The following is a 230686-nucleotide window of genomic DNA, read 5'->3' on the forward strand; positions in this document are numbered from 1 at the left end:
ACCGCTAGAGAGAAGTTTGGTTTCAAGGGGGTTAGACTTAATATGCGATTACTTCGATTCGTACCGGCTCTGCTGGCTTTCTCTATCCTTATGAGCGGTTGTTTGGGGCACGAGAACAATGTCCCTGAGGTGAAGGATGCGAGCGAGACTGCCCAGCCGGTTATTCAGTTGAATGCCATTACGATGGGAAGTCCGCCTGCAAGCGGCATGGATTCGTTCTATAAGCAGCTTGATGAATTGACCATACGGGATTTCGGAATGACGGTCCGGTTTCATTTTATCCCCTGGGATGAAGAGAAGAGCAACATCGGCATGGCCATTGCTTCGAAGGAATATGATTTCTACGTCGGTGGTTCCTGGTCGGACTTCAAATCCTTCGCCGCCAAAAATGCATTTGTAGATTTGACGCCTTTATTGGACCAGGTGCCAAAGCTGGTTGATCACTACAAAGGGATGTTGGAGCAGGTAAAGATTGACGGCAAGCTGTACGGCATCCCTCAGTTAAATTTACCCGGCGCGGGGCATGAAGGCATGTTATATCGGGAGGATTTAAGGAAGAAGTGGAATCTGCCTCCGATTACGAGCTTTAGCACGCTCGAGCAATATTTGTATAAAGCAAAAGAGGAATACCCGGATATCCCGATGATTATTGATAAACGTTACAGCAATAACCTGTGGTTAGCTCTGACGGGAGATAAGTATTATACCTTATCCGAATTTGCTGTTGCGCCTATCGCCGACCCCTATAAAGGGATCAATATGTTTGACACTCCGGAGTATAAGGCAATGGTGGCCAAAGCAAAAGAATGGTACGATGACGGGATTGTCGATCACGATATCCTTGGCGCCCAGGAGAATGAAACGACGAAGACTTTGGCCTTAATGAAGGAGAATAAGAAGCCGCTGGAATTTAATAACCATTTTGGCGCAGTAAGCAATTCCTATATTCTTTCCTTAAAATCCGCATACCCGGGGCAGGAATACGGGTGGTTGGACTATACGTTTGATTTGTTTCCAAACTCGCTGTTTTTGCCCAATACCTCTGCTGGCGTGACTCAAATTTCTATTGGCTCGAATTCAAATTATCCGGAAATGGCTCTTAAATTTCTGGAGAAGGCGCATACGGATCAAGCCTACTACAATCTGCTTGCTTATGGGGTTGAAGGCGAGAATTATAAATTGACGGGCGGCAAAATTTCTTACGATGGTATTCCGGAGAAAAATAAAAAGCAGTCGTGGACAGGAGTATTGGACGGATATATGAATGTTCCCATCCTTTATCCTGGTCATTGGCAGGCAATCGTCGACAAGCTGACGCTGACGGAAGGGCCGAAGCTGGCAGAGAAAAACGGCAAGGATCCATATCAGAATTTCCTGTTTGATTCCTCCTTGCTATTCGATGAAATGTCCGAGCTGGAGACGGTTAAGGAGCAATATATCCAGCCGCTTAATCTTGGCCTTAGCACAGACATTGATGCTGACCTCGTTGTTCTTCAGTCAAAGCTGAAGGAAGCGGGCATAGACCGCTATATGGATGAGCTGCAGAGGCAGCTGGATAAGATAAAGCCTGGCAAATAGAGAGGTATAGCGAATGAGGACTATCCAAGGGGATAGTCTTTTTTTCGATTCCAACCTCATTATCGATAAAAAGTTAAAGGAATCTTGCAAAATTGCGATAGGAGCGGTTGAGGCTGCGCTCTATAGTTAAGTTAAGTTGATCGAAAGGAGGAACTGTGCTGTTGTCGGAGCTTTACTGAGAGTTTTGAAAGCGGTGTCATATATGCTGAGGAGGAGTTTATGGATGCAAGGAATAGACTTAAGTAAGGTATGGATGCGTTTGATGGCAGTCATCTTAACCGTAAGTATGGTAACCGCGTTTATTCCGCAAGGTCTGGCTGCGGCGGCGGAACATTCGGGCGAGGCGATCAGTTCAGGCTATACCGTTCAAATTCAGGAGAGTATCAGCAGCAATGGATTCACTCATCCCGGTGTCGGATTAACAAAGCAAACACTTGAGAACTTGAGGACACAGGTGCTGGCGCAAAAGGAGCCCTGGTACTCCTATTACAAAGGAATGATAGCCTCAGCCCAGGCTTCCAAAACAGTATCGATCAAAAATCAAAGCCCAACAGATCCTGCCAAACCGGCAGCCTCTAATTTTAACAGCCAGGGAATACAATCCCGATTTATTAGCGATGCGCTGCTCGCGTACACGCAATCCATCATGTATTTCATTACCGGCGATGTAACCTACCGGGCCAATGCCATGCAAGCGATCCGGATCTGGTCCCAGATGGATCCTTCCCAATATGTCTATTATAACGATGCCCATATTCATACTGGAATACCGCTTAACCGGATGGTTACGGCTGCAGAGATTCTGAGGTATACAAGCAGCCCGGCGCAAGAGTGGGAATGGACGGAGCAAGATACCGCTAATTTCTCAAACAACTTGATTAACCCTGTCATTGAGTCGTTCCAGCACAGCAATAACTACTTCATGAACCAGCATACTTATCCGCTGATGGGCGCAATGGCCGGTTATATCTTTACGGACAATAAAGACAGATATAACGAGGCCGTTGAATGGTTCACCGTGAATAAGACAGCGAATGATCAGGGCTTTAACGGATCGATCAGCCGGATGTTCCGGATGGTAGATACGAATGATTTGACAGGTGAACCGGTAACGCCGCATGTCCAGCATATGGAGATGGGACGCGATCAGGCTCATGGCGGCGGAGACTTGACGAACGCGGCTATTATTTCGCGCATGCTGCTGGCGCAAGGAACGAAGGTCGATCCCGTAGAGGGTACCGTGTCTGATGAAGCCGATGCAGCAGGACCCTTCGAGTTTCTGGATGACCGCATTCTCGCAACCGCGAATTATTTCTGGCAGTTTATGCTTGGTTATGATACCCCCTGGACACCGGCGGCTTACGCGATATCACCGGATGGCACAATCAGAGATACTTACACCCATCTTGCGAGCGGTTACAGGGGAAGGTTTAATACGGCGAACTTCTGGGATCTGTATTACTACTATACATACGTGAAAGGGGTTAATGTAGCCGAGAAAGCACCCTATTATTATGAAGCTTTTACGAAGAGAACCCCCCTAACTTTCTATTATGGCGGATCCCTTAATAACAATTGGGATAACGTGGACGGAGGCGGTGACTTCTGGCTGTATATCCCGAAGGAAGCGGAATCCGAAGGAGCTGCGTATCTCCCGAAGCCGCAGACTAGCGCATCCTTGCTTGAAGTGGAAGATCGGTATACCCGATTAGACAACCATTCGGAAACCGTGCAGGAAGGTGATATCTCGTTTGTCAGAATGAACGCAACAGAAGCGGGAACGAAGATCGCTTACCTGAGCTCCGGTTACGCTGCATCGCAAACCTTTGGATTAAAAATCCGCACAAATGGCACCGCCGCATTAGATATGCTTGGCTCGTTATGGACATTGCCGGATACGAAAGGGCAGTGGATATACATCACTATTAAAGGAGCAATGGGGGATCTCGCTTATTTGACGGTAAGAGGAGCGGCTGGTACAACCGTTGATATTGATCATATGAACGCACAAGCGGCTGCACAATTGACTCCGCCGGTATTCAAGACAGGGCTTTCGGATATGAATGTTTTCACTTATTTAGGGACGGCTCTAAGTCTCGATCTGTCCGCTGAGGATGCAAGCGGTACTGACGTTATTACCTATGAGCTGCAAAATCAACCTGATGGATCTGAAATTGATAAAGACACAGGGGCTTTTGCCTGGCAGCCGTCACAAGCGGGAATCTCCTCCTTTGTTGTTACAGCATCGGATGGGGTGACGGTTACAGCGAAGAAGATTAGAGTCGTCACGGCTGAAGACAGGGAATCTGCCGTAGAAGCAGCTATAGCGCCATATGATCCAAACAACGTATATGTATCTGCATCACTTGCCGAGTATAAGGCCGTGCATGACAAGACAATGAGTGTAATGGAATCTGCCTCTAATGAGGAATTTAATCAGCAGCTGGCAGAGCTCAGACAAGCAGTTGAGGTTCTTGAATTAACTACCCCTCTGAGAGCGGATGGCAGTATCCATTACTCTGACTCTGTTTTCTGGTCCAGCTGGGGGTCGGATGTCACCAAGATGGATGACTTGAGCTATGATACGGGCGGTTATTACGGACTTGCGCTTGGAACAGCGCCGCATCTGTACCATATTCTTGATTTTGGACCTGATTACAAGGTATCCGCCGCCAAGTTTGGTTTCCAAAGCAATATTTTCACGGATCGTCTTGCGAATTCTACGGTGTACGGATCAAATAACGGGGAAAGCTGGACACGGCTTACACCGGGTGTTACACGGATGACACAGGAATTCCAGACGCTTGATGTGGATGCTGCTTATCAGAATGAGAAGTACCGGTTTATCAAGCTGGAAATGATACAGCCCCTGCCGGATGTTCTGTATGGCGTCGTGCGAAATTTTCTGGAGCTTACCGAATTCAGAATTTACGGCACGCGTTATGAGATTGGCAATAAGCTTGAAGCGGTTACCATGAGTTCGGCTCAGAGCGTAAACGGTAAAATTTCGACAGGGGATACGGTCAAATTAAACATTAAAGCACGCGAAGCAATCCAGAACGTGAAGGTACGCATTCAAGGTCAAGAAGCCGTAGTCAGCACGGCTGATCATCTGACCTGGACGGCTGAAGCCATGATGAATGCGGGCGCACCAACAGGACCGGTTAAATTTACGGTCGATTATCTGAAGAGTGACGGAACAAACGGCGACACCGCATTTTCGACAACGGACAGCTCTACGTTATTCCTTGTTGACGGGACGACTTATCTCGACGTGAGCAAGCTGGCGAAAGTTACGGCCTCCGATCCGCAGTGGCCAGGCAACGGGTTGACGGCTGATCAGGTCGGTTATCTGTTATTTGATGGAGATCCGAATACGTATGGGGATTTGACCAACAGTACGGGGACTTATACGGTTGATTTTGGCGAAGGTACATCGGTCGAGCTGAATGAAATCGTCCTTATGCCAAGAGCTTCTCATCCGGCAAGAATGAATGGTCTCCTTATTCAGGGCTCCAATGATCAAGTAAATTGGACGAATCTGACAAAGGCCGTTGCCTCGTCCCAGGCTAACAAATGGTTAGATATTAGCAGCAATCAACTATTGGATCATCAGGCTTACCGTTACTTCAGGCTGTATAATTCGACTGCCTGGAGCGGTAATCTGTCAGAGGTAGAGCTGCATGGCAGGTATACGGCATCCGCTGAGATCGTAGCATCCAAAATCACAAGTCTTGCTGTACCGGCCAAAGGCGCAGCGAGTTTGGCGCTGCCAAAGGTTCCTATGGGTTATTCCATCTCGGTTGCGTCTACGGCACCTGAAGGGATCATTGGAGCAGACGGTGCAATTACGCAACCTGCAATGGACACGATCGTCTCGGTAGTACTGACCGTCACGCGCGATGCGGATGGTTCATCAGCCAATACAGGAGCAATCAAAGTCATAGTGCCGGGGAAGTCTGCTCCGATCAAACTCAATGTCGCGGGGCTGGCAACCGTTATAGCCTCAGACAACCAGTATGTGAAAACAGGTTCCGGCTTAACGAAGGAACAAGTAGGTTACTTGCTATTTGACGGCAATATAGCTACCTATGGCGATCTGATCACTGGCCCGGGCTCTTATTACACGATAGACCTCGGGACGAATTCATCGATTAGCCTGACTCAGATCAAGCTTTTCCCAAGAGCAACGCTGGCCAACAAATTGAACGGACTTGTAGTTCAAGGCTCCAATGACAATGGAAGCTGGACCAATCTGACGAACCCTATTTCGGGGGCATTATCCAATACCTGGACCGATCTGAGACTGGATAAAATGGTAGACCACCATGCTTACCGTTATCTGAGACTTTACAACGGTGAGAGCTGGAACGGCAACGTAGCAGAGGTAGAGATTTACGGTTATTACGACTATGACCTTGAGTCCAAGATCGTATCGCCGGATGGGTATACGCAAGCGAGCTATTATAAGTACATGATTGAAATGGATCGTATCAAAGCTGCTTCCAATCAATCCGGAGCGGATAAAATGGATATTCTTGACCGGCTGCTGGCAGCAAGAAATCTGCTCGTTTCCTTGGCGGATATTTATCCCAAGATCCCGGTTACCTCCGAAATGACGCTTGCTTCTTCGGTTTCCTGGGACGGCACGGCCGATGCGGTGACGAACGGCTGGCGCGCATTTGATGGGGATACGGCCACTTCACCGGATACAAAAACCGCATCAGGCTGGGCACGAGTGGATTTGGGAGCAGGCAATGATAAGGTCATTGGCAGTATCCGGTTTATACCGCGGAACGGTAATATCCCGAGGATTAACGGGGCTCAAATTCAAGGCTCTAACGATGGCACTAATTACGACACTTTGTTTACGATTAACGGAATATCGGATTTGAAATGGTATTCACAGGTAATGAACAGCAGCCAAACGTACCGTTATTTGAGATATTTCACTCCAAGCGGTTATGCGAATATCGGAGATATCGAATTCCGCGAGAAGATTGCGGACCGCACGCTGCTCGAGTTATTTATTGAAGAAGCCAAAGCAGTAGATGTCGACCCGTATACAGCCGACAGTGTAAGGGCATTTCAGTCGGCATTGACGGCAGCGCAAGAGCGGTTAAACAAACCTGCCGCAACGCAGGAGGAGATTGATTCGGCTGCTTCGGAGCTACGCCAAGCGCAATCGGATTTGGATAAACAACCTGTTCTTGCTAACGGAGCACCGGCCAAAGCAGTCTTATCCGATAACAACGGTTACGACACCGGCCTCAAGGACGGGAGCTATACCGTCACGATGAATCTGTGGTGGGGGAATAACGGGACCGAATTCAAGCTGTACGAAAACGGCGAATTGATCAAGAAGCAGAGGCTGACCGACAACTCGCCTGAGGCGCAAATCTTTAAGACCGAAATGACAGGCAAAGCAAACGGAACATATACGTACACCTGCGAATTAACCAATTCGTTTGGAACGACGGCATGCGACCCGCTTGCAGTTACCGTCTCCGATGCTCTTCCGGGTAAGCCCGTATTATCGAATGATAACTGGGACGGTGACGGCAGCTATAAGCTCACCATGAATCTTTGGTGGGGAACCAATGCAACCGAATACCGGTTATATGAGAACGGTCAATTGAAAGACACGCAAGCTCTTGCAGACGGCACCCCAAATGCGCAATCCGCGATAACGAATATTTCAGGCAGGGAACCGGGCCATTATGAGTATGAGGCTATCCTCGTTAATGCCGCAGGGGAAACGAAGAGTGAAAAGATGACTGTGACCGTAAAATCATAGACTAGTAAGAAGAACAGCAGAGTCTGTCCGAATACGGATAGGCTCTGCTGTTTATATGCAAAGGGTTCAAGGAGATTAAACAAGTATTGACAGTTTGAAGAAGGCGGGAATATAATTAAAACCAGATTAATGTAAGCCTTTTCAATTGAGATCCATACATACCGATACCCGTAAAAAGGTATTCATTTTTCAGCTTTATGAAACCCGTTTCATGAAATAGGTTTCAGATTTGGCTGGAACAGGAGGACTTATGAGCGGCACAAACAGATCCAATAACGAGCGGACGATTGCAGAAACCGCGATTCAAATCAGGCCTGAGAAGGGCTATGACGGCTTTGAAGGCTGGGGGACTTCGCTTGCCTGGTGGGGGCACATTGTCGGCAGGTGGAGCAGTGAGGAAAAGCTGGATGAGGTCATGGATCTTATCTTTGACGCGGATAAGGGTCTCGGCTTAAACATCATTCGGTACAATATCGGCGGCGGGGAAAATCCGGCCATTCAGCCTAATACGCTGCGTCCGGGCGGCGATGTTCCGGGGTTTCAACCGGAGAAGGGCCAATGGAACTGGAATGCCGACGAAGGACAGCGGAACGTGATGCTTGCGGCAATAAAGCGCGGGGTTGATCTTGCGGAAGCTTTCTCGAATTCGCCTCCTTACTGGATGACAATAAGCGGGTCTGTAACGGGGGCTGTTGATGGCGGCAATAATCTACGGGAAGATAGTTATGAAGAATTCGCAGATTATTTGACGGAAGTAGTCAAGCATTACAAAGAAGTGCACGGCATCACTTTCCGGACGCTTAATCCATTAAATGAGCCGGTCTCGAACTGGTGGAGGAAGGGCAATATTCAAGAAGGTGCCCATTTTTCAATCGACAAACAGATGGAAATTATTAAGAAGACGGCGCTGTCTCTTCAATTAAAAGGGTTGAGCGGAACGGCAGTCAGCGCACCCGATGAGAATAGTGTGGATGAAGTACTGGAAATGCTGCACGGCTACGATGAGGATACCTTTAACAGCATCGCTCAAATTAATACGCATACCTATACCGGTTTTGGGCTTGCTGAGCTTCGTGAGCTTGCGAAGGTGAAGGGGAAGAAGCTGTGGATGTCGGAATACGGGACCGGGGGCACAGGGCCGCATAATCATGAGGATATGAGCTGCGTGATGGAGCTTGCCGAGAGGGTCATTTCGGATCTTCGTCTGCTGCAGCCCGCTGCTTGGGTCTACTGGCAGGCCGTAGAAGACGAAAGTGCTCAGAATAACTGGGGCTTTATCCACTCCGATTTTAGAGTTGGCGACAGCCAATATGAAATAACAAAGCAATACTACGCGATGGCTCAGTTCAGCAAGTTCATTCGCCCAGGCAGCCGTATTCTGATCACGGATGATCCGCATTCGGTTGCGGCTTATGATGCGGCGAATAATCGACTTACGGTTGTTGTTCATAATCAGGGCGGTCCGCGGCAGGCCGTTTATGATCTAAGCGCATTTGGGGCAGATCGTTCCACAGCTAAGGTCTACCGTACCACTGAACGCGACAATCTGGCTGAATCAGAGCTGTCGATGAATAGTAACAAAATTACGTTAGATCTGGAAGCACAGTCCGTAACGACGGTGATCCTGTCCGATATAACCATATGAAATAGATAAACAAGGGAGGAACACATCACATGCAGGAAACGATTCTACAAACGAATGGATTACCGCATAAAAATGCGGCCGTGCAATATAACTCATTCAGCTACAACATTAACGGTGAGCAGGTGTTCCTGAACAGTGCAGCCATTCATTATTTCCGTATGCCAAAGGATGAATGGCGTGAAGTGCTCGTTAAGGCCAAGCTGGCAGGCATGAACTGCGTCGATACTTATTTTGCCTGGAATGTCCATGAGCCGGAAGAAGGGCAATGGAATTTCGAAGGCGACAATGATTGCGGCGTTTTCCTTGATCTGTGCCATGAATTGGGATTATGGGTCATTGCCCGTCCAGGTCCGTTTATTTGTGCGGAGTGGGATTTCGGCGGCTTCCCTTATTGGCTGAATACCAAGAAGGATATGATATTCCGGGCTTATGATGAGCGGTATCTGACTTATGTAGACCGCTACATGGACCGGATTATACCGATTATTCGCGAGCGCGAGATAGGAGCTGGAGGCTCGGTTATTCTTGTGCAGGTGGAGAACGAATACGGTTATCTGGCCAGTGATGAGGCTGCGCGTGACTATATGCTTCATTTGAGAGACGCGATGCTGGAGCGGGGAGTAACGGTGCCGCTGATCACTTGTGTTGGTGGTGTAGAGGACACGGTTGAAGGCGCGAACTTCTGGTCGGGCGCGGATCATCATTATCGGAATCTGGTACAGAAGCAGCCGGATATGCCGAAGATTGTTACCGAGTTTTGGACCGGGTGGTTTGAGCACTGGGGCGCACCGTCGGCTACACAAAAGACAGCATCCTTGTATGAGAAAAGAATGCTGGAATCGCTGCGTGCAGGCTTCACAGGAATCAGCCATTATATGTTCTTTGGCGGTACAAACTTTGGCGGTTACGGGGGCCGTACAGTCGGAGCCAGCGATATCTTTATGGTGACCTCCTATGACTATGATGCGCCTCTTAATGAATACGGGCGCGTGACGGATAAATATAATACGGCGAAACGGATGTCCTATTTTGTCACGGCAACCGGAAGCGTACTGCTAAATGCGGTAGATGGCGCTGCTGCTCTTGCCGCTCTCCCGCAAGGCTTCGCCGCACGGGTCCGTGAGCACGGGAATGAACGGATTTGGTTCGTCGAGAGCTCAAAGGATGAGAGGGAGACAACAAGCTTAACCTTGCCTGACGGCCGGACCATTCCGGTAACGGTTGGGCCTAATGCCATCGTTCCGGTTATCGACAGGCTGCAGCTTGAACCGGGCGTTCATTTGACTTGTAACACTTACCTGATTGCAAACGAACAGCTCGACGGCCAGCATACGCTTATTGTTTATGCGGAGAATGGTCAACGCTCGTACATTGAATTGGAATCCGAACAACCGATTCAGGCGGAGAATGATGGAGTAAGAAGACAGCAGCTGCAGAATGGGGGCAAAAAGGTCATATTTGATCTTTGTCATTTCCAGGAGGCACAGTTCGTTCATTTAACCATTGGCGGTAAGCCATACCGGATCGTGGCGATCAATAAAGACAGCGCTGACCGGGCTTGGCGGATTGCCGGCAAGGACGGAGCAAGATGGGCGATTGGTTATACCGATTTTGATCTGGTGACGGACGGCACGTTCCGGGCAGCTCTGGCAGATAGTGACGCACAGCCGGTTCATCTGGGCGAATGGGGGACACTTCCCGACGTTCCACAAGCTCCGTATGTATACTTGCAGGCACCAGTCCTTGGGCAATGGAGCACAGAAACATGCGAGCTATCGGCTTCTCAAGGTCAGGAAGCTTCCCAGCCTAAAGCCTTCTCCGAGCTTGGTCAGCCTTTTGGCCATTTGCTCTATGAATGCGACTTTGAGGCGGGGAATGAAACCGTAACGAACCTCATTATTTCCCGTCTCGAAGATACGGCCAGAGTGTACGTGAACGGCCAGCAGCAAGCTCTTGTGCAAAAGGTAGGCGCAGCAGCCGTAGAGGTACAAGTGACGCCAAACAGCAGCAACCGTCTGCAGATACTGGTGCAAAATATGGGCAGACTCAATTTCTCGCCATATTTGGGTGAAATAAAAGGGATTGCAGGTGCTGTCTATGCGGGCGGACATTCCATTGATCTGCTTGGTGATTGGAAGCATGAGGAATCCGCGGTTCATCTGAATGAGGTGAATGAGCTGCCCGGCGGAAGCATCATCCGCAGAACCTTTGTAGTAGAAGACGGTTTTGACCGTGCGGTTCTGGTTGGAGCTATAAGCGGCCAGCTAAGCATTAACGGCAAGGAAATAAAGTTAGAGGGCTATCAAGACTGGTTCCTGCACCATACGCTCGATATTTCGGATTATATTCAGAAAGGTACGAATGTCATCCAGATGGGTTATGTGAAGTCGCCGCTGCAACGGCTGGAGCTGCTTGTGTCTTCTTCGAATAAGGAGTTAAACGGATGGCGGATTGCCGATGTTGATAAGCTTAGTCGTCAACCGTACACAGGCGGTACAGGTGTGCCGGTATGGCATACCGTGCCATTCGATAAGCCAACGCTTCCGGAGGATGTAAACGCCAAGCTTAAGCTTCGTTTAACCGGCATGAGCAAAGGAACCTTGTGGCTGAACGGTATTAACCTTGGCCGTTATTGGCAGGTTGGCCCGCAAGAGGACTACAAGATTCCGATGGCTTGGCTGAAGGAACGTAATGAGCTTGTGTTATTTGATGAGAATGGAGCAAGCCCGTCGAAGGTGCGTCTTCTGTATGATCAACAATCCAGCAAGCGCTGGATTCCCATTCAATAAAACATAACTTGCATATGAGAAACCGCTGCTTGGATGATATTCATCATTATGAATGAATCATGTTAGGCAGCGGTTTTTTTTCTTGGGTATATTGTAACCGTTTACACAGAAAGGAGTGATGCCAAAACGTCCGTCTCAGCGAGAATCGTCATAAGACTGAGGAATCTCAAATAAGGAGAGGAAATCAATGAAAAGGATCAAACGAATTTTGGCCGGGGCTGTAGCAGGCGGCATGCTTGCGGGAAGCTTTGGGTTGACGGCGTCAGCGGCAGGCTCATACACCGCTGCAGCCGATCCATCCATGCAGTATCAAACGATTGAGGGCTGGGGAACATCGCTGGCCTGGTGGGGCAAGGTAGTCGGCGGCTATTCGAACCGGGATGAGTATGCGGACAAAATGTTCAGCACAACTAGCGGAATCGGGCTTAACGTTCTTCGGTACAATATCGGAGGCGGAGAAAATCCAAGTCTCAATTACCTGGAATACCGGAAAGCCGTACCTGGCTTCCAGCAGACGCAAGGTGTCTATGATTGGACAGCCGATGCCAACCAGAGGTATATGCTCCAAGCTGCAAAGACAAGAGGTGCCAATGTATTCGAAGCCTTCTCCAATTCCGCTCCTTACTGGATGACTAACAGCGGCAGTGTGACCGGCGCATCCGGCGGGACAAACAATTTAAAGACCGATTATTATGATGATTTCGCCGATTATTTGACGGAGGTCGTCAAGCATTTCCGCGACAGCTGGGGGATTACGTTCAAAACCTTAACACCGCTGAATGAGCCCGTATCGACCTGGTGGTCGCTTGGCAATAACCAGGAGGGCATGCATTTTGACCGGGCGAATCAGAATACGATTCTAAGCCAGGTTAACGCTTCGCTTATTGCGAAGGGGCTTACTGGAACAAAGCTGAGCGCGCCGGAAGAATACAGCGTGGATGATTCATCGGTTTCCTACAATAGTTATACGAATGCGGTCAAATCAGCGATTACGCAAATCAATACCCATACTTACGGCGGTACGAACAGAGCGGCTTTCCGTAATATCGCAGCGTCGAACGGGAAGACGCCGTGGGTTTCGGAATACGGCGACGGGGATGCAAGCGGCCTGACGATGTCCCGTACCATCTTGAAGGACATCCGGAACATGGGCGTAACGGCTTGGATCTATTGGCAGGCCGTTGACAGCGCGGATGGCTGGGGCTTTTTCAAAAATGTGCTGAACAGCACGCAAACAACAAGCTACACCGTAAACAAGAAGTATCATGTGATGGGGAACTACAGCAAATTTATCCGCCCGGGCTATAAAATTATCGGAATGAGCGATGCGAATACATTGGCGGCTTATGACGCAGCCTCAAGCAAGCTGGTGCTGGTCACAACAAACAGTGCCGCAACGGATACTTCCGTCACTTACGATCTGAGCAAGTTTACGACAACGGGAAGCTCTGCGGCGGCTTACCGTACTTCCTCCACCGAGGATCTTGCCCAGCTGTCCAACGTGACCGTAGCGAACAAGACGTTTACGGCTAATGCCAAAGCAAGCTCGGTGACCACATATGTGATCTCGAATGTCACCTATACCGGAACGACGGGCTATCCTTCTACCGCCATTTACAAGCTGGTAAACAAGAACAGCGGACTGGTGATGGATGTGAATGGGGCTTCCACGGCGAATAGTGCTTCGATTATTCAATATACCGACAATGGCGGCAACAATCAGCGCTGGAAGCTGGTACCCGCAGGAAACGGTTATTACAAAATCCAGAACGTAAACAGCGACCTGCTGCTTGATGTGAATCAAAGCTCTACGGCAGGCGGAACCTCTCTAATCCAGTATCAGGATAACGGGGGCTATAACCAGCAGTGGCTGCCGGTTGATGCGGGTGGCTCTCTGACTCTTGTAAACCGGAACAGCGGACTGACGGCAGACGTGAACCAGGCCTCGACGGCAAGCGGTGCATCCGTCATCCAATGGGCTGATAATAACGGAACCAATCAGCAGTGGACACTCGTTAAAGTCAACTAGTTCCAGGGTGGAGAAAAAGGACTAGCCGCTGCAAAAATGTACAGGAATTACGAACCACAATCGCTTTTGAAATCGTTTCATTAGTAAATTAACTTTGGTATAATTTCAGATATATTAGTTGTACTAGAGGGGAAACCAGACGATGAAGCAAGTAACCGTATACGATATAGCGAAAGAAGCCAAGGTGTCCGTTGCAACGGTTTCACGAGTGCTTAATGATACTGCTCCTGTACGCGCTTCAACCCGGGAAAAGATCGAAGCGATAATGCAAAAATATCAGTTTCAGCCAAATGCGAACGCGAGGAGTCTGCTGAAGAAAGAGACGGGGATTATTGGCGTCATTTTACCGGATATTACAAACCCTTTCTTTCCCGAAGTATTCTCCGGGGCAGAGCAGGAGGGCAGGGAATCCGGCCATACGTTCTTCCTTTGTAATACGATCGGTTTTCATGATAAGGAATCCGAATTTCTGACGATGATGCAGGAGAAGCGGGTGGACGGCATCCTGTTTATGGGAGGACGGATTAACCTGAAGGACTGCAGCCCTGCGTTGATTCAAGAAGTCGTAGAGCATTCGCAGAAGATTCCTCTCGTCCTCGTGAACGGTAATCTGAAGGATTCCGGCATAACGCGGGTAATGACAGATGAATATGCGGGTACGGTCCTGGCCGTCCGGCATCTGATCGATATCGGGCATACGAAGATTGGCTTTATCGGCGGCGAGAGCTATATGTCCACGACCGCTGTGAAGATTCGCGCCTATAAGAAGACCTTGAAGGATGCCGGATTAACCCTTCGGGAGGAATGGATACTACCAGGCAGCTTCTCCGTCGATTCGGGGCGGACGCAGATGGAAGCTTTATTGCGGCTGAAAGACCGGCCAACGGCTGTATGCTGCGTAAATGATTTTACGGCAATTGGTGCGATTAAGGCTGCCGTCGAGGCGGGACTTCGTGTACCGGAAGATATCTCGATTGTTGGATTTGACGATATTCCGCTTGCCCATCATGTCATTCCCGAGCTGACGACCGTATCGCAGCAGGCGAATAATCTGGGACGCACGGCGGTTCGGGTGCTTCGGGATCTCATGAATAAGCAAAAGGTCAAGAAAGTGTACTCCCTGGAACCGGAGCTAGTCGTGAGACAGAGTACAAAAGCAATGATTATAGAATAAGCCAGGAATCGATAATCGCCTTCACCCGACATTAGTATTCCCAGGGTGAGGGCGATTTACGTATTCTTCTCACTCCTGATGCTCCGGAAGCGTGCGCAGCAGGAAAAATTGCTTGGCCAGAAATACAGGGGTGTAAGGCATGTCCGCCCGAAGCCAGGATACAATCGTACCGATCAGGGAGGCAGAGCTGTACCAGACGGCGATATCCTTCTGAATGTTGGCTTTAACAACAAAGGAATCGCTTCCCCGCTTGTCGATTCCATCCGAGATGAGTTCGGTCAGCAGCCGTAATAATCGTTCTGTAAAGATGGTTGTACGATGAGAGGCCAGAATGACTTTGTAAAATTTCGAATGATCGGCAATATGTTCAAGTAGTTTAACCATCATAGTCGTATTGATAACCTCAGGCGAATCGGATTTGACCGTCGATCGGTCCAGTACTTGGTGGATATCCTCAATCATATCATCTGCCATCTTCTCCAGCATATCCGGAATGTCCTTATAATGAAGGTAAAAGGTGACCCGGTTAATGGTAGCGCGCTCTGCAAGCTTATTAACCGAAATTTTCTCAATGTCCATTTCCTCCAGCAGGTCAATGAACGCATCTCTAAGGAGCTGCCGTGTCCGCAATATCCGGGGATCTATCCGGGTTGTCGGTTTATCCATTTTTCACATTCACATTCCTTTCCTTTAGTAGTAAACTACAATTTCGAATCGATTGTATTTTTTTCTTAACAAAAACTACATAAATTGAAATTATGTCTACTAATTTACACTTTCGCTTGGAATCGTAGCTTGTAAAGAGGGCGTATCGAGCTATAATTTAATTTATACAATGTTCACTATACGACACGTTGTAAATTTAGTCTAGAGAGACAAGAAAGAAGGATGGAGCGGTTGAGTAAAGGATTTGAAGCAAACGGTTCTGTCAAAAAGGGGCCAATCTTATTTGTTATGATTTTAGGCGCCTTTATTGCGACATTGAACCAAACAATCATGAGTGTAGCCGGCCCTGAGTTAATGACGGATTTTAATATCACGGCTGCTACTGTCCAATGGCTGACTACCGGTTACATGCTGGTTAACGGTATCTTAATTCCGATTACGGCTTTTTTAATGCAGCGATTTACAACGCGCGAATTGTTCCAGACGTCGATGGTTCTTTTCCTTGCTGGTACAATCGTATCCGCAATTGCGACGGATTTTAACGTCCTGCTTATCGGACGGTTAATTCAGGCGGCAGGTGCCGGTATTATTATGCCTCTCCTGATGACAGTCATCTTAACCCTGTTCCCTCCCGAGAAAAGGGGCGGCGCAATGGGTATGGTTGGTTTCGCCATCATTTTCGCCCCGGCAATCGGTCCCACTCTTGCCGGTTGGATCATGGAGAATTATAAATGGGAAATGATGTTCTATGGCATGATTCCATTTGCCATTATTGTTATCATTTGCGGTTATCTCTTTCTTACCAATGTATCGGAACGTTCTTATCCGAAGATTGATGTTATTAGCGTTATCTTATCCACCGTTGGTTTTGGTGCTATGCTGTACGGCTTCAGCCGGGCAGGCAGCGCGGGATGGGAAAGCGCAGAGGTACTGTTGTCGATTATCGGTGGCTTGATCGCCCTGGTGCTGTTCGTTTGGCGGCAGCTGGTTTCGAGCAATCCGCTTCTCGAACTTCGTGTCTTCAAATTCAATATGTATTCCTTAACAACGTTTATCAACATTGCCATTACAATGATTATGTATGCCGATATGATGCTGCTTCCGCTGTATCTGCAAAATACGCGTGGCTATACGGCTATGGAATCCGGTCTGCTGTTGCTCCCCGGCGCGCTTATCATGGGCTTCCTGATGCCCGTAACGGGTAAATTGTTTGATAAATTCGGTGCCAAATGGCTCTCCATTGCCGGTATGATTATCGTAATCGTAACGACACTGGGCTTTATTAACCTGACAGATACAACAAGTTACACGTATCTGGTATTGATGTCGACAGGGCGCCGGATTGGTATGGCCCTGCTGATGATGCCTGTTCAAACCGCAGGCCTCAACCAATTGCCTAACCGCTTGAATGCGCATGGTACGGCGATTTCCAATACGATCAGACAGGTGGCCGGTGCTGTTGGTACATCGCTCCTGGTTACCATTCTGACGACTCAAACCAAGTCCCACTTGGAGGATGCCATGGCATCCGGAGCAGAAGGCGTTACCCAGCAGCAGATGATTACGAACGCTACGATCAGCGGGATGAATGATGCTTATCTGGTTATCGTAGGTATCGGCGTTATTGGTCTGATTCTGACTTTCTTCCTTAAACGTGTTCCCCAGGCAACGGAGGAGAAACAGACAGGTACTGCAACAAAGAAAGTAGCTGTCGAAGGCTAAATAAATGACTTGGAAGAGAGCTGCCTTACGGCGGCTCTTTTTTATTGTGCAAAATCACGACATTTGCTGCTTTTGGCCGTAGTCTGCCTTTGTCCCAAGTGGTATAATAAAGCAATTATTGTGACTTTTCCCATCCTTTCCGTATGGCAATTTCTATGTGGTTGAAAGGTGGCATTCCCATGAAAACGAATCTGCTGATTCAGCATCTCGTCTCTTACTTTCTGGTGCTGCTGTTTCCGCTGCTGATCATATTAGCCTACTACTATCCGCATTCAACAGCGGTCGTCAAGCAGAAGGAGATGGACTGGAATACGCATCTAACCGAGCAAGTCAGGACATCGATGGATACGTTTACGAGGTATGTTTATAATTTGCCGTTTGAACTGCTTAAGAACCGGGAAATCAAATTGTATAACGCCGAAGACATTGATTATCAGCGGGTGCAAATTGCGAATGAAATGCGGAAATATAATGCGACAGACGGATTTATTGACAACACCCTGCTTTATATTGAAAGTATGGGTTATTTGTTCGCCAAAACGGGAAGCGCTTACAATGCGGGGGACTTCGGAAAGCCGGGCATCGGGTACTACTATAAAAACTGGCCTAATATGTTTAATGAGCTCAATAACCTGAAAGGAACACTTGTCAGGCCGGTGGAGGATGTCATTATTCCGGGCAGCAATCATGTCCGCATGCTTACCTTTGCGCTGCCGCTTCCGATTGGAGGCTATGAGACCCCTGGAGCCGTACTGATCATGGTGCGTGAAGATACGATTATCCGGATGCTCAATGCCATGTCCGAGATGTACAGCGGCGATTTCTTTATATTGGATGGGGAAGGACGTCCGCTGCTTACGTCGAGCAAAGGCTCCTACATTCCTACCGATGAAGTCCGAAGCTTTCTGGGCGGTCTTGCGAAGAACGGCAAAGGAGCGGGCTTTTTTGAGAAGGACGGAAGCTCTTATATTATTTCGCATACCGTGTCCGACAAGAACGGGTGGCAGTATGTCAGCGTCCTGCCCGTAACGGAAATGCTGCAGGGGATTCAGACCATTCAGCGCAATACAATCGTCATGATCGGCATCATGCTGCTGTTGGAGTTTCTGATTATTTATATTGCTATCCGCCGGAACTATCAGCCGATCAAACGAATCGTTGATTTTGCCGCCAATCTGTTCGAGCCGGCCGGGCGGAAGCCGATGAATGAATTTGAGATGATCCGATTTGCGCTTGGCGAGCTTGTTTCCGTGAACAGCTCCCTCGATGCGAGAGTAAAGCAGACGATGCCGGTGCTGCGGGATAATATGCTGCTGGAGCTGGTCAGCGGAAAAGCGGGCAATGATGGGGCATTTATGCAGCAGGCGGCAGCCTACGGCATCGAATTTCCGCATGAAGCGGCCGCTGTTGCGGTCTTGTCGATCGAATCAACAAAGACCGTTGAAGGCACGGATTGCAGGGCAGCCGAGTACTTAAGATTGGTAGAGGCCTCGCAGCCGATTGAAGTAACCGGGTATTTCCTGAAAAGCATATACAGCCACGAAATGATATACGTATGCTCCCATCAGGCAGGTTTTAACCTTAAGCATTACTTGACGGACATTGGTCGGGAGCTGGAGGATAAGACAGGGACAAGAGTCTTTATCGGCATTGGAGTCGCGAGCAAGCCGGATCGGGCAGAGGCTGTTCATGTCGCTTATTTGCAGGCAATGCGGGCAACCGAGCATCTGCGGCTTCGCGGAGACAATTCCATTATTGTCTTCGACGAGCTTGAAGCGCCAAAGGCCGCTTCCATCTCTTATTACGCGGATCTGCTGCAATCCCTGGAGCTGGCTATTCTGAAAAACGATACGGTTTCCGTCCAATCGATTGCGGAGCGTATTATTATGCAAATGAGAGGCGAAGGCATGCCGCCGCATACGGTCAGAAGCGTCTACATCAACACGGTAAGCGCCTTGCTTAATGGTCTGCAGCGATTTAGTCCGGAGGATGACGATTTTCTCCGGCTTACAGATACCGCTTATCAGTTCCGGCATACGGTTGAACAGATGGCGGATATGATACGGGACAGCTGCGGGCGGTTGTGCCGCATTATCGAGAGCACGCTTCCGCCGGCAAGAAATGCTTCTCAGGATGAAATCACTCGCTTCATCGAGCAGAGGGGACTTAATGCTGATTTTTCCCTTCAGCTGATCGCGGATCATTTCGCCATGTCGCCGTCCAACTTCAGCCATCACTTCAAGAAAACGATGGGCCAGAATTTCAAGGAATACATAGACCTGTTCCGCATTCAAACCTCTATTCATCTGCTTAGGACGACGGATCAGACCTTGGACGGCATCTCCCAGCAGACGGGCTTTTCCAATACATCAAGCTTTATCCGCTGCTTTAAAAAAATCGTCGGCACGACGCCGGGGCAATACAGAGAGACCCATAAGCTCATCTCCTGACATGCAGCTGCTGCATCGCAGAAAGCCTGCCGAATTTGATCGGCAGGCTTTGTTTTTGATGCGATAAACGACGGCTCCACCAAACACGGAGCAGTCGTTCCCGTGCGATAAACGACTGCTCCACCAGACACGGAGCAGTCGTTTACGCATAGCAAGACCCATTTCTTGAACATACACAATAATTGAATAGAGAAAAATTAAAGCGTTTTCAAAGGATTTAGTTAAACGCTTTCAAAAAATGTCAACCTTTCGAATACTGTCCGTATACGGCATGATGCAGAACCGATTAGTGTGGATGTACCGGACGAAAGTCGTCCCGGTGCAGCACATCAGAGAGATGCGGCTGCTAACTAATCAATTGAAATGAGGGGGCAATTTCATGCGGAAAAAAGTAGTCAGCTTCATCACCGTCATGCTTGCTGCAACAACCATCATCTCTGCCTGCAGCAACTCGGGCGGGAACAATGGCAACAGCAATGCGGAAGGCAGTCCAACGGCAGACAGCTCTGCGGGCAGCGGCAGCGGAAAGAAAGTAAAGCTTACAGCTATTATGACAAAGCATCCCCTGACAAAACCTCTCAAAGACATGGAATGGCTGCAGCAGGTTGAAGAGAAGGCTGGCGTTGAGATCGAATGGCAGGAGATTACGGCCGATTGGGATCAGAAGAAAGGTACGATGCTGGCAAGCGGAGATGTGCCGGATCTCTTTATTGGTCCTAACGTCATTACGGACGCCGACATGGCGCAGTTCCAGGGACTGTTCCAGGATCTGTCCGGCATGCTGGATCAGGCGCCAAACGTTGTGGCCATGTTTGACGCTAAGCCGGAGACCAAGAAGATCGCCGAGCAGCCGGACGGCAAAATTTACGGCCTGCCGAAATACCAGCGTTATTGGCCGTCTACCGCAACCCGCCAGTACATTAATCAGACATGGCTGGATAATCTGGGACTCAGCATGCCAACGACATGGGATGAGCTGTACGATGTGCTTGTCGCGTTCAAGGAAAAAGATGCTAACGGCAACGGAGATCCAAACGACGAGATTCCAATGGACTGGCCGGGCGGAATCGGGGGCTACTTTAATGCGGCCTATCTAATGAGCGGAACCGGCATGACGCTGACGGACGGCAGCCCGCAAGGTTATTTTGTAGAAGACGGTGTCGTGAAGAACTATCTGGTTGACGAGCGATACAAATCGCTGGTTGTATTCCTGAACAAGCTTTATAAGGCCGGCCTGATTAATCCGGAAGTTTTCACGCATGATTATACGAAATACCAGTCGGTTGCCCGCGGGGAAGGGGATACGGCGAAGGTTGGCTTTACGATGGGCTGGGTCGCTTCCGACCGGTTCGGCGAGCAGCTTGCTCCGCAGTATACTTCGATGTCGCCTCTGAAGGCGACTGCGGACAGCACCGTTTCGTGGAGCTATGATTACAATTCCTTGAACTACGGGGTTAATCAGATCGTCATGTCCGCCAAATCGAAAAACAAAGATGCGGTTATGCGTTTCATCAATGAACTGTATGCGCCTGATATGGGCATGCAGGTCCTGTTTGGTTCTCTTGGACCTAACATCAAGGACAACGGAGACGGCAGCTATAGCGTATTGCCTCCCGCGGATTCGAAGATGGATCCGGGTACATGGAAATGGACTTCGTCCATGGCGGATAACGGAGCCTTCTATATTCCGGATTCGCTGCAGCTCACTCTCGGCAAAGACATGCAAGAGGTGCTGGAGCAATCGAAGCCAATTGATGCGATTACGATCGACGTCGATAACGATGTATTCCCAAGCTTCCTGAAATATTCGAGTGCCGATAACAGCACGATGGGACTTAACAATACAAACGTGATGAATCTGGCGAATACGAACTTTGCCAAATGGGTTACGAAAGGCGGCATTGAAGGCGAGTGGGACAGCTATGTGAAGGAAAGCGAGAAGGCTGGCCTGAAGCAAAATCTTGAAATTATGCAGAAGTATTACGACGAATACAAAAAGCAATAACGTCCTGCAGGAAGCCGTCATGCCGCATTTACGCGGCATGACGGCTCTGCCAGGCAAAGGAGGTTAACGGCCGATGCGCTTACGAGGAGGAGTACGGGCATTCAAGCGGGATTATCAGTTGTGGATCATGATAGCACCCGCGATTGCCGCGGTTCTGATCTTTAACTATATACCGATGTACGGCATCCAGCTTTCGTTCCGGGATTTTGATTTCACGAAAGGCCTGACGGGCGGGGATTGGCGTGGTCTCGACTATTTCAGGCAGTTTATTGACAGCTATCTGTTCACCGATCTGATGCGCAACACGTTCCTGATCAGCTTGGCGACCATTATCGTGGGCTTTCCGGCGCCCATTATTCTGGCTTTAATTCTGAACCAGATCCGCCGCAAGCGAATGAAAAACCTGATGCAGACGACCGTTTATCTGCCTCATTTTATATCCATTATCGTCCTTGTAGGCATGATGAACGTGCTGATGTCACCGGAGACCGGCGTTATCGGCTATATGATGAAGGGACTTGGGCTAGGACATATCAACCTTATTGCCTCTACCAATACCTTTATTCCGGTCTATGTCCTGTCGGATATTTGGCAGCATTGCGGCTGGAACAGCATCATCTATTTGGCGGCGCTGTCCACCGTTGATCCGCAGCTGTACGATTCGGCCAAGATCGACGGGGCGAGCAGGCTGAAGATGATCCGGTACGTGGATCTGCCTGCGCTTGTTCCTACGATTATCATTCTGTTTATCCTCAGTATGGGCAATATCTTGAGTACCGGCTTCGAGAAAATTTTCCTGATGCAGAACTCGCTTAATCTGCCCGTCTCCGAGGTTATTGCCACCTATGTTTACAAAATCGGGATTATTTCCAACCAGTTCAGCTATGCATCCGCAATAGGACTCTTTAATACACTCATCAATTTTGTATTCCTGTTTGCCATGAACGCTGCATCCAAGAAAATGTCTAATACAAGCCTGTATTAATAAAGGAAAGAAGGGTCGTTATGGCAATTAAAGGACTCGGAGGGAAAGAGCTGGCCTTTAATATTGTGCTCTTCACCTTATGCGCGGTCATTTTCATCATCATTTTATATCCGCTCTATTTTATCGTCATCGCTTCATTCAGTGATTCAACGCTGGTGTCAACGGGCAAGGTGCTGCTGTTTCCGAAAGGCACCAGCCTGTTCGGTTACAAAGAGATCTTTCAGGACAGCCGCGTCTGGACGGGATACCGGAATACGCTGTTTTACACGTTGTTTGGAACACTGATAAACATGCTGTTTACGATGCCGGCGGCTTACGTGCTGTCGCGCAAGGAGTTTAAGGCAAGACGGCCGATCATGTTCCTGTTTGTCATCACCATGTTCTTTAACGGCGGGCTTATTCCAACCTACCTGCTGATGAAGGATCTCCATATTACCAATACATTCTGGGTGTTTATACTGCCGTTTTGCGTTAATATCTTCTATTTGATTATTGCGCGCACATTCTTCGAGACGGCGCTGCCTGGTGAGCTGTACGAGGCGGCTGTCATGGACGGCTGCTCGCATTTCATGTATTTCGCCAAGGTGGCTTTGCCGCTGTCCAAAGCTTTGATCTCCGTAATCGGATTGTATTACCTGGTCGGACATTGGAATGATTTCTTCACGGGTCTGATCTATATCCGGGACAACAATCTGCAGCCGCTGCAAATTGTCCTTCGGGATATTCTGCTGTCCAACCAGGTATTTCAGAACGGAGCGGGTACAGGCGGCGGCGCGGCTTCCGGCGGTTATGCGCAGCGTTATGCCGACCAGATCAAATACGGCGTCATTATCGTATCGTCTCTGCCTATTCTGATGCTGTATCCGTTCCTGCAAAAATATTTCGAGAAAGGGGTTATGATCGGCTCGGTTAAAGGGTGATGTGATGATACGATTTTCATTCGGAGAGGGGAATGTACAGACCAGTGAGTGGACGCATCTGGCTTATTCCGTAGACAACGGTACGCTGACCGTATACGTCAACGGAGAACAGAAATTCAGCGGCTCGAACTTCCCGGATATTTTCACCGGAACCGACTCGGTGTTCAGCCTTGGCGTCAACTGGCGGGATGCTCCATTCAAGGGTCAGCTAGATGAGCTGCAGGTGTATGAAGGCGCACTTAGCCCGGCTCAGGTCGCGGAATTAGTAAATCGATAAGAGAATTGAAACTATCGCCAGCCCAGCCTGTTATCCGACAGGCGGCTGGTGATTTTTTGGTTGTTTATTTGCATACTTTCCGTCCGCTCGTTCGGCATACCGGAAAAATTGTCCATCCGAGGTCGTTTTGTACCCCCGAAATCGGGAAATCGGTACGCTAAACGACCGAGATGTACCTACCTTCCGGATCTGACGATCGCTACAATCGGATGTACGGTAAGCGTTTTCATAGTGTGGTCCGCATTCGCAAACGCGCTTACATAGCGGGCGGGGCAGCGCTGCCGAATAACTCGGTTAAAGGGGATGCGAAGATTGAGCGTTAACGCAAAACGCCAGCGCAGGACGTGGCTGGGTATGTTGCTGGTAATCGTCGTCATGGCGCAGATCGGCTTCATTCCTCCGCGGACGAACGTCGCGGAGGCGGCCGACAACGGCTTGGCGCAGAAGCCTTACATGGGCTGGAGCAGTTACAGCATGCAGGTGTACGACGGCCCGTCGGGCAACTGGATATCGGAAGAGAAGATCAAACTGATGTCGGATACCATGCACGACAAGTTCCAGGCGCACGGTTACGAATACATTAACATCGACGCGGGCTGGAACGGCAGCATGGACGAATACGGAAGGCCGATTCCAAGCACGGAAAAGTATCCGAACGGCTTCGAGAACCTCGTCGACTATGTGCACGCGAATGGGCAGAAGCTCGGCATTTATTTGATCCCGGGCGTATCCCCGGACGCGGTCGAACGCGACCTGCCGATCTACGGAGCGCCGGGCTGCACGATCGGCGACATTGTCGTGAAGCCTTACAAATACGGCGACTATTGGAATCTCGGCTACAAAATCGATTTCGATAACCCTTGCGCGCAAAAGTACATCGATTCGATCGCCGATCTGATCGCGTCGTGGGGCGTCGACTTCGTCAAGTTCGACAGCGTGACGCCGGGCTCCGGCCATAACGACGAGAGCATCGACGCGCGCGGAGACGTTAAGGCGTGGTCCGAGGCGCTCAGCAGACACGGCATCTGGCTGGAGCTGAGCTGGGCGCTTGATCACAACTACGTCGACTATTGGAAACAATACGCGAATGGCTGGCGCATCGATTGGGACGTCGAGTCATACGACCCTAATATCGGCATGACCCAATGGGCTAATATCGCAAGGCTGTTTCCGGGCGCGGCGCTCTGGTGGCGCGACGCAGGACCGGGCGGCTGGAACGACTTCGATTCTCTGAACGTCGGCAACGGCGAGACTTCGGGCTTGACGAAGGACGAGCGGCAGACAGCGGCTACGCTGTGGGCGGCTTCGGCGGCGCAATTTTATACCGGGGACGACTTGACCAATCTGGATGATTACGGCTTGTCGCTTCTGACGAACGACGAGGTAATCGCCGTCAATCAGGCGGGCAAGCCGATCCATCCGGTATCGATGGAGACCGATCAGCAAGCGTGGTACGCCAACAACGGCGATGGCACGTATACGGTGGCGCTGTTCAATCTCGGCAGCAAAGGCGCTCGGGTCGGCGTCAAATGGAGCGATATCGGCTTCAGCGGCACCGGATCGATCCGCGACCTGTGGAGCCATCAGGAAATGGGCAGCTCGGCGACCGGCATTGATCCCTTATTTCTCGAGCCTCACGCCTCGCGCTTGTTCAAGGTGACGGCTAAGAGCGGTACCTCGATCGTCAACGACGACGACACGGGCATGAAATATACGGGTGAATGGAACCGCAACGGCGGCAACGAGCTTGTGCGCGACGCGCAGGACTTGTCCGTCGTCATCACTGAATCTTCGGGTTCAGGCGGCGGTAAAGGCGGGGACTCCAGCGAGGGTGCCGGGGGCGATTCGGGTGACTCATCGGGTTCGGAAGGCGATACGCCTGCTTCCTATACGGTGACGATTAACGATGATGATCCCGCAATTACGTACGTCAATAAGTGGGGCCACAGCAGCGGCCGGTCATTCGGCGATTACATGGGTGACGTCCACTATGGCGAGCCGGATGGATCGGAGCCGGAGTTTACGTACACGTTCCAGGGCACCGGAATCGAGCTTCTGTCCGAGCAAAGCACGAGCAGCGGCAAGATCGATATCTATATCGACAATGAATTCCAATCTACTGTCGATTCCTATGGCAGCGAGCAGGTCGGACAGCACTCTGTATTCAGCAAGACGGACTTGCCGCAGGGTTCGCATACGCTGAGGGCGGTGCGCAACGGCAGCGGTCAATATTATTTCCTATTCGACGCGCTGAAGGTCACGGCGGCAACGCTGCTGGGCACACCTTCGGCGGCAAGCTTCAACAAGGACGCGCCAGCCGACATTACGGTTCCATTGCCGTTTGGCACGAACTCCTTGACCGGCGTCAGTAACGGCGCCGCGGCGCTGCAGCAAGGCAATGACTACGCGGTGACCGACGGGGTCGTGACGATTAAATCGTCCTACCTGGCGCAGCAGCCGTCCGGTCAATCGACGGCGCTTAGCTTCCGGTTCGCGGGAGGAGACGAAGAGACGTTGTCCGTGGCGGTAAGCGGCACGTCGATCAGTCCGGTGTCGGCTTCCTTCGACAAGCGTCCGGGCGCGCAGGCGGATCTTGAAGTTACGCTGACGCTCGGGGACGCCAACGAGTTGACCGGCATTACGAGCGGCGCTGGTGCATTGACCGAAGACACGGACTATACGTTAGAAGGCAACGTTGTCCGCATAGCAAAATCGTATCTGGCATCTCTGCCGGTCGGGGACGCAAGCTTGTCTTTTGAGTTTTCGAAGAGCGGCCCGAGGACCCTTGCCATCTCGATAGCCAACTCGGCCTCGCCAGGCCGCTACGTCTTCGTGAATAACGACGATCCAAGCATTCGTTATACGGGCAGCTGGAACCGCAGCAGCGGCCGTGGGCTCGGCGACTACAAGGACGACGTGCAATGGGCGGAAAACAACGACGCCTTCTTCACGTATACGTTCCAGGGTACGGGGATCGACTACATTACCGAGGTTGATGAGGGTCAAGGCGACGTCGAAATCTTCATCGATGGGGTCAGCCAGGGCACGGTCAGCACGTATGAAGCGGGCGCGCACAACGCGCCGCAGCGGACGGTGTATACGGTGCGCGGTTTGTCAAACAGCTTTCATACGATAAAGGCCGTGAAGAAGTCGGGGAAATTCATGCTGCTCGACGCGCTGCGGGTGCAACAACCCGATCTGATCGACGTCTCCTCAACGGACTTCGTGAAGAGCGCGCCGGCGGATGTAAGCGTCAATCTGCTTGCAAGCCCCGACAGTCTGAACGGGGTCTATAACGGCGCAACGGCACTTGTTCGCGGCACCGACTACACGCTCGAGGGCCATGTTTTGACGATCAAACAGGCGTACCTCGCCGCGCAGCCGGTGGGCACGACGAAGCTGACGCTCCGCTTCAGGGGCGACTACGGCGACGACGCGCATGCTTCCGCGGAAGACGGAGCAGCCTTTTCGTACACGTTCAAGGGCACCGGCATTGAGCTGTTGTCGCCGGTAGGGCCGAAACAGGGCGAGATGGAAGTCTATATGGACGGCGAGCTGAAGGCGACGGTCAACGCCAACGCCGTTAGCCGCGATTCGCAAGCAAGTCTGTACAGCGTCTCGGGACTTGCCGCGGGCACTCATACAATCCGCGTCGTCAAAAAATCGGGAGAGCTGATGCTTGTCGACGCACTTAGGTTTACCGCCCTGGAGGCAAGCGTGCCGCCAGTGTCAGGAGGAGGAGGCGTTGTCGCTCCGCCGGTCGAACCTGCGGCGCCGAAGATCGTTCGCACGACGCAGCCGAACGGCACGGTGCGGGATGAACTGAAGCTGGCCGGCAAGGAAGCGAAGGCATTGATTGACGCACGCAAGGCATCGGGAGCAAGCAGCTTGAAGCTAGTAGTGCCGGATGCGAAGGACGAGGCAGCAGAGGCAGGAGTAACGCTGGACGCGGAGGCGGTCAAGCAGCTCGCGGCCAGCGGACTCGATCTGGACATCGACGTGTCTGGCGCAAAGATTCACGTACCGAATGCCGTGCTGAGAAGTATCGACACGGAAGTCCGCTTTACCATTGCGCCGGTTAACTCGGCACAGCAGAAGGCGCAGCTCGAACGCCGCGCCAACCTCTCGACGATCGTATCCGCAGCTGTCAAAGACAGCGGGTTGACGCTGATCGGCTATCCGGCGGTCATCGACACGAACCTGCCGAAAGGAGAGACAACGGTTGTACTGCCGCTTCCGGCGGGAGACTGGAGCGCCGAATCGCTCGCGAGCATCGGCGTCTATATCGAGCACAGCGATGGCACGGTGGAATACAAGCGCGGCGTCGCGGTTAATATCGACGGCAGCGGCAAAGGCATCCAATTCACGACCTCGAAGTTCAGCACATTCTCGCTCGTGCAGTCGAGTGAATCGTCCGGTACGGTGCCCGCCGCATACATGAATGGCTTCGATGGAGGCCTGTTTAAACCGGAGAAGGCAATTACCCGCGCTGAGATGGCGACGATTTTGTCGCGCCTTGTACAAGGCGGCACGGAAGAAACGAAGAGCAGCGCTTATAGCGACGTCAAGCCGGGTTACTGGGCAGCGGACGCGATCGACAAGGCTACGGCGGATGGCATAATGAACGGCTACGCCGATGGCACGTTCCGTCCGGAGAAGGCGATTACGCGAGCAGAGATGGCGGCGCTTGCCGTACGGCTGGCCGGCGGCGGCTCCGTTACAGGCGCCGGCTTCACGGATACGGACGGCCATTGGGCGGAACAAGCGGTGAAAGCCGCGGAGGGCGCAGGCTACATCAATGGCTATGCCGACGATATGTTCCGGCCGAATCGCCCGCTGACCCGCGCCGAAGCGGTCGTCGTGCTCAACCGGGCGCTGGGCATTAACCCGTCGGGCGGCGGATCCTCGTCCTGGAAGGACGTACCGCCAAGCTACTGGGCATCCAGCGATATCGAAGCGGCATCCATCCGCTAATCGCAAGCGTAAATAGAGAAGAAGCATCGCTTTCCGCTTGCCGGAGGGCGATGCTTCTTCTGCTTATTAGCTTTAATCGGAATAATGGAACACAGTTCGGTTGCTAGGTGGGATTCTGTACATTTTTTCTAAGCGAATCGGATAACTCTATACTCATATTTGCCAAGTTCCAGCCGTGTGCCTGCATCGATCGGGTTCCTTCGTAAACTGGTCGACTGCTGCCTGCGTTATGGTCACGCTTCCGCCGTTTCCATCCATATTTACAATGACCCAGACCTCAAATCCATCCCCGCTTCTTGGGGCAAAGATTGTGCCCGGCGTGACATCGGAACGCAGCGTTACGCGAGCTTCATCCGCATAATGCGTGATGAGTGCTTCTATTAATCGCTGTCCATCTTCTCCGGCTGGCATTGAGCCAAGCATTACGATTTTACCTTTGCCATGCCGCTTCTCGGTAATCCAGGCTAACTCCGGAGTTAATCCCCCTTCCATTGTTCCAACCGCTGTTGCCCCTTCAAGCATAAACACACTGCTCCAAAGCGAGAGTGGAGCCGAATGGCCAAATGCATGCCCGATAGTGCCGCTTCCATCCATTGGGAAGGTATAGACGGCTTCTACGCCGGCGAGCTGCTCCAGGCTGCCAAGGGCAGAATCCGTGTGAATCGTATGCTCCTCCGTACGCCCGCCTGTCAGCGGACCAACGATCCAGATGCTGCCTTTCTCTACTAATTCGATTGCCCGGTCTATATATTCCGCTGTGATATAAGGGAGGAAAGGGGTGAATAGCAGCTTATATCCATCCAGCTCGGAACCTTCCGGCACCACATCCCTATGAATACCGGTATTTAAGATACGCGTATAAAAGTCGGTCATCAGTCCTCGGTGATTCACCTTCCGGTGCGGCTCCGTCTTCAGAAACGCTTTGGCACGGTCTGAATAAGTCAGTGCCGTCTCCGCCTGAGCCGGACGGGTGGACAAAATCACATTCTCCAGCTCCTGCCTCGTCTGCTCTACCTCAAGCACACTCGGGTAACCAACCGTAGGTTTGCCCCAAGCGCTTAAGACCGAGCCATGCGGCTGCTCGCAGCCAGCGCGCTGCTGTCTCCACAGCCAGTAGCAGAATGCTTCGGCTCCAAGCGCATAGGATGCTGCTGCTTCCGCACGCAAATAACCGGACGGATGAGGCTTCGCATAGCTTGTAAGCGATGCGGCGAAGGACGGACTTGTCTCCATTATCCAATAATCCCTGCCGCGCTTGAAGTTGCGGAACAGATCATTATTAATAAGGAAGGCTGGAACATGATCGGTTGTGGCGTACGTATCAAAGGAAGCGAAGTCCAAGCTGCGGAACAGCCGTTCATTATCTACGCTGAAAGCCATGCTGCTGTTATGGGTGACAGGCGCAGAAGAATAACGGCGAATAATAGCTGCTTGTTCATAGGCGAATTCGGCGATTTTTTCCATCGAGAACTGCTGGTACATCGTCTTCAGGGATGAGTTATGAAGGAACGGTGCAGGACCGGGCTGGGGCACCTGATCGAAGCGATGGTAATATTCGCTCCAGATTTGGGTTCCCCAAGCCTCGTTCAGCCGCTCTACCGTTGTATACCGTTGTTCCAGCCATTGCTGCCACTGCGTGAGACAAGTTCTGCACATACATTCCGATACATGGGCTTTAAACTCATTGTCCAGCTGCCAGCCGATCAGACCAGGCAAACTTCCGATTGCCCGGGCAATATGCTCCGTTACGACAGCAGCCTTTTCCCTGAAGTAGGGATGATTCGTGCATGCATGCTGCCGGGAGCCATGACCCATCGTGCGAAGCTCCGCATCGACATACATCCGCTCCGGATGGCCATGGCTGAACCAGATCGGCGGGGTTGCCGTCGGCGTGCACATAACGGTGTCGATTCCGTTCTCGTACAACCTTTCTATGATTTGGACAAAAAAGCTCAAATCAATTCTGCCCTCATGAGGCTCCATGCTCGACCAGGCAAATTCCCCGATCCTCGCCACATTAATGCCGGCTTCTTTCATCTGCTTAATATCTTCCTCGAGCACATTCTCACTCCACAGCTCCGGATACCAGGCAGCGCCATGGTACAGCTTCTTTCCCATACTTCATCCCCTATCATCTGAGATCATATGCAATTTCACTATAGGCGCTGAGAACAAGGGGGACAATCGTACAATTTTGCCCGGTTTGACCGGAGTTTCTACTATTTTGACGGGTTTGGATTATATTGATTTCGCGCTTCCGAAAAGGTTTGAAAGGGCTTTCTCAAAAATGTCCGATTGGCGGAAAGGCGGGGAGGCTCAATAATAAGGGCAAGCGATACGAACAAAACTTGGAGGTGACCTCAGATGAAGCAGGCGGCTGCTCCCGGCCAGATTCCACTCATGCAGGAGACAACCATAAAAAGAAAGCGACCCAATGTGCTGGGGAGAATAAAGAAAGACAAGTGGCTGTACTTGCTATTAACTCCAGGCCTGCTTTACTTCATTATTTTTAAATACGTACCCATGTGGGGCGTGATGCTCGCATTCAAAAACTATCAGCCCTTCCTCGGCTTCTGGAAGAGCGACTGGGTAGGATTAGAGCATTTTCGGGTGTTCTTCACGAATCCTGAATTTTACATGCTGCTGCGAAACACTTTAATACTCTCCTTATACAATCTGGTGTTCTTTTTCCCGGCACCTATTATATTGGCTCTTCTTTTAAACGAACTAAGGCTGGCGTTCTTCAAAAGAATCGTACAAACGCTGATCTACATCCCGCATTTCATCTCGCTTGTTATTGTTGCAAGCTTGACCTACGTGTTCCTGACGACCGAAGGTGGTCTGATTAATGAGCTGCTGCTCAAATATACGGGAACCAAAATCGATTTCCTCGCTAATCCCGACTGGTTCCGGCCGATGATTATTATGCAGACGATCTGGAAGGAAACCGGATTTGGCACAATCATCTTCCTGGCAGCGCTCGCAGGGGTGGATGTAGAGCAATATGAAGCGGCGATAACGGACGGGGCCAACCGGTGGCGGCAGCTGTGGCACATTACCCTCCCGTCGATCCGTAGCACCATTATTATTCTGCTGATACTGCGGATGGGTGATGTGCTGGACAACGGATTTGAACAGATCTTCCTCATGCTGAATCCGCTTAACCGGGAAACCGCGGAGGTCTTTGATACCTATGTCTACATGATGGGGATTACGCAAGGGGCATTCAGCTACAGTACGGCGGTAGGCTTGTTCAAGGCAGTAGTTGGCGTCATCCTTGTGCTCGGGGCGAACTGGCTGGCCAAGCGGTTCGGACAATCCGGCATCTATTAAGCGTTACAGGAGGTGTAGCCCATGACAAAACAATACCGAAGTATTTCCGGAACGGCGTTTGATATTACGAATGTGATCGTGCTGAGCGTCATCAGCGTGCTCGCCGTTCTGCCTTTTATATACATCATAGCGGGATCGTTCGCATCCGATGCGGAACTGACGAAGAGAGCCGTATTCCTTATCCCGGAGACGTTCACGACAGCGGCCTATCAATTTATTTTCTCAACGGATACCATCCTGCAAAGCATTAAGGTGTCTCTGTACGTGACGGTTCTTGGCACCTTAGTTAATCTGTTCTTTACGGTGACGATGGCGTATGCGTTATCCAAGCGCAATCTGATGGGACGTAATTTGGTGCTTAACCTGATCGTATTCTCGATGCTGTTTGGCGGAGGCCTAATTCCGACCTACCTGGTCGTCCGCGATCTTCATTTGCTGGATACCTTCTGGGCCTTAATGCTGCCGGGGGCGATAAGCGCGTTTAACCTGATTATTGTAAAAAACTTCTTCCAGGAGCTGCCCGCCGAGCTGGAGGAAGCAGCGAAGATCGACGGCTGTACGGAGCTTGGGCTGCTGTGGAAAATCGTGCTTCCGTTATCTATGCCGGTGCTTGCGACTTTCACTTTGTTTTATGCGGTAGGGCATTGGAACAATTTCTATTCCGCGCTCTTGTACATTAATGACCCGCAGAAATGGCCGCTTCAGGTTATGCTGAGACAAATTGTGCTGCTGTCACAGACGGCTGCAGGCGACATCAATTCGATGGATCCGAATTTCGTGGCACCGCCGGATCAATCGATTAAGATGGCTGTTATCGTAATTGGCACCATTCCGATTCTGCTCGTCTATCCGTTCCTTCAAAAGCATTTTGCTAAAGGGGTCTTGATCGGCTCGGTCAAGGGATAATGCGGATTGCGATATAAGCATTGATTACTTCATTGTTTCACAAATTTTTAAGCAGTTCCTTACGAAGTAAAAATTGTTTCACAATTTTTTAAGCTGTTTCTTACGAAGTGAAATTTTGCTTCGCAAAATTTTTTAGGAGGCGCTAATAAAAATGATCAAAAAGACGCAAAAATGGGTAGCTACAGCAGCTCTCGGAACATTGGCAGTTACGGCAATTGCAGGCTGCAGCGGCAATAAGGAAGAGAACGCGGATCCCGGGGCATCCTCCGCGGCGACGACAGAAGCTACGGCAGCAGCAACGGCCGAGGCAAACGAGAAGCCGCTAAATATCAGCATTATGCTGCCGATCTTCAAGACAAACTTTCCGAAGGACGATGGACCTGTCGTGACCGAAATCGAGAAAAAAACCAATACGAACATTCATCTGGAATGGGTGCCAAACGCCTCATATGGAGATAAATTCAACATCACGCTTGCTTCTGCCAAGCTGCCTGAAATCATATACGTGCCCGGCTCCAAAGATCCCAGCTTTGTGAATGCCGTCAGATCCGGCGCTTTCTGGGAACTTGGGCCTTATCTGAAGGATTATCCGAACTTAAGCCAGGAGAATGAGGTCATTATGAACAACTCCTCAATCGATGGCAAGAACTATGGCATCTACCGAGGACGCGCCCTTGGCCGCAACGGGATCGTATACCGCAAGGACTGGCTTGAAGCAACAGGACTTGAACAGCCGAAGACGATTGACGATTTCTACAACATGCTGAAAGCGTTCAAGGAGAAGGATCCGGATAAGAACGGGAAGGACGATACGTACGGCATGGTCCTGGTCAAATGGACCGGGGGCTGGGCAAGCGCTTTTGATACCATTAAGCTGTGGTTCGGCGCGCCAAACAAATGGGGTGTTACAGACGGCAAGCTTGTGCCGGAGCATCAGACGCCGGAATATTTGGAAGGGCTCAAGTTCATGAAGAAGCTGTATGACGAGAAGCTGATCAATCAGGACTTTGCCGTATTTGATTCGGCGAAGTGGGTAGACCCGATTGTTAACGGCCAGGCAGGCGTTATTGTTGACGTTACGGACACGGCTGGCCGGATTGAGGATAAAATTCATGCGGCGCTTGCCAAGGAGAACAAGGATAACCCGGACACCCAGTACATGGACAATATGATTGGCGTAACCGGTGCGGACGGCAAGTTAAAAGCATTGCCGACATCTGGCTTCTCCGGCCTGCTAGCCATTCCGAAAACGACCGTCAAGACCGAGGAAGAGCTGAAGCGCGTGCTGAAGTTCCTCGATCAATTGAACGACGATGACCTGACGACAATGGCAGGCTACGGCATTGAAGGCACGCATTATACACTCGATGGAGAAGCGATTGTACCAAGCAAGGATGCTGCGCTGCTTGAATCCGAGGTAGAAGGCCTAAATCAGATGCTTCCGTTCATTCCGGCAGGCCGCGGACGGACCGTGCTGCAAACGCCGCTTCGTCTTCAAACAACCGAAATTCAGAAGGAAGCCGAGCAGTACATCGTTCCAAATCCGGCTGAGCCGTTTATCTCGGACGTGTATTCGCAAAAAGGCCAGCAGCTCGACAACATCATCAACGATGCGCGCATCAAATTTATCGTTGGCCAAACCGATGAAGCGGGCCTTCTGGCTGCTTTCGAAACCTGGAAAAAATCCGGCGGTGACGATCTGGTCAAAGAGATGAACGACCTTTACGCCGCATCTGCGAAATAAAGGAATAAGCAGGCTAAAACACCCATCAAAACTCCGGCAGGAGGATGGGTGTTTTGGCATGATTATTGAAACTTCACGGATTATTATACAAAATAGTCTGAAATTCCTGCTTCCAATTATTCCGGATTTATAATAAGGTCAAATTTATAACTGAAAAGAACGGGGGAATAGGATGCTCCATGGAAAGAAGATTTGGCGGATGAGATCCGGCAAAGGACGCTTTTTTAGAAAAAGCTTAATTATGATTTTCATCGTTTCCGGCATTCCCGGCCTCATTATCGGGGCACTAATCTACTGGATGGCCGGCGGCCGAGTAGAGAGCGAGCTGCTGCAGCTTCACTACCAGCAGATTGAACAACGATCCGAACAAATGGATGATCAGTTAAGCAATTTGGAGCTTCTGCTTTCCCACTGGGCATTTGATAACAAGTTTGACTACAGCTTGAACGGACTGGATTTTGTACGTGATTTCAAGAGAACAGACGATATTACAAAGACGCTGATCGCCATGCAGGGCTCGAATGCTTTGGTCAAGAAGGCCGAGCTGTTTGTTGGCGGTGAGAGCAAGGTGCTGTTTAATCCCGAATATACGCCGCTGCAAAATCAGCAGGACTTAAGCATATACAATAAGCTGATTCATGGCCGAAACCTGACCTACTGGACGCAATGGGCTTTTGATCCTGCTCATCCGGATGACAAGGACCTCACGCTTATTCATCATATTCCCGGCGGGAGTCCAAATCCGTATGGCGTGCTGGTCTTCCGTTTCGACAAGGAGAAGATCGCCAGCCTGCTGCAGACAATGACGCCGTATTACGAGGGAGAAGCATTCCTGCAGAAGAAATCGGGGGAGCTTTTTGTCTCTGCTAACGGAAGCGCTTCCAACTCTGATTTTGTGCTGGCGCTTCATGAGAAGATTGATAGATTGGATAAGGAAAAGGGCTCCTTTTTCTTCGATTGGAAGGGCTCGACCTATACGGTGTCCTTCGGCAACCTGTCCAGAATTTCGGACGAATGGCTGTACGTATCGGCATCGCCGATTACGAGCATTATGTCGCCTGTTATGTTCATCTCCAAACTTATCATCACCGTAAGCCTTATTGCCTTGCTGCTTGCCGCTTTGCTGTCGTGGCTCGCTTCGCACCGAATCTATTCGCCAGTGAAACGGCTTGGGCTTATGCTGGGCGGACATGGAGGAGGGACGGACTGGACGCGCGAGGATGACGAGTTTACGCTCATCGAGCAGCAATACCAGCATCTTCATAAGGAGCGTCTTGAGCTGAACTCCAAGCTGGCGGAGCAGCTTCCGCACGTGAAGGAAAGTTTCCTGCACCAGCTGCTGCAAGGCTATATGTACGCTTATTCGGAAGAGGATTTGCTGCGCCGTATGGAGCAGTTCAAATGGGAAGTAAGAAGCCATCGTTTTGCCGTCTTGTTCGTTCAACTGAACGGAATCGCCAATATGGATGAAACGTTCCGCAGCGGAGATGAGGGACTGGTCACCTTCGCGGCCGTTAACATGATGAAGGAGCTGGCATCTAAGCATTTCGAGCAGAGCGACATTCTGAACTTTCATGATTTGACCGCGGGGATTGTGCTGCTTGTGCCGGACGGCCGTTCACACAAGGAGGCGGTTGAAGCGTTTAGCGAGGAGTTAACGACCTCGGTAAACCGGATTCTGCGGATGCGGGTGACATTGGCGGTCAGCCGCCAGACCGCTCATATTTCCGATCTTCCGAATGAATTCGAGCGGGTAAAGCAGGCGGTCAGCTACCGCAACTGCGATAATGCCAATCAGATTATGGACATAGAGCAAGGCGTTCTGGATGGCGAAGCGTGGGCGGAGCCGCAGTATCCTTTTACCCTGGAACGTGAGCTTATCCAAGCACTCCGGACGGGAAAAGAAGAGGAAGCCAGCGAGCTTCTGGGAGCTTTTGTAGGTGCTCTGACATGTGCTGGCGCCAAGGAAATTGATGTACAGCAGGGAATGCTTCATCTGCTTGGCAATATCCAGCATGTCATTATGGTGTCCGGGGTGAATCCGAACCGGCTGTTCAAGGGAGCTAATCTGTATGAGCAGCTTTCGCAGATCCGGGAGCCGAGGCGAATGCTTGCCTGGTTCAAGGATAAGGTGCTGGCGCCGTATCAGAAGGAATTGTCATGCCGTTCCAACTCTGAGGTTAAACGCCTGATTGAAGGGGCGATGATCTACCTGCAGCAAAATTACAGGCAGGATATTTCGTTGGATAACTGTGCCGAGCATATTGGGACAAACCCGTTTTATCTCAGTAAGTCGTTTAAGGTAGTGACGGGGAAGAACTTTATTGACTACCTGACCGAGCTGCGTATCGAGAAAGCAAAGGAACTGCTGCGTGATTCGGAAATGAAAATAAACGACGTTGCCGAGCAGGTCGGCTATCAGCACAGCTACTTCAACCGGATCTTCAAAAAGCTGGAAGGGATGACGCCAACAAGCTACAGGGAGCAAAGTCAGCATCTGTAAAAGCAAGATTGTACAAACGGCGCAAAAATGTGCAAGCCGCGTTCCGGCCCTTCCGCAATAATGTCTCATTGAGCACAAAAGATCGTTTTTTTACAATGAGGCCAAACGGGAAAAGGGGATGAGGCAATTGGTCACAACGATTCCATTGCACAGCTTGTCGCAGAAGCATTCGATGCCGGTTGGTTTGACGTGGGGTATACCTTGGAAGGAAGGCGAGCTTCTGCGGAATGAAGCTCTTCGTCTGACTACGAACTTGGGTGAGCCTGTACCGATGCAGCATTGGGCGACGGCTTATTGGCCGGACGGAAGTGTGAAATGGTCCGCTCACGCAGCGGCTGAGGCATGCGGCGGGGCGGTTGCTTATACCCTGACGAAAGGCGAAGCGGCTCCCCTGCAGTCGATGGTTACAGTATCAGAGACTGATGACACGGTTGAGCTGGATACGGGCGTCATGGTGTGTACGCTTGGAAAGCAAGGCCGTCAATGGCTGCGAAGTATTACTCGCAATGGCGTAGAGGTGTGCAGCGGTGGTGAGTTGGTCTGCTTGAAGGAGAGCAGCAGCGAGGCATCCGGCGTAAGGACAATCCGTCAGGAACCGTTCGAAAGCCGGGTGCACCGGTTAACGGTTGAACAGGATGGGCCAATCCGGGCGGTGGTCAAGATTGACGGCAGACATCGCGCGGCAGGCGGAGCGCGCGAATGGCTGCCTTTCTCCATGCGCCTCTATGTGTATGCCGGTCTCGAAACGATTCGGATTGTACATACGTTCTTTTATGACGGCAATCCGAATGAGGATTTCATCAAGGGATTGGGTATCCGCTTCTCTGTACCGATGCGCGGTGAGCATTATAACCGGCACATCCGTTTTTCCGGGGACAACGGATTATTCGCGGAATCTCCCAAAACCCTTCATACCCGGAGGACGAAGGGGAAATACCGGCAGCTGTTCGAGCAGCAGACAACGGGCCGCAAAGTTAGCTTTGAGGCCTCAGAGGATGCGTATTTCCTTGGCCTGCTTGATGACTCTGCCACATGGGACAGCTTCAAGATCATGCAGCAGTCGTCGGAGCATTACCGGATCTGGAAAAGAACGAGTGAAGGCTGCAGCTGGGTGAAGGTGACGGACGGTCATCGTGCCGGAGGACTTGCCTTTGCAGGCGGAGAAGGCGGCGGACTTGCCTGCGGGCTGCGGCATTTCTGGAGGAAGCATCCGTCGGGCTTTGAGGTACACGGTGCTTCGCAAGCCGAGGCTTCCCTAACCGTATGGCTATGGTCCCCGGATGGCGAACCGATGGACATGAGGCATTATGATACAAAGACTCATGTGGAGTCGTCCTATGAGGGGGTGGAGGAGCTTCGCGCCACACCATACGGTGTCGCGAACACAAATGAGCTGATGCTATGGTGCACGGAGGAGACACCGGGTCTGGAGATGCTGGAACAAATGAGGCAGGAAACGGACAACCCGTCCATGCTCGTATGCGAGCCGGATTATTATCATGAGGCAGGTGCATTTGGCATCTGGAGCCTGCCGGATCATTCGACGGAAGCAACGAGGCGGCTTGAGGAGCGGCTGGATGGCATTATTGCGTTCTATCAGGAGGAAGTGGAGCAGCGCAAATGGTATGGACTGTGGGATTACGGCGACTTCATGCACAGCTATGATCCGGTCCGGCATGTGTGGAATTATGATCTTGGCGGCTGTGCCTGGCAGAACACGGAACTCGCGCCGAATATGTGGCTGTGGATCATGTTCCTGCGTTCGGGACGGGAGGATATATTCCGGATGGCCGAAGCGATGACCAGACATACAAGCGAGGTGGATGTGTACCATTTCGGTGAATATGCCGGACTTGGTTCCCGCCATAATGTCGTTCACTGGGGCTGCGGCTGCAAGGAAGCACGAATCGGCATGGCCGGATTGCATCGATATTTCTATTATTTGACGGCCGATGAGCGGATTGGCGATATGATGGACGAAATGAAGGATTCGGACTTTACGACAGTTAACCTCGATCCAATGCGGGCTTACTTCCCGAAAGACGAGCATCCAACCCATATCCGGGTTGGTCCGGACTGGGCGGCCTTCAGCTCCAATTGGATGACGCAGTGGGAACGTTACGAGGACAAGGCTTACCGGGACAAAATATTGGTCGGAATGGATTGCATTAAAGGAGCTAATTATGGTCTGATCTCCGGTCCCACCTATGGTTACGATCCGAAGACAGGCGTATTAACGCCGATGGGCGATGACAACTGGGGACGCCATCTTGCCATATGCATGGGCGGTCCGCAGGTATGGTTCGAGCTTGCCGGCATGCTGAAGGATCCGGATTGGGAAGAGATGCTGGCGGAGTTTGGCGTGTATTATAACAAGTCGCAGGAAGAGAAGGATAAGCTCACCAACGGGCAGATCAGTACTAAACGCTTCGAGCATCCGGTGCTTAGCGCGGCCATTGTTGCTTACGGTGCTTATTACAAGAAGGATGAAGAAACAGCCCTGAAGTGCTGGGACATTCTGCTTGGCAATCCGTTTGCCGTTGTTGATCTGCAGAAGGAGGCTTCTTCCGTTACGCATGTTGGTCAGTTAAATGAAATTGATTGGATGAACACTAATGAAGCCGCCCAGTGGTCGCTGAATACGATTATTGCCCTGGAGCTGATCGCGGATCATTTGCCAAAGCTACAGGAGATAAAGCTGCAGGAGTTGACCTAATGAAGAGTGAAAGCAGATTGATTCCAGCCGGATGGAGAATGATTTATAACAACCCGCTCAGCACCCCTGGCGAGGTATCGGGCTTTTGCATGGAGGGAGACGCTGCGGTCTCCTTCCCGATGGGGCGAATGCGTCTGGAGAGCACCCGGGATCCGTCCGACGGGCAAGCCGCCAATCTGGTGTTCTGGTGCCCGGAGCAGTTTCCGGCGGATCTCGCAATAACCTGGGAGTTCTGGCCGATTCGGGAGCCGGGGCTTGCGATTCTGTTCTTTTGCGCGGCAGGAATGGAAGGACAGGATTTGTTTAATCCGGGCCTTGCCAGCCGCAGCGGGATTTATAACCAGTACCATCATGGCGACATAAACGCGTTTCATGTGTCTTATTTCCGGCGTCGTTACCAGGAGGAACGGCAGTTTCATACGTGCAATCTGCGAAAAAGCCACGGCTTCCACCTTGTTGCCCAAGGGGCGGACCCGATTCCGTCTGTGGATGATGCAGCCGGGCCGTACCGGATGCAGCTGCTGAAGCACGGGCCGTACGTGCAATTTGCCGTTAATGATCTTTTGTTATTTAGCTGGAAAGATGACGGTTCCACTTGGGGTCCATATCTCGGAAAAGGAAAACTGGGCTTCCGGCAAATGGCTCCGCTTATAGCGGAGTATGGAAATTTACAGGTGTATACCCCTTAAGGGGCTGCCTGGACGACAGTCAGGAGATGACAAAATGGCGAGAGTATTGATGTGCTTCCCCGAAGGGCGGCACAAGGCGTTAACACTTAGCTATGATGACGGCAGGTTTGCCGATCGGCGGCTGATTGATATTTTTAACCGGCATGGACTGAAGGGGACCTTCCATCTGAATTCGGGACTGCTAGGGACGGTCGATAGGGTCGGGGCAGATGAAGTTAAGACCTTGTACCAAGGCCACGAAGTGTCGGCCCATACGCTCACCCATCCGACTATAGCCCGCTGTCCCAACGAGCAGATCGTATACGAGGTCATAGAGGACCGTCGTAAACTGGAGAGTATCGTTGGTTATCCCGTACGGGGAATGTCTTACCCGAATGGTTCATATAACGAACGGATAAAAAATCTGTTACCTGGTCTTGGCATCGAATATGCCCGCGTTGTCCCAAGCACGGGACATTACGGCATGCCGGATGATTGGCTGGAGTGGCAGCCGACCTGCCATCATAACCGGGATCTGATGAAGCATGCGGAGGAATTTGTTGGTCTTCACAAGACGCAGTATTTGTATCTGATGTATGTGTGGGGGCACAGCTATGAATTTGACGCGGATAACAATTGGGAACTGATGGAACAGTTCGGGCAGTACATAGGAGGGAATCCTTCGATCTGGTACTGCACGAATATGGAGCTTGCTCAATATACCAAAGCTTTCGAGGGACTGAAGTTTGCGGCGGATCTCAGCTTTGTTTATAACCCGACTGCGATCAGCGTATGGCTGAACGTTGAAGGCGAGACGGTGGAAGTGAAGGGCGGAGAGCAGATTCGTTTCTAAGCGGGGCGTAGAAAGCTAATGTTTCTTTTTAGGAGGGATAAGCATGAGTGTTATATCAACCAAAGAACCGTTTTTGATAGGGAAAGTAGATATCAAGGCAGCCGGGCCGCGCTGTAAAATGCTGTTGGGGGACTTGAACGGGGACGGCCGGATGGAGATTCTGCTTGTTCAGCCGGATAACCGTCAGGATGTCCGTTATATCCCGCATCAGGTGCAATGTCTGACTGCTTATGATCTGGAAGGCAATCTGCTGTGGCAGACCGGCACGCCGGACTCTGGAGCGGGCAGCCATGGCTCGGATTATCCGGCCCAGATTGCGGATATCGATGGAGATGGCCGGCTGGAAGTGTTGTGCGTTATGGATAACCAATTGCATATCCTTAACGGTCATGACGGCTCGATCAGATCTTCCCACGAGCTGCCTGATCCGCATGCTCATGACTGTATCATTGTGGCCAACCTGACTGGCGGTCCATATCCAGGCGATATTATTCTGAAGGACAGGTATCGCCGCCTATGGGCGCTGGACCGGGATTTCAAGCTGTTATGGAAGCATGAGGGGAATCCAGGCCACTTCCCTTGGGTATTTGATCTGGACGGAGACGGCCGGGACGAGGTGATGGCCGGGTATGATCTGCTTGATCATGACGGCCGGCTCTTATGGAGCTGCCATGATCTGGACGATCATGCGGACTGCATCTGGGTTGGCGATGTGAACGGAGACGGTGAACCGGAGCTTGTTATCGGAGGAAGCGTTACGGTGATGTATGACCGGCAAGGCAAGGAGTTGTGGCGATATGCCGGTTCAGTCGAGTCGCAGCATATTGCGCTGGGCCGCTTCTGTCCCGAGCTTCCAGGCCTGCAGATTGCCGGACTAGACCGGCTCGTCCGGGAAGATGACGGCAAAGGCCAGACCGGCAAGGATGCTTTATTCCTGCTGGACAGCGAGGGACAAGAGCTGTGGAAAGAAGACCGCAAGACTCCGGGCTGGCTTACGATTATTGAACCCCTGCGCGGCTGGACGGAGAATTCTCCCGATTATATACTTGCTTATCGCCGAGGAGGCGGGGTATTCCCGACCTTATATGACGGCGCTAGGAATGCGATAGTCGAGTTTCCGTCGGAGGGTTATGCCGTCCATGCGGATTTATGGGGCAGCGGGGAAGAACAGGTCATTATTTACAACAGCGATTCGGCAGCAATTTATGCCAGCAAGCCGGTTATTCTGAGTGAGTGCATGTCCGATTCACCGCTTCCGCAGCCCAAACGGCTGTCGAGCTCGACGTTATATCCAGGCGGAGAACTATAGGAGAGGAGCTAGAAACGAAAATGACTTATCGATTTGATTTTGGCACAGGCGCCCCGGCTGACGGGTATACGAAGATTACGCCGCAAACGGTATATGATTCTTTTACGGGCTACGGCTTTACCCGAACCGAAAAAGTGAATGCGAAGGATCGTGGCGAACCAAGCGCATTGCGCAGAGATTTCTGTATCCCGCTCGACACCGCTTTTCTGCTGGACGTGGAGGATGGCACTTATCGCGTCTCTGTGCTGCTCGGCGACGAGATTGCCCCAACGGAAACGACGATCAAGGCCGGACAAGGCCGGCTGATGGTGCATAAGCAGCGGACAACGCCAGGCAGCTTCTCCCGGATCAGCTTCTCGGTATGGGTGATTGGCGGTCAGCTCAAGCTCTCCTTCTCCGGACTGGCACCTCGCATAAATGCGATGGAGATTGAGCCGGCATCTCAAGCCTGCACGATCTTTCTGGTTGGGGATTCGACCGTAACGGATCAGCCGGAAGACGGCTATCCGTATGCGGGCTGGGGGCAGATGCTGCCGATGTTCGTGAAACAGGATGCGGCTGTTGCGAACTATGCTTTATCGGGCCGCAGCTCCAAGAGCTTTATCAGTGAAGGGGTTCTGGATCAAATCTGGAGCCGCATCAAGCCGTACGATTACTTGCTTATTCAGTTCGGCCATAATGATCAGAAGCATGATGAAGAGCGGTATACGGAGCCTTTTACCACGTACAAGCAAACTCTGAAGAAATATATTGACGGGGCAAGGGAACGGAAGGCCATTCCCATTCTGGTCACCTCCGTACAACGCCGATTTTTCGAAGAAGACGGAACTCTCCGCGATACACACGGCGATTATTTGACGGCAGTAAGAGAGCTTGCTGCTGAAGAAGAAGTTGCATTAATTGATCTGGCAAAGTCCAGCATGGCTTTGTTCGAGGCATGGGGACCTGAAGCAACGAAGGACCTGTTCATGTGGCTTGCCCCGGGAGAATTCATGAATTTCCCGGATGGAGCAGAGGATAATACGCATTTCCAGCAGCTTGGCGGCATTGAAATCGCGAGATTGGTGTACGAGGAATTAAAGGCGCTAAAGCTGCAGCCTCTTCTTCTCTATTTGCGTTAGAGCCTGCAGACGATGAAATCCAGCAGAAACCGACAAAAAAATCGAAGGCAGAATTAAATTTATAAGAAGAAAGTTGGTTGCCAATTGATGGAGAAAGCAGTACAATTGGTCTCATGAAACCGCTTTCTTCTTGTAAAGCCTAAAGAAGTCATGCTGGATTTCATCTTTTTAGGCATTACATGAAACCGGTTTCATGAAACCGGTTACGAAAAGGGGCGTGATTAACCGGTATTCCCATTGCTTCCCGCGTTTGATCGTATTCTATTTTATTAAAAGGAGCGAACAGAGAGTGCGGAAAAAACCAATCGCTTGGCTTCTGCTGCTATCATTAGGTGTCTCATTATTCAACTTTACGCCGATCCCCAAGGTTTCGGCAGCTTCAGAGATTGATTTAGAGGACAGTTTTACAGACGGAGATTTAACGACTGAACCGGAATGGACAGTCGCCTCCGGCACATGGACCGTCGGAGCGGATCCGGCTGATGCCAGCAATAAAGTGCTCAGCCAGACCGATGCCGGCGAAGGCATTATTACGACAGGAGATAATTGGACCGATTCCACCGTTACTATGCGCATCTATACAGGCGCAGGCGGAGCTTATCCCGGAATTCTGGCTCGGGTCCAAGACTATAAAAACTTTTACTATTTCCAGATGCAGTCCTCCACCGGACTCGTATTATCCAAACGAATTAACGGGGCGGATACACAGATCAAATCCGTTACTTATCCTCTAAGCAAAAACACCTGGTATACGCTGAAGCTGGTGCTTATTGGCAGCTCCATTAAAGGTTATATCGTGGAAAACGGAATGGATAAGCTGGTATTTGATGCAGTGGACACCACTTATACAAACGGTAAAATCGGCATCCGCAACAAATGGCAGTCGGTTCAGGTGGATGACGTACTAGTCACAGATGTACCGGCTGGCAACCAGACCGTTATCCAATCGGATGCAACAACAAGCTCTTCCGTATCTCTGACCTGGGATGCAGTAGAGGGTGCTAGCAGCTATAATATTTACCGTTCCACGACATCAGGCAGCGGTTATGCCTATGTCGGGAACAGTACCACGAACAGCTACTCGGACAGCAGTCTTAGCTCGGATACCGCTTATTATTATAAAATGGCTTACTTATATGGCGGGCTTACCGAATCCCAATGGTCCCCGGAAATGAACGCGAAGACTGAAGGCGCAGCCCCGGCAGCGCCAGCCAGTCCGACGGCCGGTGCTGTTAATTCGTCGAAAATCAATCTGAGCTGGGCGGCGGTTGCAAAGGCAGCCGGCTATAAAGTGTACCAGTCTTCGAATGGCGGCGAAACATTTGACGAGATTTATGACGGTACTTCTTTAAGCTTCCAGGCTACAGGACTGACAGCGAATACGGAATATAAGTATCATATTTCAGCTTACAACGCATTTGGTGAATCGGAGATGGCTTCTGCGCAGGCCACTACGTATTCCTTTGATGCTCCGGCCAACTTTAAGGCAGCGGCTGTAACGGATTCCTCCGTCACGTTGACCTGGGACGCGGTACCGGGGACAACGGTTACTTATTCCGTGAAGCGGGCAGCAAGCGCCACCGGAACCTTTTCCGAAATCTATAACGGAACAGATACAACTTACATCAACGCCGGATTAACGCAAGGAACAGGTTACTTCTACACCATCAGCGCGGTCGTAGATGGCGTTGCCTCTTCCGTCTCCGATCTGCTTGGCGTAAGTGCGGTACGTACGTCCTTCACTCCGGGAACATTATGGGCAGATACAACCGGCAATCCGATTGATGCCCATGGCGCGGGTATAATGTACGATGCGAAAACGCAAAAGTACTACTGGTACGGGGAGTATCACAAAGGCGGATGGCCAGCAGCAGGCGTTCGCGTATACTCTTCAACCGACTTGATGAACTGGAAAGACGAAGGCATGGCGCTTACGTTAATCCATTCAATGGATGATTTCACGAGTGATCCGCTTATCTCCAAGCTGTATGAAGGAAGAACGGATACGGTGAACATCTGGGCGGATATCCGCAAGGGAAGAATTGTGGAACGGCCTAAAGTCATTTACAACGATGAAACAAAGAAATATGTGATGTGGGCTCATATCGACGGAGACAAAGATCCATACAACAACAACGCGAACTATGGCAAAGCTCAAGCTGGGGTAGCGACCAGTGATTCGCCTACCGGACCGTTCGTCTATCAGCGAAGCTACCGGATGGATCTGGCACCGGCAGGGGAGACCGATTACCATCCAAGCGATAAGGGTATGGCACGGGATATGAACCTGTTCAAGGATGACGACGGCACGGGTTACCTGATCTATTCAAGCGAAGAGAACCTGACCATCTACATCTCGAAGCTGACGCCGGATTATCTTGATGTAACAGGCTGGCACAAGGATGGCAACGTGGATGAGAACGGAAATGCTGTCCGCGATACTTCGTACAAAGCCGTGTACGGCGTAGACTATGTACGAGTATTCCCGGGTGCTCAGCGCGAAGCGCCGGCGATGTTCAAATATAACGGCCATTATTACATGATTACTTCCGGCGCAACCGGATGGGCGGCGAACCAGAACAAATATACGGTTGCCGATCATATCTTTGGTCCATGGGCTCCGATGCAGGATCCGTTCGTCCGTACTTCGGCCAGCGATCCGGATCCGGCAAAAGCGTTTAATACCCAATCGACCTTCGTTATTCCGGTGGATCCGGAGAACGGCAAGTTTATTTATGTTGGCGATATGTGGAATGGCGGCAACTTTGCGGGTGACGGCGCCAAATATGTTTTCCTGCCGATTGAGTTTGGAATGGGCACGGATATTGCAATCAAATGGTATGCGAATTGGACACCGGATCTTCTGGATGCGATGGGTCAGGTCAATGTAACCACCAAGTTCCCTGAAGCGGTTAAGCTTGGAGAGGTGCCGGACTTGCCTGAGCAGGTTGATGTGTTAGGCAAAACGGGAACACAATCCACACCGGTAACCTGGTCCGTTAATTCTCATGCTCCGACAGCAGCAGATTTCTCCAAACCAGGTCCAATTACCGTTCAAATGACGCTGCCTGAGCATCACAACAAGGTACAAAGCATCAAGATGTATGTCGTGCCGGATAATGCCTTGTACTTCGTTAACGCCGGCGGTTATGCGACTTCCGATTACAAACTGCTTGCCTCTTATATGCAGGATACACTAGCGAACAAAACGGTAGTCGAGCAAGCTTATAATGATGCCGATGCGACGCCTTGGGGTTATCTTGGCATCGATTCGCTGCCTTCAGGTTCGGCATCGGGGGATATTTTCTCCACCGTGCGATATTTGAACGGCGGCAATGTGGCGAACTCTCCGAAGGGCACTGATCTTGCTTATCAGTTCACTCTGGAGAATGGCTCGTATGATGTTTACCTGGGCTTCAATGATCCATGGACGAATACGAGCAGGAAAGCCAATCTGCTTCTTAACGGCGAGAACAAGGGTGCTATTACGTTTACGCCAAGCAATACGATGGCTTACACAGGCGTAAACGTAACAGATGGTTCGCTGAACATAACCATAAGAAATACCGCTTCTCAAGATCCGATGATCAGCTGGATAATGATCGTGGATCCTTCATTAACGCCTGCTGCCGACCCAACAATGGGACTTGCGGCTGCGGCGGCATCTTCAACTAGCGTTCAGCTTTCGTGGAACAAAACGACGGGAGCGCTTGGCTATAACCTATATCGTTCAGACAGCGAGGATGGTTCGTATACGAAGGTTTACAGCGGAACGGCCGGGGTTTACACCGATTCCGGCTTGCCTTCTGAGCATACGTATTATTACAAGGTGAGCGTAATTGACGGAACGGGCACAGAGTCGGCTTTGTCCAGTGCGCAAAGCGCTGCAATTGCCCGCACGGCGCAAGAGGTTGCGGACGGCATTACGGCAATTGCTGCTCCGGCGAAAAATGCGACAGCCTTAAAGCTGCCTGTAGTTCCGGCTGAGTTCACGGTGGCTGTTCTCTCATCGGACAGCGAAGTCATCAGCACACAAGGTGTCATTACGCCGCCAGCATCCGATACAATAGTTCATCTCGTTCTTCGTGTAACGAGAACATCGGACAGCACAACAGCGGATACGGTGTCCATTGCCGTTGCTGTACCTGCGAAGTCCAGTTCGGGCAGCAGCTCCGGCAGCAACGGATTAACGCCGGTTGTTACTTCGGATTTGGCGAGACTGACTGTAAACGGCGTACTTGATTCGACGACCAAAGTTGTGAAAGGTTCGGTTACAGCAGCGGAGTTAAACCAAGCCATCCTGCTTGCACCTGTTCTGCGCAGCGGAGAGAAGGTCGTGGAGATTGAACTGCCGCAGGTGGCAGGAGCAGAAGCCTATGAGCAGCAAATTCCGGCAGCTGTTCTTGCTTCGCTTGGTCAGGAGCAAGTGATCCGGATTAAGACGAAGTTTGGCACGGTTACTTTGCCGGCGGGGATGTTCTCGACTGCCGAGCTTGGTTCCGCTCAAAACGTGACCCTTCACATTGGGGCAGCTGATACTTCGACAGCAGAGAAACCAGTCATTGAAGTCAGCATGCTGGCAGATAACAAGCCGATCGCCTTCCATAATGAAGATGCTCCGGTCGTTGTAACGATTCCGTACACACCGCAAGCGGGCGAATCCCAGGATCATCTCGTGATCCTGTATGTGAAGGATGACGGTACAACAGAGCCGGTGCCTAGCGGCCGCTATGATCAGGCAGCAGGTGCTATGGTGTTTACAACTACGCACTTCAGCAAATTTGCTGTTGTTGAAGTTCACAAAACATTTAACGATCTGGCTAGCGTGACTTGGGCGAAAGCACAGATTGAAGCGCTCGCGTCCAGAGGAATCATTAACGGTACGTCGGCTCAAACCTATTCGCCAAATGCGGCCGTTACGAGAGCTGATTTTATGAAGCTTCTTGTATCCACGCTTGGTCTGACAGCCAAATTTGATTCGAACTTTGAAGATGTCCAATCTACCGACTATTACTATGAGGCGGTTGGCATTGCGAAGAAGCTTGGTATAACAAACGGAATCGGCGATAACCGGTTTGATCCTCGTGCGAGCATCAGCCGTCAGGACATGATGACGTTAACGGCCAAAGCGTTAGTTGCCGTGCAAAAGCTGGCTGCAATGAACGGCACAGCAGGTGACATCAGCGGTTACGCGGATGCCGATCAAGTAAGCGCCTATGCGGCAGACAGTATCGCAACTCTGGTGAAGAATGGCATCGTTCAAGGTTCAGGCAGCAAACTGTCGCCTCTTGCAACAACTACAAGAGCAGAGGTTGCGGTTATGCTGTATAACATCTACAAGAATTAGAGTTTGAGACCAGGACAATCCGGAAGTAGGTATTCTTCCGGATTGTCCTTTTTCATCCAGCTGTTATAATAGTCCCTAGTAAAAAGGAGGTGTTCCCTGCAGCATGCCGGATGTTATCTTTTATCGCGATTCAGCCCTTCCATTCCTGGAGGCCAAGCGATGCCGGAAGAGTGATTTTGCCTATCAGAAGCATTTTCATGAGGAGTATTCTATAGGGTTAATAGACACGGGAGAGACTTATGCCTGGTGCGATGGGACGAAACACAAGGTGGAAGCAGGGAGAATGATCAGCTTTCCGCCAATGATGCTTCATGCCTGTCATCCGGAGGAAGGCGCAGACTGGAGCTATAAGATGCTGTTTATTAAGCAGGAATGGCTTCAGGGGCTTTCGCAGCGGGAGCTTGACCAGTTACATATTCCCTTTTTACTTGCTGAGGGGAAGAACAAGGCCTGCCGGCTCTATATGAACAAAGTGATGGATGCACTATCCGGATCAGGTACGCCGCTTGCGATTGAAACCTCTATGATCGAACTCATTCAGGCGCTTGTGAGCCGCAATGATTCCGATTATGAGCATGAAGGCAGCAGCACCAGACAAGACCGGAAATACATCAAGCTGGTAAGCGAATATTTGCATGAGCATTTTACCGAGAAGATCACATTAGATAGTCTTGAGAGCATAACCGGCATCAGCAAATTTCATCTGATTCGACTATTCAAACAATCCAGCCATTTGCCGCCACATGCCTATCAAAACTTGCTGCGGATCAATCATGCCAAGACGGAGCTTAAGAAGAGGCAGCGGCCGATTGCAGATATTGCGGCGGAAGCGGGATTCTATGACCAAAGCCATTTTACGAGAATGTTTAGCAGGATCGTAGGGGTTACGCCTCAAAAGTACGCATTATCGATGTAGCAGCAAGAGCAATTTTATACAATACTGCCGCTCCGTTCTTCCTTACAATAAGGGCAATTGGGAGAAAAGGAGTGGCATCATGTATCAACCTTCGGAATTGGAACAACAATTTACAGCAGCTTTAAAATCAATCGCAAGGCGTATGGATGTAAAAGATTATGTGGAGCAAACACCGCAATTGAATCGTATTTTGAGTCATGCTGCTAAACGGTATGTTGCGGGAGATCATCTTCAGGATGGCATGGCAGCAGGGAAAAAGCTAGCGGGAAGGGGTTATTCTCTTTCTATCGAATATATGGGGGAGAATACGTTCGACCTCGCTGAATGTGAACAGGCTGCAATAGAGTTGAAAGCGCTTATCCATGAGCTGAAGCTGGCTGGAATGCCGGCCCGGGTATCGTTTGATTTGTCACATATCGGCTTAATGGTAAGCCCATCTCTTGCTTATTCTTATTTGATGGATCTGGCAGTACAAGCCGCAGGAACGGATATTGAGCTCTTTATCAGCATGGAAGAGTCAGGCAAAACAGACGACATATTATCCGTCTATAACCAGGCAGCAGCTGTCTATTCGGGTATTGGCATTACCCTGCAGGCGCAATTGACAAGAACGCTGGAGGATTTGGCTGCGGTCACATCACCTCGCCGCATCCGCATCGTGAAAGGGGCTTATCAAGAGCCGGATCATCTCTCTATTGCCCGGTCACCTGAATTGAATCAACGTTACTTGCAATTGGTAGAAATAGCAATCCAGCAAGGGCATCAGGTTTCTATCGCAACCCATGACGAAGTTATTATTAACGCCGTGCTGGAACGCGGCTGGCTGCAGGACTCTCAAGCCGAAATCGAAATGTTATACGGTATTCGCCCGGATCTGGCAAGCCGGCTTCAAAGAGCTGGACAACCGGTTCGCATTTATGTTCCTTACGGTCATGAATGGTACTTGTATTTATGTCACCGGATTGCGGAATACCCGCCTAACCTGTATCAGGCTGTTATCGATATGGTAAGCGGACAGGAAATGAACAACAACTACTAGCATTGGAGTGTGTTCGTTATGACATCTAATTATCACCTGAATGACGGTTCTTCGCTTCCGCCAAGAATGGAGCTGCAGCAGTCCTGGTGGGCAATGATCGGCCTTGGCGAGAACGGCCGGGAATGGACGATGGAAGAGAAATTCGAGCGGATTGCGGCTGCCGGGTTCACCGGGATAAGCGCCACGATGCCATCCGAGCAGGATATCTTGGAGTGGCATCGATTGCTGGATAAATACCAGTTCACCTTCAGTACGGTTGCTTTCCCGTCAAGTAAGAGCGACATGGGGGACATTCTGGAGACAGTCAAACAGTTTGGCCGGGTGCAATATATCAATTCGCAGGTTATGGATGCCTTTGTGGTTGGTGATAAGGCTGTCCAATTGCTGCAGGAGCTTCTTGAAGCGTCAGCGGATGCGGGAATTCCTCATTTCATCGAAACACACCGGGGCAGGATCACGCAGGATTTGCTCCGGACGACGGATTATGTACGGGCTTTGCCGCAATTACAGCTGATCATCGATTTATCGCATTATGTCGTGGCTGGTGAATTAGACGGTGCTGGCAGCCGCGCGGAGGCGGAGTTTGAGGTTCTGCTGGAGCGGACGGCAGGGATCCATGGCCGCATCTCGAACGGGGAGCAGGTTCAGATTGATATCGGTAAGAGCGGCAGTCATCCGATGGTAGACCATTTCAAACGCTGGTGGAAGAAAGGGATGCGGAACTGGTATGCGAATGCAGTGCCTGGCGATATTCTCTCTTTTGTTCCCGAGCTTGGTCCTCCAGGCTATGCGATTACCAGGATCGTTGAGGAGAACCGCGAGATTGAAACAACCGACCGCTGGCAGCAGGCACTGCTTCTGAAGCAAATCGCCGAGGAGCTGTGGGAAGAGGTTGTAGCCGAGGCGGTAAACAAGAGCGTTGTACGATAAGGGGAATGAAAGGCTGTCTGCATGTGCAGGCGGCCTTTTTTATGCGGATTTTCACAGAAATGATCAATGAAGTGGTCTGATTTGCCAATTCGCAAACCAAATGATCAATCGGAATGAAGCTTTTGCCCATACCCAATTGGAATACAGCTATTCTATAATTTGGGTGTTCAGCAGGCGAATCAAGGAAGGAGGGCAGAAGGAATTGTAATCGCTATCATATATGACTCAATTTGAATCATGACGAGGAGGAATTGATGGATGAAGACCAGATTGTTGATAGGGATGTTGACCGTATGCGTGGCGGTGAGCACCTTGCTTACGGGTCCCATTGGAAGAGAAGCGCACGCCGCAGGCGAAGCCGTGCTTCCGGGAACGATACCGCTGGGAGAGGGAGGGCGCAGCTTGCTGTATCCGGACAATTGGTATCCGGGCTATGAAGACGCGGAAGGCAGATTCCTTCATGATTTCTCCTATGCAGGCTATCACCGGGGCGAAGCTCCGCTTCCTGACGTGGACGCGACGGGCGGCATCGATGTGACAAAAGCGCCGTACTCTGCGGATGCCACTGGCCAAACCGATGCAACATCGGCCATCCAACAGGCGATTAATGCTGCATCAGCAGCCGGCGGCGGTGTCGTCTATCTGCCGGAAGGTACCTACAAGCTGAATCCTCCTGATGGACAAGCTTATGCTCTAGGCATTCATGCGAGTAATGTGGTGCTCAAGGGAGCAGGTATCGGCAAGACGTTCCTGTACAATGCCTCTGAATTTATGAAGCAGAAGGATATTATCCGCATTGGCGGCGGCGACTGGGTGAAGACAGATACAACAGCCAAGCTGAGCAAATCCGTCACGAAGACAACCGTTCTGCTCCCGGTTGATGATGCAGCTGGTTTCGCGGTTGGCGATTATGTGCTGATTACCTTTGATACAACGCAGGAATTTCTGGCGGAGCTTGGCATGCAGAACAAATGGGCTTCGCGCCTCGGGAAGGTGGAGCCGATCTTCTACAGGCAGATTGTTGCGGTAGATGCGGAGCATCATACGCTGACCGTAGATATCCCGACCCGTTATCCGCTGAAGACCAGAGATAACATTACCGTTACGAAGACACAGGCTCCAATCTCGGAGATTGGGCTGGAGGATTTCTCCATTGCGAATATCCAGAATTCGAAGAGCGGACTAGGCGAGGATGACTTTAAAGTCGAGGGAACAGCCGGCTATGAGACCGATAACGCGAAAGCCATTAATGTCATTGCAGCCGCAAACAGCTGGATCCGCAACATCAGCACGTACAAGCCGGAGGGCAACTCTACCTACCATATTTTATCCAAGGGCATCATTCTTGACCGGACGAAAAATATTACCGTTGACCATGTGACGATGGAATACCCGCAATACCGGGGTGCGAACGGAAACGGTTATTTGTATCAGTTTATCGGCAACGATAATTTGATTACAGACAGCAATGCGATTGGCGCAAGACACAGCTTTACGTATGCGAATTTCTCCGCGAACGGCAATGTCATGCATAACGTGTACTCGGAGAACTCCACTCTTATGACCGATTTCCACATGTACCTGAGCATGGCGAACCTGATTGACAATATGACGGTGAACGGCGACGGGATCTCCGCTATTACGAGGGATTACGGGTCTTCGGCAACAAACCGGCATGGTGTCGTAACGACGGAAAGCGTGTTCTGGAACACGACAGGGCTTAAGGCACATAGCAGTAAAAACGGCATTATCGTGGAATCCGAGCAATCCGGCAACGGTTATGTTATTGGCACAAAAGGGCCGGTGAACGGCGTAAATGTTCAAATTACCGGTTCAATTCCGGAAGCGGATACGAAGCCTTTTGATATGGCGGAAGGTGTGGGAGAAGGCGAGCGGTTATCGCCGCAAAGCCTGTTCGAGGATCAATATGCAAGACGGGAGAGCCAGCTCGGAACAGGTCTTGCTTCGCTGCTGGTGAATGGTGAACCGGCGGAGGGCGTACAGTTTCTGAAGACGGCCTATACGGTTGTTCTTCCCTATGGAACCAAGACAACGCCAACCCTTGAGGCAGCAGCTCTTGCAGGCGACGCCTCAATCCGAATCGAGCAGCCAGCTGCTCCGAACGGCACGGGTGCGATACATGTTACGAAGAACGGACAAACCACAGACTATAAAATAACTTTCCAGGTGGCGGCAAATCCGGCGCTTCCCAAAAGTATTTCGATCTCTCCCGACCGTTCAACCCTTGGCTGGCGCGTAACCAGCGATGCGATTAGTGTTGGTCATGAGGGGGCATTAAAGTCTCTTATTACGCTGAATAACGGCGAGACGATCGATCCGGTACAGGCTGGCCTCAAGGTGAAATATAAAATCGATAACAAAGAATTTGGCAGCATAAAGAAAGGCAATGTGTTCAAAGCGAAAAAGCCGGGAACCGTGACCGTATCCGCATCCACCAAGATGAACGGGGCAGAAGTAACCTCTACTCGTACGTTTACCGTTCTTGAGGCGATGACTGAGCCGGAAGGCAAGCTTGCGGCAATCCGTCAAGTGACGGCAAGCGCCAATGACGGCAATCTGCCAATCAACACGATGGACCGTGATCCGGATTCCAGATGGTCGGCTGACGGCAGCGGACAATATTTGCTCGTTGAGCTGGAGAAGGCTCAGAAGATCGATCAGGTCAGCATTTTGTTCTACAACGGCAATCAGCGTTTCAGTACATTTGATATAGAGGTATCCGAAGACGGCGTTCATTATGAGAAAATACTTGATCATCAGAAGAGCCATAAGCCATCGCCTAACGCCACAGAGAGCTTTCCTCTCCCGCAGCCGGTAAAAGCCAAATTCATCAAATATGTCGGCTACGGCAATGAGCTGAACGGCTGGAACAGCATTGTCGAATTCTGGGTGCATAAAGCCAGCAAATAATCGGATCAAGGAAGGAGAGGGAGGTTCCCTCTCCTTTATGATATTTACCGGATGTTTCCTCCTCTTTTCGGGAAAGCTAATCCTTATTATGGATGCAAGGGGGGAGCGGCAACATGACAGGCTCGACGGGTATGACTGGCTGGTCCAAATGGCTGCGAAGCCACTTGATTCCTTTTAAGCAGAACAGACTGTTGCAGATCATTATTGCGGTGTTTGTTGTCTTCTGGATCATCATGGCGATAAAGCCCTCAGATTGGAAAATTTGGGCGGTCGAAAATGCACTCTTAATCGCATTTATCCTTGTGCTGGCTATCGTCTACCGGAAGTTTCCGTTAAGCAATTTATCGTATTTGCTTATCGCGTTCTTTTTGGCGATGCATGCTTTTGCAGCGCATTACACGTATCAGAATACACCGGTAGACGAGTGGCTGAAGCAGGCTCTCCATATCAAGAGAGGCTTTTATGACCGGATCGTCCACTTTGCTTTTGGGTTATTAGTTGCATTCCCCGTGCGGGAAGCTGTCCAATATTTTCTGAAGCTGCGCGGGAAGTGGCCGCCATACCTCGTGACCTTCACCTTCATCATGACGGCAAGCGCCTTATATGAGCTGCTCGAAATGTGGTCCGCCTATCTGTTCAACCGAAAGATGGCCGCCCAATATATCGGGCTTGAGGGCGATCCGTTTGATGCCCAGAAGGATATGACGATGACACTCATCGGCGCCCTGCTTGCCGTTGTGATTTTTCTGATTTTACACAAAACGTTAAATAAAAGCCGCGTGAAATAACCCCTTTCAGCCTCGGGTTGAAAGGGGTTATTTCTATGCCAATTTAATGATTTAACAAATACTGCTTGGGCGTCTTCCCGAAGGTGCGCTTGAACATTCGGATAAAATAACTGGTCAATAATATGGCCACAGAGCAGCATTTCGAAGGCGAGAAAATCGCTGTTTTCCATGACATAACCGTGGTGCCCATGTATAGGGTACGGGTGAAATTGGGGAAAAAACAGGATTGAAAAGCCGAATTTGATGTGCTATGATGTGCAAAAGCAAAAGCGCAGAAGAGAAAAACATGCAGGCTGCTTATGCCCAGAGAGCAAGGGGAATGCTGAAACCTTTGCCTTAAGCGATGTATGAGGTCATCTCGGAGCTGTTGACTGAAGGCTGCAATTCAGCTGTGTAGGCTCAACCGGATTGGCACACGTTATCGTGCAGCAGGTAAGGAGAAGCTTACCTCATGAGACCGGAATCGCAAGAGAACCGGTGAACCAGGGTGGTACCGCGAAGAATAACCCCTTTCGTCCCTAGGCTAGATCAGCTGTGTAAGCTGACGCCTATGGAAGAAAGGGGTTTTATTGTTGTTATAGCTGAAATAGCGTTGAAGAGAAATAGCGGCATTCGGCTTATGTCCAGAGAGCAGGGGGAACGGTGAGACCTTTGCCATAAGCTTTTGCTCGCGGTCATCTCGGAGCTGTTGACCGAAGGCTGAGATTCAGCTGTGTAGGCTCAACCGGACTGGCGCACGTTATTGTGCCGGAGGCAGGGTAACAACCCTGCTTCATGAGACCGGATTCGCGAGAATACCGGTGAACCAGGGTGGTACCGCGAAAAAGAAACCCCTTTCGTCCCTAAGGCTTAAACAGCATTGCTGTGATTAGCCATGGATGAAAGGGGTTATTTTTAATTACGGGAGGCTGCCCATCATGCAACAAACAACACAAGCGCAGACACAATCAACTACCTGGATGACTGGCTCGGAAGCATTACTTCGCGGATTACTGGATGAAGGTGTAGATACGGTATTCGGATACCCTGGCGGGAGTGCCTTATACATCTATGACGCGATGACGCATAATAAAGAATTCAAGCATATTCTTACCCGTCACGAGCAAGGAGCGGTTCACGCTGCCGACGGTTATGCCCGGTCTACCGGAAAAGTCGGGGTATGCATAGCGACCTCCGGCCCGGGGGCGACCAATCTGGTAACCGGCATCGCTACGGCCCATATGGATTCCATCCCGATGGTTATCATTACGGCGAATGTGCCTACATCCTTGATAGGGACGGATGCTTTTCAGGAAGCGGATATAATAGCCATTACGATGCCGATTACGAAACACAGCTACTCCGTTCGCGATGCAGCGGACATTCCGAGAATATTGCATGAAGCCTTCTATTTGGCGAATTCCGGCAGGAAAGGTCCGGTACTGATCGATATTCCGAAGGATATTTCGAATGCGAAGCTGCTATACGAGCCGTACAAAGAGGAGATTCAACTGCGCGGTTATGAGCCTGATCCGACAGTGGACATAGAGCGTATCGCAGACTGGCTTTCGGCCATTGCTGAAGCAGAGCGGCCGCTTATCATTGCCGGCGGAGGCATTGTCCATTCCAACGCTTCTGAAGAACTGCTCCGATTCGTTGACCGGACTCAAATTCCGGTAGTCTCAACCTTGCACGGACTTAGCGGATTTCCGAGCGGGCATCCCTATGCCGTTGGCATGGCAGGACATCATGGCAATTACGCCGCGAATATGGCCATTCAGCATGCGGACTTGATTATTTCGCTTGGCTCGCGGTTTGATGACCGGCTGACGATGAAGGTAGGAGGCTTTGCCCCGCAGGCAAGACGGATTGTACACATCGATATTGATCCGGCAGAGATAGACAAAATCATTAAAGCGGATATCAGCATTATCGGGGATCTGAAGGGCATACTTGCTTTCGCCTCTAAGTTAGCAGCACTTTCCAATACAGCCGGCTGGATGGAGCAGATCAGGCAGTATCAATCGCAGCATCCCTTGCGCTACAACGATTCGGATTCGGAATTAAAGCCGCAGTACGTACTCGAAATGATGCATAAAGCTTCCCATGGCGATGCGATTATTTCAACGGATGTTGGCCAGCATCAGATGTGGACGGCGCAATTTTACAAGTTTAATCAACCGCGCTCTCTCCTGAGCTCAGGAGGACTTGGCACAATGGGGTTTGGCTTTCCGGCTGCCATCGGTGCGCAGATCGGTAATCCTGAGCGGCTGGTTATATCCGTTAACGGTGACGGCGGGATGCAGATGTGCGCTCAGGAAATGGCGATTTGCGCGGTGCATCAAATTCCGGTCAAGATTGTTGTTCTGAACAACCGGGTGCTTGGGATGGTTAGGCAGCAGCAGGAGCTGATGTACGAGAACCGGTTAAGCCAGATCGATCTTGCGGGAAGTCCGGATTTTGTCCTGCTGGCGGAGGCTTACGGGATTAAGGGATTACGCGCGAGTACGAAGGAGGAAGCGGACGCTGCCTGGAAGGAAGCCTTGGACACTCCGGGACCGGTTCTTGTGGAATTCGTCATTCCGATGGATGAGAATGTATATCCGATGGTACTTGGCGGTACGGCTCTGGATGAGATGATCCTGGGGGAATTCGAGTAACAGAACTTTCTTCCGTTTTCCGGCGTATATAGGTTATCACCGATCAGGAGGAGAACATGCACAGATCCGAATCGTCTCTATCTTGCTGGCAGCCGTATTGTTCCTTATCCCGTTAGCCGGCTGCGGCGGAGGTCCATCGAAAGAGGATGTTTTAAAAGAGCTGAAACCTGACGAGAATGAACAATACGCTATTCATTTGTTTTACAAGAGCAGTCTCCCGGGTAGTGAAACAACCGAGCTGAATCGGTTCCATAACTCTGATCAACGGTTAACCGGAGCGCCGTATTTGACTCAGGTACAGGAGTTTTTAACAGAAGCTTTGTTGAAGGAGTAATCTTCCCATTAGCCTGTTGACATCAACAACTGTATACATTATTATAACAGTAATAACTTAAGTTACAGTTACTTACTTTCATTAAGGGCGGTGATGACCGTGAATATTGCAGTCAGCGATTGGGTGCAAGGACAAACGATCAGCGGCGAATTTATTTTCGGCTATGTTGAGCAAGTTGACTTGGAACAAGGCGTAGTAAAGGTTTATGTTGTGAAATCGGATAACGAGGATTCAGCCGGACGGATTGCATTAGGCAAGGCTCATCATTTTAGAAAACAGGCAGAGTGGTCTCCGGATGAAGAAGATATCCGCAGCTTGATTGATCTCGCGTTAGCAGCGCAGGATCAGGCCTGGTTTATGGAGCTTAGCGGTCAGCTAAACGACACGGTAGAAGGCGATTCGAAAGCCCGCAAGTGGTTGTGGAACAATAACGGATCCCGGTTGTCGACATATATTTAAGTAAAGAAAAGGGTTCAAATAAAGCCGTTCCGGCTTATTTGAACCCTTTTTTTAGCAATGCGCTTTGCGTGTCGAACGGCAAATTCCCAAACGGCAGGGCTGGAACGGAGGAAGCGGCTTTTTTGGAGGCCGCAGGTGCGGAACCAGTTGCTTTGCCTTTGCTTTTGCCGTTGCTTGTGCCCTTGCTTTTGCCGCTTGCGGCCTTGCTGTTTTTGCTGCCATTTCCACCGTTACCGCTATTACCGCCATTGCCGTTAGCCTGGTTTTCGGTTTCTCTGCCCGTTTCTTCTAATGCTTCTTCCGATGTTGTGGAGCCATCGCCCGAACCCACTTGTACCAATTCCGGGGCGATTTGTTTAGCGAACCCAAAATGGATAATGCCATTATTATTAACGACAACGACCTTACCGATACAGTTAAACATATGAGACTCGCATCCCCTCGCAGCGAAGGCTTATCTCATAGTTTATGGACAATATGCCGGACTCGAATGGGTGTTTGAATAGGGAATAGAGCCTTTTTAGAGTAATAATGCGGCACTAGCCCCGTATTTCATTATGACTGTACGGCTGCCGGTATGGTCCGGTCTTTGAGCCTGGCTCCGGTGCTTTTGTTGTAGTCTCGAACCGGTCCCAGCGGACGAAAATTTCCAGAAGGATAACAAGAATGACTCCAATGATCAGACCATTGGAGAGAATCGGCGTCAAGAGCGGCGGAAACTCCGCGAAGGCCGATACGGGAATGTTCATTATGCTGATTCCGGTCAGTACAGGAAGGGCAACCCGGTAGATCGTTTTTGCGTTAAACGTTGTCCCTTGAAAGGTCCGGATAGCGGTGCCGAACATTTGCAGATAAGCCACAAACAGCACAGCGTTCCCTACGGACAATGGAAGCTTGGCGAGCCAACCGCCTAAGGCCGGGAAGATACCCACAATAATAAACATAGCGGAGCCTGCGATAAGCGCCGCACGGCGCAATACCTTCGTATTTTCCAGAAAGCCGATTGATGAAGCGAACGTTCCGAACGGAATGAGACCGAAGCAGCCGGCCAGAATAGAGAAGCTGTTCGTGAACATGACGGAGCGTACAAATTGCTTGTCTGTCGCCTCTCTCTTAAACAGTCTGCCTGCAGCTGTTAAGCTTGTTAATGTATTGGTCATATTCACAAGGCCGGCAAGCAGACCAACCATAATAATGCCGGGTTCAAAGCCTGGTGTTCCCCACGGGAGGAAGTGCCAAATGCCATGGCCTCCTCCGCCGGAAGCCGCCATCCGGCTCTCGCTTCCAAACAGCAGCGCGTATGCGACCCAGCCCACAATAATTCCGCCGAGCAGAGAGAATTGTCCCCATTTGCCCTTGCCCTTCAGATGAATAAGCGCTACAACGACAATAATAAACAGGGATAAGGCAGCCAGCTGCAAATCCCATTTTCCGCCTTGATCATAACCAATCATTCCTTTAAAGAACGTATTGGCAAGCTGAAAGGTGAGCAGCAGAAGAAAGACTCCCATTACCATTGGGGTAAAAATGCGCTTCAATACGTTAAGAAATCCGCATAGTGCTAGTAGGATGACAACGGTGCTTGAAATCATAAAGCCGCTGCTTAAGCTTGCCGCGACTGTGCCGATATCTAATCCCATTGCAGGCGCGGAAGCACAAATGCTGAGGACCAGTCCCCACCAAACACCTGCCGGACCATCCATAAGCGCATAGCGGTGACCCCATACCGCTTGGACGATACAGAGCACGCCGGTCAGGATGAACGAACGCTGCATGGAAGCGGCAATATCCTCCGGAGCAAGTCCCAGCGCATGACCGATCGACAGCGGAACCATGACCGTATTCGTAAATATAAAGAATAGCCACTGCATGCCGGCAAGCAGCACCGTGAAGTTATCTTTGGATTTAAACATTATTATTCCCAGCTTTCTTCAAAATTTCCGTCCAATTCGAGCTTCGTTTTTCTCCCGAATGCTCCGTATATGGTATCATGAGCATAACTATATTAAAAATATTAAATAAATTGCGAAAGCATATGAAAATCATATGGCTGACCTGCGGATTGGATCGAAAGATGGATATTAAACAATTACGTTATTTCATTGCCCTTGCGGAAGAGCTCCAGGTTACTTCAGCGGCGCAGCGCCTTCATATGTCCCAGCCGCCGCTCAGCCAGCAGCTGAAGCTGATGGAGGGAGAGCTTGGCGTATCGTTATTTATCCGGAGCGGCCGTCATCTGGAATTAACGGCTCCGGGAAAAACCTTGTATGAGCATGCTTTGACCATTACTCGGCTGCTGGAGGAAGCGAAGGAGGAAGTGAAGGAATCCGGGCTTGGACTTCGAGGGAAGCTGTCGATCGGGATTAATACGTTGTCGGATGAACGTCTTCCCGGCGTACTTAATGCCTTTCGTCTGTTGTATCCGAAGGTGACGTTCAAAATCCAGCAGAATGAGACGAATACGTTAACCAGGCTTATTAAGGACAAGGCTCTGGATTTGGCTATTGTCCGCCTTCCGATCGGGCTTGAGGATTTCGACCATGTCATTCTTGGCGCGGAGCCGTTATTTTTTGTAACGGAAGCCGGGAATGAGAAGCCTGAAGCTGTGACCTATGATTGTATTGCCAAACATCCGTTAGTCCTGCCAAGCACGGAAGGACTTGGGCTATATCACTTGATTCTCGACCAGTTCCATTCACGGGGATTATCGCCGGCCATTATTGGGGAATGCTCGGACATCGGCATGCTTGTAGAGCTTGTTGCTTCGGGATTTGGCGCTTCTATTCTTCCGCGGACTTCGGTTAACCGGTATCAGAATCATCGAATCAAGGCGTACCCGATTGACGGGCCGGATGTAACCTCAAGCTCCGCGGTCATCTGGCTGAAGCAGCATTATCTAAGTAAAGCGGCCCAGAAGCTTATAGAGTTAATAGCGGAGCGGCCGATATTCTAATTGAAAAAACGGGAATAACATCGTGGCACCTTCGACTTACGGCTGGCCGCCCTCATGCAGGGCGGCTTCTTTGTGCCAAAATGCCGTGTCCCGTCTACCAGCACATGAATCTACTAATAGGAAAGGAAGCTAATTAGATGACCCGAAGGAGGGGATGTCGTGCAAGGAAGAACAAAGGGGAATGCCCAGGGCATTGACGTATCCCATTACCAGGGAGACATTGACTGGAAGAAAGTAGCGGGCAGCGGTATTACGTTTGCTTTCGTCAAAGCAACGGAAGGCGAGACCTATAAGGATCCAACCTTCATGCGAAATGCCGCAGGAGCGGCGGATGCTGGGCTTCTGGCGGGAGCTTATCATTTCCTGAAGGCGACTTCCGCGGCAGCGGCAAGAAGAGAGGCTCAGTTTTTTTATCAGACCGCATCACAAGCTGCCAAGCTGCTTTTGCCACCGGTCATGGATTACGAGACGAATCCGGGCAATCTTAGCGATGCCAATATGAATGCCGTAGCAAGAGCCTTTCTGGAGGAGACGGTGCGGTTATTTGGCGTAGAGCCAATCCTTTATACCGGAAACGCTTTTGCGAATCATTTCGATACTACGATTGGCAGCTATTCGTTGTGGATCGCCAGATATAACGCTTCAACCCCGCCTGATAACGCAAAGGCGTGGACGAAATGGACATTCTGGCAATACAGCGACGGGAGCTCCGGCGGTACATTGCCCAGCGGCAGCCGGAAGGTGGCAGGCATTAACGGGAACGTTGATTTGAACGAATATGCAGGGACCAAAGAGGACTTGCTGAGAGCCTATGGCAAAGAGGAGGATCAGCCAATGACAGATGCAGAAAAACAGCAGATGGAGGAGCTTGGAGAGCGGATAGCGGCTCTCGAGAAGCATGTTAATATGTCGGGCGACCAGACGCCGCCCGGCTGGACAAAGACTTCTGCTTCCGCAGCCATGAAGGCGGGGATTATCACTTCGGTAAACGATAAAGGCATGCCGGAGTTTATTACGATTCAAATGCTGTACAACGCGGGCTTATGCAACGCGGAATTAATTAAGTTCTTCAAAGAGTTCAGCGCCGATACACGCAAAGCGATTGAAGAGCTGCTGAAGAAATAAATGCGCAAAACTCCCCTCCGGTCATACCGTGTGGGGAGTTTATTTAGGAGGCTTATCCTGAGGAGGTTTTGATGAGCTCATTGCCATGAATATCTAGAAGGGAATAAGCTCTCTCGACCATGTCTTTATCTTTTTCGAAGAGATGAAGGGCTTTTTCGTGTATGCCGCTTGATTTAGCCACATGGTTTAATTGCTGAACCATAAATTCCGAGTTGCATAAGGCAATGACCTTTTTGCTGTAGGTGGTCAGCTTTTGCTGGAATAAAACAGCCGCTTCCGATACTTCGGGGGAATAGACAACTGCTTCCCCATCGGTGGTTTTCATATTCCGGTGATCCACTAATATATTAAGCTCGTCCTTACCGTAAGCTGAGCAAATGCCAATGATAACGGAAGTTAAATAATCGACGTCTTTTTTGCCGGAGAACAGACCATTAACCTGGAATGCCAGCACTTTCTTGTCATTATCGATATGATAATGAAACCGATCCTTGAAGGGCACCAGGAAATTGCTGGATTGATAATAACCAGCCGGAGTAGAAGGAGTAGAGGAGAATCTCTCACCGGAAAACAAATATTTAATAGAGATTTGAAGGGCATCCGCGATCTTCTCAATATTTAATAAACTGAGATTGCGCTCTCCCCGCTCAACCCCGCTGATGTACGTTCGATCGAGTCCTGTCCGGTGAGCCAATAACTCTTGTGACATGCCGCTTCTTGCCCGCAATTCCTTGACTCTTTGTCCAAATTCGGAACGAATGTCCATGAAGTTAATCCTCCAAACTTACGTTTTTATAAAATCGAATTTCGTTCATCATTGGAAGAAAAGCTTCGTTCATTCTATTGGAATAGGATGGAACTGTCAATATAAGTAAAGCGAATCATTCGCGGAAAGCTGCTGTTGTTTAGTAAGGCATTTACAACGTATAGTAAAAGTGGTGATGCCCTTGAAGGATATTCCATTGTATAAACAAATCCAGGAAGCTATTAAAAGTCAGATATCACTCGGGAATCTGCGTCCAGGCGACAGAATTCCATCGGAGATAGACTTGGCTGCCCAGTTTCATGTAAGTCTGATGACAACGAAAAATGCCTTAGCCGGTCTTGCGGAGGAGGGTATTGTTGTCCGCTCGAAGGGCAAAGGCACCTTTGTTGCCGGACAAGCTCCCTACAAGCTTTTTTTCCCGGGGGAAGAAGGAAGCGGGATGAAGCTGCAGATTCCGGTAAAGCCGCATCTGATCGGTATGATTATTCCGTCTATGCAGACGAAGGTCGAGCAGAGGCTGCTTGACGCGATTGAGAGTGCTGTCCACGGATTCGGCTATACGCTGGTGATTCGCGTTTCCAGAGGCTGTACCATGAAAGAGCTGCAGTCGCTTGAAGATCTTGGGGCGCTTGGCATCAGCGGACTCATCTTGTTCTCCATTGGGGCACAGCATGAGCGGAGAACAGTTGTGAGAGCAGAGGAGCTCGAGTGTCCCGTTGTTCTAATTGACCGCTATTATACAGACATACCGCTTGTAAGTGTCAGCTCTGATAATCAAGCCGGGGCACGTAAGGCGGTCGCTTATCTGGTCAAAAGAGGGCGCAGCCGGCTCGCCCTGCTGACGCCGCCAATCGAGCATAGCGTTATGGCCGACAGGCTGGCCGGATTCGATTATGCTGTCAGGGAATATGGGATTGAGGAGTCCTCTGTTTTGCGTTATACCGTGCCCTATGAGGTATTTAATGTTTCCAGGAAAGAAGGCGCGGAGCTGGTTGAGCAATGGATGCGGGAGCATCATGCCGGATTCTCCGGTTTAGTAGCAACAGATGTAGAGCTTGCCCGGCTGGCCTATCATGCTTTGAAGCGGATGTACCTGCTATCCGGAAAGCAACTGGTCACTTTCGATGACCCGGAAATTCCGGAGGTGGCGTTTATCCGTCAGAACGAGACGGCGATCGGCAGGAGAGCAGTCTCCTTGCTGATGGACCGCATCCTTCGCGGGGAGCGGCAGCAAGATAGATTTGTTATTCCGACACAGCTGATATTACCCTCATAAAAAGGCGAGGGCAGACCTCATCGTGGTCCGCCTTCGCCTTCTTTGCTTTTATGGATTAACGCGGAAATTATCGAACCTCGTATGATTGTTCATCGTGCGAAGACCAACCTTGCCATGGGTAAACGGATTACTGCTGTTGTCCGTATACGTAATCTTTGGAGTAGTCATATCGTTCACATAGACTTTAATCGTTGTGCCAGAGGCTGTAACCTTCATATGATGCCAGCTTCCTGCCGCAAGTGTTGCCGGCGAAGAGGCGACTGCCGTATAGTTATAATTCATCTTGCCCAAATAGACGCCGTCAGGCTTGATAAAAGCATAATAGCCTTGGATGTAATCCGGATTACTGACCAGGACGGTGCCGTTTGAAGGATTGTTCACCCGCACCAGCATGCCGGCATCCCCGGTAGAGTCGACCAGCTTAATATCCGATTCTACGGTATAGTCCGCCCAACGCTCATTGCCGATTGTTGTTTTACCAAAGCCTCCACCTGCGGAGTCCAGCTCGCCCGAGTTAACGGACCAGCTTCCTTCGAATCTTGTCCAGCCATTATCATTGCCGTCATTAAAGTCATCCAGCAGACTGGTGACCGCATCTCCCCGCGAGAATGTCATGCCCGAGAAGTCAAATTCGCCTTTGACAAATTCGAACCGGAGCTCATGATAGCCGGCTGTCAGGTAAATTCCTTTTTTGCTAGCCGTTGTCCAGCTCTCCCAATCACCGGAGCTTTGCACGCCTACAATACCGGTCAGGTCGGTTGCGCCGTCCCAGACGCGGAAGCTTGCATCCGTGTAAGTCGTGGCAAGGCGCGCATCCAGATCGTAGTAGCCGGTCTCGGCGACATTCACGCGGTATTTGAGCCACTCGCCGGTCTGATTCCATCCGACGACATTTTTGCCTTCCGCTGCAGAGCTGCGGATGTCTACCGCTCCGCTTCGGTAAGCACCGCCGAGGTTCTCCGCGGTTAAGTCATGATAGGCGGTTCCTTCCGCGCCATTCATATAATGAACGGCTTCAATTTTGCCAGGAAGAGGCTTGTATGCATTCCATGCGCTGCTTCCGTTCACTTTATTGCTAAATGCGGTGTAACCGAAGTCGGCATGGGCATCCGTTGTGGTGTATCCGATTTTGCCGCCGCCAAGACCGCTTATGGTCCGGGTTTGCTTCTTCATGCCATCTACATAAACGGTAAAGCTGGCGCCAGCTTTCTCAACGCGGATCTGATGCCATTTGGTGTAATCACAGCCCGAAGGAAGGGCCGCATATTGCCATCCTTGGCTGACGCCTCCAACAACGAAATTCGTCTCCAAGCGGTTCAAGCTTCGGTTCAATACCGCAGCGCCGTAGTTGTTTTCATCCGTGTACGAAAATACAGCGCCGTATACCGGATTAGAGGTGGGGCCTTGCTTAATCTGCTTTGTGTTGAATTCAGCCGTGTAATCAGCTGCGGTACTCGTGCCGGTTACCTGGCGGTAGGTATTCGTGCTGCCAATCGTGTCCTGCCACATCAGCTCCTGATTGTAGATCCCCCATGTTCCGCCGCCGATATTCGACCAGCCGGTTCCGATGGAAGCGCGGTTAAAGCGGTCTTCGAAATCCGCCAGCTCGGGATTTTGCTGAGAAGCCGTTGTTGGACCAAGCACAATCATCTTGTCGCCGTTCCAGACGATGCGGTCAAGATTCATTTTCCGGCCCGGATAGATCAGATTTCCGCCAGAAGCATGGCTGTGATACACCATGAAGTCGGAATCCAGGTCGGGGCCTTTGATCATGCTGTTATGACCTAGTCCGACATTTGAGCCCTCGGTATCAATCAGTACGGGGTTCTGGCTAACCGCGGGTGCAAAGCCGGTAGTTGGGCTGGTACTGGTTGCGTAATCAACCCGGTATGCTGTGCTCCACACATGATTGCCGGTGTAAGTCATATAATATTTGCCGTTGCGTTTGAAGGTTGTCGATCCTTCGGTCCAGCCCGCCATGGATAAACCGGTGCCAACCGCAGCGCCAAAGGCAGTAGGGCTCGTCATCGGACGTGCGTTAATCGTATTGGATCCGGTCGAGTAGAAGTACCATTTGCCGTCATCATCAATATAGACATTGCCGTCGATGCCCATGCCGAGGTTGCCGGTTGCGAGCGTGAAAGGACCGGTTGGACTGGTACTCTGCAGCACATAATGTCCGCCGCCGCCGGGTGAGGTGTACATATAGAACATGCCGTTCCAATAGACCACTTCGGGCGCATATGCAGCCTTGGTAACTGCTTCCGTCGTACACAAGCCGCGGTAGGTCCAATCGGTGAGATTGGCGGAGGACCAAACTTTTACGCCGATCTGATCGTCGACGGTGCTGACATAGAGGTAATAGGTACCGTTAAACTTCAGAATATAAGGGTCGCCTTCGCCGTAGAAATCATTATTTGCCCAATGCCAGGAGTCTGTGATCGCGATAGGATTGCTGTACGCGCTAACCTGAAGCGGCATGAGCATAACGGCAGCGGCAGCGCTTATAATCAGCGTTTTCCATTTCTTCAACTAGTATCATCTCCTTGAATAGTAGGTTGCGAACGCTTTGGTAAGCGTTTTCAAAACGTAGTATAGCAAACGACCGGCATGAGGACTTATATCTAATTAGATATAAAATATATGGCGTTTTTTTGGAGAGGTATAGCCTCTTTGGACGACGAATCGTTAGGACTGACTCGACCAATGCCTTATTTATTATATTTATAATAAATGTTATATTTTTGATATGTAATATAAGCGATGGGCATCATTATCCGAACTCAGGGAGGAACAACGATGGACAATCTTTATATGCGCAAAGAAGGCATTTCCAGAAGAAGCTCAAGCTGGGACCAAACGGGCGGCAATACCGACCATATCAGAATAGACCCGGGAAAAACCAGTGTGATTGCAGATATCGAGGGATCAGGAGTTATCCAGCATATTTGGGTGACAATCGCTTCCTCTGAGAGCCATTATTTCCGGAAGATTGTGCTGCGGATGTATTGGGACGGCGAGCAGGAGCCTAGCGTGGAGGTGCCAATCGGCGATTTCTTTGGTGTTGGGCACGGCGTGGCAAGCCATTATGTCTCATTGCCGCTGAACATGATTACAACGCAAGGAATGATCGAGGATAAAGCGGCGATGAACTGCTTTTTCGAAATGCCTTTTAGCAGCGGTGCTCGGATTGAAATCGAGAATGAATGCGAGAAAGACATCGTCTTTTATTATTATGTAGACTACGTAGAGAAGCCTGTGCCGGAGGATGCATTCCGGTTCCATGCCCAGTTCCGCAGGGAAATGCCCACAAAGGGCCTCATTCATCTGGAAGGTCTGAAGGCAGAGCATGACAAGCAGGATTATGCTTTCTTCGCTAATGACATCGTCAATGCCGTTAAAAATCTCGACGGAGCAGATAATTATATTCTGCTCGAGGCTGAAGGCGAAGGCCATTATGTCGGCTGCAACCTGAGTATCGATAACATTGATCCGATTCCGGGAAACAGCTGGTTTGGCGAAGGAGACGATATGTTCTTCATCGACGATGAGCCGTGGCCTCCAAGGCTTCATGGCACGGGGACAGAGGATTATTTTTGCGCGGCCTGGTGTTATCCTTCGGGTAAATATGACGGTCCGTATCACGGTATTTCGCTTGCCGCACCTGTACAAGGGAATGGCCATGCCTGGACGGAGAAATCGCTTATTCCTACCGAGATGGATTATTCCGGCAAATGGACGACGTACCGGTTCCATATCGTCGATCCGATTATTTTCCGGAAGTCGATACGCTTTGGCATCGAGCATGGGCATGGCAATTGCCAATCGAATGATTACAGCTCGGTTGCTTATTGGTACCAAAGAGAGCCGCATAAGGCTTTTCCTCAAATTCTGCCTGTAGTGCAGCGGCTCCCGCTGTCGGAGCGGGCGAGCATGAGTCGTTTTCTTAAGAGCTTCTGACTATTTGCAGCCAAGGAGTGTATCTGATGAATAAACTACTTCATACTCTTAAACAAACTCCGTTTGAGGAATTGCCTCTTGGGTCCATCCGGCCGTCAGGCTGGCTGAAGGATCAGCTGGAGATTCAGGCGGAAGGCATGACAGGGCATTTGGATGAGTTCTGGAGCCATGTCGGCCCAGACAGCGGGTGGCTGGGCGGTACGGGGGAAAGCTGGGAGAGAGGACCATACTATCTTGATGGCTTGCTCCCTCTTGCTTATCTGTTGGAAGATGAGAGATTGATAGGGAAGGTCAAGCCCTGGATCGAATGGACCCTCGCAAGCGCCAGGAAGGACGGACAGTTCGGTCCATCCTCGAATGATGACTGGTGGAGCCGGATGGTCATGCTGAAGGTGCTTATTCAGCATGCGGAATATACAGGTGATGAACGGGTCGTTCCGTTTATGACGGCCTATTTCAGATATCAGCTGAAGCATCTTCCGGATCGCCCGCTTGCCGATTGGGCGAAGGCAAGGGGCGGGGATAACCTGATCAGCGTGCATTGGCTGTATAACCGCACCGGTGAACCGTTTCTGCTGGAGCTGGCACAATTGCTCGGCGAACAGACCGAGGATTGGAAGGGACTGTACGAGCAGTTCCCGTATTGGTACCGCCAAACGTCATTCGACCACCGTATTCACGTTGTGAACGTGGCGATGTCCTTCAAGCAGCCGGCGCTGCGTTATCTGCAGTCAGGCGATGAGTCGGATAAAGCCGCCGTGTATAATGGGATTCAAGAGGTAATGACCTACCACGGGCAAGTAAACGGAATGTTCTCGGGCGATGAATGGCTGGCCGGCACTCATCCAAGTCAAGGGACGGAGCTGTGCGCGGTCGTCGAATATATGTACTCGTTGGAGCAGCTTGTACGTATTACCGGAGACGGTTATTTCGGGGATGTGTTGGAGAAGGTGGCTTATAACGCGCTGCCTGCCGCAATTAGTCCGGATTGGAAGGTTCACCAGTATGACCAGCAGGCGAATCAGATTATGTGCACACACGCGAAACGGAATTGGACGGAAAATAATAACGATGCCAATCTGTTTGGTATCGAACCGCACTTTGGCTGTTGTACCGCCAATATGCATCAAGGCTGGCCGAAATTCACGGCCAGGCTGTGGATGGCAGCCGCGGACGGCGGACTTGCGGCCATTTCCTATGCGCCTTGCCGCGTGACGGCACGCGTAGGGGCGGATAAGAGTACGAATGCGGTAATCCATGTCGAGACCGCGTATCCGTTCCGGGATACAGTCAACATAAGGGTCGAGCTGAATTCGCCGGAGACGTTTGCGATGAAGCTCAGGATTCCGGTGTGGTGCATGGCGCCAACGCTGCTAATCAACGGTGAGCTTTATCCGCTGCATGCCGTTCAAGGGTTCGCTTCTGTTCACCGTACATGGACGGAGCAGGATGAGCTCGTGCTTACGCTGCCCAAGCAAGCCGCGCTTATCCCGCGCGCAAATGGTGCGGTTGGCGTTCAATATGGACCTATCATGCTGGCTATTCCCGTCAAGGAACATTGGCAGAAGCACCGTACCTACCCGCCATATCATGACTGGGAGCTGTATCCGCAATCGCCGTGGAATTACGGCGTTGAGCTTAATGAGCAGATCATTGCGGATAAAAGCAGAATAACCGAGGACGAGATTGGCAGACAGCCCTTTAAGGCGGAGCATTCCCCGCTGCGCATGCGGGTCCATGCGCGCAGGCTGCCTATGTGGACGATGGAGATGAATTCCGCCGGAACGCCGCCGGTCAGTCCGGTCACTAGCAAAGAGCCAGTAGAGCAAATCGAGCTTGTTCCGTATGGCTGCGCAAGACTGAGAATTGCGGAGTTTCCTGTTCTGCGAGTTTCCGAGTAACGATTCCATTCGCATAAAAAACGGCCTAATCCCTAGCGAAGCAGGGGGATTAGGCCGTTTCCTTTTTTAAGTAGCGAATTCATGAAAGCTGATTATCGGGTTATCGAATCGTGACGCAAAAAATTAATCGGCCTTACTGCGATCCTTATAATACACATTCACCGTAATGTCCTGCTTGTAGTTGCCGAAATGCTTGCCGAACAGGCTTATGCCGCCGCAGTGGCGGGCAGTCTCAAGGGAGGCGAGCTTGAACCGGAAATCCTCGCCCAGCTTTAAGCCTACATCCTTAATGGTCACGTTGGACAGCTTGACGCCGTCAAGAAACGTACCGGATTCCTGGATGGACAAGCTCTTCAGCAGACCGTTCTGCGTACCCAGCTGCCACCAGGCAGGGGTTAGCGCCCCGCGTTTGCTGCCGAAGTCACCCGGACAGGTCCATACGCCAACCTCGATATCATTAATGAAAAAGCTGATGTCGGACGGCCAATTCTCGTTATAGGAGGGAGCTTCGGAGCAAAGCTCTAATGAGATATCCAGCTGCTCGGCCGTTTGGGCGGCATGCAGGTAATTCGGAATCCGGTATTCGACATATCCGCTGCCGAACCACAGATGGGCTGCATTCATCCGTTCCGGATTCGAGAAGTACCTTGGATCATCCACAAGTCCTAATATTTTACTTTCGGAGGCAAGACCGCAGGTTGGCTTCACGGCATAATCCGAGTATTGTCCGATCGGAATCTCTACGGTGTACTTCGTAGCGGCTTCCACGGCAGGATCTGGCGCAACGGAACGAAGCTGCAGAGTAAGGGAATCGATTGCGATCGAGCACATCTTGGGGCTTCCTCTTGTGCCGGACAAGCTTTCGGTCTTGATCAGACCGCCTTCCTCCATCTTCTGAATATGCTTCGTTACGATAGCTGACGACAGCCCAAGCGCCTCGGCAAGTTCTTTGATGCTCATTGGTCCGTTATTTAACAGCTCGATCATTTTGACCCTTGTTTCAGACGAGAAACATTCGAGCATCGTCATATATTTGGTGCTGACTTGTATATGCATGTCAGATTCCTCGCTTTCATTCATCTTCGCTATTATATAACCTAAATGTTAATAAAACAACTTTTTAGTTGACGGTAATCGGATCAGACGATAAAATAAGCAGCAGAAACAGATGTTTTTGTTAATATAACAACTTATTGGTTAACTAATGGAGGCGTGACAGATGACAAACAACTTGCCTAGAGCAGATTACCCGAGACCTCAATTCAACCGTGACGCATGGGAATGCCTGAACGGAGAATGGGAATTTGAATTTGATGATGCCCGTGTTGGCAGCGCGGAGGGCTGGCATACAGGCGGCAAGAGCTTTTCGAAAAGAATTCTGGTGCCGTTCAGCTTCGAAAGCGAGTTAAGCGGCATTGGCGATCCGGCTTTTCATGATGTGGTATGGTACCGAAGAAAGCTTGAGATTCCGAATGCTTTCCAAGGAAAGAGAGTTGTCCTGCATTTCGGCGCTGTCGATTATGAAGCCTCTGTATGGCTGAACGGTCAGCTTGTCGCTTCCCATGAAGGCGGTCATACGCCTTTCCAGGCTGACGTTACAGAAGCCTTGCGTGCAGACGGCGACAACGTGCTTGTTGTCAAAGCTGTCGATTACGGCACGGACGTCTTCCTGCCGCGCGGCAAACAGTTCTGGGAAGAGAAGTCCCGTGCGATCTGGTATACGCGCACGACGGGAATCTGGCAATCCGTCTGGATGGAAGCCGTATCGCCGATTTATCTCCGCAAGGTGAAATATGTGCCAAATATCGATATAAACGAGATTCAGATCCGCTCATTTGTATCCGGATTGGAGCAAGGTGCGAAAAACGTCAGCCTGTCGGTGAAAATTTCTTTTGCTGGCGAGGTTGTGACGGAGGATACTTATCAGGTTCGCGCGGGCGAGGAAAGCCGTAAAATCAAGCTCAGCGGATTAAATGACCACGACATGGACCGCTTCTGGCGTCCGGAACGTCCTAATCTGTATGATGTGGAATACGTGCTGTCGGTAGATGGCGCTGAGGTTGACCGCGTAACCAGTTACTTCGGCATGCGCAAAATCTCGCTGGAGAACGGCAAGTTTAATCTGAACAACCGTCCGTACTTCATGAAGCTTGTACTCGACCAAGGCTACTTCCCTGACGGTAATCTGACGCCTCCTTCGGATGAAGCGATTAAGCAGGATGTCGTGCTGATGAAGGAGATGGGCTTTAACGGTGCGCGCAAGCATCAGAAGGTAGAAGACCCGCGCTTCCTGTACTGGTGCGACCGGCTTGGCCTTATCGTATGGGGCGAGATGGCCAATGCTTATGACTACTCCGAGGAGTATTCGCGCCGCATTACGAAGGAATGGCAGGAAGCGATTGATCGCGACTACAACCATCCATGTATTGCCGTATGGGTACCGCTGAACGAAAGCTGGGGCGTTCCGAACATTCAGATCGATGTTCGTCAGCAGCAGCATGCGCTTGCGATGTACCATCTGACGAAGTCGCTGGATACAACCCGTCTTGTCATCTCGAATGACGGCTGGGAAATGGTCGCAACGGATCTGTACAACATCCATGATTATGAGTGGAGACGCGAGGTGCTTGAGGAGCGTTATGGTAGCGTTGATAAAGCCGTTTCCGCAATGCCGGCTAACCGCCGCCTTAGCGTAGCAGGCTACAAGTACGACGGACAGCCGATCCTTATTACGGAGTTTGGCGGTATTGCCTACAAGAAAAGCGACTGGGAGGGCTGGGGCTACTCCGGCGCGGAAAACGACGAGGACTTCCTCGAGCGTCTGCGCAACGTGATTCAGCCGCTTATCTTCTCCGGCGTAGTTCAAGGCTACTGCTATACGCAGCTGACCGACGTCGAACAGGAAATTAATGGCCTCCTCACGTACGATCGCAAGCCGAAAGTGCCGCTTGAACTGATCAAAGCAATCAACGACGGCAAATAATCGAAGCCCATTGACAAAGCCCGGACAGCATGAGAACGATCTCCCTGCTGCCTGGGCTTTTACATTTAGGCGGGCAGGACATTTTTCAAGCATCTATAAATATGTCCATTCGTTCTAAAAAAGGGACATGGGCGCGCTATTCCCCGCCAGCTAGAATGAGTATCAGAAAGAACGACACACACATTCTAGGGGGAAGCGAAAGATGAAAAAATCGATCAAGCTCTTAGGTACATCTTTAATCGCACTTAGCCTTGTTGCAGCAGCAGGTTGTGGAAGCAACGGCAATAACGGCGGCAACGATACAGGCGGCAGCAGCCAGACAAATACGAATGAGGCTGCGGGAAACAGTGGAGACGCAAAAGCGGAGAAAGCCGACATCCTGTTCTGGACGCCATTCTCCGGCGCTGACGGCGAATTTATGAAGAAGATTGTAGAGAAATACAACTCTTCGCAGGACACGTACAAAGTGAAGCTCGTTATTCAGCCAAACGGCGAATACTACAAGCTGCTTGACGTAGCGCTGAGCGCAGGCAAAGACCGTCCGGACCTGGCAATCATGCACGTGGATCAAATCCCGACTTATGTGAATAAAGACCAGCTTCAACCAATGGACGATCTGGCATCGGCAGCAGCTATCAATAAAACCGACTATGTAGAAGCACCGGTGAACTACGAGACAATCGACGGCAAATGGTACGGCATTCCGCTCGATATTCACCCCCTCGTCATGTACTACAACAAAGATTTGTTCGATAAAGCCGGCATTGCGGCTCCGCCAACTAACCGTGCTGAATTCGAGTCGGCGGCAGAGAAGCTGACGGACAAATCGAAGGGCACTTACGGCTATGTCGTGCCAACGCTCTGGCCGCAGCAATTTATCTTCCCGACGCTTGTGTGGCAAAATGGCGGCGATCTGTGGAACGGTACAGACGTAGCTTACAACTCTCCTGAAGCCGTTGAGATGGTGCAATGGATGCGCAGCCTTGTGGACAAAGGCGTCTCCCCGGGCAATGTTCAGCAGGACGGCGAGAATACCCTGTTCCTGCAAGGCAAGAACGCGATCCAGTTTAACGGTCCTTGGATGAAAGGACAATTTGACGAAGCGGGAATTAATTACGGTGTAGCACCGGTTCCGCAAATCGGCAAAGCGAAACAAGCGGTATATGCAGGCTCCCATAACTTCGTATTGCCTAAGGGTGTAACGGATGCAAATGTAGTTAAAGGCATCGGCGACTTCGTGAAATATGTATCGACCAACTCGATGGATTGGGCGGCTTCCGGCCAGGCACTGGCTTCCAAGCCAATGCTGGAAAGCGCGGAATTCAAGGCTCTTGATATGCAAAGCAATGTTGCGAAATCGTTCGGTTATGTCCAATTCGCGCCTAACGTACTGAACTGGGCAACGATCTCCGATCCGATCTGGGGCGAACTGAGCAACGCGCTGCTTGGCAAGAAGGACGCTCAAAAAGCGATGGACGATGCGGTAGCGAAGTCCAGACAAGCAATGAAAAAATAATCCGTTAAGTTGTAAAGAAGGAGGAGGCGCATGAGCTGGCCTCTTCCTTCTCTATTTTCACCTTTAACCAGAAATGGAGGAGCTGCGATTGGTTAAGAGCACTTTGCAATCCCGCTTAACGTCAACCTTGTTCGTACTGCCGTATTTGCTCAGCTTTTGCGCTTTTCTGCTGATTCCGATTTTGTACGGCGTCTATATTTCATTCCATGATTTCGAGCTTTTGTCGGATTCGCATACATTTGTTGGCTTTGATAATTACATCAAAATCTTCACGCCAGGCACTTATTTGTTTGATCAATTTACGACGGGTTTATGGAACACGCTTCAGTTCGTGCTGTATTCGGTTCCGCTTCTGGTTGTCCTTGGACTTGCGCTTGCGATGCTGCTGAATCAGCTGCCGAAGCGGATTCGCGGACTGTTCCGTACTTTTTATTTCATGCCGTATGCGATTTCCGGCTCGGTTATGGCTGTTATCTGGCTCATGATGTTTGACACAAATGCCGGCTTTCTTAACGGATTGCTGGCTAAGCTGCATATCGATCCGGTAGCCTGGCTGACGGATTTGCCATGGGTGTGGGTATCTCTCGTTCTCACGACGCTGTGGTGGACAATTGGCTTTAACATGATTATTTTCACGAATGCACTGAACGAAGTGCCCGAGGATTATTATGAGGCGGCTTCGATTGACGGGGCGAATGCATGGAGAAAGTTTGTCAGCATTACGCTGCCGTCGATTCGTCCGGTTATGCTGTTTATCATTATTACTTCAACGATTGCATCGTTTAACGTCTATGCGCAGCCGTTCCTGCTCACGCGTGGCGGGCCTGGCGACAGTACCAAGGTGCTGCTCATGAACGTGCTGGACGAAGCATTCAAAGGCAAACAGGTTGGTTCGGCTTCGGCAATGGCGATTATGATGGCCGTTATTATCATTATTATCTCGGCTGTTCAATACAAGATCGCTTACGGAAGAAAGGAGTAGGAAGCATGAAAAAAACTTTGCTCATTTTTGTTGCTGTCATCCTTGCGGTTATTTTCCTGCTTCCTCTGATCTGGATGTTGTCCACTTCCTTCAAGAATGACTTCGAAGCACTCGCCGGACAGTTGAGTTTAATTCCGAAGAAGCCTACGTTCGAGAACTATTTGGACGGGTTAAAAGGCAATCTGATGAATGTTCCGATTACGCGCTGGATTGCGAACTCTTTATTCGTTGGCGCTGCGGGTACGGCAATCGTCCTGTTATTTTCCTCCATGGCGGCATTTGCGCTTGCCCGTTTGCAGGATTTGCCGCTTAGGAAGCTGATGTTCCCGATGTTTATCGGGTCGATGATGATTCCGGGCGTATTAACCTTCCTGCCGATGTATATGGAATTTAACACGCTTGGCTGGATTAATACGTATGCGGCCCTCATTTTCCCTTATTCGTCGGGCGCGTTTGGCGTATTTCTTCTGTTTCAGTTTTTCACCGCGTTTCCGAAGGAAATTGAAGAAGCAGCCCGGATTGACGGCGCGAACAAGTGGCAGATTTATTCGCGGATTTTGCTGCCGGCTTCGGTATCCATTATGGTGACGCTTGCGATCTTTACGTTTATGAGCATTTACAATGATTTTGTATGGCCGCTGTATTCAACAACATCGCCGGAGATGCGCACCATTACAGCCGGCATAGCCATGATGGCGCAAGGCAGCTACACGCAGGCATACGGCAAGCTGATGTCGATGACGGTTATCGCGACGCTGCCGGTATTCATCATCTTTATCATTGGCCAGCGTTCGTTCGTCAAAGCGATTACGCAAGCCGGCGTAAAATAGGTCGTGCAGCAATAGCTTACGAAGTACGAATCGCCACATATGATTGTTGATAAGCCGTATGTGTAGGAGGTAATCCGAAATTGAACCCAAAACGATGGTCTGTCCTGACAGCAGCTGTGCTGCTGGTCGCGGCAGCCGCTATAGGAGTGTGGGCAATGAAAGATAACGCGAATGAAGAAAGCGGAATTGCAGCCGATTACAACGGACATGGCGGTACCTTTAAAAATACACTTGCAGAGATCGATACTCCCGACCCGGCTGTTGTGTATAAAGACGGCTACTACTATATGACCTTTACGCATAATGGCGCGGATGTCATGGTCATGAAATCACGCACGATCGACTTCAAGCAGGCCGAGCGAAAGGTTGTCTGGTATCCGGACATAGGCACAAATTACTCGGCAGAGCTGTGGGCACCGGAAATCCAGTTCCTGCAGGGGAAATGGTATATCTATTTTGCAGCAGACGACGGCCTGAATGAAAATCACCGGATGTTTGTACTGGAAGCTGACACGGATGATCCGATGGGCAGCTATACGTTCAAAGGCCAAGTGACCGACGACAGCAACAAATGGGCGATTGACGGTCTCGTTATGGAGCTCGGCAGCAAGCTTTATTTTGTCTGGTCCGGCTGGGAAGGCGACATCAATGTGCAGCAAAATACGTATATCGCGCCAATGAGCGATCCGCTTACGATTAGCGGTCCGCGTGTTCTGCTGTCCGAACCGGATCTCGAATGGGAGAAAGCCGGAGGCCCTCCTTATATTAATGAAGGACATTCGATTCTTCATCATAATGGGCAGGTTCATATCGTGTACTCAGGCGCTGGCAGCTGGTCGCCGTTTTATGCGCTTGGCATGCTGTCGCTGAAGGAAGGCTCTGATCCGCTGACAGCCTCGAACTGGACGAAATCACAAGAGCCGATTCTGAAGATGGATGAAGAGGCGGGCGTCTACGGTCCCGGTCATAATTCCTTCGTTTCCTCGCCCGACGGCACGGAGCAGTGGATCGTCTACCACGCAACAACCGCGCCGACGGATGGCTGGGGCAACCGTAAAGCGCGTGCCCAGAAGCTGGAGTGGGATGAAGCAGGCAACTTGCAGATCGGTAAGCCGTTAAGTCTGGATACGGCAATTGAGGTTCCTTCCGGGACAGGCGTCTTCAAGGCGGCAACGACTTCAGCGGATGTAAGCTTTGATCTTATACCTTCCACTATTCATACGAATGCTCCGGTCCTGATTCATTATCGGAATGATACGGGCAAAACGCTTCAAGCGAGCGTAAGTGTCAACGGTGAACAAGCTGCCGCTATCGAGCTGCCGCAGGCGGCAGGCACGGGCTATGCTTATGCCGATATCGCTCTTGGAGCCGGAATGAATGAAGTTCATATTGCTATTGATGGCGGTCAAGGAATGATTGAAGCCATGGAGCTCCCAAGATATGAAGCGGAATATGCAGCGGTAGGAGCGTTAGGTGAAGCAGAGGAGAATTTGTTTGCTTCAGGCGGCGGCAAAGTTGTCATTACGGCGGGCGAAGGCGAAGCTGTACGTTTTGCGAATGTTCGGGTGCCGGTAAGCGGGAGCTATGAAGTCCGGTTAAGCGTAGCGAATTCCTCCGGCAGCGATGCGGAGCTTCAAATCCGCGCGGAAGGCGGCAAAGGGAAAGCAGAAAGGGTTATTTTCCCATCAGGAAAACGCAACAATTACCAGACACAATCGGTCACATTGCAATTGAAGGCAGGCCGGAACGCCCTTATACTGGAGAATGCGACTGCAGAAGTGCATGTCGATTATATGGACATCTCGAGAAGTTCCGCACAATAGGACAACTTTCGAAGTAAGAATTGTGAAGCCATTCTTCTGAGCTCAAGTTTCAAAGCAGGAATTGCTCAATTCTTTTTAGGAGGCGCTGGTCATGAGAAGCTTGTCCTTTCGATCTTTTGTGATACTAACAGGTATAGCGGCAAGCCTTACCTTGACTGGCTGCAGTCAACAGCATATAGAAGCAGCGGTTACCGCTGACCCTAAAGGATCCACCATCCAGCTTAATTATTGGACCCCCTTCAGCGGGGGAGATAATTTATTTATGACCGAGATGGTGGATCAGTTTAATCAAGAGCATGAAGATATTCAAGTCATCCAGATGAACTCAAGGCTGGACGATTATTACTCGAGGCTCAGAACCGCGATCCTATCCGGCAATGCGCCGGATGTCGCCATTATTCATGCGAGCTCTCTGCCCCAGTTTGTACAGAACGGTTACATTGAAGATTTATCCGGGCCTGCGAAGGAAGCGGGGCTGGATTGGAACGTATATAACAAAGCAGGTATGAAAGCAGTGTCTTTCCAGGGCAAACCTTATGCGGTACCGATGGATACCCATATGCTGGTCATGTATTACAATAAGACGTTTCTGGAGCAGGCTGGTGTTTTGGATGAGAACGGCAAACCGGTGCTGGAGGCCGGAGAAGCTGGCTTTACTCATTTTCTGAAGCAGATCAAACAAGCCGTGCCAAGTGATGTCGCCCCGCTCGCACAGCCTAGCACGCGTATCGATTCGGTCTGGCTGTGGTGGAGCTTGTATAACCAGATTCAAGGCGGAGGAAAGTTCTATCGTGAAGATGGCACACAAACGGTGCTTAATAATCCGGCAGCCCTGAAGGCTCTAAATTACGTGGATAGTCTGTATAAAAATAAGCTTATACCTCCCAATATACCGGACGCCTTCAAGCTCTTTAATGAGGGAAAAGCCGCGGTTCTTATTACCGGCGTCTGGGCAACCGGCGCACTGGAGAAAAATGAACAGCTGAGCTTTGGCGTTGTTCCGCTGCCGACGATTTATGATAAGCCCGCAGCATGGGCGGACTCTCACACGCTGGCTATTCCGTCGCAGCATGACATGCCGCAGGAGAAACGGGAAGCTGCGATGATCTTTATGAAATGGCTGGCCGAGCATGGTGCCAAATGGGCGGAAGCCGGCCATATTCCGAGCATTAGCGCGGTTATGGACACGGAAGCCTTCCAATCGCTTGATTACCGCAGCGACTATGCGGCAGCCGCGAATTCGGTTGCCTTCTGGCCAAAGCATACCAAGCAGCATAGCTTTATCGAAGATATTATTCGTCAGTTCGAGAAGATGATATACGACCAGCAGTCGCCGGAGCAGGCGCTTCAAGCAACCGAGAAGCAGATTAATCAAGAGCTGTCGAAGTAGGCGGGGTGAGCAATGATGACACGACTTAGACGCGTACAGCAATGGTTCAAAAATCTGGCTCTCGCACGCAAGCTGATTCTGGTTAATGTGTTTCTGATTGTTGTTCCGCTTGGGGTCATCGGAGCATGGTCGTTCTCCATATTTGCATCCAAGATGGAAGAACAGGTCGGCAAGTATCAGCTGCAAATGCTGAAGCAAGTAACGCTGAATATCGACACCTATATGAATGAGCTAAACCGGCTGTCGCTGATGCCTTATCAATATCAGGAGATTCTGGATTTTCTAGGGACGTCCAGAAAGCCCGGAGAAGCATTGTCCTTGCAGGAAATTGATGATTTGAACAGCTTTGTATCCAAAGTGTTCTTGAATGGCCGCGTCGATATTATGGGTATTTCCTTGTTTGGCGAGCATGGGGCATCGTATGTGGTGCTGCCGGAAAGCCAATATATGACGACCTATCAGCTTGGCGGCAATACGGAGTGGCTGGAGAAGGCGAAGGGCCGATTCGGCCAGCCGACGTTTATTACGACACATGAAGTGAAGTCAACGAGCGGCACCGTGTATCAGGTGTTCTCGATCGCCCGGGAGCTGAGGAGCTTTGACAGCGGAGACACGCTTGGTTATATCGTTATTGATATAGATCCGGCAGCCGTACGCAAGCTGCTCTCGCAGGTCAGTCTGGGCAGCAAGGAATCGCTCTATATGACGGACAGTGCCGGAGATCTGGTGCTGCGCAAGGAAAAAACGGCGATTTATCCGGTTATTGACGGCTTGTCGGAGGAAGGCGTCTCTCATCACACGGTGGACGGGAAGAGCCTGCTCGTTGCCCATATCAGCTCGGAGGTAACCGGCTGGACCACCGTTGGCGTTGTACCGGTATCGGAGCTGATGAAAGACAGCTTGGTGGTCCGCAACTCCATTATTCTGATCGGCGGGATATGTATTGGTCTTGCCGTGTTGATTTCCGTCTTTATCGCTTTCCGGATCACAAGTCCGCTCAGGATGCTGCGTACCTTGATGCGCAAGGTGGAGCGGGGGGACCTGAAGGTTTCTTTTCCGGTCCAGCAGTGGGATGAGGTTGGTCAGCTAGGGAGTGCCTTTAATATGATGGTGTCGCATCTGAGTGAGCTTGGTTATCGTCTCTATGAAACGGAAATCAGGGAGAAGGATGCCGAGATCGCAGCGCTGCAGAGCAAGATTAATCCTCATTTTCTATACAATACGCTTGGTTCGATCTCCATGTATGCCGAAGTGGAAGGCAACCGGGAGGTCGTGACGATGACGAATAATTTAAGCCGCCTGCTCCGTTATTCGTTAAGCGGCCGCAAGGAAATTGTGACGCTCCGCGATGAGCTGGATCATGTTCAGGGTTATATGACGATTCAGAAAATGCGCTATGACGACCGGATTGACTTCCGGCTTCAGGTGGACGAATCCCTGTACAGCTGTCCGGTTATTCCGCTTATGATTCAGCCAATCGTAGAGAATGCCATTAATCACGGGCTTGACAAAGGAATCGGCGAAGGCCGGATTCAGCTGTCCTGTTATCAGGAGCTTGGGATGTTGATGATAGTAGTTGAGGATGACGGTATCGGCATGACCAGCGAGCAGCTTGGCGCCATGCGTCAGCGACTGGATAAAATTCATGATCTCGGAGGCACATCCGGCAACGGCTTGATGAATGTGCACCGCAGAATCCGGCTGCATTATGGCGAGCAATACGGCCTGCAGCTGGAAAGTATGCCTTTCCAGGGACTTAAGGTCATCCTTACGATGCCCATCGCTTATTCTATGACTGGTTAGGGAGGAGACGCGTGTATGCCAAACATTCTGATTGTTGATGATGAGGCGATATTCCGCAGGGGACTGCGCAAAATCATTGAGTCCTCTTCCGGCAGCTGGCAGGTAGCAGGCGAAGCCAAAGACGGGTATGAAGCACTGGAGATGGTCGAGAGTATTAAGCCCGACGTGCTTCTCACGGATATCCGGATGCCCAGGATGGACGGGCTGCAGCTGATCCAAATCGCGAAGGAGCGTTTTCCGAAGCTGCTTGTTATTGTGCTGAGCGGATTTGATGAATTTACTTATTTGCAGCAATCGCTGCGGCATGGCGTCCGGGATTATTTGATGAAGCCTGTGGAGCGGGAAGAGCTGTTCAAGACGCTGGATAAGCTCGAAACGGAGCTCGCAGCACCGCAGCCTGCCATTGAGCTGTATGCAGCGGAGACGGCAGATGCCCGGATAATCCGCCAGCATGTGAGCGAACATCTGGTAGCGGGGCTGCTCAAGGGACATGTGAATGAGACGGATCTCGCGCTGCTCGCAAGAATTGGCGTTACGTTCCGAGAGCCGCATTTCGCCTGCATGATTATTAAGCTGGACAAGGATCTGCTTGATAAGGAACGTTATGAGAAAGCCGATCCAAGCTTGTTCCAGCTGTATATTCAGCAGATCGTCCAGGAGCTGCTGGACCAGCGGGCCAAAGGCTTTTCGTTTATTCTATCCGAGACGGAAGTTGTTGCTCTCGTTAATCTGGCTGGTCAACCGGAGACGGCAGATCCGCTGTTCGAGCTGTCGGAAACGATCCGCAGACGGATGATCTCCTTATCGAGGCTGACGGTTACGATTGGGATCGGGAGAACGGTTGCCGGAATCAAGGAGGTTCCGCAATCGTTCCAGGAAGCGAAGATCGCCCAGCTTCACCGGCTGATCGTAGGCGGTGACCGTGTGATCAGCTATGCACGGATCAAGCAAGACGGTGAGGAGCTGGCATGGAGCTCGTCGCCGGAGCTGCGGATTGATCTCATCGAGTCAGCCATTCAGGAAGGGAAGCCTGAGAGTACCAAACAATACGCGGCCTCCTTTATTACCTGTCTATGCTCGCAGGCCAAGAGTCCGGAGGTTATTCATCAGCAGATCTGCAAGCTGCTTATTCATGGCTACGAGGAAGCAGAGAAGCTGGAGCTTACGCACAGCTGGCTTGGTGAACGGAGCATTCAGGCTGTATTGCTGGAGATCTGTTCTCTGAACTCCCGCACCGAGCTTATCGACTGCTGCAGCTCGTATTTAGGCAAGCTGGCCGAATGTATTGCGCGAGGGCAACGAAATTCCGATCGTGATCCAATCGATAAGGTCATCCGGTATGTGAATCAGCATTATCAGGAGCCGCTGTCTTTAACGCAAGTAGCGGAGCAGGTCTATCTGAATCCGGCTTATCTGTCGACATTGTTCAAGCAGCGGACAGGCACTTCACTAGTGGAGTATTGGACGGATCTTAGAGTGACGGAGGCGAAGAAGCGGCTTGTCTCATCCAACGAAAAGGTAACGATTATTGCCGAGAGCACCGGCTTTGGCAACATCCGCCATTTCAACCGCGTGTTCAAAAGCGTTACCGGCCTTGCCCCGATTGACTATCGGGAGCAGGCAAGGTCAGTGAAGGTATAGATCTTAAACAGCCAGAAGAGCAGGCTTAGTTCTTCTGGCTTTTTTATGGAGGGATGGATCTTCGGCAACCGCAACTAATAGGATCTCATTACGTCTTTATTATGGGATTATTTGGGGGGGAGGCTATTGCTTGTCTAAAAAGTCAAAAATGACGGTTCTCTTCGCAATCGCTGTTATATTCATATGTTCATGTATAGTGATCAGACGTAGTGGTGAAAAAGGAATGGAGAGAGCCGCACTCTCTCTACATCAGCCTATGACAACGATTGCTCAAGTGGAAAAGCTGGATAAAAACGATGCGATAGTCTTTTATGAATGGATAAATACGGGCGAAGAGTACTTTGGAATGGCAAGAGTGAAGAAAAATCTATTCGGTTGGCATTTTGTAGGCGGTTCAACTTCTGCGGAATCAAAATATCATAAGTTTGGCTGGTCTTATAGTGACCTTGAGGGGGCGACGCTGAATTATAAGGGAATATATTATGGGAAAATATTTGACCCGGAGATTGAGCGGATGACGCTCAAGAGTAGAGCAGGAAGCGAATATTCCTGTCAAATTATCCAATATCGAGCTGGTGAAAGATTCTGGTTCATTCTGACAGATAAAGTAGAGCAGTCGGATTCCGTTGTTATTGCACGTTCCCAAGACGGTGAGATTCTGGGGCAATATCCGAGCTTCTGAAAACCTGGCGATCCGTTTGATTACACAATTTAAATTTTATGATCAGCGCTACACGCGGCCTGACGATGTGAACTCGGAGATCGATTTGTATTTCCCTGTTCGGCCGAAAGCATAATCCGAACCGGATACCTTTATGCCAAAGACTGCTTATTTTCTTAAGCAGTCTTTTTGTTTGTCCTAATATTTCGCTAGAAGCTGATTCATCTTGGAGACGGTTTGCTCATCGGCCGGAAGGTTAACCGTGACGGTTAAATGGGGCGAATCCGATACTGCAAAAGAAATCTGGTTAAAAATTAATAGTCCGGCTTCCGGATGATAATTGATTTTCTCCCCTTCCGGGCCGCTCAGCACGTCATGCTGCGGCCACCACTCCCGGAAATCATCACTCGCCAGCTGAAGCTCGTTAATCATCTCCATCCACCACGGATCTCCCGGGAATTTGCCGTATGCGGCACGGAAAATGGCGAGGCGATGTCTGGCATGTTTTTCCCAATTCTCCTGAAGCAGCTGCCGGACGTTTGGTGACAGGAAGGTGCGCCATACGGTATGGCGTTCCCGTTCCGGCATTTTATCATAAGGACCGTAGATTGTATTTGCAGCCTTATTCCAGGCTTTAACAATCAATCGCTGATCGGTAACATAAGCAGGGCTTGCTCCTTGATGATCAAGGAAGCTTTGCAAGGATTCACTGATTATATCCTCTTCGTTACTTAAATCCGCAGGCAGCTGCGGGAGAGCAAGCAGAAACAGATGCTTACGTTCATCGGTGCCTAGCTGGAGTGCGCGGCTGATGCTATCCAGTACCTGCGCGGATACCTGGATAGGACGGGCTTGCTCCAGCCACGTATACCAGTCGATACTAACCCCTGCCAGCAAAGCCACTTCCCCTCGTCTGAGTCCAGGCGTCCGGCGACGTCCGCTTCCGGGTAATCCAGCCTGTTCGGGAGACAGTCGGGCCCGCCGCGTCCGCAGAAACTGCGCCAGCTCTATTAATCTTACGGAGTCATCCATATTCCCGCTCCTCTTTTCCTTATTTCGTTGGCCGAATATCTATCATAGGAGAACAACTCCTAGGATAAGGCCTCATCTTAATCTCTTATTCGTTTCATTATACACTCTAGGAGAATTCGACATGAAGAGTAAGGTAGGGGAATGACAATGGAAAAAGCTTTAAAAAGCGTATCCGGCCGCAGCAGCATGCTGCTTGGGCTATCGCTCGGATATTTTATGGTGCTGCTGGACATGACGGTTGTCAGTGTCGCGCTTCCGGCTATCCACGATGATCTGGGAGGAGGGATCATTGATCTTCAATGGGTGGTAAATGCCTATACGATCGTATTTGCCGGTTTTCTATTATCAATGGGCGTATTTGCGGACCGATTGGGAGCGAAGCGTGTCTATATCGGAGGACTGTTTCTGTTTCTTGCCGGATCAGCCGCATCGGCGGTCGTCTCGTCGATAGAGCTGCTGATCGGATTAAGGGCGATTCTCGGGATCGGGGGTGCGGCTCTGCTGCCTGCCTCGCTTGCTCTTCTTGCTCACAGCTATCCTGCGCCGGCTGAACGCGCCAAGGCGCTGGGAATTTGGACTGCAGTGACGGGAGCAGCTATGGCGTCAGGTCCGGTTATCGGCGGAATACTGGCGGATTCGTTTGGATGGCGGAGCATTTTTCTTCTGAATGTACCACTTGCCGGAGTTAGTCTGCTTCTTACGTGGCTTCTCGCACGGGAAACACCGCGTTCTGTTCAGAAAAGCTTCGATATAGGAGGGCAGATTGCAATTGCAGCCGCTATTGCAGCCCTTTCCTTTAGTCTGATGGAGGGCCAAAGCTACGGCTGGCATTCCATAGTCATTCTGGGATCGTTTGCTCTGGCGCTGGTCGCTGCCATTTTGTTTGTATTAATAGAAGCAAAAGGGGCAGCACCGCTATTTCCGCTGCAGCTATTCAAGATCACAATCGTATCGACAGGAATGATTGCCGGTATGGCAATTAATTTTGGTTTGTCCGGCGTATTGTTTGTCTTGCCTTTATTTTTTCAACAAATACAAGAATGGTCTGCTCATACGGCGGGGTTATCCTTGCTTCCGATGATGCTGCCTCTGGCCTTTAATCCGATCCTAACCGGACGAATAGTCAGCAGAATAGGAGCACGAATACCGATGACGGCCGGATTCAGCCTTGGAGCAGGTGGCACGCTGCTGCTGGCATGGACGAACCTGAATACGAGTTACGCGTGGATTTTCATTGGCTTGCTGCTGATCGGGTTTGGCGTATCTCTCGTCATTCCATCCTTGATGGCAGCCGTTATGTCGTCCGTACCGAAGGAACAGTCCGGTGCCGTGTCCGGTGCCCTGAATGCAAGCCGCCAGCTTGGTTCGGTGATAGGAGTTGCATGGCTTGGAGCCATTCTGAGCGGCAGCATCTCCTTTCTGACCGGAATGCATGAAGCTTTTATCTTGATTGCGATACTTCTCTTCGGAGGGACCCTTCTATCCCTTGCTGTAATCGGCAAGAAGAGCTAGAGAAGGTTAGTCAGATGATAACTATCATAATATAACACCTAATATTCCCATAATCGCACCTCGTCCTGAAAGCACTTACATTCTAAGATGATAGATGCAACTAATCCTTGAAGAGGACTTAAGGGGGAGTAGGAATGGCACGAAGCAAGGCAATGCTGTCCGCTTTGTTGGCGCTGCTGCTGTTATTTACGGCATTCCCGGTATATGCGGCAGATGACAACGAAGCGGTTGGTACGGTAAGCAGCGGGTCAGACAGCTATGTGCGGATCAAGAATAAATGGAAGAGCAATTATTTGTATGAAGGCTCGGATGGGATTGTCCGTTATGGATTTACGGCCATGGATAACGAGAGCTCGCATTGGCTTATTGAAGAAAGCGGCGGGGTAACGCGGATTAGGAACCGTGCAACCGGCCATTACATCACGATGGAGGATACGAATCAGCGGCGTGATCCGCTGTACAGCCGGGAAGCAGCAACAAGCACCGCGAATGATCAATGGATCATTGCGGATTCCAGCCGTGCCGGTTATGTCATTATCAAGAATGCCAGCGATCCGGCTGCTAATCTGGTCATTCACGAGGAAGACCAGCTTGGATTTGCCGAGGTCAGCGGCGATATTAATATCACGTTCGAAAGCCCGCAGTGGGCACTGGAACCGGTCGATTCTGCTGGCGCGCCTGTCCGGATCGTAAATCAATTTAAGACCGGACAATATTTGTATGAGGATAAGGACGGCTTCGTCAAATTCGGGGCTGCAGGCGGCATGACCGATCAGACAACCCACTGGTTCGTCGAGACCGTAGAAACGAAGGAAGACGGAAGCTCGCTTATCCGGTTGAGAAACCGCGCGACCGGTCATTATATCACGCAGGGCGCAGAGGGATGGATGCAGCTCAAGGCAACTTCTCAAGATGGTACGCGAAGCGAATGGGCAATGGCGGACGCATCTAGTGCGGGCTTCGTTACTTTTACGAACGTATTTGCGGCAGAAGGGGAAACACCGCTCAACTACGTGCTGAACACCCAGTTCCCGGATGACACCAACGTTCGTGCGAATGATTGGGCACAGCCTTCGTGGGGAAGCGCGCAATGGCGCATCGACATGGCACCAGATGTTCAGCCAGTTCGGATTGCAAGTTATTCCGACGAACCGGCTGAAGCTGCTTATCTATATGAGAATAATGGAGTCGTGCAATACGGAGTAATCGACAATGCGAATTCGGGCAGCTATCTGTATCAGTGGATTCTGGAGGATTACGACGGCAAGACGCTTATTCGCAATGCAGCGACCGGACATTATATCGGGAACCGTTCTATCGAGCCGACTGATCCGTTAACAGCGGATGAACCGGCAGCGATTGATGCTTCCTATCAATGGACCCTGGCTTCCTCGAACATCTATGATGACTATAAAACGATTCAAAACGCAAGCGGCGCCAATATCTATCTTCATAACGCGGATGCAACAGGAGTTGCGCAGGCAGGAATGATTGACCGGGACACAAACCCGGCGCAGTGGCTGCTTGCCGATCCTTCAGCAGCAACAGACGGTTCCCCGCAATTTGTGCGGATAATGAATGAATGGCAGTCGATGTACCTCTATGAAGATACGCAGGGAAATCTGAAATACGGCAATATCCGGGTAGAGGATCAGCGTGATCAATGGGTCGTTGAGCGCTTCCAGGGCCGTAAACGAATCAAGAACCGGGAGACTAACCATTATATCAATCTGCAAAATGTAACCGACGGCCTGATCAAAGTATCCGATGTGGAAGATGACTGGAGAAGCGCCGTATGGGTTATCGAGGACAAAGGCGGCGGCTCCAGATTGATTCATAGTGTTCTGGATGCCAATGATGTGGAAGGCTCCCAGAAATATATAAACTTGCAGAACCTGACCAAATACGCGGAATACGGCATTATTAATCCGAACTGGGGAAGCCCGCGCTGGCGATTTATTAATGTGCCAGAGGCAGCCCCAAGCCATATCCGGATCAAAAGCAAGCTGACAGGCGGCTATTTGCATGAAGAGACTGGAGCCGGCTCGGAGGATTTGGGCAAATTGAAATTTGCTGACGTCCCGGAATCCGATACCTCCTCCATTTGGTTCCCGGAAGATACGGGTGACGGCGTAGGTTCTGTCAGGCTGAAGAACCTGGCTACCGGTCATTATGTCTCCATGGAAGGTGTTGGCGGTACGGTTGAGCAGGATGCACCGGACTTCAAGCTGGCAGCCGAAAGCATTTATCCGCAATGGGGCAGCGCCAAATGGTACCTGCAGAACAGCGCAAGCGAAGGCTATATGAATATCAAGAGCGCATGGGCAGGCCACTTTGTCTATGAGGCAAGTGGTGATGATGCAGGCTATACCAAGGTAAGCAAGCTTGTTGCCGGCAATGATGAAGGGCAATTTGCAGTAGAAGAGGCTGAAGTTCCGGAGGCTCCGCTGCCAGCCGTTCCTGTCCGGATCAAAAGTGCAGCAACGAGTCAGTTCCTCTACGAGAACAAAGGCGGTGTTGTGCTGTACGGCAATGTGGAAGAGGACAATGGCTACTCGCATTGGCTGCTTGAAGACGAGAACGGCTCTTATCGGATTCGTAACCGGGTAACTAACCATTACATTTCCGTTGATGACAATTACCGGTATATTACAGGCGGCGAAGGGAAAGCAGCTGCCTCGAGGGCAGATTGGTCTATTGAATCACAAGGCGCTGCTTACTTGATCCGCAGCTTATACGGAAGTTTTAACGATGAATATATCAATGTGCAAAATGGCGCAGGTTACGCGGAACGCGGCTTGTTCCCGGCTTCCTTCGGTACGCTGCAGTGGAGCTTTGAACATGCCCCGGATGAATTCACAACGCCAGTCATGGGTGATGAGCGCAATGAAACGACAGGCACCCCGATCTTTAATGATTCCAACTACATTGCGATTGCAGTAGACGGGAAATCTCTTGCAGAATCGAATGGCGCAGCTGTAGTAACGGCAAGCGCAGGTGAGAATAACGCGGGCAGAGAATGGCTGCTGCTGGATTATAACGGCCGCAAGCTGATCAAGAACCGGGCAACGGGCAAGCTGCTGTCTCTTGATCTGAAGCTTAATGACAGCGCTGCTATAACCGATTCCGAACAGTGGGTGATCGAAGAACGTCTTGGACATTTTGTCCTGGTGAATGCAGCCGAGAAAAATGGAGTTCTGTATGTAAAGGACAATGAGCTCCAATACGGGGCGGTAGCTTCCCCTGCTCTGTGGAGCTTTACCCCGGTTGAAAGTAAGGTCATCTATGAAGGCGAGAACGCCTTCCATAGCCAGAGCATCTCGACAGCTGCATTAACGAAAGGTTATACGGGTACGGGTTACGCTTCAGGACTGATAAACGAAGGCGATCTGATCCGGTTCGTCGTTAACGCGAAGGAAGCTGGCGATCATGAAGCTTCTATCCGTTACCTGGCAAGTCAAGCTGGTGATTTGAAAGTAACCGTTAATGGTATTCCAGTTGATGCGGTTACAATCACGGCGGCTTCAAGCTGGAAGAATGCCGGGGTTTCGCTTGACCTTCGTGCTGGGATTAACACGGTTACGGTACAGAAGGCAACAGCAGGAAACGGCAGCTATTCCATCGATTCGCTTACGGTTGACGATGCAATTAATCTGGCTTACCGCGGAGCTACAGTACCGTATGTAAGCTATGAGGCCGAGCACGCGGCAACCAATGCTTCGCTTATCGGGCCTTCCCGAGTCTACCGGGAGATAGCTTCAGAAGCTTCGGGCAGACAGGCGGTAGAGCTCGATGAAACTGGCGACTATGTGGAATTCACCCTCGCGGAGTCTGCTAACTCCATCGTATTGCGGTATGCCATTCCGGATAGTGCGGACGGCAGCGGGCTGCAAGAAACGTTAGGCCTTTATGTGAATGGCGAATTCAAGCAGAAGCTTAATCTGACATCAAAATACGCATGGGAATACGGCAGCTACCCTTGGTCTAATGATCCAAAGCAGGGCAGCGCGCACCGTTTCTTTGACGAGATTCATGCGCTGATCGGCGATGTGCCTGCAGGTGCAACGATCCGGTTGGAAAAGGATGCGGACAGCAAAGCCGATTATTATGTAATCGACTTGGCCGATATGGAACAGGTCGCAGATCCGTTAACGATGCCAGGCGGTTTCTTGTCCGTGGCGGATTACGGTGCAACCGCTGATGATGGCACGGATGATACAGCGTCCTTCAACGATGCTGTAACAGCAGCTAAAGCAGCGGGCAAAGGGGTCTGGTTCCCGGCGGGTACCTTTGAGCTTCGCAGCAGCTTGCTGCATGTCAGTGATGTGACGATCCGCGGCGCGGGCATGTGGTATACGACGCTGCTTGGTGCCCGCTTTATCGGAGACGGCGGACATATTGAAGTCTATGATTTGCTCGTGGACGGAGATTTGAACATTCGCGATGACGAGGCCAGCACACATAGCTTTGAGGGAGAGTTTGGTCCGGGATCCGTTATTCAGAATGTATGGATCGAGCATTCCAAAACAGGTCTCTGGCTGACACGTCTGAAAGGCAGCACCGGCTTCACGGACAGCTTACACATGATAGGGCTTCGGATGCGAAATCTGATGGCAGACGGTATCAACTTCTGCGTCGGAACAAGCAATAGCATGCTGGAGCAAAGCGATATCCGCTACCCTGGCGATGACGGTATCGCAATGTGGTCGGCAGAAGGCGTAGCCAGCGTGAATAATACGGCCCGATTTAATACCGTATCTCTTCCATGGCTGGCGGATAACATGGTTATTTTCGGCGGCAAGGACAACAAGATGACGGACAATATCGCCAAAGACACCATTACCAACGGCGCTGGCGTAGCGGTATCCACACGCTTCAATCCCGTTCCGTTCAGCGGTACAACGGTGGTTGAACGCAATACGCTCATCCGCACGGGCAGCTTTGATACCGGCTACGGCATCAACCTTGGCGCGATTTGGGTATTTGCAAGCGAGAAGGATTTGAACGGTACGGTATACATTCGCAACAACACAGCTCTAGACAGCACGTATGCCGGACTGATTGTTCACGGCGACTTCCAGGTTAGCGGCGTTTCCATTGCGAACACCGTCATTGACGGCACCGGCACAAACGGCGTCGATGTGACAGCTAATGTCAAAGGCTCGGTTATCGCCGATAACATTATCGTGCGCGGTGAACGGATTGCCGTCGTCAACGATTCCAATTCGGGCTTTGCATTCGAGGAGCGTAATGAAGGCTTTGCAAGTCTGCTCAAGCCATTTCAATTCGCAGTAGGCGACGACCGTATCGGACCTTTCGAGATGGAGAAACAGGCGTCCCAACCGATCCATGTGTATAACCGAAGCGGAGAAGAAGTAACCGAGGATGCCGTTATTACAACAGATAACCATGATATTGCTTATTTGGATAACGGGGAGTTAAAAGCAGCGCGGCCTGGAGCCGTAAAGGTCTCCGTTTCCTTTAACGGCGCCACTCGCGTATATACGCTGCAGGTTACCGGTGAAGAAGACAGCGGCACTGGTACCAATCCGAATCCGGTCAGCAATGGAACTGAGGTAATTACGGCAACCGAGAAGCCGGAAGACAATGACTTGGCTCTGAAGAACAAAATAAATAGCGGATATTCCGTCGTTACGATGGATGTCAGTGCTTCATCCGTATCCGGCAAGGCTGCCTTTACGGTGAAGACGCTGCTCGAGCTGGCTGGTTCCAAGCCGGACGCGGTATTGGTAGTAAAAGGACAGCAGGGAAGCTATACCTTCCCGCTGAAGCTGCTTACCCAAGTTCTGGAGGCTAACGGCATTACGGATACGGCTAATGCGGTATGGACCTTCTCGGTTCAACCGGCTGCAGCCGACTTGGCGGCAAAACTGAACAAGGATGCGGCGGAGCAAGGCGTAACAACGGTTGGTAACGCCGTAGAATTTACCATCACGGTTGAGTCCCGAGAACAGACGGTTGTCATTACAAACTTCGGCGGTGCTTATGTGGAAAGGACCATCTCGGTTGATGGCGCGCAGGAGTCAGGCAAATTAACCGTATTGGTATACGACCCGGCTGCAGGTACATTCAGCCCTGTGCCAGCGGTTATAGCGGTGGAGGATGGCAAAACCGTTGTTACCATTAAAAGCATGGGCAACAGCATCTATACCGCAGCCAAGCTTAATCGCATATTTACGGATACCGCCAGTCATTGGGCAAGAGCAGACATTGCTCTTCTTGCCGGGAAGGGCATTCTGAATGGCGTGTCGGCAGACAAGTTTGAACCGGAACGCGCAGTCACCCGTGCGGAGTTCGCAGCGATGCTCGTTCGTGCGCTTGGCATCCGTCAAATCGGAGAGGCGCACACCTTTAGGGATGTTGCTGCCGGCAGCTGGTATGATGAGACCATTAAGCTCGCATCTGGTGCAGGCATCATTAACGGCTATAAGGATGGAACCTTCCGTCCGAATAACAAGGTCACACGTGAAGAGATGGCTATCATGGCGGTTAAAGCACTCGAGCTCGCAACGGACAGCAAGCTGGTTGCAGCAGATCTGAATTATAAGGATTCGGGGCGAATCTCCAATTGGGCATCCGATGCGGTCGGCAAGGCGACGGGTGCAGGTCTGTTAAAAGGCATGCCGGACGGCTCCTTTGCACCGGCAGGCAGCGTCACCCGCGCCGAAGCAGCAACGCTGTTGACACGGCTTCTTGTATCGGCGGGACTGCTTTAGTTCATAATCTTTTAAAGGTAAACGAAAAGCGACTGTGCTGCCATGCACGGTCGCTTTTGTTGTAGGTGGAGAACATTACAAAAAAATATAAACTTGTATAGTTTCTATATACGAAGTGATCGAAACAGAAGGAGAAAAGAATTATGCTGTATATCTTTGGCGAGCTGCCTGGCACCAGCAAGTCAACGTTATCGGCAGCTCTGGCGAGGGAACTTCGGGCAACGTATCCATCATCCAATAGGATTTGCTTTGCTGCTTATGGCTGGAGCAGCCACCGGTGTGCCTCAGGGAACAGCGGGCTCCACGTGGATTCGTGGTGCGTTCCGCCGGTAATGAAATCGAATCGAATGCGGCTCTCCGGGACCCCTGCTGCTATCAACGTCTGGCGGACCTGCACAACGTGCTCGTAGGCAATCTGATTAAAGTCGGAATTGTCGGTTTCCAGTTCTCCGATGCTTAGGAAGACGCGCAGCGCAGGGGAAAGAACCGATTGCTGAATTAATTGAATAATGGGCCGTTGTCGTGCCACATGACAAAGGAAAACCCGCCTACACAGCCAAAAAGATCCGGATAACGAATGGCGGTATACAGCGAGACATAAGCACCGAACGAGCTTCCGGCAATGATCGTATGCTCCGGTTCAATGAGCGTCCGGTAGTGGCTGTCGATATAAGGTTTGAGCGTCTCCGCCAGGAACGCGGCATAAGCCTGTCCTTTGCCCCCGAAGCCATATTCCTCATTAATCGTAAAGTTATATTCATTGTTGCGCTGATCGCCTCCATGATCAATAGCAACCACGATAGCCTCGAGCGCGGAATCATTCAGCGCCATCTGCTCCAACGTTTCGTCGACGGCCCACTCGCTTCCCCAGGACGTCGCTTCATCGAATACATTCTGGCCGTCCTGCATATAGAGGACCGGGTATCTGCTACCCCTTTGTTATAGCTCTTTGGTAAATAAATCCAGACTCTGCGCTCCGTCTGCAGCTGCGGAATTTGGAATGCGTCGATAATCCGGACATCGCCTGTAATGGTGTGAGCGGCCTCGTCTGTAAGAACTTCTCTCCAAGGAATAGGTACGTTAATCGTCATGAATGACTCTCCTAGTCAATGTATTTACTAGAATCTTAACGTGCGTCTCATCTGGATGCAATGAACTTTAGTTTGCAAATCCATCTCTCCATACAAGAAGTCAATTATGCCAACAAAAAAGTAAAAATAACGGCATAGGTGGCGCTTTTCTATTCTCTATAATAAAAACAACTTCAAATCTTTCTACTATATTCTAAGAAATTCGAGGTGCTTATGATGGAGACTTCACCACAAGTGATAGGAAAGCTGGAGAAGCCGAAAAAAGTACGCTCGCTGCAAAGCGGAGAGACCCTTGCCGGGTTACTGTTCGTGAGCCCGATGCTCATAGGCGTATTTGTTCTCGTTCTGCTCCCGATTGTTGCGACAATTGTACTTAGCTTCGCGGATTGGAATTTTGTTCAAGGCTGGAAAGGGATCGACTGGGTTGGCTTCGGAAACTTCGAGAAGCTGTTCCACGATGATCAATTCCTGCGCTCGGTGCGCAATAACTTTGTTTTCCTGCTAGCCGTACCGGTGTATATGTTAATCTCCATGGTGCTGGCCGTTCTTATTGACCGCCATGTCTATTTGAAAAGCTACTTCAAGGTTGCTTACTTCATGCCGTATATTTCGAGCATCGTTGCGGTTGCCATCGTCTGGCAAGTATTGTTCCAGCCTTCTTACGGCCCGATTAACCAGGTGCTGCACACGCTGGGCTTCAGCAACCCGCCGAAGTGGATCGCTGATCCGCATTATGCGCTCATCTCCATTATGATGATCGTGGTGTGGACCTCCATCGGCTTCAATATGATTATCTACACAGCCGGTCTGCAGTCGATTCCGAAGGATCTGTATGAGGCAGCTGATATTGACGGCGCGAACGGTTGGACCAAATTCGCAAGGATCACGTTCCCGCTGCTGTCGCCAACTTCCTTCTTCCTGCTTGTAACAGGCGTCATTGCAACCTTTAAAGTATTTGATATTATCGCGGTTATGACGCAAGGGGGCCCGATCGGCTCTACCTCGCTGATGGTTTGGTATTTGTATGATACCGCTTTCGTTAATCTGAAGGTTGGTTATGCATCGTCAATTGCCGTTATGTTGTTCGTCTTCGTTCTGTTAATTACATTTGGACAATGGATCACACAGAAGAAATGGGTCAATTATTAAGAGTGGAAGGAGCGGTACTTCATGTCTACAACAAACACAGGCTTCAGCTGGCGTAAAGGAATCATTACGGTTATTATGTTCGCCATTAGTATCCTTTTCCTCATGCCTTTTATTTGGATGCTCATTACCTCCTTCAAATTGGAGAAGGACGTATTCGTATATCCGATTGAATGGATTCCCAAGCAATGGCATGCCATTGAGAACTACAAGGAAGTATGGGTGGGAGATTATCCCTTCTGGAAATACTATCTGAATTCGATTAAAGTAGGCGTTACGACAACGGTTATTTCGGCCTTGCTCTCATCGCTTGCTGCTTATGGCTTCTCGAAGATCAAATTCAAAGGGAGCAATTTCTTGTTCCTGATTGTACTCGCTACGTACATGGTTCCTAGCCAGGCCATTCTTATCCCGCAGTTTATTTTGTACCGCCAGATCGGGTTATTCGACAGTCTTTGTGGTCTTATTCTTCTTAGCAGCTTCAGCGTACTGGGTACGTTTATGCTTCGGCAATTCTTTATGGGCGTGCATCAGGAATTTATCGAATCTGCCAAAATTGACGGAGCCAACCATATGCGGATCTTCTGGAGCATTGGCCTTCCGCTCGTGAAGCCGGCAGTTGCAACCTATGCGATCCTGCGCTTTATCTGGACGTGGAATGACTACCAGAATCCGCTCATCTTCCTGCGCACGGACAGTCTGTTTACGATTCCGCTGGCGATGCAGAAGTTCACTTCGCTAAGCGGTGAATTCTACTCTCTTATTATGGCTGCGGCCGTATCGGCGATCCTGCCGCTCCTGATTGTCTTCATTATCGGGCAGAAGAGCGTGATTGAGGGCATTGCATTAGGCGGCGTTAAAGGGTAACGGGAATGAAAGCGTTAGCAAGAAAGTCGAATTTGTTGCAATTTAGGTAAAGATAGTTACATCCTTACCGGATTGCTGCTCTCTATAATGAAAACTATCAACATCCTAAACCTTACATTTCCGAGAGGGGTAAAAAGAAATGAAAAAGAGATGGGCATCGGGACTTGCGATTAGTTTACTGCTGACTGGAGTACTTGCAGGCTGCGGGAACTCGAACAATGATTCGGGTAACAAGAATGCAAATGCGAATGCTTCGGCGGAAGCAAGCGCAAACACGGGCGGCAACAGTGCTGCAAGCGGCGATCCGGTCAAGCTTCGCCTATACACTTACGGCACAGAGCAAGCGTACAACTGGAAAGCAACACTTGATGCTTACCATGAGAAAAACCCGAATATTACGGTTGAGCTTGTACAGCTGAGCGAAAAAGGCGATACGCAGGAATCGATGAAAAAGCTCGATCTTGCCGTAGCATCCGGCGAGCAAATTGACGTTATGATGTTTAGTGACGCAGCGGGTTATGCCCAGCGCGTAGCGCTGGGAATGGCTGCTCCTCTTGATGACTTCCTGGCGACAGACGGCTACAAAGTAGAAGAGGACTACAAAGTGGATACACATCTGAACGGCAAAGTTTATTCGCTGCCAGGCAAATTCAATCCTTGGTATGTTCTGCTGAACAAGGACAATCTGGATGAAGCGGGTCTTGCGGTTCCAACAGACTGGACCTGGGATGAATATGCCGACTATGCGAAAAAGCTGACAAAAGGCGAAGGGGCGACTAAACGTTACGGTACTTACTTCCACGGCCCGCAAAACGGCGGCTGGATGGAATACCTGAAGCTGATGATGGAGAACCAGCCGACTGGCTCGGAGTTCCTGAAAGCAGACGGCACGTCCAACCTGGATGATCCTAACTTCAAGAAAACGCTTGAGCTTCGCGTGAAAATGGAGAAAGAGGATAAATCTTCGGTTCCATACTCGGATATGATTTCGCAAAAGCTGGCTTACCGGAACCAATTCTTTAACCAATCGGCAAGCATGCTGGCCATCGGCTCCTGGATGAACACGGAAATCGGCGGTACGGATACCTTGCCTCTGACGTTCCATGTAGCGGTTGCGCCATTCCCGAAAAACAATGCGAGCGACCAATCCGGCATCACGCCAGTAACGACGGACTATGTTGCGGTATCGGAAAGCTCCAAAAACAAGGAAGAAGCTTATAAATTCGTTCGCTGGTACACAACGGAAGGTCAAGTTGTTCAAGGCAAAAACATTCCGGCTTGGAACGGTGTAAGCAACGACCAGGTAGCAGGCATTATCGATACGATTCTGAGCGGCACTAAAAACCCTGAGCTTGTTGACAAAGAAAGCCTTGTGAACACGCTCGTTAACTCGAAAGCTACGGAAATTATTGCGCCTGCTTCTTACCAGGCTGAAGTATACAAAGCGATCAATGAAGAGTACGAGAAGCTGATCCTTGGCAACCAGGACGTCGACACAACCGTTGCAAACTCCAAGAAACGCGTAGACGAAATTATTGCAGCGAACAAAAAATAATAAGGTATAATAAATATCCAAAGGGGACGGGAGTTACTGTCCCCCTTTTCTATCTAAGGGGGACATCTGTGATGTACCGCATCCGGTCTTACTTTCACTCCGTACGAGGAAAACTTTCCCTTGTAGCGGTTCTTTGCATATTGATACCGGCCGTATTAACGATGCTGATCTATAACTCCTTAACCCGTGAAGCCGTTGAACGGCAGGCGAAGGAAAATGCGACAGACTCCATGCAGCTCGTAAATGGATCGATTAATAATCTGTTCCAGGGCATGCTCAATATCGCCAACTATTTTCAGGTAAATACGGATATGAAATCAAGCTTTATCAAGATGCTGAATACGGATCTTGATCCTTATGATAAATTTACGGCCACGAACCGGATTATGCAGCAGCTGGAAACGCTGACGTATATCGGGGAGAAGAGCTATATCACCATTATATTGACCAATGGAGAGACGTTTACGAACTATTCCAAGGATGAAGTGAATCCGCAGCTCTTTCAGCAAGAGCCCTGGTTTAACAACCTGAAGCAGCTGACGGGACTGCAGTCTTATTGGGTAAGCACATCACCTACGATTTTTCCTTATGACCGGATAAGCAGTCCTTATCAAATCTCGGTCGCCAGGACTTTACGATTTGACAGCACGCGGATCTACGGTTATGTCATCGTGACGATGATGGAAAATAAATTCAGCCGTATATTAGGCAGCCTGACCGGCAGTCAGGAGGTCCTTCTTGTAGACGGGGACGGCAAAATTCTGTCTTCTCCTGATCCGGCGCAGGTAAATCAAACGTTCCGATACAGCAGGCAGATGGCGGAAAGAGATCCGCATGCCGGATCATCCATAATTAAAGACGGAGATAAGAAGCTTTTGCTGACAACAGCTGATCTTTCCTTTAATGACTGGCATCTGGTGGCGACGGAGCCTTATCAGGATGCGATTGTCAATATCAGCTCGATCTTTAACCGGGTATTTCTATTCCAGATTATTTCCTTTATCGTGTTTCTGATGCTGCTGCTTCTCTTGATGAGACAGCTGACGAAGCCATTGATCAAGCTGGGAAAGGTAGCCTCCAGCGTACAGCGTGGCAATCTGGAAGTACGGTCCAGTATCCGCGGGGCTGATGAAATCGGAAGATTGGGATTTCTGTTCGACCAAATGCTCGACCGCATTAAGGAAATGATTGCCGAGGTGTCACTTACGCACGCGCGAAAGCGCAAGGCGGAGCTCGCGATGTTGCAGGCGCAGATTAATCCGCATTTTCTGTTTAATGTTCTTAATTCGATCCGTATGAAAGTGATGCGCAGCGGAGATCAGGACAGTGCCAAGATGATTGCTTCCTTATCCAAGCTGCTGCGGATGACGATCAGCAGGGATGAAGACGCTATCTTGCTGCATGAAGAGATCGAGCTGCTGACGCATTACGTAGAGCTGATGAATCTAAGGCAGAAGGAAGAAGCGAGGCTTGTTGTGGATGTAGATGTGACATCCTTTGATATACGGGTACCGCGGTTTATTTTGCAGCCGCTGGTGGAGAACGCGCTTATTCATGGCTTTAACCAAAGTGCCGGCACGATCCGGATTACGGCAGAGAGAACCGATCATTTCCTCGAGCTTGCTGTGGAGGATGACGGAATTGGAATGGAGACAGAGGAACTGGAACGGCTGAGAGCAAGGCTGACGGCTTCGGGGTCCGGCCCGGAAAGCGTTCAGGAGAGCGGGCGTTCCGGAGGTCCCGGGATGTCCGGAATTGGCGTGGCGAATGTCGCGGAGCGCATGCGGATTATGTTTGGCGATGCCTTTCATATCACCGTCGATAGTGATAAAGGAACACGCATTATGATGCATATCCCTATTCGAGAGGAGGGGCGTCCTCATGTATAAAGTGATGCTCGTGGATGATGATTATCCGGTAATCGAGCTGTTATCGGAAGTGGTAGATTGGGAGAAGCTTGGCCTTGTCCTGTACGGCAAACACGAGAACGGGCTCGCGGCATGGGAGCATGTGCAGGAGGAAATACCGGATATTCTCGTTACCGATATCGGTATGCCCAAGATGGATGGTCTTGAGCTGGCGCAAAGAGTCAAGAAATTGAATCCGTCGGTTCGCATCGTCATCTTATCCTGTCACAGCGAGTTCCAGTATGCCCAGCAGGCGATGCGGCTTGATGTTCAGGATTATTTGCTCAAAGATCAGCTTGATCCGGAGGAATTGGTCCAGCTGCTGCAGAAGTTTAAGAATGGCTTTGACGGCGAACGGCAAATGTTGTCGGAGCAAAACCGGATGAAGCGAATGGTGAGCGAAACGCAGGATTTGCGCAAGGAAAAGCTGTTCCGCGAGTTTGTTCAGCAGCCGCTTATTTCCGCGGAGCAATGGCAGCGAGACTTCGGATCTTACGGCTTATTCCAGCCCGGAGAGCTGTGTCTTCCCGTTGCCAGCTTTATCGAAAGCTATAATCTGATCAAAAACCGGTTCGATTCCGATCAGACCCTGCATTTTGCGATTAGTAACGTTATGGAGGAGCTGCTGGCCGAGCTGCCGCTGCGTGTTGTTCATATCGGCTACAGCAGCAGACAGTCCTTATTGCTCTTTGCTTTTAAGCCCGGCCTCAAGCAGAACGTGTATGATCAGGTACAATCAAGCCTTCAGACCGTGCAGCGGACCCTTGGTCAAGTGCTCAAAATTCAAATGGCATTCCTAATCGGTACGAGCTGCGACAATCCGCAGCTGCTGAAGCAGGCATTATGCAATCTGCTGAAAGCCGATGAACAGCGGTTTTATTTGTCCAAAGGGGAAGTCACCAAGTGGCAGAAGGATACGGAGAATGTATCAGGCCTGCTTACGATGTATGATCAGGCAGCAGCGGAAATTCGTGAAGCGCTTATGGCGAAGGACGGCGGGAAAATCGGGATTTTGGCCGGCAAATGGGAAGCGCATATCCGCACCGAGAGATATACATCGGAGGAAGTGCGCGACTGGGTGCTGAAGCTGCTCATCGATATGAGGCTGAAGCTGCACGCCATGCTGTTTGCGTCCCAAGCTTTAACAGCTGAGAAACTGCATAAGGAAATCGTTTATTTCGATTCGTTATGGGGTTTGTTTGAGTGGTTCCATACCCAGCTGCTGTCGTACATCGCCGCTAGAGACGAGGCGTTGCCGGTCAGCAAACGCCGCGAGGTGTCGGAAGCCCGCAAATATGTATCGATGAATCTGGGCAAACGGATAACGCTGGAGGAGGTAGCTGCGCATTTGCACATGAATCCGAGTTATTTCAGCCGATTCTTCAAGAAAGAGACCGGCCTGACCTTTATCGAATATGTAACGGATCAGAAGATTGAACGGGCCAAGGAATTACTTGATCAGACGAATTATTATGTAAGCGAGATTTGCGAGATGCTTGGCTACGACAATCAGAGTTATTTTATTAAGACATTCAAGGCACAGACAGGGCTAACGCCAACCGAATACCGCGGTTAGGAGGAGAGGAACTTGCGGATGATCTATGAATGGAAGCAGGATGTGCTGGAAGAGTGGCTGAAGGGTCAGCCGGCAGCAGCCAGCAGTTTGTATACGTACTCCGGTAACCGCCTTAATTGGCGCGGGATGACGGAGTCCCCGTCATATGCGGAGATAATCGGGGAGATTAGTAGGGAGGGAAATCGCCTGCTGGGGTGTCCAATTCCCGCTCTGAGCCAAGAGATTTATGATCTGTTTGAAACAAACGGAAACCGCCTTGTCTATGAAGGGCTGTATTTCGAGCGCAGGAGCCGGCTTACATCGTTTGCGCTGCTGCATTGCCTCTATCCGGATGTGTCTGAATATCGCCAGTCTCTAATGGAAACGATCGAAGCGATTCTGGAAGAGATGACCTGGTGTCTGCCGGCACATATGAGAGGGCAGTCTGTTGACCGCCATATTGACTTATTTGCTTCCGAGACCGGCTTTGCCTTGGCGGAGATTCTCACGATAACAGAATCATCGCTTCCATTGGCACTTCGGGAAGCCATTACTGCACAGATTGAGCGAAGATTGTTCATTCCTTATCTGGATGATCAATATCCGCCTTATCATTGGGAGACGGCCGACCATAACTGGGCAGCGGTATGCGCAGGATCAATCGGATCGGCGGCCTTGCTGCTTGAGCTTGATTCGGACCGGAAGGCGGCCGTTATTCAGCGGGCAGTCGGGACGATGAATCATTATTTATCCGGCTTCGGGGAAGACGGTGCATGCGCCGAAGGGCCTGGTTACTGGAACTACGGATTTGGCTACTACGTTTATTTCGCAGATCTCTTGAAGCGTGCTACCGGAGGCAAGGCGGATATGCTAAATTCCGAGCATGTACGGAACATTGCGAGGTTCCAACAAAAAGCTTACTTGGTGCAAAACCGTCCGGCCAACTTCTCGGATGCAGCTCCGCATGTAAGCGTAAACATAGGTTTGTCTGATTATCTGGCTTCCCACATTGAGGGAGTAACCATTGCTCCTATATCCATCCGGGCAGGCTTTACAGATGATCATTGCAGCCGCTTTGCCCATGCGCTCCGCAATCTGGTCTGGTACAGGCCGGATGCTCCAAGACAGGCGGATTGGGCTGGCGGCAGCTGGTATTTGGCTGATGCACAGTGGTTGATTTCAAGAGTCAGCCATACAGCAGGCAGCTTCGGCTTTGCGGCCAAAGGCGGACATAACAATGAACCGCATAATCATATCGACGTTGGTCATTATATTCTGATTGCCGATGATGACCCGGCATTTGCCGCGGATCTTGGAAGCGGGGAATATACGGCGCAATACTTTGGCGAAGTCCGTTATAACTATGACTGCACAGGAGCGCAAGGACATTCCCTGCCGATTGTGAAGGGGCAGCTTCAAACGGCTGGCGCGGAAAGTGCGGCGTTTGTTACATGTGTCGAGCAAGGAGAGACCGAGGACCGGTTCGAGCTGGAGCTCGCGGCTTGTTACCCGGGCAGCGGACTTTCCTCTTACGAGCGGCAGTTCATCTGGCGCAAAACCGGACTTCCGGAACTCGACGTAACGGATACGTTCCGGTTCAGTCTGGAAGGCGGAGCGATTACGGAAGTGATCGTAAGCAAATGCGTGCCGAATGTACTTGCGGAAGGCCAGATTATGCTGAAGGGCATCCGTCATTCGGTCCTCCTGTCTTATGAACCGGGGACTCTGGATGTTTCTATTGCAGAACGCCTCTACTCGAATCATTCCGGTCAGGAAGAAAGCTATTATCGCATTTCTCTTATTTCGAAAGACGAAGCATCCCTTGACCATACCTTTAAACTGAACTTTAAATTTCAAGAATAGGTGGAATCAGATGATGAATACAACTGCTGCAAGTCAGATCGAGACTGCTCCATGGATTAATGAAGCCTGGGAACAAACCGTGAAGAAGGTACTGCGGACAAGCTCTCGTATTGGTGCCGAGTTCCCGCATGCGAGCCAAGGCGGCACGTACGTGCTGGAAGCTCCGCATTGGTGGACCGCCGGCTTCTGGCCTGGATTGTTATGGCTGCTGCATGAGGGAGAAGGGAATGCAAACTTGCCGTTCCGCCAAATTGCCGAAGAGTGCGAGCGGAAGCTGGATGAGGTGCTGGACGGTTATGACCGTCTGGATCACGATATCGGGTTTATGTGGCTGCTGACGAGCGTCATCAATTATAAATTGAACGGCGCGGAAGGATCTCGGAGAAGAGCGCTTAAAGCAGCTAACTATTTAATGGGACGCTTTAACCTGAAGGGCAATTTCATTCGAGCGTGGAACCCTTGGAGCGAAGGGGAAGACAACAGCGGCTGGGCAATTATCGACTGCGCGATGAACGTACCGCTGCTGCAATGGGCATCCCGCGAGACCGGCGATCCTAGATACAGCCATGTTGCGGAAGCGCACATGGGGACGGTGCTCAATCATTTCATCCGTACGGACGGATCGGTCCGCCATATTGTCCGGTTTGATTCGCAATCCGGTGAAGTAGCCGAGTATATCGGCGGCCAAGGCTTTGGGCCGGAGTCGGCATGGTCCCGCGGAACGGCATGGGCGTTATATGGTCTGACATTGGCAGCAAAGCATACGGGCCGGCAGGAATTTCTCGATGCGGCCAAACGGGTATCGCATTTCTTCCTTTCGCAGCTTTCGGAAGACAGCGTACCGGTATGGGATTTCCGCGCGCCGGAGGAGACGAAGGTGCTTCGCGATTCTTCGGCAGGCGCTTGCGCGGCATGCGGCTTGCTGCTGCTCGCCGAGCTGGTGCCATCAGCTGAAGCGTCCAGCTACAGCAGCGCCGGGGAGCGGATTCTAAAGTCTCTGTATCAGAACTACGGCTCGTTTGATCAAGACGAAGAAGAAGGACTTATTTTGCATGGCACAAGTCATTATCCGGAACGCAAAAACATGGATGTGCCGCTTATCTACGGCGACTACTTCTTTGTGGAAGGTCTCGCCCGCTTAAGAGGAGGCGTCACGATTCCATGGGAATAAAGACGCCAATTGCAGCTAACCCGCTGCGTTGCAGAGCGGATCTTGAGCTGGCGTTCAACCAGCTGGCGAAGCCGCTGCTGCCGTATTATTCAGCCGGGGGAGCGCGCCTTGAGCTAAATGGATCAGGCGCAGGACAAGCGCCCGATGTTGCCCAGATGGAAGGCTTCTCCCGAATGGTGTGGGGGCTGGCGCCACTCGCGGCAGGTAGCGGTAAGATTGACGATGAGCTGCTGCAGATCGTGCTGAAAGGAATTACGAACGGGACGGATCCCGGGCATAAGGAGTACTGGGGTGAAGTCGCAGATTATGATCAACGTCTTGTGGAGATGGCTTCGCTTGGACTGGCATTAGCGATTGCTCCGCAGCGCTTATGGGAGCCGCTTAGTGCTGAAGCGAAGCAGCATTTCTATAATTGGCTGAACCAGATTAACGCGCGAAAGGCACATGATTGTAACTGGCTGTTTTTCCATGTACTCGTGAATGTAGGCTTCTACAAACTTGGCCTGCCGCACGCGAAGGATCAGCTGGAAGCGAACCTGAACCGTCTTGAGGAATTTTATCTGGGGGATGGCTGGTACGAAGACGGTGTTAATGGGCATAGCGATTATTATGTGCCGCTGTCCTTCCATTACTGCGGACTTATCTATGCGGCGCTAATGAAGGAAGAGGATCCGGAACGGACAGCACGCTTTGAGGAGCGGGGAATGGTGTTTGCACGGCAATTCGCGAACTGGTTCGCGGAGGACGGCCGGGCGCTTCCTTACGGGCGCAGCCTGACCTACCGGTTCGCACAGGGAGCTTTGTGGGGAGCGTATGCCTTTGCCGGCGTTCAGCCATTTGAGCCCGGCGTGATAAAAGGGTTGTATTTGCGCCATCTGCGCTGGTGGTTAAGTCAGCCGATTTTCTCTTCAGATGGCGTACTAACAGTAGGGTACAGCTACCCGAATCTGATTATGGCGGAAAATTATAACGCGCCCGGCTCCGTTTATTGGGCGATGAAAGCCTTCCTGCCTTTGGCATTGCCGGAGGACGATCCGTTCTGGCAGGCAGAAGAACTTCCGCTTCCTGAACTTCCGGAAGTAACGGTTCAGCAGGCTCCACATCTGGTGATCTGCAGGCAAAGCGAGCGGGATCATATAGCAGCCTTTAATGCCGGCCATCGGAGTACAAACGAGCATACCCATACTTCAGCGAAGTACGAGAAGTTTGTTTACTCTGCATCGTTTGGCTTCAGTGTGCCGCGGGCGGAATGGGGCTTGTCTCAAGGGGCATTCGACTCCATGCTTGCATTAAGCGAGGGAGATAACCTGTACCGTGTCCGCCGGAAAAATGAAGAGACCGATATAGACGGCGATATACTAATCTCGGTGTGGAAGCCTTGGAGGGATGTAACGGTTACGACTTATCTGGTTGCCGGCCTGCCGTGGCATTTGCGGATCCACCGGATCGAGACGGCAAGAGAGCTGGATGTTGCCGAGGGTGGTTTTGCCCTTCCGCTGGATCCTTCGCTTGTGGTGAGCAGACCATCAGGCAGCGTGATTGGCCTTGCCGGATTTGGCAGCAGCGGAATATCGGGGATTCACGGATATGAACGGGCAGAACTGATTTCGGTTCAGTCCAATACAAACCTGATGCATCAACGGACGGCGATTCCTACGCTCCAGGCAATGCTCGAACCGGGAAAACATCTTCTGATTTCTGCTGTTTATGGAGAACCGGGTGCCAAAGACGTGGTGAATCCCGATCAATGGCGTGAGCGGATTAAGCTGTCAGTTGATGCCGGTCAGATCATGGTGGCCAGTCCTTCCGGCAAAGAAATCATCATTAGACGATAAAGGATGAACCGCTCCCGCCCAAGCTGCATACGCTATTGGCAGAAGCCTACTGGGGGAATGCCAATGAAAAGCATCACAGCACCAAGCGGCCGCAGGCCGTCGTTAACGACCTTTGTTCTTGTCCTTTATGTGCTTCTTGTTATTTTGCTGTTTTTTTGTTTTTAATCCATAAGGAAAAAATGGCCGTGCGGATTGTCTGCACGGCCATTTTTAATTGCCTAGAAGCCAATATATTGAGGCTCTTCGCTTTCAAGCTCCTTCACACGGCCGGCTACTTGATCGACGATGGATTGCGTCTGCTGTGCAGCCTGCTCGAACATTTGCTTGGCTGCTTTATTCTCGGTTGACAAAGCGAATTGCTCCAGGCTTGCCTGCGCGCTCTTCAAAGAGGCAACGCATGTTTTTACATCGGATGCTACGGTCATGTCCAACACCTCCTTAAGAACTGACAACAAAACTAATATGGCAGGCTTCCTCCTATGGCATTCATGGGAATTAACGCCAGGTTCACCTGAACCATTTTCCTTCTGTGGAAAATGGTTATTCGTGTTGCGGCACCGCTTTTGACAAATAATCTTAACGTAGTAATAAGCGACAGGGGGACTCGAATTGTGCAGGACTGGTTAGAGATTTCTCTACGTACTTTACTGGCGATATTTGTCCTTTTTATTCTGACGAAGATCGTTGGAAAGCGGCAAATCTCCCAGCTTTCGTTCTTTGAATACATCACCGGGATTTCCATCGGCAACCTGGCAGCGTACGTATCGCTGGATCTGGAAGCCACGTGGTACTTGGGTTTGATCTCACTGGGGGTATGGGTTGCCGTTTCCTTTGGCATTGAATATCTACAATTGAAGAGCAAAAAAGCCCGTGATCTCATTGACAGTAAAGCGACCGTTCTGATCAAAGGCGGCAAGGTGCTGGAGGACAACCTGAAGAAGGAACGGTTAACCACCGACGAGCTTCTTGAACAGCTGCGCAAAAAGAATGCATTCCGCGTAGCTGATGTCGAATTTGCCATTATGGAGCCCAGCGGAGATATCAGCGTGCTGCTGACGAGGGAGAATCAGCCGATTACCCCGGCGCATCTGGGTATTAAGGTGGCTCCGGAACATGAACCTCAGACCGTCATTATGGATGGCAAAATCATGGATGAGCCGTTGTCTACTGTCGGCCTTAACCGCAGATGGCTCACAACCGAGCTCGAGAAGATAGGTGTATCGCTCGATAATGTCTTCATCGGTCAGGTTGATGCTTACCGTCAGCTGTATGTGGATTTGTATGACGACCATATTAAAGTACCGCAGCCACAGCTTAAGGCCGAGCTGTACGCCTCGTTGAAGAAAATCGAAGCGGATCTGGAGCTGTTCGGGCTGTCGACCCAAAACACGGAAGCCAAACACATGTACGAACGATGCGCGCAAGAAATGCAGCAGGTCATCACGAAAATGAAGCCTCTTCTGCATCATTGATCATAAGTGTCAGGAGGTAAGCTAGATGTCCAGTAATAATAAGAAATTAACACCGGCTCAGCAGGAGTATCAGACATTAGCCAAAAAGCACGAGCCAAAAAGGCCCGTTCTCATCAACTGCCTTAAAGCTTTTCTTGTCGGCGGAACGATCTGCATTTTTGGTCAGGCCGTGCAGGAAATGTTTGTTCATTGGGCTGGCTTTGATGAGAAGAAGGCCAGCAATCCGACCGTGGCGGTCTTAATCTTTCTGTCGGTTGTGCTAACCAGCCTTGGGATTTACGATAAGTTAGCCCAATGGGCAGGAGCCGGCTCTGCCGTTCCGGTTACCGGATTTGCCAATTCGATGTCCTCCGCTGCAATTGAACACCGGAGTGAAGGACTCGTATTAGGCGTAGGCGGAAAAATGTTTAAAATCGCCGGTCCCGTTATCGTCTTTGGCGTAGTCGCCGCATTTGTAGTCGGCATTGTCCACCTTATCTTTAATCCTGGCGCCGTTGGGGGAGGTCACTGACCATGCTGAAAGGGCATCAAAGCTGGCTCTTTGAGAATAATCCGGTTATTGCCGGAACTGCTGCTATTGTTGGACCGTTTGAAGGGCAGGGTCCGCTTGCGCACGATTTCGATATCGTACATGGCGATCTCAGGCTTGGTCAGGACAGCTGGGAGAAGGCCGAACGGACGCTGCTGGAGGAAGCAGCCAATCTGGCGATTGAGAAAGCCGGCATCACCAAGGAGTCCATAAACTTTCTCGTTGGCGGCGATCTGATGAATCAGATTATCAGCTCCACCTTTGCGGCAAGAACGCTGCAAATTCCCTATATCGGCGTATTTGGAGCCTGTTCAACCTCGATGGAAAGCCTTGCCCTTGCAGCGAATTTTGTCAATTCGCGTTCGGCCAAGTATGCCATGGCAAGCGCCTGCAGTCATAACGCTACCGCTGAGAAGCAGTTCCGGTACCCGACGGAATATGGCTCGCAGAAGCCGCCGACTGCCCAGTTTTCAGTAACGGGAGCCGGCGTGAGCATAGTGACGCAGCAAGGCAAAGGCCCCTATGTCACCTCGGCCACGATGGGACGGGTTGTTGACATGGGGATTACCGATCCATTTAATATGGGGGCGGCAATGGCGCCTGCAGCTGTTGATACGATACAAGCTCATTTCAGGGATTTACGGATAGAACCCGGTTATTATGATCTGATTGTGACGGGTGATTTATCCAAGGTTGGATATGCGATTGCTAATGAAATGTTCGAGAAAAACAAGTTTCCGATTCAGCAGACGGTCTACAAGGACTGCGGCATGATGATGTATGACTATGAGAAGCAAAAGGTGCAGGCCGGCGCCAGCGGTGCCGGCTGCTCGGCAATCGTTACTTACGGTCATTTGCTCCGGCGCATGCGCGAGAAGGAGCTGAACCGTATTCTTGTTGTTGCGACAGGAGCGTTATTATCACCGATCTCCTTCCAGCAAGGGGAGACGATTCCGTGTATTGCGCATGCGGTTTCCATTGAGAACGAGGTGAGGCAGCTATGATATTTTTATGGGCATTTTTGGTGGGCGGAGCGATCTGTGTGCTGGGTCAAATTTGTTTTGACGTATTTAAGCTGACGCCTGCCCATACGATGACGCTGCTTGTTGTACTGGGGGCGATCGGAGATGGCGTTGGTATCTACGATCCGCTGATCAAGTTTGCAGGTGCAGGCGCTTCCGTGCCGATTACAAGCTTCGGGAACGCGCTTGTCCACGGCGCTCTGGATGAGATGAAGAAGACCGGCTGGATCGGCATTATTACGGGTATCTTCAAAGTCACCAGCGCCGGGGTTTCCGCAGCGATCATATTCTCCTTCATTGCTGCCTTGTTCGTGAAGCCCAAAGGATAAATATAATAAACAAGACCCTCGCAGCAAGGTGCGGGGGTCTTCTTGTTTGGTCAATCGTCTACACCGATTTGAACAATTCACCCATCGATACATATCCTTTCTTCCGTTGACAAATAATGTACCTAACAGGTGAACATAAAAGGAGTGTAGCGTTATGGCAGTAAAAAGCGCCGGCGGCGGCAAATACCGCAAAATGTCGATGTCGCCAAAGGAGTATCAAGCCTTTGCCAAAACACGTGAGCCGTCGCGTTCTATATTCGGCAATTGTATTCGTGCGTTTATCGTAGGCGGTGCCATCTGTTTGCTTGGGCAGGCGATCCAGCAGCTCTTTATCCATTTGGCGCACATGAAGCCGGAGGATGCCAGCAACCCGACGGTAGCTGTGCTGATTATCCTTTCCGTTATCTTGACGAGTCTGGGGGTATATGACAAAATCGCCCAGTTTGCCGGCGCGGGTTCTGCCGTTCCCGTAACCGGATTCGCGAATTCCATGTGCTCGGCTGCTCTGGAGCACCGCAGTGAAGGACTCGTGCTTGGCGTTGGCGGCAATATGTTCAAGCTGGCTGGTTCCGTTGTGGTATTTGGTACAGTCGCGGCCTTTTTTGTCGGTATTGCCCACCTTATCTTTGGTACGGGCGGTGCTCACTAAGATGCTGCAAGGAAAACAGACCTGGAAGTTTGAGAACCGTCCCGTTATTATCGGGGCGGCTACCGTTGTCGGTCCCGATGAAGGCGACGGCCCGCTTGCCGCGGATTTTGATCTGGTTCACCCGGAGCTCGACATGCAGCAAAAAAGCTGGGAGAAAGCCGAGCGGCTGCTGCTTGAGCAGGCCTCGGAATTTGCCTTGAACAATGCCCGTATTGAAAAAGATCAGCTTCAGTTCTATGTCGGCGGCGACCTGATGAATCAGATCATCAGCAACAGCTTTGCGGCAAGAACGCTTGGCGTTCCGAATATCGGCGTGTTTGGCGCCTGCTCGACCTCAATGGAATCGCTGGCAATTGCGTCCCTCATGGTGAATTCGGGAGCCGGCCAATATGTGCTTGCCGGGACATGCAGCCACAACTGTACGGCGGAGAAGCAATTTCGTTATCCGACGGAATACGGCTCCCAGAAGCCGCCAACCGCTCAATATACGGTAACAGGGGCCGGGGCTGTTGTTGTTGCGGCAACCGGAGACGGACCGGTGGTTGAATATGCCACGATCGGCAAGGTGATCGATCTGGGGATCAAGGATCCGTTTAATATGGGGGCGGCAATGGCCCCGGCAGCAGTGGACACGATTCAAGCACACTTTAACGATACCGGCCGGACACCGAAGGATTATGACCTGATCGTGACCGGCGACCTGGCAAGTGTCGGTCATCCGCTGGCCAAGGAGCTGCTTATCCGCGACGGAGTGCCGATGAATGACACAACCTTTAAAGATTGCGGGCTGATGGTCTTCGACGTTGACCGGCAAAAGGTACAGGCTGGGGGAAGCGGCTGCGGCTGCTCCGCCGTTGTGACTTACGGCCATATTCTCAAGAAAATTGCCAAAGGAGAGCTGAAGCGCGTACTGGTCGTTGCGACTGGCGCTTTGTTATCCCCGCTTTCCTTCCAACAAGGGGAAAGCATCCCTTGCATCGCACATGCCGTTGCGATCAGCGGCGGAAAGGAGTAACCTGATATGCAATTTCTATGGGCTTTTATCGTAGGAGGAGCGATATGCGTCGTTGGCCAGCTGTTATTTGATGTCGTCAAGCTGACTCCGGCACATACGATGGCAACGCTGGTTGTGGTAGGGGCGATTATTGACGGGATAGGCTGGTATGAGCCGCTTGTCAGTTTTGCCGGAGCCGGTGCCACGGTGCCGATTACAAGCTTTGGCAATGCTCTTGTTCACGGGGCATTAACCGAGCTCGAGAACTCCGGTTGGATCGGCGTCATCTCCGGCATCTTTAAAGTGACTAGCGCGGGTATTTCCGCAGCGATTATATTCTCTTTCCTGGCGGCGCTTGTTGTCCGTCCGAAGGGATAATCATAAGGAAGCAGGCTTGCCTTGGATGAGGCAAGCCTGCTATTTTTTTGCCCCAATTACCTGCCGCCGCAGCGCTCGGGATCATTCATTACAAGTTTGTCGGGATATGTGGAAACCTCCAATTTTTTTTGGCAGTTCATTCATTTGTGCTACCCGAAGGTACTGCTGTAAAATGGTACTAAATCCCCTTTTATATTAATGCACCCATTATTTTGCAGGAGGTATGTCCATGGAAACCCGTGTTGCCGATATGCAATTATGTACCTTAATCTTAAATAGCTTGAATGAATGTATTCTAGGAAAACAAAGTGAGATAGAACGTTTGATGATAGCCGTCCTTGCAGGCGGTCATGTGCTGCTTGAGGATGTTCCGGGCACGGGCAAAACCCAATTAGTGAAAGCTTTGGCCAGAACGATTGGCGGAGAGTTCAGGCGTATTCAATGCAATCCCGATCTGCTGCCGACAGATATAACGGGTGTTTCGATTTATCACCCGAAGCAGGAACAGTTTATTTTCCGTCCCGGACCGGTTATGACGAACGTCTTGCTCGCCGATGAGATCAACCGGGCAACAACAAAGACGCAGTCCGCTCTGCTGGAAGCGATGGAGGAGGGGCATGTTACCGTTGATGGCGATACGTATATGCTTCCTAGTCCGTTTATTTTGCTCGCCACACAAAATCCGATCGATTTCGAAGGGACTTACTCCCTGCCGGAAGCGCAGCTTGACCGGTTTATGATGAAGCTGTCGCTCGGATACCCGAATGAAGCAGACGAACAGCGAATGATTATGGCAAATGAGGCTGGACATCCTTCTGACCGGATGGAGCAGATAACGGCAATTGAGGATATTGAACAGCTTCAGCGGCAGGTGCTTGAAGTTCATATGGATGATGCAGTCGGCAATTATTTGATCTCGGTTATTCGCTCAACGCGTACCCATCCTCATGTATTGCTTGGCGCAAGCCCGCGCGCGGCAATTGCTTTAACCCGTGCCGCGAAGGCAAGCGCGTTCCTTGCGCAACGTACGTTTGTTACCCCGGATGATATTAAGCAATTAGCCCCGTACGTCTTGTCCCACAGGCTGCTGCTTCAAACGGAAGCGCGGATGAATGGTCTCAGAGCCGAAGATATTATCGCTGAAGTACTGGATCAGACAAAGGTTCCTGTCAGACTGGAGCGTTGATCCCATGAACGCGGTGAAAGAGACGAAGACCCGTAAACGCTGGAGGCTTATCGCGTTCATCTATGGCGCCGCATTGCTCTATTTATTATTTCAAGGCGGTAAGACGGCATTAATGCTGTTTATGATTTTGAATGTCCTGCTGCTCTATCTGGCCTTGGGCCGCTGGAGCGGGATCAGTCATGTGTCCGGCATCCGCAGCTACCGCCAGACCGGCCTGGCCGCTAATAATGACCACTCTCTGACAGCGGGCAGCACGCTCGATGTTCAGCTGTCGGTGAAGGTTCCGGGTGTATACCCGATCCCATATGTGCTTGTTAGAGACAGGCTGCTTCGGCATAACGGACAGCAGCTGGATTTTGAAGCTTCCTTTGTCCCTAATTTCAAACGCTCCGGCGAAGTGTTGTATCAGACACCGCCGCTTCAGCGCGGTGAATACCGCTTCGGGTCTACCGAATGTATTTCCCATGATGTATTCGGCTTGTTTGAGCATTCGGGACGGTTCGGCTCGGAGGCCGTATTCAGCGTTCTGCCGCAGATCGTTCCGCTGCGCCAATGGCATAGCATCCAAAGCGGCTTCCGGGGGCCTTTCTCCCATGCCGTTGCACCGCGAGCGGCGAAAGAAACGACGCAAATCAACGGTGTACGTGAATACTTGTACGGCGACCGCCTGTCGCGTATCCATTGGAATGCAACGGCGAAGACGGGTGACTGGAAATCGAAAGCGTTCGAGAGAGAGTCATTGCCGCGTACACTGATCATTCTCGACCGATATGCAGCTGACTATTCCGCTTCAGACCGTTTCGAATTGGCTGTGTCTACAGCAGCATCACTAATCGACAGCGGTCTAAAGGGCGATACAGCTATTGGTCTTATGTCCTCCGGGAAAAAGTTGACCATCCTGCCGCCCAAGTCGGGGGTAGAGCAGCGGAATTCACTGCTCAAGCATTTGACCTTTGTGGATGCCGATGCCGAGCAAGGGCTGTACAAGACACTTCTTGCGGCCGATTCCCGGCTTGAGCCGGGCTCCTTCGCGGTCGTTATCAGCAGTACTTCCGGCAAGGAAGCGGTCCGCTCGATGGAGTGGCTGTCCCGCAAAGGGTTAACGCCTTGTCTGCTGCACATCGGGGGCGAGAAACGCCTGGAAGAGCAATGGCGCCTGATGATCCGCAGCAAAGGCTGGACTTTGTTCGAACTTAAGCAGCTGCAGGAACTGCCGGCTGTTCTGGAAGGAGGCCGGGCATGAGCCTCTTACGACGTCTTTTTACTTTTTGCCGTCAGGCGTTTATTAAGATCACACCGAATTGGTACTTGAAGCTGTCGCAATTATTTATAGCTCTTATGCTGATCAACAGCATTCAGATTTTTAAGGGATTCTGGTGGGAGGAGACCTTCGCGGCCGCTGTCTCGACGCTGCTCTTGGCCGTTGCGGCCCACTGGGTGCTGCCATACCGAATGAGAGTGCTGCGGATTGTTGTTCAATCCGTGCTTGCTTTAGGGGCCACCGTCTATTTTGCCGAGATGAAGAAAGTGATCCTGAACGTGCCGGAACAAGAGAGGCGATGGACCGACTCGTTCCGTTTAATAGGGGGTTATGCCGAGCAGCTTCATCCGTTTATTTGGATTAGCGGTGTTCTGCTGCTGCTCTATATCCTGTTTGAGGTGTGGATTAAGTCAAGACCCCGGCTATTCGGATTTATTAGCATGAATATCCTGGTCCTGACCATAGCCGATTCTTTCACTCCGGTCTGGTTATGGGATGAAGTCGCATGGATTGTCTTTCTGGGACTGCTATGGCTGGTCGCCAATCATTTGCATAAGCTGGAACGCCAGCATCCAAACAGCTGGAAGGAGCTCATCGAATATCCGCTGCAGCTGCTGCTGCCAATCGTTGTCGTCCTTTCCTTACTGATGACCGCAGGTCTTCTGATGCCGGCGGTTTCGCCAATTATCCAGGATCCTTATACGATGTGGAAAGAATCAAAGGGCGAGACGGTTAATGTGTTCCTTGGCGACAAAGGAATTGAATCTCCGGTTGACGTCAGCAGCAGCAGCTCGATCTCCGGCTATGGACGTGACGATACTCAGCTTGGCGGCGGGTTTGACTTTGATTATTCGCCGGTAATGACAATCACCACTACCCATCGCAGCTATTGGAGAGGCGAGACGAAGACGGAATACTCCGGACAAGGCTGGTCCGCTAACGGCGAGACGGAGAGGGAGCGGATAGCTTCGGTCGGGAAGGATTGGGAGCTTCCGCTGATTGATGGACGGGAGCTGGCGGAGACCATGAAGGTGGATCAGCAGATTCGAATGTCCCGCAATGACATTTATCCGGTATTATTTGCGGCTTCTCCTATTACGTCTGTTCATTGGGTAGACGACCCCGACGCATCGGTGCTGCCCAGAAGCTTGAAATGGGCGGTTAATGAACAGGAGCTTATCTGGTCAGACAAGCCGCTCCGCCGCTTCCCGCAAAGCTATTCGGTTACATCGGAAGTAACCATATTAAATGAAGAAGGGCTTCGCAAGACGGAGGCTGAATTCTCGGATCCTGCCGAGACGGACAAATATTTGCAGCTGCCATCCTCTCTGCCAAGCCGTGTACGGTCGCTTGCTATGACCATTACAACGGACGCGGTAGACGATTATGATAAAGCAAAGCTGATCGAGACGTATCTTCGCCAAAATTTCCAATACACGAATAAGCCGGACAAATCGAAGCTGACTGGCAACAGCGGGGATTTCGTTGACCAGTTCCTCTTTGAGCTGAAGGAAGGCTATTGCGATTACTTCTCCACAGCGATGGCGGTGTTATCCCGTTCAGTCGGCTTGCCGGCCCGCTGGGTGAAAGGCTTCTCTCCAGGGGTACTGCCGGCTTCGGAATATGTGCCGTCAGCGGGCGGAATTCCAAGCGAAGCCGAGCTCAATCCGGATGGAGCGGGAACGTATACGGTCCGCAACTCGGATGCGCATTCCTGGGTAGAAATCTATTTTGACGGCTACGGCTGGATTCCGTTCGAGCCTACGGCAGGCTTCACCTTCCCGTATTCCGTTCCTGAAGTGCAGGAGGATGCGGCGCCGACGCCTGCAGTAGAAGTCGATACTGATCCGGTGCAGGAGGAAGCTGTTGAAAGCGGCTCGGGAGTTAATTTTTCGGCCGTAATCTGGAGCGCGGTATCCGTGGCTGCCGTAATTGTTTTGGTTCTTGTGCTGCTGCGTACGCCTTGGATCCGTTTCAGGTACCGTTCTTACTCGGGCAATGACCGGATTGTATGGGAAACCGAGAAGCTTCTGCGCCTTTGCCGGCGCAAAGGGTATGAGCGTATGGAGCATGAGACGCTGCGTGAAGCAATCCAGCGATGGTCGCCCAGCCATAAGCGGCTGTACAATCTGCTGCGCGAAGTGCTGGATGAATTCGAACGCGCGAAATACAGCTCGGTGCAGGCGACAAGCGCGGACACAGACCGTTTTATTTTGAAGATTAAAGCGATCAAAGAGGAATTATAGAATTTTATGTACATGATATAGGAAGAAGCTTGGCCGCTCGCTTTTGCGGGCGGTATTTCTTTGCAACAAAATCAGAATATATGGTATAGTTTCGTAAGATAGCAGGAGAAGAGCGAAGAGCAAGGGGGCCAAAGGCAGCATGTTCGAGAGATTACTGCCGCATTTACGTGTAAATTCGGTGTATGATATTCAGCTGGATGAGCTATATAAAAGAGGTATCCGCGGAATTATCACCGATCTTGATAATACGCTTGTTGGAGCACGTGAGCCGCTTGCAACACCGCAGCTTACGAAATGGCTGGAGCAAGTTCGGGATTATGGCTTTAAAGTTGTCATTGTGTCGAATAATAACAGAACGAGGGTGTCCAAGTTTGCTGATCCGCTGGGCATTCCGTTTATTCATGCCGCACGCAAGCCGGCGAATAAATCGTTTCATAAAGCGCTGAGTGTACTGGGCCTGCCTGTGGAGCAAACCGTTGTGCTCGGCGACCAGATGCTGACGGATGTGCTGGGCGGGAAACGTATGGGCTTATATACGATTCTGGTCACGCCGATTGCTCCTGCTGACGAAGGAATAATGACCCGGGTAAACAGGAGAATCGAGCGGTTCGTTCTTTCCCGTTTGCGTAAAAAAGGGACATGGTATGAGGGGGAGACGAAGTGAGAGAAGAAGAGCAGCATAGTCAGTCGCATGCATGCGCAGGCTGCGGAGTGAAGCTCCAGACGGAGCGTCCGGAAGAGTCGGGCTACCTGCCCGAAGCGGCATTAAACCGGGAACCGGTAATTTGCCAGCGATGCTTCCGTATTCGTAATTATAATGAAGCTTCATCGATAACGGTCGATCAGGATGATTTCTTGCGCCTGCTTGGCAGCATCGGGTCGACGGACAGCCTGGTTGTCCATATTGTCGACTTATTTGATTTTGAGGGAAGTCTGATTTCAGGTCTGCAGCGGTTTGTAGGCAACAATCCGATTGTACTTGTCGTGAACAAGGTTGACCTGCTGCCGCGTTCCATGAATTTGAACCGTCTTCGCAACTGGGTCCAGAAGCAAGCGAAGGCAGAAGGATTGCGTACGGTAGAGATTGTCCTGTGCAGCGCCAAACGGAACATCGGCTTTGAGCATGTGATTGAAGCGCTCGAGCGCCACCGGAAGGGCCGGGATGTATACGTAGTAGGTGCGACGAATGTCGGCAAGTCTACGTTGATCAACCGCCTTATCCATGACTACAGCGATATGGAGCGCGAGCTGACGACTTCCCGTTATCCGGGAACAACGCTTGATGCGGTTCATATTCCGCTTGATGACGGCAAAGCGATTATTGATACGCCGGGGATTGTGTACTCCACCCGGATGACGGAAATTGTACCGCGCGGCTTCCTGCAGTCTTTGCTGCCGGATAAGCCGATCAAGCCGCTTGTCTACCAATTAAACGATCAGCAGTCGCTGTTTATTGGCAGTCTGGTACGTTTCGACTTCGTAGAAGGCGAACGCCAATCGTTTACGCTGTACATTTCGAATGCCCTTAATGTACACCGTACAAAGCTGGAACGGGCAGATGACTTGTACAAGGAGCACCGCGGAGAGCTGCTTGGGGCTCCATCGCGTGAAGAGCTGGATGAAATGCCGGCATGGACCCGCCATTCGATCCGGGTTCCGCGCGGTGCGAAGAAGGATATCTTCTTATCCGGTCTTGGCTGGATTCAAGTGAATGGTACTTCCGGTGCCATTGTGGATGTCTATGCGCCTAAGGGAATTAAGGTGCTGCTTCGCGATTCGCTTGTATAGAAGAGAGGGGAACGGGAACATTGACGGTATCCGCGCTTGACACTGGAATTACGGGGAACCGGATTGACAGCCATACGGTGCTGTATGGCGTTATCGGTGATCCGATTCGTCATTCGAAATCGCCGATTATGATGAATCGCGCTTTTCGTGAGACGGGGATTAACGGAGCCTATATGGCCTTTCATATCACACCTGATAAGCTGGGGGAATTTGTAGCAGGCATTCGGGCGATGGGCATTCGGGGAGTCAATGTGACGATTCCTCACAAGCTGGATATTATGAATTATATGGATGAGATTGACGCCGGTGCGAGAGCAATCGGGGCCGTCAATACCATTGTGAACGATAACGGCCGTTTAATCGGCTATAACACAGACGGTATCGGTTATGTCCGTTCCTTGAAGGAAGAAGCAGAACCGGATCTCGCGGGCAAACGGATCGTGGTCATCGGAGCTGGCGGTGCTTCGCGCGGAATCGTCTATGCGCTGGCTGGTGAACGGCCCTCCAGCATTACGATTGCCAACCGCTCGGTCGAGCGGGCAGAGGAGCTGGCGCAAGCATTCCAGTCCCTGGCCGATATTCGTGCAATTGCTAACGAAGATCTGAAGACTGCCTGTCAGGAAGCGGATATTGTTATTAATACAACTTCGGTTGGCATGCATCCTCATACGGATGCAAGTCCAATCGATGCCACGTGGCTGAAGCAAGGCGCCGTTGCAAGCGACCTGATCTATAATCCGCTGCGTACGAAGTTTCTGCTGGATGCAGAGTTGCACGGCTGCCGTGCACATGGCGGACTTGGCATGTTCATTTATCAGGGGGCTTATGCCTTCGAATACTGGACAGGTCAGTCTGCCCCGGCAGCAGCTATGCGCGAGACGGTATTGCAGTCTCTTGCCTAATCATAGAATAATGACAACCCTATAGAGATGAAAGAAGGAAACAAAGCCATGTTAACAGGTAAACAAAAGCGTCACCTCAGATCGCTCGCTCATCATCTTCAGCCGATCTTCCAGGTAGGCAAAGGCGGCACCAATGACCAGCTCGTTCGCCATATTGAAGAAGCGATCGAAGTGCGCGAATTAATGAAGATATCCGTATTGAACAATTGCTTGGATGACCCAAAAGAGATCGGAGCCGAGGTAGCGGAAGCCGCTGGTGCCGAACTGGTACAGGTTATTGGCAAAACGATTGTTCTCTACAAGCGAGCTACGGAAGAGAAGAACCGCAAGATCGAGCTGCCGAAGGCTGCGAAATAACAGCCCTTCTATAGGAAGAGAAAGGTAGCGCGAGATGAGCAGAATCGGTATTATGGGCGGAACATTCGATCCCGTTCACGTCGGCCATTTGATTGCGGCGGAAGCAGCGCGCGAGGGCTGCGGACTGGACGAGGTGTGGTTTATTCCAACCTATAACCCTCCGCTGAAGGACAATCAGCCGAGCGTCAGCAGTGAATTGAGACTTCAGATGGTACAAGAAGCTCTTGGAGGCAACCCGGCCTTCAAAGCGGTTGATATCGAGCTGAAGCGCGGCGGGATGAGTTATTCCATTGACACCGTGCTGGAGCTGAAGAAGCGTTATCCGGATGCCTCCTTCTCTTATATTATCGGTTCGGACCGGATTAACGATCTGCCCAAATGGCATCGGATCGAAGAGCTGGCGGAGCTGATCGCCTTTATTGGACTTGAGCGGGAAGGGACAGCCGCTCAGCTCGGCCAGCTTCCGGAATTTATCCGTCAGCGTGTGACGATGGCGGCGATGCCCCCAATCGGCATATCGTCTACAGACATCCGGAGCAGAGTGCGGTCGGGGCGTTCGATCGCCTATCTGGTGCCGGACACCGTTCATCAGTTTATAAAGAGGAGAGGGCTTTATGAATCGTGAACAAATGATCGAATCGGTCAAATCGCAAATGCCGGAGAAACGTTGGAAGCATGTGGAAGGCGTTATGGCGACCTCCATCATCCTTGCTGAACGATTCGGGGAAGACCCGGTAAAAGCAGAGCTTGCAGCTATTTTGCATGATGTGGCCAAATACTGGCCAATCGCAAAGATGGAGCAGATTATACGGGAGCAGCAGCTTGACCAGGGACTGCTGGACCATGATAAAGCGTTGTGGCACGCGGAGGTTGGCTACTGGGTAGCTGAGCATGAATATGGTGTCCAAGATCAGGATATCCTTGATGCAATCCGGTATCATACATCCGGACGGGTTGGAATGACCAAGTTGGACAAGGTCGTTTGTCTGGCGGATTATATGGAGCCGGGTCGGGATTTTCCTGGGGTAGAACGCATACGCGAGCTGAGCGGGACCAGTCTCGAGCAGGCGCTTATCGCGGGTTTTGATTCAACTATTCTCTTCCTGCTGGAGAAAGGGAACCGGATTTATCCGTTAACGGTTGAATCCCGCAATGATTTAATTAAACAGCAAAAAATAGGAGGCTGAGCTATGACCGTACATTCGGATGAACTGCTGCAGATTACGGTGGCAGCTGCGGAAGATAAGAAAGCGCATCGAATTGTAGCATTAAATTTGAAAGAAGTTTCGCTGGTGGCAGATTATTTCGTTATTTGTCACGGTAATTCAGATACACAGGTACAGGCCATTACGACGGAAATTCGCAAACAGGCGGAGATGCGCGGCGTTCGCGTACGCGGCATTGAAGGAATGGATTCCGCGCGCTGGGTTCTCATTGACCTTGGAGATGTGATCGTTCATGTATTCCACCGCGATGAGCGTGATTACTATAACATCGAACGTCTGTGGTCCGATGCGAAGGTAGTGGAATTCGCATGAGTCTGACAGCCGGTACGATTCAAACTTTAAGGGTGGCACGTGAAGTGTCGCCCTACGGCTATTTCTTGACGGATAACGAATCAGAGGTGCTTCTGCACTATACTGAGCTCGTCGGCAAGAAGCCGAAAATTAACGATGAGGTTGAAGTTTTTATTTTCTACGACTCCGAGGACCGGATTGCCGCAACGATGAAACGTCCGGCGCTGCTGCTTGGGGAGATGGCACGCCTGAAGGTTGCGGACGTTCACCCGCGGCTGGGCTGCTTCCTGGAATTTGGCCTGGGACGCCATTTGCTGCTGCCGATTTCCGAACTGCCGGAGAAGGTTGAATTCCGTCCGCTGCCCGGAGATGAAGTGCATGTCGTGCTTGGTCATGATAAAGCCGGACGACTGCTCGCAAGAACGGCTGGCGAGGACGAGCTTGGACCTCTCGTATTCGAAGCTCCTCAGGCGTGGCGGAACCAGTGGGTGGAAGGCTGGGTAACGAAGTCGCTGCAAATGGGTTCCTTCGTCATGGTGGACGGCGGAGTTGTTGGTTTTGGCGTGTATGGACTAATTCCGGCACCTGAGCGGGTCCGTCCGCTTCGCCTTGGTGAGCGCGTGTCTGCACGTGTCACCTTCATCCGCGAAGACGGACGTGTCAATCTGTCGATGGCTAAGCTGAAGCAAGAAGGTCGGGTAGAGGATGCTGACCGTATTCTGGCCTTCTTGAAGGAGCGCCCGGGCGGTGGTATGCCTTATTCCGACGATTCGCCTGCGGAGACGGTCAAACAGCGTTTCGGCATAAGCAAGTCGGCCTTTAAGCGCGCGTTAGGGAAGCTGATGCGGGAAGGTCTGATTACGCAAAAGGGAAGCTGGACGTATCTTGCCGATTCGGCAAATGCGGATTCAGCCGGTAACGATTCCGCAGCACCTGCAACTGCTGAGCGCACGGAGGAATAGCTTTTATGGATGCATACGGTCAATTTGCATCGGTTTATGACCAACTGATGCAGGACATGCCTTACGAGGATTGGCTGCAATTCGCCCATGACAGCTGGGAGCGTTACGGCATGCCAAAGACAGTGGCGGATCTCGGCTGCGGTACAGGCAGCATAGCAATCCCGCTGGCTCTATCCGGTCTAGAAGTATATGGCATTGATCTGTCAGCGGATATGCTGACGGTTGCCCGCAGCAAGTGGGATGAAGCTTCCTCCCAGGTTTCCCGTGCGCGGGGGAACGTCACTTGGCTAGAGCAGGATATGAGGGACTGGACGCTTGCGGAGCCTGTGGATACGGTTATCTCCTTCTGCGACTGCGTGAATTATCTGACGGAGCAAGAGGATGTTGAGGCAGCCTTTAAGGCAGCCTACGACAATTTGCGTGAAGGCGGTCTGTTCCTCTTTGATGTTCACGACCCTAAAGTGTTCCTTCGTTACGCGGAGGAGCAGCCTTTTGTACTCGATGAAGACGAGGTAGCCTACATATGGACCTGCGAGCTGGAGGAGTCCCGCATGCAGATTGAGCATCATCTGACTATATTCGCCGAGGAAAAAAGCGGCAAGTTCGAGCGCTTCGAGGAAATGCATGAGCAGCGGGCGTATGAACGCAGCTGGATGGAGGCTGCTCTGAGGCGGGCGGGCTTCCGTGCGGTCGACTGCTATGCAGACTTTGAGCTTGAGCCTGCAGGGGAGCACTCGGAGCGGTTATTTTTTGCAGCAGTGAAATGACAGTTAATTGATTATATAGAAATAGGGTTGTCTTCCGTCACTTTAGGTGACAGAGGACAACCCTGTTTCTGTTTGGAGCTAAAATATAAGAAAGTACAAGTTTTTCAGTATACTATGCTTATATTACATCCGCTAAACGCGTGCTGCTGCTCATAAGGGCGGCGCAGCCGTTTACGCTTGAGGCGCTGCAATGGTGTCTGTAAGCTCTTCAGTATCTTCCTCCGTCACTTTGTGAGGAGGGACGAAGCAGCTGCGGCAGCGAGGCTCGTAGCTCTCCGTATCGCCGATCAGGAAGACTGGTCCAAGACTGGCCGGCTTGCCGTTAACTATACGCTGGGTGAAGGTCGCGTTCGCATCACCGCACACCGCGCAGAACGACGTTAATTTGACAATTTCGTCAGCAATCGCGAGCAACCCGCCGATATAGCCGAATTCCTTGCCGCGGTAGTCCATGTTGAGGCCGTCTACGATAATGTGCTTCCCCTGATAGGCCAGTTCTTCTACCAATGCAATGATAGGCTTGCCGAAAAAGGATGCCTCATCAAACGCAACGACATCGGCGTCCCTCGTCTCGCGTAAAATTTGTTCAACGGAAGAAGGAGAAAGCTCGCGGGGGACGCTGACCGCAGGAAGACGGTATCCGATCCGGCTGACGATCTCCTCGGTGCTGAATCGGTCATCCTCTGCCGGCTTGTAGGCGCGGACTTGCTTTCGGCCGTACTGCATCAGCTTCTGGCAGCGGCGGATTAGTTCCCCTGATTTCTCCGAAAACATCGGCCCGATAATGACCGTAATGAAACCTCTTTCCATGACCTATCCCTTACCTTTACTTAAATGGTTGTATTATTTTAGCAGAATAAGTCGTAAATGCAACAGGGGTATTCGACATATTTTTTTATGGCTGAGCCACTAGATATAGGTTTTGCTATAAACCTTTTCAGTCCGAATTCCGATCTATTAGTTATTCCCTTAATGCATCCTTCAATCTGCTGTTCATGCTGCCTGGTGATGCAGATCCGCGGGTAGCAGCAAGTCTCAAACGTTTCAATTCCTGCTTCAGACGATCGTTCTCCTGCACCAAATCATCTATGTACGGCAGTAGTCCGGGCACCGTATAACCGGCATCCTGAAACAGCTGGAGCACGTCGGCGCGGAGCTGCTCCGGTGTTATTGGCTTGTCCATTTGTACCTCCATAATAGCAATAAAATGTCACTATCCCATCATATCCGCATCTGTTAAAATAGTCGAGTGCCGAAAAAGCGCGAATAAATAATTTCTCCATAATTTTCATTGACGAGACCTATATCTTGATGTAGAATCAAATTCAGCAACTACATATTGAGTTGTGTAGTCAGATTTCGACGATTTTGTCAACTAGCGCATTTGACATCTTTGCTGTCAGAAGCGCTTTTATATTGCTGAATTTCAGCAAAAAGCTGACGCTTACGAAGCAAGAATTGTTACGCAATTCTTTAAAGCTAATGCTTACGAAGTAAGAATTGCTACGCAATTCTTTAAGCTAATGCTTACGATGCAAGAATTGCTACGCAATTCTTTTAAGGAGAGAGAATCATGCTGGTAGTCTACGAATCAAGAACAGGCAATGTCAAACGCTTTATTAATAAATTGAATATGAGAGCGATGCCCATTGGCGAGCTTGATATAGTGGACGAGCCTTTCATTCTTGTCACCTACACGACCGGATTTGGTCAGGTGCCGGAGCGAGTCATGACTTTCTTGAACCGGAATGGAAAAAACCTGCAAGGGGTATCCGCAAGCGGCAATCGGAATTGGGGAGACGGCTTTGCGAAAAGCGCAGATACGATCTCTTACCTGTTCAACGTGCCCGTCATATCGAAGTTTGAATTATCCGGTACGAATCAAGATATGGAATACTTTGTCGAAAGGGTGCGAAATATTGAAACACATCGAACTGAACAACGAATTGATGCAACGCGGAGCGGACGGCTTCTATCAATTGGATAAAGATAAAGAGGCAGTAGCCGCTTTTATGGAGGAAGTGGAAGCGAAAAGCGTGAAGTTCGGTTCCCTCCGCGAGAAGCTGGACTACCTCATCGAGAACGACTATTACGAGAATGTATATGAGAAGTATACATATGAGCAAATTGAAGCGGTGTTCGTGCTTGCAGAGAGCAGCGGCTTCCAATTCGAATCTTATATGGCGATCTCGAAGTTCTATAAAGACTATGCCATGAAGACAAACGATAAAGCGAAATACCTAGAGCAGTATCATGACCGCGTAGCGATTGTTGCCCTGAACCTTGGCGAAGGCGATGCTGCCAAAGCATTGCGTATTGCCGAAGCGATGATCGAGCAGCGTCTGCAGCCGGCTACTCCAACGTTCCTGAACGCTGGCAAAAGCCGCCGCGGCGAAATGGTGTCCTGCTTCCTGCTTGAGATGGACGACTCCTTGAATTCCATCAACTATGTACTTGGTACCTGCATGCAGCTGTCGAAGATCGGCGGCGGCGTGGCGGTGAACCTGTCCAAGCTGCGCGGACGCGGCGAGGCGATCAAAGGCGTAGAAGGCGCTGCGAAAGGCGTAATGCCGGTTCTGAAGCTGATGGAGGATGCTTTCTCCTACGCGGACCAAATGGGTCAGCGCAAAGGCTCCGGCGCAGGCTACTATAACATTTTCGGCTGGGACATTATCGAGTTCCTGGACTGCAAAAAAATCAATGCCGACGAGAAGACACGTATCAAAACGCTGTCGATCGGCCTGATTATCCCGAATAAATTCTATGAGCTTGCTGCCAAGAACGAAACCTTATTTGTATTTGGCCCTCATTCCGTTCATAAAGCATACGGCAAACATCTTGACGACATGGATATGGACGTCATGTACGAAGAGCTGCTTGCTAACGATAAAGTCGTGAAAAAAGCGGTCATGAACGCGCGCGACATGATGACGAAGATTGCTTCAATCCAGCTGGAATCCGGCTATCCATATATTATGAACAAATCCAATGCTAACCGTGTCCACGCGCTGAAGGATATCGGTCAAATCAAGATGTCTAACCTTTGTACCGAAATTTTCCAAGTACAAGAGACTTCGACAATCAATGATTACGGCATGGATGACGTTATCCGCCGCGACATCAGCTGCAACCTGGCTTCCCTGAATATTGTGAATGTCATGGAACGCAAGAAAATCAAAGAATCGGTTCATGTCGGCATCGAAGCTTTGACAACGGTCAGCGACGTATCCGAGATCGACAATGCCCCAGGCGTCCGCAAAGCAAACGAAGAGCTGCATTCCGTTGGCCTTGGCGCGATGAACCTGAACGGTTTCTTCGCGAAGAACAAGATTGCTTACGAAAGCGACGAAGCAAAAGAGTTCGCGAGCGCATTCTTCATGATGATGAACTACTACTCGATTGAGAAAAGTATGGAAATCGCCAAGGAGCGCGGCACAACGTTCAAAGATTTCGACCGTTCGGAATATGCAAAAGGCACTTATTTCACCCGGTATACCGAAAACGACTTCCGTCCGACATCGGACAAAGTGAAAGAACTGTTCGAAGGCATGGACATTCCTTCACCGCAGGACTGGGCAGCATTGCAGGAGAAAGTACAGAAATACGGCTTGTACCATGCTTACCGTCTGGCGATTGCGCCAACACAAAGCATCTCGTACATCCAAAACTCGACTTCGAGCGTTATGCCGATCGTAGAACATATCGAGACGCGCACTTACGCAAACTCGACAACATATTATCCGATGCCTTACCTGGCGCAGGAAAATTACTTCTACTATAAATCGGCTTACAATATTGATCAGTTCAAGCTGATTGACCTGATCTGGGAAATTCAGCAGCACGTTGACCAAGGCATCTCGACGGTTCTGCACGTGAACAGTAATGTAACGACCCGTGAATTGGCACGCTTCTACATTTACGCCGCTCAGAAGGGCCTCAAATCGCTCTACTATACGAGAACGAAGCGTCTTTCCGTTGAGGAATGCACAAGCTGCGCCGTATAACTTGAACTAATGATAAGGCTGCCGGATGATAATGCTCGGAAAGCAGCCTTCTACCAAAGGAGCAGGATTAATGAAAGCAGTAAACTGGAACCGTCCGGATGACGACTTTACTCTTACTTTCTGGCAGCAGAACGTTATGCAGTTCTGGACAGACGAAGAAATTCCACTCTCCGACGATAAAATGGACTGGATGGAAATGAGCGACACCGAGCGCAGCGTATACAAAAACGTGCTGGGTGGTCTGACGCTTCTCGATACCATTCAAGGCGGCATCGGCATGCCGAAAATTTTGGAGCATGTAGACGGCCTGCAGCGCAAAGCGGTACTGGCGTTTATGTCAATGATGGAGCAAATTCATGCGAAGTCGTACTCCAGTATTTTTACAACACTGGCTTCGACAGAAGAGATTGACGCGATCTTCCAGTGGGTAGAGACAAACGAGCAGCTGCAGAAGAAGGCGACACTAATCTCTTCCTGGTATCACGGCATTGAGACGAAGCAGCAGTTGTATAAAGCGATGGCTGCATCGGTCTTCCTGGAAAGCTACCTGTTCTACAGCGGCTTCTTCTATCCGCTTTACCTGGCTGGCCAAGGCAAAATGACAAGCAGCGGCGAGATCATTGACCTGATCCTTCGCGACGAGAGTATCCACGGCCTGTACGTTGGTGTTCTGGCACAAGAGCTGTTTAATGAATTCAGCCCTGAAGAGCAGGCGCAATTGAAAGAAGAGGTATATGCACTTCTGAACACCTTGTACGATAATGAGGTCGTGTACACGGATAGCCTGTACAGCCCGCTTGGCCTGCAGGAAGAAGTGAAAACATATGTCCGCTACAACGCCAACAAAGCTCTTATGAACCTGGGCTTTGATCCTCACTTCCCTGAGGAGCCGGTTAACCCGATCGTCTTCAACGGTATCAGCACACATACGAAGCAGCATGACTTCTTCTCGAAAAAAGGCAACGGCTATGTACGTACCGTACATATTGAGCAATTGCGCGATGAAGACTTCGTTTTTAATATGTAATTAATGAAAGTGGCCCTGGTTTCTATACCAGCGAGGCCACTTTTTTTTGCATGAGAGCAACCGGAAAAAACAATTAAAATACTATCCTAAAAATGGTAAACATGTTACACTAATGGCGAATAAATACACATCCCGGCGGAAACGAACCGTCAAAAGCAGAGTCAATTCTAAGAGTACCTTGGCAAAATTTTAAGCCAATGCTTTCGAAGTAAGTTTTGCATCAATTCTAAGAGTTTATAAATTTTTCTTTAACTTGGCTTAGAATTCTCCGGATTGAAACGTGCTCTACCGCCTAAGGTAGGCAAAACTTTTTAGGAGGAATTCGCTTGGACAACTGCTCCATCATTACGAAGCCTGCTATACATTTGGCCGGAATCAGCTATTGCGGTCCTTATTCCACATTTCCGGATGAAGCGATCCGGCTGCAGAGCGAGTTCCTGTCCCGCAAGCACGAATTAAACACCGTATCCAAATCACCTGTCCTATACAGCCCGTACTTTGGCAATGAAGTCTTTGCTTCCTATTGGGCTTGTTATGAGGTGTTTCATATGGAGGAGCTGCCAAGAGGCATGGTGCAGTTCACGATCCCGGAGCACCGTTATGCGATGGTTGCGACCTCAAATAAACGGATTGGCGAAGCTTATGAGCAGCTGTTTGCCTGGATGAATGAGCGAAAGCTGAACAAGCATGACAGCGCGCTTGCCATTGAAGTGTTTTACACTGATGAACGGCATTGGGAAGAGGAAGAGGTTGAGCTTCTTATTCCTTTGCTTGATGAATAAATAGGAAACAGGGTGCCACTACAGGTGTCCCTGTTTTTTTGTATCGTTTATAATGAAGGTAACAAGGGGGGGCGGAAGATGAAACCGATCTATGTGGTAGATGCTTTTGCAAGCGAGCCATTCCGGGGCAATCCGGCAGCTGTATGCCTGTGCGAGAAGCCGGAGGATGAGCGGTGGATGCAGAAGGTGGCGGCGGAGATGAACCTGTCGGAGACTGCATTTCTGGTGCCGATTGAGGACGGTTATGACCTGCGCTGGTTCACACCGGAGACGGAAGTTGATCTATGCGGACATGCAACGCTGGCCTCGGCATTTGCATTATGGCAGACCGGCAGGCTGCAGCCGGAACAAACAGCCCGGTTTGTAACAAGGAGCGGGGTTCTTACCGTTACCATGGATGCTAGTGATGGCTGGATGACAATGGACTTTCCGGAAGAATCGCCGCAGCCTGTGAACGCACCAGAGGCGCTAATTCAAGGGCTTGGCCTAATTCCTCGGTATACCGGCAAGAACCGGATGGATTATATGGTCGAGGTGGACAGCGAGCAAACAGTGCGAGGACTTACGCCCGATCAGCAGCAGCTTGCTGCTCTTAACGGCAGGGGAGTTATCGTAACGGCTAAAGCAGCAGCAGGCGCGGCTTATGATTTCGTATCGCGCGCCTTCTACCCGAACGCGGGCATATTGGAGGATCCGGTTACAGGCTCGGCTCATTGCGCACTTGCGCCCTATTGGGCCAGAAGGCTCCGCAAACAGGAGCTTACGGGATATCAGGCTTCCAAACGCGGCGGCATCGTGAAGGTGGCCGTTAAGGGCAGTCGCGTCTTATTGACCGGCGAGGCAAAGATGATACTGCAAGGTACACTCGAAGTATAGTGAATTTGGAGGCAAAATCTGCAATGAACTATGACGTTATATTATTTGATGCTGATGATACGCTGTTCGACTACAAGAAAGCAGAAGACTACGCGCTATCAAGCGTATTTGAGGAATTTGGGATCCAGTCGCCGGATACCGATTACGTGGCCATTTATCGGACCATTAACCAGGAGCTCTGGAATGACTTTGAGAAGGGGGCAATCTCGCTTGCTGACCTTCGCGTAGAACGGTTCAGCCGGTTGTTTGCCGGAACAGGCTTAACGATAGGAGCGGATGAATTCAGCAGCCGATACTTGAGCTATTTGGGTGCTGGTGCCTACCTGATTGACGGCGCGGTAGAACTTATTGAAGAGCTCCGATCGAAGGTAAGGCTTGCCATTATTACAAACGGGATTCGGGAAGTGCAGCTTTCGCGTTTCTCCAAAGCGGGTATGGACCAGTACTTCGAGCATATTATCGTGTCTGAGGATACGGGTTATCAGAAGCCTCATCTTGGCATATTCGAGTATACGTTTAATAAGCTCGGTATTACCGATCCGGGCAGAGTATTAATTGTAGGGGATTCGTTAACCTCTGATATACAGGGCGGTCTGAACAGCGGAATGGATACCTGCTGGTATAACCCGCATAACAAGCAGAATCCGTCTCCTGTTCAACCCAAATTCGAAATTAAACAATTATCCGAGGTGCTGACGCTGTTATGACAAAGACGTATTCGCATATTTTATTTGATCTGGACGGCACATTAACCGATCCGAAGCTAGGCATTACAAGTGCCATCCAGTATTCTCTCAGCAAATTTGACATTCAGGTGGATAACCTGGACGTTCTGGATCCTTTCATCGGACCTCCGCTTGCCGGCTCGTTTAAGGAGTATTACGGATTCACAGACGAGATGGCGACTCAGGCTATCGCGTACTACCGCGAATATTTTGCGGAGAGAGGGATGTACGAGAACGAGCGGTACGAGGGCATTAAAGAGGTGCTTGCTTCCTTAAAGGAGCAGGGGGCGTTGTTGTATGTCGCGACGTCGAAGCCGACCTTTTTCGCTGAAAAGATTATCCTGTACTTCGAGCTGAGCGAATACTTCGAATTTATTGGCGGCAGCAATCTGGATAATACCCGCGTAGATAAAGGTGAGGTGATCGAACATGTGCTGCTATCCTGCGGCCTATCCGCAGAAGATGCGATCATGATCGGCGACCGCAAGCATGATATTATCGGCGCCAAACGTCATGGAATGGACTCCATTGGTGTGGGTTACGGTTATGGCAGCAAGGAAGAGCTGAAGTTTGCGGAACCTACTTACTTGGCGGCGACTGTAGAAGAGCTTGGCCTGCTGTTGGCACGGTTGGTCAGGAAGTAACCTGAGATAAGCCTTGTGTGCTCGCTCCCAATGTGGGAGCGAGCTTTTTTTGTTGCGGGGAGGTAACCGGGGATAGGTTAGGCTGGAAAAAAGAGGCCGGGTCCGGAGCTGCCTACAGCTGCCTAAGACTAGACCTTGCTTGGTTTTACAGGGTTAGAGCTTTTTTCTTGCTGGAAGGCAAGGAGCTGAATAGAGATACCTTGTTCTTGCCGGTAGTCTTCGAATGGTACATCGCTTCGTCCGCCAGCTTGATAAGCTGGACGACTTCCTGACTATCCTTGGAAGTGCTGACGCCGACACTTACGGTTACAATGGTTTCCGCCTCGACACGGCTGCGGATTGATTCGGCAACACGCTCCGCCTTCACCCGTTCGGTCGAGATGCAGGCAAGCAGTTCCTCGCCGCCGTATCGGCCGGCAGCTCCGATGCCCGCAGATTCTTCCTTCATAATCTCCGCAACCTGCTTCAGAACGCCATCGGCCTTATGATGGCCTTGGGTATCGTTAAGCTTCTTGAAATTGTCGATATCGCAAAAGATAACGGCTAGACCTTTCTGATTCTGCAGCAGCTGCTCTGCCTTCGAGGTGAAATGGCGCCGGTTGTACAAGCCCGTCAAGCCGTCCGTAATCGAAGACTGATAAGTCATCATCAGCCGCTCAATGACCCATTCGAACAGCAGGAGGAACAGCTGCATGAAATAGACGATTGGCAGGAAATAGCCGAGCAATACGAGCCAATCAACGGAACCATGGAACACGTAACCGTCAGCAATTCTAGAGAGGTCCAGAACGAAGTAAGTAATAAGACTGGCCGAGAACTTGCCGTTCATCTCCGCGCCTTTGGTACCAAGCATGACCAGGAAGGTCACGATTAAAGAAAAGAAATCAAGACCAAGAAAGCGGTACTGTCCTCCCGGCAGCAACGTGTCTCCGGAGGGACTCGTAAACATGGACTGCACAGCAGCGATCACAAAGGTAAGGCCAATCAGCAGAACGAAAGGCATAACTTTTATCTGCGCGCCGCGATGAGTATATAATTTCATGAACACAAAGTTTATAATGATGAAAGAGACAATTTGCAAAATCATCGAAGCGACATGCAGCCACGGGGGAAGCTCCTGCTCTGGATAAGCAAGCATCGCAAGAACGGTGTTCTGTATCATGAACAGCGGGATTGTCAGGGTAAGCAACCGGTAGATGCGTTTGTTCCGATAGCTGGTATACAGCCGAGTCGACATGAAAAGCATGAGTATAAGGATGATAATGACACATGCGGAAGAAATCAGTTGGCCGTTGGGCCCGGTTAGCCAGGTTAGAATTGTCATAAATTAGTATCACCATATCCCACTTTAGTGTTGCTTTACAGAAACATATGTTCTAATATATCATGTTTTAGAAGATGGTAAAAGCATGCCCCTAGAACGAAACTGCCTTTATAAAGCGTCATATCTAATAATTAAGTTATCGGATTATAACATGGCAAAATTAAAGATGGGCAATAGTTGATAGTGGCTTCACCATTCATTAAGGTGATGCTTACGAAGGAAAAATCGTCACAAATAGCGGGTAAAACCGCTACTTGTGTGATAATTTTTTAGCCGATGCTTACGAAGTAAAAATCATCACAGTAGAGGGTAAATCCGCAATTTGTGTGACAATTTTTTTTAGTTAATGCTTACGAAGTATGAATTGCTTCACAATTCATTTTAGGAGGAAGGACATTGAATATACTACAGGCATTGTTTTTTCCGCCGGAACAACCGGGCGGCGTGTCCTCCATGGTGCCTTACATTCAAGAGCGTTTTTTGAAACTTGGCTGGCAAATGGAATTATTCTCGCTTCCGAAGCGGGTAAGAGGTAAAGGACAGGAAGATTTCGTATTCGAAACGTTTGATGTGACACCGTTTCTTGGTGATCCTATCGTTGATAAATATTTGCAGACGATGCGGGACTATATCTGGTGGACGCGTCTTCGCCTAAAGCGGTCATACGATATCATTCATGCGCATCATCCTATTGCAGCGCTTGTCATGAAACAGCTGTATCCGGATACGCCGGTGATGATGACGATTCACTCCAGCTTCGAACGGGAGCTTGTCCTGAACGGAAAAATCAAGGAGAACAGTGTAGCGCACCGTTTTCTGACCTCGATCTACGGAGAACTGGAGGCAAAGCTTGACCGCCTGCTGACGGTATCGGATTCTTTCCGGGCATATTTATCCCCATATATGAAGGATACATCGGTTATCAAAGTGATTCCGAACGGTTTTGACGAGAAGCGCTTCAAGCCAATCGCCCATGAAAATGCCGTACCTCAGTTTATTACGGTATGCCGTCTGGTTCCGGCCAAAGGGCTCGATGTTCTGCTGCATGCTTGTGCGGAATTAAAACGGCGCGGCCATCCTTTTGTCCTGCATATTATCGGGGACGGGCCAATCCGGGAAGAGCTCGAAGCGCTTGCTGTAGAGCTGGATTTATATGACGACATTATTTTCTACGGCTATATGCTTCATCCGGAAGAGTTCATGCCATTCTTCGACGTCTTTGTCCTTCCGTCGCGCGCGGAAGCATTTGGCTCCGTGTTTGCAGAAGCGGCTTTATGCTGGCTTGCTTTGGTTGGAACCAACGTCGGGGGGATTGCCGAGCAAATCGAAGACGGCGTGAACGGACTGTTAGTCCCGCCGGAAGATGCGCCTGCGCTGGCCGATGCGCTTGAGAAGCTTGTAACGGATCCGTCATACAGGTACAACCTGGCGCGTGCCGGCTGGGACAAGGCGAAGAAAGTATATTCGCTCCAACGGGTCATCTCGCAGATGAAAAGAGTCTATTTATCGCTGAAACCGGAGGAATAATCGTGGCGGTTCCTTTTCGATTTATACATGCGGCAGATTTGCATCTGGATAGCCCATTCCGTGGAATGAGCAAAGTGCCGGAAAGGCTGAAGGAAAAGCTGATGGCTTCAACCTTCAGCGCCCTGCGCCGGCTAACGGAAACAGCGATTCAGGAGCAGGTTGATTTTATCGTCATCTCCGGCGATTTATATGATGAAGCGGACCGGTCACTAAAAGCGCAGCTTCAATTATTGAAGGAGTGGGAGCGGCTGCAGCAGCACGGGATTGCCGTTTTTGTCATACATGGCAATCATGATCCTCTAAACGGCGCGCGCGCGGAGCTTAAGCTTCCGCCCAATGTTACCCAATTTGGCGCCAATCAAATGGAATATCGGCCGGCTTACTGCAGAAACGGTGAGCTGGCTGCTTTTGTTTACGGGATGTCGTACGGAAAGCGCCATGTGACGGATAATTTGGCAGCAACATATATGCCGGCTGAGGGAGCGCCTTTTCATATCGCTATGCTGCACGGCAATGTGAACGGCGATCAATCCCATGATCCTTATGCGCCATGCTCGCTTGAAGAGCTGGTCGGCAAAGGGTTTGACTATTGGGCATTGGGCCATATCCATACCAGGAGGGTGCTCCATGAGTATCCGCATGTCGTTTATTCAGGCAATATCCAAGGACGTAATCCCCGTGAGACCGGCCCAAAAGGCTGTTATTTGGTCGAGGTGTCAGCTTTACAAGCTGTACAACTGAATTTTGTGCCGCTTGATGAAATAAGGTGGCTGGAAGCCGGGTTGTCGATTACGGGGCTGACTACGGAACAAGAGCTTCTCCAACGCTTAGAAGAGCTGGTGGAGCAGCTTGCCTTGGAAGGCGAAGGCCGGACTGTTATGCTTCGGCTGCTGCTGCAAGGACAGGGGCCGCTGCATCAGAAGCTGGCGGAGACCGCTACAATCCGTGCTTTGCTGGAGCAGCTGCAGCAATTATCGGTGGAAGCGTGGGTATATGCTCTCGAAGGGAACACCAAAGCGGAGCTGCGGCTGTCGGAGCTCGAGGCGGAAGACAGCTTTAGCGGTGAGCTGTTCAGGCTGACGCAGCGCTTGGAAGCGGATCAGCAGGCATGGAGGCGGGAAGCGGCAGCCGCGGTTGCTCCTTTGGCTGATCATGCGAAGCTGGGAAGGCTGCTGCGCGGGCAATGGGACGAGCTGCCCCGGCACTGGCTGGAACAGGCAAGGGAACTTGCCATCGGGCTGTTAATGGCAGACGGCAGCGAAGGGAGGAAGGACGAATGAAGCTGCTGGAGGCACGAATTGACGGCTTCGGCCAGCTGCAAGGACTAACGATCCGGCTGGACGGTCCTTCCGTTATTTTATATGGAATGAACGAAGCTGGTAAAAGCACGCTCTTTGGCTTTATCCGGACGATTTTGTATGGATTTGCAAGACGGAATCAGCCGGCCGAGCGACAGGAGCCTATAAATGGCGGTACTCATGGCGGACAGCTGTTATTCGAGGATGAGGAAGGACGCATTTATATTGCCGAGCGTTATGCCAGTCAGAACGGAGGCAAGCTGAAGCTGAGAAGACTGGATCTGGCGGATCTGCAGCCGGAACCGGAGAGCTGGTTAGCGCAGGAGGAATGGGAACGGAGATTTCTTGGCGGTACTAATGAACAGCTGTTCCGGGAGCTGTATGCGATTACGTTAACGGAGCTGCAGCAGGTTGGAGCATTATCGCATGACGAGCTGGGCAGGTACTTGTATCATGCCGGCTGGGAGAACGGTAAAGTGATTGCTGCTGCTGAGAAGAAGCTGCAACAGGAGATGGAGCAGCTGTTCAAGCCTCGCGGATTTAATCAGCAGATGAATAAACAGTTGAAGACGCTGGAGCAAACGGAGCAGGAGCTGCGAAAGCAAGCAGATGCCATTCAAGTATACAACGAGCTGCAGCGGGAGATGGAGCAGATTAATCTTGAGCTGGGGCAGCTTGACGAGGAGCTGCCTCATCGGCAGTCTTCTGTGCAATTGGCGGGTAAAGCTTGTGCGGTACGGCCTTTATGGCTGAAGCAGCTGGAGCTTGCCCGGGAGCGGGTAGGCATTGCGGGCGCAGAGCGGATTACGGCGGAAGCGGAGCATAGCTGGCAACAGCTGCAGAAGGAGAGAAGCAGCAGGGCTTATGAATATGAGCAGCTTGGTCAGGAGCAGCTGCTTATCAAACAGAAGCGCGAGGTTATTCTGGTGGATGAAGCGCTTCTTGCCCGTAAAGAGGAAGCCGAAGCCATGCTGCTTGAAAGTGAACGGATGCAGCTCTTGCGGGAGGAGAGAATTGCGTTACTCGCAGAGCTGCACGCAGATGAGGAAATGTTAGCCCGGCTGCTCGGAAGGATTGCTTCGAGCTGGGGGGAACAGGAGCTGCGGGATTTGCAATTAACGGTTTCAGACCGGGAATATGTACGGGGGCAAAGACAGCTTGAAGCGGCAGCAGGCCGAAGCACGGAGAGGCAGAACGCCGATCTGCAAGCCGTTATGCAGCAGGAACGCGAGGCTGCGCAGCTGCTTGCCGAAGCAGAAACCGAGCTCGCACGAGCTGAAGCGGCTGCTGGCGGGCATACAGCGATTATTGGCGCCGCGTTTCTCCCGCAAACGAGCGAAGCGATGCGTGCAGCGTGGAACAGCTGCGATGCCGCGCTGCGCGAGTGGGAGCTGGAGCGGCTGCAGGTCTCAGCCGCTCGAGAGGAAGCAGGCCAGAGCTTTGCCGGCCCGCTGTGGATTGGCGCGGCGCTGGCAGGCGGCGCCGCTGTTGCTTTGGGCGCCGCCTTACTTGGCGGCGGCGCTTTCCCTGGCGCAGCCGGCGCAGCTGCTGCGCTAGGCGCGCTCGCGCTTGCGCTGGCGGCGCTGGCGCAGGCCCGCGGCCGCAGGGCGGCTGCTGCGCGCAGGCCGCGGCGTACTCGCGGCCCGGCGCCAGCGGCAGCGCGCGAGCAGCGCGTCCGCGCAGCGCTCGCGGCGCTTGTCAGCGCGCCCGCGGAAGCCGCCGCGGCGCTGCTGGCGAAGCCGCCGCAGGCAGCCGGCGCGGCCCGCGAGCAGCTGCGCGCCGCAGCCGAGGCGCGCGCCACGGCGCTGCAGCGCAGCGAGCAGCTCGGCGCCGGCCGCCTCGAGCTGGCGCGCCGCCATGCGCGGCTTCGCGCTGCCGCGGGCGAGCGCCGCGAGGCAGCTGCCGCCGCGGCTGAAGAGCATGCAGCCGCGGCCCGGCAATGGCGCGGCTGGCTGGAAGCACTCGCGCTGCCGGATATGTCGCCGGATGCAGCGCTCGAAGTGTTCGAGCTCGCCGAGCAAGCTTTGCTCCGGCTCCAGCAGCGTGACCGCCGCGCGGCAAAACAGGCCGCGGCGGATACCCAGCTCGCCGCGTTCGAAGCGCGCGCGGCGGAGCTTTGCGCCCCTCTCCCTGACGCGGCGCATCGCCTGCCTGCCGAGCCGGCGCTTGCGCTGCGGCTCCTGCAGGCGGAGCTGCGCCGGCAGGCAGCGGCGCAGGAAGAAGCCGCCCGGCTGGATGAGCGGCTGCAAGCTTTGCAGATCAGCATAGCTGCCGTACAAGAGCAGCAGCAGCAGCTTACCTCATCCAGCCGGCAGCTCATTCTGGCTGCCGGCTTCAACAACGAAACCGAATTCGCCGCGATTCTCGTTCATCGCGCGCGGTTAGAAGCGATAGATCACGAAATGGACAAGCTGGAGATCGAGATGACGGCTGGCTTGTCCGGACAGCGGATGATTGAACTGAAACAGCTTATGTCGGTCCATGATCGAGATGAGCTGGAACAGCTCTATTCCCATCTTCAAAGGAAGACGCAGCAAATGGAGCAGAGCAGGGCGGAGCTTCTCGATAGACGAGGCAGACTGCGCCAGCAGTTGGAAAATTTACTGCAAGAGGAGAAGCACCGGGGGCTGCTTGCGGTTAAGGAAATGACAGTGGCCCAGATTACGCAGGATGCGGAGAGATATGCCGTACTGGCGATCAGCGCGTCTCTGATCCGGGCTACGAAACGGATTTATGAGGAAGAGCGGCAGCCTGCCTTGCTCAAGCTGGCGAGTGAATATGTAAGGAGGCTTACGGAAGGACGGTATATTCGGGTTCTAACAACACCTGATCAACCGTCGATCCGTCTCGAAACCTTCGATAACCGGTTGGTTGATTCCGCTTTGCTAAGCCGCGGTACGGCGGAGCTGGTCTATCTGGCCATGCGGCTTGCGCTTGCGGCAGAACGAACAGCAGCAGCGGGGATGCCGCTGCTGCTGGATGATTTGTTTGTTAACTTCGACCGCGAGCGTCTGCAATCGGTAGCTCTTCTGCTTGGCGAGTTGTCGTCAACACGGCAAATGATTTTGTTTACTTGTCATGATCATATCAGGGAGGTACTCCAGAGCTGTATCCCTCATGCCCTTCAAACTCAGCTCCCCGGCAGAAGCCGGCAGCTAGTGAGCCATCTTTCGCCTAATGACCAGGAATAGCCAGCCCAAGCTGATGAGGCCAAAGATCGGGTAGAGCGTGGAGAGCAGCGTACCAAAGCCGATCTGACTTGCGATGAAGCAGAAAGCGAGCACCCCCAAGGTCAATACCGGCCGCGACCATTTCAGCCGTTCCTGAAGCTGAAGGGTTAAGCCGTAAATATCGGCAATAAGGGTTGTGAAGATCTCGGCAAAGATCAGGAAAATATAGATGTATTGAACAACATGGCCAAGCTGCTTGGCGATGCCTCCCATCGGAATTGCAAACTGCTGAATGCCGGGCATATGGACGGATAACGCGATGTGGCCGGCCAGAAGCATAACGCCAATTCCAATCCCGCCGATCCACGAGCCAAGTTTAATCGTTTTACGGTCACGAATTTCTGCACCAAGAGGGACAAGCACGGCTTGCGCCATCGACAGATTAAAGGCCGTATACAGAAACGGCGATGCCCATGCGGCAAAAATCGAATGGTCGGTCGTGATCGTAACGAACCTGCTGGATTCCGGTGTTTGGAAGGTGTCCAGCATGATGAGGACCGTAAACAGCAGCATGACCGGCACCACAATGGCATTAACCGTCAGAATCGCCTTCATTCCCTTGCGAAGCAGGAAGTAACAGGCGGCAATGGTGATGATCAAACCGGATTGATAGGAGATATTCCAATTCTCGTAAAAGATCGTGCCCGCACCGGCGAGCATGACAGCCGTAACTCCCAGCAGCACGACAAGCATGAAATGGCTGATCCATTTCCCGTACTTATCGCCAAATAACGCGATATTGAGATCTTCATAAGATTTGGCCCCGATGTCACTGGCTATGAGCATCATTTTGCCGCCCAGCCATATAAAGAGCGCCGTCGCGACTGCGATCGTCAGTGTACCCCAATAGCCGAAGCGGGTAAAAAACTGCAGGATCTCTTGTCCAGTCGCGAAGCCGGCTCCCACAATGGTGCCTATATAAGTAGATGCGATTTGCAGAACTTTACCTGTACGATTTGCCATGGCTTGTCCTCCCGAAATAACCTTCTATATAAAAGGTATGTCCAAAGAGGGACGGGCATGACTGCAACTTCATTCAAAGGGACGATTATGCCCCTGCCAGCAATTTAATGGAAACGATTTTGTCACGGTCAGGATCAAGGTCAAACTTCAGGAGCGAGTCTTTTCCTTGATAAGTAATAATGTAGCTGTTCTGAGAGGAAGGCTTCCCGAGCGCCTTCAACACGGCGTCTGTCCGATCCTCGACCTTTATGCCGCTAAGTCCGGTGACAATGGATTTATCGTAAACCTCAATGTATTGGATGGTCTTGCGATCGTTGATTCCAACTGCAAAACCTTTATATTCATGGACTTCGATCGTTTCCGCATCATCTTCCAGACTATAAATATCGTCCGCGCTTCCGAAGCGGTCAGACACTTTGACGTTGGAGTCGCCAATGGCAAGCCCCAGCATCACCGGATGAGAGGCATCCCATTGCTGCTTGTTTGTTGAGTTAGTGCCCGAGGCCTTACCGCTTGACGATTCCGCACTCGTATCTCCGCCATCGGAATTAGCGTTGTTTGAGTCGGGTTCATTTCCGTACTTGCCGTCTTCTTGCCCTTTCAGATAGGTTTTCTGAGGGGTATCTCCCGTCAAGTAGGAGTCCGTATGCTTCTCAGCAGGCTGATAACTTGATGGTGAACTCAGGTTTAATTCATTCGTGCAGCCAGTTGCCGTCAGCATAGTCAAGGCGAGTATGGCTGCCCATTTTGCTGTGTCGTATTTCCGCGTTGTCTTGTGCATTCTTTTGCGCTCCTTTTGGGTCGCTTTTTGTCCTTTATCTTATCATAATAAACGCCTATAAATGGAAAAAGTTTCTTCATTATACATCCCTTCTATTAAAAAGATCTCATCTCCTCTTTCGATAAAAAATTTGAAAAAGCCGGGTTGCGTTGTTTGCCTTTCCTATGGTAAGTTATCGAAAAGAGATTTTGGTGGAGGGAAATAACGATGGATATTTTAAAAGAACGAATTTTAGAGCAAGCATCGGTGCTTTCAAACGATGTGCTGCGATTGGATTCCATACTTAACCACCAGGTCGATCCTGCTCTAACGATGGAAATGGGACATGAATTCGCTAAACGATTTGCTGACGAGAAAATTACGAAAGTTGTTACGATTGAATCTTCGGGTATCCCGATTGCTTTCGCAGCGGCTTATGTACTAGGTGTACCGCTTGTATTCGCACGTCGCAAGAAAACTTTAATCGCGGATCCGGAAGCTTATTCGGAACGTGTCCCATCTTTCACGAAGGGGATGGTGACCGACATTATGGTGTCGAAGCAGTTCTTGTCGAATGAGGATAAAGTGCTCTTCATTGATGATATTATTGCAAATGGCGACGCGGCCCGCGGACTTATTAAGATTATCGAAAGATCAGGCGCCCATCTGGTAGGCATGGGTATCGTGCTGGAGAAATCATTCCAGGCCGGTTCCAGAACGTTGCGGGAGCAAGGTGTCAGGGTTGAATCACTTGTAAATGTTACTTCTTTGAAAAACGGGCAAATTCAGTTCGACTAAGTTATAATGATAGTGAAGGAACCGAGGGGAGGCAGCGGCAATGATAACTTCTGAATTTTTGTCAGCAAAACTGGGTGACGCGAAAGTTCACTTCGAACGCGCACTTGATTGCAAGCATACGGAATTTGATGATTTGTATCCTTATATGATTGAGCATCCGCAATTTTTCTGGTACAAGCGTTATGTCGCATGGTCGGAACTTCTTACGATTGTGAAACTTTGCGACGAACTCGGTGAGGAATGGAAAAGTCAATTCACGGAACGTCAGGCTGAATATATTGCAAAACGCGTCATGTCTTCGAGAGTGCTCGATGAATGGTATGAAACCAATGATTCCAAGGAGCATGTCGGTTAGTCCGTACGGAGGTATTGCGGTGATTAGTGAAGAGCAGTTAGATCAATTCCGCGTAAGCGGGGACAGGGTCCGGGTTATGCGGGACGAGATGGAAGTAAACGATGTGGTTGGAATCGTCGTTGCATGGGACGATACAACCGTCGTCATCCGTCGCGCGAACAGGCGAGTCGTCAAGCTGAGCCGCAATTACCGTTTTGAGCTTGCCTCAAGCGAACGCGGATCTGATGGGTAGCAAGTAAAGCAGGAAACTCTGTTTCAACAGGGTTTCCTGCTTTTTTATTGCCTGACAACAAAAAAAGGTTTTGGCGTCTATTGCTAGACTAACCAAAACCTTTGACTTTTTAAGTTGGTGCGGTCGAGAGGACTCGAACCTCCACGGCTGTTACACCACTAGAACCTGAATCTAGCGCGTCTGCCAATTCCGCCACGACCGCAAATGTTGCTAACGAAAAATATAATATCATTACTTCTTAGGTGGAGTCAAGTTGTTTTTTTATAAAAGATGCAAATGTCCGGAAGACAAATAAAAAAGGCTCCAGCTCATGCGCTGAAACCCTTTATGTATGGTGCGGTCGAGAGGACTCGAACCTCCACGGCTGTTACACCACTAGAACCTGAATCTAGCGCGTCTGCCAATTCCGCCACGACCGCATGCCTTATTACGTCCCTTATGGTAGCATGTCCGCGATTCATTCGTCAACCCATCCAATAAAGTTGCAATATTCAGCATATTTTTCCTCGATTGGACAAACAATGAAGGGGATAATGAAGAAAGGGTGTAGGTCATGTTTAAACCTTGCAGGACAGCTGCCATTTGGATGATTGCACTTCTGTTCATGCTGCCCGTCGGTTCAAGGCACGCAATGGCTGCTGAAGAAGGGCAATCCATAAGGCAATTTGCTATCGTTATTGATGATTTCGGCAATGGGATGGACGGGACGGAAGAGATGCTGCATTTACCTGTCAAATTCACGGTTGCCATTATGCCGTTTATGCCAACGACCAAAAAGGATGCAGAGGAAGCGCATCGCCTTGGCCATGACGTTATCGTACATATGCCCATGGAGCCGAATAAAGGTCTCAAGAAATGGCTGGGGCCGGGAGCTATTACGGCAGATCTTAGCGATGCCGAAATTCGGAAACGGGTAGAAGAGGCTATCGATAATGTCCCGTATGCGGTTGGCATGAATAATCACATGGGCTCCAAAATAACAGCTGATGAGCGAATCATGCGTATCGTGCTTGCTGTATGCAAGGAACGGGGATTGTTTTTCCTCGACAGCCGTACGACGTTCAAGACGGTTGTTCCAAAAGTAACGCAGGAGCTTGGCGTACCGGCTTTGGCCAACGATGTATTTCTCGACGATGTGTACACGGAGCAGCATGTCGCCAAACAAATTATGATTGCGAAAAAGCATCTGGAATCTCATGAGTCCTGCATTGTTATCGGGCATGTTGGCCCTCCCGGCAAAAAAACGGCAGCCGTCCTCAATGCATCGATTCCTGCGATGCAATCGGACGGCCATGTACAGTTCGTCAAACTGACAAATCTGGTTCCATCGTTATCGGGTGATCCATTTATATTGCCGAATCCCTGAAGCGATTGCCTTTGCGATACGGAGCTGTTCACGGGGATTGGTGAGCATCATCCGGTCGCCATCATGGCTGATAAATCCCATTTCAACGATGACAGCAGGCTGATCAACTTTGCGAAGCAGATAGAAGGGCTTGCCTTCTCTCGGGTAAAAGGCTGTCTCCTGCTGTCTGTTTAACGTATCCTGAATACAAAAGGCGAGAAGTGCACTTTCTCCGGAAGATTGATGAAGAACAAGAGGACCATGCTTGGAACGATCTTTTGTCCAGTTCACATGAAGACTAACCAGCATCGTCGTTTCGATCTCATCCGTTAATTGGCGGCGCTGCGACAAATCACGTTTGTGACGTGATCGGCTAATATGCCATCTATTGTCATCGCTTAACGCATAATCGCCAGTGCGGTTTAACACTGCCGGAATGCCTTGGCTGTTGAGAAGCAGATACAGCTTCTGGGCAATGGCCAGGTTAATGTCCTTTTCCAAGGTTGGACCGGCTGTAGCCCCTCCATCAATCCCTCCATGCCCGGCATCGATTAAGACAACCGCCGAGGGCATAGTCCAGCTGTCCTCCGGGGCATGCGCGAGCTGTTTATGTTCCGGTACTGCAGCTGACAGCTGCGATGCTAATCCAAACAAGCCAAACCATACAAGGACGGCGATCCGCAATATTTTTAACAACTTGAATTCCTCCTTCATTATGCCAAGACGCCGTATGAAGCAGCTACCGATAGCGTGGCTTAATAAAGGAAAACTCATGCATGTTTACGATATGGACATTCCGGGCAAACTTCTAATAACAAATTAACCGAAGAGGTGATCGAACGTGGCAAATGGACATGATCTGATTAAGTATATGACCGTGGAATTTGTGAACTACATCGAGACGCCGAGGGATGAACGGAAGCAAGCGAAGGCGTCAGCCAAGGCTGCAAAAGAGCACTGGCTGACGCGCTGGTTCGGCTGGGGGCCGACTAGTGTATTGTTGTGGTGGAAGGGACGTTCGGAACGTTAACGGTAAAAGTAACCGAGCTCGGCAAGAAGCTTAAGGGGGATGTACCTTGTGCTGCTGCCGAGCTCGTCTGTTTCCAGCGATGCATAGACGGTACCGTCATTTCCCCAGCTATGATAGCCGGTTACGGACCACACATACAGCATCTCCTTATCATAACGCTCGGCTGTATAACGGAGTGGTTCTTTGGAGCTTAATGCTTTCAGAACAATGCTCGTATTGTCCGCTGATGCCTGAATCGGTTTTTGTATAAGCCACGGCATTTTACTGTATGGATCAAAGGAACGACTTCGCACGGCTCTCGTAATAACGGAATCACCTTCTAATGCGTAACGGGCTGCAAGGCCGTCTTCTGCTTTGGCGGTCTTCTCCCAGCTTGCTTGCTCGAGAGGCAGCCATTCTCCGCTCATGCCGTCTACATAAGTATCTTCTTCGGATCCGTTTATATTCCAAACAGCTAATAACGGATGGATATATAATGCTTTGTTGGACTCGGATAAGGAAGAGACAAGTTCAAGCTGCACTAGAGACTGATGCAGCGTAGACAGATTGAATAAGTAATCCCCCGTACCATATTCCCCAAGTGCAAATCCGCCATTTTCCTTCGCTTGAATAATCAGATAGCCGACTGTTTGATCATTATTCTTCACAATGGCAATCCAGCTATGGGTGCCGGGGCCAAGCGGGGACACGGTAAATTCAGCCTGATTCCATGCTTTGAATTCCGGCAGCTTCGCAAGCTCGTCTACCCAGCCGCGGACCGCGGAATGAAGCTCATTGCCCTGTGATATTGAGGAGGGAGGTAGTGGTTCTGCTTGAAGGGTTGGAACAGCGACAAGGAATGTTGATACTACTAATGCGGCTATTGCCGCTTGTCGAATCCAGTTTTTCATCGGGCACACCCTTTCCTTGGTTATGCATCTGTTTCTGACCTTTTTCCATTATATTGGACAAGCCCGCAGAAGGCTGTTGGAACCTGTCGCGGGCATGGTTTGTTCTGTTGTTCTTTTTTTGGCGTATTGCTGCGAATGCCGTCTGATTGTCTCTATTCAATGCCTTCAAGGTGGAAAATACCGCAGTTAATGGCGGAAGCCGTCACCCGCGGTTCGTACTGCCACTTGATCTCCGTCTGCCGCTGATTGAACTGTTCTTCGATCGCAGTCTTCGATTCTTCCTCAGCATGCTTAATCATGGGATCATAGTAATTCCGGATTCTCTCCAGTTCTTCTTCCAGCCTGGCTGCAGCATCGACGGCCCAGGTATAATCATAATTTTTCAGCTTGCGTTCAAGAGAAGTCTCAACGATGCCTAATGCTTTGGTGAAGGATAAGCCGTTCCTTGTCACATGAACATTAGAAGGCAGACGAGGTGTCAGCCTCAGATTTTTCAGACGGTCATAGAAGTTCTCGACTACCAGACCCGTTGCCAGGGAGACGCCGTAGCTGTGAATCTCTTCCCGTTTCCGGTCGCAGGCAAATTCCACCCGCATATTAACACCTAACCATGCGGTATACGGTGTCGATTGGAAGGGAGTGCTTGAGCGCCGTTCAGGCTCCTGAAAAAGGTTCACGTAGCTGCCCGATGATTTGGCCGCTCCAAACAGCTGCTCCAGCTTACGGGAGCCGAAGTACAAATCTTCTCTTGGCGTACGGACAGCGTTCGCCAGATTATTATTAACGAACCCGAAGGAGCGGTTAAGTGCGGCATCCACGGCATTGGTTGCCTGAGCAGGCGCCGGTGCCGGGGAAGCTAGACTTTCCTCGTATTTCTCCTTGTCCGTAACAAGCAGATAAGTCATCGTCTCTGGCTCAGAACCCGTGCGGTCAACAAAGCTCCAGTAGAACGGGCGGTTCGTGAGCTCCCTGTCGGCAGCAGGAGAGAGCTTGACGGTGAAATGGGCAGGCGACTTTTCGATAATGGAGCACTGCGTCGCTTCAAGGAAGCGCTGCACGTACTTATGAACCTGCTTTGAATTCAAGGTCTCACCTCGACTTTCTGGCCGAGCGCCGTCATCTGCGCAAGAATCGTTGGTCCTTGCGGCGTCTCCGGTGAATCCGTTTCTTCACGGAGCTTGGTGATGGTTGACCCCAGATGGTTCAGCTTCTCTTCCAGATTAGCGGTGTCTCCTCCGGATTCAAGAAGCAATCGGGCGAGCTGCTGCTCAATAGAGCCGGCGTTCGATTCGAATCGTTCCAGTATATGATCGAGTTCTCCGATAACGAGCTCGAACAGATTGATTTTCTCATGGAGCAGATTTACGATATGCTCCTCAATCGTCCCGAGCGTACATAGATTATAGATCTTTACATCTTCCTTCTGCCCAAGCCGATGGACACGGCCGATCCGCTGTTCAACGCGCATCGGGTTCCATGGCAGGTCGAAGTTGATCATATTGGAGCAGAACTGCAGATTGATTCCTTCGCCGCCGGCCTCCGTCGCGATGAGCACCTGTGCGCGACCGCGGAACAGATCCATCATCCAATCCTTCTTGCCGCGGTTCATGCCGCCCCGGTAAGGCACGGCCAGAATATTATGCGAGCGGAAGAACTGCAGCAAATATTCCTGAGACGCCCGGTACTCGGTGAAGATGATCACTTTATCATTGATCTGCTGGATGAGCTCCATAACTTTCTCGGCTTTTGTATTTGCCTTAATTTGTTTAATAAACTCAACCAGCTCCCAGATTTTCGGGCGGATCGGAGAATCCTCGGCGGTTTTCTTGAACAGATTAACCAGCGTAATAAAGACGGCATCCCGGCTGCTGCACACCTCGCGCTGCAGCGTAACGAGCGGGAGCATGCTCATCATATCGACGCCGTCTTCTATATAGCGGTCTCTCACGAATGCGGTTACGGCATCGTAGAGAGCTTTCTCCTCCGGAGACAGCTCAAGAGGGATATTTTTCACGACGCGTTTCGTGAACGAAATGCCGCCATCGCCCCGCCTATTGCGGATCATGACGGTGGACAGCGCATCCTGAAGCTGATCCTCGTTCTTAGGCATACGTTTGTCGACAACGAAATTGGCAGCGAATTCGCTTTGACCGCCGAGCTGGCCGGGCTTGAGCAAAGTAATGAGATTGTACAGCTCATCCAGATCGTTCTGAATAGGCGTAGCAGTAAGAAGAAGACAATATTTTTTGCGGAGCTGCAGCGCAAATTGGTAGTTTGTTGTCTTTTTGTTTTTCAGCTTATGCGCTTCATCAATGATGATCATGTCATAATCCTGGTTAAGGATGATGTCACGGTGCGGATCACGCTTTGCTGTATCAATGGAGGCCACCACTACGTCATATTGCCAGGTATGCTCTTTCTTCTGTGCAACGGCCGAGATGCCAAACTTCGAATTCAGCTCTCTCACCCACTGCAAGACGAGGGAAGCAGGGACTAGAATGAGCGCCCGCCGGACAAGGCCGCGCACCATATATTCTTTGATCACGAGGCCGGCTTCAATGGTTTTGCCGAGACCTACTTCATCGGCAAGTATCGCGCGTCCGCCCATTTCATGCACGACTTTGCGCGCGGTATCGATCTGATGCGGCATCGGTTCGAAGGAAGGGAGCGTGCGCAGACATTGCAGCTGTTCAAAGCTGTCGATCCGTTTGGCCTGTTCGGCTTCCATAGACAGCTGATAGAGCGTCCAATCATCCCAAGGTCCATTTTTGGCCATTCGGCTTTGCAGCTCTTCGAACCAGGTTCGGTCGCATTGCAGGTCCACGAGGGGATGCAGCTTGCGTCTGACGATAGAAGCTTCCGCGGAGGCGGAATTCACATTCGCCTGGTTATTCATAGTAAAGGTCACGATCGGGCAGCTCCTTTCTCAAAATATAAGGAATGATAAGAATCCCTATATTGGGCTTAGAGATATTGTCACTAGTATGGCCTTTTTCATTGAATCTTAATAAATAATGAGCAAAATTAGCGAAAGGACAAGCAATAGAAAGAGAATAGGCGATGTAAGCGCAGAATAGCGGCGAAATAGGTAAAAACTGCTGTGGAGACCGATATGTAGTATAGTATAATAATCAGTACACACAATATATGGTGCCCGACACATACGATAACAGGTGTGGCTGCAAGATGAGGGGACATGGGAGGAAGGACCAATCGGATGGTAATGACGCGGAAATTGGAAGGTCTTAGCGAAAAAATATTTTTGGACCGTTATGCTTGGAAAAATGCCGATACGAGGAATACGGCAGTAGGGGACGTCGTTCTGGTCCTGACGAAGGATGATCCGAAATTCCCGGCCAAAGAGGTTGGGGAAGTGATCGGGCGGAGCGGCGACGAAGTCACCGTGAAGGTGAGAAGCGGGGATACCGTAACAACCAGCGTGGAGAAACTCACGCTTACAATAGAGAAGACGCCAGAGGAAATGTGGGATCGCCTCGCCGGCGCAATGGCAGGAGCCGAGCAAGGCAAAGAGAAGCAGCAGATTTGGACGGAGCGCTTCCGTTACATTTTGGATGATTGGAAGCTGGTTCCGGGCGGTCGAATTGCCGCTGGTGCTGGTGCGAGCGAAGAATTGACTTTGTTTAACTGCTACGTCATTCCCTCGCCTAAAGACAGCCGGGGCGGCATTATGACGACGTTATCGGAAATGACCGAAATTATGGCCCGCGGAGGCGGGGTAGGCATTAACTTATCCTCGCTTCGTCCACGCCGCGCCATTGTAGCAGGCGTCAACGGTTCTTCGAGCGGTGCAGTGTCCTGGGGAGGCCTGTTCAGCTATACTACCGGCTTAATCGAGCAGGGCGGCAGCCGCAGAGGCGCTCTTATGCTTATGATTAACGACTGGCATCCGGACGTGCTCGACTTCATTACGGTGAAGCAAACGATGGGTCAAGTAACCAATGCGAACCTGTCGGTGTGCGTAAGCAATGCTTTTATGAAAGCCGTGAAGGAAGATTTGGAGTGGGAGCTTGTGTTCCCGGATACGAAGGAAACGGACTATGACGAGCTGTGGACCGGCGATCTGGATGCGTGGAAGAAGCTTGGCAAGAGGGTTATTCATTATAAAACGGTTCGCGCGCGCGAAGTATGGCACACGATTATTGAATCGGCATGGAAATCGGCAGAGCCGGGAGTAGTCTTCATGGAATACTATAACCAGATGTCGAACAGCTGGTATTTCAACCCGATCATCTGTACAAATCCATGCGGCGAGCAAGGGCTGCCGGGCTGGGGCGTCTGCAACCTGTCGGCTATCAATCTGTCCAAATTCTATGATGAAGGCAAGCATGACGTCGATTGGGAAGAGCTGGCGAAGGTAACCGGGTGGTCGGTACGTTTCCTCGATAATGTTATAGATACAACCCCTTATCACTTTGAAGAAAATGAGAAGAATCAGAAGAGAGAGCGCCGTGTCGGACTTGGCACGATGGGTCTGGCTGAGCTGATGATCAAGCTTGGCATTCGTTACGGCAGCCCGGAATCGCTTCTGTTCCTCGATAAAATATATGGATTTATGGCACGTGAAGCTTATCTGGCCTCTTCCGAAATCGCTGCCGAGAAAGGTTCTTTTGAAGCATTTGATGCGGAGAAATTCCTGCAAAGCGGCTTTATGAAGAATTTGGTCTCGGAGTTCCCTGAAGTAGGCGAAGCGGTACTGGCAAAAGGCATTCGCAACGTGACCATTATTACGCAGGCTCCTACAGGCAGCACGGGTACGATGGTAGGCACTTCGACAGGTATCGAGCCATACTTCGCCTTTGAATACTTCCGCCAAAGCCGTCTAGGCTTCGACAAGCAGCTGGTGCCTATCGCGCAAGCCTGGAAGGATGCTCATCCGGGTGAAGAGCTGCCGGATTACTTCGTAACGGCGATGGATTTGTCGGCAAAGGATCATATCAGGGCCCAAGCCGCGATTCAGCGTTGGGTAGACAGCTCGATCTCGAAGACGGCCAATTGTCCTAGCGACTTTACGGTCGAAGAAACAAAAGAGCTGTATGAGCTTGCCTTTGATCTTGGCTGTAAAGGCGTAACGATCTATCGTGACGGCAGCCGAGATGTACAGGTGTTGTCGACGAAGAAGGAAGAAAAGTCGGATTCGGCTGCCGGCGAGGCGGCTGCAACGGCGGAAGCGGTGAAAGAGGAAGATAAGCTCGAGACACTTAACGCTGCTCTGAATGCGAAAGTATCGCCTCAGGCGGAGCAGGACTTCGACAAGCAATACAAACGCCGTCCGCAAATTCTTCGCGGGGCAACATATAAAGTAAACACGCCATTCGGCATGGCCTATATTACGATTAATGATCTGAACGGTATTCCGGGCGAGATCTTCCTGAACGTAGGCAAAGCAGGCTCTGACGTCTTTGCGATGGCGGAAGCACTGGGCCGTGTATGCTCCTTGTTCCTCCGCTACGGCGACCATGGCAACAAAGTGAAGCTTCTGATCAAGCATCTCAAGGGCATTGGCGGTACGGGCGCCATTGGCTTTGGTGCTAACCGGGTTGAATCGATCGCCGACGCGGTAGCAAAGGCGCTTGAGATTCATATCGAGAGCACCAACGAGCAAGCGGCTGCTTATGAGCCGGTGAAAGCTGCTCCAACAGTTATTGCCGAAGCACCGGGAGTAGATGATTCACATAAGCACGGTGAGGTAACCTCGCGTGATCTTTGCCCATCCTGCGGATCGGCTTCTCTCATCAATGTTGAAGGCTGTAAACAGTGCAGCAACTGTGGGTATAGCAAGTGTAACTAACCAGTGAGAAATGGAAGAAGACGTGTTAAAGATTTAACTAAACGGAGCGATTAACATTCGCTTCGTTTTTTTGTTTGATTCGTAAGCTAATTAAATCCTGTCTTAGATAAAAAAGGTGGAAAAGGCCGTGCACATGTGTAGAATCCAAATTAGGTGTCACAGGCAAAGTACTGGTCGAATTGGAGCGTAAGTATAAGACATAGGAGTGATCACATGATCATTAGGATAATGGGGCATTCGGCTCAGGTAAAACTTCTGCGGCCCAGATGCTGCAGCCATTAGTTGCAAATAGCATGATATTCGACTCTGAAGAAATTGGACTCATGCTTAGAAAGGTAATACCGGAGGAAGTAAGACACAGCCATGAACAAACGGACGATTTTCAAGATATTGAACTTTGGAAAATATTTACTGTAACAGTGGCGGGAGAAGTGAAAAAGAAGTATCAGAAACACTTAATTGTGCCTATGACTCTTTATCAGGAGGAGAACTTCAATTACAATTACAATGGATTTAAAGTATTGGATAAACAGCTTTATCATTTTTGTTTAATAGCATCTGAGGATACCATTCATAACAGATTAATCAAGCGTGGTGACGGAGCAGGAGGATGGTCATTCCAGCGGACTGTTAAATGCGTCGAAGCTTTTAAGAAGGATATTATTCAAGAGTAAATAGTGACGGATCACCTAAAGACATCTGAAATTGTAGACATTATTTTAAAGAGAATAAATGCCGGTTGACGAAGTGAACCAGCAGGGATGAGACTTTAATGAATTTAAAAAATGATGATTGTTTTCCGCACGTAACGGCTTGCCGAACGTGGTTTTTGGCATGTCGTTTGATGAGGAGTGCCATACCTTAATGTCGATTCTTGTCACTCGCTCTTGCATCCGAATAGTCCCTCTACCAGGACGTTGTAGTCCCTATAAAATGGTTCTTCCATATAGGGGCATCTCCCTATGTACGCTCCCCAATCGGACAGGCATAATAGTCTTGCATGAGCAAAAGGAAAAGATTACCTGATTTTCCGGGGCTTCTTTTGCGGCTTTTATAGGCAGGATTAGGCTCCGAACGACAAGGAGGAGAAATGGAGAAATGGTAAATTCGAACACTAGAATCAGTCACGGGAGGCTCGCGGCAGCGGCGATAGCCGTCCTGATGCTTCTGAGTATTGTCGGCTTTCAAGTCCAGCCGGCACACGCTGCTTCGGTACCGCGAATTACAGTAGAGTGGCCGTCTGCTAATTCCTATGTGCCCGATAGCTTGTTTGTCCGTGTTACAGTCAATTCCGAAGTGCCTATCGTCGAGACCAAAGCGACTGCGGGCAGTTTGCCAGCGGTCAGCTTAAAGAAACAAAGCGACTCCTGCACAATGTTTTGCGAGTACACCGGGGACATTGATATTTCCTCGCTCCCTTGGGGGGATTTCAACTTAACGTTTGTTGCGGTTGACGTGGATGACATCTCCAGCGTTCCGGTCGTCATAACGCTTAAACACAACAAAATACCGTCAATACACCCTGATGCTCCGCTGCCTTTCGAAGTCGCTGACCCTAACCTGGCGGTTAACATTTCTTGCACCGACGATAACCCTGATTCGGAATGCAGCAATTTGAAGTTCAGCATCAACGGAAGGCTGTTGGCATCCGGCACGAACGCCATTGCGGAGACCATCTCTGCGGAGGAGTGGCTGGGCCAAGCAGTTGCCGTGCAGCTCAGTGCCTCTGACGCCACTGGTTTGACCAATAACCAGTCTTATCCGATTTATGTCGAGGACATTTCGAAGCTAACGACCGTCTCAAAGGAAGCGGGACTTGTCCTTGACTCGGACGCCTCGCGTACGCTGGTATGGAATGCCTACGACCACCGTCTGCGCATTCACCACCGGGATACGAACAAAATGGAAACGCTGCCGCTGCTCGTACCGGAGCAGACGCAGCTTAACGTTCGACTCATCCCCGGCGGCGCAATGGGCGGCGCGTTCGATGCAACAGGCTTCAACTTGCCCGATGGCTATTATCGGAAAGGACTCGACCCGCTCGGTAACTATTCGCGATTCGTATGGAAGAACGGCCAACTGCACTCCTTAGCCGTTGATGATATTCTCGTGAAAGGAAATTGGGCAGCCTACCATGCGCAGGGAGGTGGGCTTCGCGAACTGATGCTGGAGGATTTGGTGTCAGGAGAAGTGATCCCCGTAGGCTTAACCGATCGGTTCAATTATGCGCTGGATGAGCAAGGCAAACTCGTGTTCTCGCGAGAAGGCAAGCTGTTCCGATTCGCGGACGGTAATGTTGAGCAAATTACGCCTAATGACGGATTCGCCTACCATTCACCGGTCATGGACGGAGACGTGCTGCTCTATGTACGGCATGACCGTTCAACCAACAGCTCGGTGCTCATCGTCGAGCGAAATGGCTCTGCTTCGGAACTTGCTGGAGCATCTACCGTGCAGGGGGATTATCTGACGTCAGGCGGATGGATTGCTTATACATTGTATACGGAGGCCGGGCAGAAGCAGCTTTGGCTGCGTCCGCCTTCAGGGGAGGATGTACGACTCACACCGACCAGCACCGCCAACAGCCATTTCGTTGCGCTCTCGACTGCAGGCGAAGCCGCTTATACCTACGACGGCGGCATTTGGCTGAGCCGTCTACAAGAGGATGGCAGGCAGCCATCCGAGCGAATTGTCACGGATAAAGCGAAGATGCATTGGAAGGACGGGTGGCAGGTCTATCTTGGTACCGCATGGTACGAGGTGACGGGCACGGATCCAGGCACGGACCCTGGAACGGATCCAGGGACAGATCCGGGGACAGATCCAGGAACGGACCCTGGTACGGATCCAGGAACAGATCCGGGGACAGATCCAGGAACAGACCCTGGTACGGATCCTGAACCAACGGCTGACCTCGATGGCAATGGCGAGATCAATTGGCTGGATGCTATTGAATTCTTGCGCACCTTTGGAACGAAACACGGGCAGCTCCATTTTGATCCAAGGGCCGATTTCGATTCGGACGGCATCATATGGGAGCAGGATCTGATCGCATTCGTGAAAGCGGGACATTTTGGCGGCAGATTGAATGCAGTCTTGAAAAAAGCAGCAGCCGAAATCGCAAGTGAAATCGACGAGACCTCGAGAATTCCTCGCAAGTAGTGTTAAATGGTCCAATAAGACAGGATCCGGTAACTCAACTTTTATGATACTATTAAGGCAAAACTGATTATCGGAGTGAAGTCATGAAGAATGAACAATGTGACCTGATACAAACAAACGGTATTATGGAAAAGAACACGGAAATCATTGATGGCTATACGATAAAATACCACGCAACAGGAAAAACGATTTGGTCCAAGGGGAAAATGACGGATGAAATGCCGGACGGCTATTGGGAATGGTATGGTATCGTATCGATGGAACAATAAAGCGTTCCGGGTATTTTGACAAGGGCGAGCCTGTTGGCGAATGGATCACCTATAACAGTGAAGGAATGAAACACAAAACCACCACTCGTAAAAGATAAAATACTGGTCGCTTCATTGCTGATGAAAGCAGCAAAAGATCTACAAACGAAATAGCGTTGCAGGATTGATCAAATGATCACTCACTGCAACGCTATTTTTAATTAAATCATTCTATTATTTACTGTGAGGAGCTGCCTTGTTTCGTGCTGGAGCGGAAGCTTGTTCTTTATCATCTTCTGTATCTAAACGATTTAGGTGTAAGAGGTTTTGTCCAGCCAGAAGCTGCAATCCGAGATTTTGGTTTACCACTTCACGACACCGCGAATAAATATCTTGTTTACATCAAAGCAGATCGAGACCTTTTTATTGGTATCTTTCTATTGGTTCTGATGATACTTCGTATGCGAAAAGCATTACTTGTTGTGATGTTAACTTCCATTCTTATGCCTACAATTGATGCAATATTGGTTATTACGAATGCTGAAGATAAAACACCTTCTTTGATCCATATTGTTACTGCGTTATATGGAATTGTTGTTGGATGTATGTTATATCGAGAAGAACAGCGAGCTTTGGCGTCACTATGAATCAGATAAACGAATCCAAGGGTTTAGTTCCAACACATTAAAGACATATGCCTTACAGCTAAAAATGCTGGTTAGAGAACTAGGAGATTTAGAAATTTCCGAAGTAACCTTAACTCTACTAAAAGAATCCTTGCTAAGCAGTCCGTCCGATTGAAACCATATATATCGTCTAACCCTTCATTAAAACTTCGTGACATTTCGATATGGATATTAAATAAACTCATGATAAAAGCCCGCCTGAAGGCGGGCTTTTATTGTGTACAGACAATAACCAATTTTGACATTTGATTATACGGTAATGATACAAATTGACATTAGATAATGCAGCGGGTGACATTTTGTACATACAAAAAGCCCTTTTTTAGGGCTGAATTGATGACATTTTATGTTACAGCGGACATCGTGTGTGTTATTAAACGCGAGGGGAGCTCTATTCCTTTAATCTTTTTCCAGCTTCCCGGTATCTTCCGTAAAGATCGCCAGGTATTTGACTTGCTCGGAGATCGGGATGACGAGATGCTCTTCCAGGGAGTTAAAGTACATGCCGTCTCCCGCGTTCATGACATACTCCGTACTTCCGACCTTATACTTCATTTGACCGGATAAAACATAAATAAATTCCTGCCCTTCATGGGAGAAAACGTGACTTTTCACTTCACCGCGTTCCGCTACGAACAAATAAGGCTGCATCATTTTATCTCTTCTGCCTGATGCGAAGGCAAAGAAAGAATAACCTTTATCCGTTCTGATCCATTTATCGGGATCCTCATAATCGGATGCATGTATGTAGACCGTCCCATTGCTAGGCGACGGTTCCAGCAGGTCCGATACTTTTACGCCAAGCGCGGAGGCAATTTTCATCAGGGTAGCAACAGCGGGCATCGTGCTGCCGTTTTCGATTTTGGAGAGCATGCTTTTCGTAAAGCCGCAGGCTGCGGATACTTCGTCTTGCGTTCGCTTCTGTTCTTTGCGGATTAATCGGATTCTTTTGCCCAATTCCATCTGTATCCCTCGCGTTATCCAGTTTACTTCGTAATACAACTTTACCGATACTTTCGATAAAACACCAGCCATTTCAACGAAAAATATAGATTGCCGGATGGAAAGGAATGGCTTATAATCAAATTGTTATTCAACCATGTTGAATGAAAATTAAATATGTTGAATGGGGTGGAGTGCGTTGAAGAAATTTAAAGTCGGCCTAGTTGGGGCGGGCGGGGTCTCTGAATTGCACCTGGAAGGCTACAAAGCAAACCCGGCACGTGTGGCCATTACGGCAATCTGTGATCCGAATGAAGAAGTTCTTCATTCCCGCGCAGATAAGTATGGAATCGAACAGCGATTTACGGATTTGAACGATTTTATTCAAAACAGCGGTGTTGATGCTGTGGTCGTGTGTACACCTACCTCCATTCGAAAGCAGGTTGTTATTCCTCTATTAGAAGCGGAAATTCCACTATTGGTGGAAAAACCGTTCTCCGATACATTAAGTGATGCGGCTGCCATTACTGAGAAAGCAAAGCAGCTTAACGTTCCCGTGGCCGTAAATCAGAACTTTAGACGCCATTATCCATTTGAGATCGTCAAAAATATCGTTGCACAGCAAACGATCGGCAAAGTGACCATGATTATATTTAACGAAATGTTCTTCCGTCAGGATTCGGGATGGCGGCTCAATCAGGAACGGCATGCCTTATCCGTAATGGGAATCCATTGGTTTGACGGATTCAGGCAGATTTTAGGCTGTGAAGCAGAATCGGTAGCATGCATAATGAATTCCTCGGATGCAATCAACTGCAAAGGGGAGACGGATGCCACTGTTCAGCTGAGATTTGCAAACGGTTCCATTGTAACCTATACGCAAAGCTTCTCGTCGAGGATTAGCCGGACCGAGATGATTGTAATCGGCGAAAAAGGAACGGTGAAATGTAATCATAACCGGGTTGAGCTATTCCTCGCAGGTGACCAGCAGCCTTCTTGCACATGGGATAACCATTATTCCCGTGAGCAAAACAGCCTCGATAATCTCGAACAGCTGCTAACATGGGTAGAAACGGGAACGATTGCAAGCAACAGCGCGGAAGATAATTTGAGAACGGTGGCTTTACTCGACGCTGCCTACCGGTCAGCAGCTGAATCGCAAATCATCAGGCTTAACAGTGGAATTAAGATATGAGGTTAAAATATGCTTTTTCAAGGCCCACATCATCCGAAGAAGAGCGTAATCGGCTTTTTAACGAATATGTGAAGGTTGGTTATGACGGACTGCAGTTGAAAGCGGGGCAATACGCGCCTTATCTGGATGAACCGGAGCTCTTTGTAGAGGAGTGGGGTCATAGAGAAGGAATAGGCGCTGCTCTTATTGCCGGCGGGAATGTGGATGAGAAGGGGATTAGCCAGCTGAGGGGGCTGTTCCAATTCGGTCAGAAGATCGGGACGGAACGGATAGTATTCTGCCACGGTGTGTCACGCAGCCAGACGACAATTGAAGATATTCGAACATTTGCACAGCAGTTGTCCGAGATTGGCAAAGAAGCGCAGCAATATGGTTTAAAGCTTTCGCTTCATCATCATTATGATCAGCCCGTGATGCATCGGGAGGATTTCGATATCTTCTTCGACCGTGTACAGCCCGGAAGCGTGGGATTAACGATCGATACCGCACATTTGGTTAAATCAGGAATTTTTGATGCGGCAGAATTGATCAGAACTTACGCATCTGTCATCGACAACTATCATATGAAAGACTTTGCAGCAGGAGATTGGCAAATACTCGGCCGGGGAGAGATCGATTTCGGACCGATTTTCCATGCCATTCTGGATACCGGTTACCGCGGCTGGATCTCGGCGGATGAGGAAAGCGGCGGGGAGATCGTAGAAGGACTAACCGAGTGCATGAGCTTCTTGCAGCAAGGTTTGCAATCTATTAAATAAAGGGAGAACAGCTATGGCGACAATTTCGGATTTGCGCAAGGAAGAAAGCGGCCGCATCCTTCCGATGGATTGGGGCAAAATCCATTGGTTATGCGGTCAAGACATTGATCCGGAGGCCGAAATGACCTTTGGAATGGTTTATATTGAAGCTGGTCAATCAAACGGAAGACATATTCATCCCAACTGCGAGGAGCTTATCTTCGTATTATCCGGTGAATGCGACCATACTCTTGGAGACGAAGTATTCCATCTGGAGCCAGGCATGATGCTGAGAATACCGCGGGGTGTTCCGCATAATGCTACGGTAACAAGCTGGGAGCCTTGCCGCATGATCATTGCGTACTCCGCTCCCGACCGGCAGACGATTGGTGAATAGTCTCACGGCTGAACATTGAAGACAGGCCTGGGTCCCTTTGGACTCAGGCCTGTCTATTTTTGCCAAGTTGGGAGATCTTATATGCTAATCAAGTGATCACGCTCAGCTTGGAAGGGGAACAATTTCTGGGCGGTCTCGATAAAGGTTTTGACTGCAATGGTGCAGTCCTCCACGGGACCGGAGGCGATGTGAATATCCCGGTAGGCTGCGGGTGAGATGCGCTTCAGTATGATACCAGGAGGAAGGTCCAAGAGGGACAGCTCGGACATGACGGCTAAGCCTTCACCTGCAAGAATCATTTGAAGGGCGGTTCTGTAGTTGTAAAGAATGTATTTGATATTGGGTTCCTCCCCGACGCTTTCGAACCACTTCAGGACAGGAGGCTCATAACCGGCTTTGCAGATCAGCATGGATTCCTCGCGCAAATCCTCAGGGCTAATCACGCTCTTCGCATTCAATGGGTGATCCTCTCTCATAACCGCATAAATGGCTTCCCGGTAAAGTGGGTATGAATGAGTGGTTTTATCAGAAGGGATAAGCAGGCCAACATCGATTTCCCGGTTATCCAGCCAGTTCTGCACATCTGCAATGGTACCTTCCACGATGCTGAATTCCAGCTTTGGGTATTGCTGTTTGATATGGCTGATCAGCTTCGGAACAAAATAAGACGCAGCAACCGGGAAAGCGCCGATCCGGACGCTGCCGGTCTCCATTCCTTTTTCGCTGGCGATTTCCTGGTCGATCTTATCGTACCCTTGCAGAATTTCCCGGAAAATCCGAACAATTCGCTCTCCAACTGGCGTGAGGGCAACGCCAAGACGCCGGTCCCTAATAAGCAGCGTTACCCCAAGCTCGCGCTCAAGCGTGGTGACCGCACGACTGACGGCAGGCTGTGTCATATTCATTTTTTCCCCGGCAGTCGTAAAGCTCCGGGTTTCCGAGATCGTGACGATCAACTGAAGAAGTGATTTGTTCATATCAAATTCGGTATCTCCTTCATTACTTATATTCATTTTATTTATGATAAGGTTTATTGTAACATGATTATAGAACAAGAGAAAGAGCGGGAGAGGTGACTGGATATGAAAACAAAAGCATGGCTTTTTCTAGTATTGGCAAACCTGTTCTGGGCAGGAAATTTGATCTTCGGAAAATCGGTAACGTCCGAGTTCCCGCCGATCTGGGCATCCTTTCTGCGTTGGGCGATTGCAGCCGTAGTCTTAATTCCGATGGCGCAGCTGGTGGAGAAGCCAAATTGGCTGAAGGTGTGGAGAAGCAACTGGGGCTTATTGCTATTCTTTTCCCTGGTGGGCGTTGTGTTCTATACGCTTCTGACCTATACAGCACTTCAACATACCTCTTCGACAAACGGCAGCCTGATTAACAGCTTGACTCCGGCGATTATGATCATCTTGTCGCTGATCTTCCTGAAGGACAAAATATCGGCATGGCAGGGAACAGGACTGGTATTATCTTTCGTGGGTGTACTGACGGTATTGACGAAGGGACATCTGCTAGGGGTTTTTAGCACGCCATACAATCAAGGAGATGGCATTTTGCTGATAGCGGTATTCTTGTGGGCGATCTATTCGATTATCAGCAAAAGGGCGCAGCATCTGCCTCCGATTACGTTCGTTGCGTTTACGGCATTTATTGGCGTCATTTGCTTTGTTCCGCTGCTGTTTATCCAGCCTTTGCAGCCGGAGCGTATTACCGCATTCGGCATTACCGGCGTTATGTATCTTGGTTTATTCCCATCCATCGGTTCCTTCCTGTTCTGGAACCAGGGGGTTAAGATGCTTGGACCGGGCAAAGCAAGCATCACGATGAATCTGATGCCGATCTTTACGGCGATCCTGTCCGTGATAACAGGTCAGGAGTTGCTGGTCTCCCAAGTCGTGGGCGGAGTAATCGTTATTGCGGGGATGCTGCTGTCGGCTAACCTGATGGCCCGCTCGGGCAGAGCCAGAACAAATCCGGTGGGCAAACAGCATACAGGTGTGGTTTAAAGGTTAGTGTAAATATTGAAGGGTAGTTTCCAAAGCGATGGCTTTAGGAACTACCCTTTACTTTGTATATTTGGTCATTGAATTGGCCATCTGGATGACGTACATGAAAATAACAAAACGACAGCGATGAATATTTTCAGCATTTACAACGACTCCTTATGCAAATGAATTCAATCAGATAGGTTTCTTCCCAATCGATAAGTTTATTCAGAGATTTTCAATGAATTAAGAAACGAAGTGCCGGCCCATTACGTAATAGACTCTAGTCAAAATACAGAAAGGAAGTGCAATAGTGAAACAATCCGTTCGGACTTGGTTCCGCTGGATCAGCTATTTGGAAGGGGCCTCGTTCCTTATCCTGCTTGGCATAGCAATGCCCTTGAAATATATGTTCGATAGTCCGGAGGCTGTTACCGTTACGGGCGGCATTCATGGTTTCTTATTTACAATCTATTTAATCGCTATTGTGGTCATGGCTATTCTATTCAGATGGAAAATCGTGCGCATCGCTGGCGCCGTTCTCGCTGCCTTCTTGCCGTTTGGTCCATTCGTATTGGAGCGCAGATTAAAAGCAGAAGGCTAGATTCCCTTACAAGGTCATCGCCGGTTAGTCCGGCCGATGGCCTTTTTTTATTCGCTTTTAAAAATATAACGACAAAAAAATGTTGCTTATTAATAATGATTTATTGCAAAACGATAAAACCCATGCTAATATCTAGTTGATTAGGAATATGGGAGGTGCTTTATATGAAACAAGGAACAACACTGTTCCTGAAAATAACGATTATCATGATTGGAATGCCGATTCTTGCTGTGTGTCTATTTGGATTGTCCAGATTTTCTCCTGATTCCCCCTATTGGGAGGGGCCAGAGCTGGCTGATCTGCAATATCCCATATTAATCGGCATGTATGCGGCTATGATCCCGTTTTTCTTTGCTTTGTATCAGGCTTTGATGCTATTAACCTATGTTGATAGGAACCAGGCCTTCTCGGAATTAGCGGTCAATGCTCTAAAGAAAATCAAATATGCCGCGATTACGATAAGTGTCTTGTTTGTTATAGAAATGCCATTCTTATATTCTCTAACAAAGGCGGATGATGCCCCGGGCATAGTAATTGGAATCATCATTATTTCTGCATCAATGGTGATTGCTGTCTTTGCTGCTGTCCTTCAGGGACTTTTGCAAGAAGCCATTACGATCAAATCGGAAAATGACTTAATCGTCTGAGCTGATTTAGCGATTTTACTATAAAGGAGACTATCTATGAGCAGCGAACCTATTATCAGTTTGCAAAATGTAACGAAGAGGATAGGGCGGAAAAACATTATCGACGATCTTACCTTTGAAGTTCCGCAAGGAGAAATCTTTGGTTTCCTTGGCCCTAACGGCGCCGGTAAAACGACCACAATTCGTATGATTGTGGGACTCATATCGATTACCAAAGGCCAGATCCTGATAAAGGGGAAAAATATTAAAACCGAATTCGAACAAGCCATTCGTCATGTAGGCGCCATTGTGGAAAACCCGGAAATGTACAAGTATTTAAGCGGGTATCATAATCTCGTTCATTATGCTCGCATGGTGCCGGGCGTGACCAAGGAACGGATTGACGAAGTGGTCTCTCTGGTGAAGCTTGAGAACAGTATTCATGACAAAGTCAGAAAATACTCGCTTGGTATGCGCCAACGTCTTGGTGTCGCGCAGGCCTTGCTGCATAGGCCGTCTCTTCTCATTCTGGATGAGCCTACGAATGGACTTGACCCAGAGGGGATTCGCGAGCTGCGTGATTACCTGCGGTATTTGACCCGCACGGAAGGCATTACCGTTGTTGTCTCCAGCCATCTGCTCTCTGAGATGGAACTGATGTGCGACCGGGTCGCCATTCTTCAGCGGGGCAAGCTGATTGACGTAAAGCCGATTCAGTATTTTACCGAGGGAAGCGATTCCTATCAAACGTATCAGATTGAAGCGCAGATGCCGGAACAAGCAATGGCAGCCATGCGGCAGATGGTTGGGATACAGGGACTTAAACTCTCTGAAGAGGGACTTATAGAGTTTACGACAGAAAGGGAGCTTATCCCGGATATATTGGAAAAGCTCATGAAAAACCATATTCGCATCTATGGCGTTCAAAGGGTTCGTCAATCTCTGGAAGATAAATTCCTGGAAATAACAGGAGGTGGACAGGTTGGTTAATCTGGTACTTAATGAAAATATGAAGATTTACCGCAGAGTTCGAACCTGGGTCTTGATTGGGCTCATGGCTGCTTTTGTCATATTGGGTAACTTCATCATGTGGCACGAAGGCAAGAGTGCCCAAGGCGAGGGCTGGCAGTCGGAATTGACGCAGGAAAGGGAACAATGGAGTAAGCAGCTGACGAAGCCCGATCTGGACGAAGAGCTCGAGGCGTTCTACAAGGAACGGATTGCCGTTATCAGCTATCAATTGGAGCACAATATTCACTCCACGCAAGGTACGATGTGGAATGGAATAAACGAATCTGCGAGTCTGGGGATATTGATCACTATTTTCACCATTATCATTGCTGGAGACATCCTGGCAGGTGAATTTTCAGCCGGAACGATCAAGCTGCTGCTCATTCGCCCGGCTAACCGGGTCAAGATCCTCCTGTCCAAGTATCTTGCCATGCTGCTGTTTAGTATGGTCTTGCTGCTTACTCTGTTTGTCGTCTCCGTCTTGCTGAATGGAATCTTATACGGCTTTAACTATATCGATTTGCCTTTGATCAGTTTGACCGATGGGCAAATTGTTGAAAAAAGCATGCTTCTTAATCTGTGGAAAACGTATCTGCTAAATGGTATATCGACAGTCATGTATGTCACCATCACGTTTATGATCTCTTCTGTTTTCCGCAGCAGCGCCATGTCTATCGGGTTTTCCATCGGGATTTTGTTTGCGGGTAATATTCTTTTGGAGGTGCTGCAGCGGTACGAGTGGAGCAAGTACCTGCTCTTCGCCAATACCGATCTGACCCAGTATTTGGAGGGCAGACCTTTTCAGGACGGAATGACGTTATCCTTCTCCATCGGAGTGCTTGTGGTCTACTTCCTGGTGTTTAATCTGATTTCCTGGCTTATGTTCACGCGAAGAGACGTGACGGCTTAAAATCCCTATACAGAAGAAAAGGCCATCAATCGGGCAAACCGATCTGATGGCCTTTTACTATCAGCGTCTTAATCCCATCATATTGCCTGATGTATATCTCCGTAAGCCTCTGTAGAAGAGCAGGATACCCCCTGCACATAAACCGGCTGCCATGCCCAACGCTCCGTACAGGAAAGGCAGATCGACCTCCCGCATAAGCGAGACAGGCATGCTGCTGATAAAGCCGGCCGGAATAACCGTGAACAAGACAAGGCGGCCAAAGCCTTTGAATATTGCGGTTGGATAAGTGGCAAAGACAAGCAGCGCATTAAACAGCTGAAAGCTTAATCCTTCCGTGTTGCCAAGCCAGAAGGAGAGACAGCCGGCAATGACGCAGAAGAAAATAAAAATCATTCCTGAGATAAGCAGAGCAGCCGTAAATTTAACGATCCCAACCGGGGAGACATCGCCAAATCCTATGAAGATGAAGATGGCAAACAGCAGATCGCCTATTGCGCTTACCGACATGCGGCTGATCAGCACGTTAAGCAGCACCGGCTTAGGCTGAGCCAGGTATACATCCAGCTGTCCGGTTGCAATAAGATTAGCCAGACGTGTTGCATTGCCGAAAAAGACAGTCATGATTCCGAATCCTCCCGAAGCGGCTGCCCACATCATCATGACGTCCTGGAGCGTCCAGCCATTGAGCACCGGAAATCGTTTGAAATACATTCCCCAGAATATGATCCACACAATGTTGTTTACAATCATGGAGCCAACCGTCAGGAGGAAGCTGAAGCGGAATTCCATCGCACCTGCCAGGTTAAGCCTCCAGCTCGCCGTTGTGAACCGGAGCAGGCGCCGAAATCTGCCTGGCTGGTCATGCTCGGATATACCGGTATACGAGTTGTCATCCTCCATTAACATTGAGCTTTCGCACCCCTTTCCGATAAACTAGCCAAACCATCAGTCCGATAATAACAACCCACAACCACTGTATAGCAAGCGCACTTGGGATCTCTTCAAGATGCATGCCAACGGCCGTACGGGCCGGAAAATAAACGACGGTCTGAAACGGCAGCCAGTGTCCAATCCGCTGCAGGCTCTCCGGAAACAGCTCCAACGGCATCAGCATTCCGCCTATCGTGAACAAAATTTTGTTATACACGAATTCAAGCCCGCGAGTTTCCTCCACCCAGAAAGCACTGAGAGCAACAAGCATGCCAAGCATAAAATTGACGGTGAATCCGCCAATCGCCATAATCGGAAGCCACGCGAGGCCAATACCGACAGGCAGAGGACCAACAAGCAGCAAGCCAATCACAGAGCCAAGCAGCAGGTTGATCACAAACCGGATGGCGACCTCGCTCATATACTCGGCATAATGAAAGGCCAGGAAGCTGACTGGGCGGATAAGCTTGAACGCCACATCGCCGCTTTTGACTTCCTCTTCAATCCGAGTGCTAAGACTTGGAGTCGCAAGAACCATGGATTCGGTAAATACGAGATACCACATCATCTGTTTAAAGGTGTAGCCATTAATCGTTGCGGTGCCTTCACCCGCAAAGGTCGTTTGCCATAACTGCATAAAAATATATAAGATGAGCAGCAGAAACACGGACCGTATAACAAAATCAACAACGTAGGCCAGTTGGCTGCGCAGCGTGATTTTACCGATAAACACATATTTCGCCGGCTTGGAGAGACTGATCACCTGACCGCCTCCTTTGTACGGAACGTCCCGTACATGCGAGTAATAATATCCTCCATCGGCGGATCCTGAACGTTCACATCGACGATGCGATGGCTGGCCATTAAGGCGGACAAAACCGATTCAATCGTTGTAAGTCCGGTATCGACGCTCAGCGTGAGCCTGCAGCCGCTCCGGCTCAGGACGGCAACGCCTTCTAGCACAAGATGACCCGGATCATCCTCCAGGACAAGCTGAACGGTCTTATGCGTCAGGAATTGCTGCTTCATGATTTCAACACGCCCGTCAAACACAAGTCCTCCATGATTAATGACGATCGCGCGGTCGCACAGCTTCTCGACATCGCCTGCATCATGAGAAGTGAGAAAGATCGTTGTGCCTTCCTCTCGGTTCATCTCCAGAATCAGCTCCCTGATCCGCTGTTTCACGACGGCATCCAGACCAATGGTTGGCTCATCGAGGAACAGCGCTTGAGGGCGATGGATGAGGGAAGCGGCAATTTCACAGCGCATCCGTTCTCCCAGGGAAAGCTTGCGTACAGGAGTATGCAAATAAGGTCCCAGCTCGAAACGTTCAATAAGATTGTCGCGGCGCTGCTTGTAATCCTCCCGGCGGAGCTCATAGATCCGGCTCATCAGCTCAAACGTATCTAGCGGCGGAAGATGGTACCACAGCTGGGACTTCTGCCCGAATACGGAGCCGATGCGGTAAGCGAGCCTTGATCGTTCCGTCCAAGGACAACAGCCCAACACTGTCGCCGTACCGGAGGAAGGATGGAGGATGCCGGTCAGCATTTTGATGGTGGTTGACTTACCGGCGCCGTTAGGTCCAAGAAAGGCGACTGTCTCACCCTGATCGACGGAGAAGGTAATGCCTTCTACAGCCGCCTTATCCGCATACTGTGGACGAAATAACGACTTCAGGCTGCCCGCCAGACCCTCCTGTTTCTTCTTCACTTGAAATATTTTCTCCAACTGCTCAACCTGAATGGACCTCACTTTACGCACCCCTTTGTTATTTATCCTGCAAAAGGGAAAAGACCTCCGGTCAGTCTCGCCCGATTCATGCAGGCGGAACTTTCCGAAGGTCTTTTATTCCTCACGGTGTAGCTTGGCGCCTAACGCGCAAGCCGGCTTCGCTTGGTTCGCCATCCTGACGGAGTCGGATCCCTAGAAGCCCTTCCGAAAAACGTTTTTCCACATATTAACATGATATGTTAGATGTGACAACAGCTTTTTTCTTCCGGCGAGCATTGCCACAATGCCTTTTCCTGACTAAGATTAGGAGGATGGGGAGGGGACCGTTACGTTATGTGGATTATATTTTCTGTACTCGCAGCCTTATGCTTTGGCTTGAGAGGAATTTTATATCATTATACGAGCCAACTTCCATTAAGCAGGACCGTGCTGCTGTGTGGCGTATTCTCCATGGGAGCGGTTATATGCGGGGTTGCGGCTGTACTATCCGGTCAGCCTTGGACGGCTTCGGCACTTGTCGGAATTCAGATGGGCGTATTCTCGTTTGTGGCAAATGCCAGCATGTTCAAGGGTTTTGCCGTAGGCAAAGCATCTCTTGTTGCGATTCTAACGGCGCTCCCGGCTGTGTTGGTTGTCATGGGGGCTTACGTCCTGTGGGGAGAAGCGCTTAAATATACCCAGCTGGCTGCCTTTGTTGTTATTGTGATGGGGATACTGCTTGTGCGATATTCGAATGATCTGTCGCTTAAAAACCTTCAAGGTGCCCAATGGGGCCTCTTGTCACTTGTTATGTTCGCCTGCAACGATTTGTCCGGCTCCTGGTCAACGAAGCTTGAGGCACCGCTGTTCCCGACATTGTTTTTTATGTTCACTTCAGGCTCTATTTGTTATGGCGTTTGGTGGCTGAAAGACCGCCTTTCCAGCAAAAGATTCGTCCTGGCCGCTGCTACCGCAGATGTGTCCGCTGCGGCTGAAGGAGCCGCAACAGCGAAAACCTGGAGCGAGCGACGGACATTCCTGACGGGAATGCTGGTTGGTACAACCAATGCGGCAGGTATGATGATGATCGTAACCGCCTTTGACTTGGGCAAAGCCGGGCTTGTGTCCGCCGTAACCGCCTTGAATGTTCTAATTGTTCTCCTCTATACCCGGTTTGTGGTAAAGGAGAGGTTCACGCGTCTTGAGGTGACCGGAATGGCATGCGCATTTGGAGGAATTCTCTTCCTGCGGTTAGTCGCTTAATGAAATAAAGAAAAAAAGATCGTGGTCAAGCGCCAACCAGGTTCGTGTTACAAGGAACCTGGTTGGCGCTTTTTTGCGCAGCGGGAGAATCAGTTGTTAATTATTTGAAAATTCTAACTTGACAGCGCTTTATTAGACGTATACATTTGTATACATGAAGCATACTGTATACAAATGTATACATTGTGAAAAGGAGGCATAAACATATGCGTGATGGACATGGGCACAGAGGAAAGTTTAAGGAAGAGTGCAGAAACCGGGATGGGGGCAAGGCGCAGACATTCCGCCGCGGCAGAGCTCTTGCCTTTCTGGAGAAGCTTACAATTACTCGTGCCACGCTGCAGCGACAGTTGAATGATCCGGCTTTTGAAGCGATTAAACCGGTGATCAGCGGCGAGTTGAAAGCCACGGAAGCCATTATGGAAGAATTTATAAATGTATTTCAGCTTCATGAATTACCGGAGGAAGACAATACTTCCGAAGACACTCCGGCTGGGGAAGAGAGCAATTCCGACGAATCAAACAATGGAAGTGATGAGTCTTGAAATCAGAGGGTGTTCTGAAGCCGTATTTCAAGCAGACTTGGCATATTTATCTCGCATCGGTTACCCTTCATGCGGCGGCCAGTATCATATTTGCCTATTTTCCCAAGGTGCTCGGCGACTTTACGGATAAGCTGAAGTCTGGAGTTCTGGGCTCTCATGATGTCGTTCATTACAGCGTGCTGCTTGTGCTGATTGGAGCGGGATATGCGCTGCTTGGCGGTTATGGGCAGTATCTGGTCATGTACGTAGGCCGATTATTCGAATATATGACCAGGCGGCGGCTGTTCACGCATTTCTCCCATTTAAGCGAGCATTATTATTCGAAGAATGGCGTAGGCAAAATGCTTAATTATTTCATGAACGATGTGACGGGAGTAAGGGAATCGATCTCGATGGGCATTAACCAGACGGCCATGGCTTCGATGCTGTTGTTCTCCTGTGTGGGGGCAATGATTCTGAGCGATATCCCCCTGTATCTGATTGCCGCATCCGTCGGGCCTTTGATTCTGATTCCATGGATTGTCATCAAGATCGGACCGATCATCCGGCAGCGTTCCCGCAAAGTGCAGGAGTCGCTGGGTACGATGACGGAATCAGCCGAAGAGCAGTTTGGCGGTATTCGGGTCACGAAAAAATTTGCTGTTGAACCTATCATGATTAAACGCTTCGGCGCTTATGTGGATCAGATCAAGACGAACCAGTTATCGCTTGTGCGGATTTCCTCGCTTTTCCAGGCGATTGTACCGTTCCTTGGCAACTTGTCCCTAATTGTGTCCCTGGCCTATGGCGGTTACTTGACCATTAAAGGGGAAATTACGCTTGGTAACTTCGTTGCTCTGACGCTGTATGTACGAATGCTGATGAACCCGCTGCAGCAGATCGGCAACGTCATTAATACGGTGCAGCGTTCGCGTGCATCCTTGCAGCGGTTGAACGAATTGATGGCTGTTCAGCCGGATATCGTTGAAGCGGACAATGCTGCAGCTGCTAATCTTGCGAAGAGTCCCATTTGCATATCCGATCTGACCTTTACTTATCCGGATGCTCCGCAGCCTGCCCTTCGCCATATCGACCTGGTCATTCAGCCTGGCATGACGCTAGGCATTGTTGGACGTACTGGCAGCGGCAAAACAACCCTCGTGAAGCAGCTTCTTCGGGTTTACGACCCGCCGGCTGATGCCATTCATATCGGTGCTGCCGATATTCGTGAGGTTACGCTGGAGAGCCTGCGCAACCAGATCGCTTATGTGCCGCAGGACGGCTTCCTGTTCAGCACATCCATTCGCGAGAATATCGCCTTTGCAAGGCGGCAAGCCAGGCAGAGTGATGTTGATTCGGCAGCCAAGCAGGCGCGCATCTACGATAATATCAGCGAGTTCCCGGAAGGCTTCGAGACGAAGCTGGGGGAAAGAGGGATTACGTTATCCGGCGGTCAGCGGCAGCGTACCAGTCTGGCGCGCGGCTTTATCATGCAGGCGCCGCTTATGATTCTGGACGACAGCGTCAGCGCCGTTGATGCGGTTACCGAATCCGAGATTGTACACACCATTCAGCAGGAACGCCAAGGGAAGACAACGATAATCATCGCACACCGGATCAGCGCTTTGAAGCATGCGGATCTTATTATCGTGCTTAATGAGGGAGAAATTGTTCAGCGCGGCAAGCACGAGGAGCTGCTTGCTGAGCCGGGACCTTATGCCGAGCTCCATGCGATTCAGGAGGAGGGAAGCCAATATGCCTCAGGCCATTAACAATTGGCAGACGGATCAGAATTCTGGCCAGGGCAAGCAGCCCAAGCCGCAATACCGGTCAGCTTTTCGGATTCTTAGCTCGTATATTACCCCGCATCGGAAGACGTTTAGCTTAGTTGCTATTTGTACCGTGATCGCTATCGCGTCGGAGCTGTTTCAACCTTTTCTGGTTAAGATCGCAATCGATGACAACTTAATGGCTGGCAATAACGATTTCAGCAGCTTGCTGGTCATTTGCGCCATTTATTTGGGGTTATCTCTATCGGGTCTGTTGTTTACTTATTTACAAAATAATTTGCTGCAGGATGCCGGCCAAAGTATCGTTGCCAAGATCAGGAAGCAGCTATTCCAGCATATTACGAAACTATCGATGTCCTATTTCGATAAAACTTCAAGCGGAAGTCTGATCACGCATGTATCCAGCGATACCGAGGCGGTTAACCAATTTTTTAATCAGGTATTGCTTACCCTGCTGCGTGATGGTCTGACGCTTGTTTCGATACTGGTGATGATGTTTTATCTGGATGCAACATTAGGCTTATATTGTCTGCTGTTGCTGCCGATTATTGCCTTAATTGCAATCGCTTTCCGTTCCTTTATGCGTACGACGTATCAAATGGCACGGACGCGCTTGTCCCGCCTTGTTGCCTTTGTTGCGGAGAACCTGTCGGGCATGAGCCTAATTCAGGTGTTCCATCAGCAGAAGGCGCAAGCTGAGTTATACAAGGAGCGGAACGAAGATTATTTTAAAGCTAACGTCCGGGAAATTCGCACACAGGTTTTGTTCAACCGGACGTTTGATCTGCTGGGCAACTTGACCATTGCTTTTGTGGTGTGGACCGGAGGGAAGGCTGTGCTCGGTACGACAATTGAGTTTGGCGTACTGTATGCGTTTATTACTTACATCCGGCAGTTCTTCCAGCCGATTAACGCCATTACCCAGCAGTGGAACACCCTCCAATCCGCTACGGTAGCGGTCAACCGGATTTGGGGCGTGCTTGATATCGAACCGGAAATTCAGGATTCGGCCAAGACGGTTAAAGTGGATTATGAATCCGTACAAGGTCGTGTTGATTTCAATAAAATCTCGTTCAGCTACGGGAATGGCTCTCCCATCTTCCGCGGGCTTGATCTTCATATCCGTCCCGGCGAGATGGTAGGGATTGTAGGAACCACCGGCGCAGGTAAAAGCTCGCTGATGAGCTTGCTTTGCCGCTTCTATGATGTTCAGGAGGGCAGCGTTAACATTGACGGGAACGATGTCCGGAATATCCCGCAGGCAGACCTTCACCGGATTGTGGGCCTGGTCCAGCAGGAACCGTATCTGTATGCGGGGAGCATTATCGACAATGTCAGGATGTTTGACGAGTCCATCTCCCGTGAAGACGTTATTCAGGCCTGCGAATTTGTAGGAGCGGACCAGCTGGTCAGCCGGATGGCTGACGGCTATGATACGAAATTATCCGAGCGAGGCAGCGGATTATCCGCCGGTGAGCGGCAGCTGTTGTCTTTTGCCCGCATTATCGTGTTCCGACCCAAAATTCTGATCCTTGACGAAGCAACCGCCAATCTGGATTCCCAGACGGAGCAGCTGATTCAACGTGCGCTGCAGGTCGTATCCAAAGGCCGGACAACGATTGTTATTGCCCATCGCTTGTCTACCATTATGCAGGCGGACCGGATTATCGTGCTGAGCCACGGAACCATTGTGGAGTCGGGCACACATGCAGAGCTCATCGAGCTGCAAGGCGTGTATGAGGAGCTGTATCGCCACTCGCAAGGCGAGGCAGCCGCATCCATAGAAGCTCCTGAAGCGCAGACGATACCCTAGATTGAAAAAGTGATAAGCTGAGGCCTATTTGAGGCCTCAGCTTTTTTTTGGTCAATTAATTCCGGTCTTTGCCGCCAGACTCATCTCCACGCACATCAGGATAAAAGCTCCTGCGCCGTGCAGATCGTTCTCGCTTGTCGGGCGGGCGATGTAGTGGGCATAATCGCCAATCCCCGTGCCGATGCAGATTTGCCCGATCACGACATGGCCGTTGTCATCTAATTTCAGCGTATCGATGACGCCTTGATAACCTTTCCAGGCCTGCTCCAAATACTTCGCATCGAGATAGCCGAACCGCACGGCCTTGGCGATGGCATGCACGTAAAGGGATGTACAGGAATTTTCAGGCCAATTATCCGGCTGGTCTCCCTTATCGACTACCTGATACCATAAGCCTGTTGCGGAATCCTGATATTTGGTCAATGCGATCAGGAGATCCTGCAGGATAGCAACTAGCGCTGGCTTATCCTTGTGATCCTCCGGCAGATATTCGAACATTTCGAGCAGGGCAACCGGATACCAGCCAATAGCGCGGCCCCAGAATTCAGGAGCAAGACCGGTAACCGGATCCGCCCATGAAGCTTCTTTCGTTTCGTCCCAGCCGTGATACAGCAAGCCGGTGACAGGATCCTTCGTATGCTTTTCCATCAGAATGGCCTGATAGGTCATCATATCGAAATACTCGCTTGCATCAAAGGTTTTGCCGAACTGAACGGCGATTGGCCCGGCCATATAAAGCCCGTCCAGCCACATCTGATTCGGATAATGCTCCTTATGCCAGAAGCCGCCGGAAGGATTCGTTTTCCACGATTTGATCAGCGGCACCAGGTAGTGAAGGGCTTTCTTGTACCGCTCGTCCCCGGTTTGCTCGTACAGGTTATAGAGAAGGACACCCGGTTGAATATCGTCCAGTTCATTGGGTTTATGCTTCTTAATACTGCCGTCTTCGAGGACCTGGCTGTCCACCCATCGTTTCAGATAATGATAATAGTCAGGGTTATTCGTTTCCTTCCAGCATTTCTCCATGCCCGATAAAAATACTCCCTGATGATAATGGAACCGGTCCGGCGGAAGCTGCTCCGGCTCGAACTTTGCCATTAATGCCTCGCAGGCTTTCTCCGCCCATTGAATAGGGGAATATTCGGCATGATTGCTTTCCTCCATATTTGCTGCGTTTGAAGAATTCATCGTACGCTCAGCCTCCCTCTTTGTCATAAGGCTATACTAGCACGAAGAAATGTACATTTTTTGCAGAAAAGAACGAATTCTTCTTATATCTTGCTGTAAATGAACAGAGGCGTATAATGAAAGTCAAAGCACTTGAAGGGGCGTGGCGAAGGATGGGGGATTTCCAATACGACAACGGAGAGGGGACCTTCTCGGTCTCTTACCGCAAAGCCCGCAGCCACAATATGCCTGTGAGCCATTTTCATAGTACATACGAAATTTTTAGTCTGATGTCCGGCAAGCGGGAGTTTTTTATTAAGGATCGGACGATGGTCGTTCATGAAGGGGACATTGTAATCATCTCTCCCAATATTCTGCACAGGACCACGAATACGGAGACGCCGGAGCATGAGCGGCTTATCGTGAATATTCATGAGAAGCATATGGCTGCCGGGAATGCGACGTATATGGACGTTCTGCATCCGCTGTTTGAGAAGGAGTATCTCATTGTCAAATGTCCGCTGCAGGATCGATTAGCCATTGAGACTTTGACGCAAACGATCATCACGGAGATGCAGGAAAAGAAGCCCGGCTTCGAGATGTATGCGCAGACTCTGGCTTTGCAATTGCTCATGATCTGCTGTCGTCACGTGAAGCTGAACCGTGCGGAAGCGCTGGAATCGCCAAGCCCGATGCATGAGCGAATATCGGAGATTGTCCGTTACATCAACGCTCATTACATGATCGAGCTGTCGCTTCATTTGCTGGCGGAGAAGTTTTACGTCAGCCCTTATTATTTGAGCCGATTTTTCAAGGAAGCAACCGGATTTACGTTCGTTGAATACTTAAACAGCGTCAGAATCAAGGAAGCGAAAAAGCTGCTTGAGCAGTCTTCCATGAAGGTGAATCTTATCGCGAAGCGGGTCGGATTCGGCAGCGTGACGCATTTTGGCAGAGTGTTCAAATCGGTCACCGGGTATGTTCCGCTGCATTATAGGAAAGGAAACTAGATGTATTTCCAGTAGCTTTCATCCTAAAAAATTCACAAACTTGTCACTTATGAAGAGGGGGTGCAACTCTCTATAATGACAAGGAGAACAGAAAGGATGATGATTTTGCCTGCGAATAAGAGAGAAGATTTTTATTTTGGATTGATGATGGTAACGGGGATGGCTCTTGTCATGATTACGTATAACATGATACGTAATGACTTGTTTGGAACTATTTCTCCGGGAGTAACGGTACTGCAATATGTGTTGGGCTTTATGATTGCTTTCGTCATTGAGATGTATGTAGTAGGACCGGTTGCGAAGAAAATCGCCTTCTCGCTGCCTTATGACAAGTCGAAGAAAATATATGTGATTCTATCGCTTGCTTTCTGCATGGTTACGGGCATGGTACTATGCATGTCGTTATATGGTCTTATCAGCTCATCACTGGCAGACAGCTTGGGAGAGGGATCGCTGATCAAACATTATTTCTCTATCGTTTTCCATAACTATATCTTGGCATTTCCTCTTCAATTGATCGTGATGGGCCCGCTGGTGCGGTTCTTGTTCAGTAAATTTGTAGCGAAAAAATCACATGCGCCAAAGCTGGCCGCTTAATTGAAATAACCGTTAAATGTCGTGAGCATCTGGTTGGGATGCTTCACGGCATTTTTTTTGCATTACACGAATTGTTACATGAAGTGGATTCTATTAGACTACGTGAATAGTAGAGAGGCTGATTTTTATGTCCAAAACTCTCTGCTGACTTTGATTCTTTAATAATAGACCTTTTTCATAATGAGTTCCGGACGACAAGTGCCGGGGCTTTTTTTATCGTGCCATTATTTGAAGCGATTTTTGAAAGTCATTTAAATAGAGTATTATGTCGCAATATTATAGTCGAATCTTCCGATTTTCATCGAATAAAGATGGAGGTAGATAAATATCTATGAACTATAACCGCATGGAAGCGCTTAACCAAGGGTGGTTGACTAATAGGGAGGGATTCTGATGGCTCGCGGTAAAAGATTCTGGTCCATTTCCACATCGCTCGTCTTGTGTACAACCTTGCTGTTTGCCTGCTCGAACAATTCGAACAATACAAACAAGCCTAGCAACAGTCCAAGCACTTCGGCAGACACAGGCACCAAAGAGACAAACGCGGGATCAACAAACGACGGAGGAGACAAAGGAAGCACGGAGAAAAAGGTCATTACAATCACCTATCGCGATGACGGTATCGGCGAAGAAGGTGTCATGTACAAATGGATTCAAGAGCTTGCAGCGAATTTTCCGGACAAAAACGTAGAGATTAAGGCAACTCCGATACAGGCGTCCGAAGGCGATTATTTTGCCAAGATCGCATTGGCGCTGAAGTCCAAAGATACCGCACCGGATATCGTGACGGAAGATACGTTTATCCTCAACTCGGACGCAAGTGCCGGTTACCTGACGCCGCTGGATGATAAGGTGAGCGCTTGGGAGGACTGGACGAACGGCTCCTTCATTGAGGCACTCAAAAAAGGCGTTACCGCAAGTGACGGCAAGGTCTATGGTGTCCCTTACAATACCGATTCCAGGGGGCTTTGGTATAACAAAACGCTCTTCAAGCAGGCAGGATTGCCAGAAGAATGGACACCGAAAAACTGGGATGAAGTGCTTGATGCAGCCAGAACGATCAAGAGCAAGCTTCCTGACGTCGTGCCAATCTGGATGAACATGGGCAAGGCAACCGGCGAAGCGACTTCCATGCAGACTTATGAAATGCTTCTCTATGGGACTGGCGAGAGATTGTACGATAACGACACGGGTAAATGGATTACGAAGAGCCAGGGCATAGTTGATGCTCTCACATTCATCCAAACGATTAACAAAGAAAAGCTTGGACCGCCGCTCTCGAAGGTCCTGAACGGTCAAGCGGGCAATACGGCTACCCGTGAATACTTGCCGCAAGGCAAGCTGGCGATTTCGCTCGACGGCTCCTGGATTACCGGCAACTATCTGGAAGGCGGCGCTGCTCCATGGCCAGAGTACAAGGATGTTCTCGGATTCGCGCCAATGCCGACAAGCAAAGGCCAGGCACCTGGCTCTATCACGCTTGCGGGGGGCTGGGCATTATCGATTCCGGCCAACGCTCAGCATAAAGACGAGGCATGGGAAGTGATTAAATTCGCTCTCAACAAAGAAAACTCGAAAAAGCTTGTTATTGCATCCGGCAATATCACCGTTCGCGCGGACGTGGGATCTGATCCGGAGTATACCCAAATGCCGTTTAACCAAATTGCAACCGAATATTTGAAAAATGCAGAGTTCCGTCCGGCACAGGATAAATATCCGGAAGTGTCGACGCAAATTCAGACGATGGTGGAATCCGTTGCTTCAGGAACATCAGCGCAGGATGCCGCGAATAAATACGCGCAGGATGTTACCCGAATTGTAGGTGAGGATAAAATTTTAGAAAAATAATAAAAAACGGCTTGCTCAAGCACTTCCTTTCGCTGCTGCTGCTTGAGCAAGTCTTCTTTCACACGCAAGGCGGAGGAGGTAGACCTTAATGAGCACTGTGGCCTTAAATGGCATAACGAAGCGAAAGCGGACATGGACGTGGCTGTATTTCTTGCTGCCCTCCGTGGCCATCATGCTGGTGTTTTTTATATACCCGATCCTGCTGACGGTATTCTATTCCTTCACTAATCTGGCTCTTACCGGGGAAGCGGCCAAGGATCTGAATTTTGTCGGCCTGGATAACTATTCGCGTATGTTCGAGGACCCAACAGTGAGGACGAGTATATGGAATACACTCATATTCCTGATTGGTTCGGCTGTTATTGGTCAGCAGGTGCTGGGGTTCCTTATTGCCCTTTTAATGAAGAGCAAAAATAGATGGTTCCGGAGAATCATCGGCACCATTGTGCTGGCGGGATGGGTTACGCCTGAAATCGTGTGCGCGTTATGCTTGTACAGCTTTTTCGCGGATGAAGGAACGCTTAATGCGATTCTGACATCGTTTGGCTTTAGCGAGGTCACCTGGCTGTACACGGTCCCGATGATTACCATCATCCTGGCGAATATTTGGCATGGCACAGCCTTCTCCATGCTGGTGTTCCAGGCTGCTCTGGATGATGTGCCAAGCGAGATTGAAGAGGCTGCTATTGTTGATGGAGCTTCGAAATGGCAAGTACTGACGAGAGTAACGATCCCCTATATCAAGGATTCCATTACAACAAATGCAATGCTCGTTACGCTGCAGACGCTTGGTGTATTTGGTCTGATCTACGCGATGACAGGCGGAGGGCCGGGAACGTCCACGACCACGCTGCCGATCTTTATGTATAATCAGGCCTTCGTCAATTATCAGCTTGGTTACGGTACGGCCATTTCCTTATTGCTGCTGTTTATCGGTATCATTCTTAGCTTGTTCTATATCCGCTCGATGAAAGAGTAAACGGACAAGGAGAACAATATGAGTGCAAATCAACGCAAATGGATTTTCCAGCTGTTGCCCTATACCATATTAACGGTCATTGGAATCTGCTTTCTGCTTCCGCTGCTATGGGTGCTTGTAGCCTCCGTCGATACGAATGCGATGCAGTCACTCAAGACGCCAACCCATCTGACGGGCAATAATTATGTGGACGTATTGACTAACAAAGACAATCAGCGTGCCTTTCTGATCGGCCTCCTGATGTCCGGTGGCCAAGCTGTTCTGGTCGTCATACTGGGTCTTCTGGCAGCCTATCCGTTGTCGCGTTATCAACTTAGATACAAGAAGCCTTTTATGCTGACCATCCTGTTCATGACTTCCTTGCCGATTACGGCCGTAATGGTACCGGTGTATCAGCTGTTTCTGACGTTGAAGCTCTATAACAATATATTTGGCGTCATTCTTTTCTTTGTTGCTTCGGCCATGCCATACGGAATCTGGATGCTGAAAAACTTCATGGATTCCGTGCCCTCCGAGCTGGAGGAAGCAGCCTGGATTGATGGCGCATCGGTATTCGTAGGAATCTGGAAGGTCGTTGCACCGCTTATGATTCCGGGTATTTGCACCGTTGCCATCTTTACCTTTTCCGGCAGCTGGGGGAATTTCTTCGTGCCCTACATCCTGCTGCAGTCCCCGGAGAACTTCCCGGCCTCGCTTAAGATCTATCAGTTCTTCGGGCAATACGGCATGGCCGACTATGGCAAATTAGCCGCTTTCTCCGTCATGTACGCTATCCCGTCTGTGATGCTGTACATCTTATCCCAACGCTTTATGTCCAAAGGCTTTGGCATGCAGGGCGGGATGAAGGGGTAGAGAAGCAGGCGATTCATAATGGAAAACGAGATAACCTTGAATGGCTAAAACCGCTCAAGGTTTTTTTTGTTTCTAGAATTTAGGTAATTCCGTAATTGACTTCAAATTTCCTTGATGATATATTGTGTATACACGACATACACAATTTGATCGGAGGTACGCTATGCTGGCATTAGATATTCGGAATGTAAGCAAGAAATATAAAAATTTCGAGCTGAAGGATATATCGTTTCAGTTGGAAAAGGGTTATATCATGGGGTTCATAGGCGCCAACGGAGCAGGGAAAACAACAACGATTAAATCGATCTTGAATTTAATTCATATCGACAGCGGAGAGGTCCGTATTCTGGGCAAGAACCTTGCCGAGCACGAATTAGAGCTGAAGCAGGAAATCGGGTTCGCGTTTGGCGACGTTGATTTTCACAATCGAAGCAAAGTAAAAACGTTAACCGATGTCATTAAGAAGTTCTATAAAAATTGGAATGATGATACCTATTACAGCTATCTGAGAAAGTTCAAATTGGATGAAAACAAAAAAATCTCCGAACTGTCGACGGGGATGAAGGTCAAATACAATTTGGCCCTTGCCTTGTCCCATGGCGCGAAGCTTCTAATCCTTGATGAACCAACCAGCGGACTCGATCCGGTCGCAAGGGATAATTTATTGGAGATTTTCCAAGAGCTCGTTGGAGAAGGGGAGATCAGCATTCTTTTCTCCACGCATATTACCTCTGATCTGGAGAAATGCGCGGATTTTATCACCTTTATTGAGAACGGGCAAATTGTCAAAAGCGCGGAGAAAGAAGCATTCGTGGAGACTTACCGCCTGCTGAGCGGCAAGGAAAGCCAGCTCAGCGAAGTGAAAGAGCTGCTCATTTCCTATAAGAAAAATTCATTTGGCTTTACGGGATTGATACACGCAGACGATTTCGACCCGGCTTCCGGGATTAACGCAGCCATACCAAGCCTTGAGGAGATAATGATTTATTTCGCGAAGAAGGAGGATATGTATGTATAATTTAATTCTGAAGGATTTTAAATTAGGAGTACCCCTCATCTATTTAATCATGCCTTTTTTGACAGGAGCTTTAATGTTTATTCCCGGCTGGATCTATTTTATTGTCCTCCTGTATTTTTGTTGGATCACGATGCCCAATATGTTCGGCGGATTTCGAGCTCAGAACGATTTGATGTTTACGGCCATGATGCCCGTGACCAAAAACGATATCGTGAAAGCTAAGGTATCCGTTATTGTTCTCCTTGAACTCTTGCATATTGTCATTGCAATGATCTTTGGTATGATAAGTATTAACTTGTACACGAATATCACCTATTATTTCTTTGAGCCTCATATGGGTTTTTGGGGATTATGTTTTGTGATGTTTGGGATCTTCAACATTTGTTTTATATCCATCTATTACAAAACAGCTTACAAATATGGTGAGGCAACGCTTGTGTCAATTGTGGCTGCTATGCTGTTTGCCGGAATTGCGCAGTGGATCGGAATTGAGAGTTCTTATGTACATGATATTTTTTATGGTGCCGGTCTTGACCGTACAGCCCTTCAAGCTTCTATTCTGATCGCAGGAATCCTTGTCTTTATTGCTTTAACCGTCATTGGTTATCGTATTGCAAGTAAACGGTTCCCTAAAGTGGAGATATAATGAATGAATGTAGCCATTTCCAACTCATCCGATAAACCCATTTATCAGCAGATTTACGAACAAATCAGCGCCCAGATCCTGAAAGGCGAATTAGAAAGCGGCTATGCTTTACCGCCGATACGACAAGCGGCACAGGAGCTCAGAGTAAGCATCATAACCGTCAAGAAGGCATGGGAAGAACTCGAGCACGCTGGTTTGATCAACACGGTCACGGGTAAAGGATGCTTTGTAGCCGAGTTTACACCCGATCAGATACTGCAATTACGCAATGTAATGATTTTGAAGCAAATGGCTGCCGACGCGTCCTATTATAAATCCTTCGGCCTTACGCTGGTTGAAGTGATTGAGCTGATGAATAAGGTTTACTGAATCGAAAACGGTGGTGCGGTCATCTACAGGCTCGCACCGCCGTTTTTTGCATTTCACCCGTACAGATACCAGACGCGAACGGAGGCTTTATACGTTAACGTTCCTGGTTCAATGGATGTGCCAGCGTCACCGGCGGGCAAGGATGCTGCTTTGAACATGACCGGTTCAAAGCTTCTTCCCGGTGCTTCCATCACCTTGCATGGAACGGCAGACAGGGAGACGCCAAGCGTGGCGGCAACCGTAAGTGCCTTCGCTTCGGCATCGCGGACAGCCAGAGTTAATGCTTTTCGCCGGGCCTCTTCCGCTTGCGATGATTTGAACGATACATCCGTTACCATGTTTGCCCCTTGGGCGACTGCCGCGTCGATGATGCTTCCCGCGTCCTTTGCTCCGTCAATGGTGATTCGCAAGAGATGCACGGCTCTGTAACCTCGAAAGACTTGCTTCCCGTCAATAAAATCATACTGTGGCTCAATGGTATATTGCGCGGTCGAAATATTTTCCCGTGGTACGCCAAGATCAAGCAAGGCTTGGATAATGGCCGCAATCTTCTCCGCTTGTTCCGCCTGAAGCTCCGCCAGACCGTCCCCTTCGTCAGAAACACCAAGCGTAACAAGCGTTTCGTCCGGCACGGCAGTTGCCGCTCCTTCGCCCATCACCTCGATTGTAAAATCACAGGAGGGCTGCACCTGTTCTTTCATGACATAACGACCTCCATTTCAAAGCTATCTTCTTACTATGTATAGACGTTTTGCCACTAGGAGATGTTTCGGTTTTTTTATAATGCTTTAGTGCTGAACAACAATTCCAAAAAGAGGAAATAGTAAATTTGGACTATTATTTTCCCAAATACTTCATGATACAATTCGAAAAGTCAAGGTAACGTAAGCGTCCACAGCTAATAAAGCACGATCACGTTTAATGTGATTGTGTTTTTTTATTTTACGAGTCAATATTTTAGTTCCAAAAATTTGAAACGTCAAAAACGCTATTGCCGTATACAATGAACATCCAATCGAAAGGGGCACATAAATAGATGCGAGTTGTTTTGTTTGTAAAAGATCCGGAACGAGGATTAAGCCAGCTTGATGATCGGGAATGGGATTCTGCGATGATCGCCTCGCTGGAGCATGTGAACTATCTGACTCTGCATGGCCAGGAGTATCAAACATTGGAAGGAAAGTTGAACCTTGATGCCGGCCAATTAGAGCTCCTTGTTGTGAGAATGAATAACAAGACATTATAGAAGGAAAGAAGGTACTGGACATGCAAGAAGATAAAAAACTCGATCCCCTAAAATCCAAACTGTTAACCAAAGAAGGAATACCGCTCAAGGTGCTTTCTACTTCATTAGGCCTCGCACTAATAGCCAATTTGGCAGCAGTACCAGTTCACGCTGAAGCCGCAAGTCCGGCCGCAACCGCGTCTCCAACGCCTACGGTATCCAGTTCAACATCCGGCCCCAAGCTTGTTGAATGGTCGAGTGAGGCAGTGAAACGGTATTATGATCCTGCTGTCGACTGGAATCTTCCGCTGCCATCCGATGAAGAGCTGGATGAAGCGGAAACGGTACAGGAGAGTCCGCAAGTGACCTCCGGCGGCGGTTCCGGCGGAGGAACAACCATTGTTCATCAATCATCCGGCTTCGGATGGGATGATTTGATGCTTTATCATTTGCTGTTCAACAGCGGCAGCTCGTATTCGTCGCAATCCTATGCCTCTTCCCATCGGTCCTATTATTATGGCAGCACCCGTCCATACGAGCCTAAGAGCTATTCCAATGGTAAATTCCAGAACAAGCCTGTTGTTGGTTCATCGGTGTCCCCACCAAAGACATCGAGCTCTACCGGTACGGTTACCCGCCGCTCAACCTCGTCGTCTCCAGGCGGAATTGGCGGCAAGTCCAGCGGATTTAGTTCCTCTTCTTCCAACTCTTCCAGCTCTCACTCCAGCTCCATCTCATCAGGGGGAGGATTTGGAGGATGACGGCAGAGGTGTTTAAAGTGATTGGGGAACCGGCCGCAGACCGGACACGCAAGGTTGAACTTCTTAAAGAGTTGGGTTTTGCTTGGGCTGATCTGGAGTCAGAACCCTACTGGATTGATCAGGTTGTAGGGATGAACAGGGAAATCTATGAAGAGCTTGAACAGGCATCCAGGAAGCTTTGGCTGGTTCTCGATCGAACGGCACGTTATATTCACGGCAAACATGACCTGTATCAACTGATCGGCATTCCCGCCATACTGTGGGATTTAATAGATCTACTACCTATGCCGGAGGAAGGCGTCATCAGCAGGTACGCCAGGTTTGATTTTGCCATTTCGCAAGACGGCACGATTAAAATGCTTGAGTTAAACGCAGATACACCAACAGGTTACGTGGAAGCCTCAATTGCAACGCCGTGGCTTTGTCATCTTGCAGGGGTCACTTCCGTTAACGATAAAATGAAGGATCTCGTCTCGTCCGCATGGGCGATCGAACAACCGGACACGGTAGCATGCGTGGCGTACGGTTCGCATCTGGAGGATTCCGGAACGATTGAAGCGTTAGCCAAGCATAGCGGGCTTGAACTTCAATTAGAGGACTGCTTGCAGTTGTGGGTGGATAACGGAATTTTAAGAAACGGGCAGGGGAATGCCATCCGCCGAATGTTTGCGCTTTATCCGAAAGAGTGGATGGCTCATGACGATGGAGGAGAAGCATTAGCCTATGCGATCGAGAAGGGTCACTTGCACTTGTTTAATTCGGTTCACAGCATTCTTCTGCAGTCAAAAGGCCTGCAAGCCGCAGCATGGGGATTGCATGAATTAGGCGTTCTATTTGACGACCAGGAACGTGAAACCATTGAGCGCTATATGCTGCCGACTTATAACAAACCCGTATTTGACGGGGATTTTGTATCCAAATCGATGTTTGGGCGCGAGGGCGGATCAGTCAAGATGTTTGACCAGGCCGGACAGCTTGAGATTGAAGATCAGGAGGCTTTTGATACGAGCGAGCTTTTTCCCGTCGTGTATCAGAGGAGAACGGAGCTATCGCGTATTCATACCGCAGCCGGTGAACTTTTCCTGCTGGTTGGCATGTTCATGATCAATGGAGAGACTGGTGGTCTTCTCGGGCGAGCCGGCGGGCCGATTACCGGCAATTCAAGTCATTTTATCCCGATTGGAGTGTTGGAGCACAATGAAGAAACTAACCATCGCCACTAGCCTATTGTTGTTATGTCTTATTCTCAGTTCATGTACGGATAATCCGGATTATGTGTTTAGCACCAGCTCGGATTCCTCTGCCTGGACGTCATCGCCATCACAAGATACGACGGCTACTCCTGCAGCCCCAACTATACATCCGGTAAGGAACGTGCCGTGGGATTACCGCGTCGTTGAATCGGAGGTTGGCGATCTTGTTGGCAGCGATATGACGATCATCCCGGACAACACGCTTCTTCCAAATGACAATAACTATGCAACGGGAGATAAAGTGTGGATTCTTCAATATATGGATGCGCAGTTAACAACGGACGACGACAGACGCAGTCAGATCAAGCTGTCTTCATGGGATACGCTGAAATCATTTAAGGATGAGAAAAGCGCTCTGGAGGACTTGGCCAACTTAAAGGAATCGATTCAAACGGAAGTTGACTTGATTGGCGTATACAAGACAGAGAATGCCGGTAAAACGCGTGAGTTTGCAGTTATCACTCTGCCATCGGGCAATGTGATCAAGCAGCCAATCAGCGATGAAAAGTATGCTTCTCTCAAATCGAAATCCAAAGTTAAAATCAATCTTGAGCAAGTTCACTTATACAATGACTATGATCAGGTATATTCGAAATTCCGGGGGTGGGCGCAGTGACCGTATTTATTAATCTTGTCGTTAGTGTTGTCGTTATCATCATTTTGCAATTGGCTGGCATGCTGATCTTTAGTTTAATGACGCCGTTTAATGATTTGGAAGAATTGAAAAAAGGCAATATGGCCGTGGGTCTAGCGTTTGGCGGCAAGTTTTTGTCGACGGCACTAATCATTGGCGTAGCGGCTTATACGAATACCTCCATATGGTATATGATGTTATGGTTTTTAGTAGGGTATTTTATATTAATCATCTCCTACTGGATCTTTGAACTGGCAACCCCGGGTCTCAAAATTTCTGAGCATCTGCAAAAAGGCAATGTCGCCATCGGAGCCCTTTTATGCTTCGTGTTTATTGGAACAAGCTTTGCGGTTAGCAGCTTGATTATTTAAAGAAAGAGGCTGTCCCTCAGGGATTCCTTTGAATAAATTAGGCCAAGCTTGCCTAAATTCATCCTGGAGGTCGGGCGGTTTTCACTTCCCACAATCTGCTGAAGAAAGCAGATTAATATTTAAAAAGCGGTGCAGGGGATGACCCCAGGCACCGCTATTTTTATGAAATTTCGCGTACGGAGTGTCTCTTTTTTTCGTCAGGTCACAATTTTTACCTAGGAAGTCATTAGCGTGGTAGTGCAAGGCAGGGATAGATTTCTACAATGGCTTATGGAGTCGTATTCGTTCTCCGATACCATGGTGAGTGATTAGACGCAGCTAAGAGTGAGGTTGAGAAGAATATTGTAACCGCTTACCTATTGTGGGAAATGTGATAAGCAAAGGAGGAAGCGTTCGCTAAAGGTTCAAACCCTAATCCATTGGAGGTAATCTCATGTTAAGGAAAACAAGAGGCAACCGGTTGTTCATTTATGTGCTCACTCTGGCTTTACTGGCACTTCAACTGCCGTTTGCGGCGGCTGTATCTGCAGCTTCCCAAACTTATGAAGCGGAATCCGCAACCCGTTCCGGCGGAGCAGTTGCAGCTGCGGATCATACGGGTTATACCGGATCCGGATTTGTAGGCGGCTATACCGACACCAATAAAGGCAGTGCCTCCACCGCATTTTCGGTAAATGCAAGTGCGGCAGGCAGCTACTCAACGGCATTAAGATATTCGAACGGAACAGGCTCAGCCAAGACGTTAAGCTTGTATATTAACGGGATCAAGCTGAAGCAGATTTCTCTTTCGGCAACGGCCGACTGGAACAGCTGGACAACGCAAACGGAGACCGTATCTTTGAATTCGGGCAGCAATACGATAGCGTATAAGTTCGATACAACGGATTCCGGGAATGTGAATCTGGACAATATTGTCGTTAGCGACACTTCCACAGGCACCACGCCATCCGGAACAAATTTGGCTCTGAACAAATCGATCGTTTCAAACAATAATTACTCCGGCTTCGCCGCGACAAACGCAGTTGACGGGAATGCCTCCACTTATTATGAAGGTGCTGCCAACTCGTATCCGAATACCCTCACCGTAGATCTCGGAAGCGCGCAAAGCGTCAACTCCGTTGTCCTGAAGCTTCCAGCTTCTTGGGGTACGAGAACTCAGACGTTATCTGTCTCAACAAGCACAAACAATACGACTTACAGCACGGTGGCTGCTTCCAACACGTACACCTTTAATCCGACTTCAGGCAATGCGGTTACGATTTCCTTCACAGCAGCTTCCGCGAGATACGTCAGAGTGAGCATGACAGCGAACTCCGGCTCTACGGCTGGTCAAGTCTCCGAGCTTGAGGTGTACGGAAGCGGGGGTACCGTAACTCCTCCAACTTCACCGGCTGGAACTTACGAGGCGGAAGCAGCCGTATTATCCGGCGGCACTGCTGTTGCAACAGATCATACGGGCTACAGCGGAATCGGCTTTGTAGGCGGTTTTATTGATTCGAATAAAGGCAATGCATCGGCGACCTTTAATGTAAACGTGGCGGCGGCAGGCAGCTATAACGTTGCGTTAAAATATGCAAACGGCTCTACTGTCGCGCAGACGCTTAGTCTCTATGCGAATGGAATAAAAGCCGCCCAGACGTCTCTTCCGGCTACCTCTAACTGGGATACCTGGAGCACCAAAGCCGATACGGTAACGCTAAATGCCGGCAACAACACAATCATGTACAAATATGATACGACGGATACCGGTAATGTGAATATCGACAAATTGGATGTCGAGCTTGTAGTGACACCGCCAGTGACGCCGCCGCCAGCGGGAACGTACGGGGCAACTATGCCTTATGACACGTACGAAGCAGAGTCGGTCACGTACACAGGGGCTCTTGTGGGTCCGAATACAACTTTTGGTCATATCGCATCGGAAGCTTCCGGCCGTAAAGCCGTGCAGCTGACAGCTGCCGGCCAATATGTGCAATTCACTTTGGCAAAGGCGGCTAAAGGCGTAACTATTCGATACTCGATTCCGGATAACGCTGCAGGAACAGGCATTGATTCTGCCATCAGCATGTATGTTGGCGGTACGCTATTCAAAGATATCAACCTGACGTCCAAATACAGCTGGAACTATGGCGCATGGGGAACGGAAGGCGGAGAAATCAGGTGGTCGAATAACCCGAATGCCACACCAACTACACCGCATCACATGTACGATGAAGTATCGGTTGTTCTGAACCAGGAATATCCGGCAGGCACCGTTATTAAGCTTCAGCGGAATGCGACGAACCTGAACTTCGGCTCGACAGCCAATGTAACAGTCGATCTGATTGAGACCGAAGCGATCCCGGCAGCATTAACCATGCCGTCCAATTATGTCTCTATCACCAATTATGGGGCAGTAGCCAATGACGGTGCAGATGATACAACGGCGATGAACAATGCGATCAATGCGGTGAAAAACTCCGGCGGAACGTATAAAGGCGTATGGATTCCATCGGGTACTTTTACGCTGAATAACGGGACGAAAGGCGCGGGGTATAATAGCACCGGCACAAGACTGTACCTTGACAGCGGCGTCTCGATGAAAGGTGCAGGGATATGGTATTCGACTCTGTCCGGCAACTATGCAGGGCTCTACTTGCGTGGCGGCAATGTGATGGTCTCTGATTTCAAGATTAGCGCAAATGATCTCATCCGTGATGATTACAACGGCGTTTCCGGCGTGGAAGGGAACGGTACGAATTCTACGCTGACGAACCTATGGATCGAGCATGCCAAGGTTGGCTTCTGGCTTACGAATCAAACGAATAATGCTACAATCTCGAACTCCAGAATCCGTGACGTCTGGGCGGATGGGCTTAATCTCCATTACGGCACTTCAAATACAACCGTTACGAATAACTCAGTCCGCAACAGCGGGGATGACGGTCTTGCGATGTGGTCGGATACTTATCTGAATACCAACAATACCTTCAGCTACAATACGGTTCAAATTCCTACCCTTGCAAACAACATCGCGATCTACGGCGGCAAAGATAACAAGGTCATCGGGAACCTCCTGACGGATACGGTTGTAAATGGTTCGGGGATATCGTTTGGTACAAACTTTAATCCTCCGTCAATGACAGGTACTTTGACTGTTCAAGATAACGTGCTTATCCGAACCGGTTCCTATCATAAAGATTATGGCTACCAGATCGGTGCCATCTGGGCGTATTGGCTGAATAACAATGGCAAGGCACAAAACTTGTCGGTGACGGTATCCGGCAACACGATTCAGGACAGCGTTTACTCCGGTATATTTATTGAAGAACCGGCTCCCAATATTTCGGTAATCTATGCTTCGAACACGATTGTTAATGCTGGAACTTACGGGATTTATATCAGAGGAACAGCAACCGGCAGTTCGGCCTTCAACAATAATACGGTGAACGGTGCGCCATCCGGTAAATTCTCTAATACTTCAAGCAGCTTTACGGTAACAGGCTCCGGCAACAACTGGTAATCGTCTAGTGAAAAGAAGAGGCCGTCTCAAAAGAGGGTCGCTCGCTAGAGATACGGCTCGCATCCGTGTATTTTTTTGTTTGTCATTTCGGCATTTCATTGACAGGTTAATGGCAAACGGAGCGTTTTAATGATTCTGAAGAACCGTCAGCGTTCGCTTTTGTGAGGGGATTCCAACCTTACCAAGTTAATTCAAAGGAATCCAAAAATAAAGAGGGTGCCCATAAGTCATTAACATGACTTATGGGCACCCTCTTTATTTTTGGAGATATCTCCGCTATTTGGATATGGCTCTATGTACTTATAACCGAATATCCCATTATTTAACCTGTTCCTCTCGGATACAGCCATGCGATAATAACGGAGGCCATAGGTATAAAGTTCCATTCGGGAATAGTGAAACCAATTGCAGGAACCCACGTATTGTTCGTAGTTTGTTTTTACATGAATCATCACGATGGCCAGTACGGCCATTATGGTGATAATTCATAAGTTTATGCTTACGAAGCATGAATCATCACGATGGCCTTATGGCCATTATGGTGATAATTCATAAGTTTATGCTTACGAAGCATGAATCATCACGATGGCCTTATGGCCATTATGGTGATAATTCATTTGAGGGGGCTAAATATGCCTGGCATCAGGATAGTTACTGATTCCACAACAGATTTGCCGAAGGAGCTGCTCGACCAGCATGAAGTGGAAGTCATTCCTCTGTCGGTATATGTGAATGGAGAAACCTACGAAGATAATGTTACGATTTCTCCGTTGGAATTTATTCAAAAGATGAAGCATGCCTCCGAATTGCCGAAAACCTCTCAGCCAGCGGTTGGTGTATTTCTCGACTTGTATGACCGGCTTGGCAAGGATGGGGACACGATTATCTCCATTCATATGACAAGCGGTATGAGCGGCACTTATTCCACTGCATGTGCTGCAGCAGAAATGTCCTCCAGTAACGTTGTTGTTATTGATTCGCAGATGATCTCTCAGGCGCTGGGATTCCAGGTCATTGAAGCTGCGAAGATGGCTCGTGAAGGATTGACCGTTCAGCAGATCAAATCCAGACTGAAAAAAATGCTCGATAATACCTCATTATTAGTCGTCGTTGATACGTTGGAAAATCTCGTTAAAGGCGGCCGCATCGGCAAAGCAACAGGGTGGATCAGCTCCGTGCTGAGCATCAAGCCAATTGCCATGCTTAAGGAAGGCGTATACACGCCGGTTACGAAGGTCCGGACCTCATCCCAGATTATTAAAAGTTTATTGGAACGTTTCAAGAGCGATACCGAAGGCAAAGAGATTACCGAAATTGGTATCTCGCATGCCGATAACCTAACTTTGGCCGAGCGGCTTCGGGAAGAGATTAGCCGGATCACAGCTGCTCCAGTCCGTATTCGCCCGGCCACTCCGGTCATTACGACGCATACCGGTCCGGGGGCAATCGGATTTATGTATTGTGCGGAATAAAGAGAAGGGCTGTCTCTACGAACAAGAGGCAGTCCTTTTCTCTATTCGGTGAAGCGCGAGGATCTGAAAACTTTGACGAATTTTGTTGATTTTTCGCAAAGATTTGGTATTATATTGACGAGTTCATGGGGGGAGTCGATTGGGTGTTCCGTATTTCTTCGTTAACAGAGAAGGGCTTTAAATATCATGCGCTGCCCCAGGGCTTGCAAATGCTGGACAACAGGCTGACTATACAGCTGGAAGGCGTGGCAGAGGAAATAAACGCAAGGCTTAGCTTCAGCTTTCAAAGCCGTGAATGGACCATTGATCAAGTCGTGGAAATCGGCGCTCACATCCATAAGGAATGGACAGCATCAAAGTTAACCGAAGAGATAGAGCGGATTTTTGAATGTCAGCCAGAGCTCCTTGAAGAGGGCATGAGGCTGATCGGGCGAATCGATGAGATGAACCAGATGGATGAAGAGGAATTCGAAGCAGCTTGCGAGCGCGGCGAATTTGAAGATATTATCATGTAATGGACTAACCGGCCTTCGACACTAGGCTGGTTATTTTATTTTCCCCGGGAGCAGGAAAAGAAGGTCGGATGGTAAAAGACTATAAGTGGACTTTATCATCCTGAATGACTGGAGAGTGCGGTTGTGGCAAAAGAACGGAATTGGGCTGGCAATTTTACCTATAATGCCCTCGAATATCTTTATCCCGAAAGTGTAGAACAAGTGCAGGAGATTGTCGTACGAAACAGCAAGCTAAGAGTGCTGGGCTCGAGACATTCTTTTAACGGAATTGCAGATTCGCATGCTAGCATGATATCGCTTCAGAAGATGAACCGTGTTCTTGCCTTAGACAAAGTGAATAACCGAGTAAAAGTTGAAGGCGGCATCCGTTACGGGGAACTTGGCGAATATTTGTATCAAGAGGGTTATGCGCTTCATAATCTGGCCTCGCTGCCACATATTACGATAGCCGGAGCAATTGCTACAGCCACCCATGGCTCTGGCGACCGTAACGGCAATCTTGCAACGGCTGTATTTGCCCTTGAGATTGTTAAAGCCGATGGAACGCTGGCTGTATTTACCCGTGAGGATCAAGACGGCAAGTTCAATGGGGCCGTAGTTGGTTTAGGGGCTTTGGGCGTTGTGACAGCCATAACGCTGGACATTCAACCCGTCTTTGAGATCAGTCAATATATCTACGAGAATCTTCCTCTGGCACAGCTGGAGAATAATCTGGATACGATTTTCTCAAGCGCATACAGCGTCAGTCTCTTTACGGACTGGACAGATTCTACCATTAATCAAGTGTGGCAAAAGAGATTGGCTGATGCGAATACGGCAGCTGCGGAAGCTGAGTTCTTTGGTGCCAGCCTGGCAGAAGCGAAGCGCCATCCGGTGCCGGAGCAGACGGCGGAAAATTGCAGCGAGCAATTTGGCGTTCCGGGTCCATGGCATGAACGGCTGCCGCATTTCCGGATGGATTTCACGCCAAGTGCCGGTGAAGAAATACAGTCGGAGTATTTTGTAGCACGCCAGGATGCCTATCATGCTCTGCGCGCCATTCATGAACTTGGCGAGCAGATCACGCCGCTTTTATTTATTTCGGAGATTCGCACCATCGCAGCCGATCATTTGTGGATGAGCCCGAGCTATAAGCAGGATAGCGTTGGATTCCACTTCACCTGGAAGCCGAATTGGGAGGCTGTGAAACAAGTACTGCCACTTATTGAGGCTAAGCTTGAACCTTTTAACGCTCGCCCGCATTGGGGCAAGGTGTTCACCATGCCGGCTGAGCGTGTCCAATCGTTGTTTGAGAAGCTTCCGGAGTTCCGGCAATTATTGTTGGAATGCGATCCTGACGGGAAATTCCGGAATGATTTCATGAATGAGTACGTTATGAAAAAGTAGTTCGGAAAAACGAGTCTCTGATGAGGCTCGTTTTTTTCCTTCTGACGTTTTGTTGGCTGAAACTGATCCAAAATGATGATAGTGATATGATGGAAAAATCAGTTGCTTTTTATGGTAAATATAGGGAAGATAAAGAGATTAATATATCCAAAATAAGCGAGGCGGGTAAATCGGATCTCTTTTATTGATCGTCGCTTAAGCTAATCCTTGTAAGGAGGTTATGTCCATGACAATGCCCACTCATATCGTGGCGGTAGGCGGTTTTGTAGAGAATGAGCAAGGCGATATCTTGTTGGTGAAGACACAGCATGATGGATGGGTATTTCCCGGGGGACAGGTGGAAGCCGGGGAAAATTTGACCGATGCCCTTATGCGCGAAATCCGCGAAGAGAGCGGGATGGAATGTGTTGTCTCCCATCTGATTGGCGTGTATTCCAATACAGGCACGTATAAATGGCATGATGGAGTAACGGATGTGCCAACCAAGCTGATGCTGGATTTTGCATGCCGTCCAATAGGCGGTTCCTTGCAAACCTCCGAAGAAACGTCTGAGGTTTGTTGGGTTCAAAAGGAGAAGGTGCTTGATCTGATCCATTTACCGGCGATCCAGACAAGGTATCAGGCTTACTTGGATTTTGACGGCACGATCCCGTATTTGGAATACGTGACGAAGCCGGATTTTATTATCAAACACGACAGGAGAATCTAGCGCTATGGACTGTCTAGGCTGCCGCATTGCGAATGGGATTGAACCGGATGTAAACATCGTTTATGAGATGGAGCGGAGAAGCGTTTGCGTAAGACGAGGGACCGTATCCTTCAATTCAAAAATAAGGAGGCCCTTAAATGATGGCATCCGATGGCATATTGAAAGTGTGGAGAAAATTTGATCGCTTTCCGATGGAGACATTGACCAAAGTCTGGTACTTTCAGAAAGACACGGCAAGAAAACAAAGAGAAGTCTCTTTAATGAAGGAGCATTATCAGCAATACGGGATAACCGGCAATTGCTTTGATCTCGCCTTATGGCTGCTGCATGAATTTGATCAAGACGGCATTGAAGCCTATCCGGTCGGACATGATTTGGGAACGCCTCATGCCCATGTTGCAGTCATTGCCATGAGCGAAGAAGGTCATCGCTATTTTTGCGACTTGGGGGATCAATGGCTGAACCCGGTACTTATTGACTCCGAGAGTAAGAATTATCGTTCAGACAGATTACAAGGCTTCTTTCCTGCAGCGGAAATCCAAGTGAATTCAGAGGGCTCCTTGCTTACGGTTGAGTACCATCGACCAAACGGAAAGGTGAGCAGTCAGGATTTTCATACAACTCCGGTTGCAATCCCGGATTTCCTGAAAGCCGCAGAAATCTCCCAGAATACGATTAAAGACAAGCCTTTATTAGAATGCCGAGTCCCAAGGGGCGACGAGATCGCGCATTGGGAGTTTTATAACTGGAACAGTGTTCTGAGTACAACGCAAGGATTATTCCATGAGACAGCAGCAGAGAATCTGGAACAATGGTGCACGAGAATTCATCAGAGAACGGGGTATGATCAGCAAGTTCTCTTGGAAGCTCTGCATATCTATGATAGCATGCGTTAGCCGCCTATTCCCGGGCGGTTTTTTTCTGACGTTCAGGTTGAAAAAGCCCTCTAACTTCGTTACATTCTGTCTAATGAAAACGGTAATATCCGGACCTATACTAGACATATATAGCAAGAGAATGAAGGGCGGGTGGTTGGTGTGCCGCAGTCTCAATCGGCTGAGTTGACGATTCGGAATTGGATAGGCGGGCAATGGGTAGAGCCGGCGGGCGGACGTTATGAAGAGGTGCCAAATCCGGCAACTGGAGGGCTTCTCGCACAGGTGCCCTATTCAGGGCCGGAGGATGTGGAGCGGGCCGTTCGGGCGGCTCAGCAAGCTTTCGAAGACTGGCGAGAGGTGGCCGTTCCGAGAAGGGCTCGGATTCTCTTCAAATACCAGCAGCTGCTGACCGAACATTGGGATGAGCTTGCCAGACTCATTACGACCGAAAATGGCAAAAGCTACACGGAAGCCCATGGCGAAGTGCAGCGGGGAATTGAATGCGTGGAGTTCGCAGCCGGGGCGCCGACCTTAATGATGGGCAGCCAGCTTCCGGATATTGCAACAGGGATTGAATCCGGAATGTATCGCTATCCGCTTGGTGTTATCGGCGGGATTACGCCATTCAACTTCCCGATGATGGTGCCATGCTGGATGTTTCCTCTGGCCATCGCTTGTGGTAATACATTTGTACTCAAGCCTTCCGAACGCACGCCGCTCTTGGCGAACCGTCTGGCGGAGCTGTTCAAGGAAGCGGGATTGCCGGATGGCGTATTAAACATCGTGCATGGCGCGAGGGACGTGGTAAATGGACTGCTGGAAAATAAGCAGGTCAAAGCGATCTCCTTCGTTGGCTCGCAGCCAGTTGCGGAGTATGTGTACAAGACTGCAGCTGCCCACGGTAAACGCGTGCAGGCGCTCGCCGGAGCGAAAAACCATTCGATCGTTATGCCGGATGCGGATATGGGGCCAGCCGTCAGCAATATTATTGCGGCAGCCTTTGGTTCGGCAGGTGAACGTTGTATGGCTTGCGCGGTCGTGGTTGCCGTCGGGGATGCAGCGGATCAGCTGCAGCAGCGGCTCGTTGAAGCTGCAAATCAGATCAAGATCGGCAATGGCCTTGACACAGACGTCTTCCTTGGCCCGGTCATCCGTCAGGAGAACAAAGATCGGACAATCCGTTACATCGAGCTAGGCGTTAAAGAAGGAGCGCAGCTGATACGTGACGGACGGCTGGACACGGTAAGTGAAGAGGGGTATTTTATCGGTCCTACCATTTTTGATCGTGTTACACCTGCAATGACCATCTGGAAGGAAGAGCTGTTTGCACCCGTACTTGCGATCGTGAGAGCGGACACGCTGGAAGAGGCGATAGCGATCAGCAATCAATCGGAGTTTGCCAATGGTGCCTGCCTGTATACGGACAGTGCGAAGGCTATCCGACAATTCCGCGAACAGATTGATGCCGGCATGCTGGGAATTAATCTGGGAGTCCCGGCACCGATGGCGTTTTTCCCGTTTTCCGGTTACAAAAATTCCTTCTATGGCGACCTGCACGCCAATGGCCGCGACGGAGTCGAGTTTTATACACGCAAAAAAATGGTGACTGCCAGGTACTAATCACTAATTGGAAGTGGAGAGGAGTACGACCAGATGTCCAATAATCAGGAAGAAGCGGATTTGATCGCCAAGGATCGTCAATATGTATGGCATGCGATGACGCCTTATAATGAGCAAGCACCGCCGATGGTTGTTTCGGAGGGGCAGGGCTCATGGATTACCGATAACCGGGGCAACCGTTATTTGGACGGAATGTCCGGCCTATGGTGCGTGAACGTTGGCTACGGCCGGGAGGAGCTGGCGCGCGCGGCATATGAGCAGCTCAAGCAGCTATCGTATTATCCGCTTACTCAAAGCCATGAACCGGCAATCCTTCTGGCAGAGAAACTGAATGAATGGCTGGAGGATGATTATGTCATCTTCTATTCGAACAGCGGATCTGACGCCAATGAAGTGGCATTCAAGATAGCGAGGCAATACCATGAGCAGACCGGTGCCCCTGGCAGGTACAAGTTTATTTCGCGATACCGGGCGTATCATGGCAATTCGATGGGGGCACTCGCCGCAACCGGGCAAGCTCAGCGCAAATATATGTACGAACCGCTTGCCGGAGGCTTCCTCCACGTCCAGCCGCCGGACAGCTACCGCCGTCCCGAAGGAATGACGGTTGAACAGTTTAATCTGCAATGCGCGCAAGCAATTGAAAATACGATTATATGGGAAGGCCAGGAGACGATAGCAGCGGTTATTATGGAACCGGCGATTACTGGCGGGGGAGTGATTGTGCCTGAGCCAATCTATCTGGAGACGGTCCGGGACATCTGCACGAAGTACGGAGTCTTGCTTATTATGGACGAAGTAATCTGCGGGTTTGGACGCTCGGGCAAGAAGTTTGGCCATATGAATTACGGCATCAAGCCGGATATCGTGACAATGGCGAAAGGACTCACCAGCGGTTATCTGCCATTGTCGGCAACCGCGGTGCGCAAAGATATCTATGAAGCTTTCAAAGGCAAAGAAATGTACAGCCACTTCCGTCACCTGAATACATTTGGCGGATCACCCGCAGCATGTGCGCTTGCACTCGCTAATCTCGAGATTCTGGAGCGGGAACAATTGGTTGAGCGGTCTGCTGCTCTTGGCGAGCGGCTCATAAAAGAGCTTGCCGTATTGAAAGAGCATCCTGTTGTTGGGGATATACGCAGCTTTGGATTCCTCATGGGGATTGAGTTGGTTAGCGACAAGCAAACGAAGGAGCCCTATCCGTTGTCCGGTGTTGTCCGGATTATAGGGGAGTGCAAGGCGAAAGGGCTTATTATAGGCAAAAACGGCGATACCGTCGCAGGCTACAATAATGTGCTTACGATCAGCCCGCCGTTGTCATCTACGGATGAGGATGTCACTTTTATCATTCAAACGTTAAAGGAAGTTTTCCGTCATATATAACGAATAAAGAAAAACAAAAAAAAGCCTGACATGATCAAGCTTCCTGCGTGTTTGCTCTATGGTCGGGACGACACGATTTGAACATGCGACCCCCTGGTCCCAAACCAGGTGCTCTACCAAGCTGAGCTACGTCCCGGAAAAAATGGTGCCGGCGATAGGAGTCGAACCCACGACCTACTGATTACAAGTCAGTTGCTCTACCAACTGAGCTACACCGGCATATTGTTTTTGTGTCGGGCACAAAACGTATTATGCCACAGCCTGTACGGATTATGCAAGCCTTTTTTTGAAAAAAGTTTTAGAGCTTTTTGGCCTTGAAATGTACGACCGCACTGAACAGCATTTTGCCGGTAATTGAGTTAAATGCGGCTTGATGCTGAACTTGATGGACCTGCAGCAGCAACGCTTTATTATTCTCGATCTGCTGCTCGATCTTCAGCTCCAACGTACGCAGATCACTTGCTTGAAAGAACTCTACTTTATCGTCTATTAGATCCAACCGAAATTCCATTATACATTACTCCTGTCTATGTGATTATTAGAATCTATTATAGCGTTTTCGTATTCCATTTCAAAGAGATGAGTCTAAAGTCTGGCGGTATGGGAATAGTGGCAATTTTTGTTTACAAATAGGTAGATATATCCTAAACTAGTCCTTGTGTGTCGAAAATAGTCGTAAATAAACTGAAAAAGGCAAACTTGTCGAAAGGCAAGGACGCAAAGTTATGGGCCTAATGTTGGAGAAAACGATGGCTGCCAGACCGCCGGACGCAGGACATAGTGCCTTAATCAGCTATCCGTGAAGTCCAGGACGGATAGCTTATTCTTTTTTCAGTGACAGCGAGGAGAGACGGGGATGAAGGAAAGGGTTAAGAAGGCATTACAATGGCTAAGCTCCAGAAATCAGTTGCTCGGAGGCAGACGGAAGATAGGAGTCAGACTGCTCCTGTTAACCGGTATCATTACGTTATTTAACGTAGTGGCAGGTGCGTTTATTTACACGCAAAATTTGTCGGTATCTCATGCAGTCAAAGAGGCAAATACGTTAACAAGCGCGCAGCGGGAGTATGAGGGGATATCCAATACGCTGCTTCAGACGTTGCTCTTGATGATCAACTCCATCGAGAATAACAATGACACTGAGAATGCAGAGGCAGTAGATCCAAAAGAGCGTTTGGCGGATATGCCAAGTCAGCTGGAGCATTTGAAGGAGACCTTCGCCAAGCTCGACCGCATGTTCCCGGCAGAGGCGGAACAGCAGACTTACATCGGACAGGCTAATATCTATGAGATTGCCTACAACGATTTAAAGAGCTCGAATGTCACTCAGTTTGAGAATGTGACAGCCGAGATGAAATCGGCACTCGTGCTGAGGCTTGTAAATATTTATTTGAATGAGCTGGAGTTTGCGAACCAGAATGTGAATGGCCGGATTACAGTGGATGCGGCGCATACGGATAAGAATCTCTCCGACAGTGTGGATACAGCTAATATTATTATTCTGATTAATGTACTGATTCTGGCTATCATTCCATTCCTGTTTACAATGGGGCTTGTGAGGAGCATTAAAGCGGGTCTTCAAGGTATTATGGGCCGCATTCATGCGTATCAGCATAATGATTTCACTTATAACAAATCGCTCGAACGGAAAGATGAATTTGGCGATATTGACCGTTCGCTTGCCGCAATGGGCGATAATTTGAGAGCCACGGTCAAAGCGACGCTCAGCGTCAGCCAGACGGTGCTTCAAATGTCGAACCAGATGGGCGAGATGATCGGGCGCAACCGCACGGCCTCGGAAGGGGTAAAAGGGCAGATTGATCTTGGAACGACGGTCCTGCTGTCCCAGTATGATGATGCTACTTCCATCTCCGCCGTAACCGAACAGATCTCGGCAAGCTCGCAGGAGATTGCAGCTTCCAGCGATTATATCAACAAGGATATGCAGCAGATGAGAGATGATTCGCATACGGGCTCGGTTGATATGGAAGGCGTAGTACAGATGGTTAATCAGACGGTAGAGCAATTTAACCAGGTTACCGAAGCCTTTAACCGGATCACGGAGCGTTACAGCAATGTCTCGAAATTTCTTCAGAGCATCCAGGATGTGAATACGCAGACTAACCTGCTGTCGCTGAATGCTTCAATCGAGTCCGCGCGTGCAGGCGAGCATGGCCGCGGCTTTGCGGTAGTAGCCGAGGAAATTCGCAAGCTGTCGGGTCAAACCGACCTTATCTCGAAGAACATCTCGAAGGAAATGCACCTGATTCAAGAGGACGTAGCAACAAGCAGCAAGAGCATGGGGGCCTTCGCCGAAGTGATCTTCTCTACGAAGCAGGCTTCTATCGCGGCAAGCGACGTATTCAGGGGGCTGGAGAAACAGAGTAACACGTTGTCTGAACAGGTTAGCGAAATATCGACCGCAATCAACGAGATTACGACAGGCATTACGCATATCGTTACCGCAGTAGACAAGCTGCTGCAGACCTCGTCGGACGTGAACGGCAAAATGGAGCAGATGGGTCATCTGTCTGTTGAGCAGAATAATATCTCTGACGATCTGCAAGGAATGGCGCAAAATCTGCAGCAATCCTCGTATGAGCTGAAAGAGAAAGCGGCCATCTTTAAAGTTTAATTCCACTTTTATTACCTATGCATAGGCTGTTATCCAAAGGTTATCGCGAAGATGCCTCGAGGAGAACAGCCTTTTCTTTTGTTTATGGAACGTTTAAGGAGTTTTGTGAGCTTTCGCATTCTGGAACCGGTGTATCCCGAAATCAGTGAGGGATGAGCTTAAGATAGCCTCTCTAAGCGGGTGCAGATCCGGAGTAAAGCGAACCTCGATGCCATGCTTCATGAGAAGATCGAGCAGATGAGGAAGCGGCTGTACCGTTATAGGGGTCTGGGTTTCCGTGGAGGTGTAGTAGCCGGCGCATTCATCAAATAATACAAAAGATTCAGGCCGCAGCTCGTACCGGTACAATGTCGTTTGCTTCATCCGTTCATACCAGCCTGTCTCTACCGTAATCACAATGTCAGAAGAAGTTGTACCAAAAAACTTCTGTTCATCCTCCGCCGTAATTCGAGCAGACCGCGTAAATACAATTCGGGGACAATCCCTTGGGAAGAAAAACGTAAATTGATGCTCCTCATCAATTGCCCATACAACAGGCGGCATATCGGTACGGTTTGCTTTCACCCTCGGGACAAATACGTCAATCGAGCTTTCCTCGCTAAAATGAAACAGCTTCACCTTCATAACCTCCGATCGGATTCCTTAGGAGTGCTTATCTATTCTAGAGCAGTCCTTCTAGGCGAACAACTATTTTCCGTAAGAAACGGGATATTTTAATAATGGACCCTTTACAGCACTAATGATCTAGTGTACTATTCAACTATAACACTAATACAAAAGGAGAGGCGCTATGACAACGGCTAAAATTACAAACCCGTCTATCGTGCTTCAATTGGACGGATTGACCAAAAAGATCGGCGGCAAGGCAATTGTAGATGGCTTGTCCTTCGATATTGCAAAAGGCGAAGTGGTTGGCCTTCTTGGACCTAACGGTGCAGGTAAAACGACTACGATGCGAATGATTGTAGGATTGATTGGTATGACAGAAGGGGATGTGCGGATTTGCGGGCAAAGCATCCGTACCAGCTTCGAGCAGGCCATCCGGCATGTCGGCGGGATTATCGAGAATCCGGAGTTCTACCCGTATATGTCAGGCTACGATAACTTGAAGCAATATCAACGGATGACGGCAGGGGTAACCGATGCGCGGATCGCGGAGGTTACAAAGCTTGTCGGCATGCAGGATGCGCTTGGCAAAAAAGTGAAGGCTTATTCGCTTGGCATGCGACAGCGTCTTGGTATCGCTCAAGCGCTTCTGCATGAGCCAAAGCTTCTCATTCTGGATGAGCCGACGAACGGACTGGATCCGGCGGGAATTAAAGAGATGCGCGAATATTTGAAGCAGATTGCAGAGGCTGAAGGAATCGCGATTCTGGTCTCCAGCCATCTGCTGAGCGAGATTGAGCTCATGTGCAGCCGGGTTATTGTGATCCAGGAAGGTAAGCTTGTTACCGTCCGTTCGCTTGGAGAAGCGGAGTCGACGAAGCAAAAGGTTCTGTCCATCTCTATGCAAGTAGGAAATGCGGGGCAGGCTCTAGAGGTGATCAACCGGATGGAAGGGATTATGGCAGCGCAGTCCGATTCTTTCACGAACAAAATCACGTTTGAGCTTCAGCAAGACCAGATTCCTGGCCTGGTGGCAAGTCTTGCGGCGGAAGGCGTAGCTATTTACCGAATTGAGGAAGTGCGAGCGACGCTGGAAGAAGAGTTTATGAAATTAACGGGAGGTAACCGAATTGCGTAATTTTACGGGATTATTAATAAACGAATGGCTTAAGCTCAGCAAGAAAAAATCGTTCTTCGTCGCTTATGCGATACTGGCTGTCGTATTTGGCATAATGGGCTATGCCTTCTATGAAATACAGCCTGACGGACTCACATCGACAGTAGATTTTGCTACAGGTACCATTATGCTGCAGGCAGCGGGGCAGTTAGTACCGGTTCTTGCCGTCCTTGCAGCAGCAGGCAGCGTTACGCAGGAGTACCGCTACGGCACCATTAAATTTCTTCTGATCCGGGCACAAAGCCGCCATAAGATATTGGCATCCAAATACATTGTCATGGTTGTTTATACGCTTACTTTGGTCCTCACCACCGCTGCGCTTGCTGTTGCGGCCGGCTATATCGTCTACGGCGGCGGAAGCGGGGAATCTACATGGACGGATTTTCTCGGCAATATCGCAAGTTTGGCGGTCTACTCGATTGTGTTCGTTACGATGACGTTCATGATCGGCATTCTGACGAAGTCTAACGGCGCATCGATTGGCATCGGCATTTTCTCCATGATGGCAGGAAGCCTTCTTGTTATGCTGCTTTCCCGCTATACGATTACGAAATATTTATTGTTCGCTAATACAGACTTGTCGGTCTATCGCAGCGACGCAGTGCCGATCGAGGGGATGACGCTGGTATTTTCCATTGTTATACTGCTTGTATATATGGCGCTGTTCCTATCCGTCAGCTTTGCCGTATTTAAGAAACGAGACATCGCGTAGGTGATCCGTTTCTGGCCGACAGAAGGAAAGGAGACACAACACCCGTGACAATTGTATTTGACAACAATATGCCGATTTATATTCAAATTATGAATTATGTGAAGAAGCAGATTATTACCGGCAAATTAAGCCCCGGCGACAAAATCGAATCGGTGCGGGACCTTGCTCTTGAGCTGCAAATCAATCCGAATACGATACAGCGTACGTTCCAGGAGCTGGAACGGGAAGGCATTGTAGAAACGAGACGAGGACTTGGCCGATTTGTGACAAGTAAGGAGTCGACGATTATGCAGATAAAGAAAGAAATGGCAGGCGAGCTGCTCGAACGATTTGTGCAAGGAATGAAGGAGCTTGGCTTTGGCAAGGACGATATCATCGCCATCGTAAAGGATGCCGTGAAGGACGGCAAAGAAGCCAATCATCCTGACAGGAGTGAATAAGAGACGTGGAATCGATTTTGGAACTATCGGGCGTAACGAAATCTTATGGCGCCAAGCGGGCACTTGATCATGTTTCTTTTAAAGTTCAGCCCGGCAAAATAATAGGCTTGCTAGGCAGCAACGGCAGCGGAAAGAGTACTTTAATGAAGATAGCCGCTGGTCTCATGCAGCCCTCGTCGGGCCAATTGCTCATTTGCGGGGAGCCAAGCGGATATCGGACGAAGGCTTTGACATCTTTTATGCCGGATAAGCCGCTGACGGAATCATGGATGCGTGTCAAAGACGCGATCGGCTTTTACCAGGACTTCTACGCGGATTTCGATGCGGCGAAAGCCGATGAAATGCTGCAGTTTATGAATCTGAAGCCATCCGATAAAATCAGCACGCTGTCCAAGGGGATGAACGACCGGATGCAGCTGACGCTGGCTCTGTCCCGCAATGCGAAGCTGTACCTGCTGGATGAGCCGATTGGCGGCGTAGATCCGGTAGCCCGCGAGAAGATACTGGATGCCATCGTGAAATATTACAACGAAGACAGCTGTCTGATTATATCCACCCATTTGGTGCGGGACATTGAACGGATCTTTGATGAGGTTGTCCTTATTAAGAACGGGAATATTGTCCTTCAGGAGGAAGTAGAGACGATCCGTTTCTCACAGGGCAAGAGCGTGGATGAGCTGTTTAAAGAGGTGTTCGCCGAATGATGAATCTGCTTAAGCTGGTCAAATATGACTGGAAACGAAACGCTGGTTTCATGCTTGTCCTGGGCGCTTTGTTCGTGCTGGTCGAAGCGGGATTAACGGTGTACGGCGGAATTAAAAAATTGGATAATGAGTTCGTTTATGTGCTTTCCTTTGTTTTTTATCTTGCGGTAACGATCATGGTTTGCGTGACGACCTGCAGAACCTACGAGCACAATCTCCGATTCTTTAACCGCCGATTGCTTCCGCTGCCGGGACTGTATACGATCCTGTCGCCTTTAGTATTAGGGTTTGGAGGCCTTGCTGTTATTGGAGTTATCGGCGTGCTTCATCTCCTTGCTATGGGCATGGTCTGGGATAATGGCATATTGATGATTTCGGATGTACTGGGGGAGAGAGGCTTCTGGTCGATGCTGGTATCCTGTACGATGTTTATTGTCGTTATATTTCTAAGCATAACGGTTGCGAAATTATTTATAGGGAAAAAGGGAGTCTGGATTGGCATCGCCCTGTTTTTTGTCGTGCAGCTGGTGTTTGATTGGCTGGAGAATCTGCTGTTCCCGAATATGGCCGTTTCTACCGATCAGTTCTTCGAATCGGTTAGCGTTCGAGTCAGCGATTCCGCGAATGCAACGATTCACGTGCAGGCAACGGTCACGAATTTCTGGGGACCTATTATCTTTGAAACCGCCGCAATTGTCGCAATGATTTGCATCATGAATTACTTGATCAACCGGAGAATTCAAACCGGAGGATAGAGAGTTGGTTAAGAGAGCTTCTGAAGGTGCCAAGCGCCTAAAGAAGCTCTTTTTTTGTCAGAAATTGATGCTTTCGCCCTATTCTTTCAGTTGACGGTCGCTTGCTGAAAGTGTTTCAATTAAGTTTGATCAGAGTTGGACGGATGAAGGTGAAGGGAGAGACAAGCAGCTTGAGTAACATCATGAAACAATTTATGAAGGCATCGCGTATTCGCGTCCTTCCAGTCATGCTTATTCCCGTCGCGCTTGGCGCGCTGGGCGCTTTCGTGTGGGATGAGAATTTTGATTTTTGGCTGTTTTTACTTACGTTAGTTGGCTCGGGGGCGGCTCATTTGTTCTCGAATATGATTAATGATTTGTGGGACTACTACAACGGAACGGATGAGGCTGCCAAACAGGCAGAAGGGGTTATCTCGACGAATTCCGGCTATTTAACGAACGGCACGTGGAGCATTCGTGCATTTGCTGCGGTCACGTGGTCCTTGTTTGGCATTGCAGCGGTGAGCGGCATCATTCTGTCCGTGATTAGCGGCTGGCCGGTCATCGTATTTGGCGGACTTGGCGGGCTGATCGCTTATTTCTACGTTGCGCCGCCTATTCGCTTTGGTTACCGCGGCAAAGGGTACAGTGAAGTCGCGATTTTGTTGTCGTTTGGTATTTTGCCCGTGGCCGGCGCTTACTATGTGCAATCTTCGCAGCTCGATTACCGGGCATTATTATTGTCTCTGCCAATTGGACTGCTTACGACGCTTATTTTATTTAACCATCACTTCCTGCATTGGCAGGCAGACAAGCAAGCTGGCAAAAAAACGCTGGTTGTCGTATGGGGGGAGCAGCGTGCGCTCGTCTTCTCCAGATGGCTGCTGGTTCTGGCTTATGCATCAATAATTGTATGCGTAATTACGAGGGCTCTGCCTTGGTATGCGCTTATTGGACTGCTGACGGTTATCCCGCTGTATGCGGTGTATGGCAAGCTGAAGGAGCATAATCCCTCCCATGCGTATTTGCCGCTGATGGGCGGCTCCGTAAAAGCTACAAACCGCTGCGGTGTAATTCTAATCATCGCGCTTCTCATTCAAGGCCTTCTGTAGAATAGAAGGTATATATACCATATAGGAAAGCCGAGGGAATAAAAGATGGGCAAAGAATGGATACTTGGAGACTTTGATACGATTCTTGATGAAGGCAAAGTATGGACAATCGGCGGTTTTCCGCTGCCGGACGGAACGTTCTGGCAATACCGTGAGCCTGACGCGGTAGTTATTGTACGCAACGGCATTCTGTATGTCCGTGCGCCGCTTAGCCGTAAGCATGACAAGATTCAAATTCTGGACAATGCCAAGCATATGTATTATTCGGCGAAGCCGGTTGAAGCGCCGGAGAAGGGCGAGATCAGCTTCGAGCTTCAGATCCGTGCCCGTTCGCAAAATACGGCGCCTGGCGACTTGTACGACGGGTATGCTTCGTTAAATCTTCTTGATTTTACTACCGGCGGGGCTCTTGATTTCTTTGCGGGCAATGACAAATATGCGAGTGTGTACGCGGTTCTGCCATTCCCCGGAGTATCTGTGCCTGAATCCGATAAGACAAGATTTTTCTGCGTATTCAAGGAATCAACGGAATTTCAGGCTCGAGAATTTAACACTTACAAAATCACGTACAACCGCGAGAAAGACGAGATTGTCTTTTATGTGAATGGTGCGGAAGTGCGCAGAGAGCATAACGTCCCGGTGAAATTCAATCAGTTCACGGTGGCGCTTGGTATTATGACGGAGAAGGACTTGACGCCTGAGGGCAGCGTATCCGTTCATGGCCAGACGGTGATCGGCGAGTATACGCCAATTACCATCACCGTAACAGAATAATAAGAAGGTGAAGCCGTTCTCGATGGAGCGGCTTTTTTTGTTGGTTTGTCCTTCTGCTGAACCGGGTCCGGCCAATCATTAACACTTATATTAAGCAGCGGATTAGACAAGATAAAAGGCGAAGTGCTTGACATAGCCTTCAGTGTATTGTAATGTTACTAACATAAAGAAAGTTACTAATAAATATCCCAGGAGGCGGACAAAAATGTCAAATACTTCAACTATTTCGAAATCCCTGATTGAAGCGATCAAAGCAAGACGCACTTATTATGCGATCAGCAAACAATCTCCCATCTCGGATGATCAAATCATCAGCCTTGTACAGGAAGCTGTGAAATACTCGCCGTCGGCTTTTAACTCCCAAAGCGCGCGTGCAGTCGTATTGCTTGGCGAGAATCATGATAAGCTTTGGAATATCGTGAAGGAAACCCTTCGCAAAATCGTACCCGCTGATCAATTTGCTTCAACCGAGCAGCGCGTAGACAGCTTCAAAGCAGGCTACGGTTCGGTTCTGTTCTTCGAAGACACAACGGTCATTGAAGGTTTGCAGAAGCAGTTCGCAAGCTATGCGGATAACTTCCCGAAATGGTCGCAGCAATCCTCGGCTATCGTTCAATATGTAGCTTGGACTTTGCTTGAGGAACAAGGCCTTGGCGCTTCCTTGCAGCATTACAATCCGCTGATTGATGAAGAAGTGAAGCAAGCCTGGGATATCCCGGCAAGCTGGCAGCTGATTGCTCAAATGCCGTTTGGTACTCCAACTGCTCAGCCGGGCGAGAAAGAATTCCAGCCAATTGATGAGCGTGTGAAAATTTTCAAATAAGATTTGATCTATCGAGCAGCTCCCTTCAAGCGAAGGAGCTGCTTTTCGTTGTATTCATGGAGCAGTACTAGCCGTCATAGTTAAAAACATGTACAATAAAACCGATACATCATTTATACCCTTTTTTATGCGACAGGAGGACCACATGAGTATCGATTCCCGCACGTTGAAACAGCTGCTTCAGCTGCAGCTGTCACCAACCCTGGATTTCCAAACAGCGGTTAATCCGCTTGATCTGAATAACGGCGACAGCCATTCTTCCATGTTCGATATCTTGCTCTCCCAATACATGAACGGTGATTTCGCAAACGTGGAGAATATGGAGCAGTCCGTGCTTGCCTCGGATTCGCTGGCCAAGCTCTCGAGCCTTCCTAATCTGTATAGCACCGTCTTAAACGAAGAGGGTGATCTGGCAAGCAGCTCACCGACCGATTATGACGCATTAATTACAAACGCCGCCGCCAAATACGGCATAGATCCTGGGCTGATCAGAGGCGTTATCCAAACGGAGTCCGGCTTCCGATCCGATGCGGTATCCTCCGCTGGAGCCAAAGGGCTTATGCAGCTGATGGATGCGACTGCGCGAAGCCTTGGCGTTACGAATTCCCTGGATCCGCTGCAGAACATTGACGGCGGGTCGAAATATTTGTCGTATCTTCTCAGCAAATATAACGGTAATGAACAAGTTGCGCTTGCCGCTTATAATGCAGGGCCGGGACGTATTGACAGGCTTGGCATTGCAACGGACAGTGAGCTTCAGGCTAACCTGGACAAGCTTCCGGTTGAAACACAGCGGTACATAGGCAAGGTGCTTGGAGCCCGCAACTAGTCCGCAATTGATTAGATCACAATGCAAGTGCCGCATTATGCGGTACCATTGGTGATCTTTTTACCAGTTTGGAGATAAAAACCTACCTCTAAACGCGGTCGCTCATCCTTGAGAGGCCTCGATAGAGGTTTTCTCATTTTTAGGAAGGTGTTGAAAAAAATGCTGTATTTCGATCATTGCGCTTCTACCCCGCCTTATGAAGAAGTCGTGGATACTTTCGCGGAAGTTATGAAAGCCCATTATGCCAATCCTTCCTCAATCCATCGCTTGGGAGCTGAAGCCGACAAGCTAATTGCCCGTTCCCGGTCGCTGCTTGCCGAGCAGTTCGGGGTGAAGGCGGAGGAGTGGCTGTTCACGTCAGGCGGAACAGAGAGTAACAATCTCGCCATTAAAGGGGCCGCCAGACAATTCCGCAGTCGCGGCAATCATCTGATTACCTCCCAAATCGAGCATGCATCGGTTAACGATGCATTCCGACAGCTTGAACAAGAAGGCTTCCGCGTGACCTATTTGCCTGTCAGCAAGACTGGCCATGTGGATCCTGAGCAGCTGCTGGCGGCCATAACGGACGAGACGATATTAGTCAGCATCATGCATGTGAATAATGAAGTAGGCTCGATTCAGCCGATTGAACGGATTGGCAAGCTGCTGTCTGTTTACCCGCGCATCTTGTTCCATGTCGATGCGGTGCAAAGTATAAGCAAGCTTCCGGTCAGGCTGAAGGAGTGGGGCATAGATCTGCTCAGCGGCTCTGCCCATAAGCTTCGCGGGCCAAAAGGTGTCGGATTCCTCTATATCCGCGAAACGCTGCAGCTGCAGCCGCTCCAAACCGGAGGTTCGCAGGAACGTGGCATGCGGGCAGGCACGCAGAACGTGCCGGGGATCGTGGCCTCCGCTAAGGCGCTGCGCATGAGCATGCAGGCAGAAGAGCGGAACCGCGAACGCATGTATGCCCTTCGGGACCGGCTGATCCGGCAGGCAGCCGGGATTCCGGAGCTGAAATTGAACGGATGCGCGGATGCTGCCCTGATGGCGCCGCATATTGTGCATTTTTCCTATCCGGGCATGAAGCCCGAAGTCATTGTCCATATGCTGGAACAGCATGGCGCCATCGTGTCGACCAAATCGGCTTGCTCGTCGAAGGATAATAAACCAAGCCGGATACTGATGGCAATGGGAGCGTCTTCGGAGCATGCTGCCGGAGGCATCCGCATCAGCTTTGGGGATGAGCATGACGAGCAGGATATTGACACGCTCGTCGACATGCTGAGCCGCACGGTTGCACAGCTTAAGCCGCTTGAAAGGAGCAAATCTTAACGTGATTTACGATAAAATTATTGTCCGGTATGGCGATCTTGTCATGAAGGGACGCAACCGCAATCAATTCGAGAAGCGCATGCTGCAGCAAATTAAGCTGGCATTGCAAAGCTTTCCTACTCTGACCTATGTCAAGACATTTGGCCGGATGACCATTAGCTTAAACGGAGAGTCCTTTGAACCGATTGCAGAGCGCCTGAAAGATGTTTTTGGCATTATTTCCTTCAGTCCGGTTATCGGGGTGGAGAACAAGCTGGAGGACATTCAAGCAGCGGCCCTGCAATTGATGCAAGGACTGGAGCAGACACCGGCGACCTTTAAGGTCAGTGCCAAACGCGCCTGGAAGCCGTTCCCGCATACTTCTCAGGAAATGAATCACCTGGTTGGTTCGCATGTGCTGCGCGCCATAGCGGAATTGAAAGTGGACGTACGGAATCCGGTCGTGGATTTGCGTGTCGATATCCAGGAAGAGGCGACCTATATTTATAACACGGTGATCAAGGGGGCTGGGGGGTTCCCGTTTGGCTCTAACGGCAAAGCCATGCTTCTCCTGTCAGGCGGAATCGACAGCCCGGTAGCAGGGTGGATGGCGATGCGGAAAGGGCTGGAGCTCGAGGCTGTCCATTTCCACAGCTATCCGTTCACCAGTGACAAGGCGAAGGAAAAAGTCATTGATCTCGCCAGAAGGCTGTCTTATTATGCAGGAGCGCCGCTGAAGCTACATCTGGTGCCTTTTACCGAGATTCAGACAAGACTCGTACAGGCAAAGCAGGACAATCTGATGATAACGCTGATGCGCCGTGCCATGCTCCGGATCACCGAAGAGCTTGCAAATAGGAATGGGGCAGGCGGTATCGTAACGGGTGAAAGCCTTGGGCAGGTTGCCAGCCAGACGTTGTCTAGCATGAACGTAATCGGCAGAGCGACAGTACTGCCGATGCTAAAGCCTTTGCTAATGATGGACAAACAGGAAATTATTGACGAAGCGGAGCGGATCGGGACGTTTGCGACATCCATTCTCCCCTATGAGGATTGCTGTACGCTGTTCCTGCCGAAATCGCCAAGCACGAATCCGAACCTGAACGTCGTGGAGCGTGCGGAATCTTATATTTCGGAACTTGAGCAGCTTTTGCGTGAGGCTGTAGAACGAACAGAGGTAATGGAGCTTACACCGGATGTACAAGCTTCGGAGGAGACAGCAGGGGAAGACCGTTGGTTCTAAACATAATAAAAGCAGAGAACCCTTAATGGGCTTCTCTGCTTTTTTCTTGTACGGCTTGATTCCTGCGTTTATTTGTATAAAGACCCGCTGCGATAATAAGTACAATGATGAGAACCACGAACGACCAATAAATGACGGGACTTTCCTCGAAAAACTCCTTGAACGCTTTTTCATGGGTGATCATCTTGGCGGCTGTGTAACCAAGAACACCGGAACCAATATAAACGATCCATGTAAATTTGTTGATCAGCTTAATGAAGAGCGTCGAGCCCCAAACGATAACCGGAACACTGATCAGAAGCCCCAGGATAACAAGCAGCGTGTTTCCGTGCGAGGCACCTGCTACGGCGATAACGTTGTCGATCCCCATTGCCGCATCGGCGATAATGATCGTTTGAATCGACTGCCAGAGCGTGTTGCCCGCTTTAACGTCATGCTTATCATCTTCCTGGACAAGCAGTTTATATGCAATCCACAGAAGCAGGATACCGCCAGCCAGATGAAGCCAAGGCAAATCGAGCAGCTTCACCACTACGACGGTAGCAATGATCCGGATGCCAATCGCGCCGGCCGTACCCCAGAGAACGGCTTTCTTCTGCTGATGTAACGGTAAATTACGAGCGGCCATGCCAATGACAATTGCGTTGTCACCTGCCAGTATGAGATCGATAAAAACAATATTGAGCAATGCAAGCCAAAAATCTGCTGTAAATAAATCCACTAATCATGACCCTCCCTTCTTACAATTCCACTTTAGTCTAGAAGCATTCATTTATCTACGTAAGAAGGACGGGGATGGATTCATTTTTTTTTAGGACATCCTTACATATTACTTGTCCTTCTCTCATACAGCTGGTAAGAGAGGAGGCGAACGCGAATTGGATAGTATGCTAACTTTTCTTCAGATTGTACTGATTAACGTGTTGTTAAGCGGTGATAATGCCGTTGTGATTGCTATGGCCAGCCAGCAGCTTCCGCCCAAGGAGCGCAAGCGGGCGGTCTGGTGGGGGGCTCTTGCTGCAGTCGGGCTGCGGTGCCTGCTCACGCTCGCCGCTATTTCCCTGCTTCAGATTCCTTATCTGCAAGCCATAGGTTCAATATTACTGCTGTATATTGCAGTGAAGCTCCTTGCGGATGCCGGACAGGAAGGCGAAGGGGATTTGCAAATGCCCGGCAAGAAATCCAAATCCTTGTCCCAGGCGATTCGTACGATTGTTGCAGCGGATTTCATCATGAGCCTGGATAATGTATTGGCAATTGCTGCGGTAGCTGACGGGGATACGGTGCTTATTTTGCTCGGGATCGCTTTAAGCATTCCAATGATCATTTGGGGGAGCCAGATTCTTGGCAAATTATTGCATAAATTTCCTCCGCTTGTTTATATCGGGGCCGGTTTGCTTGGTTATGCAGCGGGCGGCATGCTTGTTCACGATCCCGGAATGGATGCTGTATTGTTCAACGGATCAAGGACAGCTGCGGAGGCGATTCCGCTTTTATGTATACCGTTTGTCGTCATTTTAGGCTTATTAAAACGAAGAACTTAATCTATTTTCACAAGCCGTTCACAGGTGAACGGTATTTTTTTGCAATGTTCCTTCTGTTCCCGCTGGTATTTTCATCGCAGTTCCTTTAAACTATGATAGATAAAAACTGGCGTCGTACGTCTGTATGGGGGTAGACGTTGTAAGGAGCGGAACGCAAATGCCTAATAACAAATATTCCGCTGGAATTATTGTGTTACTAGTCGGGGTCGTTATTTTACTGGGCAAACTTGGTGTATTCAGCTTTTTGGGGGCTATTTTCTGGCCGCTGCTCGTCCTCATTCCGGGAATTTTGCTGCATGTGTTTTATTTCGGCAGGCTTCTTCCCGCGGCAGTTCTTGTTCCCGGTGGAATACTAACCGTGTCTGCACTGCTGTTTATGGTTTGTAACATTTTTGGATGGGATGCACTGAAATATTTGTGGCCGCTGTTTCTGCTTGGCGCAGCTGTCGGCTTTTACGAATATTATTTGTTTGGCACGTCCCGCCCGCGTGTTGCGCTTACAGCGTCTATAGCACTGGCTATAGCATCGGCTGTTTTTCTGCTGCTCGTCTTGTTATGGAGCTGGGGGATCTATATTGTTGCGCTCGTGTTGATGGTTGCCGGCGGCTGGATGGTAATCACGAACCGATCGCGTCGTTGGTAAGTGTTGTGAAGAAAGTAAATTAGAGAAAATGGAGTGGATTATTAGTTATGCAAGCAAGAGAAAACATCCGGAATATTGCGATTATCGCCCACGTTGACCACGGCAAAACAACTTTGGTTGATAAGCTGCTGCAGCAATCAGGCACATTCAGAGAGCACGAAGCTGTACAGGAGCGCGCAATGGATTCTAATGACCTGGAACGCGAACGCGGTATTACCATCCTGGCGAAAAATACGGCGATTACGTATAAAGACTACCTTATTAATATCGTCGATACACCTGGACACGCGGACTTTGGCGGTGAAGTAGAACGGATTATGAAAATGGTTGACGGCGTACTGCTCGTTGTTGACGCGTTCGAAGGCTGCATGCCGCAAACAAAATTCGTACTTCGGAAAGCATTGGAAAGCAACCTTACTCCAATTGTTGTCGTTAATAAAATTGACCGTCCGAATGCCCGCCCAACAGAAGTTATTGATGAAGTGCTTGACCTGTTCATCGAGCTTGGCGCAAATGATGACCAACTGGAGTTCCCGGTTGTTTATGCTTCCGCTTTGATGGGAACATCGAGCCTTGAGTCCGAGCCTGAGAAACAAGAAGACAACATGCAAGCTTTGTACGAAACAATTGTAAGCCATATCCCGCATCCTACGGAAACGGTTGATGAGCCGCTGCAATTCCTGGTTACTTTGCTTGATTACAATGAATACCTTGGCCGTATCGCGGTAGGCCGCGTTAACCGTGGTATCGTACGCCAAGGTCAAACGGTAGCTGTCATTAATCGCGAGGGCGCTGTGAAGCAAGCCCGCATCGAGAAATTGTTTGGTTTCCAAGGTCTGAAGCGTATTGAGATCGAAGAAGCAGGCGCTGGTGACATCGTTGCTATCGCAGGTATTAAAGACATTAACATCGGTGAGACAATTGCTGATCCGGCGAGACCAGAAGCATTGCCAGTTCTGAAGATCGACGAGCCAACTTTGCAAATGACGTTCCTCGTCAACAACAGCCCGTTTGCGGGCCGTGAAGGCAAATGGGTAACATCCCGTAAAATTCGTGAGCGTTTGTTCAAAGAGCTTGAAACGGACGTAGCGCTTCGCGTTGATGAAACAGACAGCCCTGACGCTTTTATCGTATCCGGACGCGGTGAGCTTCACCTTGGCATTCTGATCGAGAACATGCGTCGCGAAGGATTCGAAATTCAGGTTTCCAAACCGGAAGTTATCATCAAAGAAGTTGACGGCGTGAAATCCGAGCCGTACGAACGCCTTCTGATTGACGTTCCAGAAGACAGCATGGGCGCTGTTATGGAAAGTCTTGGAACACGCAAAGCGGAAATGGTCAACATGATCAACAACGGCAACGGCCAAGTTCGTCTGGAGTTCATTATCCCTGCACGCGGTTTGATCGGCTACCGTACTTCGTTCCTGACTTTGACACGCGGCTATGGCATTATGAACCATGCTTTCGACAGCTATGGTCCACTTGCAGCCGGTGTTGGCGGACGTCACCAAGGTGTACTCGTATCGAGCGAAACAGGAACCTCCACATTCTACGGCATGCTGGGCGTAGAGGACCGCGGTATTCAATTCGTTGAGCCGGGTACTGAAATCTATGAAGGCATGATCGTTGGCGAGCATACGCGCGATAACGATATCATCGTCAACATCTGTAAAGAGAAGGCGCTGACTAACGTTCGTTCTGCTGGTAAAGACGATACGGTTAAACTCAAAACTCCACGTCTGTTCTCCCTTGAACAAGCGCTTGAGTATTTGAATGATGATGAGTATTGTGAAATTACACCGAAGTCGATTCGTCTTCGTAAAAAAATCTTGAACAAGAGCGAGCGCGAGCGTGCTGAGAAGCATCGCAAAACTGCGCAAGCAGGCGTATAAACACCTGGCAGGCATAAGGGGGTCACGGCATGCAGCAATGGTTGAGCGACCATCACGCCGTTTCGTATTTGCTTATTCTTGGATTTACGATTTATATCTTCAACAAAGTGTTCAGGGCGAACAATCAGAAGCTTCCGATTTTGAAAGAAGTGCTTGTCTACATCCTGATGGCCTTTGGCTCTTTTGTGCTGATGATTCTGCAGGTCGACAAGCTTCCCATCGTACAATGTATGGGAATCGCCGTGCTGATGATGCTTATGCTTCGCGGCCGGCAGCTCTATGACAAATGGAAAACTAACCGGGCCGAGAGCGGCGCCGTAAAGGAAGCTGATTCGGGCAAATGACGTTTGATGACGCCTTGTTCAACTGGCTGCAGATTCATATCGTAGCCGAAGACCGGCCGAATGATCGGGCGGCATTGGATACCCGTGACTTCTTTTTGCAGATTTTGTCGGAAGATCACGGGGTTGCCAGTCCGCATATTTCGGCAACCGATGCGACGATGGTTCATGTCAAGTATGAACGTAACGGAAGCATGAAGCTGCAAATGTATCCGCGGGAAGCTGCCGAGCAGCTTCTCGTTGATATACGATCAAATCCGAAATATAACTGACATGAAGGTGATGATCTTATGACGCAAGGCTCGGCTGCACTGCCACCTCGGGGAGCCAACGCCAAGACCGCTCCAAGATCGCCTAAGCCACCAAAGCCACCAAAGAAGAGACGCGTGTTGTTGAAAGTCGTTTTGCTGCTATTATTAGCTGTTACATTGTTAATCGCAGCATACGTCGGTTTTTTGGCTACCAAGGCGAACAAAGCGATTAACGAGAGTAGTACCGTATCGAATAATGACGTCAAAATTCCAACGGCAGAGTCAGTGAAGAAGAAAGCGGTTGGCATGGTGTTGCTTGGTCTTGATACGAGGGCAAAAGGCGGCGGTATGAATACCGACGTCATGATGGTTGCGGTGTTTAATCCAAACAGCAAGTCGGCGACCGTTATTTCGATCCCCCGTGACACCTTGCTGCAGCTGGAAGGTTATGGCGAGCGGAAAGCCAATGCCAATTACGCAACTTTCTTCAGTCAAGCCCGTTCGGATAAAGGGATGGATAAGGAAGCTGCCGAGGAAGATGCGAAACGGGCAATTAGAGATATGCTCGGCAAATACTTTGGCGTTGATCTGAAATATACGGCAGTGGTTAACTTCAAAGGCTTCGAGGACGTCGTAGACGCGCTGGGCGGTATTGAGGTTGATGTCGATATGGACATGAAATATGTCGATAGTTATGACGGCACCAATATCGATCTGAAAAAAGGTTTCCAGAAGCTTAATGGTGACCAAGCGCTGGACTTTGTCCGTTACCGGAAATCAAATGACGGCAGGAACATGTCCAGTGACTTTGACCGCAACAAGCGTGAAAGCGAAGTTGTGGCCAAAATTGTTGACAAGATGAAGTCGCTGAACGGAATTGCAAAGATGGGCGAAGTTATTGACGCTGTTGGCGACAATATGGAAATCGATATGCCGCCGAAGGAAATCCAGAACCTGATGAAGACGTATTTCGGCATCAGCAGTACGGATGTTCAGTTCATTCCGCTTGAAGGCGTATGGAAAAGTCCATATGTTTACCTCGATGAGGCCAAGCTGAGTGAAGCTCGGGCAGCATTGCAAGCGAAAATGGCTGAATAACCATAGACTGACGAATCGTTTACCGCTATAATAGGTGTACGGATATGATACCTTCCGAAGGAGGTCATGCGGATGCCCAAAGCCGTAACCGCGACATTCACACTTATAAGAAGAAGCGGTGATGCGAGCTTAAGAAGTTTCTTGAGCTTGGCGGCTGACGACTGCACCTGTGTGCCAATCTCGGCATGTATCCGGACAGAACTAAATAAACTGATGACAGGCTTGTCTACAAGGACAGACTGTCGTAAGGAAAGCCTAGTGAGTTAATCACTAGGCTTTTTGTGTCTTTTGCCGCGGTATACAAGCTAGTGAAGTTTGTGTAAATTGTTGGCGCGCTGTTGTACTTCCGGATCCTGCGGCATAACTTCACGGGGGATCTGAGGAACGATGCGGCCGATGATGTCGGCCATCTCTTCCGCAAAGCCGGTGACGGGCCTGCCGCGGCGGATATCTGCTCCAATTTCGTTCAGCCTCTGTGATAAATCCATATCGGCTGTTACGATAGCATCAATACCGTAGGGGTCTTTATGAAAAGCTTCGGCGACGGAATATTTGATAGTGCCTACTCTGGAGCGATCAAGCTTGCTGTCGACATCGATCCCAACGACGGCGGTGTTGCCGAGCACTACACAGTGCGCATTCGTAACACCTTTGATGCCCATGGCCAACTGTTCGAGATGCTTGGACACCTGCTCAGGATTTGCAATTTGTTTCTTCTGAGGACTTGTCTGCTGTGCGCGAACAGAGCCATTATTTTGAGGAGAGGGTGATGTTTCGTTTCGAGCGACGGTGCCGCAGCCAGCCGTAATTGCCGCAATAGCAATCGCCGCAATAAGTTTCCGGTACATGTTGGTTCCACCTCTTTTATCTTGTTGCACATCGTCTAATCAACTTTAGTGTACCCGCAGCCAAGTATGGCTATGTATGCCTATCTATTGAATGACCGACGCCGGGAGGGTTTTCATGAAAAAAATATTCGTGCTCGACACTAATGTGCTGCTTCATGATCCGCAATCACTCTTTGCCTTCGAGGATAACGAAGTCATCATTCCCGCGGTGGTGTTGGAAGAAATCGACTCCAAGAAGAGGCTGGCAGACGAACTAGGGCGTAATGCGCGTTCCATATCCCGGTTGCTCGATGGTATGCGGGTGGATGGGCATCTTCACGAGGGCATTATCCTTCCTAACGGTGGACTGTTAAAAGTGGAGCTTAATCATCGGAGCTTTATGCGCGTACAAGAGATGTTCGGAGAAATGTCCAATGATAACCGGATTCTTGCTGTCGCGCTCAACTATCATTTGGAACAGCTGGAGAAAGAACAGGCAAGCACTGTTGTTCTTGTAAGCAAAGACGTGCTTGTCCGGATTAAAGCGGATGTGCTGGGCCTCAAAGCCCAGGACTATTTGTCCGACCAGACCGTGTCCACGACTGATTTCTATGCCGGCTATGAAACGTTGTTTGTCCATCCGTCTGTGATCGATGAATTTTATTCGTACCGGTTCCTGACGGTCAAAAGCTTACAGAATATAGCCAGGCTGAAGCCAAATGAATTTGTCATCTTGCGGGATGAGATGGGGACCTCCAAATCAGCCCTGCTGAAAGTCAGTCAGGATGGCATACGCCTAGAGCCGTTGTTCTTAAGCAACGACCCGATATGGGGAATAACAGCCCGGAATGCCCAGCAGCGCATGGCTCTTGAGCTGCTGCTCAACGACGAAATCCCGCTTGTCACGCTAACCGGCAAAGCAGGTACAGGCAAGACGCTGCTCGCGCTTGCTGCAGGCCTCTTGAAGGTAGAGGATGAGCATAAATACAAAAAGCTCCTCATTGCCCGCCCGGTTGTCCCGATGGGCAAGGATATCGGTTACCTGCCGGGCGAGAAGGAAGAGAAGCTGCGCCCTTGGATGCAGCCGATCTATGATAACCTGGAGTATTTGTTCGATACGAAGAAATCCGGTGACATTGATAAAATATTGATGGGCCTGGGCAGCATTCAGGTGGAGGCACTTACCTATATCCGCGGCCGCTCGATTCCGGGGCAGTTCATCATTATTGATGAAGCGCAAAACTTAACGAAGCATGAAGTCAAAACGATTGTCTCCCGTGTCGGTGAGGGCAGTAAAATCGTTCTTATGGGCGACCCGGAGCAAATTGACCATCCTTATCTCGATGCCGTCAGCAACGGGCTCACGCATATCGTAGAACATTTCAAAAGCGAAGGAATCAGCGGACATATTACTCTCGAAAAAGGCGAACGCTCCAAGCTCGCCCAGCTGGCAGCCGATTTGTTATAGTCTTTAATCAAAGCAGCGGTGCGGGGAAATCCCAGCACCGCTGCTTTCGGTTTATAGGCAAAGGTTAATGGACGTGAATGGATTCCTGCACTGTTTGAACTATAATCGAAGGAATCCATGAGCAATGGCGATCGGAAGAACATTTGAATTACGAAGTTTGCGAATTAACCTAATGGTATGGTGGGGTACAACGTCCTAGTTCAAAAAGAACAGACATGTTTGGACAACTCTACATTTTATTGCTATGATAGGTTTAATAGAGTAGACATCGGGGGCATAATGTTACACCGGAAAGGGAGAAGTGTGTGGCTACGAGGAGATCTGTTATGATCTTTGCAGGAGCGGTGCTGTTGTCCGTTATTTTGCTTATTCCGAATCTGGATCCACATAAACCGGCTTCAACCGGCAGCAGCTCCCATGATGCGAATGCAGGACCTGTGGTGGGCGATCTCGATGAAGAGCCGGCGGAATCAATTGTTGTAACCGTTTCCATGGCACCTGAGGAATTTGCTTATTTAGAAGAAGCGAGCGAACGCTTTCGCATGAGGTATCCGAATATCCATGTTCAGCTGCAAAATGTTGAATCTAAGGAAGAAGCTTATACGGCATGGAAACAAGACCTCATGTTGGGCTCTTCCTCTGATATTATGCTGATGGACAGCGGCTGGGTAACGGAATTTGCGGTGATGGGCCTGCTTGAGCCTGTTGACAGCGTCAATACGGCAAATACCGTTTCCGATCAGCCGGCGAAGCTTCTGGCGCCGCTAAAGTGGAACAGTTATCTGTGGGGGATTCCCTATGATGCAGATCCCTCTGTTCTTGTATGGAATAAAGCGATGTTAGCTGATCAGAATTTGAACGAGCCGCCAAAAGACTGGGCAAGCTTTAGCGAATTGGCCAGCCATTTAACGGCTTCCGGCAAAGCATCGGAGTCATTGCTTTATTTGCCTGCCGATTTCAGCGGGACTGCCGCTTGGCTGGATGCATGGAGCAGTGCGGAGAAGCGCGGGGCCGGGTACTTGTTATTAAACGAAGAGTCGGCTAACCGTCTGAAAGAGACGGCTTCTTTGACGATTCCCTCAGCATCGCTTAATACCCTTTTACTCGGGACGGAAATGGATAATCAGCGGCTGCTTGCATCGGTTATTCCATGGTCACTGTATAAAGGACTGTCGAGAACTGAGCAGGACAAGCTGGAAATTGATAAGAGCAAGATCCGTAACCTGTGGCTTGGAAGCCGGAGTTTTGTAGTCTCTGCTAATTCAGACAAAATAGAGGCTGCATTCACCTGGATCAAGGAGATGACAAGTGTCACCGAGCAGGAACGTAATTACGTACGCTTCGGCAAATTGCCTGCCAAAAATTCTGTATACGAAATAAGCGGATATTCGGGCACAACGTCCCAATATCCGCCTTCGTGGTGGTTGCCTTTGCTTAATGAAGAACCAATCAGCGAGCCTCCTGCTCCCAGCTGGCATAAAGAGTGGGCTCGCTGGCAAGCTTTATGGAAGCTCTATGTGACCGGAGCTACTGACATTACTTCCTTTATCGGTTCCGTCACAGCTTCATCTTCAAATTAACAATAAGTTCTTTGTCTTTCATCTCAACTGATTTGGCTTGTATGAAAGTAATCAAATCACCCGGATAAAAACCGAGATCAAATTTCTCTTCAAGTGTTTTTCGTGTCGTATCCGGCAGTGCAAAACCGTTAAACAACAGCTCATCGACATGGAATACGATGCCGTTCTTAGGCTCCTCTTCTACGGTATAATGGCCGGTTACAGCAATATCAATGTTGTCATGCTTGCCGGAGGCGGTTACTTTGCCGTCTTCAAACCGGAAGGAGAAGTCGTTAAATCGTTTATCCTGTTCTCTAAGGAAAGTGTTAAGTGCATCTTCAGGAATGCGAATCGTGTAGTTAAATCCATTAATTTCAAGATATTGCTTGTTATCCTCGAGCCAATTCGGTAGCTTATTCATCGCCTTGGATATAGCGCCGAAATACAATTCCACTTCCTGTAGGCCCGCTGATTCCCAATAATTCGTCAGCTCTTCCATAAGCAAGCGAAGCCGATCCGCATCGGAACGTCCGGCGAGCTCACCGTCGATCTGCTGTTCCAGCTGAGCGACACGGTTACGCTGCGTTTGAAGCCGGTTTTCAATTTCTTCGAGCTCTGTTTTTCTGCTGCCGAGCTTGGTGTATTCTTCTTTCAAACTCATATATTCGTTCGTGTAGGAATCAAGTGTGTTCCGGTCCTTTGTGAAAATGATATCGACGTAGTCCAGCATGGCGAACAGCTCGTGCAAGGAGTTAAAGGAAAGAATGGCACGCAGCAATATTTCCCGTTCCCCCATATAATAAGCGCGCAGCACCTTGCCGGCTTCTTCGCGCTTTTCTTTAATGTCCTGTTCACGCTGCACAATATTTTTGTCGGTGACCGACATCTCATCCATAACTTTTTGTTTTTCAGTCTGTATACGGGCAATTTCTTTATCGATCTCAACGATGGATAAGCTTTTCTCCAGAATCTGATTGACCTGCTCGTCCTCCGTCAACTGAGGCTCGGCCAGAACGGGAAGTTTGCATACGGCAAGCATTAAAATGATAAGAAGGATAAAGAGCAATCTGCCTCGAACATAAACGCGATGGAATGCCACCAGCCGCCTCCTTTCTCACGTTGCCAGGCCTGTACAGCAATCATTGTATGTGTATGCGACGGTTCCATTTATTATATCTTATCGCCGGGAGTTGAACAGGTGAAAATAGGCAAAAAAACGTTAATTGACCGTATTTCGGATGAGATTGCCGGGATGCCTGCCGAGGGCTGGCATCCCGGTGCAGCACGCTCAACGGAGCGTGTCCGATGCATGACGTTTAAACAATATATGAGCTTGTGCTTATATGACAGGCAAGACGGTTACTACCGGTCTGGTCCGGTTCGGATAGGCAGGAAGGGAGATTTCTATACAAGCTCCGCCGTAGGCACGGTGCTCGCCTATTGTTTGGCGAATTATTTGCTTACATATGCGGCAGGCAGGGAGATGCAGCTGGTGGAATGGGGAGCGGGCACAGGGCGACTGACAATGCAAATTCAGGAAGCCGTGAAAGCAAAATTGGACCATTCTTCTGATTCTTCATTCAGGCCCGTTTTAATCGATGATCATCCCGGCCATTTGGATGAGGCCAAGCTGGCTTTGTCTCCATACCGTTTCTTATCACCGTTGTTCCTTTCTTCCGATGAGGCCATGCAAACAGGCGGGTTTTGGCGGGAGCTGCCCACGGTTGTGCTTGCGAATGAACTGCTGGATGCATTCCCCGTACATCGCATAACGGCAGAGAGGGGGGAACTCGTTGAGCTTGGCGTTGCGGGTAATGCAGAAGAAGGCTTTTTTGAAGTGCATATGCCGCTATCCGATGAACGTATTGCTGCGGCCCTGCAAAGGGACGGCATCCGGCTGACGGAAGGGCAGCAAACGGAGATTAATATCGAAGCGGAAGAATGGCTGGGAAGTCTTCGTGAGGTGATGGGTTCAGGTCGTGTCATTATCATCGATTACGGACATGAAGCCGAGGAGTATACAGCAGAGCACCGGATGAAGGGGACATTGCTTTGTTATTCGGATCATTCCGCGTCCGATGAGCCATACCTTCGGATCGGAGAGCAGGATATGACCGCTCATGTGCCGTTTACCTCAATACGGCACGCGGCGCAGGCTGCAGGCTGGGAGATCGTTTACTACGGGACCCAAAAGCAATTTCTCGTCGACTACGGTGCCTTTGAGCTCCTTCAGAATCATACGGAGGCAGACCCGTTTGGGCCAAAGGCAAGAATGAACCGTGCAGTCCGCCAGCTTCTGCTGAGCGACAGCATGAGCGAAACCTTTAAGGTTCTGATCCTGGATAAGCGATGAATAAGCAAATACATTAAAAAAGGTGCAGCTCCTCGGAGCTGCACCTTTTGCCGTTCGCATACTTTAGAATGGATTGCCCATTTTAAATACCGTCCAATAAGTAAAGCCTGCAAACGAAATGACCATATAACCCCAGAACATGAGTATGTATGTTCGCTCGCTAAATTTAAGATAACCCAGGAAAACGAAAGCGATCGCTTGTGCAAAAAACAGAAGTGCGAATTCAGTCATGTGACCTGCGAAAGCCATCAAGCCGATCACAAGCGTCCAAAAACCGAGTACCCGATACATGCGTGCCATGAAAACATCCCCCCTTCGTTCTTACCCGAATTTCTATTGTACATTATAACGGTTGAATTTGGCAGTGTAAACAAGCAAGTACGAACAAATTCAACTATTTTGTGTAAATTGGAAAGGTTATGACATCAGTTTGCGCGTTAATCCGAAAATTATGTATGAGCTTTTTGAAATTTGGTTATACAAATTAGTATCCAATAGATTCTATGAACTCTACCAAGGGCATAGAGATAAAGTAAGCGCCTTTACGTAAGGAGGTTTTGGTCGCATGACAGCAGTCAGACAAGATGCGTGGAGTCCCGACGACGATCTAATACTCGCCGAAGTTACACTACGCCATATTCGCGAAGGAAGTACCCAGCTTGCGGCATTCGAAGAGGTGGGGGAACGTATTGGACGGACGTCTGCAGCTTGCGGATTCCGCTGGAACAGTTGTGTCCGCAAACGTTATGAAGAAGCGATTCAAATTGCCAAACAACAGCGCCAGAAGCGCAACTATTTGAAAAAACAGGCGATTGTCGCTACCCCTCATGTCTCTTCTATTGCCGTTTTTGATGCAGAAGAAAGAGCATTTAGTGCTAATGCGGTAACCACGGAAGAAGGTTTATCCGTTGATTCCATTATTCGTTTTCTTAGACAATTCAAGACCACTTATCAAGACGTAAGCCGTCAAATCAAGTCTTTCGAGAAAGAACTGAAGGAAAAAGATGATGAGATTGAGCGATTGCGTGATGAGAATGAGAGATTGTCTAAAGAGGTAAACAATGTTCAGACTGATTACCGGGCCGTCAATGATGATTATAAAACATTGATTCAAATTATGGACCGGGCACGCCGGCTGGCGGTGTTAACGCATGAAGAGGAAGCAAAGCCTCGGTTTAAAATGGATGCGAACGGGAACTTGGAACGCATTGAGTAAGTAGATGCCCCGCCGGGATAATAACGGCGGGGTGTTCGCATTTTATAACCCTTGGAGCCCTTGCGGGATATACGGAAACAGGTATGCTATATATACGAGCATACTTTTTTTATGCTCAACACCAAGGCCTGGATATGGCCTTATTAGTGGCATTCCTTTTTGGTAAATGCTTACGAAGTAATGAATCATCACCATGGCCTCTATAAAGAACCATTGTGGTGATAATTCATTTAGGTTGATGCTTACGAAGTAATGAATCATCACCATGGCTCTATAGGAGCCATAGTGGTGATAATTCATTTTAGTTGATGCTTACGAAGTAATGATTCATCACCATGGCTCTATAAAGAGCCATAGTGGTGATAATTCATTTTAGTTGATGCTTACGAAGTAATGAATCATCACCATGGCTCTATAAGGAGCCATAGTGGTGATAATTCATTTTAGGAGGATCAGGATTTGAAGATACATATAGTTGGCGGCGGTGCAATCGGGCTGCTGCATGCCGGCCGGCTTGCACAGGCGGGGCAGGAGGTTACGGTCTGGACAAGAACGGACAAACAGGCGGAGCAGCTTCGGACGGAAGGGATCAGGCTGGAGGATCTTAACGGTGAAGCTTGCGATATCCCGGTGTTAAGCTATACTCTTGCAAGCCTAGCGAAGCAAAGCGGCAAAGATGATTCCCCATCCTGGATCATCCTTACGGTGAAGCAAACTCATATTGATGTTTCACTTCTTCGTCAGATACAGCTTCTTAGTCACCGGCATACCGCGGTACTCTGCCTTCAGAACGGAATTGGGCATATGGACAAGCTGGTCGACTTCCTGCCAGAAGCTGCTTTGTATACGGGTGTCACCTCCATTGGAGCCAGACGGCTGGATGTGCGCAGCGTCCGGCACACAGGTGAAGGGCAATTATGGTTTGGACCGTTAAATGAGGACAAAAAGGACGAAAATCTCCAAAATTTGTTGTTAAATATGCTTCAATCGGCAGGATTCAGCGTCCAGTTGTCGAATGAGATGAAGGGCCGGATTTACCAAAAGCTGCTTATTAATGCAGTTATCAATCCGCTTACAGCTATTTATGATACGACGAACGGAGAGCTGCCCCGGCATCCGTCGCGGCTGAAGCTGATGCGGTCTTTATACGAAGAAACAGTATCTGTTCTTGCGGCAGACGGCAAGAAGCCTGAGGATGATGGCTGGCAGCGCGTGCTTCAGGTTTGTGAGGCTACAGCAACCAATGTATCCTCTATGCTGAGTGACGTAAGAGCCGGACGCGAGACGGAAATTGATTGGATTAACGGCGGGGTATCGGCGCTTGCAAGACAAAGCGGGATGCCTTCCCCATTGAATGATGCCGTTACAGCACTAGTGAAGCAGCTTCATTAAGTGATAAGGAAAGGTGCGGATGACATGGGCTTTATATGGGACAGCATTAAATACGTCTATGCCTATTTGGCTGTAATACCTGTCATTCCATTTCTTCTTGTTTATTTCGGGTATGGCATGTTTTCGGACGATAGGAAGAAAGCGTTTCAGCTGGCGATGGATGCTACAACGGCACTTCTGATCGGATGTGTCGCTGTATTGTTCGACTCCTTGTTTAACAGCTCCTTCGGGCTGTACGCCATTATTCTTTTTATGCTGCTTGGAGGCGGTTTGCTGGGCAACATGCAGTTCCGCAAGCGCGGGAGCGTAAATGTCAAACGGGTGTTCCGGGCTGTGTGGAGACTTGGATTTTTTACGATGAGCATGGCCTATCTGCTTCTGATGTTTATTGCAATCGGACAAAAAATTTTCTCTGCATAGTTTAATAAAGACCTGCAACTAATAAGTTGCGGGTCTTTTTCTTTTGACGTGCGGCTTATCCTTTGTGTACAATCAAAGTGTTGCTTGATTGATTACAGTTATTAAAAATATATGATTGATTTAGGAGGAACTGGTTGCGCTATGAATACGGAACAATATGACTTGCCAAGCGCCCAGCCTTTAACAGAGGCTTATATACATCGGAAGGACGCGAATCTGGATGTGCTGTACGGCTATCATGCCGGGCAGGAGCAGGATTGGACAACCCGCATGCAGCGGCTGGAAGAGCTTGCCGGCAGCAGGGCGAATGCAGCGGAAGTAGCTGAAGTTCTGCGCCAATATAACAGCCCGAATACGACACCTGAGGTAGATGCATCTATCCGCGCCATTGCAGAAGGCGCCCCGGTTATTATTGGCGGACAGCAAGCCGGATTGTGGTCAGGAGCGCTGCTTGTGATACATAAAGCGGTCTCTGTTGTCAGCGGCGCCAAATGGGCGACAGAAAAGCTTGGCCGCAAGGTTGTGCCGGTTTTCTGGATTGCAGGAGAAGATCATGATTGGGATGAGGCCAATCATACGTATGTACTGAATGCGGAACAGGAGCTTCGCAAGCTGACGCTGCAGCGTCCGGAAGGTCCGCGAACCTCGGTCAGCCGTACTCAGATTGAGGCGGACGGCTGGAACACGCTGCTGGAAGAACTGGAGCAGACGCTTCCGCATTCTGACTTCAAGCCTGGTCTGCTTGAGCAGCTGAAGCAAATTACGGAACAGTCCCGTTCGTTATCGGATATGTTTGCGGGAATTTTGGCCTTTTTGTTCGGCAAGGAAGGTTTAGTGCTGCTGGATGCGGACGATCCTAAGCTTCGCAAGATTGAAGCGCCGATGTTCCGCCGGATGATTGAGCAAAACGATGAGCTGGAGCAAGCTTATAAATCGGCTGCGGAGAAAGTGAAATCATTTGGCTATCAGCTGCAAGCGGATGTTGTGGAAGGCAGCGCGAACCTGTTTGTCTTTAATCAGGCAAACGGGGATGAGAGAACGCTGCTTCACAAGCGTGACGGACAGTTCCAGGACCGGAAAGGAACAGCCTTCTGGTCGAAGGATCAGCTCCTTCAGCTTACGGAAGAGCAGCCTTCACAGCTTAGCAATAACGTATTGACAAGACCGATTATGCAGGACTATCTGTTCCCTGTACTTGGTACGGTTCTTGGCCCGGGTGAAATTGCATATTGGGCATTAACCGGCGAAGCTTTCCGTAAGCTGGGAATGGAAATGCCGATAATTGTGCCGCGGATGTCCTTCACGCTGGTAGAAGGAACGATCGCAAAGCATATGATGAAGTATGAGCTGTCTTTTGAAGACGTGGCCAAACGATTCGAAGCCCGCAAGCAGCAATGGCTGGGCGAACAGGATCAGCTGTCCATTGAAGAGAAGTTCCATGAAGTGAAACAGTCGTTCATTACCATGTATGGGCCGCTGCTGGAGCTTGCCGGTTCGGTTCAGCCGGGACTTCTGAAGCTCGGGGAAACCAATCGCCAGAAGATCGTTGAACAGATCGAATATTTGGAAGCCAAGACGAAAGATGCGTTTAATAAGCAATATGATGCATCTATACGCCAGCTTGACCGCATTGCACTCTCATTATGGCCGAGCGGCAAACCGCAGGAGAGAGTGATCAATATGGCAGGGTATTGGAACCGTTACGGCTCGGCTTGGCTGGAGAAGCTTCTTGAGCTTCCATTCAGTCCGGTGGGCGGTCATCAGCTCGTTTATTTATGAGAGAATTGACGTAGGAGGCTATTAAAAGGCATGAGTACATTGGAAAACAGCATTATCCGCGATATCGCCCTTGCACCGGAAGGGCATCTAAAGATTGACTGGGCAAGCGCGCATATGCCGGTATTGAACCGGATCCGCGAGCAATTCGAGCAGGAGCTGCCTTTTAAAGGGCTGAAAGTGACGATTTCGCTTCACCTGGAAGCGAAGACGGCTTATCTGGCAAAAGTCGTCAAAGCAGGCGGTGCTGACGTAACGATTACGGGCAGCAATCCGTTATCGACGCAGGACGATATTTGCGCAGCCCTTGTGGAGGATGGCATTACTGTCTTTGCCAAGTACAACCCGGATCCGAAGGAGTATAAGGAGCTGCTGATCAAGTCGCTTGAAACAAAGCCGGACCTTATCATTGATGACGGCGGCGATCTCGTGACGATTCTGCATACAGAGCGTCCTGACCTCCGAGAGAATATTCGCGGCGGCGCGGAGGAAACAACGACAGGTATTATTCGTCTGAAGGCGATGGAGAAGGAAGGCACATTGAACTTCCCGATGGTTGCCGTTAATGACGCTTACTGCAAATATTTGTTCGATAACCGTTATGGTACCGGCCAATCCGTCTTTGACGGAATTAACCGCACGACCAATCTTGTAGTAGCAGGCAAGACCGTTGTAGTAGTCGGTTACGGCTGGTGCGGCAAAGGTGTAGCGATGCGTGCCAAAGGTCTTGGCGCGAACGTGGTTGTCACCGAAGTGGATGCGATCAAAGCGGTTGAAGCTTATATGGACGGCTTTACTGTACTTCCAATGTCGGAAGCGGCAAAAGTCGGCGAATTGTTCATCACGGTAACCGGCAATAAAGACTGTATCCGTGCCGAGCATTATGATGTGATGAAGAATGGAGCGATTCTCTCCAATGCCGGTCACTTCGATGTGGAGTTCAACAAGCCTGAACTGGCTGCCATGTCTACGGACATCCGTACCGTTCGCCGCAATATTGAAGAATATAAGCTGAAGGACGGCCGCAGCATCTATGTGCTGGCAGAAGGACGTCTCGTTAACCTGGCTGCAGGTGATGGACATCCTGCTGAAATTATGGATACGACCTTTGCTCTGCAGGCGCTTGGCCTCAAATATGTAAATGAAGAGTATGCGAACATCGGTAAAAAGGTTGTGAACGTGCCTTACGAGCTGGATGAGCAGGTAGCGCGCTTCAAGCTGGATTCGCTGAACATCAGCATCGATAAGCTGACGCCTGAACAGGTGACTTATCTCGACAGCTGGAAGGAAGATTAAAACATATTTTTCATCAACTTTACAGTAAAAGGACGCGCCGGCAGGCGCGTTCTTTTTTTTGCGGTCATGGGACTTGCGGCAATCACCGTAGAATGAAACAAGGACTATGCTTACGAAGTAGAATGGCTCCGCAATTCTTAGGCCGATGCTTACGAAGTAGAATGGCTCCGCAATTCTTAGGTGGATGCTTACGAAGTAGAATTGCTCCGCAATTCTTAGGCCGATGCTTACGAAGTAGAATGGCTCCGCAATTCTTAGGCCGATGCTTACGAAGTAGAATTGCTCCGCAATTCTTAGGTCGATGCTTACGAAGTAGAATTGCTCCGCAATTCTTTAAGGAGGGATCGCATATGAGAAGCTCCGTTGACACGATACAACTTATGGATCGTTTCGGTGCACGTAACTATAGTCCGCTTCCTGTTGTAATTGCGCATGCAGAAGGAGTATGGGTGGAAGACCCGGAAGGCCGGAGGTATATGGATATGCTTAGTGCCTATTCCGCTCTGAACCATGGTCACAGGCATCCCGCGATAATCCGTGCACTAAAGGAGCAGGCGGATAAAGTGACGCTTACTTCAAGGGCCTTCCACAGCGAGCAGCTTGGTCAGCTGTACAAGAAGCTTGCGGAATTTACGGGCAAGTCCAAGATTCTGGCAATGAATACAGGGGCAGAAGCGGTTGAAACGGCATTAAAGGCAGCGCGCCGCTGGGCGTACCGGATTAAGGGGGTAACTCCCGGGCAGGCAGAGATCATCGTTTGTGAAGGGAATTTCCACGGCCGGACCATAACGATTACCTCCTTTTCCTCGGAAGCACTGTACCGCGCGGGCTTTGGTCCTTTTACGCCTGGATTCAAAATCATTCCGTACGGCGATGTTGAAGCACTTGCAAATGCCATAACGCCAAATACGGCAGCTTTCCTTGTTGAACCGATTCAAGGTGAAGCAGGTGTTGTTCTTCCGCCTGACGGTTATTTGAAGCAGGCGTTTGAACTATGCAGGCAGCAGAATGTTTTGTTTATGGCCGATGAGATACAGACGGGCTTTGGACGGACGGGCAAAAGGTTTGCCTGCGACTGGGAAAATGTTGTGCCGGATGTCTACATTCTTGGCAAGGCGCTAGGGGGAGGCGTCCTGCCGATTTCGGCTGTTGCAGCAGGGGATGATGTGCTTGGGTTATTCGAGCCCGGCTCGCATGGCTCAACTTTTGGCGGCAATCCGCTGGCTTGTGCAGTTGCATTAGCTGCGCTCAAGGTGATGGAGGAAGAAAAGCTGGCTGAGCGGTCGGAACAGCTAGGCCGCTACTTTAAGCAATGTCTGGAGTCAATTCGACATGAAGATATTATCGAGGTCAGAGGAAAAGGTTTGTTTATCGGAATGCAGCTGTCTGTTCAGGCGCGGGCTTATTGTGAAGCCCTGTTCCAGATCGGTCTGCTGTGCAAGGAAACTCATGAGACGGCGATCCGCTTCGCTCCGCCGTTAATTATATCGAAGGAGGAGCTCGACTGGGCGCTGGAGCGGATTAAGGAAGTGTTTCAAATATGACAAAGCTTTCAATATTATCCGTTCCATTTGGCCTTGGTGCCGGACATCCCGGCAGCGAGCAAGCTCCCGGTCATTTGTTCCAGCTGGGCCTTCTTCAGAGTTTGCAGCAGCACGGCTGCAAAGTTGATGAGCTTAAGCTGATTGGAAGCTCCGGCATTCCTTCTCCTGCTATCCAGGTACCGATGAAGCATTCATCTGAAGTGATCAAGACGGGAATAGCGCTTGCTGGAGCGGTAAAAGCTGCAGTATCGGCCGGCAATTTCCCTTTTATATTAGGCGGTGATCACAGTCTGGCGATGGGAACATTAGCCGGCCTGACCGCGCAATATCGACGGCTAGGCGTCATTTGGATCGATGCGCATGCCGATATGAATACGGAATTAACTAGCCCTTCCGGCAATATGCACGGTATTCCGCTTGCGGTTGCCCAAGGAAGGGCACAGCTGTCTTTGTCGCATTTATGGCCTGGAGCGGGTACGGTTGCCCCCGGCAATATTGTCCTAATTGGAGCCCGTGATCTGGATTCCGCGGAAGAAGCGCTAATCCGGTCGGAAGGGATAACCTGCTTCGGAATGGCTGATATCAGACGTATGGGCATGGATGGAGTAGTAGCAGAAGCGCTTCGGATTGCGGGAGCTGCGGCAGACGGTATTCATCTCAGCTTTGATATTGACAGCATAGATCCTTCTGAAGCACCTGGCACGGGGACGCCCGTGCAGCATGGCTTAACTTCGGACGAAGCGAGGCAAGCACTCTTGCTGCTTGGCCGTTCTGACCAAATAACCTCCGCCGAGTTCGTGGAAGTGAATCCGCTGCTTGACCGTGCCGACCAGACAGCTATACTGGCGCTGGAGCTGATTGAATTATTCCTGAAGAGTCTGTAGCGTTTACAGTATTTTACTCCCTCGTGCAACCTTTCTAATTCATAAGCGTCTAGGACGATGAATGATATAAAAGGGGGAGTAAAGATGCGTAAAAAGAGAAAATGGTATGCCTTCTTACTCATGATTGTGGCGGTTGCACTTATTATTGGGGGATGTTCAGCAGCTGACGGGGATACGAATTCAAAGGCAAACAGCGGCGGGAATGCCGCTGCTGCAGCGGATTCATTTGAGCAGCAAGAATCCGGACAGACAGCAAGTTCAGCCGAAGCGCCGGCTGCTGCTGGCGGAGACAGTGACGGCGGGTCAATCGGTGAGATAGCGGCGGAAGGCACCGGAACCGGCTTGAATCAGAAACTTATCTATAAAGCGAATTTATCGATAGAGGCTGTGGATTACGATAAGGCGGCTACATCGCTTCGCAACGCGATTCATCAGTCGGGCGGATATATATTGCAATTTCAGGATGGTCAGTACAACGGGGAGAAAAGCTCCACTTATACGATTAAAGTGCCAGCAGCCGGTTTTATGGATTTTATAGACCGGTTAAACGACGGTATCGAGCATAAGCAATTTGAGCGGCAGATCAGCGGGACGGATGTAACCGAGGAGTATGTCGATCTTCAGTCGAGACTGAAGGCTCAGCAGGTAGTAGAGGAAAGGCTGCTGGCATTTATGGATAAGGCGACAAAGGCAGATGACCTCGTGAAGTTCTCGGAGCAGCTGGCGACGGTGCAAGAAAATATCGAACGGCTGAAAGGCCGGATCCGGTATCTGGATAACAATGTCTCCTACTCAACAATTGAGCTCAGGCTATATCAACCAGATGCGAAGTCGGATGCAAAATCCGTAGAAGACGGACTTGGCAATGAAATGTCCTCTGCCTTAAATGACAGTGTTGATGCCATGATCTCTGTACTGAAGGGATTATTGATCTTTATTGCCGGTGCGCTG

Annotated in this window: 189 protein-coding genes, 4 tRNA genes, 2 pseudogenes and 1 riboswitch (2 of these 196 running past the window's edge); of the genes and pseudogenes, 157 read left to right on the top strand and 38 right to left on the bottom strand. The window is 50.0% G+C overall.

Going from position 1 to position 230686, the window contains the following annotated elements; genetic code table 11:
* From BM200_RS00985 to BM200_RS01015, 7 genes are all read left to right on the top strand, one after another.
* A protein-coding gene (locus BM200_RS00985) for a sensor histidine kinase (protein WP_091180306.1) crosses the window boundary here: on the top strand, nucleotides 1-8 show its final stretch. Its footprint begins 1729 nt before the window's first position; 8 of the gene's 1737 nt are visible here — the last part of the coding sequence; its start codon lies off the left edge, out of view; it ends in the stop codon at nucleotides 6-8.
* A gap of 34 nt (nucleotides 9-42) precedes the next feature.
* Nucleotides 43-1578, top strand: coding sequence for an ABC transporter substrate-binding protein (locus tag BM200_RS00990; RefSeq protein ID WP_091180309.1), 1536 nt, complete (start codon nucleotides 43-45; stop codon nucleotides 1576-1578).
* A 223-nt stretch (nucleotides 1579-1801) separates the two neighbouring features.
* Nucleotides 1802-7375 (top strand): putative Ig domain-containing protein, encoded by a 5574-nt coding sequence (locus tag BM200_RS30700; protein ID WP_091180312.1) that lies wholly within the window; start codon nucleotides 1802-1804, stop codon nucleotides 7373-7375.
* 250 nt (nucleotides 7376-7625) lie between these two features.
* A complete protein-coding gene (locus tag BM200_RS01000; RefSeq protein ID WP_091180314.1) occupies nucleotides 7626-9020 on the top strand; it encodes a glycoside hydrolase family 30 protein in 1395 nt (464 codons plus the stop codon).
* A 29-nt stretch (nucleotides 9021-9049) separates the two neighbouring features.
* The gene (locus tag BM200_RS01005) at nucleotides 9050-11809 is read left to right on the top strand and encodes a beta-galactosidase (RefSeq protein ID WP_091180317.1); all 2760 of its coding nucleotides are present in this window, start codon (nucleotides 9050-9052) and stop codon (nucleotides 11807-11809) included.
* 187 nt (nucleotides 11810-11996) lie between these two features.
* Complete coding sequence (locus BM200_RS01010) at nucleotides 11997-13838, top strand: glycoside hydrolase (RefSeq protein ID WP_091180320.1); 1842 nt, start codon at nucleotides 11997-11999, stop codon at nucleotides 13836-13838.
* Between the two features lie 142 nt (nucleotides 13839-13980).
* Entirely contained in the window at nucleotides 13981-15012 is a 1032-nt protein-coding gene (locus BM200_RS01015; RefSeq protein WP_091180321.1) for a LacI family DNA-binding transcriptional regulator, read from the top strand.
* A gap of 69 nt (nucleotides 15013-15081) precedes the next feature.
* Here the strand turns inward: BM200_RS01015 and BM200_RS01020 are convergent, their stop codons facing one another.
* Nucleotides 15082-15678, bottom strand: a complete 597-nt coding sequence (locus BM200_RS01020; protein WP_091180323.1) for a TetR/AcrR family transcriptional regulator — start codon at nucleotides 15676-15678, stop codon at nucleotides 15082-15084.
* Between the two features lie 222 nt (nucleotides 15679-15900).
* Between BM200_RS01020 and BM200_RS01025 the strand changes: the two genes are divergently transcribed.
* The 7 genes and pseudogenes from BM200_RS01025 (at nucleotide 15901) to BM200_RS01055 (ending at nucleotide 29011) form a co-directional block, all read left to right on the top strand.
* Nucleotides 15901-17400, top strand: a complete 1500-nt coding sequence (locus BM200_RS01025; protein ID WP_091180324.1) for a DHA2 family efflux MFS transporter permease subunit — start codon at nucleotides 15901-15903, stop codon at nucleotides 17398-17400.
* A gap of 179 nt (nucleotides 17401-17579) precedes the next feature.
* Nucleotides 17580-19850, top strand: coding sequence for an AraC family transcriptional regulator (locus BM200_RS01030; RefSeq protein WP_091180326.1), 2271 nt, complete (start codon nucleotides 17580-17582; stop codon nucleotides 19848-19850).
* A gap of 379 nt (nucleotides 19851-20229) precedes the next feature.
* Nucleotides 20230-21855, top strand: coding sequence for an ABC transporter substrate-binding protein (locus tag BM200_RS01035; protein WP_091180327.1), 1626 nt, complete (start codon nucleotides 20230-20232; stop codon nucleotides 21853-21855).
* Nucleotides 21856-21928: 73 nt separating this feature from the next.
* Entirely contained in the window at nucleotides 21929-22840 is a 912-nt protein-coding gene (locus tag BM200_RS01040; protein ID WP_091180330.1) for an ABC transporter permease, read from the top strand.
* Between the two features lie 20 nt (nucleotides 22841-22860).
* Entirely contained in the window at nucleotides 22861-23760 is a 900-nt protein-coding gene (locus BM200_RS01045) for a carbohydrate ABC transporter permease (protein WP_091180333.1), read from the top strand.
* A gap of 34 nt (nucleotides 23761-23794) precedes the next feature.
* Nucleotides 23795-24037, top strand: a pseudogene (locus BM200_RS01050) (LamG domain-containing protein); the annotation flags it as partial.
* Nucleotides 24038-24412: 375 nt separating this feature from the next.
* A complete protein-coding gene (locus tag BM200_RS01055) occupies nucleotides 24413-29011 on the top strand; it encodes a X2-like carbohydrate binding domain-containing protein (protein WP_425434531.1) in 4599 nt (1532 codons plus the stop codon).
* Nucleotides 29012-29139: 128 nt separating this feature from the next.
* Here the strand turns inward: BM200_RS01055 and BM200_RS01060 are convergent.
* Nucleotides 29140-31129: pseudogene (locus tag BM200_RS01060) on the bottom strand (beta-galactosidase).
* A 246-nt stretch (nucleotides 31130-31375) separates the two neighbouring features.
* On the opposite strand from BM200_RS01060, the gene BM200_RS01065 reads away from it, so the two are divergent.
* The 18 genes from BM200_RS01065 (at nucleotide 31376) to BM200_RS01150 (ending at nucleotide 59547) form a co-directional block, all read left to right on the top strand.
* Nucleotides 31376-32344, top strand: coding sequence for an ABC transporter permease (locus BM200_RS01065; RefSeq protein WP_091180338.1), 969 nt, complete (start codon nucleotides 31376-31378; stop codon nucleotides 32342-32344).
* 21 nt (nucleotides 32345-32365) lie between these two features.
* Nucleotides 32366-33250, top strand: a complete 885-nt coding sequence (locus BM200_RS01070; protein ID WP_091180341.1) for a carbohydrate ABC transporter permease — start codon at nucleotides 32366-32368, stop codon at nucleotides 33248-33250.
* Nucleotides 33251-33401: 151 nt separating this feature from the next.
* Nucleotides 33402-34994 carry an extracellular solute-binding protein gene (locus BM200_RS01075; RefSeq protein WP_175532696.1) on the top strand — a complete coding sequence of 531 codons (1593 nt, stop codon included), beginning with the start codon at nucleotides 33402-33404 and terminating at the stop codon, nucleotides 34992-34994.
* 241 nt (nucleotides 34995-35235) lie between these two features.
* Entirely contained in the window at nucleotides 35236-37497 is a 2262-nt protein-coding gene (locus tag BM200_RS01080) for a helix-turn-helix domain-containing protein (RefSeq protein WP_342716199.1), read from the top strand.
* A gap of 118 nt (nucleotides 37498-37615) precedes the next feature.
* A complete protein-coding gene (locus BM200_RS01085) occupies nucleotides 37616-40213 on the top strand; it encodes an exo-rhamnogalacturonan lyase family protein (RefSeq protein WP_091180348.1) in 2598 nt (865 codons plus the stop codon).
* The gene (locus BM200_RS01090; protein WP_091180349.1) at nucleotides 40213-40902 is read left to right on the top strand and encodes a YesU family protein; all 690 of its coding nucleotides are present in this window, start codon (nucleotides 40213-40215) and stop codon (nucleotides 40900-40902) included. The genes BM200_RS01085 and BM200_RS01090 overlap by 1 nt, the downstream gene beginning before the upstream one ends.
* A 34-nt stretch (nucleotides 40903-40936) precedes the next feature.
* The gene (locus BM200_RS01095; RefSeq protein ID WP_091180352.1) at nucleotides 40937-41734 is read left to right on the top strand and encodes a polysaccharide deacetylase family protein; all 798 of its coding nucleotides are present in this window, start codon (nucleotides 40937-40939) and stop codon (nucleotides 41732-41734) included.
* A gap of 43 nt (nucleotides 41735-41777) precedes the next feature.
* Nucleotides 41778-43043, top strand: coding sequence for an FG-GAP-like repeat-containing protein (locus BM200_RS01100; RefSeq protein WP_091180355.1), 1266 nt, complete (start codon nucleotides 41778-41780; stop codon nucleotides 43041-43043).
* Between the two features lie 20 nt (nucleotides 43044-43063).
* Nucleotides 43064-44164 (top strand): rhamnogalacturonan acetylesterase, encoded by a 1101-nt coding sequence (locus BM200_RS01105; RefSeq protein ID WP_091180357.1) that lies wholly within the window; start codon nucleotides 43064-43066, stop codon nucleotides 44162-44164.
* Between the two features lie 289 nt (nucleotides 44165-44453).
* A complete protein-coding gene (locus tag BM200_RS01110) occupies nucleotides 44454-49511 on the top strand; it encodes an S-layer homology domain-containing protein (protein WP_091180360.1) in 5058 nt (1685 codons plus the stop codon).
* A gap of 103 nt (nucleotides 49512-49614) precedes the next feature.
* Nucleotides 49615-50427 carry an AraC family transcriptional regulator gene (locus tag BM200_RS01115; RefSeq protein WP_091180362.1) on the top strand — a complete coding sequence of 271 codons (813 nt, stop codon included), beginning with the start codon at nucleotides 49615-49617 and terminating at the stop codon, nucleotides 50425-50427.
* Between the two features lie 79 nt (nucleotides 50428-50506).
* On the top strand, nucleotides 50507-51466 hold the full coding sequence (locus tag BM200_RS01120; RefSeq protein ID WP_091180365.1) for a proline dehydrogenase family protein: 960 nt from the start codon (nucleotides 50507-50509) through the stop codon (nucleotides 51464-51466).
* Between the two features lie 18 nt (nucleotides 51467-51484).
* On the top strand, nucleotides 51485-52396 hold the full coding sequence (locus BM200_RS01125; protein WP_091180368.1) for a sugar phosphate isomerase/epimerase family protein: 912 nt from the start codon (nucleotides 51485-51487) through the stop codon (nucleotides 52394-52396).
* Between the two features lie 258 nt (nucleotides 52397-52654).
* Nucleotides 52655-55327, top strand: coding sequence for a discoidin domain-containing protein (locus BM200_RS01130; RefSeq protein ID WP_091180370.1), 2673 nt, complete (start codon nucleotides 52655-52657; stop codon nucleotides 55325-55327).
* Between the two features lie 113 nt (nucleotides 55328-55440).
* Nucleotides 55441-56115 carry a DUF2238 domain-containing protein gene (locus tag BM200_RS01135; protein ID WP_175532697.1) on the top strand — a complete coding sequence of 225 codons (675 nt, stop codon included), beginning with the start codon at nucleotides 55441-55443 and terminating at the stop codon, nucleotides 56113-56115.
* Between the two features lie 917 nt (nucleotides 56116-57032).
* On the top strand, nucleotides 57033-58754 hold the full coding sequence (ilvB, locus tag BM200_RS01140) for a biosynthetic-type acetolactate synthase large subunit (RefSeq protein ID WP_091180375.1): 1722 nt from the start codon (nucleotides 57033-57035) through the stop codon (nucleotides 58752-58754).
* An 82-nt stretch (nucleotides 58755-58836) separates the two neighbouring features.
* Nucleotides 58837-59088, top strand: coding sequence for a hypothetical protein (locus BM200_RS01145; protein ID WP_091180377.1), 252 nt, complete (start codon nucleotides 58837-58839; stop codon nucleotides 59086-59088).
* 99 nt (nucleotides 59089-59187) lie between these two features.
* Nucleotides 59188-59547, top strand: a complete 360-nt coding sequence (locus BM200_RS01150) for an IDEAL domain-containing protein (protein WP_091180379.1) — start codon at nucleotides 59188-59190, stop codon at nucleotides 59545-59547.
* Nucleotides 59548-59581: 34 nt separating this feature from the next.
* On the opposite strand, the gene BM200_RS01155 is transcribed toward BM200_RS01150, so the two are convergent.
* On the bottom strand, nucleotides 59582-59971 hold the full coding sequence (locus BM200_RS01155; protein WP_091180382.1) for a hypothetical protein: 390 nt from the start codon (nucleotides 59969-59971) through the stop codon (nucleotides 59582-59584).
* A 115-nt stretch (nucleotides 59972-60086) separates the two neighbouring features.
* Complete coding sequence (locus tag BM200_RS01160; protein ID WP_245772845.1) at nucleotides 60087-61460, bottom strand: uracil/xanthine transporter; 1374 nt, start codon at nucleotides 61458-61460, stop codon at nucleotides 60087-60089.
* A gap of 161 nt (nucleotides 61461-61621) precedes the next feature.
* Between BM200_RS01160 and BM200_RS01165 the strand changes: the two genes are divergently transcribed.
* Entirely contained in the window at nucleotides 61622-62500 is an 879-nt protein-coding gene (locus BM200_RS01165; protein WP_091180385.1) for a LysR family transcriptional regulator, read from the top strand.
* Nucleotides 62501-62659: 159 nt separating this feature from the next.
* On the top strand, nucleotides 62660-63625 hold the full coding sequence (locus tag BM200_RS01170) for a glycoside hydrolase family 25 protein (protein ID WP_091180387.1): 966 nt from the start codon (nucleotides 62660-62662) through the stop codon (nucleotides 63623-63625).
* 52 nt (nucleotides 63626-63677) lie between these two features.
* Here BM200_RS01170 and BM200_RS01175 read toward each other — a convergent pair whose 3' ends face one another.
* A complete protein-coding gene (locus BM200_RS01175; protein ID WP_091180390.1) occupies nucleotides 63678-64391 on the bottom strand; it encodes a helix-turn-helix domain-containing protein in 714 nt (237 codons plus the stop codon).
* Between the two features lie 196 nt (nucleotides 64392-64587).
* Between BM200_RS01175 and BM200_RS01180 the strand changes: the two genes are divergently transcribed.
* Nucleotides 64588-65667, top strand: a complete 1080-nt coding sequence (locus tag BM200_RS01180; RefSeq protein ID WP_175532698.1) for a GntR family transcriptional regulator — start codon at nucleotides 64588-64590, stop codon at nucleotides 65665-65667.
* A 48-nt stretch (nucleotides 65668-65715) separates the two neighbouring features.
* Here BM200_RS01180 and BM200_RS01185 read toward each other — a convergent pair whose 3' ends face one another.
* A complete protein-coding gene (locus tag BM200_RS01185; RefSeq protein ID WP_245772846.1) occupies nucleotides 65716-68199 on the bottom strand; it encodes a family 43 glycosylhydrolase in 2484 nt (827 codons plus the stop codon).
* Nucleotides 68200-68466: 267 nt separating this feature from the next.
* On the opposite strand from BM200_RS01185, the gene BM200_RS01190 reads away from it, so the two are divergent.
* Entirely contained in the window at nucleotides 68467-69627 is a 1161-nt protein-coding gene (locus tag BM200_RS01190) for a glycoside hydrolase family 172 protein (RefSeq protein WP_091180395.1), read from the top strand.
* A gap of 26 nt (nucleotides 69628-69653) precedes the next feature.
* Complete coding sequence (locus tag BM200_RS01195; protein ID WP_091180397.1) at nucleotides 69654-71528, top strand: beta-L-arabinofuranosidase domain-containing protein; 1875 nt, start codon at nucleotides 69654-69656, stop codon at nucleotides 71526-71528.
* A gap of 123 nt (nucleotides 71529-71651) precedes the next feature.
* Here BM200_RS01195 and BM200_RS01200 read toward each other — a convergent pair whose 3' ends face one another.
* Nucleotides 71652-72584 (bottom strand): ArsR/SmtB family transcription factor, encoded by a 933-nt coding sequence (locus tag BM200_RS01200; protein ID WP_091180400.1) that lies wholly within the window; start codon nucleotides 72582-72584, stop codon nucleotides 71652-71654.
* Between the two features lie 163 nt (nucleotides 72585-72747).
* Between BM200_RS01200 and BM200_RS01205 the strand changes: the two genes are divergently transcribed.
* The 9 genes from BM200_RS01205 to BM200_RS01245 all read left to right on the top strand — a co-directional run bounded on the left by BM200_RS01205 (nucleotide 72748) and on the right by BM200_RS01245 (nucleotide 85178).
* Nucleotides 72748-74511: a glycoside hydrolase family 2 protein gene (locus BM200_RS01205; protein ID WP_091180402.1), complete on the top strand. Its 1764-nt coding sequence runs from the start codon at nucleotides 72748-72750 to the stop codon at nucleotides 74509-74511.
* Between the two features lie 202 nt (nucleotides 74512-74713).
* Nucleotides 74714-76027: an ABC transporter substrate-binding protein gene (locus BM200_RS01210; protein WP_091180405.1), complete on the top strand. Its 1314-nt coding sequence runs from the start codon at nucleotides 74714-74716 to the stop codon at nucleotides 76025-76027.
* An 88-nt stretch (nucleotides 76028-76115) separates the two neighbouring features.
* Nucleotides 76116-77009 (top strand): carbohydrate ABC transporter permease, encoded by an 894-nt coding sequence (locus BM200_RS01215; protein ID WP_091180407.1) that lies wholly within the window; start codon nucleotides 76116-76118, stop codon nucleotides 77007-77009.
* Nucleotides 77010-77014: 5 nt separating this feature from the next.
* Complete coding sequence (locus BM200_RS01220; protein ID WP_091180410.1) at nucleotides 77015-77839, top strand: carbohydrate ABC transporter permease; 825 nt, start codon at nucleotides 77015-77017, stop codon at nucleotides 77837-77839.
* Nucleotides 77840-77919: 80 nt separating this feature from the next.
* The gene (locus tag BM200_RS01225; protein ID WP_091180413.1) at nucleotides 77920-79662 is read left to right on the top strand and encodes a family 43 glycosylhydrolase; all 1743 of its coding nucleotides are present in this window, start codon (nucleotides 77920-77922) and stop codon (nucleotides 79660-79662) included.
* Nucleotides 79663-79753: 91 nt separating this feature from the next.
* Nucleotides 79754-81052 (top strand): ABC transporter substrate-binding protein, encoded by a 1299-nt coding sequence (locus tag BM200_RS01230; protein ID WP_091180415.1) that lies wholly within the window; start codon nucleotides 79754-79756, stop codon nucleotides 81050-81052.
* A 12-nt stretch (nucleotides 81053-81064) separates the two neighbouring features.
* Entirely contained in the window at nucleotides 81065-82855 is a 1791-nt protein-coding gene (locus tag BM200_RS01235) for a cache domain-containing sensor histidine kinase (protein ID WP_245772847.1), read from the top strand.
* 15 nt (nucleotides 82856-82870) lie between these two features.
* On the top strand, nucleotides 82871-84496 hold the full coding sequence (locus BM200_RS01240; protein WP_091180418.1) for a response regulator: 1626 nt from the start codon (nucleotides 82871-82873) through the stop codon (nucleotides 84494-84496).
* 130 nt (nucleotides 84497-84626) lie between these two features.
* On the top strand, nucleotides 84627-85178 hold the full coding sequence (locus tag BM200_RS01245; protein WP_091180422.1) for a hypothetical protein: 552 nt from the start codon (nucleotides 84627-84629) through the stop codon (nucleotides 85176-85178).
* Nucleotides 85179-85355: 177 nt separating this feature from the next.
* Here BM200_RS01245 and BM200_RS01250 read toward each other — a convergent pair whose 3' ends face one another.
* A complete protein-coding gene (locus BM200_RS01250) occupies nucleotides 85356-86189 on the bottom strand; it encodes a helix-turn-helix transcriptional regulator (RefSeq protein WP_091180425.1) in 834 nt (277 codons plus the stop codon).
* Between the two features lie 147 nt (nucleotides 86190-86336).
* On the opposite strand from BM200_RS01250, the gene BM200_RS01255 reads away from it, so the two are divergent.
* Together BM200_RS01255 and BM200_RS01260 are read left to right on the top strand one after the other, a co-directional pair.
* The gene (locus tag BM200_RS01255; RefSeq protein ID WP_245772848.1) at nucleotides 86337-87701 is read left to right on the top strand and encodes an MFS transporter; all 1365 of its coding nucleotides are present in this window, start codon (nucleotides 86337-86339) and stop codon (nucleotides 87699-87701) included.
* Between the two features lie 134 nt (nucleotides 87702-87835).
* On the top strand, nucleotides 87836-94438 hold the full coding sequence (locus BM200_RS01260; RefSeq protein WP_091180429.1) for an S-layer homology domain-containing protein: 6603 nt from the start codon (nucleotides 87836-87838) through the stop codon (nucleotides 94436-94438).
* A 256-nt stretch (nucleotides 94439-94694) separates the two neighbouring features.
* Here the strand turns inward: BM200_RS01260 and BM200_RS30260 are convergent, their stop codons facing one another.
* Genes BM200_RS30260 through BM200_RS30270 form a run of 3 tightly spaced genes read right to left on the bottom strand, consistent with a single transcriptional unit; the run spans nucleotide 94695 to nucleotide 95529 of the window.
* Complete coding sequence (locus tag BM200_RS30260; RefSeq protein WP_245772849.1) at nucleotides 94695-94967, bottom strand: esterase family protein; 273 nt, start codon at nucleotides 94965-94967, stop codon at nucleotides 94695-94697.
* Entirely contained in the window at nucleotides 94937-95347 is a 411-nt protein-coding gene (locus tag BM200_RS30265) for an alpha/beta hydrolase (RefSeq protein WP_245772850.1), read from the bottom strand. Before BM200_RS30265 ends, BM200_RS30260 begins: the two co-directional genes overlap by 31 nt.
* On the bottom strand, nucleotides 95260-95529 hold the full coding sequence (locus BM200_RS30270) for a hypothetical protein (RefSeq protein ID WP_245772851.1): 270 nt from the start codon (nucleotides 95527-95529) through the stop codon (nucleotides 95260-95262). The genes BM200_RS30265 and BM200_RS30270 overlap by 88 nt, the downstream gene beginning before the upstream one ends.
* A 216-nt stretch (nucleotides 95530-95745) precedes the next feature.
* Between BM200_RS30270 and BM200_RS01270 the strand changes: the two genes are divergently transcribed.
* From BM200_RS01270 to BM200_RS01305, 8 genes are all read left to right on the top strand, one after another.
* The gene (locus tag BM200_RS01270; protein WP_091180432.1) at nucleotides 95746-96678 is read left to right on the top strand and encodes a carbohydrate ABC transporter permease; all 933 of its coding nucleotides are present in this window, start codon (nucleotides 95746-95748) and stop codon (nucleotides 96676-96678) included.
* Between the two features lie 21 nt (nucleotides 96679-96699).
* Nucleotides 96700-97542, top strand: a complete 843-nt coding sequence (locus BM200_RS01275; RefSeq protein ID WP_091180435.1) for a carbohydrate ABC transporter permease — start codon at nucleotides 96700-96702, stop codon at nucleotides 97540-97542.
* A gap of 139 nt (nucleotides 97543-97681) precedes the next feature.
* Entirely contained in the window at nucleotides 97682-99097 is a 1416-nt protein-coding gene (locus BM200_RS01280; protein ID WP_091180437.1) for an ABC transporter substrate-binding protein, read from the top strand.
* Nucleotides 99098-99168: 71 nt separating this feature from the next.
* Nucleotides 99169-100986: a sensor histidine kinase gene (locus BM200_RS01285; RefSeq protein WP_091180438.1), complete on the top strand. Its 1818-nt coding sequence runs from the start codon at nucleotides 99169-99171 to the stop codon at nucleotides 100984-100986.
* Entirely contained in the window at nucleotides 100979-102580 is a 1602-nt protein-coding gene (locus BM200_RS01290) for a response regulator (RefSeq protein WP_091180441.1), read from the top strand. The genes BM200_RS01285 and BM200_RS01290 overlap by 8 nt, the downstream gene beginning before the upstream one ends.
* A gap of 12 nt (nucleotides 102581-102592) precedes the next feature.
* A complete protein-coding gene (locus BM200_RS01295) occupies nucleotides 102593-104422 on the top strand; it encodes a hypothetical protein (RefSeq protein ID WP_091180444.1) in 1830 nt (609 codons plus the stop codon).
* Nucleotides 104423-104432: 10 nt separating this feature from the next.
* Nucleotides 104433-105593 carry a glycoside hydrolase family protein gene (locus tag BM200_RS01300; protein ID WP_091180447.1) on the top strand — a complete coding sequence of 387 codons (1161 nt, stop codon included), beginning with the start codon at nucleotides 104433-104435 and terminating at the stop codon, nucleotides 105591-105593.
* Complete coding sequence (locus BM200_RS01305; RefSeq protein WP_175532699.1) at nucleotides 105584-107428, top strand: DUF2264 domain-containing protein; 1845 nt, start codon at nucleotides 105584-105586, stop codon at nucleotides 107426-107428. Before BM200_RS01300 ends, BM200_RS01305 begins: the two co-directional genes overlap by 10 nt.
* Nucleotides 107429-107646: 218 nt before the next feature.
* Here the strand turns inward: BM200_RS01305 and BM200_RS01310 are convergent, their stop codons facing one another.
* Complete coding sequence (locus tag BM200_RS01310) at nucleotides 107647-107853, bottom strand: DUF1657 domain-containing protein (protein WP_091180449.1); 207 nt, start codon at nucleotides 107851-107853, stop codon at nucleotides 107647-107649.
* A 186-nt stretch (nucleotides 107854-108039) separates the two neighbouring features.
* Between BM200_RS01310 and BM200_RS01315 the strand changes: the two genes are divergently transcribed.
* The 19 genes from BM200_RS01315 (at nucleotide 108040) to BM200_RS01405 (ending at nucleotide 123787) form a co-directional block, all read left to right on the top strand.
* Nucleotides 108040-108900 (top strand): DUF421 domain-containing protein, encoded by an 861-nt coding sequence (locus tag BM200_RS01315; protein ID WP_091180451.1) that lies wholly within the window; start codon nucleotides 108040-108042, stop codon nucleotides 108898-108900.
* Between the two features lie 25 nt (nucleotides 108901-108925).
* Nucleotides 108926-109411, top strand: a complete 486-nt coding sequence (gene spoVAC, locus BM200_RS01320; protein WP_091180455.1) for a stage V sporulation protein AC — start codon at nucleotides 108926-108928, stop codon at nucleotides 109409-109411.
* A gap of 2 nt (nucleotides 109412-109413) precedes the next feature.
* Nucleotides 109414-110433 carry a stage V sporulation protein AD gene (gene spoVAD, locus BM200_RS01325; protein WP_091180458.1) on the top strand — a complete coding sequence of 340 codons (1020 nt, stop codon included), beginning with the start codon at nucleotides 109414-109416 and terminating at the stop codon, nucleotides 110431-110433.
* A complete protein-coding gene (gene spoVAE, locus BM200_RS01330) occupies nucleotides 110430-110780 on the top strand; it encodes a stage V sporulation protein AE (RefSeq protein WP_091180461.1) in 351 nt (116 codons plus the stop codon). Before spoVAD (BM200_RS01325) ends, spoVAE (BM200_RS01330) begins: the two co-directional genes overlap by 4 nt.
* Before the next feature lie 154 nt (nucleotides 110781-110934).
* Nucleotides 110935-111429, top strand: a complete 495-nt coding sequence (gene spoVAC / locus BM200_RS01335; protein WP_091180463.1) for a stage V sporulation protein AC — start codon at nucleotides 110935-110937, stop codon at nucleotides 111427-111429.
* Between the two features lies 1 nt (nucleotide 111430).
* Nucleotides 111431-112444: a stage V sporulation protein AD gene (spoVAD, locus tag BM200_RS01340; RefSeq protein ID WP_091180466.1), complete on the top strand. Its 1014-nt coding sequence runs from the start codon at nucleotides 111431-111433 to the stop codon at nucleotides 112442-112444.
* 6 nt (nucleotides 112445-112450) lie between these two features.
* The gene (gene spoVAE, locus BM200_RS01345) at nucleotides 112451-112801 is read left to right on the top strand and encodes a stage V sporulation protein AE (protein ID WP_091180467.1); all 351 of its coding nucleotides are present in this window, start codon (nucleotides 112451-112453) and stop codon (nucleotides 112799-112801) included.
* Nucleotides 112802-113030: 229 nt separating this feature from the next.
* The gene (locus BM200_RS01350; RefSeq protein ID WP_091180471.1) at nucleotides 113031-113987 is read left to right on the top strand and encodes an AAA family ATPase; all 957 of its coding nucleotides are present in this window, start codon (nucleotides 113031-113033) and stop codon (nucleotides 113985-113987) included.
* Nucleotides 113988-113991: 4 nt separating this feature from the next.
* Nucleotides 113992-115230 carry a DUF58 domain-containing protein gene (locus BM200_RS01355; protein WP_091180474.1) on the top strand — a complete coding sequence of 413 codons (1239 nt, stop codon included), beginning with the start codon at nucleotides 113992-113994 and terminating at the stop codon, nucleotides 115228-115230.
* Nucleotides 115227-117494 carry a transglutaminase TgpA family protein gene (locus tag BM200_RS01360; RefSeq protein ID WP_091180476.1) on the top strand — a complete coding sequence of 756 codons (2268 nt, stop codon included), beginning with the start codon at nucleotides 115227-115229 and terminating at the stop codon, nucleotides 117492-117494. The genes BM200_RS01355 and BM200_RS01360 overlap by 4 nt, the downstream gene beginning before the upstream one ends.
* 139 nt (nucleotides 117495-117633) lie before the next feature.
* Nucleotides 117634-118158 (top strand): YqeG family HAD IIIA-type phosphatase, encoded by a 525-nt coding sequence (locus BM200_RS01365; protein ID WP_091180478.1) that lies wholly within the window; start codon nucleotides 117634-117636, stop codon nucleotides 118156-118158.
* Complete coding sequence (gene yqeH, locus BM200_RS01370; protein WP_091180480.1) at nucleotides 118155-119282, top strand: ribosome biogenesis GTPase YqeH; 1128 nt, start codon at nucleotides 118155-118157, stop codon at nucleotides 119280-119282. The genes BM200_RS01365 and yqeH overlap by 4 nt, the downstream gene beginning before the upstream one ends.
* A gap of 20 nt (nucleotides 119283-119302) precedes the next feature.
* A complete protein-coding gene (gene aroE, locus BM200_RS01375; RefSeq protein WP_091180483.1) occupies nucleotides 119303-120184 on the top strand; it encodes a shikimate dehydrogenase in 882 nt (293 codons plus the stop codon).
* Nucleotides 120185-120232: 48 nt separating this feature from the next.
* The gene (gene yhbY, locus BM200_RS01380; protein WP_091180486.1) at nucleotides 120233-120541 is read left to right on the top strand and encodes a ribosome assembly RNA-binding protein YhbY; all 309 of its coding nucleotides are present in this window, start codon (nucleotides 120233-120235) and stop codon (nucleotides 120539-120541) included.
* 34 nt (nucleotides 120542-120575) lie between these two features.
* Nucleotides 120576-121166, top strand: a complete 591-nt coding sequence (nadD, locus tag BM200_RS01385) for a nicotinate-nucleotide adenylyltransferase (protein ID WP_091180488.1) — start codon at nucleotides 120576-120578, stop codon at nucleotides 121164-121166.
* Nucleotides 121156-121728 (top strand): bis(5'-nucleosyl)-tetraphosphatase (symmetrical) YqeK, encoded by a 573-nt coding sequence (gene yqeK, locus BM200_RS01390; RefSeq protein ID WP_091180491.1) that lies wholly within the window; start codon nucleotides 121156-121158, stop codon nucleotides 121726-121728. Before nadD ends, yqeK begins: the two co-directional genes overlap by 11 nt.
* A 3-nt stretch (nucleotides 121729-121731) precedes the next feature.
* The gene (rsfS, locus tag BM200_RS01395; protein WP_091180494.1) at nucleotides 121732-122079 is read left to right on the top strand and encodes a ribosome silencing factor; all 348 of its coding nucleotides are present in this window, start codon (nucleotides 121732-121734) and stop codon (nucleotides 122077-122079) included.
* On the top strand, nucleotides 122076-123020 hold the full coding sequence (locus BM200_RS01400) for a CvfB family protein (protein WP_091180496.1): 945 nt from the start codon (nucleotides 122076-122078) through the stop codon (nucleotides 123018-123020). The genes rsfS and BM200_RS01400 overlap by 4 nt, the downstream gene beginning before the upstream one ends.
* Before the next feature lie 5 nt (nucleotides 123021-123025).
* Nucleotides 123026-123787, top strand: a complete 762-nt coding sequence (locus BM200_RS01405; RefSeq protein WP_091180499.1) for a class I SAM-dependent DNA methyltransferase — start codon at nucleotides 123026-123028, stop codon at nucleotides 123785-123787.
* Nucleotides 123788-123958: 171 nt separating this feature from the next.
* On the opposite strand, the gene BM200_RS01410 is transcribed toward BM200_RS01405, so the two are convergent.
* Both BM200_RS01410 and BM200_RS01415 read right to left on the bottom strand, forming a co-directional pair.
* Entirely contained in the window at nucleotides 123959-124597 is a 639-nt protein-coding gene (locus BM200_RS01410) for a thymidine kinase (protein WP_091180502.1), read from the bottom strand.
* A gap of 151 nt (nucleotides 124598-124748) precedes the next feature.
* Nucleotides 124749-124970, bottom strand: a complete 222-nt coding sequence (locus BM200_RS01415; protein WP_091180505.1) for a hypothetical protein — start codon at nucleotides 124968-124970, stop codon at nucleotides 124749-124751.
* A gap of 390 nt (nucleotides 124971-125360) precedes the next feature.
* Between BM200_RS01415 and nrdI the strand changes: the two genes are divergently transcribed.
* The 7 genes from nrdI (at nucleotide 125361) to BM200_RS01450 (ending at nucleotide 131845) form a co-directional block, all read left to right on the top strand.
* Complete coding sequence (gene nrdI / locus BM200_RS01420; protein ID WP_091180507.1) at nucleotides 125361-125774, top strand: class Ib ribonucleoside-diphosphate reductase assembly flavoprotein NrdI; 414 nt, start codon at nucleotides 125361-125363, stop codon at nucleotides 125772-125774.
* A complete protein-coding gene (gene nrdE, locus BM200_RS01425) occupies nucleotides 125707-127791 on the top strand; it encodes a class 1b ribonucleoside-diphosphate reductase subunit alpha (protein ID WP_091180509.1) in 2085 nt (694 codons plus the stop codon). The genes nrdI and nrdE overlap by 68 nt, the downstream gene beginning before the upstream one ends.
* Nucleotides 127792-127861: 70 nt before the next feature.
* Nucleotides 127862-128818, top strand: a complete 957-nt coding sequence (gene nrdF, locus BM200_RS01430) for a class 1b ribonucleoside-diphosphate reductase subunit beta (protein WP_091180511.1) — start codon at nucleotides 127862-127864, stop codon at nucleotides 128816-128818.
* Nucleotides 128819-129144: 326 nt separating this feature from the next.
* Nucleotides 129145-129600 (top strand): GyrI-like domain-containing protein, encoded by a 456-nt coding sequence (locus tag BM200_RS01435; protein ID WP_091180514.1) that lies wholly within the window; start codon nucleotides 129145-129147, stop codon nucleotides 129598-129600.
* A gap of 78 nt (nucleotides 129601-129678) precedes the next feature.
* Nucleotides 129679-130476 (top strand): PhzF family phenazine biosynthesis protein, encoded by a 798-nt coding sequence (locus BM200_RS01440; protein WP_091180516.1) that lies wholly within the window; start codon nucleotides 129679-129681, stop codon nucleotides 130474-130476.
* 23 nt (nucleotides 130477-130499) lie between these two features.
* Nucleotides 130500-131183, top strand: a complete 684-nt coding sequence (locus tag BM200_RS01445) for a YjjG family noncanonical pyrimidine nucleotidase (RefSeq protein WP_091180518.1) — start codon at nucleotides 130500-130502, stop codon at nucleotides 131181-131183.
* Nucleotides 131180-131845 carry an HAD family hydrolase gene (locus BM200_RS01450; RefSeq protein ID WP_091180520.1) on the top strand — a complete coding sequence of 222 codons (666 nt, stop codon included), beginning with the start codon at nucleotides 131180-131182 and terminating at the stop codon, nucleotides 131843-131845. The genes BM200_RS01445 and BM200_RS01450 overlap by 4 nt, the downstream gene beginning before the upstream one ends.
* Before the next feature lie 145 nt (nucleotides 131846-131990).
* Here the strand turns inward: BM200_RS01450 and BM200_RS01455 are convergent, their stop codons facing one another.
* Nucleotides 131991-133169 carry a GGDEF domain-containing protein gene (locus BM200_RS01455; protein ID WP_091180522.1) on the bottom strand — a complete coding sequence of 393 codons (1179 nt, stop codon included), beginning with the start codon at nucleotides 133167-133169 and terminating at the stop codon, nucleotides 131991-131993.
* 396 nt (nucleotides 133170-133565) lie between these two features.
* On the opposite strand from BM200_RS01455, the gene BM200_RS01460 reads away from it, so the two are divergent.
* From BM200_RS01460 to BM200_RS01470, 3 genes are read left to right on the top strand one after another with little or no spacing between them, the layout of a single operon-like run.
* On the top strand, nucleotides 133566-134696 hold the full coding sequence (locus BM200_RS01460) for a glycosyltransferase family 4 protein (protein ID WP_091180524.1): 1131 nt from the start codon (nucleotides 133566-133568) through the stop codon (nucleotides 134694-134696).
* Nucleotides 134697-134698: 2 nt separating this feature from the next.
* Complete coding sequence (locus BM200_RS01465) at nucleotides 134699-135976, top strand: metallophosphoesterase family protein (RefSeq protein WP_091183404.1); 1278 nt, start codon at nucleotides 134699-134701, stop codon at nucleotides 135974-135976.
* Complete coding sequence (locus BM200_RS01470) at nucleotides 135973-139185, top strand: AAA family ATPase (RefSeq protein WP_175532700.1); 3213 nt, start codon at nucleotides 135973-135975, stop codon at nucleotides 139183-139185. The genes BM200_RS01465 and BM200_RS01470 overlap by 4 nt, the downstream gene beginning before the upstream one ends.
* On the opposite strand, the gene BM200_RS01475 is transcribed toward BM200_RS01470, so the two are convergent.
* Nucleotides 139150-140187, bottom strand: coding sequence for a YkvI family membrane protein (locus tag BM200_RS01475; RefSeq protein WP_091180529.1), 1038 nt, complete (start codon nucleotides 140185-140187; stop codon nucleotides 139150-139152). The two genes, BM200_RS01470 and BM200_RS01475, sit on opposite strands and share 36 nt — an antisense overlap.
* 85 nt (nucleotides 140188-140272) lie before the next feature.
* Complete coding sequence (locus BM200_RS01480) at nucleotides 140273-140968, bottom strand: hypothetical protein (protein ID WP_091180531.1); 696 nt, start codon at nucleotides 140966-140968, stop codon at nucleotides 140273-140275.
* A 207-nt stretch (nucleotides 140969-141175) separates the two neighbouring features.
* Between BM200_RS01480 and BM200_RS01485 the strand changes: the two genes are divergently transcribed.
* Genes BM200_RS01485 through BM200_RS01495 form a run of 3 tightly spaced genes read left to right on the top strand, consistent with a single transcriptional unit; the run spans nucleotide 141176 to nucleotide 142332 of the window.
* On the top strand, nucleotides 141176-141745 hold the full coding sequence (locus tag BM200_RS01485) for a xanthine phosphoribosyltransferase (protein ID WP_091180533.1): 570 nt from the start codon (nucleotides 141176-141178) through the stop codon (nucleotides 141743-141745).
* 40 nt (nucleotides 141746-141785) lie between these two features.
* On the top strand, nucleotides 141786-142100 hold the full coding sequence (locus tag BM200_RS01490; protein ID WP_091180536.1) for a hypothetical protein: 315 nt from the start codon (nucleotides 141786-141788) through the stop codon (nucleotides 142098-142100).
* A gap of 19 nt (nucleotides 142101-142119) precedes the next feature.
* The gene (locus tag BM200_RS01495) at nucleotides 142120-142332 is read left to right on the top strand and encodes a hypothetical protein (protein ID WP_091183407.1); all 213 of its coding nucleotides are present in this window, start codon (nucleotides 142120-142122) and stop codon (nucleotides 142330-142332) included.
* Nucleotides 142333-142447: 115 nt separating this feature from the next.
* Here the strand turns inward: BM200_RS01495 and BM200_RS01500 are convergent.
* Together BM200_RS01500 and BM200_RS01505 are read right to left on the bottom strand one after the other, a co-directional pair.
* Nucleotides 142448-142534, bottom strand: a tRNA-Leu gene (locus tag BM200_RS01500).
* Nucleotides 142535-142664: 130 nt separating this feature from the next.
* Nucleotides 142665-142751: transfer RNA gene (locus tag BM200_RS01505), tRNA-Leu, on the bottom strand.
* A 134-nt stretch (nucleotides 142752-142885) separates the two neighbouring features.
* Here BM200_RS01505 and BM200_RS01510 point away from each other — a divergent pair.
* A complete protein-coding gene (locus tag BM200_RS01510; protein ID WP_091180538.1) occupies nucleotides 142886-143698 on the top strand; it encodes a divergent polysaccharide deacetylase family protein in 813 nt (270 codons plus the stop codon).
* Here the strand turns inward: BM200_RS01510 and BM200_RS01515 are convergent.
* On the bottom strand, nucleotides 143663-144364 hold the full coding sequence (locus tag BM200_RS01515; RefSeq protein WP_425434532.1) for an N-acetylmuramoyl-L-alanine amidase family protein: 702 nt from the start codon (nucleotides 144362-144364) through the stop codon (nucleotides 143663-143665). The two genes, BM200_RS01510 and BM200_RS01515, sit on opposite strands and share 36 nt — an antisense overlap.
* Nucleotides 144365-144518: 154 nt before the next feature.
* On the opposite strand from BM200_RS01515, the gene BM200_RS01520 reads away from it, so the two are divergent.
* Entirely contained in the window at nucleotides 144519-144707 is a 189-nt protein-coding gene (locus tag BM200_RS01520; protein ID WP_091180544.1) for a YqzE family protein, read from the top strand.
* Here the strand turns inward: BM200_RS01520 and BM200_RS01525 are convergent.
* The 3 genes from BM200_RS01525 to BM200_RS01535 form a co-directional block, all read right to left on the bottom strand.
* Nucleotides 144704-145597, bottom strand: a complete 894-nt coding sequence (locus tag BM200_RS01525) for a hypothetical protein (RefSeq protein WP_091180545.1) — start codon at nucleotides 145595-145597, stop codon at nucleotides 144704-144706. The two genes, BM200_RS01520 and BM200_RS01525, sit on opposite strands and share 4 nt — an antisense overlap.
* Before the next feature lie 152 nt (nucleotides 145598-145749).
* On the bottom strand, nucleotides 145750-146682 hold the full coding sequence (locus tag BM200_RS01530; RefSeq protein ID WP_091180547.1) for a YqhG family protein: 933 nt from the start codon (nucleotides 146680-146682) through the stop codon (nucleotides 145750-145752).
* Complete coding sequence (locus BM200_RS01535) at nucleotides 146679-148493, bottom strand: DEAD/DEAH box helicase (protein ID WP_175532785.1); 1815 nt, start codon at nucleotides 148491-148493, stop codon at nucleotides 146679-146681. The genes BM200_RS01530 and BM200_RS01535 overlap by 4 nt, the downstream gene beginning before the upstream one ends.
* Nucleotides 148494-148814: 321 nt before the next feature.
* Here BM200_RS01535 and BM200_RS01540 point away from each other — a divergent pair, with 321 nt between their 5' ends.
* The 5 genes from BM200_RS01540 to BM200_RS01560 all read left to right on the top strand — a co-directional run bounded on the left by BM200_RS01540 (nucleotide 148815) and on the right by BM200_RS01560 (nucleotide 155463).
* A complete protein-coding gene (locus BM200_RS01540) occupies nucleotides 148815-151406 on the top strand; it encodes an adenosylcobalamin-dependent ribonucleoside-diphosphate reductase (protein WP_091180550.1) in 2592 nt (863 codons plus the stop codon).
* A 266-nt stretch (nucleotides 151407-151672) separates the two neighbouring features.
* The gene (locus BM200_RS01545; protein ID WP_091180552.1) at nucleotides 151673-152080 is read left to right on the top strand and encodes a tunicamycin resistance protein; all 408 of its coding nucleotides are present in this window, start codon (nucleotides 151673-151675) and stop codon (nucleotides 152078-152080) included.
* 424 nt (nucleotides 152081-152504) lie between these two features.
* Nucleotides 152505-154568 carry a hypothetical protein gene (locus tag BM200_RS01550; protein ID WP_091180555.1) on the top strand — a complete coding sequence of 688 codons (2064 nt, stop codon included), beginning with the start codon at nucleotides 152505-152507 and terminating at the stop codon, nucleotides 154566-154568.
* A gap of 83 nt (nucleotides 154569-154651) precedes the next feature.
* The gene (locus BM200_RS01555; protein ID WP_245772853.1) at nucleotides 154652-154837 is read left to right on the top strand and encodes a hypothetical protein; all 186 of its coding nucleotides are present in this window, start codon (nucleotides 154652-154654) and stop codon (nucleotides 154835-154837) included.
* Nucleotides 154838-155079: 242 nt separating this feature from the next.
* Complete coding sequence (locus BM200_RS01560; RefSeq protein WP_175532701.1) at nucleotides 155080-155463, top strand: DUF4267 domain-containing protein; 384 nt, start codon at nucleotides 155080-155082, stop codon at nucleotides 155461-155463.
* Nucleotides 155464-155901: 438 nt separating this feature from the next.
* On the opposite strand, the gene BM200_RS01570 is transcribed toward BM200_RS01560, so the two are convergent.
* Nucleotides 155902-156465, bottom strand: coding sequence for a helix-turn-helix domain-containing protein (locus BM200_RS01570; RefSeq protein WP_091180559.1), 564 nt, complete (start codon nucleotides 156463-156465; stop codon nucleotides 155902-155904).
* Between the two features lie 178 nt (nucleotides 156466-156643).
* Here BM200_RS01570 and BM200_RS01575 point away from each other — a divergent pair, with 178 nt between their 5' ends.
* From BM200_RS01575 to BM200_RS01585, 3 genes are read left to right on the top strand one after another with little or no spacing between them, the layout of a single operon-like run.
* On the top strand, nucleotides 156644-157639 hold the full coding sequence (locus tag BM200_RS01575; RefSeq protein ID WP_091180561.1) for a Gfo/Idh/MocA family protein: 996 nt from the start codon (nucleotides 156644-156646) through the stop codon (nucleotides 157637-157639).
* Entirely contained in the window at nucleotides 157636-158397 is a 762-nt protein-coding gene (locus BM200_RS01580) for a sugar phosphate isomerase/epimerase family protein (protein ID WP_091180564.1), read from the top strand. The genes BM200_RS01575 and BM200_RS01580 overlap by 4 nt, the downstream gene beginning before the upstream one ends.
* A 13-nt stretch (nucleotides 158398-158410) precedes the next feature.
* Entirely contained in the window at nucleotides 158411-158773 is a 363-nt protein-coding gene (locus tag BM200_RS01585) for a cupin domain-containing protein (RefSeq protein WP_091180566.1), read from the top strand.
* 77 nt (nucleotides 158774-158850) lie between these two features.
* Here the strand turns inward: BM200_RS01585 and BM200_RS01590 are convergent, their stop codons facing one another.
* Nucleotides 158851-159750: a LysR family transcriptional regulator gene (locus BM200_RS01590; RefSeq protein WP_091180568.1), complete on the bottom strand. Its 900-nt coding sequence runs from the start codon at nucleotides 159748-159750 to the stop codon at nucleotides 158851-158853.
* 105 nt (nucleotides 159751-159855) lie between these two features.
* Here BM200_RS01590 and BM200_RS01595 point away from each other — a divergent pair, with 105 nt between their 5' ends.
* The 5 genes from BM200_RS01595 (at nucleotide 159856) to BM200_RS01615 (ending at nucleotide 163912) form a co-directional block, all read left to right on the top strand.
* Nucleotides 159856-160782: a DMT family transporter gene (locus BM200_RS01595; protein ID WP_091180571.1), complete on the top strand. Its 927-nt coding sequence runs from the start codon at nucleotides 159856-159858 to the stop codon at nucleotides 160780-160782.
* 292 nt (nucleotides 160783-161074) lie between these two features.
* On the top strand, nucleotides 161075-161365 hold the full coding sequence (locus tag BM200_RS01600; protein ID WP_091180574.1) for a DUF3817 domain-containing protein: 291 nt from the start codon (nucleotides 161075-161077) through the stop codon (nucleotides 161363-161365).
* 164 nt (nucleotides 161366-161529) lie between these two features.
* Nucleotides 161530-162012 (top strand): DUF2975 domain-containing protein, encoded by a 483-nt coding sequence (locus tag BM200_RS01605; RefSeq protein ID WP_091180576.1) that lies wholly within the window; start codon nucleotides 161530-161532, stop codon nucleotides 162010-162012.
* A 36-nt stretch (nucleotides 162013-162048) separates the two neighbouring features.
* Nucleotides 162049-162981: an ABC transporter ATP-binding protein gene (locus BM200_RS01610; protein ID WP_091180578.1), complete on the top strand. Its 933-nt coding sequence runs from the start codon at nucleotides 162049-162051 to the stop codon at nucleotides 162979-162981.
* Complete coding sequence (locus BM200_RS01615) at nucleotides 162974-163912, top strand: ABC transporter permease (RefSeq protein WP_091180580.1); 939 nt, start codon at nucleotides 162974-162976, stop codon at nucleotides 163910-163912. The genes BM200_RS01610 and BM200_RS01615 overlap by 8 nt, the downstream gene beginning before the upstream one ends.
* A gap of 60 nt (nucleotides 163913-163972) precedes the next feature.
* Here the strand turns inward: BM200_RS01615 and BM200_RS01620 are convergent, their stop codons facing one another.
* The 3 genes from BM200_RS01620 to BM200_RS01630 are packed head-to-tail and all read right to left on the bottom strand — an operon-like array spanning nucleotide 163973 to nucleotide 166600.
* Nucleotides 163973-164818, bottom strand: coding sequence for an ABC transporter permease (locus tag BM200_RS01620; protein WP_175532702.1), 846 nt, complete (start codon nucleotides 164816-164818; stop codon nucleotides 163973-163975).
* Nucleotides 164802-165605 (bottom strand): ABC transporter permease, encoded by an 804-nt coding sequence (locus tag BM200_RS01625; protein WP_091180582.1) that lies wholly within the window; start codon nucleotides 165603-165605, stop codon nucleotides 164802-164804. Before BM200_RS01625 ends, BM200_RS01620 begins: the two co-directional genes overlap by 17 nt.
* Nucleotides 165602-166600: an ABC transporter ATP-binding protein gene (locus BM200_RS01630; RefSeq protein ID WP_091180585.1), complete on the bottom strand. Its 999-nt coding sequence runs from the start codon at nucleotides 166598-166600 to the stop codon at nucleotides 165602-165604. Before BM200_RS01630 ends, BM200_RS01625 begins: the two co-directional genes overlap by 4 nt.
* Before the next feature lie 312 nt (nucleotides 166601-166912).
* Between BM200_RS01630 and BM200_RS01635 the strand changes: the two genes are divergently transcribed.
* From BM200_RS01635 to BM200_RS01650, 4 genes are all read left to right on the top strand, one after another.
* On the top strand, nucleotides 166913-167821 hold the full coding sequence (locus BM200_RS01635) for an EamA family transporter (RefSeq protein ID WP_091180588.1): 909 nt from the start codon (nucleotides 166913-166915) through the stop codon (nucleotides 167819-167821).
* A 206-nt stretch (nucleotides 167822-168027) separates the two neighbouring features.
* The gene (locus tag BM200_RS01640; protein WP_091180591.1) at nucleotides 168028-168366 is read left to right on the top strand and encodes a hypothetical protein; all 339 of its coding nucleotides are present in this window, start codon (nucleotides 168028-168030) and stop codon (nucleotides 168364-168366) included.
* Entirely contained in the window at nucleotides 168363-170117 is a 1755-nt protein-coding gene (locus tag BM200_RS01645; RefSeq protein ID WP_091180592.1) for an ABC transporter ATP-binding protein, read from the top strand. The genes BM200_RS01640 and BM200_RS01645 overlap by 4 nt, the downstream gene beginning before the upstream one ends.
* Nucleotides 170101-171948, top strand: coding sequence for an ABC transporter ATP-binding protein (locus tag BM200_RS01650; RefSeq protein ID WP_091180594.1), 1848 nt, complete (start codon nucleotides 170101-170103; stop codon nucleotides 171946-171948). The genes BM200_RS01645 and BM200_RS01650 overlap by 17 nt, the downstream gene beginning before the upstream one ends.
* Nucleotides 171949-171999: 51 nt before the next feature.
* Here the strand turns inward: BM200_RS01650 and BM200_RS01655 are convergent, their stop codons facing one another.
* Nucleotides 172000-173136, bottom strand: coding sequence for a glycoside hydrolase family 88/105 protein (locus BM200_RS01655; protein ID WP_245772854.1), 1137 nt, complete (start codon nucleotides 173134-173136; stop codon nucleotides 172000-172002).
* 152 nt (nucleotides 173137-173288) lie between these two features.
* On the opposite strand from BM200_RS01655, the gene BM200_RS01660 reads away from it, so the two are divergent.
* The 8 genes from BM200_RS01660 to BM200_RS01695 all read left to right on the top strand — a co-directional run bounded on the left by BM200_RS01660 (nucleotide 173289) and on the right by BM200_RS01695 (nucleotide 180434).
* Nucleotides 173289-174125 (top strand): AraC family transcriptional regulator, encoded by an 837-nt coding sequence (locus BM200_RS01660; RefSeq protein ID WP_091180596.1) that lies wholly within the window; start codon nucleotides 173289-173291, stop codon nucleotides 174123-174125.
* A gap of 96 nt (nucleotides 174126-174221) precedes the next feature.
* Nucleotides 174222-174722: a DUF2798 domain-containing protein gene (locus BM200_RS01665; RefSeq protein ID WP_245772855.1), complete on the top strand. Its 501-nt coding sequence runs from the start codon at nucleotides 174222-174224 to the stop codon at nucleotides 174720-174722.
* Between the two features lie 393 nt (nucleotides 174723-175115).
* Nucleotides 175116-176570: an ABC transporter substrate-binding protein gene (locus tag BM200_RS01670; protein WP_091180599.1), complete on the top strand. Its 1455-nt coding sequence runs from the start codon at nucleotides 175116-175118 to the stop codon at nucleotides 176568-176570.
* Between the two features lie 88 nt (nucleotides 176571-176658).
* On the top strand, nucleotides 176659-177549 hold the full coding sequence (locus BM200_RS01675) for a carbohydrate ABC transporter permease (RefSeq protein WP_091180602.1): 891 nt from the start codon (nucleotides 176659-176661) through the stop codon (nucleotides 177547-177549).
* 18 nt (nucleotides 177550-177567) lie between these two features.
* Nucleotides 177568-178401, top strand: coding sequence for a carbohydrate ABC transporter permease (locus tag BM200_RS01680; protein WP_091180605.1), 834 nt, complete (start codon nucleotides 177568-177570; stop codon nucleotides 178399-178401).
* A gap of 163 nt (nucleotides 178402-178564) precedes the next feature.
* On the top strand, nucleotides 178565-179419 hold the full coding sequence (locus BM200_RS01685) for an ABC transporter ATP-binding protein (protein ID WP_091180608.1): 855 nt from the start codon (nucleotides 178565-178567) through the stop codon (nucleotides 179417-179419).
* Entirely contained in the window at nucleotides 179412-180065 is a 654-nt protein-coding gene (locus tag BM200_RS01690) for an ABC-2 transporter permease (protein ID WP_091180610.1), read from the top strand. The genes BM200_RS01685 and BM200_RS01690 overlap by 8 nt, the downstream gene beginning before the upstream one ends.
* 3 nt (nucleotides 180066-180068) lie before the next feature.
* The gene (locus tag BM200_RS01695; protein ID WP_091180612.1) at nucleotides 180069-180434 is read left to right on the top strand and encodes a GntR family transcriptional regulator; all 366 of its coding nucleotides are present in this window, start codon (nucleotides 180069-180071) and stop codon (nucleotides 180432-180434) included.
* A 53-nt stretch (nucleotides 180435-180487) separates the two neighbouring features.
* On the opposite strand, the gene BM200_RS01700 is transcribed toward BM200_RS01695, so the two are convergent.
* Nucleotides 180488-181135: an SIMPL domain-containing protein gene (locus BM200_RS01700; RefSeq protein WP_091180614.1), complete on the bottom strand. Its 648-nt coding sequence runs from the start codon at nucleotides 181133-181135 to the stop codon at nucleotides 180488-180490.
* A gap of 335 nt (nucleotides 181136-181470) precedes the next feature.
* Here BM200_RS01700 and BM200_RS01705 point away from each other — a divergent pair, with 335 nt between their 5' ends.
* From BM200_RS01705 to BM200_RS01765, 13 genes are all read left to right on the top strand, one after another.
* A complete protein-coding gene (locus BM200_RS01705) occupies nucleotides 181471-181680 on the top strand; it encodes a hypothetical protein (protein ID WP_091180617.1) in 210 nt (69 codons plus the stop codon).
* A gap of 20 nt (nucleotides 181681-181700) precedes the next feature.
* Nucleotides 181701-182420: a hypothetical protein gene (locus BM200_RS01710; protein WP_175532703.1), complete on the top strand. Its 720-nt coding sequence runs from the start codon at nucleotides 181701-181703 to the stop codon at nucleotides 182418-182420.
* Nucleotides 182417-183643: a glutathionylspermidine synthase family protein gene (locus BM200_RS01715; protein WP_091180621.1), complete on the top strand. Its 1227-nt coding sequence runs from the start codon at nucleotides 182417-182419 to the stop codon at nucleotides 183641-183643. Before BM200_RS01710 ends, BM200_RS01715 begins: the two co-directional genes overlap by 4 nt.
* A complete protein-coding gene (locus tag BM200_RS01720; RefSeq protein WP_091180623.1) occupies nucleotides 183618-184289 on the top strand; it encodes a hypothetical protein in 672 nt (223 codons plus the stop codon). Before BM200_RS01715 ends, BM200_RS01720 begins: the two co-directional genes overlap by 26 nt.
* Nucleotides 184286-184678, top strand: coding sequence for a DUF350 domain-containing protein (locus tag BM200_RS01725; RefSeq protein ID WP_091180624.1), 393 nt, complete (start codon nucleotides 184286-184288; stop codon nucleotides 184676-184678). The genes BM200_RS01720 and BM200_RS01725 overlap by 4 nt, the downstream gene beginning before the upstream one ends.
* 433 nt (nucleotides 184679-185111) lie before the next feature.
* The gene (locus tag BM200_RS01730) at nucleotides 185112-188180 is read left to right on the top strand and encodes a galactose-binding domain-containing protein (protein ID WP_091180627.1); all 3069 of its coding nucleotides are present in this window, start codon (nucleotides 185112-185114) and stop codon (nucleotides 188178-188180) included.
* A gap of 632 nt (nucleotides 188181-188812) precedes the next feature.
* Complete coding sequence (locus tag BM200_RS01735; protein WP_091180629.1) at nucleotides 188813-189652, top strand: DegV family protein; 840 nt, start codon at nucleotides 188813-188815, stop codon at nucleotides 189650-189652.
* A gap of 143 nt (nucleotides 189653-189795) precedes the next feature.
* Nucleotides 189796-190167 carry a hypothetical protein gene (locus BM200_RS01740; protein WP_091180632.1) on the top strand — a complete coding sequence of 124 codons (372 nt, stop codon included), beginning with the start codon at nucleotides 189796-189798 and terminating at the stop codon, nucleotides 190165-190167.
* 123 nt (nucleotides 190168-190290) lie between these two features.
* Nucleotides 190291-191553, top strand: a complete 1263-nt coding sequence (locus BM200_RS01745) for an FAD-binding protein (RefSeq protein ID WP_091180635.1) — start codon at nucleotides 190291-190293, stop codon at nucleotides 191551-191553.
* A 226-nt stretch (nucleotides 191554-191779) separates the two neighbouring features.
* Nucleotides 191780-192262: an NUDIX hydrolase gene (locus BM200_RS01750; RefSeq protein WP_091180637.1), complete on the top strand. Its 483-nt coding sequence runs from the start codon at nucleotides 191780-191782 to the stop codon at nucleotides 192260-192262.
* Nucleotides 192263-192399: 137 nt separating this feature from the next.
* On the top strand, nucleotides 192400-193158 hold the full coding sequence (locus tag BM200_RS01755) for a hypothetical protein (protein WP_091180640.1): 759 nt from the start codon (nucleotides 192400-192402) through the stop codon (nucleotides 193156-193158).
* Between the two features lie 141 nt (nucleotides 193159-193299).
* Nucleotides 193300-194760: a CoA-acylating methylmalonate-semialdehyde dehydrogenase gene (locus BM200_RS01760; RefSeq protein WP_245772856.1), complete on the top strand. Its 1461-nt coding sequence runs from the start codon at nucleotides 193300-193302 to the stop codon at nucleotides 194758-194760.
* A 33-nt stretch (nucleotides 194761-194793) separates the two neighbouring features.
* Nucleotides 194794-196146 (top strand): aspartate aminotransferase family protein, encoded by a 1353-nt coding sequence (locus BM200_RS01765; RefSeq protein WP_091180642.1) that lies wholly within the window; start codon nucleotides 194794-194796, stop codon nucleotides 196144-196146.
* Nucleotides 196147-196205: 59 nt separating this feature from the next.
* Here the strand turns inward: BM200_RS01765 and BM200_RS01770 are convergent.
* The 3 genes from BM200_RS01770 to BM200_RS01780 all read right to left on the bottom strand — a co-directional run bounded on the left by BM200_RS01770 (nucleotide 196206) and on the right by BM200_RS01780 (nucleotide 196657).
* Nucleotides 196206-196282 (bottom strand) — tRNA-Pro (locus tag BM200_RS01770).
* A 7-nt stretch (nucleotides 196283-196289) separates the two neighbouring features.
* Nucleotides 196290-196365 (bottom strand) — tRNA-Thr (locus BM200_RS01775).
* 79 nt (nucleotides 196366-196444) lie between these two features.
* Complete coding sequence (locus BM200_RS01780; RefSeq protein WP_091180643.1) at nucleotides 196445-196657, bottom strand: YrzA family protein; 213 nt, start codon at nucleotides 196655-196657, stop codon at nucleotides 196445-196447.
* Nucleotides 196658-196828: 171 nt separating this feature from the next.
* Nucleotides 196829-196915, top strand: a riboswitch (cyclic di-GMP riboswitch).
* A gap of 87 nt (nucleotides 196916-197002) precedes the next feature.
* Here BM200_RS01780 and BM200_RS01785 point away from each other — a divergent pair.
* Entirely contained in the window at nucleotides 197003-198781 is a 1779-nt protein-coding gene (locus BM200_RS01785; RefSeq protein ID WP_091180646.1) for a methyl-accepting chemotaxis protein, read from the top strand.
* 93 nt (nucleotides 198782-198874) lie between these two features.
* Here the strand turns inward: BM200_RS01785 and BM200_RS01790 are convergent, their stop codons facing one another.
* Complete coding sequence (locus tag BM200_RS01790) at nucleotides 198875-199399, bottom strand: DUF6886 family protein (RefSeq protein ID WP_091180647.1); 525 nt, start codon at nucleotides 199397-199399, stop codon at nucleotides 198875-198877.
* Between the two features lie 172 nt (nucleotides 199400-199571).
* Here BM200_RS01790 and BM200_RS01795 point away from each other — a divergent pair, with 172 nt between their 5' ends.
* From BM200_RS01795 to thiI, 11 genes are all read left to right on the top strand, one after another.
* A complete protein-coding gene (locus tag BM200_RS01795) occupies nucleotides 199572-200525 on the top strand; it encodes an ABC transporter ATP-binding protein (protein ID WP_091180650.1) in 954 nt (317 codons plus the stop codon).
* Nucleotides 200518-201276, top strand: coding sequence for a DUF2705 family protein (locus BM200_RS01800; protein ID WP_091180652.1), 759 nt, complete (start codon nucleotides 200518-200520; stop codon nucleotides 201274-201276). The genes BM200_RS01795 and BM200_RS01800 overlap by 8 nt, the downstream gene beginning before the upstream one ends.
* Before the next feature lie 44 nt (nucleotides 201277-201320).
* Nucleotides 201321-201716, top strand: a complete 396-nt coding sequence (locus BM200_RS01805; RefSeq protein ID WP_091180655.1) for a GntR family transcriptional regulator — start codon at nucleotides 201321-201323, stop codon at nucleotides 201714-201716.
* Between the two features lie 5 nt (nucleotides 201717-201721).
* The gene (locus BM200_RS01810) at nucleotides 201722-202420 is read left to right on the top strand and encodes an ABC transporter ATP-binding protein (protein WP_091180658.1); all 699 of its coding nucleotides are present in this window, start codon (nucleotides 201722-201724) and stop codon (nucleotides 202418-202420) included.
* Entirely contained in the window at nucleotides 202417-203175 is a 759-nt protein-coding gene (locus BM200_RS01815) for a hypothetical protein (protein WP_091180660.1), read from the top strand. Before BM200_RS01810 ends, BM200_RS01815 begins: the two co-directional genes overlap by 4 nt.
* Nucleotides 203176-203357: 182 nt before the next feature.
* Nucleotides 203358-204266: a prenyltransferase gene (locus tag BM200_RS01820; protein ID WP_425434533.1), complete on the top strand. Its 909-nt coding sequence runs from the start codon at nucleotides 203358-203360 to the stop codon at nucleotides 204264-204266.
* A 45-nt stretch (nucleotides 204267-204311) separates the two neighbouring features.
* Entirely contained in the window at nucleotides 204312-205040 is a 729-nt protein-coding gene (locus BM200_RS01825) for a DUF6081 family protein (RefSeq protein ID WP_091180665.1), read from the top strand.
* A gap of 205 nt (nucleotides 205041-205245) precedes the next feature.
* Nucleotides 205246-205863 (top strand): nitroreductase family protein, encoded by a 618-nt coding sequence (locus BM200_RS01830; protein WP_091180666.1) that lies wholly within the window; start codon nucleotides 205246-205248, stop codon nucleotides 205861-205863.
* 145 nt (nucleotides 205864-206008) lie between these two features.
* On the top strand, nucleotides 206009-206692 hold the full coding sequence (locus BM200_RS01835; protein WP_091180669.1) for a lytic transglycosylase domain-containing protein: 684 nt from the start codon (nucleotides 206009-206011) through the stop codon (nucleotides 206690-206692).
* 159 nt (nucleotides 206693-206851) lie between these two features.
* Entirely contained in the window at nucleotides 206852-208009 is a 1158-nt protein-coding gene (locus tag BM200_RS01840; RefSeq protein ID WP_091180671.1) for a cysteine desulfurase family protein, read from the top strand.
* 1 nt (nucleotide 208010) lies between these two features.
* Nucleotides 208011-209231: a tRNA uracil 4-sulfurtransferase ThiI gene (thiI, locus tag BM200_RS01845; protein WP_091180674.1), complete on the top strand. Its 1221-nt coding sequence runs from the start codon at nucleotides 208011-208013 to the stop codon at nucleotides 209229-209231.
* A 22-nt stretch (nucleotides 209232-209253) separates the two neighbouring features.
* Here thiI and BM200_RS01850 read toward each other — a convergent pair whose 3' ends face one another.
* Nucleotides 209254-209952, bottom strand: coding sequence for a TerC family protein (locus tag BM200_RS01850; protein ID WP_091180676.1), 699 nt, complete (start codon nucleotides 209950-209952; stop codon nucleotides 209254-209256).
* A gap of 157 nt (nucleotides 209953-210109) precedes the next feature.
* Here BM200_RS01850 and BM200_RS01855 point away from each other — a divergent pair, with 157 nt between their 5' ends.
* The 6 genes from BM200_RS01855 to BM200_RS01880 all read left to right on the top strand — a co-directional run bounded on the left by BM200_RS01855 (nucleotide 210110) and on the right by BM200_RS01880 (nucleotide 215000).
* Nucleotides 210110-210775 (top strand): TerC family protein, encoded by a 666-nt coding sequence (locus tag BM200_RS01855; protein WP_091180679.1) that lies wholly within the window; start codon nucleotides 210110-210112, stop codon nucleotides 210773-210775.
* A gap of 157 nt (nucleotides 210776-210932) precedes the next feature.
* Nucleotides 210933-211418, top strand: coding sequence for a hypothetical protein (locus tag BM200_RS01860; protein WP_091180682.1), 486 nt, complete (start codon nucleotides 210933-210935; stop codon nucleotides 211416-211418).
* A gap of 47 nt (nucleotides 211419-211465) precedes the next feature.
* Nucleotides 211466-213310: a translational GTPase TypA gene (gene typA / locus BM200_RS01865; RefSeq protein WP_091180683.1), complete on the top strand. Its 1845-nt coding sequence runs from the start codon at nucleotides 211466-211468 to the stop codon at nucleotides 213308-213310.
* A gap of 29 nt (nucleotides 213311-213339) precedes the next feature.
* Nucleotides 213340-213654 carry a YlaH-like family protein gene (locus BM200_RS01870; protein ID WP_091180686.1) on the top strand — a complete coding sequence of 105 codons (315 nt, stop codon included), beginning with the start codon at nucleotides 213340-213342 and terminating at the stop codon, nucleotides 213652-213654.
* Nucleotides 213651-213923, top strand: coding sequence for a hypothetical protein (locus BM200_RS01875; RefSeq protein ID WP_091180687.1), 273 nt, complete (start codon nucleotides 213651-213653; stop codon nucleotides 213921-213923). The genes BM200_RS01870 and BM200_RS01875 overlap by 4 nt, the downstream gene beginning before the upstream one ends.
* 114 nt (nucleotides 213924-214037) lie before the next feature.
* Nucleotides 214038-215000 (top strand): LCP family protein, encoded by a 963-nt coding sequence (locus BM200_RS01880; protein ID WP_245772926.1) that lies wholly within the window; start codon nucleotides 214038-214040, stop codon nucleotides 214998-215000.
* Between the two features lie 305 nt (nucleotides 215001-215305).
* On the opposite strand, the gene BM200_RS01885 is transcribed toward BM200_RS01880, so the two are convergent.
* On the bottom strand, nucleotides 215306-215848 hold the full coding sequence (locus BM200_RS01885; RefSeq protein ID WP_091180693.1) for a YhcN/YlaJ family sporulation lipoprotein: 543 nt from the start codon (nucleotides 215846-215848) through the stop codon (nucleotides 215306-215308).
* A 115-nt stretch (nucleotides 215849-215963) separates the two neighbouring features.
* Between BM200_RS01885 and BM200_RS01890 the strand changes: the two genes are divergently transcribed.
* Complete coding sequence (locus tag BM200_RS01890) at nucleotides 215964-217295, top strand: PhoH family protein (protein ID WP_091180695.1); 1332 nt, start codon at nucleotides 215964-215966, stop codon at nucleotides 217293-217295.
* A gap of 326 nt (nucleotides 217296-217621) precedes the next feature.
* Nucleotides 217622-218875: an extracellular solute-binding protein gene (locus BM200_RS01895; RefSeq protein ID WP_091180698.1), complete on the top strand. Its 1254-nt coding sequence runs from the start codon at nucleotides 217622-217624 to the stop codon at nucleotides 218873-218875.
* Here BM200_RS01895 and BM200_RS01900 read toward each other — a convergent pair.
* Entirely contained in the window at nucleotides 218853-219953 is a 1101-nt protein-coding gene (locus BM200_RS01900; protein ID WP_091180702.1) for a hypothetical protein, read from the bottom strand. The two genes, BM200_RS01895 and BM200_RS01900, sit on opposite strands and share 23 nt — an antisense overlap.
* Nucleotides 219954-220052: 99 nt before the next feature.
* On the opposite strand from BM200_RS01900, the gene BM200_RS01905 reads away from it, so the two are divergent.
* Nucleotides 220053-221207: a class I SAM-dependent methyltransferase gene (locus BM200_RS01905; protein WP_175532704.1), complete on the top strand. Its 1155-nt coding sequence runs from the start codon at nucleotides 220053-220055 to the stop codon at nucleotides 221205-221207.
* A gap of 63 nt (nucleotides 221208-221270) precedes the next feature.
* Here BM200_RS01905 and BM200_RS01910 read toward each other — a convergent pair whose 3' ends face one another.
* Nucleotides 221271-221507 carry a DUF2626 domain-containing protein gene (locus BM200_RS01910; protein ID WP_091180709.1) on the bottom strand — a complete coding sequence of 79 codons (237 nt, stop codon included), beginning with the start codon at nucleotides 221505-221507 and terminating at the stop codon, nucleotides 221271-221273.
* A gap of 265 nt (nucleotides 221508-221772) precedes the next feature.
* Between BM200_RS01910 and BM200_RS01915 the strand changes: the two genes are divergently transcribed.
* From BM200_RS01915 to BM200_RS01955, 8 genes are all read left to right on the top strand, one after another.
* Nucleotides 221773-222423, top strand: coding sequence for an RsfA family transcriptional regulator (locus tag BM200_RS01915; RefSeq protein ID WP_091180712.1), 651 nt, complete (start codon nucleotides 221773-221775; stop codon nucleotides 222421-222423).
* A gap of 459 nt (nucleotides 222424-222882) precedes the next feature.
* Nucleotides 222883-223815 (top strand): ketopantoate reductase family protein, encoded by a 933-nt coding sequence (locus tag BM200_RS01925; RefSeq protein ID WP_091180716.1) that lies wholly within the window; start codon nucleotides 222883-222885, stop codon nucleotides 223813-223815.
* A gap of 24 nt (nucleotides 223816-223839) precedes the next feature.
* Nucleotides 223840-224235, top strand: coding sequence for a DUF3397 domain-containing protein (locus tag BM200_RS01930; protein ID WP_091180717.1), 396 nt, complete (start codon nucleotides 223840-223842; stop codon nucleotides 224233-224235).
* Nucleotides 224236-224376: 141 nt separating this feature from the next.
* Nucleotides 224377-226014, top strand: coding sequence for a bacillithiol biosynthesis cysteine-adding enzyme BshC (bshC, locus tag BM200_RS01935; RefSeq protein WP_091180719.1), 1638 nt, complete (start codon nucleotides 224377-224379; stop codon nucleotides 226012-226014).
* A 30-nt stretch (nucleotides 226015-226044) separates the two neighbouring features.
* Nucleotides 226045-227307, top strand: a complete 1263-nt coding sequence (locus tag BM200_RS01940; protein WP_091180722.1) for an adenosylhomocysteinase — start codon at nucleotides 226045-226047, stop codon at nucleotides 227305-227307.
* A 350-nt stretch (nucleotides 227308-227657) separates the two neighbouring features.
* On the top strand, nucleotides 227658-228851 hold the full coding sequence (locus BM200_RS01945) for an ornithine--oxo-acid transaminase (RefSeq protein ID WP_091180724.1): 1194 nt from the start codon (nucleotides 227658-227660) through the stop codon (nucleotides 228849-228851).
* Entirely contained in the window at nucleotides 228848-229735 is an 888-nt protein-coding gene (gene rocF / locus BM200_RS01950) for an arginase (RefSeq protein WP_091180727.1), read from the top strand. Before BM200_RS01945 ends, rocF begins: the two co-directional genes overlap by 4 nt.
* An 84-nt stretch (nucleotides 229736-229819) precedes the next feature.
* Nucleotides 229820-230686, top strand: the 5' portion of a protein-coding gene (locus BM200_RS01955) for a DUF4349 domain-containing protein (protein ID WP_175532705.1). Its footprint extends 165 nt past the window's final position; 867 of the gene's 1032 nt are visible here — the first part of the coding sequence; it begins with the start codon at nucleotides 229820-229822; its stop codon lies beyond the right edge, outside the window.

This window comes from Paenibacillus catalpae (assembly GCF_900112695.1).
GTDB lineage: Bacteria > Bacillota > Bacilli > Paenibacillales > Paenibacillaceae > Pristimantibacillus > Pristimantibacillus catalpae.

Coding starts and splice junctions, on each gene's coding strand:
- BM200_RS00990 (WP_091180309.1), top strand. CDS start 43: ATGCGATTACTTCGATTCGTACCGGCTCTGCTGGCTTTCTCTATCCTT.
- BM200_RS30700 (WP_091180312.1), top strand. CDS start 1,802: ATGCAAGGAATAGACTTAAGTAAGGTATGGATGCGTTTGATGGCAGTC.
- BM200_RS01000 (WP_091180314.1), top strand. CDS start 7,626: ATGAGCGGCACAAACAGATCCAATAACGAGCGGACGATTGCAGAAACC.
- BM200_RS01005 (WP_091180317.1), top strand. CDS start 9,050: ATGCAGGAAACGATTCTACAAACGAATGGATTACCGCATAAAAATGCG.
- BM200_RS01010 (WP_091180320.1), top strand. CDS start 11,997: ATGAAAAGGATCAAACGAATTTTGGCCGGGGCTGTAGCAGGCGGCATG.
- BM200_RS01015 (WP_091180321.1), top strand. CDS start 13,981: ATGAAGCAAGTAACCGTATACGATATAGCGAAAGAAGCCAAGGTGTCC.
- BM200_RS01020 (WP_091180323.1), bottom strand. CDS start 15,678: ATGGATAAACCGACAACCCGGATAGATCCCCGGATATTGCGGACACGG.
- BM200_RS01025 (WP_091180324.1), top strand. CDS start 15,901: ATGGAGCGGTTGAGTAAAGGATTTGAAGCAAACGGTTCTGTCAAAAAG.
- BM200_RS01030 (WP_091180326.1), top strand. CDS start 17,580: ATGAAAACGAATCTGCTGATTCAGCATCTCGTCTCTTACTTTCTGGTG.
- BM200_RS01035 (WP_091180327.1), top strand. CDS start 20,230: ATGCGGAAAAAAGTAGTCAGCTTCATCACCGTCATGCTTGCTGCAACA.
- BM200_RS01040 (WP_091180330.1), top strand. CDS start 21,929: ATGCGCTTACGAGGAGGAGTACGGGCATTCAAGCGGGATTATCAGTTG.
- BM200_RS01045 (WP_091180333.1), top strand. CDS start 22,861: ATGGCAATTAAAGGACTCGGAGGGAAAGAGCTGGCCTTTAATATTGTG.
- BM200_RS01055 (WP_425434531.1), top strand. CDS start 24,413: ATGGCGCAGATCGGCTTCATTCCTCCGCGGACGAACGTCGCGGAGGCG.
- BM200_RS01065 (WP_091180338.1), top strand. CDS start 31,376: ATGAAGCAGGCGGCTGCTCCCGGCCAGATTCCACTCATGCAGGAGACA.
- BM200_RS01070 (WP_091180341.1), top strand. CDS start 32,366: ATGACAAAACAATACCGAAGTATTTCCGGAACGGCGTTTGATATTACG.
- BM200_RS01075 (WP_175532696.1), top strand. CDS start 33,402: ATGATCAAAAAGACGCAAAAATGGGTAGCTACAGCAGCTCTCGGAACA.
- BM200_RS01080 (WP_342716199.1), top strand. CDS start 35,236: ATGATTTTCATCGTTTCCGGCATTCCCGGCCTCATTATCGGGGCACTA.
- BM200_RS01085 (WP_091180348.1), top strand. CDS start 37,616: ATGAGGCAATTGGTCACAACGATTCCATTGCACAGCTTGTCGCAGAAG.
- BM200_RS01090 (WP_091180349.1), top strand. CDS start 40,213: ATGAAGAGTGAAAGCAGATTGATTCCAGCCGGATGGAGAATGATTTAT.
- BM200_RS01095 (WP_091180352.1), top strand. CDS start 40,937: ATGGCGAGAGTATTGATGTGCTTCCCCGAAGGGCGGCACAAGGCGTTA.
- BM200_RS01100 (WP_091180355.1), top strand. CDS start 41,778: ATGAGTGTTATATCAACCAAAGAACCGTTTTTGATAGGGAAAGTAGAT.
- BM200_RS01105 (WP_091180357.1), top strand. CDS start 43,064: ATGACTTATCGATTTGATTTTGGCACAGGCGCCCCGGCTGACGGGTAT.
- BM200_RS01115 (WP_091180362.1), top strand. CDS start 49,615: ATGCCGGATGTTATCTTTTATCGCGATTCAGCCCTTCCATTCCTGGAG.
- BM200_RS01120 (WP_091180365.1), top strand. CDS start 50,507: ATGTATCAACCTTCGGAATTGGAACAACAATTTACAGCAGCTTTAAAA.
- BM200_RS01125 (WP_091180368.1), top strand. CDS start 51,485: ATGACATCTAATTATCACCTGAATGACGGTTCTTCGCTTCCGCCAAGA.
- BM200_RS01130 (WP_091180370.1), top strand. CDS start 52,655: ATGAAGACCAGATTGTTGATAGGGATGTTGACCGTATGCGTGGCGGTG.
- BM200_RS01135 (WP_175532697.1), top strand. CDS start 55,441: ATGACAGGCTCGACGGGTATGACTGGCTGGTCCAAATGGCTGCGAAGC.
- ilvB (WP_091180375.1), top strand. CDS start 57,033: ATGCAACAAACAACACAAGCGCAGACACAATCAACTACCTGGATGACT.
- BM200_RS01155 (WP_091180382.1), bottom strand. CDS start 59,971: ATGTTTAACTGTATCGGTAAGGTCGTTGTCGTTAATAATAATGGCATT.
- BM200_RS01160 (WP_245772845.1), bottom strand. CDS start 61,460: ATGTTTAAATCCAAAGATAACTTCACGGTGCTGCTTGCCGGCATGCAG.
- BM200_RS01165 (WP_091180385.1), top strand. CDS start 61,622: ATGGATATTAAACAATTACGTTATTTCATTGCCCTTGCGGAAGAGCTC.
- BM200_RS01175 (WP_091180390.1), bottom strand. CDS start 64,391: ATGGACATTCGTTCCGAATTTGGACAAAGAGTCAAGGAATTGCGGGCA.
- BM200_RS01190 (WP_091180395.1), top strand. CDS start 68,467: ATGGACAATCTTTATATGCGCAAAGAAGGCATTTCCAGAAGAAGCTCA.
- BM200_RS01195 (WP_091180397.1), top strand. CDS start 69,654: ATGAATAAACTACTTCATACTCTTAAACAAACTCCGTTTGAGGAATTG.
- BM200_RS01200 (WP_091180400.1), bottom strand. CDS start 72,584: ATGCATATACAAGTCAGCACCAAATATATGACGATGCTCGAATGTTTC.
- BM200_RS01205 (WP_091180402.1), top strand. CDS start 72,748: ATGACAAACAACTTGCCTAGAGCAGATTACCCGAGACCTCAATTCAAC.
- BM200_RS01210 (WP_091180405.1), top strand. CDS start 74,714: ATGAAAAAATCGATCAAGCTCTTAGGTACATCTTTAATCGCACTTAGC.
- BM200_RS01220 (WP_091180410.1), top strand. CDS start 77,015: ATGAAAAAAACTTTGCTCATTTTTGTTGCTGTCATCCTTGCGGTTATT.
- BM200_RS01230 (WP_091180415.1), top strand. CDS start 79,754: ATGAGAAGCTTGTCCTTTCGATCTTTTGTGATACTAACAGGTATAGCG.
- BM200_RS01235 (WP_245772847.1), top strand. CDS start 81,065: ATGATGACACGACTTAGACGCGTACAGCAATGGTTCAAAAATCTGGCT.
- BM200_RS01240 (WP_091180418.1), top strand. CDS start 82,871: ATGCCAAACATTCTGATTGTTGATGATGAGGCGATATTCCGCAGGGGA.
- BM200_RS01250 (WP_091180425.1), bottom strand. CDS start 86,189: ATGGATGACTCCGTAAGATTAATAGAGCTGGCGCAGTTTCTGCGGACG.
- BM200_RS01255 (WP_245772848.1), top strand. CDS start 86,337: ATGGAAAAAGCTTTAAAAAGCGTATCCGGCCGCAGCAGCATGCTGCTT.
- BM200_RS01260 (WP_091180429.1), top strand. CDS start 87,836: ATGGCACGAAGCAAGGCAATGCTGTCCGCTTTGTTGGCGCTGCTGCTG.
- BM200_RS30265 (WP_245772850.1), bottom strand. CDS start 95,347: ATGCAGGACGGCCAGAATGTATTCGATGAAGCGACGTCCTGGGGAAGC.
- BM200_RS30270 (WP_245772851.1), bottom strand. CDS start 95,529: ATGACGATTAACGTACCTATTCCTTGGAGAGAAGTTCTTACAGACGAG.
- BM200_RS01270 (WP_091180432.1), top strand. CDS start 95,746: ATGGAGACTTCACCACAAGTGATAGGAAAGCTGGAGAAGCCGAAAAAA.
- BM200_RS01275 (WP_091180435.1), top strand. CDS start 96,700: ATGTCTACAACAAACACAGGCTTCAGCTGGCGTAAAGGAATCATTACG.
- BM200_RS01280 (WP_091180437.1), top strand. CDS start 97,682: ATGAAAAAGAGATGGGCATCGGGACTTGCGATTAGTTTACTGCTGACT.
- BM200_RS01285 (WP_091180438.1), top strand. CDS start 99,169: ATGTACCGCATCCGGTCTTACTTTCACTCCGTACGAGGAAAACTTTCC.
- BM200_RS01290 (WP_091180441.1), top strand. CDS start 100,979: ATGTATAAAGTGATGCTCGTGGATGATGATTATCCGGTAATCGAGCTG.
- BM200_RS01300 (WP_091180447.1), top strand. CDS start 104,433: ATGATGAATACAACTGCTGCAAGTCAGATCGAGACTGCTCCATGGATT.
- BM200_RS01305 (WP_175532699.1), top strand. CDS start 105,584: ATGGGAATAAAGACGCCAATTGCAGCTAACCCGCTGCGTTGCAGAGCG.
- BM200_RS01310 (WP_091180449.1), bottom strand. CDS start 107,853: ATGACCGTAGCATCCGATGTAAAAACATGCGTTGCCTCTTTGAAGAGC.
- spoVAC (WP_091180455.1), top strand. CDS start 108,926: ATGTCCAGTAATAATAAGAAATTAACACCGGCTCAGCAGGAGTATCAG.
- spoVAD (WP_091180458.1), top strand. CDS start 109,414: ATGCTGAAAGGGCATCAAAGCTGGCTCTTTGAGAATAATCCGGTTATT.
- spoVAE (WP_091180461.1), top strand. CDS start 110,430: ATGATATTTTTATGGGCATTTTTGGTGGGCGGAGCGATCTGTGTGCTG.
- spoVAC (WP_091180463.1), top strand. CDS start 110,935: ATGGCAGTAAAAAGCGCCGGCGGCGGCAAATACCGCAAAATGTCGATG.
- spoVAD (WP_091180466.1), top strand. CDS start 111,431: ATGCTGCAAGGAAAACAGACCTGGAAGTTTGAGAACCGTCCCGTTATT.
- spoVAE (WP_091180467.1), top strand. CDS start 112,451: ATGCAATTTCTATGGGCTTTTATCGTAGGAGGAGCGATATGCGTCGTT.
- BM200_RS01350 (WP_091180471.1), top strand. CDS start 113,031: ATGGAAACCCGTGTTGCCGATATGCAATTATGTACCTTAATCTTAAAT.
- BM200_RS01355 (WP_091180474.1), top strand. CDS start 113,992: ATGAACGCGGTGAAAGAGACGAAGACCCGTAAACGCTGGAGGCTTATC.
- BM200_RS01360 (WP_091180476.1), top strand. CDS start 115,227: ATGAGCCTCTTACGACGTCTTTTTACTTTTTGCCGTCAGGCGTTTATT.
- BM200_RS01365 (WP_091180478.1), top strand. CDS start 117,634: ATGTTCGAGAGATTACTGCCGCATTTACGTGTAAATTCGGTGTATGAT.
- yhbY (WP_091180486.1), top strand. CDS start 120,233: ATGTTAACAGGTAAACAAAAGCGTCACCTCAGATCGCTCGCTCATCAT.
- nadD (WP_091180488.1), top strand. CDS start 120,576: ATGAGCAGAATCGGTATTATGGGCGGAACATTCGATCCCGTTCACGTC.
- yqeK (WP_091180491.1), top strand. CDS start 121,156: ATGAATCGTGAACAAATGATCGAATCGGTCAAATCGCAAATGCCGGAG.
- rsfS (WP_091180494.1), top strand. CDS start 121,732: ATGACCGTACATTCGGATGAACTGCTGCAGATTACGGTGGCAGCTGCG.
- BM200_RS01400 (WP_091180496.1), top strand. CDS start 122,076: ATGAGTCTGACAGCCGGTACGATTCAAACTTTAAGGGTGGCACGTGAA.
- BM200_RS01405 (WP_091180499.1), top strand. CDS start 123,026: ATGGATGCATACGGTCAATTTGCATCGGTTTATGACCAACTGATGCAG.
- BM200_RS01410 (WP_091180502.1), bottom strand. CDS start 124,597: ATGGAAAGAGGTTTCATTACGGTCATTATCGGGCCGATGTTTTCGGAG.
- BM200_RS01415 (WP_091180505.1), bottom strand. CDS start 124,970: ATGGACAAGCCAATAACACCGGAGCAGCTCCGCGCCGACGTGCTCCAG.
- nrdI (WP_091180507.1), top strand. CDS start 125,361: ATGCTGGTAGTCTACGAATCAAGAACAGGCAATGTCAAACGCTTTATT.
- nrdF (WP_091180511.1), top strand. CDS start 127,862: ATGAAAGCAGTAAACTGGAACCGTCCGGATGACGACTTTACTCTTACT.
- BM200_RS01440 (WP_091180516.1), top strand. CDS start 129,679: ATGAAACCGATCTATGTGGTAGATGCTTTTGCAAGCGAGCCATTCCGG.
- BM200_RS01445 (WP_091180518.1), top strand. CDS start 130,500: ATGAACTATGACGTTATATTATTTGATGCTGATGATACGCTGTTCGAC.
- BM200_RS01450 (WP_091180520.1), top strand. CDS start 131,180: ATGACAAAGACGTATTCGCATATTTTATTTGATCTGGACGGCACATTA.
- BM200_RS01455 (WP_091180522.1), bottom strand. CDS start 133,169: ATGACAATTCTAACCTGGCTAACCGGGCCCAACGGCCAACTGATTTCT.
- BM200_RS01470 (WP_175532700.1), top strand. CDS start 135,973: ATGAAGCTGCTGGAGGCACGAATTGACGGCTTCGGCCAGCTGCAAGGA.
- BM200_RS01475 (WP_091180529.1), bottom strand. CDS start 140,187: ATGGCAAATCGTACAGGTAAAGTTCTGCAAATCGCATCTACTTATATA.
- BM200_RS01480 (WP_091180531.1), bottom strand. CDS start 140,968: ATGCACAAGACAACGCGGAAATACGACACAGCAAAATGGGCAGCCATA.
- BM200_RS01485 (WP_091180533.1), top strand. CDS start 141,176: ATGGATATTTTAAAAGAACGAATTTTAGAGCAAGCATCGGTGCTTTCA.
- BM200_RS01490 (WP_091180536.1), top strand. CDS start 141,786: ATGATAACTTCTGAATTTTTGTCAGCAAAACTGGGTGACGCGAAAGTT.
- BM200_RS01510 (WP_091180538.1), top strand. CDS start 142,886: ATGTTTAAACCTTGCAGGACAGCTGCCATTTGGATGATTGCACTTCTG.
- BM200_RS01525 (WP_091180545.1), bottom strand. CDS start 145,597: ATGAAAAACTGGATTCGACAAGCGGCAATAGCCGCATTAGTAGTATCA.
- BM200_RS01535 (WP_175532785.1), bottom strand. CDS start 148,493: ATGAATAACCAGGCGAATGTGAATTCCGCCTCCGCGGAAGCTTCTATC.
- BM200_RS01540 (WP_091180550.1), top strand. CDS start 148,815: ATGGTAATGACGCGGAAATTGGAAGGTCTTAGCGAAAAAATATTTTTG.
- BM200_RS01545 (WP_091180552.1), top strand. CDS start 151,673: ATGCTGCAGCCATTAGTTGCAAATAGCATGATATTCGACTCTGAAGAA.
- BM200_RS01550 (WP_091180555.1), top strand. CDS start 152,505: ATGGTAAATTCGAACACTAGAATCAGTCACGGGAGGCTCGCGGCAGCG.
- BM200_RS01555 (WP_245772853.1), top strand. CDS start 154,652: ATGAAGAATGAACAATGTGACCTGATACAAACAAACGGTATTATGGAA.
- BM200_RS01570 (WP_091180559.1), bottom strand. CDS start 156,465: ATGGAATTGGGCAAAAGAATCCGATTAATCCGCAAAGAACAGAAGCGA.
- BM200_RS01580 (WP_091180564.1), top strand. CDS start 157,636: ATGAGGTTAAAATATGCTTTTTCAAGGCCCACATCATCCGAAGAAGAG.
- BM200_RS01585 (WP_091180566.1), top strand. CDS start 158,411: ATGGCGACAATTTCGGATTTGCGCAAGGAAGAAAGCGGCCGCATCCTT.
- BM200_RS01590 (WP_091180568.1), bottom strand. CDS start 159,750: ATGAACAAATCACTTCTTCAGTTGATCGTCACGATCTCGGAAACCCGG.
- BM200_RS01595 (WP_091180571.1), top strand. CDS start 159,856: ATGAAAACAAAAGCATGGCTTTTTCTAGTATTGGCAAACCTGTTCTGG.
- BM200_RS01605 (WP_091180576.1), top strand. CDS start 161,530: ATGAAACAAGGAACAACACTGTTCCTGAAAATAACGATTATCATGATT.
- BM200_RS01610 (WP_091180578.1), top strand. CDS start 162,049: ATGAGCAGCGAACCTATTATCAGTTTGCAAAATGTAACGAAGAGGATA.
- BM200_RS01620 (WP_175532702.1), bottom strand. CDS start 164,818: ATGTTAATGGAGGATGACAACTCGTATACCGGTATATCCGAGCATGAC.
- BM200_RS01635 (WP_091180588.1), top strand. CDS start 166,913: ATGTGGATTATATTTTCTGTACTCGCAGCCTTATGCTTTGGCTTGAGA.
- BM200_RS01640 (WP_091180591.1), top strand. CDS start 168,028: ATGCGTGATGGACATGGGCACAGAGGAAAGTTTAAGGAAGAGTGCAGA.
- BM200_RS01650 (WP_091180594.1), top strand. CDS start 170,101: ATGCCTCAGGCCATTAACAATTGGCAGACGGATCAGAATTCTGGCCAG.
- BM200_RS01655 (WP_245772854.1), bottom strand. CDS start 173,136: ATGAATTCTTCAAACGCAGCAAATATGGAGGAAAGCAATCATGCCGAA.
- BM200_RS01660 (WP_091180596.1), top strand. CDS start 173,289: ATGGGGGATTTCCAATACGACAACGGAGAGGGGACCTTCTCGGTCTCT.
- BM200_RS01665 (WP_245772855.1), top strand. CDS start 174,222: ATGATGATTTTGCCTGCGAATAAGAGAGAAGATTTTTATTTTGGATTG.
- BM200_RS01670 (WP_091180599.1), top strand. CDS start 175,116: ATGGCTCGCGGTAAAAGATTCTGGTCCATTTCCACATCGCTCGTCTTG.
- BM200_RS01675 (WP_091180602.1), top strand. CDS start 176,659: ATGAGCACTGTGGCCTTAAATGGCATAACGAAGCGAAAGCGGACATGG.
- BM200_RS01680 (WP_091180605.1), top strand. CDS start 177,568: ATGAGTGCAAATCAACGCAAATGGATTTTCCAGCTGTTGCCCTATACC.
- BM200_RS01685 (WP_091180608.1), top strand. CDS start 178,565: ATGCTGGCATTAGATATTCGGAATGTAAGCAAGAAATATAAAAATTTC.
- BM200_RS01690 (WP_091180610.1), top strand. CDS start 179,412: ATGTATAATTTAATTCTGAAGGATTTTAAATTAGGAGTACCCCTCATC.
- BM200_RS01695 (WP_091180612.1), top strand. CDS start 180,069: ATGAATGTAGCCATTTCCAACTCATCCGATAAACCCATTTATCAGCAG.
- BM200_RS01700 (WP_091180614.1), bottom strand. CDS start 181,135: ATGAAAGAACAGGTGCAGCCCTCCTGTGATTTTACAATCGAGGTGATG.
- BM200_RS01705 (WP_091180617.1), top strand. CDS start 181,471: ATGCGAGTTGTTTTGTTTGTAAAAGATCCGGAACGAGGATTAAGCCAG.
- BM200_RS01710 (WP_175532703.1), top strand. CDS start 181,701: ATGCAAGAAGATAAAAAACTCGATCCCCTAAAATCCAAACTGTTAACC.
- BM200_RS01715 (WP_091180621.1), top strand. CDS start 182,417: ATGACGGCAGAGGTGTTTAAAGTGATTGGGGAACCGGCCGCAGACCGG.
- BM200_RS01720 (WP_091180623.1), top strand. CDS start 183,618: ATGAAGAAACTAACCATCGCCACTAGCCTATTGTTGTTATGTCTTATT.
- BM200_RS01730 (WP_091180627.1), top strand. CDS start 185,112: ATGTTAAGGAAAACAAGAGGCAACCGGTTGTTCATTTATGTGCTCACT.
- BM200_RS01735 (WP_091180629.1), top strand. CDS start 188,813: ATGCCTGGCATCAGGATAGTTACTGATTCCACAACAGATTTGCCGAAG.
- BM200_RS01750 (WP_091180637.1), top strand. CDS start 191,780: ATGACAATGCCCACTCATATCGTGGCGGTAGGCGGTTTTGTAGAGAAT.
- BM200_RS01755 (WP_091180640.1), top strand. CDS start 192,400: ATGATGGCATCCGATGGCATATTGAAAGTGTGGAGAAAATTTGATCGC.
- BM200_RS01765 (WP_091180642.1), top strand. CDS start 194,794: ATGTCCAATAATCAGGAAGAAGCGGATTTGATCGCCAAGGATCGTCAA.
- BM200_RS01780 (WP_091180643.1), bottom strand. CDS start 196,657: ATGGAATTTCGGTTGGATCTAATAGACGATAAAGTAGAGTTCTTTCAA.
- BM200_RS01785 (WP_091180646.1), top strand. CDS start 197,003: ATGAAGGAAAGGGTTAAGAAGGCATTACAATGGCTAAGCTCCAGAAAT.
- BM200_RS01795 (WP_091180650.1), top strand. CDS start 199,572: ATGACAACGGCTAAAATTACAAACCCGTCTATCGTGCTTCAATTGGAC.
- BM200_RS01815 (WP_091180660.1), top strand. CDS start 202,417: ATGATGAATCTGCTTAAGCTGGTCAAATATGACTGGAAACGAAACGCT.
- BM200_RS01820 (WP_425434533.1), top strand. CDS start 203,358: ATGAAACAATTTATGAAGGCATCGCGTATTCGCGTCCTTCCAGTCATG.
- BM200_RS01825 (WP_091180665.1), top strand. CDS start 204,312: ATGGGCAAAGAATGGATACTTGGAGACTTTGATACGATTCTTGATGAA.
- BM200_RS01830 (WP_091180666.1), top strand. CDS start 205,246: ATGTCAAATACTTCAACTATTTCGAAATCCCTGATTGAAGCGATCAAA.
- BM200_RS01835 (WP_091180669.1), top strand. CDS start 206,009: ATGAGTATCGATTCCCGCACGTTGAAACAGCTGCTTCAGCTGCAGCTG.
- BM200_RS01840 (WP_091180671.1), top strand. CDS start 206,852: ATGCTGTATTTCGATCATTGCGCTTCTACCCCGCCTTATGAAGAAGTC.
- BM200_RS01860 (WP_091180682.1), top strand. CDS start 210,933: ATGCCTAATAACAAATATTCCGCTGGAATTATTGTGTTACTAGTCGGG.
- typA (WP_091180683.1), top strand. CDS start 211,466: ATGCAAGCAAGAGAAAACATCCGGAATATTGCGATTATCGCCCACGTT.
- BM200_RS01870 (WP_091180686.1), top strand. CDS start 213,340: ATGCAGCAATGGTTGAGCGACCATCACGCCGTTTCGTATTTGCTTATT.
- BM200_RS01875 (WP_091180687.1), top strand. CDS start 213,651: ATGACGTTTGATGACGCCTTGTTCAACTGGCTGCAGATTCATATCGTA.
- BM200_RS01885 (WP_091180693.1), bottom strand. CDS start 215,848: ATGTACCGGAAACTTATTGCGGCGATTGCTATTGCGGCAATTACGGCT.
- BM200_RS01890 (WP_091180695.1), top strand. CDS start 215,964: ATGAAAAAAATATTCGTGCTCGACACTAATGTGCTGCTTCATGATCCG.
- BM200_RS01895 (WP_091180698.1), top strand. CDS start 217,622: ATGATCTTTGCAGGAGCGGTGCTGTTGTCCGTTATTTTGCTTATTCCG.
- BM200_RS01910 (WP_091180709.1), bottom strand. CDS start 221,507: ATGGCACGCATGTATCGGGTACTCGGTTTTTGGACGCTTGTGATCGGC.
- BM200_RS01915 (WP_091180712.1), top strand. CDS start 221,773: ATGACAGCAGTCAGACAAGATGCGTGGAGTCCCGACGACGATCTAATA.
- BM200_RS01930 (WP_091180717.1), top strand. CDS start 223,840: ATGGGCTTTATATGGGACAGCATTAAATACGTCTATGCCTATTTGGCT.
- bshC (WP_091180719.1), top strand. CDS start 224,377: ATGAATACGGAACAATATGACTTGCCAAGCGCCCAGCCTTTAACAGAG.
- BM200_RS01940 (WP_091180722.1), top strand. CDS start 226,045: ATGAGTACATTGGAAAACAGCATTATCCGCGATATCGCCCTTGCACCG.
- BM200_RS01945 (WP_091180724.1), top strand. CDS start 227,658: ATGAGAAGCTCCGTTGACACGATACAACTTATGGATCGTTTCGGTGCA.
- rocF (WP_091180727.1), top strand. CDS start 228,848: ATGACAAAGCTTTCAATATTATCCGTTCCATTTGGCCTTGGTGCCGGA.